The organism is Acetobacter oryzifermentans (genome assembly GCF_001628715.1).
Lineage (GTDB): Bacteria > Pseudomonadota > Alphaproteobacteria > Acetobacterales > Acetobacteraceae > Acetobacter > Acetobacter oryzifermentans.
The window spans coordinates 1,368,407-1,595,000 of record NZ_CP011120.1; the positions used below are offsets into that span (position 1 = coordinate 1,368,407).

The following is a 226,594-nucleotide window of genomic DNA, read 5'->3' on the forward strand; positions in this document are numbered from 1 at the left end:
GGCTGCCGCCAAAGCCGGGCTGACCCCGATTGTCTGTATTGGTGAAACCGAAGATCAGCGCGAAACTGGTGAGCACTTTGATGCGCTGGGTTGGCAGATCAAGGGCTCTTTGCCCGATGGGTTTAATGGTATTTTGGCATATGAGCCTATCTGGGCGATTGGCACAGGCCTTGCCGCCACCACTGATCAGATTGCCGAAACCATGAAATTCCTGCGTGAAGAATTGGTGCGGCAGTTTGGAGAGGCTGGAAAAGTCATCAAAATCCTGTATGGAGGGTCCGTAAACGCCGGGAATGCGGCCACCATCCTGCCCATTCCTGAAGTGGCGGGTGCGCTTGTTGGCGGTGCCAGCCTTAAGGCGGACGCGTTTCTTTCCATCGTCAGCGCAGCATCTGCTGCCTGATTTGCTGTTCTGGAATCTGACATGACCACAGCCCTGCTGATCCTGCATTTCTGTGTGACCATAGCCCTGATTGGCGTTGTGCTAATTCAGCGGAGTGAAGGCGGTGGCCTTGGAATTGGCAGCAGCCAGGGCATGGGTGCGTTCATGTCCGGCCGCGGAACAGCCAACCTGCTTACGCGCACAACGGCTGTGCTGGCTGGTGTGTTCATGCTGCTTTCCCTGTTGTTAGCCATGCTTTACAAAGGCTCCGTTACGGGTGAAGGGCATGATATTCTGGCCCAGCCCCCGGCAGCCACAGCGCCCGCACCTGCTGCTCCGGCAACAACAGCTCCTGCTCCGCAGCCAGCTACTCCGGCGCATCCGTAAAATGCAGGTTTCTCTCTCCTTTCCGCTATGTGTGAGGAGAGAGCCCTTTCATCCCTTCAGCTCCGCATGTCCTGTGGCATGCGGTAGTTTGCGTTTGTCCATCTTTACCCGCCCGGCCTTGTCCGTGTAGGAAGTCTGCTCATGACCCGCTTTGTTTTTATCACCGGTGGTGTGGTATCCTCTCTTGGCAAAGGCATTGCATCTGCTGCCCTTGCTGCCCTGTTGCAGACGCGTGGCTACAAAGTGCGCCTACGCAAGCTTGATCCCTACCTGAACGTTGATCCCGGCACCATGAGCCCCTACCAGCATGGGGAAGTGTTTGTGACCGAGGATGGCGCCGAGACAGACCTTGATCTGGGCCATTATGAACGCTTCACGGGGGTAAATGCTTCTAAGGAAGACAACACCACAACAGGCAAAATTTATTCAGATGTTATCGCCCGTGAACGGCGTGGTGATTATCTGGGCGCAACCGTGCAGGTTATCCCGCATATTACGGATGCCATTAAAGACATTGTCGTTGCTAATACGGATGATCTGGACTTTGTGTTGGTGGAAATTGGCGGCACAGTTGGCGATATTGAAAGCCTGCCATTTCTGGAAGCTATCCGCCAGCTGCGTAATGATCTGGGCCCGGATCAGACCATGGTTGTGCACCTTACGTTGCTTCCGTGGATACCTTCTGCGGGTGAGCTGAAAACCAAGCCGACCCAGCATTCCGTTAAGGAATTGCAGAATGTGGGTATTCAGCCACAAATTTTGCTGTGCCGCTGTGATCGCCCTATTCCGCCAACAGAGCGGCGCAAGATTGCCAATTTCTGCAATGTGCGCCCCGAAGCCGTTATTGCCGCGCGGGATGTAGATACCATTTACTCCTGCCCTCTTTCCTACCATGCAGAAGGCATGGATACCGAAGTGCTGCGTTACTTCGGCCTGCCCCACGCTGAAGAACCTGATCTGACAGGGTGGGAAAAAATTGTAGATGCCATCCGCCACCCCGATAACGAGGTGCGCATTGCAGTGGTTGGTAAATACACAGCCCTGCTGGATAGCTACAAATCTCTGAACGAAGCTCTGCTGCATGGTGGCATTGCCCACCGTACCAAGGTTGTTCTGGATTGGGTGGATGCCGAAGTTTTTGAAAAAGACCCGGCATCACTGGAAGCTAAACTGGGCGATGTAGATGCCATTCTGGTGCCCGGTGGATTTGGTGAGCGTGGATCTCAGGGCAAGATTGAGGCCATTCGCTTTGCGCGTGAAAAAGGTATTCCGTTCCTTGGAATATGCTTTGGCATGCAGATGGCGGTTATTGAATGTGCCCGTAATCTGGCTGACCTACCCAACGCATCTTCTACCGAATTTGGCTATACGGAAGAGCCATTGGTGGGTCTGATGACCGAATGGGCACGCGGTAACGAACGCCTGCGCAGGAGCGAAGGTGGAGAACTGGGCGGCACCATGCGCCTTGGCGCTTACCCAGCCAAGCTGATTGAAGGCTCCCGCGCGGCAGAAGTGTATAACGCAACGTCCATTCGTGAGCGGCATCGCCATCGGTATGAAGTGAATATCCATTACAAGGATCAGCTTGAAAAAGCCGGGATGAAGTTTTCTGGCCTTTCACCAGATGGCATCTTGCCAGAAGTGGTGGAATATCCAGATCATCCGTGGTTCATTGCTGTGCAGTATCACCCGGAACTCAAGTCTCGGCCGTTTGCACCGCATCCGCTGTTCGCCGGGTTTGTGGGGGCTGCGCTGGAAAAGGCTAAAAAAGCATGATGCAGGCATTGGGTTCGGATTTTCAGCTTGGTTCTTTGTACATCGGTAATGATCAGCCATTTGTGCTGATTGCCGGGCCGTGCCAGATTGAATCCGCTGCACATGCAATGGAAACAGCCACGGCTTTGAATGAAATCTGCCAGAAGGCTGGTGTTGGGCTGATCTATAAAAGCTCGTTCGATAAAGCCAACCGCACCAGCATTTCCAGTGCGCGTGGTATTGGCATGGCCGAAGGGCTGGATATTCTGGCTAACGTGCGGAATACGCTGGATATTCCGGTGCTAACAGACGTGCATGCGCCAGAACAGTGCGCTCCGGTTGCAGAAGCTGTGGATGTGCTGCAAATCCCGGCTTTTCTGTGCCGCCAGACAGATCTGTTATTGGCAGCCGGTAAAACGGGAGCTGCGGTGAATGTGAAAAAAGGCCAGTTTCTTGCCCCGTGGGATATGAAGCACGTTGCGGCCAAAATTGCTTCTACGGGCAATAATCGCATCATGCTGTGTGAGCGTGGTACCAGCTTTGGTTATAATACGCTGGTAAATGATATGCGTGGCCTGCCTATTATGGCCCAGACTGGCTACCCCGTTGTGTTTGATGCCACGCATTCCGTACAGCAACCGGGTGGCTTAGGTGGTGCATCTGGTGGCCAGCGTGAGTTTGCCCCTGTGCTCTCTCGTGCTGCTTTGGCAATTGGTGTGGCATCTCTGTTTATTGAAACGCATGAGAACCCAGACCAAGCGCCCAGCGATGGCCCCAACATGTTACCTATAAAAAGCCTGCCAGCCTTGCTGGAGCAGTTCAAGAAGATTGATGCTCTGATTAAAGGGTAAACTGGGCGAAGCCAGTATTCTTGCTAACAAAAAAGCCGCAACCTGATTTTTCAGGCTGCGGCTTTTTTATAGTCCCAAGGAGGGAGAGAGGTAAATTCTCCCCCTTTGTGCAGGGTTAGACGTCCAGATTGGCAACTTTAAGTGCGTTGCCGACAATGAAATCACGCCGGGGTTCAACAATATCCCCCATCAGGGTGGTAAACACATCGCCAGCTTCTTCCACATCGCCTACGCGTACCTGCAGCAGCGTGCGCATAGCCGGATCCAGCGTGGTTTCCCAAAGCTGAGCGTCATTCATTTCGCCCAGACCTTTAAAGCGGTTAATTGTCAGCCCACGGCGGCCCTGTGCCAGCAGTCGGGTATAAAGATCAGCCGGGCCACTCAGTTGGTGTTCGGTGGTATCGTTTTTCAGCGCCACGCCTTCTGCAAAGTCTTTTTGCAGGCGGTTTGCCTGCATGGTCAGCCAGCGGGCATCGTTGCTGGCCAGCATGGTTGGGTCAATGCGGTACACTTCCCCTACCCCACGCACATTACGGGCCAGCTCTACACCATCTGCACTCGCAACGGCTTTCCAGCTTTTTTCATTTTCAGCAGATGCCGCATCAAGGCGCTGCTGAAGTGCTGGCATTCGTTGCTGGAGCAGTTCAATATCTGTTGTTAGCGCGCCAGCCAAGGCAACCTGTTCGATAATCCAAGAAGGAATGCGGTTGGAAAGGCGGTTAATCGCCTGCGCTGCCTGCCGAATGAACGGAAGATCTGCTGCCAGCTCCTCAGCACTTACAACGCGTTTGTCCGTGTAAACAAAGCTAGCGTTGTTCAGGGCCTTGTTGAGCAGATATTGCTCAAGTGCGGCATCGTCTTTCAGGTATGTTTCTTCATTCCCGCGTTTGGCACGGTAAAGCGGCGGCTGGGCAATATACAGATAACCGCGTTCGATCAGTTCTGGCATTTGGCGGAAGAAGAAGGTCAGCAGCAGTGTACGGATATGAGATCCGTCCACGTCAGCGTCAGTCATAATGACAATGCGGTGGTAACGCAGTTTTTCAATAGAGAAACCACCCTGCTCTGGCTCGCCACGGCCAATACCAGTGCCAAGAGCCGTAATGAGCGTGCCAATTTCAGCAGAGCCTAGCATGCGGTCAAACCGCGCGCGTTCTACGTTCAGGATCTTGCCTTTTAGAGGCAGAATAGCTTGGAAGCGCCTATCACGCCCCTGTTTGGCGGTGCCGCCTGCGGAATCACCCTCCACAATAAACAGTTCAGCTTTGGCTGGGTCTCGCGCCTGGCAGTCTGCCAGTTTGCCGGGCAGTGATGAAACATCCAGAACCCCTTTGCGGCGTGTAAGCTCACGCGCCTTACGGGCGGCTTCACGCGCAGAGGCGGCATCCAGCACCTTAGAGACAACAATTTTTGCCTCTTTGGGGTGTGTTTCAAACCAGTGGCTGATGATGTCTGCCGCAGCAGCATGCACAACGGGCTGCACTTCGGACGAAACCAGCTTGTCCTTGGTTTGGGAAGAGAACTTGGGGTCTGGCACCTTAACGGACAGAACAGCCGTCAGCCCTTCCCGCATATCTTCCCCTTGCAGGGAAAGCGCATCTTTTTTGGCAATGCTTTCGGCATATTTGCCAACAACACGGGTAAGTGCCTGACGGAAGCCTGCCAGATGCGCTCCGCCATCGCGCTGCGGAATGTTGTTGGTGAAGCACAGCATAGTTTCATGGAAGCTATCATTCCATGTGAGCGCGAACTCGACCTTAATGCCGTTATCCGGATTTTCTAGGCTACCAGTAATGGGTGGAGCAAACAGCGAGGTGCGAGACCTATCCAACCAATCTACAAAAGCTTCTAGCCCACCTTCGTAAAAGAATTTTTCTTCCCGCATAGGGGTAACACGTGCATCGCGCAGCACAATTTCTAGCCCGGAGTTCAGGAAGGCCAGCTCACGCAGGCGGCGCTCCAGAATAGTGAAATCAAAATCCGTTTTGGGGAATGTTTCACTGCTGGGTTTAAAGGTTACTTCCGTGCCTGATGGTTCGGAAGATGGGCCAACCACTTCCAACGGGGCATCGCGTTCACCATGTTGGAAGCGAATGAAGTGTTCCTGTCCGTTACGCCAGATGCGCACTTCCATCCACTCAGAAAGTGCATTCACCACAGCAGCGCCCACCCCGTGCAGGCCGCCAGAAACCTTGTAGGAATTCTGGTTGAACTTGCCGCCAGCATGCAGGCGGGTCAGCACCACTTCGGCGGCGCTAATACCCTCTTCTGTATGCATGTCTGTAGGAATGCCACGCCCGTTGTCGCGTACGCTTACGCTGCCATCTGCATTAAAAGTGACAATGCAGCGCGATGCAAAACCGGCCTGAGCCTCATCCACTGCGTTATCAATAATTTCAAACGCCATGTGGTGTAAGCCAGAGCCATCGTCCGTATCACCAATGTACATGCCGGGCCGTTTACGGACAGCATCCAGCCCCTTCAGCACAGAGATCGACGCGGCATCATACTCTTCGGAAACGGCAGATGGCGTGGGCTGAGAGAGGTCGGTCATAAGAACGGTACGCTCCGTACAGGAAAGAACAAAAAAACCTTTTATTCTTATACCCTGATCAAGCCTCTGGGGCCAGATTGAGCCGTATGTTTTATGGCCCAGATGGCAAAAAAGCACCGTTTTTCAGGGTTTCGAACTGAGCGCTATGCTTAAGTGGGGCAAAAGGTGCCTGATCTGTGCCGGTAAGCAGCACAGTTGTGCGAAAATCCTGCACAATTTCCAGCAATGAGGCCCGGCGCGCAGCGTCCAGATGCACTAAAGGTTCATCCAATAGCAAAATCGGGGGCTGCCCGCGGTAGTCGGTTACAAGCCGCGCGTGTGCCAGCACAATGCCAATAAGCAAGGATTTCTGCTGGCCAGTGCTGGCGAGTGCTGCCGGTTGTCTGGACGAGAGATCTTCCAGCAAAAAATCACTGCGATGTGTGCCAAATGTGGCGCGCCCACGTGCGGCATCATCTTCTCGCAACTCGGCAAGTTTTGCACATAGCCAATCTTCTACGGTCAGCGCTGGAGATGTTTCCAGTTTCTGGGCAATAGCGCATTGCAGTGTCGCAATGGCAGCAGGAAAAGCGCCCAGACCATTTTGGGCATAATGGCAAATCTGGCGCACGGTTTCCTGCCGAGCCGCAGCAACAGCCACAGCATGACGCGCCATGGAGGCTTCTAATCCAGATAGCCATGAGTGTTCGGAAAAGCGTGTTTGCAGCAGGCGATTGCGTTGCGTCATGGCACGATCATATGCGGCTAGTTCCCGCGCATGGTGCGGTGTTACCGCCATAACCAGGCGATCTAGAAAGCGCCGCCTACCGGATGCGCCCTCACTAAATAACCGATCCATCTGTGGGGTAATCCACACAGTAGCAAGAGTATCTTCCCACGCTTCTTGCCCCCGAATTTGCCGACCGTTGAGCAAAAAAACGCGGCGCGGCCTCTCCTGCCCGCCTTGCGTGCCGGTGCCGAGTTCAAGAAACTCATCTTTCGTTTCAATACGCGCAGAAACGCCCCAGTTGATCACGCCCATTCGGCCAAATTGTGTAAGAGGTGCCGCGCGCAGTCCTCTACCGGGCGAGAGAAGAGAAACTGCTTCCAGCAGATTAGTTTTGCCGCTGCCGTTTTCGCCTGTCAGCACCAATAGGCTTGCATTGGGGGACCATACAAGCCGTTCGTAATTGCGAAAATTGGAAAGCGTAAGTTTAAGAAGCCGGGGCATGCCACGCTGCTTCTGTTGGCCTGCCTGCATTTGGGCAACGGAGGCAGGCCGTAAGTGTTAAAGCAAAAAAGCGGATCACACGCGCATCGGCATGAGAACATAGAGTGCAGATGGGCTATCCACATCGCGCACAATGGTGGGGGATGCGCTATCTGCAAACGCAAATTCCACCTCTTTTTCTACCTGATCTGTGATGTCGTTAAGGTAGCGTGCCTGAAAACCGATTTCCAACCCTTCTGCATCGTAGGAAATGCGGTTGTCATCCAGCTCTTCCTTAGCCATGCCCTGCTCTGTGCTGCTGGCAGACAGAGTAAGCAGACCGGGTTCGAGCGTGAGCTTTACCGGGCGAGAACGTTCCTGACTAATGGCGGCAACACGTGCCACGGCATCTGCAAAATCTTTTTTGCCAACCCGCAGGATGCGTGTGTTGTTGCGTGGGATCACCCGTTCGTATTCAGGGAACGTGCCATCAATCAGCTTAGATGTAAGTGTAACGGGGCCTGCCGTGAACTGAATACGCGTTTCAGAAAGTGCGATTTCCACTTCTTCTGGCGCTTCATCAATCAGCTTGCGCACTTCGGCCACGGTTTTGCGTGGGACAATAACCCCCGGCATTCCGGCGGCGCCAGATGGTAGATCGGCTTCCACACGGGCTAGGCGGTGCCCATCTGTAGCCACAGCGCGTAGCTTGGGTTCGCCATCTACTTCTGTGCCATGCAGGAAGATACCGTTGAGGTAATAACGGGTTTCTTCGGTTGAAATGGCAAAACGTGTGCGGTCTATGAGAGAGTGCAGTGTTGTTGCGGGCAGTTTGAAGCGATATGGGAAATCTCCTGCCCCCATGGATGGAAAGTCATCCACACTCAGCACGTTCAGACGGGTAGCATAGCGGCCCGCACGCAGCAGAAGTGGGCCTTCACTATCGGCCTGATCCAGCTCTACATCCACACCATCGGGCAGCTTGCGCACGATTTCGTACAAAACAGATGCAGGTGCAGTTGTCGCCCCTTCCCGCGTGATGTTGGCGGGAACACCTTCAACCACTTCAATTTCCATGTCCGTGGCTTTCAGGCTGAGCTGTCCATTAGCAGCCTGAATAAGAACATTGGCTAGAATGGGTATGGTGTTACGCTTTTCTGCAACACTCTGGATATGGGCCAACGCCTTAAGCAGTGTTGCACGTTCCGCCGAAAACTTCATCTAACCCTCTTTCCTGCAAGACAGGGCCTCTGTTTGGCAAGAAGCACCTGCTTTTTCCACCTCGAAAAGTAACAGGTGGGCATTATCAGTCAATCCCTTTGGAATCTCTACGTTTTCAGCTTTCCAGCATCCGCCGCAGGAGTTCCACATCTTCTGCAAAAGCAGCATCCAGCCCCATCAGTTCCGTAACGCGATTTACCGCATGCATAACGGTTGTGTGGTCACGATTACCGAACTTGCGCCCGATTTCTGGCAGAGAGCGACTTGTAAGCTGCTTAGCCAGATACATTGCAACCTGCCGGGGCCGCGCCACATTGCGGGCCCTGCGGGCGGATGACATGTCTGTCAGGCGGATGTTCCAGTGCTCGGCTACTTTTTTCTGGATTTCCTCAATTGTTACACGCCGGTCATGCGCTTTGAGAATATCGTGCAGCACTTCTTGTGTGGCTTCCAGAGTAACCGGGCGGCCAAACAGATTGGCGTGAGCAATGAGGCGGTTGAGCGCGCCTTCCAGCTCACGCACATTGGACGTGATTTTGTGTGCCAGAAATTCCAGAACCTTACCGGGCACCACAACGCCAGAGGCAGCGGCTTTTGATTCCAGAATGGAAATACGTAGCTCAAACGTGGTGGCATGAATATCTGCCACCATACCGCAGCCCAAACGCGTGCGTAGCCGATCTTCCAGCCCCGACAGGTCAGATGGGGATTTATCAGCCGAAACCACAATCTGCCGCCCGGCATCTACCAGCGCATTAAAGGTATGGAAGAATTCTTCCTGCGTATTGTCCTTGCCGATCAGGAACTGCAAATCGTCAATCATCAGCACATCAACGGAACGCAGTTGCTCTTTGAACTCGATGGTAGATTGCGAACGAATGGCCGCAATAAACCGATACATGAACTTTTCGGCAGACATATAGGCCACGGACACATTGCCACTCTGGATCAGCTCGGCCCCGATGGCATGCATCAGATGCGTTTTACCCAGCCCAACGCCACCGTAAAGGAACAGCGGGTTAAACCCAACGCTGGAGGGTTTTTCTGCAACCCGGCGGGCGCAGGCATAAGCAAATTCATTGGGCTTGCCCACCACGAACGTATCAAACGTAAAGCGGCTATCCAGCGCAGTCACCAAGTCACTCCGCACTTCTGGCGCGGTGCGTGCTGCTGGGGTGGCCTCTTCCTGCGCGGGTGTTGCGGCGTTGGCGCTTGGCACACTTTCCAAAGGTATGGGGGCCGGATCTCCGGCGCGGGCAACCTGTAGCTCCACCCGGCGGATACTGGGGATTTCCTGATTCCACAGTTCGCTCAGGCGGTCACCATACTGGCTTCTTACCCAGTCGCGCAAAAAGCGTGTGGGTAAAAGCAGGGTGATTTCATCACCATCAATCGGGCCCAGCGCAATTTTGGTCAGCCAGGTGCGGTATTCAACTTCGCCAACTTCGCCCTTCAGGCGGGCGCAGATACGCAGCCACGATTCCTCAAGCCCCTTGCCGTCTTCAAGCCGGGAAAAGGCGCTTTCGTCATCGTCCACTCCGATTGTCATTTTTGCTCCCGAGCGGTCATTAAGGCGCGAATGGGTTCACGCATTTTCACAAAACAGGCGGCACGTGTGCTGCCGGTGCTGTGTAACATCTGTAACGGCCTTGGCGGCCTATGGTGCAGGCTTGCTTATATCTTGCGGAAGGTAGCCCGAACAGCGCCAAACCATCCAGCAAGGTAAAGCAGTGAGAGCAAATGGAGCAATCAATATTTCATGCTGCCTGCCCTGCTTGCGCTTTATCCAGCCAAGGTGGTGATAAAAACAAAGCCGAACCATCTGGGTGATGATTCGGCTTTATCTCAAAGCGTCAGATGGCCACCAATTAAGGTGACCCCGCACTTTCCTCAGGCCGGAGCCAGTGCTTTCACACGGGCAGACAGGCGGGAAATTTTGCGGGCCACCGTGTTGTGGTGGATAACGCCCTTAGTGGCCGCACGCTGGATTTCTGGCTGAGCAAGGCGCAGTGCTTCGCGCGCAGCGCCATGATCACCAGCTTCAACTGCGGTTTCTACTTTCTTGATGAAAGTACGCATGCGGGATTTGCGGGCGGTGTTACGAGCAGTCCGCTTCGCGGTCTGCCGGATGCGCTTACGCGCCGAAGCGATATTCGCCATGAGTTTCTATTCTGTCCAGCACTTAAGAAAGATTAATAGGGCAGACACGCCGGAACGCGCTACCCAAAAGAGTAAGCGGTGCTGTAATGCACCTAAGCGCCTTCCGTCAAGCTTCTTCCATGCCAGCCACTAGGATTTTACCCGTTTTTCTGCCTTTGGGGACAAAAAAATGTGGATCGTCCGGCCTGCGTTATCTGCTGCACACCAGAACATGCGGGTGTGCCGGGGCAATTGGGGCATGGCTTACCCGTTTGCCCATATACCCGCCATGCGTGCTGGAAATACCCCAACCCGCCCTCTGGGCGTACATAATCTTTCAGGCTGGAACCACCTGCCTCTATGGCTTCTTCCAGCACATCACGTATGGCTTGCGCCAATTTGCGGGCTTTGGGGGCGGTAAGATTGCAGGCTGGCATGGTTGGGGCAATGCCAGCCCTAAACAGGGCTTCACACACATAAATATTGCCTAACCCCGCCACAATCTTCTGATCAAGCAGGAAAGGTTTGATGGGCATCCGCCTGTTCTTGCTGGCAGCCAAAAGCGTTTTGGGGGTAAAATCTGGCTCAAGCGGCTCTGGCCCCATGCCTGCCAGCAATGGATAGGTATCTTCCTGATCGGTTGGAACCAGATCCAGCATGCCAAACCGGCGCGGATCTATGTAACCACAGCGCTTTCCATTTTGCAGAATTAGCACAACGTGCTCATGCAATAATGGCGTGGTTGGAGAATCGAGAAGCACGCGCCCAGACATGCCCAAATGCCAGATTATGGACATTCCACCAGACAGGCGCATAAGAATATATTTGCCCCGACGGCGAAAGCCTTCTATCCGGCGGCCTTCGATTGTTTGTGAGAAATCGGCAGGAATCCGCCATCTCAGGTCGTGACGGCGCACAATTGCTTCTTTGATGGTACCGTTTTGCAGGGCAATCTGCATCCCGCGCATTACGGTTTCTACTTCAGGGAGTTCCGGCATGGCTAAAAAGCAGGGTATAGGGGAACCCCATGACCGACAACAGCTTTACGCCCTCCCCCGCTTCTTCTGACGCAACAGTGGAAGAAACGGATTTCGGCTTCCGTTCCGTAAGGAAGGAAGAAAAGAAAAACCTTGTTCGTGACGTGTTTGATAGCGTTGCGGGTAAGTATGACGTGATGAATGATATCATGTCCCTTGGCATCCATCGGGTATGGAAGCGTATTTTTGTAACAGAGCTTGGCCCGCAGCCCGGCATGTCTTTGTTGGATCTGGCCGGTGGTACGGGTGATATTACCTTTGGCTGGCTGAAGGGTGGCGGGGGCTCCGCCATTATGACCGACATTAACAGCAGCATGCTATCTGTTGGGCGGGATCGGGCCATTGATCGTGGTTTTGTATCCGATCTGTCTTTTTGCGTTGTGGATGCAGAAGCTATTCCGCTGCGCGATATGTCCGTCGATCGGGTTTCCATCGCTTTTGGCCTGCGAAACTGCACAGATAAAATGGCTGTGCTGCGTGAAGCACGGCGTGTGCTCAAACCCGGCGGGCGTTTTCTGTGCCTTGAATTTTCCCGCGTTCAGGTGGCGGCATTGGCACCTATCTATGATGCGTGGTCTTTCAAGGTGCTGCCTGCCATGGGCAATCTGATCGCCAAGGACCGTGAAAGCTACCAGTATCTGGCGGAAAGCATTCGCACCTTCCCGGATCAGGAAACACTGGCAGATATGTTCCGTGAGGCTGGGTTCTCTCACGTGCGGTATCAGTCCCTTTCCGGTGGTATTGCAGCCATTCATTCCGGCTGGCGCGTATAAGGCCAAAGGGTATGGACGTGGTTTTGCCTTCCCGTTCCGTTTTGCTCATTGTGGGCGGCAGTATTGCCGCCTTCAAGGCGCCGGAGTTGATACGTCTGCTTAAAGGCGCTGGCATGCAGGTGCGCTGCGTGCTTACGGAAGGTGGAAGCCAGTTTGTAACGCCCCTTACCCTGCAAGCGTTAAGTGAACAGCCGGTTTATGCAGACCTGTTCTCGTTAACGGCTGAGCAGGAAATGGGGCATATTGCGCTTTCCCGCTGGGCAGATTTGGTTCTTGTTTGCCCTGCATCTGCCAATTTACTGGCACGTATGGCCGGTGGTCTGGCGGATGATCTGGCCAGCACGCTTTTATTGGCGACAGATGCACCTGTAATGGCCGTTCCCGCCATGAATGTGAGAATGTGGGAGCACGCTGCTACGCAGCATAACGTGGCCACGTTACAGCAGCGCGGCGTACATGTTGTGCCGCCAGCTATTGGCCCCATGGCCTGCGGTGAATTTGGCGCAGGCCGGATGCCGGAACCCGCCGATATTTTGGATGCCGTGCAAGCATTTTTCCGCCAGCGACAACAGCAGAATGGCCCTTTGGCGGGGAAGGCTGTTCTGGTAACAGCAGGCCCTACGCAAGAACCGCTGGATCCTGTAAGGTATCTGGCTAACCGATCTTCCGGCAAACAGGGCTATGCCATTGCTGCGGCGTTGGCGGATCTTGGAGCTTCCGTGACATTGGTAAGTGGCCCAACCATGTTGCGTGCGCCTGCTGGTGTTACATTTGTTCCGTGCGAAACAGCTTGCCAAATGCTGGAATGCGTTAAGGCAGCGGCTTCGTTTGATGTGGCTGTCTGCACCGCGGCGGTGGCAGATTGGCGACCTGAGGTGCAAGCGGGGCAAAAAATTAAAAAAACCAGCCGAGATGATGTGCCCGCTCCTATTCGGCTGGTGTCTAACCCAGATATTCTGGCCGAAATTTCCGCTCCCGGCCCACAGCGCCCGATGCTTGTTGTAGGGTTTGCCGCAGAAACCGAAAAGGTGGAGGAGCACGCAACCGCCAAGCGCCAACGCAAAGGATGTGACTGGATTGTTGCAAACGATGTAAGTGCTGGCACAGGCATTATGGGGGGTGATAGAAATCAGGTTGTTCTGATAACCGCCCAAGGCAGTGAGCGCTGGCCACATATGCCAAAAGAAGAAGTTGCACAAAGGCTTGCTTCTCGCATGGCAGATTGGTTTACAGAATCCTGATAGATTGTTTTTGAAATTTTGATAGAGGCTTGTTGATGTCTGCACCCATTTCTCCTTCGGCTGATCTTAGTGTGCAGGTGCAACGCCTCCCTCATGCGCAGGGTTTGCCCCTACCCTCCTACGCCACGGCTGGGGCTGCGGGGATGGATTTGCTGGCCGCAGTAGCAGAGCCCGTGGTGTTGCTGCCCGGTGCGCGAGTGTTGGTACCAACCGGGCTGCGCATAGCCTTGCCCCGTGGGTATGAACTTCAGGTGCGTCCGCGTTCTGGCTTGGCTCTCAAGCACGGCATTATCCTTCCCAATTCCCCCGGAACAGTGGATGAAGATTACCGCGGAGAACTGGGGGTAATTGTGCTGAATGCCGGCCAAACCCCGTTTACCATTGAGCGCGGCATGCGTATTGCACAGGCCGTTGTGGCCCCCGTTACACGGGTGGCATGGGCCGAATGTAACGAGCTGGATGAAACCCAGCGCGGCGCAGGTGGGTTTGGCAGCACGGGAATCGGAGTGCCATGAACAGAAGCTGGATGAACCTTGTACCTCGGCCACAAGGTTCGTCTTCTCTGCCTTTACGTTATCTGAACAGCGCAGATGCTCTTCTGCTTTTGTGTCTGGCGGCTGCGGCAATAGCGCTGGGGGCAGCAGTAAGGCACATGCTGGGGCCATTGGTGGCGCCTGCCAGCATGCCCATACATTTGGATATGTGGTATTTGCCCGGCTATGCACTGCGCACAACCATACGCATGTTTGCGGCTTTGGCGTGCTCTTTGGTGTTCACGTTTGTATATGCAACGTTGGCGGCCAAAAGCAGGCGTGCAGGGCAGATTTTGATACCTTTATTAGACGTATTACAATCTGTTCCCATCCTTGGGTTTCTGTCTTTCACCATCACGTTTTTTCTGGGGTTGTTTCCGGGGCGTATACTGGGGGCAGAATGTGCGGCAATTTTTACTATTTTCACCAGTCAGGCATGGAACATGGCGTTGGGCATGTATCAGGGCCTGCGGTCTGTGCCGCCTGAGCTGGAAGAAACCGCACGTTGTTTTGGCCTAACAAGCTGGCAGAAGTTCTGGCGGCTGGAAGTGCCCTGCACTATCCCATCCTTGGTATGGAACGCCATGATGTCCATGGCCGGTGGCTGGTTCATGGTGGTGTATTCTGAAAGCATTACCGTTGGCAGCACGGATGTTACGCTGCCGGGCATAGGCTCCTATGTTGGTATGGCCATAGATCAGCAGAATATTGGTGCTGTAGCCGCAGCCATTGTGGCCATGATGGTTGTTATTCTGGTTTATGATCAGGTGCTGTTTCGGCCTTTGGCCGCGTGGGCCACACGCTTCAGGCTGGAAAGTGTTAATACGGCCCAGGTTGTAGAACCATGGTTTTTGCGGCTGGTGCGCCGTACACGTTTGCTGCGGATGGGGGGCAATGCCCTGCTTTCTGTTGGGCGGCGCATAAGCTACCTGCCTCTGGGGGCTCGCCCTGATACAGTGCATGCCACAGCGGATGACAACAGTGATGGTGCAGATTGGCTGTGGTGGGGCTTTCTTCTAATTGTCTGCCTTGCGGCTTCATGGCAGGTGTGGGCTTACGCGCATACCCATTACACGCTTGGCCAGATTGCCTATGTGTTTGGGTTGGGTGGTATCACATTGCTGCGTGTGGTCAGCATGTTGGTGCTGGCATCGTTAATATGGGTGCCGGTGGGTATCTGGTGCGGTTTGGACCCCATGCGCGCCCGACGGGCGCAGATATTGGCACAGTATGGGGCGGCTTTTCCGGCTAACCTGTTCTTTCCGGTGTTTGTGGTGGTAATTGTACATTTTCATCTGACGCCAGATATCTGGCTCACCCCCCTGATGATTTTGGGGGCGCAGTGGTACATCCTGTTCAACGTTATTGCTGGGGCGTCCTCCTTCCCGTCCAATTTGCTGGAAGTTGGCCGAAATCTGGAAGTGAGAGGCTGGTTCTGGTGGCGGCGCATTATACTGCCGGGCATTGCACCTTATTACCTTGTGGGCGTTATGGCGGCCGCAGGTGGCGCATGGAATGCAGCCATTGCATCGGAAGTGGCGCAGTGGGGAGAAACAACCTTAACGGCCCATGGCCTAGGCGCTTATGTTGCGCAAAGCACTCAACTGGGAAACATAAGTAATGTTGGGTTGGGTACGGTGGTGATGTGTATATTTGTCATGTTCACCAATGCTTTGGTATGGCGGCCTTTGTCGGACTTTGTCGCTCGTCGCCTAAAACTGAACTGAACCGGATAGAGAGCAATGGCATCTGGCCCAGAGAAAAAAACATTTCCATCCGGCTCTGTTTTGGCAGAAGCACGTCATGTCAGCCGTTTTTATCATAAGGACAGCGCTGCTGATGTGCAGGTGCTGGATAACATTAGCCTTACCTTGCATGCCGGAGAAATAGTTGGACTGCTTGGGCGTTCAGGTTCGGGCAAGTCTACCCTGCTGCGTATTCTAGCTGGTTTGCTGCCTCCCTCTTCTGGTGAGATAGTGTGGAAAGGGCAGCCTCTGCATAAACCCACGCAGGAAATTGCAGTGGTCTTTCAGTCCTTCGCCCTCTTTCCGTGGATGACAGTTGAAGAAAACGTAGCACTGGGGCTAGATGCGCGCGGAGTGCCTGCCGCAGAGCGTGACAAGCTGGTTGATGATGCCATAGATCTGATTGGCTTGGGTGGGTATGAGAATGCTTGGCCCAAGGAGCTTTCTGGCGGCATGCAGCAGCGTGTAGGGTTGGCCCGTGCCTTGGTGGTGCATCCTGACTTGCTGCTTATGGATGAGCCTTTTTCTGCCCTGGATGTGCTGACAGCGGAAAATTTGCGCACAGACCTGATAGAGCTATGGTCGGAAGAAAAGCTGCCAGTTCAATGTATGCTGATTGTGACGCATAATATTGAAGAAGCTGTGTTGATGTGTGATCGCATCGTGATTGCATCTTCCAACCCCGGGCGCATTGCGCATGTGCTGAACGTGCCGTTTGCACACCCGCGTAACCGCGAAGATGCAGAGTTCCGCCAACTGGTGGACCACATTTACGCGTTGATGACGCAGCGTGCCCCTATTGTTTCTGAGGCCGATCTGGCACGCCGAGGCGCGCCACAAGGCGCTGCCCTTACCCGCTCTTTCCGCGCTTTGGTGCCTGTTTCCATTACCATGATGATTGGAATGATGGAGGCCTTGGCTGCACCCCCGCTCAATGGCCGAGCGGATTTGCCGGTATTGGCAGAAAAGCTTCAGCTTGAACTGGATGATCTGTTCCCACTAGGGGAATCTCTGGAACTTTTGCGTCTGGCAGAACTGGAAGATGGAGATATCCTGCTCACCAACGAGGGCGTGCATTTTGTTCTGAGCGATTTGGATGAGCGCAAGGCTATTATGGGCCACGCGTTGCTCCATAACGTGCCGTTGGTGCGGATGATCTGCACCCTTCTAGATGAACGGCCATCTCACAGCATTAAAGCAGAGCGTTTCCGTAGTGAGTTGGAAGATAGTATGTCTGCCGATTACGCGCGCCAGACACTCCAGACCATTATTGGTTGGGGCCGGTTTGCGGAACTGTTTGATTATGATGAAGAAGGAGACCGCTTTTTTCTGGAAGATGAAACTTCAGAATAAGCCGTCTGTTTTTTATGTGGGGCTAAAGTAACGCGCAAATTCCTTGCGGGCTTTAGCCACTTTGGGGCTGATAACAACCTGACAGTACCCCGCCATAGGGTTGCGGGCGTAATAATCAAAATGCGCTTCTTCCGCTGGCCAGAAAGTGGTGAGAGGCTGAATTTCTGTCACCACAGGCTGATTGCCCCAGATTTTTTCCTGCGCAATTTCTTGTTTGGCGCTTTCCGCAAGCTGCTTCTGCTGGTTATTTTCATAGAAAATAACAGAGCGATACTGTGTGCCCTTATCATTTCCCTGTCGGTTCAGGGTTGTGGGGTCATGCATAACAAAGAAGATGCGTAGGATTTCAGCATAACTGATAATGGCAGGGTCAAACTCCAGCCGGATAACTTCGGCATGGCCTGTCTGCCCGGTGCACACTTGCTGATAGGTAGGGTGCTGCACAGTGCCGCCCGCATAACCCGGCGCAATAGAGAGAATGCCTTTCATGCCACGGTAAACAGCTTCCAGACACCAGAAGCATCCACCGCCAAGTATTGCTGTTTCCATGCTGCTGTTCTCTCCTGCTTGTATGCTCATATAGCCTGCCAGCAATTAAGCCAGCAGGCTATATGGAATCGCGCGGTTGTTACCCGATGCGAGATAGAGCTGCTTTCAGGCGCACGCACTCACCCTGCTGCACTTCCAGACGATCCCGCATTTCCTGCACCACTTCGGGTTTGGCGCGGGTGACAAAGTTCTGGTTGCCAAGTTTCTTTTCAGTTTTGGCAACTTCATCTTCTGCCTTACCCAGCTCCTTTTTCAGGCGTGCACGTTCGGCATCCAGATCAATCAACCCGGCCAGCGGGATGATAAGAGTTGCCTCATCCACCACAGCCTGTGCAGAGCCGTGCGGAATATCACCCTGCAATGGCGCAATTTCAGAAACACGCGCCATGCGGCCAATGGCTTCCTGCCACCGCTGTGCGTGATCCAATGTTTGCGGCAAGGCATCTTTCAAAAACACAGGAGCTTTCTGTGCTGGTGGCACGTTCATTTCTGCCCGCACTGTACGGATTTCCGTAATCAGGCGAATAATCTGGTCGCACTCTGCCTGAGCTGCTTCTGCACCGGCTGGCACAACAGGTTCTGGCCAGCTTGCAGAAATAAGGCTGCCTTCTTCCCCATATCCAAAGGAGTGCCACAGCGTATCCGTTACAAACGGAATAACAGGCTGTAGCAGGCGCAGGATAACGCCCAAAACATAAGCTGCTACAGCGCGAATTTCTGCGGCTTCGGCTTCATCCGTAGAGTTAAATACGGGTTTTGCGAATTCAAGGAACCAATCACAGAATCGGTTCCATACAAAGCGGTAGCAACTGAGTGCGTATTCATCAAAACGGTAGGAATCCAGCGCACGCGTTGCTTCTGTAATAGCAGCGGCCGCTTCGGCAATAATCCACCGACCAAGCGGAGATTTAACGGTTGCCGGATCAAACCCTTCAACAGGTTTAACGCCATTCATTTCACAGAAGCGAGCGGCATTCCAGAGCTTGGTAATGAAGGCGCGGTAATCTTCTACCCGTTTGCGGCCCAGTTTGACATCTCGTCCAATACCGGTGAGTGCGCAAATGGTAAAGCGCATGGCGTCTGCACCGTACTGATCAATCAGTTCCAGTGGATCAATGCCATTGCCTTTGCTTTTGGACATTTTCTGCCCGTGCTCATCGCGCACAAGACCATGAATGAAAATGTTGCGGAATGGCACATCATGCATGAAGTGCTGGCCCATCATCATCATCCGGGCAACCCAGAAGAAGATGATGTCAAAGCCTGTTACCAGAACATCAGTTGGGTAATACCGGGCGAGTTCTGGTGTTTTATCTGGCCAGCCCAATGTGGAGAACGGCCATAGGGCGGAAGAAAACCATGTGTCCAGTACATCATCATCACGCCGCAGTACTTCTACCTTGCCGTAATGGGCGTTGGCCTGTGCCTGAGCATCGGCTTCATCATGCGCCACAAACACATGTTCGTCTGGGCCATACCATGCCGGAATACGATGACCCCACCAAAGCTGGCGCGAAATACACCAAGGCTGGATATCACGCATCCAAGCAAAGAAGGTGTTTTCCCACTGTTTGGGAATAAAGCTGGCGCGGCCGGATGTAATGGCTTCCACGGCTGGGCCAGAGAGTTTGCCAGCATCACAATACCATTGCGTGGTTAGGCGTGGTTCAATAACTGCTCCACCACGTTCAGCATGCGGCACCTGATGGCGATGGGGTTCGATTTTTTCCAGCCAGCCATCTTCTTCCAGACGGGCGACAATAGTTTTACGTGCTTCCTCGCGGGAAAGGCCCGCCAGACTGCGCACAAAGGCTGGGTCAGCCAGTCCTTCAACAGCGCTGAGGTCTTGCTCGATTTCATCCAGCACAATGCGGGCCTGATCGTCCAGAACAGAGATCATGGGCAGGTTGTGGCGGCGACCGACTTCGAAGTCATTAAAATCGTGCGCGGGCGTGATTTTAACAGCGCCCGTGCCTTTTTCCGGGTCCGAATGTTCATCTGCAACAATCGGAATCAAGCGGCCAGTTAGTGGCAGACGAACGGATTTACCAATCAGGTTTTTATAGCGCTCATCTTCTGGGTGAACGGCTACAGCGGTATCGCCCAGCATGGTTTCTGGCCGCGTGGTGGCAACGGTAATTGTTGCATCCCCAGCGCCTTCAACAGGGTAGCGAATATACCACAGATTACCGGCAACATCCTTGCTTTCCACTTCCAGATCAGAAATGGCGGAGCGGAAAACCGGGTCCCAGTTTACCAACCGGCGATCACGATAAATCAGCCCTTCATTATAAAGAGTTACGAACACTTCCCGCACTGCGCGGGAAAGGCCTTCATCCATCGTAAAGCGTTCACGTGGCCAATCGAGAGAGGAGCCAAGGCGGCGCAGCTGCTTTGTAATGCCGCCGCCGGATTGTTCCTTCCATTCCCACACGCGCTCAATAAACGCATCACGGCCCATTTCCTGGCGGGTTTTTCCCTCGGTGGCCAAGGTGCGTTCCACCACCATCTGGGTGGCAATGCCTGCGTGGTCTGTGCCGGGCTGCCACAGGGTGTCAAACCCCTGCATACGCTTCCAGCGGATAAGCGTATCCTGCAATGTCATGGTAAGGGCATGGCCCATGTGCAGGGTGCCGGTAACATTCGGCGGTGGAATCATAATAGTAAACGGCTTTTTGCCGCTGTTGGGCTGTGCAGAAAATGCCTTTCTGCTTTCCCATAATTCGTACAGACGTGTTTCTATCTGGGCCGGCTCAAAAGACTTGTTCAGCATATGTATTCCACCACACAACGTAAAAAAGGCGGCAGGCATGTACTGCCTCCGCCTTTGCAGAGCAATCATCCGGTTTTTGGCAGAGCACCCGTTACTGAAATGTGTGCGTTCACCCAGTAACGGCGTGTCTGGTTTCCGGTATTACAGACCGCGCTGCGTCAGACGTTCCACTTCCTTACGGACAGCAGCCTGCACGATGCCTGCAAGATGTGCATCCAGCCACTTTTTAAGGAATACGCGCACTTCCTGGCGCACGATATCTTCAATAGTCAGAGACCCTTCATGTGAAATAGCCACTTTTCTCTCCTCATGCTCTCTTAGATACTTATCCTGCAGGGTTTTCTGCAGAACAGCGAATGAATTTGATGTATCTGACATGGTTTCGTCATTCAGGGGGATTGGGAGAGGACCAGACATATCGTGTTCTGCCTTTTCAGTTAGCGGGATCTGTCTCAGATCAGTTACGGATAGGATACCGTCATCATGAGCGATAGGTGATGACTGCACAAGAGCCGTGTCTTCTCCCATATTGACTGGATGATGCGCTGAACTATTGGGCTGGCTGGAATGATGATCCGGCTGCGATTCCTGCACAAGCCCTTCCATCATGGAAGGGGAAAGAACCAGCATATCATCGTCTTCATTACCCTCTGCGGAGTCTGTGTCCGAAGAAGGGGGAGCCATGGCTGCCAGATGCTCATCATGCAGGGTCTGCCGTATAGAAGACAGCACATCTGCTACTGATTTACCTGTGCCTTCAGATGGATCCTGTGACGATGCCATACAATAACCCCTGCCCTTACCCTTGCTGTTCAGCTTTTAGCGCCCTGGCTGGCTGACCGCATAATCGTTCAGCCCCCAAAGACGATCTTTTACAGCGTTATAGTAAGCTTTGTCATCATAAAGAGGAACATTCAACTTGAGATCGGCTGCGGTTAGGCGGCCAATGGCTGCGGCAACGTTGTACGAAGTCAGCACCATATTGCTTAAGCTTTGAACAAGAGCCACCTGTGCTTGCAGCAAAGTTTGCTGCTGCTGCAACACTTCCAGCGTTGTGCTGGTGCCTACAATAGCCTGACGTTCCACCCCATCAAGAGCCACGGTGCCTGCCTGAATAGCGGCGCGGTTACTGTTGATTGCAGCCTGATAGGCAACCAGTTTCTGCCAGTTTGAAACAGCATCCTGCGCGGCTGTTCTGCGCTGCACATCAACTTCACGGTGTGCTGCTTGCGCCTGCTGCTTGGCCTGCCGCACAGCTGCGTATTCTGAGCCCCCCTGATAAACCGGGATGTTGAAGTTGATCATGGCGTATTTGTTTTCATCAATCTGGTTATTCAGGCTTTGGTTTACCTGCCTAGAATAAGCCAGAGTGGCGGAAACTTTTGGCATAATGGCTGCCATTGCAACGGCTACCGCATCTTTTTGGGAAGATTCGGTAAAGAGTGCATTGATAACATCTGGATTGTTTTTAACCGCCATAGCTGCGGCCATCTGCTCATTTTTAACAGGCAATACCAAAGGCTGCGGCGGAACCAGATTAGGCGGCGGCGCCATGCCGATAATCTGCATATATGTGGCTTGTGCAGTTTGAAGTGTGCCTTCGGATTGCTGGCGGGTAGCTTTGGCTGTTGCGTAAGCAGATTCAGCCTGCGCAACGTCTGTGCGCGTAATTTCCCCTACCCGGAAGCGTTCATTCGTTGCGCGGAGCTGTTGTTGAAGCACGCGTTCGTTGTTGATGTTCAACTGCAAGAGCTGTTCATCTTCAATAACGGAAACATACGCGTTCACAACCTGCTTGAACACTTGCTGTTCGGCAGAAATCAGATGCGCGCGGGCTGCCATAACTTTGTTAACAGCTTGATGTGTAGAGGATGTGGTTTTGCCACCCGTATATAACGGCTGATTAACACTTACGCCTGCCGTATAACCAGGGGTGTTATATTGGCGAATATAACCAGTAGAAGGTTGATCTGCCTCACCCTGATAATCGTTCACACCCTTATAGTATGTCAGGCCTACTGTGCCGGTTACGGTTGGCCGCCAGCCAGCCAAAGCGGTTGGCACCTGTTCATCGGTAGCGCGTAGGGTGGCACGTGCTTCCTGAAGGGTCGGGTTTGTCAGATAGGCCGCAGCAAGTGCTTCCTGCAGCGTATGTGGCACAAAGGTTGGCGAACCACTGCCATCGTATTTCTGCCCCCATGCAGTGGAACTGCATAGCACAACAGCCATACCCACCCCTGCTCCGCAAATACGCCGCATCTGATACTCCTGATTCAGTTACCGTATTGCCGCTTAAGGCACTGCTCATGCCACGATACTGAACCTATTTCTACAAGTTTGTAATCATCTGCGGCAGAATATCTTTCTAAAAGTTTATTTCTAGAATTCAAAAGTAACGGGTGCGGCAAGATCGGGCAGTAAAGGTAGCTGTGTTTCAAAAAGGTTAGTGACAATAAAACTGGACGCACTTTCTGGCTCTCTTCTGGCCGTAAAAGCTTCTGCTAATCTATTGGGGGTGGTCATAACACCAGCCATGATGCCGGATGTGGCCAGTTGCGCAGCACAAAAAGCGGGAAAACGTAGAATGGCGCCATCAAAATAAATGACATCATAAGGCGTGTTGCCCGTTATGCCCTCGCTAAGGGGGGCGATAACCCATGAAACGTTCAGAGACTCTTGCTGGCAGAAGTGCTGCCCTTGTTCGGCAAGGTGTGTGTTTGATTCAAGCGCCGTGACATCGGCACCAAGGGCGGCAAAAAGTGCTGCTGTGTATCCGGTTGCTGCCCCTACAACAAGAACCCGCGCTTTTTCTACTGGCATAACGGCCTGCACAAGGCGCGCTGTGAGCAACGGTTGGGGCAATACACGCCCTTGCCCTAGGGAGAGTGTCATATCTGCATAAGCTACAGATTGCTGATCGGGCATAACACAGCATTCGCGGGGCAATTCCCGCATAACCGATAATAATGAGAGGTTTGTAATTTCTGAAGGACGAAGCTGATCGTCCACCATAAGGTTACGTGCGGTTTCCATATCTTTATCTTTTGGATACGGCATTGGGTAGGAATTCTGCTGTATTGCGGCCTGAAGTGTCACGTTTTCCTATCCCTTGCGGTTAAGGTTTATGCCCTTTGCAGTGCCTGCCAGATTAAGGGCAAAACATTTTGTGACACACAGATTTAAAATTCGCACAACACAACGGCTTGACCAATGCGCCAGAACAGGAGATAAGGCTCCCCATCACCCGATGGTCTGGTGGCAGAATGGTGATGCAGCGGACTGCAAATCCGCGAATGTGGGTTCGATTCCCGCCCAGACCTCCATTTCCCTACGACACTAAAAGACAATGCTTGACACTTTTCGCAGAAAACTGCGGTTGTCGGCTCTTATTCGTATGACATGGAATGATGCGGCGGAAGATGCCGAAATTTGTTGCGCAAAGCCCCCGAAAGTAGATGATTTTTCTGCTGTCAGGAAAAGCCGCCGTATTACACGTATAGCTTACAGTGTGCGTTCAGAATCCCTTGGGGAGTCTGCATATTTTGGGTGGTCTGGGGTGCAGGTAGAAGCGTTGCTACTTGTGGCTGCTGCGTTCACATTCCCGCTGTCATAATTTTGCAAAGGAATACGCTCGTGGGTAATGACACTACAGCACAAAATGGCATTCTGCGTTCCGTTAAGGTGCAGAAGGACGGAAGCACCAAGGCTAAGTTGTGCTTTACAAAGCAGGATCAGAATATTGAATTTTCTGTAACAGTCACCCTGCCCCCAACGCCTGGCGCAAGTGCCGATGCTGCGTTTGTTGATACAGCCAATCTGCTGGGCCTGACCAAGGTTGCTATTCAGAAACTGGCAAAAGATCAGAACATCACGCTTCCAAATTTTGCGGAATAAAAGATACTGCGGGCAGCGAATCTGAAAAAGGTGCTGCTGTCCGCATATCTTGGGCTCCGGTGTGCCATGCCGGGTATAAATATTTCGTAAAATTAAGGGCTTGGCTTGTGCAGAAAAAATTTGCTGATGTTTTTTTGGAGAAAGTAGAACAGATAAACGCTGGGCGGACTATTTATGCCAGCGCAGGCGCTTTTTTATGTGTCTGTTTTATGCTGGGGTTGGCTAATTTGATCTGCCATTTTGGCCTGCATATTGATCTGGCTTATCTGGTGCGAGATCTTATTTTTATCATGGCATTTTATTTTTTCCTGCCTCCTCTCATCTTATGGGTTGGAAAAGGCAGATTACCGGGTGGTGAGAGTTAGTTTTTTCTGCTCTATCAAGCTTGTGCTTTACTTTTTTCAAGCAGCACAAGCTATCCAGAAAAACTTATTGTCGCTCTTTTTGGCCAACAATCAGGCTGCGTAAAATGCGTTCGCGCAGGCATTGAGGCAGCAGCCGCTCAAGAACGCGCAGCGCCCGAAATGGCCACGGAAAGATATAAACTTTCTTTCTTTTGTTAATGGCCCGGATAATGCGGCGTGCAGCACTTTTGGCTGAAACCAGAAATGGCCGTGGCCCTTCCAGCCTGCGGCTCATAGGTGTGTCTATAAAGCCGGGCACAATCAGCGTAAGGCCCACACCTTTATCTTCCCACGCCAGACCTGCCGCACGTGCAAAAAAATCCAGCCCACATTTAGAGCTACTATAGGCAGGAGAGCACGGGAGTTCGTAAAAACCTGCAACAGAGCCGATAAGGGCAATATGCCCGCCTCCATTAGGAATCATATTCTGGGCAGCGGCTGTGGCCAAAGCTACAGGCGTGGCATAGTTAACCTGCGCAAGCTGTAAGACCTTTTGCGGGTCTTCTGTCATGCTGTCTAATGGCTGTATGTCAGATAGCCCTGCCCCCAGAATAACCAGATCAGGTTTATGCTCAGCATAATCTGCCTTAAATGCTGCCAGAGCGGCTTCACCATCACACAGATCAATCTGCCGGGTAAAAACAGCAGAGCCGCGTGCACAGCACGTTGTGGCAATTTCTGTCAGCCGTTGCGGGTTTCTGCCCCATAGTATCAGTGTCCGGCCTGGTCGTGCGTAACGTTTGGCCAGTTCCATTCCAATTCCGCCGGTGGCCCCAGTCAGCAGAACAGAGCGTGCGGTGTGTTTTCCGTTCGCAACAACTTTCACACTTTTCCCTTTCCCAATGCTGCGTAATAAGGCATCACCCATTGGCTTTTGGCTTTCACACAACGGAGTGGCAATGTCTTCCCCCACTCAGATTACGGTTACACCTGTTTCGGGTTCACGCCAGCTTTCTCTCTTTATAAAACTACCACGCCTTCTTTACGATGGCTTGCCAAGTTATGTGCCTCCTTTAGATATGGAGCAGCGGGATATTTTTTCACCCACGCATGCGCCATTTTTTGAGCACGGCTTTGCTTGTTATTTTCTTGCGTGGCGGAATGGAAAGCCCATTGGGCGTATATCTGCCCAGATAGATGCTTTGGCTCTCAAGCAGCCCGGCCCGCGCACAGGCTTTTTTGGGGCGCTGGATACGCTGGAGCCGGAATGCGTGGCCCCATTGCTTGAAGCCGCGATACAATGGCTAAAATTGCGCAAAATTGAGCGCATACGTGGCCCGTGGACACTGAATAGCAATGGTGAATCCGGGATTATGGTGGAGGGGCAAGATGAGCCCCCCATGATTGGCATACCGTGGCACCCCAAAACTCTGGGGCCTGCTGTGGAGGCTGCTGGGTTTAAGCGTGCGGTAGATTTGCTATCCTACCGGATGGAAACCAGCCCTTCTGCAGAGCGTGCAAACCAGATACCTGCTAACATTCGGCAGCGCTTGGGTGCGATTACCATGCGCGGCCTGCGTAAGGATAAGGTGAATGAAGATGCCGAAATCCTACGTGAAATCTATAATGATGCGTGGTCTGATACGTGGGGAAATATTCCCCTTACGCAGGATGAGGTCAAAAGTCTGCTAAAGGCCCTTAAGCCCATTTTGCGGCCAGAACAGTATGTGCTGGCTGAAGTAGCCGGAGAACCGGCTGCCATTGCGCTGGTTATTCCCAACATGTTTGATATCAGCGGTGACTTAGGTGGTGCGCCCTCTCCGCTGGGCTGGCTCAAGCTGGCCTCTCGCGTCATGAGCCATGATTTCCGGTCTGCACGGGTGGTGCTGTTGGGTGTGCGCAAGAAGTATCTCGGCACCGCCCTGCGCGCCATGCTACCTGCCCTGATTATTGATGAACTGATGAAACGTGGCCATGTGCTGCCTTATCGCAGTATTGAGCTAGGCTGGGTGTTGGAAACGCATGAAGGCCTGCGTAAGCTGATTGAGCGCATTTCTCCCACGCCTTATAAACGGCACCGGATGTACGAAAAACTTCTGGTGGAATAAATCGCGCTCTGGCGGGTGGAGCGCCTAAAGGTGGCTCCACCCGTGGGAACGGAATTGCAGGCTTTTGCCTGTGCTATCTACAACCGTTACACCGGTAGATCCCTGCGTGAATTCCCCGATACGGGTTACTTTTATGGGGCCGCAGGTGGTATCTAACGCGCTTTTGCGCAGCAATGAGGCTTCATACTGCGTGGGAACGGCAAATAAAATCTCGTAATCATCGCCGCCAGTCAGGCAGGTTTCCAGCCATTTGGGGCCTGCTTGGCGAGCTGCGTCTGATAGAGGCACGGTATCTGCGTGGATGGTCACATGCAGCGCGTTTTCCCGCGCGAGATGCCCTGCATCTTGGAGCAAACCGTCTGAAATATCCATGGCAGCAGAAGCAAGGCCGTATAAGGGTAAACCAATACGGGGCTGTGGCAGGCGGTAACGCTGCACCAGATGGCCAGATGGATCAGGTATCTCACCTTTAAGGGCGCGTAGGCCTAATGCGCCATCACCAATAGTGCCGGTAACCCATAAACCATCACCAGCCTGAGCGCCTTGTCGGCGGATAGCCTGCCCCGGCAACACAGAGCCAAGAATGGTCAGGGATAAGACCAGCGGGCCACGGGTGGAGGTTGTATCGCCCCCCAGTAACTGGAGCCCGAATTGCTCCTGATCCGCTTTAAGCCCTTTGCAAAACTGTGCCACCCACTGTTCGGTAGTATGAGGCGGGCGTGCAAATGTTAGCAGCCAACCTTCCGGGCGGCTGCCCATGGCAGCCAGATCAGACAGGTTACAGCGTAGCAGCTTGCGGCCAATGGTTTCTGGCGGATCATCTGGCAGAAAGTGAACATTTTCTACCATACCATCCGCTGCAATCACCAGTTCTCGCCCTTCGGGCGGCGTGAAAACAGCGGCATCATCCCTTAATTCAAGGGCAGCAGCCCCAGCCAGAGCAGAAAAGTGCTGCCGGATAAACGCAAATTCCTGCGGCAGATCAGTCTGGTTGCTGGGTTTGTTCTGTATCATGGTTCCGTTCAGCCGCCAGACGTTTGAAGAGCGTATCCAGAACGCCGTTCACAAGGCGCGGTTCGTCACCAGAGAAGAAGGCGTGGGCCACGTCCATATATTCGTTGATCAGCACAGGGGCTGGCGCATCGCCTTCTGTTGCTTCTGCCGCGGCTGCCAGAAGCAATGCGCGCAATACGGGGTCTAGCCGTGCAATGGGCCACGTTTCTGGAAGCGTTTTTTCAACTTCCTGCGTAACCTGCGTGCGTAGGGAGGTTACCAGCCGCACAATGTGGCTGAAAAGCTGTGTATCGGCCTCTGGAATGCAGCCGTCTTCATAACTTGCGCCATCCAGCGTTGTGCCAAACCGATGGACCAGAAACTGTTCAATAACGTTTTCTGGGCGGTCTCCATTCTGGTCAATCTGGAACAGGGCTTGCACAGCGGCAACGCGTGCTGCCGTGCGGGGCCGTTGCGCCCCTTTCAAACGGGGTTCGTCCTGTAGTTCTGTCATCCATCCCTCCTGCCCGGCCAGTCAGTTGCAAAGCCGGGTTTCATGGCGCTTTTCTGTTCTAAGGTCTAGTCTTTTCCGGGGGCTGGGGCGCCACCTGATTCCATAAGGTTCAGAATTTCCGAAAAATCCTTGGCTTCCGTAAAATCGCGGTACACGCTTGCAAACCGCACATATCCAACGCCATCTACTTCCTTAAGGGCATCCATTGCCAGTTCACCTATGCGGGTGGATGTCACCTCGGTTTCTCCGTTCCCTTCAAGCTGGCGCACAATGCCGGTAACAATCTGCTCAATCTGTTCTTCGGAAACAGGGCGTTTGCGCAGGGCGATACGGATGGAGCGTGCAATTTTTTCCCGATCAAAGGGCGCGCGCCTGCCATCATTTTTCACCACAACCAGTTCTCGCAGTTGCACACGTTCTACCGTGGTAAAACGCTGCCCGCAGGACAGGCATGCACGCCGCCGCCGAATGGCCAGTCCTTCCTCATTGGGGCGACTGTCCTTGACCTGACTATCTGGGTTCCCGCAAAAAGGGCAACGCATGGTGGTATCAACCTTCCCTCAGGCGCATTTTTGGCTGGCGTTTTCTGTTGTTAAAAGAGCGCGTATGTAAAGGCACCACTTATTTCTTTTGGGCCGTTTCGTCCATACCATGTGGCGGTCCATCTGGATGGAGAAATTATGAAACGCAGCCATTTTGCTGTTCTGTTCTGTGCAGCTCTTTCTTGTTCAGCCTATGCCTTACCGCAGGCATTGGCTGATAATCAGCCTTCCCAGCCCGTTTTGCCGGAGCAGGTGGATGCTCAAAAGGATATTACCATATTTGACACATCTTTGCATCTGGCATCGGAAGGAGAACCGGCAACAGTTTATTTTGCCCTGTCCAATGCCAGTGAAACCGCGCATCTGCTTACGGGGGTAAGTTCTCCCGTTTGCCAGAAACTGGTGGGCCACCATGCCGATCAGGAAAGCACAGGTGGTACTAGGGTGCTGTTTACCCATCTTGCCCTGCCGGGCAACTCTACACTGGTGTTTCCGCCGGGCGGGTACCACCTGCTCTGCTTTGGCCTTTCCAATAACGTGCATGCCAATCAGAACGTGCCGTTTACATTTACATTTATGGGTGGATCTTCAAAAACCGTATCTGTTCCTGTTCAGGATGCAGGCACAGATGCAGAAAGCGACCATAAGCCAGACTGATCACGCCTTATTCAGCAAAGCGTTGCTCTGGCAGGAAAAATATTCCCGCCAGAGCTTGTTTTTTAGCTGCCCGTATAGGTGCTAAGAGTGCGCTTAACCGCCTGATGCCATCCGGCAATCATGGTGCGGCGCTGTTCATTTTCCATTTTAGGTTCAAATAGAGAGCCCCGTGCCCATTCGGAAGCCACGGTCTGCTCGCTATCCCACACACCTGTTGCAATGCCCGCCAGAAAGCCTGCGCCCAGAGCGGTGGTTTCCACATTGCGTGGACGCTCCACCTTGGCTTGCAGCATGTCTGCAAGAAACTGGCAGTACCAGTCATTGGCAGACATGCCGCCATCTACGCGAATGCTATCTGTGGTGCCACCGCCATCCTGCATCATGGCCGTAACCAGATCGAGCGTCTGATAGGCTACGGATTCCAAAGCAGCGCGGGCAATATGCGCAGCACTTGAATCCAGCGTTAGGCCGCAGATCAGCCCGCGTGCATCAGGGTCCCAATGCGGGGCGCCTAGGCCTACAAACCCCGGCACCATGTAAACGCCGTGGCTATCTGGCACACGTGTCGCCATATCATCGGTTTGAGATGCGTGGGTGATCAGGTGCAGCCCATCACGCAACCATTTGATAGCGGCACCCGCCACAAAAATAGAGCCTTCCAGCGCGTAGGTGGTTTTGCCATTAATACGGTAGGCAATGGTGGTGAGCATGCGGTTGCGAGATGTTACGGGTTTATCCCCCGTATTCAGCAGCAAAAAGCAGCCCGTGCCATAGGTGGCCTTGGCCATGCCTGGTGTAAAGCACGCCTGCCCGACCACAGCGGCCTGCTGATCCCCCGCAATACCTGCGATAGGAATGGATCGGCCGAACAGTTCGGGATCAGTTTCACCGTAAATGCAGCTGCTATCTTTCACTTCTGGCAAAAGTGCCGCAGGTACGCGGAAAAGACGCAGAAGGTCTTCATCCCACTGTTGGCGGTGGATATCAAACAACATGGTGCGAGATGCGTTGGTGACATCCGTTGCATGCACCTTGCCGCCAGTCAGACGCCACAGAATGAAGGAATCAATGGTGCCAAAAGCCAGCTCGCCTTTTTCTGCACGCTCACGGGCCTGAGGCACGTTATCCAGCAGCCATGCCAGCTTGGTGGCAGAAAAATACGGATCAATCAAAAGCCCGGTGCGTTCGCGCACCAGTGTTTCTGCGCCTTCATCACGCAGTTTCTGGCACACATTGGCCGTGCGCCGATCCTGCCAGACAATGGCGCGGTGGATAGGCTTACCAGTGGCGCGTTCCCACACCACAATGGTTTCGCGCTGGTTGGTAATGCCAATGCCCGCCACCCGGTCTGCCGCGCCAGATTTCTCCAGCGCTGTGCGTGCGGTGTTAACGACATCTTTCCAGATATCTTCCGGGCAGTGTTCTACCCAACCCGCCTTGGGGTAATGCTGTGCAAACTCCTCTCTGGCGGCAGCGAGTTCCTGCGCATCACGATCAAAGACAATGCTGCGTGTTGATGTCGTTCCCTGATCAATAGCCAGGACACAGTCTTGCTTACTCATTAAGGAGTATCCTTCTGCGTGTTGCGGTCAGTCTGCCGCCGTCGTGGTCACCCGGGCCCTTGCGGGCATAAATGGGCGGAGAAGTGTCTGGTAAAGTGTGGCGCCCACTAAACCGCCCACCATGGGGCCAGCAATAGGCATCCACCAATAATTGCCGGGGGAAGGAAACGCGGCACGTCCCCATCCTGCAACAAAACAGAAAATGCGCGGCCCAAGATCGCGCGCAGGGTTGAGGGCCCAGCCTTCCAAAAAGCCGGAAGATGCGCCCAAAATGGCAACCAGCAAGCCAATAATCAGCGCACCGGAATTAGCCTGCGGGGCCACGGTATTGTATTCACAGGTAATGGCAAAAATACCCAGCACCAAAATAGCGGTAAGGATAACCTCATTCATCATGGCGTGAAGTGGGGTTACAAAATCACCGGGATGGGTAAAAAAAACGCCAGAAGCTGCGCCGTCATTCACCCAGTCCAGATGATTAGCGAGCGCGTAATGCTGGATAACGGAGCCATACAGGGCATATACAAGCGAAGCGCCTAAAAAGCCGCCCCCAACTTGCGCTACCCAATAAGGCACAACTTTTTTCCAGGAAAAACCACGGTAGCATGCCAAAGCCAGCGTAACGGCCGGGTTGGCATGCGTGCCAGATACAGAACCAGTGACATAGATGGCCAGCGTAACAGCCAGCCCCCACGTAATGGCAACACCCCAGTAAGCCTGCTTGAAGGGGCTGGGATCATACAGCGAGAACATTGCTGCCACTGAATCCCCTATAGTCACAATAATCATAACAGCCAGACATTCGGCTATCATTTCCCCAAGCAGGGCTTTTCCTGTTTTTTCCATGACCTTCCTCATTATTATTTTTCTTGTTGGAAAGGACGTATCTATGGTTCTCAGATATCAGGCAAGTTTCTTCCCGACATATGCTTCAACATTGGCTTTTTCTGCATCGCTCAGATGCAGACCCAGCTTGCTGCGGCGCCACAGAACATCTTCTGCCGTGCGAGCCCATTCGCGAGAGATCAGATAATCTACTTCACGCGATGTTAAGTCACCGCCCAGCACTTCGCCCATATCCTGCATGCTATTGGCTTCACCAATAATTTCGTAGGTGCGGCTGCCATAATTGCGCATCAGGCGCCATGCAAGACCTTCTGGCAGCCATGGGGCTGTACGGCGCAGGCGTGCCAGAGCCTGATCAAAGCCGCCATCTCCCAAGTCACCACCGGGCAGAACTTCTTGTGCAGTCCAGCTTTCGCCACCCACTGTGGGCAGAACGGGCGCCAGTTTTTCCAGCGCGTGTTCGGCCAGTTTGCGGTATGTGGTGATCTTGCCGCCAAAAATAGAAAGTAGCGGCGCACCGTCCTGCGTATCCAGATCCAGCACGTAATCACGCGTTACGGCAGAGGCGTTGGCAGAGGCATCATCATACAGCGGACGTAGGCCAGCATAGCTCCACACCACGTCGCTTTCTTTCACCTGCACGTTCAGGTAGCGGTTTACGCTTTCACACAGGTAAGTCACCTCATCGGGTGCAATGTTCACTTTGCCCGGTTCCTGCTTCCACGGAATATCGGTGGTGCCGATCAGCGTGAACTTCTGTTCATATGGAATAGCGAACACAATACGCTTATCCGGATTCTGGAAGATGTAAGCCTGCGGGCCTTCATACACACGCGGCACAATAATATGGCTGCCCTTGACCAACCGAACAGATTTGGAATTCGGGATTTTCAGCGTATCGGCCAGCAAACGCGCAACCCACGGGCCAGCAGCGTTGACCAGCGCCTTGGCGCGTACGGTTGTGGTTTTGCCGGTTGCGCGGTCTTCCAGCGTGGCTTCCCACACACCGTTGGCGCGGTTGGCCGCAATCAGGCGTGTGCGTGTACGCACATCTGCACCACGTTCTGCGGCATCCATGGCGTTCAGCACCACAAGGCGGCTGTCCTGCACCCAACCATCGGAATACACAAAACCTTTGGTGTATTCTGGCTTTAGAGCCGCGCCGGATGAATGCGTGCGGAAATCAATGCCGCGAGACTTCGGCAGTGTCATGTTGGAGGCAAGGTGATCGTAAAGGAACAGGCCAGCCTTAAGCATCCACGCCGGGCGCACCAGTTTGGAATGAGGCAGCACAAACCGGAGTGGCCACATAATATGCGGGGCCATTTTCAGCAGGCGTTCACGTTCCATAAGGGCTTCGCGCACCAGGCGGAATTCGTAATATTCCAGGTAACGCAAGCCACCGTGGATCAGCTTCGTGCTGGAAGATGATGTGTAGCTGGCAAGGTCATCCTGCTCTACCAGCAGAACAGAGGCGCCACGGCCAACAGCATCTCGTGCGATGCCTGCGCCGTTTACCCCTCCTCCAACAATGAGCAGATCATAAATGCGGGCGGGAGATGCAGTAGGTGTGGTCATGGTTTCTTCCGGTTTCGGTCAGAACGCAAACTTCTGTCTTTTATTCGTATTCGAAAAGAAAACGCAAGAAGAATGGCGTCAATATGGCCAGATGGCGGTTTTTAACGGCCCTTCCTGCTTTCCTTTACGAAAATCATGGATCATGGTTGGGCAATATGCAGTTTGATATCGTGTTCTTTTAACAGCGCGCGAATGCCCGCTGGCGGTGGTTGATCAGTATAAAACGCGTTAACCTGCGTAATATGCCCTACCCGCGCCATGGGTCTGCGGCGGAACTTGGTGTGGTCTGCCAACAAAAAAACAGTGCGGGCATTGCGCAGAATGGCCTGCGCGGCGCTAATTTCATCTGCATCAAAATCCAGCAATGTGCCGTCTTCATCAATGCCGCTAATGCCGATCACGCCAAAATCTGCCCGGTATTGTTCCATCATGGCGGCGGCTGTGGGGCCAACTATGCCGCCATCACGCAGGCGAACGTGCCCACCCGTAATAATCAGACTACATTCTGGAGCGGGGGCCAAAAGCGTGGCTACATGAATATTGTTGGTAATCACCCGCAGTGCCTTATGGGTGCGGAGAGATTGCGCAAAGGCTTCTGTAGTTGTGCCAATATTGATGAAAAGCGAAGCCCCGTTGGGAATGGCCTGTGCGGCATTACGCCCAATGGCTTCCTTTTCGCGCAAATTCAGGATCTGCCGATCGGAATAAGAAATATTTTCTGATGGCGAAAGAGAGCTGGCTCCACCATGATGGCGCGCCAGCAGCCCCTGTGCGGCCATGATGTTGACGTCTCGGCGCACGGTTTGCACGGTAACATTGAGTTCACGCGCCAAATCTTCGCTGGTTGCATAGCCGTGTTGCTGCACCAGTTTAAGAATGCGAAACCGACGTTGTTGCACTGCCTGTGTCATGCCTGCGCTGTCTCAAGAACCTCCAGCACGGCTTCTCCATACCGTTCCAGTTTGGAGCGCCCTACCCCTTTGATATCTCCCAGTTCATCCAAATCTGAGGGTTTTTCCATGGCGATATCGCGCAGCACGGAATCATGGAAAATAACGTAAGGCGGAATTTCCTGCTCCTGCGCTTCTTCCCGGCGCCATTGGCGTAGGGCATCAAACAGGGCTTTGCTATCTTCCGTAAGGGTAATGCCTGCGCTTTGGCTGCTGCGGTCTGATATGCGGCTGGCTGTTTCCACTACAGGATCTGCACGTAGGTGAATGTCTTCCTCACCGCGTAAAATGGGGCGCGCTACATTCTGGTTTAAAATCAGGCCGCCGTATTGGCCTTCTGTGCGCAAGGCCCCACGCGCAATAAGCTGACGTACCACGCCGCGCCAGAACTGCTCGCTTTTATCCTTACCAATACCCCACACAGTCAGCTTGTCATGCCCATTACGCTTAACGGCTTCTGTGGTTTTGCCGCGCAGCACACTGATAACATGTAGCGCACCAAAACATTGCCCAGTGCGATACACAGCAGAAAGCAGCTTGCGGGCGGCTTCTGTGCCATCAAATGTTAGCACCGGATGTAGGCAGTTATCGCAATGGCCGCAGGGTTCGGCCAATTCCTCACCAAAACAATGCAATAACGCACGGGTGCGGCAACCCGTGGTTTCGGTTAGTGCGATCATGGCTTCCAGTCGGCTGCGCATAATCCGTTTTTCGCTTTCTGGTGCGGCGGATTGATCCAGCCAATAACGGGCGCGAGCCATGTCCTCCCCGCCGTACAGCAGAAGTGTGTCAGATGGCAGGCCATCGCGCCCTGCCCGACCAATTTGCTGATAATAGGCCTCTGGCGAGGATGGCATGTCCAGATGCACGACAGCGCGCACGTCTGGCCTATCTATGCCCATGCCAAAGGCGACAGTGGCAACAATAACAAGAGGTTCACCAGATCGAAAACGCAGGAGCGCGGCACGTTTTTCTATGGGGGAAAGCCCGGCGTGATAGGCCAAGGCAGGCCACCCGCGTTCACGCAGAGAAGCGGCCATGCGCTCTGTGCGGGCACGGCTGCCACAATATACAATACTGGCGGCATCCTTATGCCGCTCCAGTGCTGTAATAAGCTGGCGGGTTTCAGACGCTTTGGGCTGCACGGAAATGTTGAGATTAGGCCGATGAAAGCTGGAAACCAGTACCTCGGCATGCGGCATATCCAGCGCTGTTAGAATATCTTCTCGCGTGCGTTCATCCGCGGTAGCGGTAAGGGCAATACGTGGCACATGCGGAAAATGGCGTGGCAACGCTGTAAGGGCGCGGTATTCTGGCCGGAACTCATGCCCCCATGCCGAAATACAATGAGCCTCATCAATAGCGATAACCGAAAGCGGTATGCGCACAAGCCTGTCCAGCGTGCCGGATGAAAGCAGCCGTTCTGGGGAAATATACAGCAGGTCTATCCGCCCATTTGCCAGATCGGATCTGATTTTGGCGGCTTCATCCCCTTCCAGTTCAGAATGAAGGGCCGCTGCATTGATGCCAAGTTGGCGCAGGCCTGCAACCTGATCATCCATAAGGGCAATAAGGGGGGAAATAACCAGCCCCATGCCTTCGCGGCACAGGGCGGGTATTTGGTAACAAACACTTTTGCCGCCGCCGGTTGGCATAAGCACCAGTGTATCTCTGCCTTCCATAACGCATTCAACGGCTTGCGCCTGAAGGCTGCGGAAACCCGGAAAGCCAAAAACCGCCTGCAGAACCTCCTGCGGCGGTTTGCCAGCAAACCGATCCCGTTCCAGCCTGCTATGTGAAAACTGAGAGGGCGTGGATATGGAGCCGGTTTCTGTCATTCTATCAGGGGTTGGCCAGTTCGATCTCCACGCGGCGGGAGCCAACCTGCATACCTTCGCTGCTGGAAGGTGCGCGTGGGGTCTGAACGATATGATCACCCGCCACACCATCTTCGCTTAGCTGCTGGGCAACAGTTTTAGCGCGCTGAATGGCCAAAAGCGCATCGGCAGAAAGATCCTGCCCTGCATGTGCGTAACCTTCCACCTTTACAATGCGGGAAGGATGCTTTCTGGATTCGTCTGCCACCTGCAACAGGACATTGCGAGCATTGTCATCCAGCTCTGTTGAACGAGCGGAGAAGAAAACCACGTATTTGCGTGGTGCATTGCCAGCACAAGCAGCCAAAAGGCAGAGACCAGCAACAGGAAGCAAGCGGCGCATATAAAATATCCTAATCAAGATATGTCATTATTTCCTAACTGGTGCCCTGCCGGGGGCATTACGTCAACATAGATTTGCTTATGCAACGGCGGCCTTGGCAACTCCGGCAGAAAGCCGCCAGATGCGATCCAGCTTTTCAACGCCAGTCAGGCGGTGTGCGATAAGGATAACTGTGCGCCCTTCTGTAACGGTGTTGAGTGTGCGTAGGAAGTCCTGCTCTGTCTGGGCATCCAGCCCTGTGGCGGGTTCATCCAAAATCATGATGGGGGCTTGCGTCAGTAATGTGCGGGCCAGCGCAATACGCCGCCCTTGCCCGCCAGATAGCCGAACACCGCCTTCACCCAACCATGTATCCAGCCCTTCTGGCAGGTTCCGCACAACATCTGCAATGGCGGCTTCTTCCAACGCCTGCCACAGGTCTTCTTCCGTAGCATCTGGGCGGCCCAGTAGCAGATTGGCGCGGATGGTATCATCAAACAAATGCGTGGCTTGGGAAAGCCATGCGATACGCTGGCGCAAAGAGTCTGCCTTAATGCGGGAAATGTCTTCCCCGCCCAGTGTGATTGTTCCGGCTTCTGGTGTGGCAGCTTTAAGAAGGAGAGCTGCAAGGCTGGATTTGCCCACGCCAGATGGCCCCAGAATGGCCACGCGTGCACCTGCGGGAATATCCAGTGTAAGGCCATCAAACACCCATGGGCGATTTGCCGCCCAGCGGAACTTTACGCCTTCTACATGGATATGCGTATCTAGCGGTGCATCTGTTTGCTCAGACGCGGGAATGGTGATGGCGGAAGGTTGTTCAGCCACTTCCACTACGCGGCGTGCTGCTGCCCCCATTGCACCAGCCTGTAGCCCTGCACGGGTAAGTGCTGCGGCACTTTCAAAAGCAGCAATGGTTAAAAACAGAATGCCCACGCCTTCCAGTGCAGGAATATGTTCTGCAAACAGTCCGCCAATGCTCAGTAGCACAGCAAATACGGCAATCTGTCCGGCCAGAAAGGCCATGGCGTTGGCAAGGGCTGCCCGCCGCGCCAGACGGAGCTGATCTTGCAGGAGAGCGGCATCTGCCGCCTGCACACGTGCCAGCATACGGCCTTCTGCGCCAAAAGCGCGGATTTCACGCAGGCCACCAACCAGATCCAGCACCGTAATGCGCAAATGGGCCAGATGATGCACGATCTGGCTGGCAGATGCTCGGCTAGAGCGCGCAATCATCCATGGCACCACAAAGGCAGAGCAGGCAAATAGCAGCCCCACAACAAGGCCCAGCAACATACTGGCATGGCCTGCAATAATAACGAGGGCCGGAAATGTAACGCAAGCACAGATAAGCGGCACCACAATGCGCAGGTAAAGGCCGTCCAACGTGCCAATATCTGAAACAAGGCGGGAAAGCATATCCCCCGCCCGCCGGAAGCCCAAACCGGCAGCGGCCCCCTGCGCGAGGGAGCGGAAAAACCACACACGCAAATCAGCCAACGCGCGGAACATGGCATCATGCGCAAACAGGCGTTCTGCATAACGCAGGATCACACGGCCCGCACCAATCCAGCGCAAAGCTGTTGTGGCAATAACAATTTCACCCATAACGCAACCGGCCAGCCGCAGCCCAGATGTTTGCATGAGCGCCAGCCCAAAAGCCAAGCCCAGCAGAGCCAGAACAATACCGCCAGTAAGGCGAACCCCCTGTTTGCGCCAGAGCGCAAAAACAGTACGGATGGCTTGCCAATCTGTCAGTTCCCCGGTGGGGCGTGGGTTAGGGAGAGAGGTCATGCTCAGGCTGCTCCCTGTCGGCTGATAACGCGGCCGCTGGCCAGATCTATGCGGCGGCCTTTGAACATATGCACGGCGGCAGAATGGGTGGCCAAAATAACGGTGCGGCCTACGGCCAAGCGTTGCAGGCTTTCAAACACGCTTTTTTCTGTTGCTGGGTCCAGATGTGCTGTAGGCTCATCCAACAGCAGCACCGGGGCATTTTTCAGATAAGCGCGCGCAATGGCAATACGCTGGGCCTGCCCACCAGAAAGACCAAACCCACCTTCCCCAATCCGGGTTTCAAGCCCTTCGGGCAGGTTGGGCAAGAACTGATCAACAGCAGCAGATTTTAGCGCAGCCTGAAGTTCGGCATCGCTGGCATCGGGTTTTGCAAACAGAATATTCTCACGCAATGTGCCAGCAAACAGAACAGGCTTTTGCCCAATCCATGAGACCATGCGAGCCAGTGCGTCTGGCACAATGCTATCTAGCGGAGCACCGTTGAACAGAACGCGCCCGGTATCGGGCTGAATGAAGCCGAGCAGCAATTCCATGATAGTGGATTTGCCAGAGCCAGAAGCCCCAGCCAGAATCAGTGTTTCACCCGCAGGCACAGTAAAGCTGACATGGTCTAGCGCTAAACCGCGCGCTGTGTCCCATGAAAAACTGACATCATCAAAGGAGACCATCACGCCATTGGCGTTGACGGTGCGGGCGCCCTCCGGCGCAGGGCGTTCTTGAGCTTCAGGGAGTTCCAGAACAGCTGTAGCAGCCCCTTGGGCATGTGCTCTATCTTGATAAGCAAGGGCCAAGCCACGGAGGGGGGCAAAAAACTCTGGCACAGCTAGCAAAACAAACAGCCCCGCAGTAACGGCATGCACCAATGCAGGGGCGCTTCCTTCCGCCTGTAGGGCCAAAGCCTGCCGGCCATCCATAATGGCGATGGCAATAAGAGCAACAACCATGGCGCAGTCGATAGAGGCGGAAGACAGAAAGGCAACCCGCAGCACCTTCATGGTGCGTTGGCGCAATTCTTCTGCTGCATCGCCCAGCTTGCGGGTTTCATCTTCCGCACGGCCAGCCAGAACAATAGTGGCAATACCTTTAACGCGATCTAAAAACCGAGCTTGCAGGCGTGTCATGGCCAGAAATTGATTGCGGGAAGCCACAGCCGCTCCAATGCCAAACAGAGCCTGCCCGAAAGGTACAGCTATGCCGCATAGGCCCAGAACCAGTGCTGCATGTGGCTGCACAATGGTTATGGGAATGAGAATGGCAACAGGTGCAGCAATCCAAAGAATAGAGGCCGGGATCCAACGGCCAAAAAAGCCATCCAGCGCTTCCACCCTATCTACAATGGTGGAAGCCAGCACCCCGCTATGCACGCGGCGCAAAAGTGCAGGCCCACCTGTAAGAACGGAGGCCAGAACCTCACCACGCAACCGGCGGCGTGCGGCAATGCCTGCACGCGCGGCGCCTGTATCGGCCTGAACCATAACCAAAGCGCGTAGAATGGCCAAAACCGGAAAGGCCAGAAAAGGCCATACAGGCATAGGGCCTGCGGCATCTGGCATCTTCCAGTTAACCAGGGCATGCCCCAGCACAACGGCCACACACCAGACCTGCCCTATACCGACAAGACTGGAGAGCAGCCCGGCTCCAACCACTGATCGCGCTGCCTGACGCCCCAGACGCGATTGTGTCCGTGTCCAGTTGCGGATTGCTGCTTTCTCGTTGCTCATAACACAAGGCGTTTATACCGACAGACGCAAGACGCAAACAGTTTAGAAAGCCATCCCCCGCTGCAATCTGGGCATAGCGTGCATTTTTTGCCTTATTTTCGGGCCTCTGGCGGGTTTTCTGGCAGGCGCATCACCAACGTATATTGCACGCCGCCTTCCCCTTTATACGTAAGCGTTGCTTTAAGCTGGCGCGCAAATGCGTGAATAAGTTTTAGGCCAATGCCTTGATGTATTGGCGGTTCTTCCCATGCGCACCCTACCCCGTTATCCCCAACCTGAAGGGTGAGTTGCCCGTGGCTGCGGTGCAGGCGCACAAAAATGGTGCCTTTCTGGCCATCCGGAAAAGCATATTTAATGGAGTTGGTGATAATTTCTGTAACGATCAGGGCAAGCGGCACAGCTTGATCCGGGTCCATCCAGAAACTGTCTGAAATCACATCGAGCGTAATGCGCCCGAATTCAGATTCTCCGGCAATGTGAAGTGTCTGCTCACAAAGTTCTTGCAGGAAGACAGACATGTTCAGGCTGTTCAGAGCATCTTCTGCATAGAGTGTCCGATGCAGTGTTGCTAACGCCCGAATTCTATCTCGCGCCAGGGCAAATTCTGCCCGCACCTCCGGGTGTTCAATCTGATTGGCCTGAAGGTTGAGCAAGGAAGCCACAATCTGGAGATTGTTCTTAACGCGGTGGTGCACTTCCTTCATCAGCAGTTGCTGATGCGCCATGGCTTTTTTAAGCCGTGCTTCATGGCGGGAGAGGCGGCGTGTGGCACGGGTAAAAGCCTGCCCAAGGCGTTGAAGCTCAAGCGGCATGGAGCGGGTGATGCGTGCATCAAAAATCCCTTCCATCTGCCATTTCTGCACGGAGTATGTGAGACGGCGCAAAGGGCCTATCAGCACAATATTGGCAGCCAACGTAACGGCAACAAGCCCGATAACCAGCAACAGCACCAGCCCTACAATTTGCAGGATCATGGTATGCAGAGCATCAGATTCCATGGATGTGCGCTGGGTGGAAACCAGAATATCTGCTCCTCCCGCAATAGCGCCCAGAGCATAGCCCCCCAGCCCAGTGGGGAGTGTGATAATGCTGCGCTCGCTGTTTTCCAGAGCGTTCTTGAGTTCATGCACAATGGAAGGTGGTGGAGATTGCCACCCGCAATCTGAACATACAGGCAACAACTGCCCATTATGCATCAGCAGCCATGCCTGTATGGGGTTATCGTCTTCTGCAAAAACCTGCCAGCCGGAGGCGCTACCCAGATATGCCCTTTGCCGAGATATCTGGAGAATACCCATCAGATAACCATGTGCTTCTGGTAGAGCTAGAAACCCTGCGGGTACGGTAATACGTAAAAAAGCGCCACCTTCACCCGGCCCACCACTGGTCTGCACGGCTTCAAGTAGAGTGGAATGCACATCGGTTGGGGCAGAAAGCGCCCCTACTTCCGCACATCCCCGCCCTTGGGGGGAAACGGATTGTATGGGCTTTCCTTCATCATCCAGCACGGAAAGAAAGCAGTAACGCTGCCCGCTAATGGTTTCCATAAGCCGCAGGGCATGCACGATCTGATCGGGGGTCAGATCCATATGGCCTATGGTTTCAAGGGCGCTACGTAATCTGTCTGTATCATGGCGGAATTGCAGGTCTAGCCGCATAATGGCGTTGCCAGCACGCTGCGCACTGCCAAGAGTAACTTCGCGGTAATTATGCAGGGCCAGTACGGCGCCAATGGCAATAACAGGAACGGCTGAAAGGCAGATCAGCAGCCGCATTCGTGCGCTTGTGGTGCTGAAAATACGCCCCAGACCAGACAGAAGGGAGGCCGCTACCCGGCTTGCAGGGCCTTCCCCTCGCCCACTGATATGCAAAATGCTTAATCCTGTTTTTCTCGATCTTCCTGAATAAGCTTAAGCAGCTCTTCAGGCACGGGTTCATTCACAACGTTATCGAACATCTGGTGCAGGCCACGCTTTAGCCATAGGTCAAAAGCTTTATCCCGCTTTTTTTCCGGCTTTCGGGAGTGGGCGTCGTCTCTCCTTTTTCCCATCCTGAACTCCGGTTTCTGCCATGCCATCCATCCGGGCATGGCCTGTTGGGTGCTGTGTTTGCACGACTCTGTGGGCTTTGGGTCCCTAACATCAGTATCGTACGCCATTGCGCTTATGCCGTCTGCTGTGCGTTACGCGTTGTGTTTCGGGCCGTGCGGGTTTTGCGTCGGGTAGAAGAAGCTCTTGTGGTGGATTCTGCGCTTGTTTTGCCAGAAACACCGTCTTCGTCTTCTCCCATCAGCCAGACTTCTAGCTGCCGGCGCGCCCGAAAAACCCGGCTTTTTGCTGTACCCACAGCGCATCCGGCAACGTCTGCCAGTTCCTGATAGCTCATCCCCTCCAGAACACCCAAGACCAAAGCTTCCCGCTGGTCGTCTGGCAGCCGTGCAAGCGCTGCATCCAGTTCCTTCAGGGCCAGCCTGTCTTCATGCCGCCCGCTTACAGACAACAGGGATTGAGGGGTATCATCAATGTTCCCGACTTCCCGCTTTTTACGCAGGTCGGAGATAAAACGGTTACGCAAGATACGGTGCATCCATGCCGCAAAATTGGTGCCCATTACAAAACTATCCTGCGCCGCCAAAGCATTGCACACAGTATCCTGCACAAGATCTTCGGCCACAGAACGGTTGCGGGTAAGCGCCAATGCCTGCACGCGCAGTTTGGGGAGGATAGCGATAACCTGATCATGGAAAGAGGCTGTCATTTTTGTGTTCTCCGCCTTGTGAATCTCTTACCCCTTCAATGTTTGGCGAAGTGGAAAGGTTACATTCAAAAACAAGTGGGCGTTCACGAAAACGAGAGCCTTAGGTTTGTGCGCCCTCTGGTCCATTTTTTCTATCCTGCGTGGCCATAACTTTTTTAAGTGCGGCCCGCGCGCGGGAAACGCGGGCCTTCATGGTGCCCACTTCCACCCCACATATGTCTGCGGCTTCTGCGTATGTTAGCTCCTGCGCACCAACAAGCACCAAAGCCTCACGCAGGAGCGGAGATATCTGCCACAACAGGCTTTCCAGCTCCTGCATTTCGGTTTGCGCGTGCGGTGACGATTCGGAGGTTGATGCGGGATGGTGCCCGTAATCTTCCAGCGCAATGCGTTCCCTACAGCCTTGGCGGTGCTGTTCCAAAAACAGATTGCGTAAAATGGCAAAGCACCATGCCCGCAGGTTTGTGCCGGGTGTAAAGCTTTCTGCCTTATCCAGAGCACGCACAATTGTATCTTGCACCAGATCATCTGCAATGGCGGAATCACGCGCCAGAAAGCGTGCAAACCCACGTAATGCAGGGATAATTGCAAGAAGTTCTGTGCGAAACGTGCGCCGCGTGGCAACATGGGTGGAATGTGGAGTGCGAGTCAGGATAAATCCCCTTTCCGGAAAGCCGGTGCGCGTGCATCATCGCGTTCTCGCATGTTTTTGTCATGACCCATTATGAAGGAGACTTGCCATGTCAGAGTCGCTGCGTGACGGCCTGATCCGGGCCCTCCCTTATGGCAGACGTTACGCGCGGGCGCTGACAGGCAGCCAACCAGAAGGTGATCTGCTGGTGGCTGAAAGCCTGCGCGGCCTTTCTGCGCAACGGCTGAAGGAAGGTTTCACGCCCCTCTATCAGCTCTATGAGGCAATTTCAGGGCTGTTTGCTCGCAAGGGATTTGCTGCGGAATATGATGTTGCGGGGCTTTCTGTAACACAGCGTCAGCTTTTGCTTTTGATCACGCTGGAAGAAGTGCCGGTTGAAATGGCCGCGCGGATTACAGGCGTGCCCCCTAAGCAAGCGGAACTGGAACTGGAAGACGCACAGGGTCGCCTGCACAAAAATGTACAGACATCTGTGCTGATTATTGAAGATGAACCCATTATTGCCATGGATATCGAACAGCTCGTGCTGCAATGCGGGCATCAGGTGGCAGGCATAGCCCATACACAGGCAGATGCGGTAAAATTGGCTAAAGAAACCAAGCCGGGGCTTATTCTGGCAGATATCAACCTTGGCCCTGGGGGGGATGGCATACAGGCGGTGGCAGAAATTACCTCATCCTTCAATGTGCCGGTTATTTACGTAACAGCGTATCCCGAACGCTTGCTGACTGGGGAAACCATGGAACCCAGCTTTGTTATTACCAAGCCGTTTGACCCCCTCACCCTTGCGGTTGCCACGTATCAGGCTGTCAGTAGCGCACGCACACAGGCTGCGTAACCAAATCAGCCTTTATTGTTCTTTCATAAATACGGATTATCTTTTCTAAGCATGGCGCATCCTCCTTTACTCCACTTGCAGGACATCACTCTTACACTGGGGGGGAACCCACTTCTGGATGGCGCAGGCTTTGCCGTTGGGCGGGGTGAGCGGCTGTGCCTTGTGGGCAGAAACGGATCGGGCAAGTCCACTCTTCTCAAAATAGCGGCTGGTGTTATTCAGCCGGATTCAGGCTCTGTTTTTGTGCAGCCCGGCGCTTCCCTGCGCTATCTGCCGCAGGAGCCGGATTTAACTGCCTATACCACAACAGCAGATTACGTGGTGAACCAGATAGGAGACCCGGATATGGCATGGCGAGCTGCGCCATTGCTAGATGCGCTGGGCCTGACGGGCAAAGAAAACACGCAAAACCTTTCTGGCGGTGAGGGGCGACGTTGCGCCATTGCCGGGGCGCTGGCTGCGGCTCCTGATGTGCTGTTGCTGGATGAACCGACCAACCATCTGGACATGCCCACCATTGAATGGCTGGAGCGTGAATTGCTGAGCCTTGGTTGCGCCATGGTGATTATCAGCCACGATAGGCGGCTTCTTTCTACGCTGTCACGCTCTGTCGTGTGGCTGGATCGAGGGGTAACCCGCAGGCTTGATGAAGGCTTTGGGCGGTTTGAAGCTTGGCGTGAAGAGGTTCTGGAACAGGAAGAGCGCGATGCGCACAAATTGGACCGCCAGATTGCGCGAGAAGAAGATTGGATGCGTTATGGCGTAACCGCACGCCGTAAACGTAACGTGCGCCGCGTGCGAGAGCTGGCAGATTTGCGCACCGCGCGTAAGGAAGCTATTCGCACCCCCGGTACCCTCACCCTGAACACACAGGCCGCCGCAACATCCAGCAAGCTGGTGGCCGTAGCGGAAGATATCAGCAAGGCATGGGGTGAAAAACAGGTGGTTCGCCATCTGGATCTGCGTGTTCTGCGCGGAGACCGGCTGGGTATTGTCGGGGCCAACGGTGCAGGCAAAACCACATTGTTGCGTATGCTCACAGGGCTGGACCAGCCCGATAGCGGCATAATCTCGCTTGGCCCATCCCTTAATATGGTTACGCTGGATCAGCAGCGCCGGAGCTTAAACCCAGAACGCACATTGGCCGATACCCTAACCGAAGGTGGCGGCGATATGGTGTTGGTGGGCACAGAAAAGCGCCACGTTATTGGGTATATGAAAGACTTTTTGTTCCGTCCGGAACAGGCACGCACGCCCGTAAGTGCTCTATCTGGTGGGGAACGTGGGCGGTTGATGCTGGCCTGCGCCTTGGCCAAGCCCTCCAATCTGCTGGTGCTGGACGAACCGACTAACGATCTGGATCTGGAAACGCTCGATATCTTGCAGGATATGCTGGCCAGTTATGAAGGCACAGTCCTGCTTGTAAGCCATGATCGTGATTTTCTGGACCGTGTTGCCACATCTGTTCTGGCAACGGAGGGAGATGGTAGCTGGATAGAATATGCCGGTGGATACAGCGATATGCTGGCTCAACGGCACCAGAAACCACTTACAACCGCTGCCGTGGTGGAAAATGAACCTGCCAAACCCAAGGATGCGGTCCCAGCACGCGGCCCCGCCAAAAAACTGAGTTATAAGGATCAGTTCGCGCTGGATAATCTGCCTAAGGAAATGGAAAAGCTGGAAGCACAGGCTGCAACGCTGCGTGAAAAACTGGCTGATCCAGACCTGTATGGCAAAAACCCAGCGCAGTTTGAAAAAATTTCGGTTGATTTACAAAAGCTGGAAACAAAGCTGGCCGAATCTGAAGAACGCTGGCTGGAACTGGAAATGAAGCGCGAAGCCCTGCAAGTAGATTAAAGTCTGGCGCATTTTTCAATCATCTTCGGCTTGCAGGTAAGCAGTGGCAATGCCTATGTTTTGGTATGCCTTGTTTTACTGGTTCTCTTTATAAGCGCACTCTTCCTTTCTGTAGTGTGGCGCTTTTTGCTCTCCTCACCGCAGCGCCTATGGCGTATGCGCAGGATATGACTGATGCCGCGGATGCTGAAGGCGCGCAACCATTGCTCAGTCTGGCGCCTTTACCGCCGGGGAGTGCGCAGCCAGCAGCCCCAAAGCCGGAGGGGAGAAAAGCGCCAGAAGTTATGGCCAAAAGCAAGAGTGAAACGCCAGTAGCGGTGGAACAGGATATCCGCCCGCCTTCTATTGCGTTTGATGGGCTTTTTGCAGCCATTCATCAAACACGTATGTTTACAGACCCCAAAGTGGTTTCAGACATTGTGCCCGATCGCTCTCCTACCGATCTGGTGGCATTATGGAAGCAGGAAAAAGACAAGCCAGGCTTTAACCTGAAAGACTTTGTAACAGAGCATTTTACTATCCCTGCCCTGCGCTCTGCCGCCTATACGCGCAAACCGGATGAAAGTGTGCGGGATTACATTTCCGGCATGTGGGATGTTCTGACGCGAGACCCGGACGTGGCCATGCCGTGGTCTACCCTACTGCCCCTCCCTTATAAGTATATTGTTCCGGGTGGGCGGTTTGCAGAGATTTATTACTGGGACAGCTACTTCACCATGATCGGCCTGTATGAGGATGATCATGTAGATCTCATGCGTGATATGGTGCGCGATATTGCATCGCTTATAGATACATATGGGCATATGCCCAACGGCAACCGCACCTATTACCTCAGCCGTTCTGGCCTGCCATTTTTTTCCCTCATGCTGGATTTGCTTGCTAGCCATGATGGGCAGATTGCCTACACATCCTTTCTGCCGGAACTGCAGAAGGAATATGATTACTGGACCTTGGGTGCGGCCAATCTGCCGCCGGGCATGGCGCGGCACCATGTGGTGCGCCTGCAAGATGGCACCCTCATGTTCCGCCACTGGGATACACGCAGCGCCCCGCGTGATGAAAGCTGGCCGCAAGATATGGCCACAGCGCAGGAAACAAGCCGCCCTTCTGGCGAAGTCTGGCGTGATTTGCGGGCTGGGGCCGAAAGCGGGTGGGATTTTTCATCACGTTGGTTGGCTGATGGTAAAACGCTGACAACAATCCAAACCACATCACTGCTGACAATTGAATTGAACTGTCTGATGGTACATCTGGATCAGACACTCTCTCATGCTTATGCGCTGAATGGGCAGGAAGATAAGGCCAGTTATTACGCCCAGCAGGCAGAAATTTTACGTTCTGGCATTAATCGGTTTTTGTGGAACGAAAAACAGGGTGCCTATTTTGATTATAATTGGCGCACCGGGCGGCAAACAAATATCCTTTCCATTGCCACCTCCATGCCGCTGTTTTTGCATCAAGCCAGTGTCAATCAGGCCGATGCGGTGGCTGAAACCCTTAAAACCCGCTTGCTGCATGCGGGCGGTTTAACTGCAACAGAGCATCCAACAGGCCAGCAGTGGGATGCCCCAAATGGCTGGGCGCCGTTGGAATGGATGGCCGTTAAAGGGCTGGAACAATATGGGCACCACGAATTTGCGGCCGATATTGCGCGCCGTTGGATGGCCCGCGTGATTGGAACTTTTGAACGCAGTGGTGTGTTGCTGGAAAAATACGATGTTTCTGCCACCGAGATCAGCCCAACAGGCGGTAAAGGTGGTGGGGAATACCCCATGCAGATTGGCTTTGGTTGGACGAACGGCACCTTGGTGGGCTTTATGAACCGCTATCCGCAAAATACGCGGCAGGTGTTGGATAACAATCCACTGGCAGATCAACCCTCGCAAGAACCTCTGCCCCCAATTGATGCGTGGGATGCAAAGGGCCCGGAAATTCCAGTGGAAGAACGTTCGCCCTTGCGTGGTGTGCCGTTGTCATCCCTCAATATGGAACAATTCAACAAGGATGATGATGGAGACGATGATGATGACGCCCCTGCACAGGATGCCCCGCACAGTGCGCCTTCATCAGACAAACCGATCCAGCATAGCGATCAGCCAGCTAAACCAAAAGATCAGTAAGCACCGGTTAGTGTATTACGGGGTGTAGTGAATTACACTCCGAATGGATTTGCCCTCGTGCATCAGGTCAAACGCTGTGTTGATATCTTCCAGTGGCATGGTGTGGGTTACAAATGGGGCCAGATCAATTTTGCCAGCCATGGCATCTTCCACCATGCCGGGGAGCTGTGTACGGCCTTTAACGCCACCAAATGCCGTGCCTTTCCATGTACGGCCCGTTACCAACTGGAACGGACGGGTGGAAATTTCCTTTCCGGCACCGGCTACGCCAATAACTACAGATTGGCCCCAGCCGCGGTGTGCACATTCCAAGGCCGCGCGCATAACTTCAACATTGCCGATACATTCAAAGCTGTGGTCCACGCCCCAACCTGTCATTTCAATAATAACCTGCTGAATGGGAGCTTCATAATCCTTGGGATTGATGAAATCCGTAGCCCCAAAAGCCTTGGCCAGTTCAAACTTGTCCGGGTTAGTATCAATAGCAAAAATTCGTCCGGCCTTGGCTTGGCGCGCACCCTGAATAACGGCTAGCCCGATACCGCCCAAGCCAAAAACAGCTACAGAATCCCCTTCTTGCACTTTAGCTGTGTTGTGTACGGCCCCAATGCCTGTGGTAACGCCACAGCCCAGTAGGCAAACCTGTTCGGGGTTAGATTCTGGGTTGATTTTAGCCAAGGAAACTTCGGCTACCACCGTGTATTCACTAAAGGTAGAACACCCCATGTAGTGGTAAAGTGGCTGACCTTTGTAGGAAAAACGGCTGGTGCCATCCGGCATCACGCCTTTACCCTGCGTGGCACGCACTGCAATACACAAGTTGGTTTTGCCAGAAGTGCAGAACTCACACTTACCGCATTCTGCCGTATATAGCGGAATAACGTGGTCTCCGGGCTTAACGCTGGTAACGCCTTCGCCAACTTCCATCACAATACCTGCGCCCTCATGCCCCAGCACAACGGGAAAGAGGCCTTCCGGGTCCTGCCCCGAAAGAGTGAAGGCATCTGTGTGGCAAACGCCAGTGTTCAGGATTTTAACCAGAACTTCCCCGGCCTGTGGGGGGGCTACATCAATTTCAACAATTTCCAGAGGCTGGCCCGGTTTGAATGCAACTGCGGCGCGTGATTTCATGAAAATCTTCTCCTGTTCATCAAGGCTAGCAGTAATCTGCCATATTCACTTGCCTGTTGATATTGAGAGTTCGGGGTGAACCCATCACAATTTCTGCTTAAATATAAACATCGTGGTATTTCGTGTTCTCCATCATAAATGGTATTTATCAAAAACACCTTCTGCCCCTGCCCTTTGGGTTCAGGATTTCAGACGGAGAAATTAAAGGATGATAAAATGAAGTGCCCTTCTTGTGGTTCCGAGTATCCCTATCATGATGGAAATTTGTGGGTTTGCCCGGAATGTGCCCATGAATGGAATGAAGAAACCCAAGCGGATGCTGCAGAAGCGGAGGTTTCATCCCTTGTGCGAGATGCCAACGGAAACCAGCTTGCTGATGGTGATACGGTAACGGTTTTGAAAGACCTGAAAATTAAAGGATCTTCTCAGGCTGTTAAAGGCGGAACCAAGGTTAAGAACATTCGGCTGGTTGATGTGGGTGATGGCCACAACATTGCCTGTAAGATAGCTGGCTTTGGTGCGATGAACCTGAAATCAGAGTTCGTGAAGAAATCCTGATGAGTCAACCAAAGGGCGTATGTTCAAACATGCGCCCTTTGGTTTGTTCGGTTTTGTGTTTACATCCACGCCAACAAGGGTGAGATGCAAAGCAGAACGCCAATAAGGGTAATAAATACGAGGCTGGGCTTACGATATTTGCGCAGATCAGGCGTTTTCACCACCAGCCAGACGGGTAGCAAGCAGCCAATAATACCAAAAATCGGGCTGCTGAATGTTGTAAAAGACAACACCGGCAAATTGGCAACCACCGCACCCCATGAAAGGAGGATAGCAAACCCCATAACGCCATACTGAACCCAGTTGCGGTGCAGATGCCCAGGTTTGACCCAATGCCCCAGTATGGAACTGAAAATACCCACGCTGGCTTCCCGAAAACCAAGGTAGACCCCAAAAAATGCTGTCATAACGGCAAAAAGGTTCAGAATAACGCCAATTAAGCTGATAGAACTTGTCGGAAATACCTGCGCAATAATGGCCAAGGCAGAAATGTTTTGCTGATACGCGGCAATGGCATCACTGGGCTTCATGGCCAGTGTAAAGGATATTGCGTAGAAAAAGACCGTTACAAACAGAATGGCAAAAGCAATATTCATGGCCCGCAAGGCCTTGTAACGCGCCACTTCTGGAGATTTTTCCCGTGCCCGGTAGGAAATTACCATTGGGCTGAGGGTTTGAATAAACAAAATGGACGTAAGCGTAAAAGGCAGCGTAATAACGGCTTTTGTTACCAACGTGCCAACGGGTGGTAATGCGCCAAGGTTGGCGGTGTTCCAGCGTGGGATCATGAAAATGCCCATGGCCGCTACAATCAGCAGTTTGGTGATCACCATAAAGGAAGACATGCGGAACAGCAGTTTTTCCCCACGAGAGGCCAAGCCTACCAGAACGGTTAGCAGAATAAGCGGGTACCACGCATAATTGGAAAGCAGATGCGGCGTTATGCCAAAGCTGTGCAAGTAAGATGCGCTATCCCGCGTAATGGCGGTGGCATATACAAACATCCATATAACCAACATGACAAAATACAGTGCACCTAACAAGGTGCCCCAGCCTCGCCCCAGATAGCTGGAGATCATATCTGGGTATGTCTGGCTTACGCGCGCAGATGCCAGCGTGTTGATGAACAGCCGCTGAAACAGATACATACCGGGGTACCCGACAACAGCAGACAGTAAAAAAACCCACACGCCCATCAGCCCTACCTGAACGGGCAGAAATACAATACCCGCACCAATGGCCATGCCAATGCTCATGACAATCCAGCCAATATCTGTGCCATCAAACCGGGTTGCCTCTTTCCATTGCTGGGGAGAAAGCGCATCGGGGCCAGCGTTTAATATGCGTGTGTCAGGGCGCTGCATAAATGTTTCCGTAATCTAGGTGATCTCATTTATAGAACGAGTAGATTGAGAAAACACATAAAACAACAAATTTTACGTAATCAGATAAATTAACGAACAAAAATCGTTAATTAAGGGCGTTAAAGCTAAAAGCTGTGCACGGCCAATATGCTTCATTTTAATGATGTCTATGCTATGGGCGTTTTTAGCCATCAATCCCTTCTTCTGAGCGATATTGTTTTTATAAAAATGAACACACAGTTTTCTCCAAGCACGAAAACCGTTGCCCTTATCGGTGCTGGAGCTGTCGGGCTTTGTCTCGCTGCGGCTTTTATGCAGGCTGGATGGCAGGTTGTGGTGTGTGGAGCGCGGGCGAGGTTTCCTCAAATTGAAGAAACCGATACCCACACATATTCTATCCGACATGCTGCCACACCGGCAGATATTGGCCCTTGCGATACCGCTATTTTGGCTGTGAAGTCTCACCAAACCCAAGATGTCTCCGCCTGGATAAGCGCGTTTAACCGGGCCAGCGCCACTTTTCTGGTTGCACAAAACGGGCTTGGGCAAAAAGAGCGTGTGGCTGCCTATGCGCCACACGCCAATATTCTGCCAGCTATTGTTTATTTTAACGCGCAGCGTTTTGCCCCCGGCAGGGTCACGTTAAAGCGTATTGGAGCGTATGATTTGTGTGTGCCAGATGATGCCGCAGCACAATATTTTGCGGATGTTCTGCAAAAAGGAGGCATGCGGGTGCAGGTAACAGCAGATATGGCCACTGCACTGTGGTTGAAATTGTTGGCTAATATTACAGCCAACCCTATCACCACGCTTACAGGCCGCCGCACAGGCATCATGCAAGAATGTGCTATTCAGGCTGCCGCACGGCAGATTATGGCCGAAGCCGTAAAGGTTGGGAAAGCTGAAGGCGCAAAACTGACTGCGCAGCATGTAGAGGATATTCTTTTATGGCTGCAAACCATACCGGCAGAGAGTGTCACATCTATGTTGCAGGATCGTCAGGCTGGACGAGAGTTGGAATATGAAGCTTTAACAGGTTACGTTGTGAAAGCAGCAGAAAAGCATGGAATTGACGTGCCACTGAACCATCTGGTTTTGTCTCTGTTATCTTCTCTCCACCCCGCACATCCGTAAAGGCACAGTAGAATCATGAAACGTGCGTTTAAAGTTGTAGATGTTTTTACAAAAACGCCTCTTCTGGGTAATCCGGTAGCCGTTGTGCTGGATGCAGATGGGCTGGATACAAAAACCATGCAGGCCATTGCAGGTTGGACAAATTTGTCTGAAACCACGTTTCTGTTGCCGCCTCAAAACCCGCAGGCTGATTACCAGTTACGCATATTTACTCCACGGCATGAACTCCCATTTGCCGGTCACCCAACCCTTGGCAGTGCTCATGCCGTGCTGGAAGTCGGGCGTGCTGCGCCACGCAATGGTGTGGTGGTGCAGGAATGTGGTGTTGGGCTTGTAAAGCTGGCTGTGGATGGAGATGGCGTAAACAGAACACTCTCTTTTGCCGTGCCGCCAGCAAAGCTTACCCCGTTAAACCCAGCCCAAATTGAAAGGTTGGAGGGTATTTTGGGCGCTACAGTTGAGCGTAAAATGACCCCCATGATTGTGGATATGGGTGTGGTCTGGATTGTTGCGCAACTTTCCAGCGCAGCCAAAGTGCGTGCCTTGCGCCCAGATTTTGCACGTTCCGTGGCATTTGAGCGCAGCCTTGGCGCTACCGGAATTACGGTTTTTGGGCCGCATGCAACAGGTGATGCCCAAATAGAAGTGCGGTCTTTTGCCTGTTCTCAAGGTGTGCAGGAAGACCCGGTATGTGGCAGCGGAAACGGAAGTGTAGCCATATTTTGCCAAGCACATGGGCTGCTGCCTAAAAGACGTAGCGCCTATACAGCCACGCAAGGGCATTGCCTTGGGCGATCTGGCCGTATTGCGGTGCACATTGCCCCCGATGGTCAAATAGCAATTGGGGGCCAGTGCGTGACAACAGTGGATGGCATTTTACAAAACTAACGGGAACTGTTTTTAAACACCTTCCCCTTATGCAGACACAGCCTTTGCCAGACGTTTTACAACGTGGCGTGAATGCTGCATGAGTTCTGGCAGATCAACACCTTTTACGATGCCATCATACACAACGGGCTTACCCGCTTTCAGCACGTGCCGAACACATGCAGCTCCGGAAGCAACAGGTGCAATAAGTGGATCTGCCAACCCAGCATGACGCGGGTGATTGATATCGTGCACAACCAGATCCGCCACCATACCCTCCGCCACGGCTCCTATATCTGGTAGCCCCAGAATACGGGCGCCCTCGTAAGAACTCCAGCGCACTACATCTTCGCACCGAATAGCATCTGCGCCATGCACGAAGCGATGCAAAAGCCACGCGGTATGCATTTCTGCCCCCATATCGCAAGCCTCGTTTGAAGCCGCGCCATCAACGGCTAGAGAAACACGCCCTCCAGCCTGTTCCAAAGCCGGTGCAGGCGCAATGCCAGAACCCAGCCGCCCGTTGCTTTGCGGACAATGGGCCATGCCTGTTTGAGTTTGGGCCAGAAGCGCTATTTCGCTGGCATCAAGGTGCACCAAATGGGCAAACCAGACATCCGGGCCTAGCCAGCCATGCTCCCCTACAAACTGAACGGGGCGCATGCCGTACACTTCGTTGCAGTATTTAACGTAATTCTCCGTTTCAGAAAGATGGCTATGCAGGCCAATGCCCATGCTACGTGCGCCTTCCGCTAGTGCACGTAGCTCATCCGGTGTTACGCCCCATGTGGGGGTGTTGGGCGCTATGGCAATGCGTCTGCTGCCATCTGGTGCCGGATCATGATAACGGCTGACCAGATCACTCACGCGTTTGAGCATTTCATCCAGCGTTTCTGTGGGGGCTGGAACAATTTCATCCGTATCAAACTTGCGGGTTCGGGTGGTGCCTCCACGCGCCAGAACCAGCCGCATACCCAGTTTTTCCGCTGTTTCAAACAATACAGCGGCAGGATCATACTGATAGCTGCGGGCAAACAGATAATGATGATCCACTACCGTCGTGCAGCCGGAGAGAAGAAGCTCTACCATACCAACCTGAGCAGCAGTTTGCAGCGTATCTTCATCCAGATAACGCCAATACGTGTTGGGTACCAAGCGCAGCCATTTTTCAAGTGGCGCATTAATGGCAGATGGAATGCCCTTCAGCATGCTCTGGAACAAATGATGGTGGGTGGAAACCAAGCCTGGGGTAATCACCCCACCCTTTGCATCCAGCACCGTATCTTCTGCCTGTTCGGGAATATGCCCAATACTGAGAATGCGGCCTGCCCGTATGCGGATATCTCCTGTGCGCCGTTCCTGTGGCCCTTTCAGGCCAGTGAGAATGCCGGATGCGTTGCGTATAACCAGATCATTCATGCGGGCATTACCTTGGCGAGATCTGTGAATTTGCTTGTAAAGGCGGATTGCCAGTTTACGGCTTTATCCAGCAGATCATTCTCCACCATGAATTGATATGTTGCCTGCCAGCGGGCTTCTGTCATGCAGCCTAGCCCTAATGTTTTTGTATCTCCACCTTCCACAACATTGGCTTTGGCCATGGCGTTATGGCCAAACATGATCTGGCCTTCTGTCATGCGTGGGTTGGCTTTACGTATCAGGGTATTGCCGGGTTCTGGGTCTTGCATATAATCCTGCCACCCTAAGAGAGAGGCATGCACGAAGGCTTGCGTGGTGGCATCATTTTTGTCTGCGAATTCGTGCGTGGTCAGCACGGGTGTGCCGTATGGTGGGTAGCCCAGATCTGCAAATGGAAAAAATTTTACAGGCACGTTGCGCTGCTGGGCCTCGTAGGGTTCGGACGATGCATAGGCTTGTACAGCCATTTCCGGGTCCAGAAAAAATGGTTGCAGGTTAAAGGTGTAAGGCTTTGCCTGTGCTGGGCTGTAACCAAACTTCTTGCACAGCCACCCCCAGTAGGATGCATGGGCGGGGCTGGAAATGAGAATGGGATGATTACGTAGCTGGGCCAGATCGGTAATGTTATCGTGCGTCATCAACCCTTGCAGATCATGCTGGAAAGAGGACATGACAGTCAGCAACGGCATGCCGCCCTGTATGCCGCGTAGGGTCTGAAAATCATAACCTGTTACAAAATCTGCGCGGCCAGCGGCCAGTATTTGCATGGTATTTACCTGCGGGCCACCCATATCTATTTGTACATCCAGCCCTTTTTGCGCGTAAAACCCCTTGGCCAGCGCCTGATAAAATCCACCTACTTCTGCCTGCGCAAACCATGATAGCAGCAGCCTGACCGGCGTAGCGGCGTGCGCACGTTTAAACGGCGTAAATGCAGCAACAGACGATGCCGCAGCAGCTGAAAGCAATGTTCGACGTGTAAGAGACATTCCGAGTTCCTGCACTGGCACGATCTGATTATTTCGTATCCGGTATGTTCATACAGAACGTACGCATTTGGGAAGCTGTAAAATAGAGCACGCGCCATTGCTTTTTTTGTAATGATTTCCCCCTTGATCTTCGCAGGATTGAATGGCCTAAACTGCATAAATCATTTCTATGCAGGAATGTTATATGTTGCGCCTGTCCGCTTTTTCTTCCCCGGTTGTTCTTTCTCGTCTGGCTAAAACCGCCATGGTGGGGGCATTGGGTACGTTTGGCCTGATTGTCGCGCTGAATAACGTGACTGATTACAATTCCAATTTTCAGTTTGTACGTCATGTTTTGAGCATGGACACAACTTTCCGTGGGAACAGCCTGATGTGGCGCGCTATATCCCAGCCTGTTCTGTGGCACCTGTTTTACGGCCTGATTATTCTGGGGGAAGCTGCAACGGGTTTGCTTTTTGCCATTGCTGCTTGCCAGATGGGTGCGCGCCTTCTGGCCCCGCAAGATACGTTTAGAGTAGCAAAAAAGTTTGTGCCCGTAGCCACCGCACTGGGGTTTCTGATCTGGTTTTTTGGCTTTTCTGTTGTAGGTGCCGAGTGGTTTCTCATGTGGCAATCACAGGCATGGAATGGCCAGCAACCTGCATTCCGCTTTTTTATAACTATGCTGGCTGTGTGTATTTACGTGCAACAGCCCGAATAATCTTTTGCCTTTTCTTCTGCAAAGTTTGGATGGATCATGCAAGAAACCGTTATCAGCATTCAGTCTGCTGAAAAAACCTTTCCAAACGGTGTTCAGGGGCTGGCACCTATTACCTTGGATATTCATCCCAAAGAACGTATCGGCCTGATTGGCCCTTCTGGTTGCGGCAAAAGCACGTTGCTAAAGCTGATTGCCAATTTACATCAACCTTCCTCTGGGCATTTGAAGTGGTGGAACAAAGGGTTTGCAGAAGTAGGCAAGGAAAACCGTCGGCTGTCCTTCGTGTTTCAGGAGCCTACTCTTATGCCGTGGAGCACAGTACGCAAAAACGTGCGTTTGCCGCTGGATCTGGAAGGTATCTCTCCCGCAGTATCAGAACCACGCGTGCAGCATGCGCTGGAAATTGTAGGCTTGGCCCATGCGGCAGACCGCTTTCCCGCCCAGCTTTCAGGCGGAATGAAGATGCGTGTCTCTATTGCGCGGGCGTTGGTCACACGCCCGAACCTGCTTTTAATGGATGAGCCCTTTGGCGCTTTGGATGAACTCACCCGTAATCGGCTGGATGAAGACATGGCCACATTATGCGCCAAGGATGATCTTACCCTGTTGTTTGTAACGCATTCTTTGTACGAGGCCGCTTTTCTTTCTACCCGTGTTATGGTTATGGCGGCGCATCCGGGGCGTATATTTGCCGAATATAAAATTGATCCTGCTATCCCCAGAAATGAGGATTTTCGCTTAAGCGATACCTTTGCCATGATCTGCCAAGATCTCAGCAAACTGCTTATCGAAGCTTCTCACTCCTCCCTTCTTGCAGAGGTGGCCTAGCCTATGCCCGCCCGCCTGATATCCATTTTTGCGCCTCTTGCTGTTGGCATTCTGTTTCTGCTGTTGTGGCAGGGTGTCTGTTATTTTTGGCATATTCCGCCTTACCTTATGCCTGCGCCATCTGATATCGCACACTCTCTGGCCAGCAATATTGGCACCTTGTGCCATGCGTTGTACAGCACGCTTACGGTAACATTGGTGGCGCTTTTGGTTTCTGTGGTTTTAGGTGTTTTGGTTGCTTTTGTACTGGTGCAACATCCGCTAATCGAACGCAGCCTGATGCCCTATGTGGTGCTTATGCAGGTAACGCCTGTAGTAGCCCTTGCCCCGTTGATTATCATTTTAGTGAAAACAACATTTCTGGCTCTTGTTATCTGCGCCACGTTGATTGCCATTTTTCCTATTATTTCCAATACCTTGCAGGGCCTTAAAAGTGTTGATCCGGGGCTGGCGGCGTTTTTCCGTATGCATAAAGCCTCGCGCCTTAAAACGCTTTTGCGCCTGCAAATACCCAGCGCTTTGCCCATGTTTATGGCGGGCTTGCAAATTTCCAGCGGTTTGGCTCTTGTTGGCGCTGTAGTGGCAGAGTTTGTGGCTGGCACAGGGGGAAACAGTGCCGGTTTGGCCTACGAAATTTTGCAGGCTGGTTTTCAGATGGATATTCCGCGTATGTTTGCTGCGCTGTTCATGATCACCCTTACTGGTCTTGCGCTCTATATGGCTACCAGTAGCATCAAAAAACTGGTGTTATATAATCGCGTTCAGCATTGAAAATTGACTTTGTTACCAGCGCAATTTTGTTGACCACTCGAAATATATTCATCTATACTATAGAAAGTGAGTAGAAGCGGTCGGAATAGAAATATTCTGGGCATTGCTCCACCATGTTGGTCTTATTCAGCATGGGGGAAGCTTTGGCCGCTAGATACTATGCTTTCCCACATGCTGGTTAGTGCCAACTGCTACGCCCTACAGGCCAGTTTGCAATTTGTGTGTGAGAAACGCCATGACCCTAAACACCAAAACCACTCCAAATTACTCTATGGAGGAGCTTAAGCGCGAGGCTACTATTGGCAGTATGGGCACAACCTCTGCCCGATCCATCCCGGTGATTGATTTTTCAGATTACGAGAACAGGCGTAGCCAGATTGCAGATGATCTGTGGAATGCCGCTACAAAAGATGGTTTTTTTCAGGTTATCAATCACGGTATTTCATTGGAAGATATTGATAATGCCTTTGCAGAAGCAAAAAGATTTTTTGCTCTTCCCATGTCAGAAAAAGAGGTTTTCAAAAAGAAACCAACCGTGAATGCTGGCTGGGAATATTGCTCTCAGGTACGGCCTTCCACGGGTACGCCAGATAACAAGGAATCTTACCAGATTACTTTGCCGGAAATGGATAATCTGTGGCCTGATGAAGAAGTTCTTCCCGGATTTCAGGAAAAACTTCTGCAATTTGAGGAAGATAACTGGCAACTTGCCATGAAAATACTTTCCTGTTTTGCTGAAAAGCTTGGGTTTAAAACAGATTTTTTTGCAGAGTGCTGTAAAAGATCTTCTCCGGGGTATCAGTGTACCTTACGTCTTATCCATTACATGAGCATGGAAAACGCCAAACCGGAAGATTTCAAGCAATGGCGTGCCGGTGCCCATTCAGATTTCGACTGTCTCACGCTTTTGCATCTGCGCGAAGGTGAAGGCGGCTTGCAGCTTTGCCCAGGTAACGAAATTTCATCCAATGCATGGACAGAAGTTACACCCGTAGCAGGTGCCGTTACCTGCAATATTGGCGATATGTTGATGCGTTGGAGCGATGATAAGCTTAAGTCCACCCTCCACCGTGTGCGTATGCCGCAGCCGGGTGAATATCTTGGCCCACGCTTGTCTGTTCCATTTTTCTGCCAGGCAAACCGGGAGGCTGTGATTGAAGGGCCAGAAGGTAAATATCCCCCTATCACAGCGGAAGACTACATTTACCAACGCTTACATGCCAACTTTGTGCAAAAACACAAGTAAAGGATGAATATGGGGGAAGTTTAACTTCCCTCATACAGTTTTTTCGCCAGCCGGTTATGCTGTTCTATGACGGTATGCACATCCAGCTTTGTGAAATGTCCGCCCTGTATTAGCACCTTGCCATTAACCATGCTAAAGGCAACGGAAGATGGTGTGCAAAATACCAAAGCAGCTACAGGGTCACTTAATGCGCCAGTGTATTCCAGCTTGCGCATATCAAATGCAATAATATCGGCTGCTTTTCCTACTGCTAATTGGCCAATATCTGTGCGGCCCAGAACTTTGGCCCCTCCGCGCGTAGCTAAAGCCAACACATCACGCGCTTTAAGCATGATGGCCTGTTCATTCTGCGCAGATAATAGGCGAGAAACCAGCATAGCCTGTCGGGCTTCTGCCAGAATGCTCGCACCATCATTAGAGGCAGATCCATCAACCCCCAGCCCTACCGGAACACCATGCTGCTGCATGTTCCAAACAGGGGCAATGCCAGATGCCAAACGCATGTTAGAACAGGGGCAATGGGCTATTCCCGTACCCGTTTGGCCAAAGCGAGCCATGCCTGCGGTGTCTAGTTTAACGCAATGGGCATGCCAGACATCGGCCCCAACCCAACCAACATCTTCTGCATATTCTGCTGGTGTTTGGCCAAAGCGTTCCTTGCTGTAAGCGACATCATGCTCATTTTCGGCCAGATGCGTGTGCAGCCGCGTGCCTGTGGTGCGGGCCAGTTCTGCCATATCACGCATAAGCTCTGGGCTGACAGAAAAAGGCGAGCACGGCGCACCTCCTACAGTTAGCATCGCCAGAGGCTCTGGGTCATGGTACGTTTCAATCACGCGCAACGTATCATGCAAAATATCGGCTTCTTTTTCTACCAAACTATCCGGTGGTAGCCCTCCTGCGCTTTCTCCAACACTCATGCTGCCACGGCAGGCATGAAAGCGCATGCCCATTTCAAGCCCAGCCTCAATTTCATCATCAAGGCGGCATCCATTGGGGAAAAGGTAGAGATGATCACTGGTTGTCGTGCAGCCAGACATCAACAGTTCCGCCATAGCTGTGCGGGTGGAGGCTTTTACCATTTCTGGCGTTAAGCGTGCCCAAATGGGGTAAAGTGTTTGCAGCCACTGGAAAAGCGATGCGTCCTGAGCTTGCGGAATAACCCGCGTTAAGGACTGATACATGTGGTGGTGCGTGTTTACCATGCCGGGCATGACCACATGGCCAGACATATCAAGCACGTCATCTGCTGGGGGATGCGGGTCTTCCATACCACCAAGGGCGACAATCTGCCGCCCTTCTATCGCGATCCATCCGTTTTTCAATTCTTGCCTGGCATCATCCATTGTGACGAGGCAGAGGGCATTTTTCAGCAAGTATCGACGTGACATGGTAAAAACACCTAGCCCCTCCCTTTGTAGTCAAAGAGAGGGGCGTTAAGTTTGTTTCAGGACGGCATTAGAAAGAGGTAGAAATTGTGCCTGTCATGGAGAAACGTGGTTCCACCATAAAGGTGTTGCCGTAACCAGTATATGCTGCGGAACTACCGCTATAAACCGTGCCGGAATCATGCTTACTGTAAACAGCGCCCATGGCGCCTGTGCGCACAATAGAACCCGTAAGGTTGGTGAAGTTCAACCGGAATGTGGGAGACTTCACAAAGCCAAATGGTTTGAAGTGATACCCAACCGTCAGGCTGTTGGTCACGTAACCCGGTATTCTCTGGTCTCCGGCAACGCTCACGGATTGCGGGCCGGTGTAATGCACGGAACCATTGGCAAAGAAGCCTTTATACTTATAGGTCAAACCAAAGTTAGCCATAACCCGTGGCGCCATAATGGCCTGCGTGCCCTTGGAATGCAGCATGATGTTCTGGTAAGGATCGAACACGTTGCTATCCTGCGTGGCGTGCAGATACTCCACAGAAGCATAGGGGCTGAAACCGTGGATTTCACGCCCGGCAATCATGAAGTCCAGCCCGCGCATGGTCTGGCTGCCAATGGAGAACGGGCGGTAGTTATTCATACCCAAATACTGGTCAACCACACGGTTGGTAACGTTGTAGTTGAAGAATGACAGATCCATCATCATGTAGCGGTTGTGGTAGCGATACCCCAGTTCTTCTTTGATGGAATACTGGTTTTTCAGGATAGGCACATTTGTGTACAGCCAGCCCATATCGTTTTCTGTCGGCTGGCGGTAATCCCCTTCCGCATTCACATAGATCTGGTTCTGATCGTTAATGTTGTAGCTGATGGAAAGCTGCGGCAATGGCGCCGTGCTATTGCGCCCTTGGCTTCCGTAGTAATCCTTATTCCATGCGTTGGACATAACAAACTTGAAGCCGCCGTTAATCAGCAGTTTGTCGTGCAGATACTTGGCTGTGTCCTGAATGAACAGCGAATGGATTTCATACCCAGCAACCTGCCGATCGCCTTTATCAATACGATACTGAGACCAGTTCGGGCTGGGGGCACCGCCCGCAGGCATAGCAAAGCTGGTAGGATAGCTACGGTCTGACTGGCTGTTGTTATACCAGTAACCGAAGGTCAGGTGGTTGTGCCTATCAATATCGTAACTGAGGGATGCCGTAGCCCCCACGACCCGGTCACCATGCTCCTGAAAGTAACCGATTGTGTTCTGCATATCACCCGCAGCATTCGCTTCCGCGCCATTGGGTTTGGCGCTCCAGCCCTGCCCGTAGGTGAGGTATGGGTGCAGATCAAACGAGAGCTTGTCTGTAATAACGGTGTGGATCGGTGCACTCAGGAAAATCTGGTTCCAGTGGTCAGCATTGTTCTTCCAATAGTTTGCATTCCCCGGATGGGATGAACGATCCCACCCCTGCCCCGTGTGCTTATACAGCATGAACTGATCTTCTGTGGGGTAGTTATCAATGGTCCAGTCAGCCGAGTTCCATGAGATAAACAGGTTGGCGTTGGAACCGTTTTCCCAATCCTTGCGTGCGCCAAAATCAATATGCTTACGCTCGTTAATGCCAGAACCCATCCAGCTACGTGCATGTGTGTTGGAGAAGGAAAAGTAGCCTCGGATACCGCTATTGCCGATATCACCGGAATCAAGGCGAATAAATTCGCGCGAGAGATTGTTGGTGCCGTAAGAAAAATCCGTCATACCGCCAAATTTATGTGACGCGACATGGGATTTGGAGTTCATTACCCCACCAGCGGCAGACATAACCGGCAGATCACGCGCGGCACTGCCGGGGGTGATGCTAACTTCATCTACGTTTTCTGAATCAATAATTTCTGCCAGATATTTTGCCTGCCCGGCAGAAATGCCATCTACCATAATGGCCATATCACGGTCTGTCAGGCCGCGTGTCTGCACCTGTCCGCCCTGCATGCCCGATGTATCTGGGGTGGTAACGTTCACGCTTGGCAGGTTTTTAACCAGATCCAGCGCTGTGGAAACGGGGCTGCGCATATCAATATATTCTTTGGTAACTGTCTGCACCGCATGAGGGGCTGTTTCAAGCCGCATCATGCCGCCACCGCCATTGCGTTTGCGGCGTGTGGACCCCACCGAGATTTCTTCTGCCCCATGTGCCTCAATTGCTTTTGTGGAGCGTGGGCGTGCATGCGCTGCGGAAGTCGTTGAAGATGCCCGTGTAAGCTGGGATGATTTTTTGGCTGCCGTAGCCGTTTGTGCCTGAGCCGTAGAAAGGCTGGCGCAAAATCCAACAGCACTGACAAGGCAGGACAATGTTGCAAGATGTTGGCGGTATGTCAGTCGGGACAAAACTGGGCGGGACGGCGCAATAATCCGAAAGGACATGAGAAAATTCCTCAGCAGGGAAGCTTAACAATGATGCAGAAACAGGAGGTCAGTTTATTCAAATTGACCTGTGTAGAAGCCGTAATTTGAAAATCGGCAGAGATCTTTGAGTAAGCTTCCAACATGAGATTAAGGCTCCGGGCAGCGGGCGGATAAAACGATACGATATCGATATATATAGGTATATAAGTGATCGCACAAAAACAAAAAAAGCATTTTCTTATTGCCGTTTTAAGAGCGCTATCTGATCTGAATTTGGCAATGCAACATTGCTTTTTTTGCTTTTGAGAGAACAGAAAAAACCTGCGTATAATTTGTTTCGCCCTTGATATGGCGCAAGAAGTAACGTTTTTTATTGACCTCCTAACCCTAGAGGCCTGCATGCAAATCCTGCCCAATGTTCCATGTGTTGCAGATGCGTCCGGGAAAAGGGCAGTACAACGGTGTGATTTTTTAGGTCACATTCCTTTTTCAGATACATCAGAGGGCTTGTTCCGCTCCTATCTTTCTCCTGCCTATATGGCGAGCGTAAAGCAGGTACGCACATGGATGGAAGAAGCCGGTATGCACTGCCGGATAGATGCCGCAGGTAATCTGATTGGCCGCTATGAGGCCCTTACCCCTAACGCTCCTGCCCTGCTTATTGGTTCTCATCTTGATAGTGTAAAAAACGCAGGCAAGTATGATGGCACATTAGGCGTTATTTTGGGCATAGAGGCCATTGCGCGCTTTCATGCACAGCAAAAGCGCTTTCCCTTCGCCATAGAAATTATTGGGTTTGGAGATGAAGAAGGCTCGCGCTTTCCGGTTTCCATGCTGACATCTCGCGCTGTGGCGGGCTCTTTGGACACGTTGCCAGACGTACAGGATACTCAAGGCACCAGCATCCAGCAGGCGCTTCAGGAAAGAGGGCTAGATCCCGCATGCTATCTGGAAGCCGCTTATAAGCCTTCTCAGGTTCTCGCGTATTTTGAAGCGCATATAGAACAAGGCCCTGTTCTGGAAAGTACGGGCCATGCGGTAGGCTTGGTAACATCTATTGCCGCGCAATATCGGTTTAAGGTGACGATGAAAGGCATGGCCGGGCATGCAGGCACATTGCCCATGCATTTGCGCCAAGATGCTCTGGCCGCAGCCGCAGAAGCGATTTGCTGTATAGAAAAAATTGCGCAATCCGGCCCGAATGATCTGGTGGCAACCGTAGGGCAGATGAGCGTAAAGCCAGGTGCCCCCAATATTGTACCCGGCTGGGTGGAATTTAGTATTGATGTGCGGGCTGGCACGGAAGATGTGCGCAACACAGCCGCAGAAACACTCACTCATGCTTTGCAGGAAATCAGCCAAAAACGCGGCGTGGAGATGCAACTTACCCTCCAGCATGATCTTTCCGCCACACAGTGTAACCCGCAACTTAGCAACATTCTTGCCGCATCCATCCACACAGTAACGGGCCAAACGGCTTATCCACTTGTAAGCGGTGCTGGGCATGATGCCATGATTATGGCGGCACTGGCCCCTGTATGTATGCTGTTTATTCGTTGTGAAAAAGGCATAAGCCACAACCCAGCCGAAGCTGTGCAGGATCAGGATGTAGAAACGGCTTTACGTGTCATGTGCGATTTCATCCAGAATATTCCATCAGAAAAAGCCATCTAACCATGGAGCAAACCCGTATGATTCCACCAATGTTTAAGCAGATAGATCCGCCCCAACGGTTTCTGATGGGCCCCGGCCCTATTAATGCGCACCCTCGTGTTTTGCGTGCCATGTCTGCCGATATGCTGGGGCAGTTTGACCCAGAAATGACAGAATACATGAATGAAACCATGGCGCTGTACCGCCAGGTATTCATGACACAGAACCAATGGACATTTCTGGTAGATGGTACGGCCCGCGCCGGGATTGAGGCAGCCCTTGTTTCCTTGGTGGAACCGGGTGCAAAAATTCTTATTGTGCGTGCCGGGCGCTTTGGCTTGCTGCTTTCTGAAATTGCCGAACGGGTTGGAGCAGAAATCTGCACGCTGGATCTGCCGTGGGGTGAAGTAGCCTCGCTGGCGCAGATAGAAGTAGCATTGCAGGAACATAAGCCACAGGTTTTGGCCTGTATTCATGGTGATACCTCCACTACAATGGCGCAGCCTTTGGATGGTGTTGGAGCATTGTGCAAAAAATACAATGTTCTTTCCTATGCCGATGTAACGGCCACGCTGGGTGGCGTGCCTGTTTGCACGGATCGGTGGGGGATTGATGTGGTATCTGGCGGTTTGCAGAAATGTATGGGTGGGCCGCCGGGTTCTGCTCCCATTACTATTTCGGATCGGGCTGCTGAACATATTATGACCCGCCGACATGTAGAGGCCGGTATCCGCAATGCAAGCCTTACGGATGGGCAACGGCCACGTATTCCATCCAATTACTTCGATCTGGCTATGGTGATGGATTACTGGTCTGAGAAGCGGCTGAACCACCATACCGAAGCAACCACCATGTTATATGGCGCCAGAGAGGCTGCCTGTATTGTGCTGGAAGAAGGGCTGGAAAACCGTTTTGCCCGCCACAAAATGGCCAGCACGGCGCTTATTGCAGGCCTACGTGCTATGGGTCTCACCATTTTTGGTGATGATGCCTATCGTATGGCCAACGTAACGGGGGTATGGATTCCGGCCAGCGTGGATGGAGATAAAGTCCGACTGCGTATGCGTGAAGATTTTGGCATTGAAATTGGCACGGCTTTTGGCCCGCTAACGGGCAAAATTTGGCGTATTGGCACCATGGGTTACAATGCCGTTAAACACAAAGTGTTGCTGACATTGGGCGCATTGGAAGCGGCTTTAGCCGCCGAAGGGTTTAAGCCACCGCGCGGGGCTGCTGTGGATGCCGCCCTGGCATCTTGGCCGTAACCAGTGGGGGATGCGTAATGGAACTAAATAATCCAGAAACACTCCGGCAGGTTGAAGCATGTTCAGACCGTTACGAACGTGCTCTGGCCGAAAATGATGTGGAAGTTCTGGATGATCTGTTCTGGAATGGCCCGGAAGTGGTGCGCTATGGCGTGGGAGAAAACCTGTATGGAGCGGAAGAAGTAGCAGCTTTTCGCCGCTCCAGAAAAGGAGGAAGTCCCCCACGCCGTAACTTGCGGCGCACCATTACCGCTATTGGCACTGAAAGCGCTGTTGTCAGTCTGGAGTTTCAGCGTGAAGGCTCAGACCGAACCGGTCGGCAAATGCAAACATGGATCCGGACAGACAATGGATGGAAAATTCTGGCAGCACATGTCTCGCTCATGGCAGCTCGCCCAGAAACCGAAAGCCCTGCTTTATAAGGAAATAGGCCCATGACCGCCCCTTCCTCTAATCAGGAAAATCTTGTTCGCGCACGCGCTGCAGCCATAGGGCTTGATCTTTCTCCCTCATGCTTACCGGGAGTGATAAGCAATTCCGCCCTTTTGGCGCACTATGCCAAACTGGTTGAACAGCACACCCTGCCCGATACGTGTGAACCAGCATACGAGTACATTCCATGACCCATTTTTCCAGCGCGCTTGCCATTGCGGAGGCTATTCGCTCTGGTAAAAAAAGTGCAGTTTCCACTATCCAGGAAACATTAAATACGTTGCGTACACAGGATAACGATATCCGATGTGTGACGCATATTTTTGCAGATAAGGCTTTGCAGCAGGCTCATAAAATAGATGCCATGCGGCAGGCGGGCCAAACCTTACCCCCTTTGGCGGGGGTACCGTTTGGCGTAAAAGATTTGTTTGATATTGCAGGTCATGTCACTACGGCAGGCTCTATTGTGCTGCGCAATACACCGCCAGCGCAAAAAGATGCCGCCATTGTGCAGCGGCTTAAAGCTGCGGGGGCTATTCCCGTGGCAACATTGAACATGGATGAATTTGCTTACGGGTTTGCAACCGTAAACGCACATTATGGCACCACCCATAACCCGCATGATCTGGCCCGTATGGCTGGCGGGTCCTCCGGTGGGTCTGCTGCGGCTGTTGCTGCGGGTTTTCTACCTTTTGCCCTTGGGTCTGATACCAACGGGTCTATTCGTATTCCGGCATCATTATGCGGTGTATGGGGGATAAAGCCCACTTTTGGCCGCCTACCCCGTGCTGGTGCCTATCCGTTTTCTGCCAGTTTGGATGTGGTGGGGAGTTTTGCATCCTCTCTGGATGATCTGATTACAACATTTTACGTGATGGATGGCAGCATTCCAGCGCCCGAACCGGCCGTCGATACACTTCGGATTTCCAGATTGGGAGGATGGTTTGCATCTAATCTATCCCCTACCCTTGTGGCTGCACTGAACCGTGTTTGCGCCAGCCTGAAAAATTCTAGCACTGTTGATTTGCCGGAAGTAGCAAGCGCACGTGCAGCATCCTTTTTGATAACAGCGGCGGAAGGTGGAAACCTGCATCTGCCCCGCCTGCGCAAACAGGCTGAAGAGTATGATCCCGCTACGCGAGACCGCTTGATTGCTGGAGCCTTGTTGCCATCATCCACTTATTTGCAGGCACAGCGGTTTAGAAACTGGTTCCGGCAGAAAATCCACGAGATATTCCAGAAAACAGATGTTCTCATAGCGCCAACGGTTATGGGAGAAGCCCCTTTGCTGGATGAGCCAACCATTATGGTGGATGGCAAACTCGTGTCTGCCCGGGCCAATCTAGGCTTGTTTACACAGCCTTTAAGCTTGCCGGGCTTGCCCGTGTTGTGTTTGCCGTTGAAAAATACAGGCTCTTTGCCACTTGGTTTACAGCTTGTTGCGGCTCCGGGGCAGGAAGCCGCGCTGTTTAGTGTTGCGCGGGCGTTGAAGAAAAGCGGCTTGGCAGGGTGCGTACCCCTGCCAGAAAAGGAAATGGCCTGAACGTTATTGGGCTGGGTGGAGCACATGCTCCACCACTTCCGCCGCTACAAGGGCTGCAATAACTTCTGGCCGTTTATCCCTGATACCGCGCTCTCCTATGGGGCAGATGAGGGACTGTAAACGCTCTTCTTCCATGCCAAGCTGGCGGAAGCTGTGTTCAAACCGTCTGCGTTTGGTGGCAGAGCCAATAAGTCCTATATAAGACAGATCATTCCGCAAAAGAGCAGATTCTATAATCAGCGCATCCAACGTGTGGCTGGGGGTAAGCACCAGCACGCCGGATTTAGCCGGTGTGGCGTGCAATATTGGCTCCCATTGGTCTGTTATGCATGTTTCTACACCAGCGGGAACATTGCCAAACTCCTGCGCTCTGGGGTCCACCCATGTTAACTTCAAAGGTAATGGTGCCAACGCATAAGCCAAGGCGCGGCCCACATGGCCAGCCCCAAACATAAGTAAAACTGGGCGTAATTTCCGCTCTTGCTGTATGTTGTTTTCCAGCTCCCGCACAATGTCTGGCGTTACACGCTCTAACCGCACACGGGCCCAACCTCCGCAGCATTGGTTGGTATTTTGCCCACCCAGAATAAATTCATGCTCACGCAGCTTTTCATGTTGGCACAGCATTTGGCGCGCCTGTAATACGCATTCATGTTCTAACGCGCCGCCCCCCACTGTTCCGGCCAGAAAAGAGGTGCCGACCAGCATAAAAGCACCTGTCTCCCGCGGGGTAGAACCTTTGGCTTCTATAACGCGCACAAGAATGAGCTGTTCTGGATGGTGGTGCCAGTGTTGGAGAACCCTTGCAACCTCTCGCATCATCAGCTCCTATTCGTGAGATATTTCCTTTTGGTTTTTAAGCCGTTCTACTGCGCGTAAAATCTGTTCTGGCGTGGCAGGCGCATCTAGCTGAGGGCAGATACGGTAATCCGCAATGCTCGCTATGGCGTCTGATATGGCATGCAATACAGCCAGCCCATGCACAAAAGGGGGTTCCCCCACAGCTTTGGAACGGAAGATGGTTTCTTCCCGGTTCGGGGAATTCTCTAGCAATTTCACATTAAAAATCGGGGGTCTGTCTGAACAAGCTGGAATTTTATAGGTGCTGGGAGCGTGCGTGCGCAGCCGACCCGTTTGATCCCATACCAGCTCTTCCATTGTCAGCCACCCTGCCCCTTGGATAAAGCCCCCTTCTATCTGGCCAATATCCAGAACCGGGTTTAGAGATTGCCCCGCATCGTGCAGAATATCTACGCGTTCCATACGGTTTTCACCAGTTAGCAGGTCAACCGCAACTTCCGCACATGCGGCACCATAGGCAAAATAGTAAAATGGGTGGCCACGGCCTGTTTTCGGGTCCCACGAAATTTTGGGTGTTTTGTAAAACCCGGATGAGGAGAGCGAAACACGGGCCATGTAGGCGGCTTTCACCACATCCACAAACGGAATGCAGCTTTCCCCTACTTGTACGCCGTTGCTTCCAAAGTGCACAGCACTTTCTGGCACCTGCCAGTGTGTGGCAGCAAAGCTGATAAGCCGACCTTTGATCTTGCTGATAGCGTCCAGAACAGCCATGCCATTCAGATCCGCTCCGCTAGATGCCGCTGTGGCAGACGTATTGGGCACCTTGCCTGTGGTTGTGGCGGTAATGCGCACGCGGTTTTCGGGTAGGCCAAATTCCCGCATGGCAATTTGCACCATTTTGGTATGCAATCCCTGCCCCATTTCTGTACCGCCGTGGTTCACTTGTACGGAGCCATCGGTATAGACATGCACCAGAGCGCCTGCCTGATTGAAATGCGTGGCGGTAAAGGAAATACCAAATTTAACAGGTGTAAGTGCTATGCCCCGGCGAATGTATTTGCTGGTGTGGTTAAAGGCGTGAATTTTCTTACGGCGTTTGCGGTAATCACACTCCTCGGCCAATTGTTCCATGATTTCGCGGGAAATGGAATCTTCCACGGTCATGAAATACGGTGTGATGTTCCTATCTTGCGTGCCGTATGTGTTGCGCAAACGCACATCCAGCGGGTCTAGCCCTGTGGCAAAAGCAATTTCCTCCACAACACGTTCAGCCGCGGCAATGCCTTGCGGCCCACCAAAGCCTCGGAATGCCGTGTTGGATTGGGTATTGGTACGAAATGGTTCTGACCGCAGCCTTACATCCGGGTAATAATAGGAATTATCTGCATGAAACAATGCTCTGTCCGTGACAGGGCCAGATAGATCAGCAGACCATCCGCACCGTGCGGCCAGCAGCATATCAACACCCTGAATATGCCCTTGCGCATCAAAGCCGACATCATAATCAATGACAAAGTCATGCCGCTTGCCTGTCATGATCATATCATCATCACGGTCAAGACGGCATTTAGCGGGACGTTGGGTGATTTCCGCGGCCAGAGCAGCCAGACAGGCTGGAGCGTTTGCCTGTGTTTCCTTCCCCCCAAAGCCACCGCCCATGCGGCGCACTTCTACGGTTACCAAATTGCTGGGGCGGTTAAGAACGTGTGCCACCATGTGCTGGGTTTCTGTGGGGTGTTGTGTAGAGGAGCATATGCGTATCTCTCCCTCTTCGCCCGGCGTAGCCAGTGCGGCTTGGCCTTCCAGATAAAACTGCTCCTGCCCCCCAACCGTAATGCGCCCGGAAAGCCGTTTAGGAGCTTTTTCCAAGGCATTTGCTGCATTGCCGCGCACCATTTCTAACGGACGGCACACCATAGAACCGCCTTTTTGGCGGGCTTCTTCAATGGAGAGAACGGCAGGCAGATCCTCATAAACAATTTTTGCCAGACGCGCAGCTTTGCGGGCGGCCAGGCGTGTTTCGGCCACGACGGCAAAAATGGGCTGCCCGTAATAGAAAACCTCATCTTTGGCCAAAAGAGGTTCGTCCCCCGCGCCTACAGGGCTGATCTGGTTTTCCCCCAACACATCTTGGGCCGTCAGAACGTATAAAACGCCCGGAAAATTTTTAACGTGTTCCAGATCTATAGAAACAATGCGTGCATGTGCCTTGGTGCTTAAACCGGGCACCACATGCACAACATTTGCGGGGGTCGGAATATCATCAATATACGTTGCCTTGCCGGAAACGTGCAGCCGCCCACTTTCATGCTTCAGGCTTTGCGTTGCCCCACCGGGAACAATTTTCTGCTCGCTTTTATGGTTTTTAAGCATGGGAAATTTCTCTCCAACCTTCCAGGCAGATAGGTTGACTGCTTCCTTGTGGTGCTGTTTCTTCAAAAAAGCGCGTTAACAGGTTGGCGGATACTGTAGAGCGATACCACGCACTGCTGCGCATATCCGTTAAGGGTGTAAAATCATCCAATATGGCCGTGCGAGCAGCTTCCAACGCTACAATATCCCACTTCTGGCCGACCAAAGCCTTTTCCGCTTTCTTGGCGCGGCAGGGAATGCCCGCCATTCCGCCAAAAGCCAGACGAGCCTCTGTAATGTGGCCATCCGTATCTACACAAAGCGCAAAGGCTGCCATAATTGCAGAAATGTCCTGATCAAACCGTTTGGAAACCTTATAGGCCCGCATAACAGTTTGAGCAGATTGATCTGGTATAAACACGCCTTCTATGAATTCGGCTGGACGGCGATCCTGTTTTCCGTATTCCAGAAAATAGTTTTCAAGCGGAATCTGCCGTCGTGTATTGCCTTGCCGTAAATGCAGCACGGCTCCGGCAGCTATAAACAATGGTGGCCCATCCCCAATGGGTGAGGCATTGCCTATATTGCCGCAAACAGTGGCAGCGTTTCTTACCTGCGTGGAACCAATACGTTTTATGGTTTCCAGTGCATCGGGCAGATGGGTTGCCAAGGCAGGAAGGGCCTGCGTGTATGTTACGGACGCACCTATCCACAAACCACCATCACGTTGTTCTAGTTTATGCAGATCCTTGGCGGATTTTACGGAAACAACATGTGGCAGGTCTTGCAAATGCTTGGTCACCCACAAGCCAACATCTGTGGCGCCAGCAACCAGAGTGGCTGTAGGGTTTTCCCGATAAACGGCTGCAAGCGCATCGGAATTGGCTGGCAAAGTGATGCGGCCTTGGGTGTTTTGAATATCTACACTGCTGCCATCCTGTAAGGCAGAAAGGCGCAGAATGATGTCTTGTTTTTCCTTATCAAAACGGTTGCCCTGTTGCTGCATGGTGTGGCGTGCCTGCTGCATGGCGCGTATAATAGGTGCATAGCCGGTGCAACGGCATAAATTGCCCGCAAGGGCTGTGTTGATGGCTTTAGGATCATCTCCCCCGCCATTTTGTACATAAGCCACCATGGACATCACAAAGCCCGGTGTACAAAACCCGCATTGAGACCCATGCAAGTCCACCATAGCCTGTTGCACGGGGTGCAGGGAGCCATCCGGGTTTTGCAAATACTCAACTGTAAAAAGCTGTGCGCCATCCAACATCCATAAAAACTGGATGCAGGCATTTACGCTGCGCCATGTGAGCTGGCCGTTTTCAAGGCGCACAACCATAACCGTGCAGGCACCGCAATCGCCCTCATTACACCCTTCCTTGGTGCCAGTTTGGCTTTTCTGGTCACGCAGCCAGTCCAATACTGTGTGAGTGGGAGAAAGATCAGACACTTCGTGCAAGGTCTGACCCAGATAAAACCTTATATGGTGTCGCATTTTTTGATCTCTGTAGAAGACGCAGTGGTCAGGATTTATCTGGAACAGGATTTTGGGCGACGTGGCCCAAGCTTATCTTCTGATATCACAACAACGTTCTTCCACATTTCTGGGTGGGTGGTGGCTGGTTGTGGGGCGGCTTCTTTTTCTTCCACAACAGCGCCATGCGTGCCGTGGTTGAAGATTAAATGCAGGATAATGGCGGACATGGCCCCAAGCGTGATGCCACTGCCAAAGATGATCTGAGCCCATGCGGGAAAGTGATCTGCAATGTGGGGCTGTGCTGTAGCAAGCATGCCCAAGCCAACGCTGGTGCCAACAATAATGCCGTTGTTTTGGTTATCAAAATCCACCTGCGCCAAGGTTTGGATACCCACCACGGCAACTGCTGCAAACATGGCCAAAGCTGCGCCCCCCAGAACAGGCAGCGGCACGCAGGCCATAAGCACGGCCAGTTTAGGCAAGCAGCCCATAATCATCATGATAAGGGCTGCGGCAGCCACAACCCACCGGCTTTTTACGCCTGTAAGCCGCACCAGGCCCACGTTTTCAGCAAAGCAGGTGTAGGGAAAGGAATTGAAAATACCCCCCAGCATTGTAGCGGCCCCATCTGCCCGAATGGCGCGAGTGATATCACGCGGAGTGATCTTTTTGTCCACAATAGCACCAGTGGCAAACACATCTCCCGTTGTTTCCAGCATGGAAATCATCATTACGATAATCAGGGAAAGAATGGGTACGATATGAAAACTGGGCATGCCAAAATATAGCGGGCGCACAATGGTTAAGAGTGGTGCGGATGACACATCTCCAAAATGTGCATCTCCCAAAATCCATGCAACCAGCGTGCCCATAATCAGGCCAACCAGCACAGCAATGGTGCCCAGAAAACCCTTGAAGAAACGTTGAACAGCCAGAATGCACAGCAGCGTGCCCAAGCCATACGCCACATTACGCATGCTGACAGGGTTTTGCATGGTGCCCGTGCCTTGGCCATTAACAATATCATTGGCCGCCACAGGCAACAGAGCCAACCCAATAACCAGAATGACAGACCCGGTGACAACAGGCGGAAAAAAACGGATCAATCGTGAGAAAAATGGCGCCATAAAATAGGAAAAAATACCCGCAACAATAACAGCACCAAAAATCTGATGCAGCCCTTCAATGCCACCCCCGGCAGCCATGCCAATGGCGATCATGGGGGTAACGGAAACAAACGTAACCCCTTGTAACAGAGGAAGTTTGACACCCAGAGGCCCAATACCCACGGCCTGAATAAGCGAGGCAATGCCGCAGGTGAAAAGATCGGCTTCAATAAGGTGTTCCAAGGCATCGTGCGAAAGCCCAAGAGCACTGGCAAGCAGAATAGGTACAATTACAGATGCAGCATAAAATGTGAGCACGTGCTGCAATCCATAAACACCCAACTGCCAGAAAGGCAGGAATTCATCTACAGGATGAACCGCTTGCGGAACGTTTCTGGCAGCTTTCATCTGTTAGCTTCCCCTGTAAGTAGAATAACCATAAGGTGCAGCAAGCAGCGGCACATGGGCGTGCATGGCTTCACCCAATCCAAAAACAATTGGCACGATATCCAGAAAAAGAGGTTCTGGCAGATTCATGCCCTGTTGCTGAAAATAGGTGCCGATTTCAAACTCCAGCCGATACTGACCGGGTTTGAGTTCAAGATTTCTGAGTTCTGCACAGCGGCCATCGGCATTTGTTACCCCTGTAAACACAAGAGTATCACCGGCAAAAAGGCGGATTTGCACAGCACTGGCCGGCTGGCCAGAAACTGTATTAAGCACATGTGTGGAAAGAGAGCTCATGCCTGCACCTTATCCTGTAATCTTAAGGCCGCTATTGCATCAATCTGCTTTAGCGCTTCTGCAAGCTCTATTGTAAAGGAGCTTGTCAGACGTTGTTCCAAGGCTTCCAGAATAATGGCTTTGGTGGCTTTGCGGACACAAATAACAAACGGCATGCCAAATTTTTTGTGGTAAGCGTCATTCAGCTCACGGAGTTGCTTGTATTCGGTGGGAGAAAGCCGATCTAACCCGGCGCTCCCCTGCTCCTGCGTTGATTCAGCACTTAAGTCCGGATCTATGCCCATACGGTGGCCAAGTTCTGGGTGGGCACGCACCAACGCCAGTTTTTGGCTTTCCGGAGCCTGTTGCACGGCTTGGGAAAAGACCAGTTGCATCTGCTGCAAGGAGGCAAAGGGGCGTTGCGTTACAGCCGCTTCCGCCACCCATGGAGAGTGTTCGTAAATGCTCCCAAATGTTTCAACAAACTGTGCGGGAGAGAGCGCGTTTACATCCTGCAAGCACATCATGCCGGGTGCACCTTTTGCCAATGGCGGGCTATTTCCAGACGGGTTGGTGTCCACACTCCTTCATGCTGCTGGATGTGCTGTATAAACTTGGCAACTGCCAAGGCACGTGCGGGCTTGCCTGCCAGACGGCAGTGCAGGCCAACAGACATCATGCGGCCGCCCTCTTGATACAGCATATCAAAGCAGTCTCGCAGGTAGCGGAAAAACTGTTCGCCTTCTGTAAAGCCGTTCAGGGCCGCAAACTTCATATCGTTCACGTCCAGCGTGTAAGGCACAATAAGCTGTGGCCTGCCGTGTGTTCTCTCATAATACGGAAGATCATCTGCATATGAATCCGCATCGTAAACAAAGCCACCTTCTTCAGCCACAAGGCGGGCTGTGTTCGGGCTTGTGCGGCCCTGATACCACCCAAGCGGACGTTCACCCGTAACTTGCGTATGTAGCTTTATGGCTTGTTGAATATGCTCACGCTCAACATCTTCAGGCATATGCTGATAATCAATCCAGCGCAGGCCATGAGAGGCAATTTCCCACCCGCTTTTTTGCATGGCAGCAACGGCTATGGGGTTGCGTGCCATAGCTGTTGCCACACCAAACACGGTGGGTTTGATGCCCGTCTGTTCGAACAACCGATGTAAGCGCCAGAACCCCGCGCGGCTACCGTATTCATACAAACTTTCCATCTGCATGCAGCGTTCGCCTACGATAGATGTTGTGCCGATCATTTCCGAAAGGAACGCCTCAGACCCTTTATCTCCATGTAGGACAGAGTTTTCGGCACCTTCTTCGTAATTCACCACAAACTGCACGGCTATACGGGCAGCGTTGGGCCAGCGTGGATCCGGCGGGCAAGCGCCGTATCCCACCATATCGCGCGGGTAATTCTGCATTATTTCCTTACCTTCCTGAACACATCATCACACACACTGAGGAGGTTCCAGACTAACCAATTCATCTACATTGTAATCCAGCAGGCTTTGCAGGTGTTTTTCACCATCCTGCACAAACAGATCACGCCCGATGCCGAAGGTGAGTTTTTCTACCCCAAACCGCATGGCGCTGATGGATGAGCCAGAAAGCCCCATGCTGGGTGTGGCAGAGAATGTAAAGTTATGAATGGCCGCAAGCATTGGAGCTAGTGGATCGGACGCATTGCGCGGCAAAAACTGGAAGCGTTCGCCCAGATAAGGGTGGCTGCCCAGAAGTGTGCTTTGTTCGTCTTCCGGTGGGGCAAAACAATCTCGCCAAAGGGCAATATGCGGCGCCACTTTAGCCAGTTCTGGCCGCTGGGCCAGATCAATAACAAATCCTGTGCCAATAATCAGGAAGTCAAACCGCATTTCACCATGTGGCGTGGTCACAACCACGTCTTTCCCTTCCTCCTTCACGGAAAGCCACGGAGTGCCCGTGTGGAAGGCAAAGTTTTTATGGCTCCGGCAGCGCCAGAACGTATCCTGCGGGGGCGGCTGGTTGAGATCATAAATCCGCCGCATGAAGCGCCAGCGCACCAGATCATCCAGTTCTGAAAAATAGCTAAGAAACCCAGCATTTTCCATCCAGCGGTATGGGTTTACAGATGGAATTTTTTTACGACGCAGGCACAGATCAACCTGCTTGGCGCCATGCTCCAAAGCCGTTGCCGCGTTATCAAAAGCCGAGGCCCCGGCACCAAGAACGCCAATGCGTTTGCCGCGCAGTTTTTCAAAGTCAATCTGTTCGCACGTATGGGCATAACGTGCTTTTGGCAGAGCTTTTGTAATGAAGTCTGGCACATGCCATGCGCCACCGCCTTCAATACCCGTTGCCAGCACAATTTTGCGCGCCCAAACCTGTTTTTTTACGCCACCAGCACATGCAAAAGTTAGTTTCAGCAGGTTATCCTGCCAATCAATATCTAATAGTTCGTGTTCATTTTTTACAGGCAAATCCAGAACGTCACGCACCCAATCCAGATAAGCCTGCCAATCCTGGCGGGAAATTTTATCCAGCGTGTGCCATGCAGCAGCTCCGTAGCGTGCTTCGTACCAGGATTGAGGTGTCAGGCTGGGAATGCCCAAATCTGGGCCGGTTACATATTTGGGCGTACGCAGGGTTAGCATACGTGCAAACGTAATCCACGGGCCTTCACCCCCTTTGGGGGCGGTATCAAAAATACAGGTGTTGGTAATGCCGCGCCGCTTTAGCCCAAAGCAGGTGGCCAAACCGCCCTGCCCGCCGCCAATAATAGCAACATCCAGAACATCTTCGCCATCATGCTTGTGGGGAATGCACCAATTGCCTGTTGCATACTGAATTTTTGCGAGATCATCACGCACACGTTTATTAAGCTGTTCCATGCCTGCATATCAGTCCGAAATATGCGTTGCCCGAAAACAATCTGATTCATGCCCCTGACAACGACGATAAAATCAAGCATAATGTTTCACATTCGCATCGTTCTTGTATATGACATAATTCAGCATGGTGCGTTCGCAAAATGAGAGCAAAAGCAAATGCCAGTTTTTTCCCGTTTTCTTCGTTACTTCATGGCTGTTGCTCAGCATGGCTCAATCCGTAAGGCTTCGGACGAATTGCATATTGCCGCTTCCGCTATTGATAGGCAGATTCTTCAGGGTGAAAAATTACTGGGCACGTTATTGTTCGAACGCTTGCCAACAGGTCTGCGCCTAACAACGGCAGGGGAATTGCTGCTAACATCCTGCCGCCATTGGTCGCGAGACTTAAATACGCTTAAAATCCAGCTTGATAATCTTAAAGGCTTGCGGCAGGGCACGGCGGATATTCTTATTCCAGATGCACTTACCAAAGGTTTCTTACCGGTTCTATTGGGGCGGCTGCGTGAAAGCCATCCGGGTATTTTGGTGAGTGTGCATGTGCGCAAAAGCCAGAATATGGGAGAACTTCTGGTAAAGGGACACGCAGATTTTGCCCTTATGTTTAATCCAAGCCACATGCGGGAATTAACCGTACGGGCGCATAAGGAAATCCCTTTGGGGTTTATTTCTCTGCCGTCTCACCCCGTTGCGGCGTTAAGCGAGGCACGTTTTAGTGTGGCTGCGGAATATCCGGTTATTGTGCCCTCGCCGCCTCTTGCGCTTTGGCGGCCCATTGGGCTTTTGGAAGCAGAAACAGGTATAGAAATAGCTGCTGTTGCACGTGCAGATAATATTCAGATGATCAAATCTCTGGTGCTGGAGGGCACGGGAATTGGGATTTTAAGTTATCTGGATGCCTATGATGAAGTGCAAAAGAACCAACTTGCTTTTACCCCTATTGTGCATAAAAAACTTACGCCATTATCCTTGGCTTTGTGTGTAGACCGCTCTCGCCAGCTTTCTACGGCAGCACGGTTTATTATTAGCGAAATTGAAAATTTCTTTCTGGAACAGCTATAAAATCATGTCAGTATCTTCAGTAAAAACGGCTATTCGGGGTTGCTACATTACGTTCACGGGCAATCCTTTTCTGGTGCCTCCGGAAGAAAGCCTGCATGTTGAAGAAGATGGCCTGATTATAATGGAAGCGGGCCGTATAATGGATTGTGGGCCTTATGCGGCCCTTGCGCCTAAGCTAGATAAGGCCATTGCAGTTACACATTACCCAGATAGCATTATTTCCGCCGGGTTTATTGATACGCACGTTCATTACCCGCAAATGCCAGCTATTGCCTCCTGGGGGCAGCAACTTTTGCCGTGGTTGGAACAGTATATTTTTCCAACCGAAGCCCAGTTTGATAATTCGGCCTATGCAGAAGCTGTTGCCAGCGCGTTTCTGGACGAACTTTTGCGGAATGGAACAACCACTGCTGCGGTATACTGCACAGTGCATGCGCAATCAGTAAATGCGTTTTTCAAACAATCAGAAAAACGCGGGACACGCATGATTGCGGGCAAGGTGCTGATGGATCGCAATGCCCCAGATAATCTACGAGATACGGCCAAAAGTGGATATGATGATTCAACCGCTTTAATTCAAAGCTGGCACAATAAAGGCCGTCAGCTTTACGCGGTCACGCCTCGTTTCGCCATTACCAGCACGCCAGAACAATTGGAAATGGCGGGTGGTCTGCTGGCACGCCACCCAGATGTGTTTATGCAAACGCACTTGGCGGAAAATCTGGATGAAATAAAAGCTGTTGCCAGCTTGTTTCCAGAATCCGCTTCATATTTGGATGTGTACGCACAGGCAGGGTTAGTTGGAGCACGCTCTATTTTTGGGCATGGTATTTATTTGCAGGAAATAGATTTTCAGCAATGTCATCATGCAGGGTGCACGCTTGCTCATTGCCCGACATCCAACCTGTTTTTAGGGAGCGGCTTATTTAAACTGTTTGATGCCATGCGGTCAGACCGGCCCGTGCATGTCGGCTTGGGTACAGATATTGGTGCAGGCACAACCTTATCCATGCTTGGCACGATGGGAGAAGCCTATAAAGTTTCTCTCATGGCTGGGGGAGAAAGGTTGCAAGCTCTTCAGGCCTTCTGGCTTGCAACGGCTGGGGCTGCAGAAGCTCTTAAACTGGATACAAAAATCGGCCGCATTGCACCTGGTATGGAGGCGGATTTTTGTATATTAGATCCGGCTGCCACGCCTATGCTTGCGCAAAGAACAGCCCCCTGCCAGACGGTGCAGGATATGCTTTTCCCATTGATTATTCTGGGGGATGATCGCAGCGTAAAAGCAACGTGGGTGAATGGGCAATCTGTGTATGAGCGGCCTTAAAAAGCCGCCACACATCCATCACTCCGTGGGTCTGCCGCGCCTTCCAGAACACCATGAGCATGCCGCACGATAGCCCCGGCATGCCCCATCATGCTGGAAAAAGGTGCAACACGTTCTACAGGATGGCCTGCTTTTTCCAGCTTGGCCACAACATCTGCATCCATGTTGCTTTCCACCTTTAGGGATTGGCTTTCACTTCCCCATGTGCGGCCCAGTAACCATCGGGGGGCCGTAACAGCCTGCTGCAAAGATGTGCCAAACTGTGCGTATCTGGTGAAAACCGCTGCCTGTGTTTGGGGTTGGCCTTCTCCCCCCATTGTGCCGTAAACCATCACCCGGCCATCATCAAAATGCGCTAGTGCTGGATTGAGGGTATGAAAAGGCTTGCGGCCCGGTGCAAAGGCATTCCATGCGCCTTCCCCCAGTTGGAAGGAAGCACCACGATTTTGCCATAGAATTCCTGTTTGCGGCAGAAAAACACCAGATCCGAACTCAAAATACAGGCTTTGTATCATGCTGACAGCAATGCCAGAGGAATCAATAGCTCCCATCCATGTGGTGTCTCCGGCCTGTGAGGGCTGAGGCCAAGGGGAAGCATGTTGCATGTCAATTTTATGCGCCAGTTCTGTGCACAGTTTTTCGTTGTCTAGAAAAGCCTGTGCATCTTCTGTCATCCACCGTGGATCACCTACATGCGCATTGCGGAACAAAAAGGCCTGTTTTGTAGCCTCTATCAGGCCATGTATATGCGCAAAGCCCTCGCTTTCCTGCACACCCAGTTTTTCAAATAGCCGCAAGATTGCCAAAGAAGCCACGCCCTGAGTGGGTGGCGGTGCGTTGTAAACGTGTGCCCCCTTCAGCTTTGCAGCAAGTGGTTTTTTAAAGAGAGCTTTATGAGATACAAAATCTTCTGCTCTTAAGGGGCTTTCTGCGCGTTGCAGATCCTGCAACAGGGTGTGTGCGGTGGCACCTGTATAAAAACTTTGTAATCCATCTTGGGCAAGTTGGCGCAGTGTCTGCCCTAATGCCGGGTTCTTACGCACCATGCCATGCTGAAACAATTTGCCATCAGGCGCATAAGACTGTGCAAAATCCTGATTTTGCAAAAGTTCGCTTTGCTTGGAAGCCAGAAGCTCGGCTTCACTTTCTGAAACAACATAGCCATTTGCAGCATACCAAATGGCATCTTCCAAAAGTGCATTCAATGGAAGTGGGTTCTTGATAGATGCACTCTGCTGCAAAGCAAGCTGCCAGCCAGAAACAGTGCCAGCCATTGTGTTGGCGGCCCACCCTCCACGCCATGGCACAGTGGTATGTCCTGCTTGACGATATGCATCTGCTGAACTTTGTAAGGCTCCAGCACCGCAGGCTTCTATCACTTCCACCCGGCCATCTGGGTAAGAAACCAACCAGAAAGCATCGCCTCCAATACCAGTCATATGAGGGTAAACCGCACATAAGGTAGAGGCCATTGCCACAATAGTCTCTAGAGCTGTGCCGCCCTGCTTCAGTATGGAAAGGCCACTCTGGCTGGCCAGATGATGCGGTGATGTCACCATCCCGCGCCCAGACTGGAATGTATGCTGCATGACAATCAACCGCTTTTCATAAATGGAAATAATAAAAACGACGTATCAGATACTTGACCACAATTTCATGATCAAACCCACCCCCTTATATTTTACCGTCTACGAACTGTTCCTGTCCGACGATTCCGAGTTTTGTAACGCCGAGGCGTTGTGCGTCGGCCATGACGTGGATGACGGTTTTGTAGTCTGCCAGACGGTTGGGCTGGAGATGGAATTCTGGTCGGCTGGCCTCGGGCCCGCTGGCGATCTCGCGCAGATGCGCCTGCAGATCGGCTTCCCCATTAATTGGCTGGCCATTCCATGTCAGTGAATTATCAAAGTCCACAACCAGCGTCACCACAGGGGTTTCTTCCGTGCTGGGCGGCGGGTTGCCCTGCGGCAGATCAATCGAGACCGCCTGCGTCTGCAACGGGATGGTGATGATCAGCATGATCAGCAGCACCAGCATCACGTCAATCAGTGGCGTGGTGTTGATGTCAACAATGCCTTCATCTTCCGTTGTGCTCTCAGAGCCAACATTCATGCCCATGGCTGTGCTCTCCCCACAAGGATGGGGTGGCGTGCTGCGCCACCCGCCCCTGCCTATTTCGGCTTTTCCGTAATGAAATCGATATGGCTGATGCCCGCTTCCTGACACGTCGCCACCAGACGGCCCACACTCTCATAGCGTGTGGTCACATCCCCGCGGATCTGGATCTGCGGCTGGGGCTTTTGCACCGCTGCCTTCTCCAGCCGGGCCAGAAGATCGGCCCGATCCCTGATCGGCGTTTCATTCCAGAAGGTCTGCCCATCTGCCGTGACAGCCAACACCACATTGCTCAGCTTGGTCTGGGTGGGCTGGTTCGTGTCCTTGGGCAGATGCACCTTGACGGTATGTGTCGCCACCGGAATGGTGATCAGAAAGATGATCAGCAGCACCAGCATCACATCCACAAGCGGTGTGGTGTTGATGGCGGAGACGACGTCGTCTTCCCCGCCACTATCGCCAATCTGCATGCCCATAAGCGCTCTCCTTAGCCTTGACCTGACCGATTATCCGACGCGGTTGGATACCGTGGCTGTGGTGGGGGAGTTGTCCGGGCGCACCTCAATCTGCTCTGCAGCCGCACCGTGGCGCACACCCCCGATCAGGATGGACTGCAGGTCAGACGCAAAGTCACGCACCAGATCCATAGCTGTCTTGTTGCGGCGCACCAGCAGGTTGTAGCCCAGAACGGCAGGTACGGCGGTTGCCAGACCAATGGCCGTCATGATCAGGGATTCACCCACAGGCCCCGCCACCTTGTCGATGGATGCCTGACCGGCAATGCCGATAGCTGTCAGCGCGTGGTAGATCCCCCACACCGTGCCGAACAGACCGATGAACGGAGAGGTGGAGCCCACCGTGCCCAAAAAGGCCAGACCCTTTTGCAGGCTATTCTGGATGTTGTTCACCGCGCGCTGAATGGACATGCCCGTCCAGCTATGCAGATCAATGCTTTCCTGCATCGTGCCTTCATGGTGCTCGGCCGCCACAATGCCGGTATCGGCAATATAGCGGAACGGAGATGTGGAGGTGAGAGCCGAAGCGCCTTCCTGAATACTGTGTTTGGTCCAGAAGCTTTTGGTGGCTTCCTTGGCGGCGGCAAACAGGCGGGCCTGCTCAATGAACTTGGTGATCATGATATACCATGTGCCCAAAGACATGATGAGCATGATCAGCAGCACGCCGCGGGCGATGATATCACCGTTGGACCACAAAGCCCCCAGACCGTAGGGGTTGGCTTCTTCCTTGGTGTCTGCCGCAGGTGGGGCCTGTTCGGCCGGTGCGGGTGCTGGGGTGGCATCCGGTGTGGCGGCAGGCGCCGGTGCGGAAGATGGCGCCGCATCGGGGGCTGGAGCCGTGGCCGCAGGCGCTGTGGGGGCTGCATCCTGCGCAAAGGCCGCAACTGGGGCGGCCGTGCTCATCAGCAGCGCCAGAGCCGGAGCGGCAAGACCTGACACAAAAGAACGGGGCAGTCTGGTCATCTTCCTCATAATCCTCATCATCAGGGCCCAATCTGCTACCCTGTTACGCAAGCAGATCGGGCAATCCGTATTTGTACTACTGGCCAGTATGAAAAACTGACCCCGTTTTAGTCATCCAGCCTAAAGCGGATGACATAGACCTTGTGCAGTTCCTTCACCGGAGCGCCATTGCGCGTGGCCGGGCGATACCGGGCCTTGTGCACATAATCCAACGCCGACTGAGCAAAGGCCTGCCCCCCAGAAACCGACTGCACATGGCAGTTGCTGGTCATGCCCGAAGGTTCCACATCACATGCCACTGTCACACGGCCTTCAATATTGTCTTCCTCCATTTCTGGCGGATAAACCGGTTGCACATGGTTCAGCGGCGCCGTGCCAGCCGTGGTGTCCGGCGCATCGGATGGCGGTGCGCTGGTTGCGGGCTCGGTGGTGGCTGGTGGGGCCTTGGCCGTTTTGGTTTGCGGTGGCGCCGGGTGTTTGGGCGGCGCCTTGGCCACATGCTTGATGGGCGGCTTGGGCGGTGGCGGCACCTTGATCTTGGGCGGCGGAATGAACGGTGGTGGTGGCTCGGCCATAACCGGCGGTGGTGGTGGCGGTGGAGGTGGCGGCGGTGGCGGCTGAGGGGGTGGCAGCATCTCAGCCTTAATCGGCGGATGCTCAACAGGCACGCTTGCTGTGGTGCCCATCCCATACATCAGACCCCACACACCAGCTCCATGCAAAAGAAGAACCGCTATAAGCGCACCAGCTCCAACCGCACCACCAGCGCGAAGAACATAACGCTCCTTCCCCTCCGATTGTTGAGAGTTATCCTGCATTACGCCAGTTTCCCTCCGTTGCTTTTTGAGAAAATTTTGAAAAAGCAACTCTAGAAAAATATTATTCCTGATAAATTGTTACTTTTCGAAGGTAAGATAAATTTTCGTTTCTTACCAAAAACAAAAAATGCACTTCCTCGTTGCCAAATAGTGATCGGGAAGGCTGTGCCTGTCAGAATCATAGCAGCGCATGTCTGTTTCCACTCAAAATAACGAAACCATAAGGTTTTTATGTAGATATAACATTCAAAATGAGTCAATTGGGAAAAGACTATTTTTTATAGTTATTTTATAAGGGCCCACGATATTCTGGCAAAGTATGAGCCTTCCCGTATGGCGCAATTTTGTAAAAAAGCGTGTCAAGACGCACGGCTAGATACGCGTTTGGCAAACGCGATTTAAAAAACTTTGACAATGAAAGTTTATTTGCCTGCGTTAGTTAAAATGAGGTTTTTTAAATTGTTTCATACGACTGAATTTTAAAAGCTTAACGATATCTTCAATGTTTTGATGAGAGGGATTTAATATGGGCAGGAAAGATAAAAATATCTCTCCAGCCTTGCTTCTGATGCACCTATTTTATCGATCTATGTGACCGAGGTCTTTTTCTGGATCGATGATGTTTCTTATCCTTTGCTTGAGTTCTTTAGGGTTGGGGAAGCCTCCGTCCCGCTTGCGCTCCCATATCATTTCGTGATCTACACGGATTTCAAACTTTCCGCCTGTATCAGGGCAAAGAGCGACCTCGCCAAGTTGATTTCCAAAAGTAGAAAGAAGCTCTTGCGCCATCCATGCGGCACGCAAAAGCCAATTACACTGCGTGCAGTAGTGAATAGAAACGCGGGGCAAAGGCATAAGTGTGTCTTCCAATTTTTGAGTGAGCAATATCATAAAGCGAATGAACGCATTATAGAATGGCCACAGTAAGATCTATTTTTAAATCCATATAGACGCTTTGATGTAATAACTTTGTTATAGTTTATAAGAATTACGCGCTGGGAAATCAGATTTATAAAAATGAACATAATGTCAAATTATATTTTGCACGATTTCATCTGTTTTCCCCGCCTTCTTGATCAAGATCATTGAGGTATTTTTACACTTCTCTTATTTTACATGACCAAAAAATTATAGGTCTATAGATTTTACGGTAAGGGTTCATATGTATAAAATAATAACTTGACTGACGTGTCATTATTTAATCATATTGCCTTGTCTGCATGCTGCGCTTTAACGCATTGTGATCCGCTTTTTTTCAGCAAGGTTTATTGTGAAAGCTCCTGCCAAAATTACAATTATCGCCATTTCTCTCTTTGCGGTCGCGGGTGGAGCCTTCGCGTGGCATGAGCATCAAGTGGCTCAAAGTGTTCCTGATGGCATTATTTACGGCAATGGGCGGCTGGAATTTACCCGTGTGGATGTGGCCGTAAAATACCCCGGACGCATTACGCAATTGCTGGTGCAGGAAGGTGATAATGTAACCTCTGGCCAAATTCTTGCGCAGGAAGATAAAGCCACCATTCAGGCACAATACGACCAGACAAGAGCGCAGGAAAACCGCGCCACAAGTGCGGCTGGTCGGGCCTCCGCTGAGCTTGTAGCGCGGCAGGCCGCATTGCAACTTGCGCATGATGAACTGCGCCATGCCCAAAAGATGCGGCAACAGAACCTGATTTCCGATATGGAAGTGACACAAAGGCGCACACAGGTTGAAACAGCACAAGCAGCAGTAAATGCAGCCTCTCAGGCTGTGCAGGAAGCCTTGCATGCTAAGGAGGGAGCCGTAGCGCAGGTTAGTCAGGTTCAGACCGTGCTGGATGATATGACTATCCGTGCCCCTGTTTCTGGCCGTATCGAATACCGCGTTATTGAAACAGGTAGTATTTTACCGCCAGGTGGGCGCGTGTATTCCATGCTGGATCCAGTTGACCCTTACATGACGTTGTTTTTCCCCACTGCATCCATTAATAATCTTAAAGTAGGTGATGAAGCGCGTATCCGGTTTGATGGGATGGATATGCCTGTTTCTGCAACCGTTTCCTTTATTGATAGTCAGGCTCAGTTTACGCCAAAATATGTGGAAACAGCCACCGAGCGTGAACAGCTTGTATACCGTGTAAAACTGCGTGTAACCGCGGATGAACAGAAACGTCTTGGCGCATTGTTAAAAGCTGGAATGACGGGTGAAGGCTATATCAAGCAACGGCCAGATGCAGCATGGCCTAAAGCTGCACTGTCTGGCGATGCCAGATAATGGAGGTATCTGCTGCTGGAATTCGTGTTGAAGGCGTAAGCCATGCCTATAATGGGCGTGATGTTCTGCACGATATTTCTCTCACCCTTTCCGCAGGGCAAACCATTGCGTTTATTGGGCCAGATGGTGTTGGTAAATCAACACTTCTGGGGCTGATTGCAGGCGTTCGGCATCTTCAGCGCGGGTCTATTCACACGCTTGGGGTGGATATCAGCAATAGAGCCGAACGGGAGGCTTTTCTTTCCCGCCTCGCTTTTATGCCGCAAGGGTTGGGCAAGAACCTCTACCCTACCCTTTCCGTGCGCGAGAATATCGATTTTTTTGGTCGGCTATTTGCATTGGATGCCACAACCCGCGCCAACCGTATTACGCATCTGCTGGATGCCACGGGCCTTGCCCCTTTTCCCGATAGGCCCGCAGGCCATCTTTCTGGCGGTATGAAGCAAAAGGTCAGCCTGTGTTGCTCTTTGGTGCATGAGCCAGATTTGCTTATTCTGGATGAACCCACAACGGGGGTGGACCCACTTTCTCGGCGTCAGTTCTGGGCATTGGTGGAACAAATGCGGGCTGAACGGCCCTCCATGACGGTTATTGTTTCTACCGCGTATATGGATGAAGCCGAGCGCTTTTCATGGCTGGTGGCCATGAATGATGGGCGTATTCTGGCTTCTGGCCCTACGGAGGAAGTTAAAAAGCAGACCCACACCACAACGGTGGAAGCAGCTTATATCTCTCTCCTACCTGCGGCAGACCAAAAAGAAATTTCGGATTTTACAATTCCGCCTTATCAGGATGATGGCAGCTCTCCCGTTATTGATGCAGAAAACCTGACACGCAAATTTGGATCTTTCACAGCGGTAGATCACGTTAGCTTCCGTATCCGTCGGGGTGAGATTTTTGGCTTTCTGGGTTCTAACGGGTGCGGTAAATCCACTACCATGAAAATGCTGACAGGGCTGCTGGATATTACCAGTGGCACGGCAACCCTGTTTGGCCGCCCGATAACACCGGGAGACATGAAAACGCGCATGCGTATTGGCTACATGTCTCAAGGTTTTTCTTTGTATGAAGAACTGACGGTACGCCAGAACCTTATGTTGCAGGCAGAGCTTTTTCAGCTTCCGCCAGCCGAGGCCAAACAGCGTGTTGACAACATGCTCCAGAGCTTTCAGTTGGAGGCAGAGGCCGATAGCCGCCCAACGGGCCTGCCCTTGGGGTTTCGGCAACGGCTGCAACTTGCGGCCGCCTGCATTAACAACCCCGATATCCTTATTTTGGATGAGCCAACGTCTGGCGTGGACCCGGCTGCACGGGACATGTTCTGGAAGCATCTTGTAGCGCTTTCACGCCAGAAACATGTGACCATTTTTGTTTCTACGCACTTCATGAATGAAGCCGCCCGGTGTGACCGCATTTCCCTTATGGATAAGGGCAAAGTGCTGGCCATGGGCACCCCGGCAGAAATTACGCAGGAGGAAGGTGCTTCCACTCTGGAAGATGCTTTTATTGCTTGTCTAGAAAAAGCGGGCAATTCCATAGCTGTTGCCAAGCCTCAACAGACCGCTTCAGAATCAACTGCTGCAATGCGGACAATACCGCCCTATATACGCTGGTTTTCACGCTGCTGGGCTTTTGCGCGGCGTGAGGCTGTGGAACTGATGCGTGACCGCCTGCGGCTGATGTTTGCTATTCTTGGCCCGACTATTTTGCTGTTGATTTCAGCTTACAGTATTTCGTTCGACATCAATACCATTCGCTACACCGTGGTAGATTACGATCATACCCACGCCAGCCGTGAACTTGTGGAGCAGTTTCGGGGCTCCCGCTATTTTCAGGAAACTGCGTTCTCGCCAGATCGCGAAACACTGGAAACGCGCATACAGCATGGACAGGTTGCAATGGGGCTGGATATTCCCCCCGGTTTTGGGCGTGATGTTGCTGCACGCCGTAACCCTGCCATTGGTGTGGTGATTGATGGCTCCATGCCCTTTTTAAGCGCCAATGTGCGTTCTTATACAGATGCCGTGCTGTTAACCTATATGGCCAATATGCAGAAAACCCTGCCGACATCCGTAACATCTGGGTTGATACCCGTCAGTATTGTGCCGCGCTTTGTGTACAATCAGGAATTTCGCAGTATTTACGCCATGACTCCCGGCACTATCATGCTGGCGCTTATTCTTGTTCCCACCATGCTTACAGCCCTTGGTGTTGTGCGGGAAAAGGAGATTGGTTCCATTATGAACCTGTATGCCTCCCCCGCCAGTTCCGGGCAGTATCTGGTGGGCAAGCAACTGCCTTATGTGGCCCTGGCTGTTATGGCTTATCTGGTGCTGGTAGCACTTTCTGTTACCGTTCTGGGTGTGCCTCTTAAGGGCTCTTTTATCGGGCTAAGTATTGGGGCTACGCTGTATATTTTGGCCAGCACCGGGCTGGGGCTGCTGATTTCTACTTTTGTAAGTTCTCAGGTGGCTGCCATTTTTGGCACGGCCATTATCTGCCTGATTATGTCTGCCAATTTTTCGGGTTTGCTTTATCCGGTTTCAACACTTACGGGCTTTACCTACTATCTTGGTAAAGCTTTTCCGGCTTCGTGGTTTCAGCTTATCAGCCTTGGCAGTTTTACAAAGGGGCTGGGCGTTCAATCCTTTCTTGGCATGTATCTGGCGTTGGGCGGGTTTGCGGCCCTTTACATGGTGGGGGCTCGCCTTTTCTTGAAAAAGCAGGATACGTGATGCTGCGCTGGCTTATCAATGTCGGCCTTCTGTGCCGCAAGGAATTTCATAGCCTGATGCGCGATTTTGTGCTGATGGGCCTGATTGTTTTTGCATTTTCTGCGGCTATTGTTCTTGTAGCGCATGGGGTGCGCGTAGATGTTGCAAACGCAACAGTTGCGTTTATTGATGAAGACCACTCAGCCCTTTCCCGCCAATTGCGGTCTGTTGTGCTACCGCCTTACTTCAAACCCCCTACCCTAACCAACCGTATTGATGGCAAAACGGGTATGGATAACGGCACGTACAATTTTGTTATTGATATTCCGCCCCGTTTTGAGGCCGATGTTCTGGCAGGTCGCACGCCGCAGATACAGGAACTGATTGATGCCACAGCCATGACACAGGCTGGGCTGGGCAGTGTTTATCTGCAACAGATTTTTCTGGGTGAAGTACAGGCACAGCTTCATTCCCCCGATATCAATAAGCTGATGCCATTTCACCCTGAAAGCCGTATCCGTTTTAACCCGAATAGTGAATCTGCATGGTTTACATCTGTTATGCAGGTTGTCACCAATGCAACAATTCTTTCCATTGTGCTGGTTGGGGCGGCTGTTATTCGTGAGCGCGAGCACGGCACCATTGAGCATCTGCTTGTTTTGCCTGTTTCTGCCAGCCAGATTGCTATTGGGAAAATTCTGGCAAATGGTGCTGTTATCTTTGTAGCCAGTATGCTTTCCCTTTGGATTATCGTGCATATTGGGTTGGCTGTGCCTATTTCTGGCTCGCCGTTATTGTTTGCTGCCTGCCTTATTCTATACCTATTTTCTGTAACTTCGCTGGGGATGATGCTGGCCACCATTGCGCCCACCATGCCGCAATTTGGGCTTTTGGTGGTGCCTGTTTATGCTGTGGCCTATCTGCTTTCTGGCGCAGCTACGCCGGTAGAAAGCATGCCAGAGGCTGTGCAATCTCTGGTGCGGTTTTTTCCGACCACGCAATTCGTCAAAATTTCACAATCCATTTTATATCGCGGTGCTGGGCTGGAAAGTATCTGGCCTTCGCTGCTGGCTATTGTGTTCTCTTCTACTCTTTTTCTTGCCATGGCGCTGCTTCGCTTCCGCTCCATGCTTGCCCGTCAGGATTGAATGCTGATGTCTCTTTCCTCATTTTCTGCGCGCCTATTGCTCAGCACTTTTCTCTGCGCTGGTTTGGTTGCATGCTCTCCTTTCCATACCACGCTACCACCTTCGCATGTGGCTATTCCGGCTCAGTTCAATGCCGCACCACAGGATGCACAGCCTACGGACTTAACAAACTGGTGGACAGCGTGGCAGGATCCGTTGCTTGATCAACTTGTGCAGAATGCGCTGGCTGCTAACCCCGAAATACGGATGGCGCAGGAGCGCGTGCAGGAATCTCGCGCCTATACACAAATGGCCAAATCTGCCTTGTATCCCACCATTGGGGCCACAGGCGGCATGATGGGCGGTGGTGTGGATTGGCGGCATCCGGTGCCTCCGCTCATGAAGATGGCAGATCCGGATATTCAGGACCCAGCAACAGATGGGCATTTGGCTGGCATAACCATGGCGTGGGAGCCAGATATCTGGGGCCGCAACCGTGCGCGTAAACGGGCTGCGCAACATATGGCTCTGGCAGCGGCAGACGTGCTACATGGTACGCATATGGCTATTGCAGCAGATGTGGCCGCCAACTATCTGACAGCCCGCGGGCTGCAACAACGCATTGTGTTGCTGGATCAATCTGCCCGCACGTTGCAGGAGCTTGTACGGTATGCCACGGCCCGGTTTGATGCAGGTCAGACCACACGGGCTGATCTGGAAACCATAACAGCGCAGGTGCAGCAAGTGCAGGCGCAAAGGCCATTATTAGTTGCCGCATTGGATGCGTGCCGCCATCGGTTGGCTATTCTATCCGGCTTACCCCCAGAACAAGCGCCAGATATCACCGCACCGGCTCAATACCGAGTGCCCGCGCCGCCTGCTACGGAACTGCCTTCTACAGTATTAGACCGCAGGCCCGATGTATTGCTGCAAAAAAACATTGTGCAGGCCAATCTAGAACGGCTGATTAGCACTAAAACAGACCTTTTGCCGCGGTTTGGGTTAGAGTTTTTTGGTGGTGATGGGCGTTTGCGGTTTGATGGCATTCCGGGTGTATCCGGTTCTGGTGGGCTTATGGCTGTGAATGCCTATCTGCCTCTTTTTACGGCTGGGCGCATACAGGCCAAGATACGCGCGGCGGACTCTCAGCTTAAACAGGCTGTGGCATCGTATGATCAAACTGTGCTGACAGCTTTGGCAGAAGTAGAAGATGCTTATGAAAGCCGTTCCAGCGCAGACCAGAATATTGCCAGCCTGAGCAAAGAAGTTTCATCCCTCACCCTCGCCACAACTCAGGCGCAGGGGCTTTATGAGGGCGGACAGTTTACCATGCAGGATATTCTGACAACCCGGATAAAAAAAATTTCTGCACAAGATGAACTGGTAAGTGCGCAAACTCGGCAGGCCCTCTCAACAGTGCGTCTTGCCCGTGCTCTTGGTGGTGGCTGGGATACGCAAACAACCAAACGGTAAGGCCAGCACCTGATTGTTGTATTTTTAGGTATACTGTTTGCCGGATTGTATCGGGAGCCCATATTGCATAATCTAGACTTTAGTTCATGGCACAGCTTCCTGTTCACCATGATCGGGCTTTCGCTTATTACTTTGATTGGTGTTGGCATCCGGCTTTTGATGATGGTGCTGATTCAGCAACGGCGGGAGCGTATGAACCGCCAGATCAATGAGCGTTTGCGCACATTGATTGCTGCTTACCGCACATTGGGTGGCTCTTTTACCGGAGATCTGACCGTAGATTCTAGGCATAAGCGAGATTTTCGCGTGGCGGCAGATACAGAAGCCATAACAACCACTTCTGTCTTGGAAGATGCCAACACATCGGATCGTGCGCGGCGTATTCGTGATGCTGTAGAGGCAGCTTTATCCGATATTATTCTTCTAGGTACGGAAGAGCATGTCCGCTTAGCGGAACGCGCTGCCCGAGAACTGGTGGCGGGCCAGCGGGTGCATACGCATGATCTGGTTGTATCCTTGCGCAATTTTGTAAGGCAGGCGCTGGATCTTGCCCCCATTCCATCTGATCTGAGTATTCCCACACAAGGGCCAACCCGCGTGCAGGCATCTGGCGGCAAAGGGAAAGATGGCGGATCAGAAAAAGCTGGTGGCGGTGGTGGTAATGGAGAAGGTGGTGGAGGCGGTATGCAAGGCGGCGGTGATATGGCTATGACAAGTAGCCAAGCTGCGGAGCATCAAGACCAGATAACGCCCTCTGGCCATTAAAGCCAAGATTTGTAGCTGCAACATTTCACCCGCGCTGCGCAGTGTTATGTGTGCAGCATTTCACGCAAAAAGGATACAGGAGAGTAATCCTGTATCCTTATGGGCCACCATTGCAGCATCAGTTCCCGATTTTGATTAAACGGGAAGCACGACTAAGTGCAATAATCGGGAAAAGCTGCCGGTAAAGATCATAACGCAGCATAAAGGCGCGTGAGAGTTCGGCCCCCTGCATCAGGCGCTTTGAAATGGCCGGATCATCCAGTTTGATGGTTTGGCCCACACCGTAGCCGGGAAAGCCCGTGCCAGTGAATTCCTTTTCATTCCAGCTTCCGTCTTCTTCTTGCAAATCAATCAAATAACGGCAGCCTTTGGCGATGGCATCATAATCCTGGGGTCGGTTGGCGGCTATCAGCCCCATAAGCGCCCATGCCGTTTGAGATGGCGTTGTGGTGCCGCGGCCAATGGATTCCACTTCCATGTAGGAAGCGCAGCTTTCGCCCCAGCCACCATTTTCCTGCTGGGAGTTAATCAGCCAATCGCATGCCTTGGAAATGTAGGGCTGTGTCATGTCCTCACCCAAGGCAGCCAGAGCGGGCAGAACGGCCCCTGTGCCATACAGGTAATTCACACCCCAACGGCCAAACCACGGCCCTGTGGGGTCTTGCTCCTTGCGGATATACGCAAGCCCACGCTGAATACACGGCAGATCATGCGGAAGGCCCAACAAGCCAAACGCTTCCAGAACATGCGCTGTTACGTCTACCGATGGCGGGTCTAGAGCTTCCCCAAAATCGCAGAACGGAATTTTGGCAAGAATGCCCTTATTGTTGTCTTTGTCAAAAGCACCCCAACCACCGCAAGAACTCTGCATAGCTACCAGCCACCGAACACCACGGCCAATGGCTTCTTCTACGCCTTTGGCTTTCCATTCTGGCCTGTTGCGGCAGGATGCAAGGGCAATGAGTGCAACGGCGGTATCATCTGTATCGGGGTATCTGTCATTGGCGTATTCAAACGCCCAACCGCCGGGTTCTGTGTTGGGGAGCTTAACAGACCAATCCCCTTTTACGCGCACTTGGCGGGATAGCAGCCAATCCAGAGCTTTATCCATTTCTGGGGTAAAGCGTTCTTCGGCATTGGCATCATGCAGCGCCATGAGGGAGAGCATAGTATCCCACACTGGGCTGTTTGTGGCCTGAATCCAGCTGGCATCTCCTTTATCATGCCGCCAACCGGGATCATTCAGCGCATCAAGGGCCTTGGCCATAACAGGATGATGGAATTGGTAACCCTCACCATGCAGGGCCATCAGACCATACACCCACGGCGGCTGAATGCCCCCCCATCCGCCATCTGCATCCTGATGCCAGATAATCCATTCCAGCACGTCTTTAATGGCGGCTTCCCGCGAAGGAGCGCGCTTGAGGAAAGAGGTTTGGAGCCAATGCAGCCCTTTGTCAGCCATACGGAAGAAATCGGCAATAACATCCCTGCCCTCTTTGGTGGGCAGTTCGTAATCAAAGTTTTCCCGGCCACCCGGGAAAAGGGCATCCAGCCGATCCTGCGGACGCAATGGACGGGATGGACGACGCGCAGACAAAATAGCCAGCGGCATCATGGTAGCACGGGCCCACTGCGCAAAGTTGTAAATGGAAAACACAAAATTATTGGGGAACCAGATAATTTCTGGCGGAAGATTAGGTGTTTTCTCCCACGGCCATTCCCCAATCAGGGCCAGCCAGTAACGGGTGAATACACGCACATTCTTCAGGCCGCCTTTGCTGATAATCCACGCTGCGGCTTTACTAACTGTTGGGTCATCTTCTGCGTAACCCAAAGATCTGAGTGCTGCATAGGCTTCCACCGTTGCGTTGATATCACCACTACCAGCGCCATAATATGTGCCCCAAGATCCATCCGGACGCTGCATTTCAAGTAGCGCCTTACCCAGACGTGGCCGCAAAGGGTGGTCTTCCAGCCCCAAAAACCACAGGGCCAAACACCATTCAGCTTCCATGGAGGCATTGGAACCAACAGATCCAACCCAATGTCCATCGGGCTTTTGCTGTTTCATCAACCATTCACAGGCAGAAGAGAGCGTATGGGTCAGGCTGTTTCCCATTGCCTTAAGGGCGGACATATCTGCCGGAACCTGTGGAGCAGGTTTTTGATGCACAATATCCGAGCTTCCAGACTGAATAAGGGTGTTAACGTTTGTTCCCTGAGTGTCTGAACCAGAACGCAAAATCTTCTTTAATGAAAAACGGCTTGCCATATTCATTGTGTCATACCTGCGCGAAATATCATGAAAGACTCATTGGTTCCTATTTTAAAGATCACGGTGTTTCTGCTTGGGGCGTAATAAGCCGCAGGCAATCTGTAAACACTGTATCCCATCCAGACTGATCCATAGCGATAAAGCCGAAGCTTCTGAGAAGAAAAGCCCCTTCCGCGGCAAAAATTGCCGTACGCGCCTGATGCGTATCTTCCGAGGTGGCGTTACAATCCCCAAACCATCCGGCGTACCATTCCCGTATCCGGTTGAGGTATTTGGGAGATTGCAGCAAGGTAATGAGCATTCCCACCATTCTGGCTTGCGTGGCGGCATCTATCTGGCGGCAGGCCATAACATAGGCGCGTGCCCGCTCTGCCAGAGAAGCCTTGGGCCCCATATACTTTGCTATTTCCAGATCAAACGCTGCTATCCAGCGATCAATCATGGCGGTAATCAGATCATCCTTATTGCCAAAGCAATACTGCAGGCCGCCTTTGGTAATTCCTGCGGCCTTGGCTACGGCATCAAGCGTTAAAGCAGTTGCCCCGCCCTTCTGAACAAGCTGTTCCGCGCTGTCCAGAACGCTCTCCCGATCAATGGTTCTGCGGCGGCCCATGCACCGTCCTTTATTATTTCAATCCGTCTGGATGGAATTAAAATGGGAGCGATGATTGTGCAACCGCATTATTGGAATGCACGGATGCATTTTTAGAATAGCAGAAAGCTATTCATTCCAAATGAAGAATCATCCATAACTATATGATAATAAATATAAAAACAAAATTTACAGCCTAAGAGCATCTTCAATAAGCGCATCCAGAGTCATGCCCTCGCCTTCTCGCGTCAGCAAGGCTTCCAAAAGGCCGTCTATCGCCAATACAGCTAGGCCATGCACTTTGGCCCACAAGGCTGCGCGTGCACCAGCACGTGTATGGGCGGAATGCTTGCCTTTTAGGTTTCCTACACATTGAGTGAGCATGGCGGATGTTTTGGCCGCAGCCGCAGCCAGATGCGGGTCTTTTCTATCAATTACATCGCTACGGAACATAAGGGTAAACAGGCCCGGATGTTGCATGGCGAATTGTACATAGGCCACGCCAACAACGTGTGGCTCTTTATTAAGCAGCGGTGTAAGCGTTGCCGCCAGTTCTTCATATCCTATTGTTGCCAGCGCACTGAGCAAGCCTGTTAAATTTCCAAAATGCGGAATTGCGGCTGTTTGTGAGACACCCGTATGGCGTGTAATGGCCCGCAGCCCTAGGGCTGTAATGCCTTGTTCCTCTAGAATGGCGCGCGCAGAACGCAAAAGAGCGATTGGCAGATCTCCATGATGGTAAGCTTTTTTAGGCTGAACAGGCTGGGCCATGATGTATTTTCCGGAATATTCGCGATAGCCATTAGAACACTTGACTTTCTTTTCTCATGCTCCATTCTTAACGTTGTTAAGTTTCAGCGTATCGGGCGGTCAAACACAAGACCAATAGCCTGAAGAAGGATATCTCTTGCGTTTTCTCCCCTCTGTTTATCATGTTTCTCGTTTGGTTGCTGGTCTTTGCCTTATGGGTGCAAGTTCCGGCGCCATTGCTGCATCGGCAACTCCATCTGGTGCGGCTGGTACGTTGACATCGTCTCAATCTTTGCCTGTAGCTTTTACATTGCCTGATGCTGGGCGATCCTTGCGCATAACCTACCTTTCCACCAATGGTATTACGGGCAAAGGGCTGGTGCCGGTTACGGCAGAAGTTATTCTACCACAAGGCAAGCCGCCTGCTGGTGGGTGGCCCATTGTCGCATGGGCGCATGGTACGGTAGGTGTTGCAGGCCACTGCGCGCCCTCTAACAATCCGTGGAGCGCACGTAACAAGCGTTATCTCTCTGAATGGATGAAACGTGGCTTTGCCGTAGTAGGTACGGATTATCAGGGTTTGGGAACCTCCGGTATTCATCCGTATCTTAACGCGCGCGTAGAAGCCTATAACCTGCTGGACAGTGTGAAGGCAGCCTTGGCCTCGGTGCCAGATTTGCAGAACAAAATCATGATTGTTGGGCAATCTCAGGGTGGTGGGGCAGCGTTTGCCTCTGCTGCGTTTGCACCAACATATGCGCCAGATTTGAATATCCGAGGCACTGTGGCCACGGGTGCGCCGTATATTACACCAGAACTGCTTAAGCAAATAGCAACCGCGCCGGATAATGCGCCGTATAATCCTGTTATGGTTTATACGCTTTATCTGGCACAGGGGCTTTCTGGGTATGATACAGCCTTTAAGCCAGAAAGCGTTTTTACAGCTAAAGCCATGCCAGCCTACCGTGCCGCAGCCAATTTATGTGTGCATGAGCTGACAGATAAGGTGAAGGCAGATGGGTTGAATTTTAGCAATTCACTTCAGCCTGACTTTGCAAAAAATCTCGCTCCAGCCTTAAAGGCCATGCAATATCCTACCATGCATCTGGCGCAACCACTGTTTATGGGCACAGGAGAGCTGGATAAGGATGTGCCACCACCGCTTCAGCTCGGGCTGGTAAAAGCTGCCTGTGCTGCTGGCACAGTGGTGCAGGCACATGTTTACAAAAGCCTGAACCATGATCAGACGGTAAATGCCTCGTTGCCAGATTCAGCTTCTTTCACGCAGGATGTTATGAACGGGCAAGCTGTTACGCCCCAATGCACCCCAACGCCGGAATAAAATTACCCAGACATATTGGGGTTTGCTGATAGGAAGAGAAGCGGCGGTTTTACGCTTTTCTTCCCTTGTGTGGGGTATGTAACGCCTTCAATATGCACGCATGACAGATACTTCCGCTGCGTGTTTTCATCGTATCCAACGTTTTTTGCAATCTCCCGCAGGAGGTGCAACAGCCCTGCTCCTCGCCTCGCTTGCAGGATTTGCCCTAGCAAACTCGGCTTGGTCTGATGGTTATGAAACCCTGATTACAATGCCTATGCGGCTGCCTTTTTTAGAGCAGCATATGCCAGATACACTCACGGCATGGGTATCTGATGGGTTGATGACGCTGTTTTTTCTGCTGATTATTCTGGAAATCAAGAAAGAGATGGTTTCGGGCCATCTTTCATCCATGCGCCAGATTGCCTTGCCATTAATTGGCGCGTTGGGGGGTATGATTGTGCCAGCGCTTACCTACCTTTTGGTAACGCATGGGCATACAGAAGCATTTCATGGATGGGCCATTCCTGTAGCCACTGATGCTGCATTTACACTGCCCGTTATTATGGCGCTGGGGGCGCGTGTTTCTGCTGGGGCGCGTGCGTGGCTTATGGCTCTTGCCATTTTTGATGATGTGTTGGGCATTGTTGTGATTGCCCTGTTTTACGGTTCTGCCCTTTATTGGCCCGCGCTGGCAGGTGTGCTTTTTGTAACCATGGCCATGATTGCTGCAAATCGGTTGTTGGATTGCAGATCTGTGTGGGTTTACGCCCTTGGGTGCTTGCTGCTTTGGGGCATGCTTTTATCTTCCGGCCTGCACCCAACGCTTGCCGGGGTTATTACTGGTCTTTGCTTGCCCGCCCAACCATGTGCAAAAAATACAGAACAAATAACACCGCTTGAAAAAGTATCCTCCGCACTAACACCTTTTGTTACGTGGCTGGTGCTTCCCCTATTTGGCTTTATGAATGTTGGGGTTTCTCTTGCTGGCGTGCATCTGGGCACGCTTCTTGCTCCTGTTCCCCTTGGCATCATATTGGGGTTGGTGGTGGGAAAGCCCGTTGGTGTGTTTGGAGCAACCATATTGTCATTCCAGTTGCGCATAGCCCCTGCCCCAGCGGCAACATCGGTGAAAATGCTTTTTGGGCTTTCCTTGCTATGTGGTATTGGTTTTACCATCAGCTTGTTTATTGCCGGTCTGGCATTTCAGGATATGGATACGGTAGTATCAGCAAAGCTGGGGATTTTTGCCGGGTCTGTTATTGCGGCCTTGGCGGGCTGGTGCTGGTTGCGCTGTTCACCCGTTACACAGCGCAGCCAGTATCCTGCAAATTATGAGGCTATGAGTAACAAATAGCTTTTGGAAAAATGGGCAGCCCTCACCCACGGTTATAAACGCGTGTGAGGGCTGATGTGTATTCTTAATCCAGCTTTTCACGTTGCCAGAAGCGGAGTGCGCCGCAGGTTTTTACAAACGCAGTGGCATCGTTTTTGCTACCAAGTTTGATGCAGCCTTTATCAACATCTTCTGCCAGACCTGCCTTTTTAAACAACGTGCCAGCTTCTGCAGAATAGCCAATAAATTTGTTATGCGTGAAAGCATCGGTCAGGAAATCTTTGGCTGCTGGATTACCGGCCAGCACTTTTGTGCCTTCCTTGGAAGCAAGAATGGCTACGGCATCGTAGAGTACAGATGGGCCGCCATCTATTTTCTGTTGCGCCGTTATCTTGGTGCCATCCGATAATGTAATGCCGCCAATTTTGGGAGCAACGACTTCATAATCGGCTTTTTCTGCCTGAAGGGCGGCAATAAGTGCCGCAAAAAGCTCTGCATCTATACCATCTGTCACCAAAATACCCATTTTTCGGCCAGCAAATGTTTTTGGCCCATTCTTAAGGATGCTGAGCGCATCAGATGGCGGAAGATCTGTGCGTGTAGGCTGTGTTCCCTGTGCGGGTTCTGGCAATGGTAAGCCCAGCCCGCCTGCTACCGTTATTGCCAGTTCCTCATCAATATGTAGCAGATGCGACACAACGCGAGAACGGATATCTGGCCGTTCCACCTTGCTCAGCTCAAACGTAATGGCGTCTGCTATATGCTTCTGCTCAATGGGTGTCTGGCTGATGTAAAACTGCCGGGACTGGCTGTAATGGTCTGAAAAACTTTCAGGCCGCAGGCGCCGTTTGGGGCCAGTTTCCTCGCTCGCAAAACTGCGAAAGCCCTGTTTGGGGTTTTCACGCGGGCCACCTGCCGCCCCCCAGCTATTCGGCTCATAATTGGCGCGGCCTACGGGATTATGCATGGCCATATGCCCATCTTGCTGAAAATGCGCCATGGGGCATTTAGGAGCATTAATGGGGATATGCGTAAAATTGGGGCTACCAAGCCGTTTGATCTGTGTATCCAGATACGAGAAATTTCGGCCCTGCAGCAGGGGATCGTTTGAGAAATCAATGCCGGGTGGCACATTCTGTGTGCAGAAGGCCACCTGCTCTGTTTCGGCAAAAAAGTTATCAACAACGCGGTTCAGTACCAGGCGGCCCACTATTCTGACAGGCACCAGTTCCTCTGGAATAAGTTTGGTGGGGTCCAGCACATCGAAATCAAACTTTTCGGCAAATTCTTCATCAAAGAGCTGTACACCAAGTTCCCATTCGGGAAAGTCTCCGCTGGAAATTGCGCTCCAGAGGTCTCGCCGATGGAAATCAGGGTCCGCCCCGTTGATCTTAACGGCTTCGTTCCACACAACAGACTGCAAGCCCTGCTTCGGCTTCCAATGAAACTTCACAAAGGTTGAGCGGTCATTGCTGTCTAAAAAGCGGAATGTATGCACCCCAAATCCTTCCATAAAACGGAAGGAACGCGGGATACCCCGATCAGACATCACCCACATGATCATATGAAAGCTTTCTGGGCTTAGCGAAATGAAATCCCAGAAGTTGTCATGGGCAGACTGCGCCTGCGGAAAATCACGGTCTGGCGCTGGTTTTACAGAATGCACCATATCCGGGAACTTGATGGCATCCTGAATGAAAAATACCGGAATATTATTGCCAACCAGATCCCAGTTGCCTTCCTTGGTATAAAGCTTGACAGCAAACCCACGGACATCCCGCGCGACATCAAATGAACCTTTAGAGCCTGCAACCGTAGAAAACCGGACAAAGGCAGGCGTGCGTTCCCCCACATTCTGAAAAATGGCGGCCCGCGTAACGTCTGCAAGGCTGTCTGTCAGTTCAAAATACCCATGTGCGCCATAGCCACGAGCATGCACAACGCGTTCGGGAATACGCTCGTGGTCAAAATGAAAAATCTTTTCCCGGAAATGGAAATCCTCCATCAACGCCGGGCCACGTGCACCGTAACGCAGAGTGTTCTGATCATCCGCTATAGGAATACCCTGAGCAGAGGTAAGTGTTGCCACATCACCACCAGCTTGCTGGTGTGTTTCTCCCCCATTACCTTGTTGCTCGGTATAGCTTGGTTCAATTTTATTTTTATCTGTTTTTAAACCATTTTTAGCAGTCTTGCTTGGCGTATTTTTTTTGACAACCATGATCTTCTCCTCGCCCGTGTTTCGGCGGGAGCGTCGTCCCTTTACATAATCTTAAATCGCGCGTTTCTAAGGTTTCGTCGCTCCCCGTGTTCTTAATTTTACGCATGAGATGCAAAATGGTTCCAACGGCAGATTTTGGGCGCACAAGCATAACAACACAAAACGTGTTATGCTGACCTTATGGCAATCTCTATCCTTCCCAACATTTCTCTGGCCGATTCCGAATTGGAGGTCACTTATATTTTAGCGTCTGGCCCTGGCGGGCAAAATGTAAACAAGGTTGCTACGGCTGCCCAATTACGGTTCGATGCGGCACATTCTGCTTCTTTGCCAGATCGCGTGCGTACGCGCTTGCTGGAACTGGCCGGAAGTCGGGCCACGCGTGATGGGGTTATTGTTATTACAGCACGACGGTTTCGCACTCAGCAGCGCAACCGTGAAGACGCAGTGGAACGTTTAGCCGCTTTAATACGTGAGGCTGCACATCGTCCGGCTTTTCGTGTTGCCACCCGGCCTAGTCGCGCAGCGCGCCAACGGCGGTTGCAGGGAAAAGCGCATCGCGCACGTATTAAACAGGGGCGCACAGTGCGGTTTGATGATTGATATTGTAAAATAAGCCAATGTGGATGGGCTGGCATTTCCTTTGAAAATTATTTTTAGCTCTGCCTTACATAGAGCCCAATCCGTTCTGGAACGTTTCATCCGTTCCTGCGTTGAATAACGGCTCAATACTTGGCGGTTAGAATTATATTCTATCTGTCTGGTTACATGATTTTCTTTCTCGAAATCTACCTAAAGTACAATCGAAACATCTGCGGCTGACTTCTCTTGGATGGAGAACGAATATGCGCACTCACTTTGTAAATAATCAGGCTCCTGCTGCTCCTTCAAAAACAAAAAAGAAGGTGGAGCAGAATATAACTGATGGTGGCAACGCAGCCAGTAAAAATGTTTTGCCAAATCCCACTCATACAGAAAACAAAATGGTAAAAAACCATACGTTTTTAGAAGAAAAAGTGCCTTCTTCCAGCGTAAAAACAAGAAAAAGCCTGTTCCGTAAATAACGAATAAAGGCCGCATTACAGCTTTGTACGGCCCTTATCAGGGAGTTGGTACATGCATACAGAACCACTATCAGATACTGGCCCCAAAAATGCCCGACGTTCATTTTTGCGCCGTTTGTTTGGGGGGCATATTCACGTTCACATACAGGATGACCTCTTCCCGATAAAAAGCGAAATTTTTGGTATTGAACGCTTGGAGGCTCATGCCAGAAGCCTGGCGGCCGCACAGGCTGTTGTACCCGCCAAGCATAACCGACGCGGACAACCCCTTAAACGCAGGTTAGCTGAAAATGCCGCCCTGCTTGCCGCGGCCAATGAAACTGTTACCAAGGCTAGTCAAAGGGGCCGATTGCTACCGCCAGCAGCCCAGTGGTTGGCAGATAACTATGCCCTTATTGATATGCAGATTAGAGAGACCAGTCTGGATTTGCCGAGTGGGTATTATACGCGCCTTCCCAAACTTGCGAATGGCCCTTTTGTTGGTTTACCGCGCGTTTTTGGCATTACGTGGGCTTTTGTTGCGCATACAGACAGTTACTTACAGCCAGATTTTCTGCGTAAGTTTCTGCTTGCCTATCAAACGGTTGCCCCGCTTACGATAGGTGAGCTTTGGGCTGTTCCCATTACCTTGCGCATTGTTTTAATAGAAAACCTGCGCCGCATTGTAAGTGCCATTATAGATAGCCACGCAAGCCAGCAAGCGGCTGATCTTTTGGCTGATCAGCTTGCATCCGCCCGAAAGAACGATGCTGCTGCATTGTCCGCCATATTATCCCAAATAGACCCACGCATTATTACGCCAGCATTTACGGCGCAGCTTGCGCATCGTTCAAGAGGTATAGATCCAGAAAAAAACCCTGTTCTTGTGTGGTTAGAACAGCGCTTGGCAGATAAAAAAACAGATATTGAGCAAGGAATTCAAGAGTATTTACAAACGCAGGGTGCTTTTAACGCCACTATTCGAAATATTATTACTAGTCTGCGACATATTGCAGAATCTGATTGGGCAGAGATTTTTGAACAAGTTTGCTTGGTTGATACAGTATTTGCAGAATATGCAAGTTTTACATGCGCAGATTTTGCCAGCCGAGATCTCTACCGCAAAGCTATTGAGGATTTGGCCTATGGCAGCACTGTTGATGAAATTGATATTGCCAAGAAGGCTGTTTTTTTAGCGCAAGAAGCTGCTGCTTCCAATGCGTTTGATCAACGCAAGAATGATCCCGGTTATTATCTTGTGATGGAAGGGCGTTCCATTCTGGAAGCCTCTATAGGTTTTCGTCCCAATCTTTCCAGAAAACTGGCCCAAACATTCTGCCAAAGCGGCATTACAGGTTATGCCGTGGTTGTGTTTATGCTGGCGCTCATTTTTCTGACTGGGCCGGTGTGGCTTTCTTTTCAGGAAAATGTTTGGTTCCCGTGGGTTTTGTTGGTGGCTGTTCTGGCCTTTTCACCCGCATTGGAAGCAGCCGTTGCATGCATCAACTGGCTGGCTTTGCGTGTTACCAAGGTAACGGCATTGCCGGGGTTGGAGCTTTTAGATGGTATTCCCGTAAAATTGCGTACAATGGTGGTTATTCCTGCCCTTCTTACCAACGTCAAAACGGTGGATGAACTTTTATCCCGCTTGGAAGTCCACTATCTGGCCACTCATGATAGCGGTGTTTACTTTGCGCTTTTAACAGATTGGTCTGATCATTCAGAGGCATCTGCACCAGAAGATGATGCACTTTTCCAGTTAGCTTCTGCCGGTATTCACCATCTTAACGAAAAATACGGATCTGTGCCGGATGGCAACAGGTTCCTCCTTCTACATCGCCACAGGGTTTGGAGTGAGAGTGAAGGTGTATGGATGGGGTGGGAACGTAAGCGCGGAAAATTGCATGAACTAAACCGCCTGTTGCGTGGTGCGTCTGACACCACTTTTTTGGCAGAATGCCGCCATAATATTCCACAAGCTGTAAAATATATCGTCACGCTGGATGCCGATACACGCCTGCCCCTTGAAACAGTAAAAAAACTGGTGGGTAAACTGGCACATCCCCTTAATGCGCCGCAATTTAATGCAACAACCGGGCGTGTGCAGCAAGGTTATGCCGTTTTGCAGCCTCGTGTTACGCCATCTTTGCCTATCGGGCATCAAAGTACTTTGTTCCAGCGTATTTTCTCCGCGTCTAGCGGTATAGATGCCTATTCATCTGCAATATCAGACCTGTATCAGGATATGTTTGGAGAAGGGTCTTATGCAGGCAAAGGTATTTACGAAATTGATGCGTTTGAAGCCGCTTTGGCTGGGCGTGTGCCTGAAGCAACCCTTTTAAGCCATGATTTGTTTGAAGGTATTTTTGCGCGCGCCGGATTGGCTTCTGACGTTGAGGTGATAGAGGAATTTCCAACAGACTATTTGGTTGCAGCCCAAAGGCTCCATCGTTGGACACGAGGAGACTGGCAGCTACTTCCCTGGATTGTTTCAGGCATATTTCGCACCCCTTCCCCACGCAACAGTTTATCTGGAATTGCGCGTTGGAAAATGGTGGACAATCTGCGCCGCACCTTATGCGCACCCTTTACGCTTTTGGCTTTGATTATCTGCTGGGTTTTGTTGCCAGAAAACGCTGGTATCTGGACACTGTTTATTCTTCTGATTATGGCGATACCTGCTTTTTTGCCAGTTATTCCCGATATTGTGCCACGCCGGGAGTGGATCAGTTTTCGTAGTTATTTTAATGTTTTGGGGGCATCCATTTCCAATGCCGTTGTTATGACGGCACTTAATATCACGTTTCTGGTGCATCAGGCTTGTTTGTTAGGTGATGCCATTATCCGTACCCTTGGGCGTGTTTTTGTAACAAAGCGCTATTTGCTGCAATGGGTGCCAGCAGCGCAAACGGCGGATCTTCTGCAGTCCGGATTGCAACAATATTACCTGAAAATGCTCTCTGGCCCACTTATTGCGGTTATTCTTGTTCTACAAGTTACCATGCAGGATGTGGGAAACCTGATTTTTATTGGTCCTCTGGCTATTCTGTGGGCGTTTTCTCCTGCTATTGGGTTATGGACAAGTCGCGCAGCCGTTTTAACGGCCCAATCGCGCCCTTCCCGCACAGATATTCGCACTTTACGTCTTACAGCCCGCAATACATGGCGCTTTTTTGAAGAATTTGTAACGGCGAATGACCACATGCTTCCGCCAGACAACTTTCAGGAAGTTCCTTCTCCTGTTATCGCCAGACGTACATCGCCTACCAATATAGGGCTTTATCTTTTATGCACAGTTAGCGCCTATGATTTTGGCTGGAACGGCTTGGCTGATACAATAGATCGGCTTGAAAATACTTTTAAAACACTAGACAAATTAGAAAAATATAAAGGGCATTTATATAACTGGTACAGTACGGCTGATCTGGAGCCGTTGGCTCCTTTATATGTTTCTACTGTAGATAGCGGTAATTTTGCTGGTCACCTTGTCGCGCTGGCACGTGTTTGTTGTGAGTGGACTGCATATACAGCCCAACCCTCCATGTGGCGCGAAGGTATAGCAGATGCCATTACCCTTGCCATTACAGATCTTACCTTCCGCAATGGAGAACGGCTGCAGAATACAAAACAGCAAAAAGTTCTTATCCGAGCCCTCGCGCGGTTAAAAACATCTGTTCTGACGGCCCCTGAAGTCAAAACAGAGGAGAGTTTGCAAGCATTATTGAAACAGGCGCAAACCATAGCAGAACACGCAGCCCATCTTTATGCAGAAACCAATGCAGCCGAAGAACAAACAACGTCAGACCCACTTTTCTGGTGTGTGGCGCCATTAAAAGCGCTTGAAAGCCATTTGCGTGATTTGGACCATACGCATAACACGACCTTTGAAACCCGGCTGAAAGCATTGCAGAGCAAAGCAACTATGTTGGCGTACGGCATGGACTTTGCTTTTTTGCGTGATCCTGCACGCAAACTTTTGTCTATCGGGTTTGTTGTTACTGAAGATATCTCCGATAGTAACTGTTATGATCTGTTGGCCTCTGAATCTCGGCTCGCAGTCTTTTTTGCCATTGCAAAAGGAGACATTCCTGCGCGGGATTGGTTCCGTCTGGGTCGTGCTCTAACCTCTGCTGGCAGCGGAGCAGCATTGGTCTCGTGGTCGGGTTCCATGTTCGAATATCTTATGCCCTCTCTGGTTATGCGTGCGCCTATAGGTAGCCTGCTCCAGCAAACCAACGCGCTTATTGTGCAGCGCCAGATTGCTTATGGGCAGTCTCACAATATTCCATGGGGGATTTCGGAATCCGCCTATAATGTGCGGGATGTTGATTACACCTATCAATACTCAAACTTTGGCGTTCCGGGGCTGGGGTTAAAACGTGGCCTTGGGCAGGATAGAGTTGTAGCCCCCTATGCCACCTTGCTGGCCGCTATGGTTGATCCGCAAAAAGCTGTCGCCAATCTTTTTGTTCTGGAAAAAACAGGGGCACACGGTCGTTACGGTTTTTACGAAGCGCTAGATTATACCCCGGAGCGTGTGCCGGATGGGCAGGAAATGGCTATTGTGCAGGCTTACATGGCACACCATCAGGGCATGTCCATTCTTTCCGTGGCAGATGCAGTTCTGGACGGTATCATGAGAAAGCGCTTCCATGATGACCCCGTGATTGCCTCGGCCGAGCTGTTATTGCAAGAACGTGCGCCACGCACAGGCGCTGTGGCTCATCCTCTGCCAATAGAAGAATATCCTCTGCCGCGCTCGGAATTACCACAAGCGGCATCTGGTAGGTACTACGGCACGGATTATACGCCCGCACCCATTACGCACCTTCTTTCCAATGGTCGTTATACCGTCATGCTCACAGCAGCGGGGTCTGGCTACACAATGTGGCAGGGACAGGCCGTTACTCGGTGGCGGGAAGATCCAACGCTGGATAACTTTGGGTCTTATCTTTACCTGAAAAACGTAAAGACTGGGAAAGTATGGTCTGCTGGCATTCAGCCCTGTGGAGAGGAGCCGGATGATTACATAAGTGTTTTCCATGAAGATCGCGCCGAATTCACCCGGCGCGATGGCTCTCTAACAACAACTGTGGAGGTCATGGTTTCTGCTGAAGATGATGCTGATGTACGCTATCTGAGCGTTTTTAATGCTGGCTATGATAGTGTTGAAATAGATATCACATCTTATGCAGAGCTGGCTTTGCTTGCCCCAGATTCAGATCTCGCGCATCCGGCCTTTACCAAACTATTTGTAGAAACAGATTACCTGCCGGAAGCCAAAACCCTTATAGCAACCCGTAGGCGGCGTACCCCCGATGAGCCTGAAATCTGGGCTGCGCATGTAGCCGTGTGCTCTACCCCCATCACGGTGGAAACAAACCGTGCGCAGTTTATTGGACGCGGCCGCACAGCGCGATCTCCTGCGGCTTTAACGGGTAAAACACAACTATCTGGGCAAACCGGTACGGTGCTGGACGCCTGCTTTGCTATTCGTAGCCGCGTAAGCATCAAGCCCGGTGCTACAGCACGGATAACGTTTTGGACAATGGTTGCGTCATCCCGTCAGGAACTGGAGCGCTTGATTGAGGTGCATCAGGATGATACCGCGCTGGATCGCGCACGCACACTGGCCTGGACACAAGCGCAGATTCAGTTCCGACATTTTGATATTACCCCAGCAGAAGCAGATCTGTTCCAGCGTTTGGCGGGCCATATTCTGTTTGCAAATGCTGCTTTGCGCGCATCATCCGCAGTTATCATGCAAGGTATGGCTGCCCAGCCAATACTATGGGAACAAGGTATTTCTGGTGATCTGCCTTTAGTGGTTTTGCGCGTAAAGGATACGCCAGATACAGATATTATCCGGCAGGTTTTGCTGGCGCATGAATACTTGCGGCTTAAACAGGTTGCTGTTGATCTTGTGCTGATGAATGAGCACCCATCGTCCTATTTACAAGATCTACAGAACACGCTTGAAAACCTTGTGCGCTCTATGCCCAAAAGGGCAACTGTCGCGGGCTCTATCTGCATTTTGCGGGCAGATCTGATTTCCACACCGGTAAAGAATCTTTTATTGGCAGCTGCCCGCGTTGTTCTTTCGGCAGATAAGGGGCTGGCAGAACAGCTTGATCAGGCCAATGTGGCCGAAGCTCCTAAATCTGTTCTGTTTCAAACACCGCATGTGTTTACACCCAGCGCGTTCAAGGTGCCCGATATTCCTGAGCTTGAATTTTTCAATGGTCACGGTGGGTTTGCCCAGAATGGACAGGAATATGTGGTTGTACTCGCTTCCGGTCGCACAACGCCTGCCCCATGGATTAATGTTATTGCCAATGATACTGCGGGCTTTCAGGCTTCTGCCGAAGGAAGTGGTTATACATGGGCGCTAAACAGCCGTGAGCACCAGATTACTCCGTGGTCTAATGATCCTGTCAGCAATCAACCGGGCGAAGTTTTTTACCTGCGGGATGAAGATACCAAAGTATTATGGAGCCCAACGGCTGCCATCCGCCGAGATATAGATGCCACCTATGTCAGCCGGCATGGGTATGGCTATACGCAGTATGATCGTATTGCACACGGCATAGCCAGCACGCTTTTGCAATATACGCCGGTAAAAGACCCTATAAAGATTTCTCGCATTCAACTGCACAACCTATCAGGCCATGCGCGCACGCTTTCTCTTACCGGATATGTTGAGTGGGTGCTTGGGACGGCACGCGCCAAAACAGCATCTTTCATTACAACGCAAATAGATGACGCTACGGGAGCACTATTTGCTTACAATCGCTGGAGTGCCGTTTACGGAGGCCGCGTTGCCTTTGCTGATATTGGTGGCTACGTAACCGCCATTTCGGGAGACCGCACAACCTTTGTTGGCAGAAATGGCACGCTTGATAGCCCGTATGCCTTAACACTAGCCGATACCGTGCAGGGAAGCACCGGTGCTGGGCTTGATCCATGTGGTGTTTTGCAAACCATAGTCACCCTGCCCGCAGATGGCCACGTAGAAATTGTTTTTCTGTTAGGAGAAGCGGAAAACGAGGCAGAAGCCAGGCAGATGATTGCCCGTTATCGGATGGTTGATCTGGATACCGTTCTGGATGATGTCAAACAGCAGTGGCGCAGCATTTGCGGTTCTGTTCAGGTTAAAACCCCAGATCGCAGCATGGATATCATGCTGAATGGCTGGTTGTTGTACCAAACACTTTCCAGCCGCGTGCGCGCACGCGCAGGCTTTTATCAGGCCAGCGGCGCTTATGGTTTCAGAGACCAGTTACAAGATGGCATGGCCCTTGCGGTTTCGTGCCCTGCTCTGGTGCGAGAGCATCTGATACGGGCCGCTTCCCGCCAGTTTGTGGAAGGCGATGTACAGCATTGGTGGCTCCCGCAGACAGGAGCAGGCGTGCGCACCCATATTTCGGATGATTGCACATGGCTTGGTTACACGGTTGCGCATTACGTTAACACAACGGGGGATCTTGCTGTTCTGGATGAAACTATTGGTTTTCTGGAAGCCCCTCCGCTGCCCATAACCGAGCATGATAACTTTATGGTGCCAGCGCACTCGGCACAAAGTGCTACACTGTTTGAGCATTGTGCCCGTGCGCTTGATCGGAGCCTTGCTGTAGGCGTTCATGGCCTTCCTCTCATGGGCACGGGAGACTGGAACGATGGCATGAACCGTGTAGGAGAACAGGGCCGAGGGGAAAGTGTGTGGCTTGGCTGGTTCCTCTACACCACACTTGAGATATTTATCCCCATTGCCCGTGCTCGGAATGAAGATATGCGGGCTGATAAATGGCAGCAGCATACCCGCAAACTGGCCAAGGCGCTGGAACACACATGGGATGGAGATTGGTACCTGCGAGCCTATTTTGATGATGGCACGCCGCTGGGCTCTCACACCATGCCGGAATGTCAGATAGATGCCATTTCTCAATCTTGGTCTGTACTTTCTGGTGCAGCCACGCCAGAACGGGCCAACCATGCCATGCGCTCTGCCGTTCATCGGTTGGTGCGGGAGCAGGACGGGCTTATTCTTGTGCTTACGCCACCGTTTGATAAAGCCATGCCAGACCCCGGTTATATTCGAGGATACCCACCCGGCATACGTGAAAACGGCGGCCAGTACACCCATGCAGCGTTATGGACAGTTATGGCCATTGCAGCTTTAGGCGATGGCAATCTGGCCCAAACATTATTCCATATGCTTAACCCCATCAGCCATAGCCAAACACCGGAACAAGCCGCGCGTTACAGGCTGGAACCCTACGTTATTGCGGCTGATGTATATTCTGAAGCCCCGCATGTTGGGCGTGGTGGGTGGTCTTGGTACACAGGCTCTGCCGGTTGGATGCAACGGGTGGGAACCGAAACCATTCTTGGTGTACGCATTCAGGGGGACAAGCTTTTGATAGACCCCTGCATTCCGCAGCATTGGCCAGAGCTTGAGGTAACATTGCAGTGGAAAACAGCGCGTTACAGTATTCTGGTAAAAAACCCGGATCATGTTTGCCGTGGTATAAGAAAGATCACCATAGATGGCGTGCAAAGCTACATGACGCATGAAATAAATATGAAAGATGATGGGCTTTTACATAAAGTAGAAGTGATCCTTGGTTCATGAATATCTGATAAACATGGAACGAATATCACTTTCTTGCCGTTTATGACGCTATTAGGGAGATCAATATGCGCCGTATGCTTTTCATCACAACTGCTCTTTTTATAACAACGCCGGTGCTTGCTGCCTCGTCTCCCCCTATTGCGCTTACGCATGTGCGTATTGTGGATGGCACCGGAGCAGCCCCCATAGAAGATGGAACGCTTGTGATGCAGGGAGAGCATATTCTTGCGGTGGGCAAAAATGTGGATATTCCCAAAGATGCCAAAGTACTGGATCGTGCAGGAGATACCGTTCTGCCGGGCATTATTTCCGATCACAGCCACGTTGGGCAGTATGAGGGCGTTACCACGGGTTCTCAATTTTATACACGCGCCAATATTATGGCGGCGCTTGGTCAGTATCGTCGTTATGGTGTTACCACGGTTACGGCGCTGGGTAATAACGTGCCAGATGTGTTTGATCCGCTCCGTAAGGAAGCACATGCGGGTAAAACCCCGGCTGATCTGTTCGGTGTTGATCAAGGTATTGGTGTTCCCAATGGTGCGCCGCCTGTGAATGTGGCTCCCAACCAGCTTTTCCGCCCGAAAACCGCCAATGAAGCCCGAGAAGCCGTGGACACAATGGCAGATGAAGGCACGGATCTGGTTAAAATCTGGGTTGATGATTTTGATGGCACACTGCCTGTTAAAATGAGCCCGGATGTTATTGCCGCCGTTGTAGAGGAATCCCATAAACGCAAGCTCCGTGTGGCGGCGCATATTCATGATCTGGAAGACGCTCAGCATGTTGTGGCCGCCGGAGTGGATATTTTGGCCCACGGCATACGAGACAAACCCGTTACACCGGATTTGATTGCAACGCTTAAAGCCCGCGGGATCTGGTATATTGCCACCCTTCAGCTTGATGAAGCCACCACAGCATGGGCTGATCGCGCACCGTGGACGCAAACACCCTTTGCAACAGCCGGTCTTTCTGGCCCTCTACAAAAACAGATTAACGATCCAGCATGGCAGGCGCAGCACAAAACGGGCAAACAGGCCGATTTTGCCCGCACATCTTTGGCAATGAACCTACAAAACCTGAAAACATTGCATGATGCGGGCGTAAAAATCGGCTTTGGCACAGATAGCGGCGCCACCCCTTTACGAGTGCCCGGCGTGGCAGAACATCGGGAACTGGCCCTTACGGTGCAGGCCGGCCTGACACCTTTAGAGACTATTCATATCGCCACACAGAACGCAGCAGATTTGCTGGATCTTTCTGACCGTGGCGTATTGGCGCCGGGCAAACGGGCTGATGTGTTAGTTGTTACCGGTAACCCCGCAACCAACATTGCAAATGCCGACAAAATTATTGAAACATGGGAAAACGGCGTCGCCATTTCTGCGCCTGTACTGCAAAAATAAAAATCTGTGTGAATATCCCAGCCATTTCAATATATAAGGCTGGGATACTACGCTTTGCGGCTGTTTGATTGCCATTTGTGCTATAATAGGCTTGTAGCAGATTATGCGGGCTTAAAGTGGCTCAGGCTCAATTGCATAGCGCAGCGGGTTTGTTTGGAAAAACCACTTTTTACCTCATCTTGTAATATAGTAGCTAACCTTGGGCTTATTAAGCCTTCTGGAAGTATCTTGAAACCGAGACGCGCATAAAAAGGCGCATTCCACGGTAGATCACGAAAAGTCGTCAGAGTGACGGCTCTAAGGCCATATGCTTTTGCCCAACTACATGCCGTGTAAAGCAGCGCGGTGCCTATGCCCCGCCCCTGCTCTTTTTTGCAAACGGATATTTCTAGAATATGCAATTCCTGCGCGTATATTTGCGCACAAAGAAAAGCAATTGGGTGACCCTGCTTATCAATAGCAACCCAGCTTGTGCCTGTGGTTATGGCAGCAAGATGCGTATCCACCGGCAAAACGGCGTGATCGGCTATCCAGCTTAATGAAGGAATTTGCCGAAAAATCTGCGCGGCGGATTTTTCAATGAGCGGAAGAACAGGCGCATCCTTAATACACGCCGTACGTATGCTAAAAGTCATGGATAGTCATTATTCCGTAAAAAGCCTGTTCTAACTTCTTTTATACCGTAATTCTAAGAACACCTGCCTCTCATGGTGTCAAAGATACGGATATCACGCAGGCCGCTGTAAAACTGAAGACGTCCTCCAAACCTACCGTTAATATTACGTGCATAAAGCCCCTTGCCCTGATACGTTGCGTGTTACCGAGGGGGGCTCCGACATGGAGCTGAGATATTGCAAGGCCAAAAGGCAGCGCAATGACCCTTTGAACCTGATCCGGGTTATGCCGGCGAAGGGACAGGTTTGGCCACCCTATCCTTTTTTGCTGGAGTTTCGCGGCAGGAAGCTACGTTCTTGCGAAAAGGGAATTGCCTGACCATGATCGCCAATGTTTTGAGTATTGCCGGCACCGACCCCACAGGAGGCGCTGGAATTCATGCAGATATTAAAGCATTTTCGGCTATGGGGGCGTATGGCATGGCGGCCATTACGGCTGTGGTGGCCCAGAACACTCAAGGCGTACGTTCTTTTGTGGCCCTAGACCCGCAATTTGTGGGCGAACAGATTGATAGCGTGTTTGATGACGTGCGGGTGGATGCAGTTAAGATAGGGATGGTTCCCAACAGCAGCATTGCTGAGGTTATTGCAGACCGCCTGCATTATCATGGTGCAAAAAATATTGTGCTTGATCCTGTTATGGTGGCCAAAAGTGGAGATCACCTTCTGGAAGGCAACGCGGTAAGTGCTATCAGAGACTTTTTGGTGCCGCTTGCAACGCTTATTACCCCCAACCTGCCAGAAGCAGGTGTTTTGCTGAATGCTCACCCCGTATGGACGCTGGATGAAATGCGCTTACGGGTAAAAGAGTTGGCCAAGCTGGGTTCGGAATGGGTTTTGTTAAAGGGGGGACATCTTGAAGGATCAACGCAGAGTGTTGATCTGCTTTATGGTTCCGCTGGAAAAATTATTGAGTTTGCAGCACCACGCATCTGCACACGTAATGACCACGGCACAGGCTGCACGCTTTCTGCTGCAATAGCGGCTCTTCTCCCTTCTAAATCGGTTGAAGAAAGCGTGCGAGGAGCAAAAGCATATTTGCATGGTGCGCTTGCAGCGAGTGATACGCTTGATGTCGGGCATGGGCACGGCCCCCTGCACCATTTCCATCATTTGTGGAAATAATGTTTAGTCATCTGGTAACTGTATAAGGGTTTTATCGGCATCCAATTAAGTGATGCCGATAAACAGGGCGATCTTAAAGCTCGATATCCACTTCACGAATACCAGCGCGCTGTGTGGCATCCGGGTGGCCTTGGTGAAACGGCTCGTCAGCAAGCAGCTTTACATCGTTCAGGTCAGATACGGCAAGGCAATCCCACTGCCCTTGGGCAGGTACACGCTTTTCGTGTGTATCTACACCACGATACATCAGCACCTTTTCTACGCCATCCCCTTTCCCCAGAGCATAAGGTGAGCCTAGCTGCGGCTTGTCATGAAGCGTAAAAGCCACGGCTTTTTTCTGTTCAATGGCAGTCCGTAAAATGCTGTAAGCTGACATGGTTTGTTTCCTTTTTGTAGGAATAACAATCAGGCCTGAATTCGGTTTTGAAATACAGGAAGCCGATAAAAGCCTCATGCAGGCCTTTTATTGGGTTACGCTCCTTCATTCGCAAAAGCGATAGACTTGATATAGGAGCAGCTATACCTGCCCATACAACAGAACAGCCCTGCTGACCCCTGGCTTGTGCCAGATTATACCGTGCTTTTTACGTGTAACATGATCACGCCAACCACTCTTCCTTGACAAAAGGCAAATTATCTTCCTTTAACAAGTACACAATTTGGAGAGGATTTTTGTCTAGATCAGCCACCATGCACGCAAAAATGCGCCTGTTTGCCAGCCGATGGCTGGTGGCCATTTGTGTAATGGTGGGGCTTGTCGGACAGCTTTTTCTTCAAAGCCATGCGCAGCTTGGGGAAATGCCCCGTGTTACGCTTGAACGCCTTACTGGCCTTCATATTGGCCCTGCACTTAAAAGCCCGGCATGTCCTGATATGGATGATGCCATGGTAATGCCTGCGGATGATGAAGGGCATGATCCCGCACACCATTCGCATGATGATAACGGGTTCTGCCCTCTTTGCCCCTTACTGCAACTGCCCGATATTGTCTTTATTGGAGTTTTTGTTGCTTTAAGCATTATGCTGTTGGCAAAGCGGCAGATCTATCATGATCGTGCGCCACGGGCCCCGCCTGCTGGTGTTTTTACGGGTCTTCCCCATACACGTGGGCCGCCTCTGCTCCTGTCATGTCTTTACTGACAGGAACACGTTTTTGCGGCTGCTATTTGTAATATAGCAACTGTTATTCCCGCCTTAATGCGGGAACCAGCCTTATGTGCTGGATACATCAACCTGCCCTGTCAGCCTTTATGTATGACGCTGTCAGGACAGATATGTATGTCTCGTATTTTTCGAATACTCCCATGTTTTGGGGTTATGGTAGGCGGTCTTTCGCTTATTTGTGCGCCAGCCTCGGCTGCTTCCCTGCCCACCGCTTGCAAGCCAACCTCAGCCAATGCGCCTAAAAAGTGCAGTGCTTCTGGGTCTTCATGCGCGTGTTCATCTTCGGTAAATCATGCGTCTGCTGAAACAACCCATCAGAATATTACCGTATATGGATCTGGCACCCGGCATTCCTACACCGTGCCAACAATAGAAGCATGGGGGAAAACGCCAGTTGCGCTGAAGGATATTCCGCAGTCTGTATCTGTTATTACACAGCAGCGTATGGAAGATTCCAACATGCTGACAATGACAGATGCCATGCGCCAGATTAACGGTATTCGCGTTATGCCAGCTTCTACGGCCAATTCAAATTTCTACTCACGCGGCTACCAGCTTACAACTTCTGTGGACAGCACGCCAAATGCTTCCGGAACGCTGAATAACGCTAGTTTTGATCTTTCCATGTATGATCGTATCGAGGTGTTGCGTGGGTCTTCGGGCCTTTTGCAGGGGGCTGGTGGCGCGGGTGGCGTTGTAAATGAAGTTACCAAAAAACCGGGGCAGGATTTTGCGCTAACCGGCGCTGCCAGTGTTGGAAGTTTTAACAACTACCGTGCAGATGTGGATATGACGGTAGCGCTCAACAAATCCAAAACTCTTCGTTTCCGCACGGCGGATCTGTTTGAAGATAATAATTACTTTTACAAATACGCCCATACCCGCAAATGGCAAACCTATGGGGTGTTGGAGTGGGATATAACCCCGCGCACTACCTTTATGGTTTCTCACGCTGCGCAACAGCAGGATAATCAGGCCCCTTATTACGGTTTGCCGCTTACAACGGCCAATACGTTATGGTCTGGCAGCCGCTCTGCAAACCCCAGCCAGCGCTGGGGATATTCCAATTACATGACACAGCAGACCATTGCCTCACTTAACCAGAAGCTCTGGGGGGATTGGTCTGCAACCGCGCGCGGCACGTTTTATGATCAAAGCTATAATACGCTTTATAATGAACCATGGAACCAGATAGACCCCACCACAGGAACCCTACAGTATCGGGATCAAGGTATTTCCGCTTTTAAGGGTACGAACGCATCACACTCTGCAGATATTTATGCCCAAGGCAGTTTCCATTTTCTAAACCGCATGCATCATGCGCTTTTCGGCTTCAATTATAATTCGTACGAACAGGTTACGCAGTATGCCAACAACAACTGTAACGCCATCTATAACGATGTGAGCATAAACAACACGGATGTTGTTCAAAAACCTGCGGCAAACTGTTTTAACTATGCCACAAATGCCAATGGCTGGGGTAAGGATGATTACGCCTATCAATGGGGATTTTATGGCCAACTGCGGTTTGAGCTGACTAAAAAGCTCTCCCTTATTCTGGGCGGGCGTGCCTCACGCTATTACGAGAAACTCCGCGATATTGCTCCTGCACCAGCAACACAATGGCAGACAACATCCAATATACATGGAGAGCTGACACCTTACCTTGGATCTGTTTACCAAATTACGCCCCATATCTCTTGGTATGCCAGTTACTCCAGTATTTTCACTCCTTCTGTGGGGAAGGAAACCTATCGCGGTGGCGGGCTAACGCCCCAGCGTGGCAACCAGATTGAAACGGGCTTTAAGGCAGAATATTTTCATGGTCGGTTGAATGTTTCTTCTGCACTGTTCCGGATGGAGAGCGTAAACCAACCGGTGCAAGATCCGCTGCATTCACAATTTTACGTCACTACCGGGCCTATTCGCCGCCAAGGGTGGGAAATGCAGATTGATGGGCAAATCCTGCCTAATCTGGATGTGTCTATTGGTTATACGTACCTGGACACCAAAGTTTCCAATTCCCGCGTAAGCGATTTTGGCGGTGTTTATTCCCCACATCACATGTTCAAATCTTGGGTGCATTACACTGTGCCAGATGGACGGCTGAAAGACCTGAACATAGGGGTTGGAATAGATGCCAACAGCAATCTACGCGGAAGTTACGCCACAACCGTACAGGGCGGATACATGACAATGGACGGCATGATTGGTTATAAAATCAACCGTAACCTGCGCCTGCAACTAAATGCATATAACCTGACAAACCGCCATTATTACGAACGCGCCAGTGGTATATGGCAGTTCAACTTTCCCGCAGCCCCTCGTAATTTTATGGCAACGCTTCGTGCTACGTACTGATAAACCTTCTCCTTCCCACTCTCTTGCGGATTGGAAAATCCTGTTTCCTTTTTGGGTATCCGCAGAAAAGTGGAAAGCATGGGGCCTGCTGGGCCTGATTATTGGGCTTTCTCTGCTTTATGTGCGTACGGCCGTATGGTTGGGTATTTGGGATCAGAAATTTTTTGATGCCTTTTTTGCGTTCCATGTGCGCAACGCCTTGGGCATGTTACCGATTTATATTGCGGCTTGCGCTCTTTCGGCTGGCATTTACGTGCTGCAAACTTACCTGACACAGATCCTTTCCATGCGTTGGCGCTTATGGAACACAAAGGTCTATCTTCAACGCTACCTAAAAAATGCTACCTATTACCGTTTGGAGCATGATGCCACGCAGGCAGATAACCCAGACCAGCGTATTGCAGATGACCTTGCGCAAATGACAACCCTTGTCCTCAAACTGGGGTTGGATGCTATTCAGGCGGTTATGACGCTGCTGTCATTCTCTATTGTTTTATGGGAAATCGGCGGCGCGTTATCTGTGCCGCTTTGGGGGCATGTTTATCATATTCCCGGTTATCTGTTTTTTGGAACAGTTATTGTTACCGTATTGGTTTCTTTACTTATAGAAAAAGTAGGTGGCCCCTTAGTTCATGCCGATTATCAGCAACAACATTATGATGCTGATTTGCGTGCAAGCCTGCTTGATTTGCGGCGTAATTCTGAGCAGGTTGCTTTTTATAAAGGGGAAGACGCTGAACATCTGCGGTTTTCTACCCATCTTGCACACATCGCCAAAAATTGGCGCAAGGTTGTGCATTACACATGGCGCGCTAATTTTGTAGGAACGTTTTATAATCAAACAGCTTCCATTATTTTATGGGTTTTGCTTGTGCCCAAAATTATGGCGCATGCGCTTACGTTTGGCACTTATGCGCGTATTAATGCCGCATTCATGCAGGTTCGAAGAAGTTTGCAATGGTTTATTGATAATTACACGGATCTGGCCGGTTTACGTTCTACATTGCAACGTCTTGCTGAATTTGAACGCATAATACAGCAGAAGCCTACCCAAGGCATTGTGTGCAAACCCACAAACGAAAATACAGTTTCAACCCATAATTTGGTTCTTAATCTGCCTTCCGGGCAAACATTGCTGGACTTTGGCACCCTAACATTTCAAGCGGGTGAGCGATGGGCTATTTATGGTGCATCAGGCAGCGGAAAAAGCACGTTTTTACGCAGCTTAGCCGGGTTATGGCCTTATGGCAGTGGAGATGTGTGCCTTAACAGTGCAAAGGCTATGTTTGTTCCGCAGCAAAGCTACGTACCAACGGGCTCTTTACGGCAAGCCCTTTCCTACCCCTTACCCCTAGAGCAACATAACCTGCACGCCTATGAGGCTGCCCTTCATGCGGTTAATCTGGGGGAATACGTATCTCGTCTAGATGAAGATCAAGTATGGGAGAATATTTTGTCTGGTGGCGAACAGCAGCGTTTGGCCTTGGCACGGGCCTTTCTATTTCGCCCTTCCATTCTGTTTCTGGATGAAGCCACGTCTGCCATGGATACTGCCAATGAACGCTGCCTTTACGATGCGCTGCTAACCCTCTTGCCGCAGTGTACAATTATCAGCGTAACTCATCACAAAGCACTGCAAGATTATCACCAGAAACAAATTATTTTGCAAAATGGCAGGGCCTTCTTTTAACCTTAGGACATTAAGGCAGATTATTATGCCTATTCGCATCGGTGTTGCGGGCTGGTCGGTTCCAAGCAAACTTGCCGCAGAATTCCCTTCAGCCGGCACGCATCTTGAACGCTACGGTACGCGTTTTTCTGCTGTGGAAATTAACAGCAGCTTCTATCGTCCTCATCAGCAAAAAACTTACGTGCGCTGGGCAGCAAGCGTACCGCCAGATTTCCGCTTTTCCATCAAACTCCCCAAGGCAATTACGCATGAGCAGCGTTTTGTGGGATGTCAGGATCTTGTTACACGTTTTGCTGAGGAAACCAGTGGTTTAGGCAATAAGCGCGGCCCCATTCTGGTTCAGCTACCTCCAAATTTTGCTTATCCTGGAGAGATTGCAGAACAGTTTCTTCATGATTTGAAAGCCATAATCAACGGCCCTGTTGTGCTGGAACCAAGGCATGAGAGCTGGTTTCAGCCAGAAGTTGATAAGATGCTGAAAAGGCAGCATGTCTCACGGGTTGCGGCAGATCCGGCCAGATTTGCTTCTGCCGCACTGCCCGGAGGCTGGAATGGGCTCGCCTATTTTCGGCTACACGGTTCTCCGCGCATTTATGAATCACTGTATAGTGTAGAAACTGTGCAGGCGCACGCAAACAGCGTTGCTGCGTTGAATGCATGTGGCACAGATGTGTGGACAATTTATGATAATACCACCTTTGGTGCAGCCACACAGAATACACTTGAACTGATAGAAGCGTTAAAGCAGCCGCATGGTCATCTTATGGATTAATGCGCCTTTGGAGCAAGCAGATGTGTAATCTCTATTCCATGACATCCAACCCACAGGCCATTCGCAAGGTTGCAAAGGTGGCGGTAGATCTCACGGGCAATCTTCAGCCTTTGCCAGATATTTACCCCAACACAATGGCGCCAATTGTGCGCAATACTGCGCAAGGGCGAGAATTGATGATGGCACGTTGGGGTATGCCTACGCCTCCAAATTATCTTAAGGGGCATAAGGTGGACCGGGGTGTGACCAACATTCGTCACCCAGCCTCTCTGTGGTGGAAACGTTGGGAGCATGTAACGCATCGCTGTCTTGTGCCACTTACAGCTTTTTCTGAACCCACGCGCCTGCCAGATGGTAAATCACAACCCATATGGTTTGCTCGTAATGATGATGAGCCTTTGGCATTTTTTGCGGGTATCTGGTGCCAGTGGACATCCGTGCGCAAATTGGCGGACGGAGAAACAACGGATGACCTCTTTGGGTTTTTGACCACAGAAGCCAACCGAGAAGTTGGGGCAATCCATCCCAAGGCTATGCCAGTTATTCTCACACAGCCGGAAGAATTGGATATATGGATGAATGCGCCAGCAGAAGAAGCCCTTCAACTGCAACGGCCCCTGCCGGATGGTGCGTTGAAGGTGATTGTTCCAACTCATGCCCTGAACTAATATCCCGTTCTTTATCAGGAAAACGCAGATATCTGGCGCAGTAGCGCATCAGAGGCATAGACAGTATGCCAAGTGGGCACTATTTTCCGCCAGCCATGACTATTTCAGCCCGCCCCATCCAGATCGGCATTGATTTCGGTACGACCAATAGCGTCATCGTTATCGCACGTCCTGATCGTACCATCCAGACCATTTCATTCCCCACACCGGATGGTGGTTCCTCTGAAACCTGCCCCACACTTCTTGCTTTGTGGCAAGAAATGGAAGGTGGCAGGCGGCTGCTCCAACGTGCCGTAGGCGCTTATGCTGTTGAGGCGCATCTTGATGATCCGTCCGAAACGCGCCTTATCATGTCCATGAAGTCCTACCTGGCTCAATCCAGCTTCCGTGAGACACAGGTATTTAGCCAGCGCCTTTCGTTGGAAAATCTGATTGCCACTTTCCTGCGGGAATTGATGGCGCTTACAGATATTACCCCGGCAGAATGCCATGTTACGGTTGGGCGGCCGGTCCATTTTGTGGGCGAAAATGCAGATAATGCTTTGGGTGAAGCTCGGTTGCGGGCGGCATTTAAGCAAGCAGGGTTTGCCGATGTTAGCGTTATGATGGAGCCAGAAGCGGCTGGCTGGCGCTTTATGCAGCGGTTGGATCGGCCCGCAACAGTGCTTGTGGGAGACTTTGGCGGCGGCACGAGTGACTTTTCGATCATGCGTTTTGACCCCGCCAGCAACCAACAGGCGCAACCTCTTGGCCATACAGGTGTGGGGTTGGCTGGGGATCAGTTTGATTTCCGTATTATTGATAATGTTGTGGCCCCTTACCTTGGACGTGACTGCACGTTCCGCATCATGGGGGGCGAGCCTCTTCCGGTGCCTATTGAGTGGTATCATTCTCTAGCACGCTGGCACCGTCTCTTTCTTATGCGCACACCGCGTATTCTTAACGAGATTGCAGATGTTGCCCGAACAGCTTCTGAACCGGAAAAGTTAAAAAGCCTGATCGAGCTTATTCGTGAACAGCATGGGCAGGAACTTTACAACGCAGTTTCCGCTACCAAACGCGCTTTGTCCTCTGCTGAAAGTGCTGAGCTTTCTTTCTCGCAGCCCGGTCTAGATATTAAAACAACCGTTTCTCGTGCAGATTTTGACCGTTGGATTGCCCCAGATATTGCCAAACTGGGTGAAGGTATTGACCAAGCGCTTCGTCAAGCCTCTCTGGCTCCAGAGCAGATTGACCGGGTGTTTCTAACTGGGGGCACATCTTTTGTGCCAGCAGTTAGGCAACTCTTTACCTCTCGGTTTGGAGAAGATCGGGTTGAATTGGGTGGGGAGTTTGTTTCTGTTGCTGAGGGGTTGGCGTTGGCTTCTGTGTAGCTCTTGATAGAGCTACACGTTACCCGCCTGAAACGACATATAGGCGAATGTAATTTTCCATCAAACGTTGCTGCATGTTCAAAAGCTCGATCTCACAATCTAGGCTTGCGAGCTGGCTGACAAGAAATTCTACTTTGGATTCATCTCCTCGACGGTAAGAAGCCCCTACCCTTTTTTCACTTATTTTTGCATTTTCAGCCATCTGCGCGGCATCGCCGTACTGTGCGCGTGTCATATTATAATTGGCGAGTGCATCTTCTGTTTCTTTCCATGCATTCAGCACTGTTCGTTTATATTCCAGCCCAGCGTTTTTGAGTTCGGATTGGCGCAATTCCACTTGCCGCGCAATTTTGCCACCTTCAAAAATAGGTAAAGTCAGCGTTGGGCCAAATTGGGTATTTCGTGCCCCCCACCCGAACTCGGTTAATGTTAACGCATCTATCGACAATTCGCCGGAAAACGTAATGCGAGGGTAAAAGTCTGCTCTAGCAATACCAACCATAGCCGAAGCCGCGTGCAATCTTTGCTCAGCCGCACGAATATCTGGCCGACTTTGCACCAATACGGACGGAATTTTTAAAGGTGCTGGTGTGATTTGAGTATAATCAATAGGTGAGAAACTCTGATCATTCACAGATAAAGCATCAGGACGGTTATATACCAGCGCGGAAAGCGCCCGACGTACAGCCTGTTGCGTATTATCTAGTTCCTGATACTTCATAAAAACCTTATGAAATTGATTACTTTGTTCAAGAAGAACTGTTTGTGATATCAAGCCCCTTTGGTACGAGGCGTTATTTATGGTCTCTATTTCTTTTAAAATATTCGATGCTTTTTTTTCAACCTCTACCATTTGGGTAAGGTTGACCCAAAGAAAATAAAGACGGCAGATTTCTGCCTCAAATGAAAGAGACACAGCCTCAATATCATCTTGAAAGGCCTGACGGTTGGCATCAGCCACCTTTCGCATCAATTTATAGCGCCCCCATAAATCTAGTTCCCATGATGCAAACATACCCGTATTAAAATTACTATAAGAAACTCCTTTAGGTTCTAGGTAAGAACCACCTTGGTCTAACCCTAATAAAGGCCGCAATACATCTCCTATGCCTGCTGTAGATGTATAATTTCTGCTATACCCTGCTGTGCCGTTAATTTCGGGCATATTTGCTGCATAGGCTATTTTTGTTTCAATACGAGATGCTTGCAGTTTTTCATACGCAATATTGATATCAATATTTTCCTGCAACCCAATACTTACAAGGTTATTCAATTTTGGCTGATGAAAGTTCTGCCACCAGTCTTTTTGTGCTTTGCCATAAAACTGTTGGGCCGGTGTATTCTCCCAAGCTTGTGGTAATGTTACTTTTGGGAGTGATGTTTTAGGCTGTAAGGAGCATGCCTCCAGAAATGCGACTGGCAATAACAATACAATTTTAATTTTCTGGGATTTAGAAAACATAAAAATCATTGTGCAGCCTTATCTTTTTGTTTGTCACTAAATATAACCAAGTAAAAAGCTGGCAAGGAAAGAAGAGTAAGAAATGTAGCAACACTCAATCCCCCAATCATGACAATGGCCATAGGCCCCCAAAAAATATTAAATGCTAACGGAATGAAGGCAAAAACAGAGGCCAGAGCTGTAAGTATAACAGGGCGTGCACGCAATATTGTTGCATCAATAACAGATGCGTTTAGCGTTAAACCATTGTGTTTGTTATATTCTATTTGATCTACCAGTAATATGGTATTGCGCATAATCATTCCGGCCAAAGCAATTAAACCTAACAAGGCAACAAAACCAAATGGTGCTTTAAAAATAAGTAAAGCCAATACGGCACCTATCAGCCCCAAAAAGCTGGAGCATAAAACCAGCACAACACGGCTGAATTTTTGCAATTGCAGCATTAAAACAAGCAGCATGATACCAATTGTTGGGGGCAATAAAGCAAATATGGCATCATTTGCTGTTTCAGAAAGTTCGGCGTCTCCCCCTACTTCTACCCTATAACCATATGGAAGATGCTTTTTTATGTTATCTATTTTCTGTTTTATCTGCTCTACAATTTCCAAGGGCTCAATACCCGGCATAACATCAGATTGAACTGTTATGCATGGTTCTCCATTTCTTCTCCATATCACAGGGAAAATCTGTTTAATTTCCAAAGACCCTAATTGGCCTAGAAATACATTTCCCATTTGCGTTTGTATTGGAAGCAGTCCCCATAATTGTGGATTATGACGGAATTTTTCTTCTGCACGGATAACTAGGCTGCGATGATTATCCGCATTAAAAATTTTACCTACCTCTTCTCCAGAAAGAAAAGCCTGCATTTGTTGTGCAATAGCAATACGGTTACTTCCAAAATGAGCTACTTTTTCTGCATCCAGTTGAAATGATTCAGAGAGTGTACGATTGCCCCAATCAATTTGTATATCAGATGTGCCGGATGTATTTTTAAGGATATCTCTTATTTCATGCGATATATTTATAATTTTATCTATGTTTGAACCAATAATGCGATATTGCACGGGAAAATCAGCCGTTGGCCCCAAAGAGAGCCTTTGCACATGAAGGCTTGCGGGAATACCATTCGCGAAATTTTTTATACTTTTGAAGAGCTCTTCCCGAGCATTTAAATCTTTAGCAACTAAAAGCAATGTTGCATGTGAAGCACTTGGGCTGGCTGGTATATAAGGCAGGTAAAATCTGGGGGCGCCATCTCCGATGTGTGTTTCAATATGAGCCAAAAATGGCAAGTATAATATCTTGCTTTCAATATCGCTTACAATTTTATTGGTTTTACTAAGTGAACTTCCGGGTGGCAATGCAACATCAACAATCAGTTCTGGGCGATCAGATAGAGGAAAAAACTGCTGATTAACCAAAGATGTGCCCAATATTGCCATAACAAGAAGAGTAAGAGTTACGGCACAAACGGTTTTTTTTCTAACAACAACCCATTCAAGAATTTTACGTAAAGCAAGAATGCTTTTTGTTTCTAAAGACGGTGTATTTCCTAATGTATTTTGCGGTTGTGGTAAAAACCATACTCCAAGCAAAGGTATAAAAATTACGGCTATAACCCAGCTACAAAGCAGTGCAGCAGCACTTACCCAGAAAATCTCACCAGCATATTCACCTGTTGTAGATTTGGCTATTCCAACAGGTAAAAAGCTTATAATTGTTATTAAAGTGCCTGTAAGCATAGGAAAAGCCGTGTGTTCCCACGCGTAGGATGCAGCATCCTCTCTGCTGGCACCGTTGGATAACTGCACAATCATGGCTTCTATACTAATAATAGCATCATCAACCAATAGGCCGAGGGATAGTATTAAAGCACCCAAAGAAATGCGCTCTAAACCAATGCCAGATATTTTCATGTATAGTGCAACAAAAGATAAGGTAAGCGGCACTGAAAATGCCACAACCATTCCGCTTCGAAATCCGAGTGTTCCAAATGCTACAACCAGTACAACCAGAAGCGCAAAAAAGAATTTTAACAGGAATGTATTTACGGCTTCCTTAATAATCTTACTTTGATCCTCAACTTGAACAAATTTCAAACCTGTTGGCAGTTCACTATTTATTTTATCTAGCTCGGTATTTAGTTTTTTACCTAAGGTAAGACCATCACCATCTTTTGCCATTGCCACGGCGATAATGAGTGCTGGTTTGCCATGATACCGCACAATACTGGATGGCGGATCAATATAGCCCCGGCTAACAGTTGCAATGTCTTTGACGTGCAAGTTGCCAGATTTTGAAGGCAACGTGATCTGTTCTATGGATTCCTGATTATAAACGGCACCAGAAACATCAATAGGCATGTCAATGCCAAAATCCAGCATACCGCCTGATGCAATAAGGCTATGTTGCTGTATGGCCTCAGAAAATTGAGCCAGGCCCATACCTACATTTTTTAGCCGAATAGGATCTATATCTATATTAAATGTTGCTGGAATTTCCCCAATAATTTGCACCTTTGCAACATCGGGAATTCTCTGAAAACCAGTTTTTATTTTCTTGGCGATTGGAGAAAGGCTAGAGACTTCTGCCCCTGTCAGCGCAAAGGTATAACCATAAACATCTGCAAAATCATCATTTACAGATAATGTTCCTCCTTCTGGTAAAGTAGGAGAAACGTCAGCTACTTTGTTACGAACTTTTTGCCAGATTTGTGGAACCTGCTCTTTGGGCGCATTATCATTTAAAGAAACCTGCGTAACACAAAAAGACTGATTACAGTATGTGGAAAGAGTATCTAAAAAATCTATACCACGTAATTCTTGTTCCAATGGATTTATTATTTGTGCCTGCAATGCATCCGGGCTTGCTCCAGCCCATTGGGCCGAAATTGTCATACTTTTTAATGTAAAATTAGGATCTTCAGCACGCCCCAGATTGATAAACTGCCATCCCCCAGCAATGACAGAGATAATCATTAGAAAGCCAATAAGCTGAGGATGTTCCACAGCCCAACGAGATGGATTGAATTTTTGAGACATCATGAATGCTCATCCATCTGCACAATTTTTACGAGGTCTTCATGCTGAAGAAGGTCTGGGCCACTTGAAACCACAAGTTGTTCGGGTAAAAGGCCTGTTACAATAGCATCTTGCCCTTTCAAGCTTACAATTGTGATGTTTTGCTCCTCAATATGCTGTTTATTTTTACTCACCACCCAAACAAGGGGCGTATTTTTTGTGTAAAAAATTGCAGTAAGAGGCACACGAACAAAATTTTTTACTTGTTCTGATAAGAGTGTAACAAAAACAGAAGTGTTCAATGGTATTGGTAACGGATTTTTTAATGCTAGCCGTGCATGTCTTACTTTTGTATCAGGATCAAAATATGGGCTGATACGCACAACCTCCCCTTTCACAACAATGGGGTGTGTATCTCCTATAATCGTAATTTTGGCTTGCTCACCAATGTTTACGGACTTTGAATCATATAGCTCTACGTCAATTTCGGGGTTGCCTGCTGCCATTACAATAATCTTGCTCCCAACCCCGGCTAATGCACCGGGCTGGGCAGAAACTTTTATGATAATTCCATCCTCTGGAGACCGCACCATGCTTTGTTGTTCTTGGCTTTCAGCCAGTTTTTCGGCTTCTTTTGCAATTTTTTCCTTTGCACGGGCCATAGAAAGAGCTGATTGTCGATCTTTTATTGTGCTTGTAGATAAAGCGCCAATAGTATCCAAACCGTTACTACGTTTTACAAGATCAGAAAGCTGAAGCGTATTGGCATGCGCTGCTTCAAACTCACTCTGCGCTTGTGCCAGAAGAAGTTTTGAATCTGTATTGTGCATAATAGCTAAAATATCATTTTTATGTACAAATTCTCCTTCGCTGACAGAAATACTTTTAATTTTTCCTTCTCGTAGCGTAGAGACAGATATTATATGCTGAGCAGTATAAAAACCTACATATTGTGATAAATTATTATCAGCAGGGACAACCTGAACGGCCTCAACTGGTTTTGGTTGTGGCGCCACAGGTTTACTGTATTTCTCTTTACAAGCACTCATAGATATAAGAGTGGTAATTAAGAAAGTCTTATAGAGCACTTTTGTTTTTTTGATCTGATACCACATAATACTTACAACTATGCACTTGCACTATTTTGAGAGTTTTAGAGATTTTACGTATTGTGAACATTGGTGCCGTTTGACAACAAGACACCAAAAAATATAAGAATAATACCTAATATTTGCGAGTAATCTAAACTTTGATTGAAATAAAACCGGCTAATAAGGCACGAAAAAATAATACCCAACCCAGAAGATACACTATAAACAACACTCATAGGCGTAACTTTTAAGGCAAGGGATAGAAAGAGAAACGATAGCACATACCCAACACTCATTACGCAAATTGGGAGAGGCTTTGTGAAATTCTGTGCTTCTTTCAGTGCTGCCGTGCCGATTACTTCGGAAACTACCGTAAAGAATATGTACAAAAACCCCTTCATTGGTCTATCCGTTTAGAATATGTAATTTTTTCAATAATACTCTGAATATCTTCGTAATTAATGCTATTCAGTTTGTCAGCACCTAATATTTCCCATAATGACAACCCATCTGCTGCTAAGCAGCATAAAATCATTAACGGCGAACTTTCTTCAAAAAGCCCGGTAGATTTTATTGTTTGCCAATAAATGCGCGTCCATTCTTGAGACAATGTATTGTCTGACAGCATGATAGATAGCAACTGGCGCAGAATAATATAGCTTTTATCCTGCGGGTTAGATGCATTACCCAAGCCAATATAGGCACGCGCTGCCCGCCCTGTTTCAACAGGATCTTTTTCCATAGCAGCCTGTATTTCATCTCGAAAAAGATTGAGTTCTCGATGGAACAACCCATCAAGAAGTTTCTCCTTAGAGGGAAAATGATGGAGCAAGCCGCCTTTGCTAACACCCGCCTTTTGCGCAACCAAATTTAGTGTCAGTTTTTGTGCGCTTTCATGAATCAGTATTTCAGCAGCAGCATCCAAAAGATTGCTTTTTACAGATTCCGGATTGTTTGTACGTGTCTTATGGCTTGTCATGAACAAAACATACCGTCTGGACGGTTTCTTGTAAAGCCCAAACCTATAGCCCTAAAAAATGGCTAAAAAGCCGGACTTATGATGTTTTGGGTAACAGGCACTCCTAATTTAATGAGCTCTTCTTGGTAAGAGACGCATGTAAGCCCTACACCTCTCACCAGAAAACATTGTGAAATTAAGATTTCTTCTTTGAAGATACGTTTTCTTTGGATGATAAGGCAGAAGGGAGAGTAGAAATGCGCCCTGCTTTAATGGCTGCACAGAAGGTTTTCCAATCAGCTTTTGTCTGATCTGCATAAGCAACAGAAAAACCCGCAATGGCATCTGCAAAAGCACGTCCTCCACCCAGATAGCCCGCCAAAGTGGCAACATCACCAGAACGCGCATGAGCGCGTGCAAGCGTGCGACCACATAAAAGCGCATAATCTGGCAGACCAATCTGTGCAAATTCTGCCCCAATCGCAGCCAAACGCTGATCTTTCAGCCGGCGCACATAAAACTGGCGCTGCCCAACAGGAAGGCTTCCCGTTTCGCCATCTACTTCATCTGTGCCGCTACTATGCGTCCAGCCTAAAAACGCGTCAGATGCTGTTTGCATAATACGTTGCCCTACCACAACGCGTTCACCCTGATTGTGGAATACCGAGGGTGGAAGATATGGAGCTAGAACAGAAACCTGCGCTTCCTTGATTTGAAGCAGTAAAACTTCATTATCTGGTGTCGAAAATAGGCCTATGGCGCAAAACGTGCCCACACTGCCTACGCCTACAACCTTAAAAATAACATCCTGCAACGTGTAGCGAGAAAGCAGAATGGCACGTTCAGGCGGTTGTGTTGCAATATATCGGGTAAAGGCTGCGCGTATTGCCTCATCCTGTTCTGGCAGACGCACCACCAAGGGCGGTTTTTCTGTTAGGCGTAGTGTACCGTAATCTTCTGCCACAAGGCCAAAATGTGTACGCGCACTTTCCAGGCGTGCATCTAGCAGGTTCTGGACTTTTTTGCGGGCTTGTTTGTCCTGAAAACCCGCAATGGCGGCCGAAAGATCAATGCGTTCTGCCCAGATTTCCAAAGGGCTCATAGGGGCTAGGCGCACCATTTCCTGCGCATAGCATTGCGCCATGCTACGTGCCAGATTACGTGCAGATGCCTCGGAAAGCCCAGATTCTCGCCCCGCCAGCACCAAAGAGGTGCCTAAACGTTTGATGTCCCATTCAAATGGAGCGGAAAGCGTTTCATCAAAATCATTGATATCAAAAACTGCGGTTCCTTCCGCAGAGGCATAACTGCCAAAGTTGGCCAGGTGGCAATCTCCACAGCTTTGCACTTTTAGACCAGCGGAAAGTGTTCCGGCCAAATCTGCTGCCATAACAGCAGCCGCGCCGCGTAAAAAGGCAAAGGGAGAAACGGCCATGCGTGCATAACGCACTGGTAATAATGCGCTGATTCGATGCTCCCCTTGCGTAACAAGGATAGACACCGGATCTATCCTTGTTTTTGGGGGATGCCATTCTGCCTGTTGGGTACGTGGCGCAATCTTGCGCAGTTTTATGCCATTGGCATGGCGAAGGGCGCGAGGAATAAGGCTGGCGGTCTGTGCTGGAAGAGCTGAGGTCATAGAACATTTTTAGGCATAGCTCTTAGAGTAAACCAACAACTCAAACGAAAAGCGTTGCAGGTATGCAGTATTCTCGTATCTCTGGCCATATTTAGAGCCAGTGTCTTTTTTAGGAACATACCTTCTCTTTCTGCCGTTCTCTGACAGGCACATTGTGCCAGACTGGTAACGGGCAGGAACTTCGCAACCAAACATAACGTTTGCCTTGTTATATAAATGCAATACCGGGATAACACTTTCTATCCCTGATATATTTTAAGTTTTTATCTGTTTGTGGCCTTATGCCTTCAAGGAGCACGCTTTATGACTGAAACACCCCCTCAGACACCCGCAAAATCGCACCCGGTGCTGATAGGGTTAGGTTGTTTTCTGCTGGCCATTATCCTGCTGATTGTATTCTGGTCATGGGATTGGTTTGTACCTTTGGTCAATTCCCGTGCCACGGCAATACTCCACCGCAAGACCACTATTGAGCATCTGCACGTTGCGCTTGGGCGTGTGACAACTATTCGGGTGGAAAACCTTAGGATAGAACAGCCCAAGACCTTTGATCAGGAAAAAGATCTGTTTGCTCAATCTAAGGAGCTAACCGTTTCAGTTGATGTCTGGTCCTACCTATGGCATCGCGCGCTTCATATCCCGCTGATAGCGCTTACTGAGCCCAAAGCAGACATTCTTGCCCGCAAGAATGGTGAAAATAATTACACCTTTACGGAAGACGGAAAACCCGCCCCAGCAAACAAGAACAAGACGGAGCAGGCCAGCAGCCTTCCTGATATTGGAGAACTGCGTATTACCAATGGTGCACTGCATGTCCGGCATGATCCGCTACAGGCTGATATGCAGATGGGAGTGGAAACCACGCCTCCGCAAGGCAACAACCGCGGATCTTTGCGTCTTACAGCTAAAGGACGTTATGCGCAGCAACCTATTACAGCCCGCTTTGTAGGGGGCACTGTTCTCTCCTTTGTTGCTGATAAGGAGCCTTATCCGGTTGATTTGTTCGTGCAAAATGGCCCTACCACAGCCACGCTGAAAGGGGATGTTGTGCATCCGCTCACACTCAGTGGGGCGCATCTCAAACTGCACTTTGCCGGGCCTGATATGTCTTTGCTGTATCCGCTTACCGGTGTACCCATTCCACGCACACCTGCGTACAGCATTACGGGAGCCCTAAACTATACGCGCGAACATGTTGTTTTTAAAGATTTTGAAGGCAAGATGGGCAGCAGTGATATTGGTGGCACCATTGAAATCAACCCACATGAAAAGCCCATATTCGTACAGGCAGACCTCCATTCCAAACAAGTAAACCTTGTTGATCTGGGAGGTTTTATTGGCGCAAAACCTGACAAGACAAAGGCAGAAGAAAAAGCGGAAGCCAAAAGCAACACGGTGCTGCCAGATACCCCTATCAACATTCCCAAACTGAATGCTGTAAATGCACATGTTACGTATCATGGTGCGCACATCGAAAATCAGAAAGTACCGCTTGATAATATTGACGCCGAATTTTTTGTGACCGATGGCGCCATTGATCTGAAACGCCTGAATTTTGCAGTGGGGAATGGCACTCTGGCCAGCTCCGCTACCCTCAAGCCAGACGGAAAGTTGTTTGATACGACCGCGCGTATCGATTTTGCCCGCATTGACCTTTCACGCATTATGCAGGCTACCGCAAATTCAAAAGCCCAAGGTATTATTGGCGGGCATATGACACTCAAGGCGAAAGGTAATTCCATTGCCTCTCTGATGGCCGCAGGTAATGGGGGCCTTACGCTGGTTCTGGATCAAGGGGGGGATATTACAGCCATCTTGCCGAGTGTATTGGGTCTGCAACTGGCTAATGCTGTTCTTAGTGCGATTGGTCTTCCATCCCATACAGATATTCGCTGCTTTATTGCGGATATGCCGCTCAAGAATGGTATTGTCTCAACCAATACCTTGCTGCTTGAAACGGGCGAAGCCCGCACATTGGGTAAAGGCACTATCAATTTCCGCACAAACAAGCTGGATTATGAACTCACCACGCGTTCACAACATCCCACAATTGCTTCGCTACCAGGTGCATTCCATATTACCGGGCCTATCAAATCCCCCATGGTTCTTCCCGGTGCCGAAATTATTGGCCGCGCAGCCGCAGCTACCGGGCTTGGATTTGTTTTTCCGCCGCTTGCCTTGCTTCCAACCATTCAGTTCGGTGTAGGTGACAAATCTCTGTGCAGCCGCGCTGTTCAGGAAGTGAACAGCAATCCTGCCGCCGGGATTGCACCTGGAGCACTCTCTCATGCACGCGGTTCAGTAGGAAAACAAAAGCCTTCCTCCACGCAAGCCCGCGCAACAAACGGCAAGAAACCTGCGCCTGCTGAAAGGCCAAAAAAGGGACAACAAAAGCAAATGACACCTGCCGAAGTACGGGCCGCATGGGAGGCAAAACTTAAGAACAAGTAATAGGAAACCGCTGTTTATGCAGGGCTCTTCTTCCTGTAAGAGCAAGCCTTATTGATTTTTATTAGTGGCTACGGATCCAAGCAAGCAGCTTGCCCGTAGCCATCGGCAGCACAATCTGTCTTGCGTTCAAAAATTTTGCAAAATTTTACCTTTTGTTTCTGGTAAGCAAAATACAATCAGTAATGCCGAACCATAAGTAAACCCCTGCCCGTTTGCCCGTAATGCCTTAAGCTCTGTCGGCGATGAAGGCTGTACGAATAGAGCTTGTTTTTCATTGTAATGCTCCAAGGTTTTGGTCTTTCTCGTTGCCTTTCAAAAGATGGGTTAGTTCATCAACAAGACAGATGCGGCCTGCTCTGAACTGATAAAAGGCAACAACTTTGATCAGACTTTCCTCACCAGAGAGGTGTGTAATACGTGCTACGTGCACTGTGGCCGCTTCACTATGTGCTGGATATCGATTTCCAGCCGACTAAGGTTGGCACGCAAAGCGCGTGTGTGAGTTTGAAAGGCGCTTACGGGAATGCAGTTTTCAGCATGGCGCCAGCGCTTACGTATTCTCAATGCTCAGGAAAAACTGGCACGAGGTGATCATGTTACCCATGTTGCCGCTGCTATAGGTTACGAAAACCTGGGGGCATTTGCCGCAGCCTTTAAAAAGAACACAGGATATAGCCCCAGTGCCTATGCACAACGCTGCCGTGCTAAAGCTACTCCCCCAATGTGAATAGAAGCTGCATGAGATGAAGCACGTCTGGATCTCATTATAGCCCCATCATCATGTTTACAAAACAGTTTGCGTGCGTTCATCACAATATCGCGCAAGGGAAACCGGCTCTTGCGTTTACTCTTTAATTCATAAATCTGTTGTACTGAATAATAGCAATGACACGTCTTAGAACGTGCGCCCAAGGCCCTGTCTGCATGGATATTTTTACGAGGTCAATCATGAACTGTTCCGGGGGCATGTAATGAGGAATGAAACGGGTGCAACCACACAGATTCCTCTTCGTAAAATAATAGCTCTTTTTGCTTTAGGTAGTTGTGCGCTTCTGAATATTTATGCCACTCAGCCTATCCTGCCCGATATTGCACGGCAATTTGGCGTTAGCCTGGGGGCCAGCACCTGGACAATCAGTGCCTCCACGCTAGGCGTTGCAGTTGCTGCCCCGCTGGCGGGTGCTATCTCAGATCGCTTTGGGCGCAAACACATTATGATAATTGCGCTTATCGGGCTGATTGTCACAACCGCTAGCTGCGCTCTGGCATGGAGCTTTGCTGCTCTTTTTTCCCTACGGTTTGCACAAGGGTTACTGGTTCCGTTTATCTTTACCGCCGCCCTTGCTTATATTGCCGAGGAATGGTCGGGGCGTGCCGCAACCACCATAAACGGTGTGTATGTTGCGGGTACGGCGTTCGGTGGGTTCTGTGGCCGATTTCTTGCAGGTGCAGCCGCTGCATTAACGGGATGGCTTTCTACATTTCTTGTCTTTGCGGTTTTGCTTTCTTTCGTGCTTGCTCTTGCCGTGTTTTGTTTACCTACGGAGCGCCATTTCAAACCCAGCCCTTCCCTTTCTGAAAGTTTAAAAAGTGTCATAAAAGGCACGCAGGACTGGCGGCTACTAGCCACCTGTTTTATCGGCGCCAGCTTGCTGTTTCAGCAGGTCACCTCCTTTACCTATCTGAGCCTACGTTTGGGAGCGCCACCGTTCAGCCTGACCTCTCTAGAGGTTGGCGCCCTATTTGTGGTCTTTCTATTGCCAGTCTTGGTTACACCTTTCTTTGGGCGCCTTATTGGCAGGATTGGACGCACACAGGCTTTTCTGCTCTCACAAATAGCCGGAATTGTAGGAATTGTTCTCACACTTCCCCTCTATCTCCCTTCTATCGTGGTTGGGCTGGCTCTTTCCTGCATGGCCGTTTTTGCCGGACAATCCTGTGCTACTGGTTACACGGCGCGTCATGCCAAAACGGGCCGGTCTGCGGCAACTGGCCTCTATCTTACCTGCTATTATCTAGGTGGCAGTGTTGGGGCTGTTGCTCCCGCTCCTTTTTTCGCGCGTTATGGATGGCTTGGTTGCGCAGCCCTGATTTGTCTGGTTGCCCTTGCCAGTGCTGCACTCGCACGCGCAGCATGGCAAGAAATGGTTAATTGATTAATATGTACAATTCACGATTATTTACTCATATATAAATTTATTTATTCAGAAACTAATTTTCTTCAAACCTGTTGTTATTAGATAAGTGGTGGCTGGCAAAACGACCATTATACGCAGTGATCTATTCTTCATGTCTCCCTGCGCCGCTTTCGGAGATATATATGGTTGATATTATTTGCCGAAACAGCATTTTGTTCGATGGCCGTGGAAAATCTCCCGTCATTGCAGACGTTGCCATAACCGATGGCAAAATTACTGCAATCGGTACCCATCTTGAAGCCATACACGGTGCTATCGAGATGGAATGTCAGGGTTTGTGGTTAATGCCAGGATTACTGGATATTCATACACATCTTGATCTGGAAATCGAACTTGCCCCTGAATTGCCGGAAGTAGTACGCCACGGAACCACAACTGTTGTTATAAGCAATTGCTCCATTGGCGTGACGTATGGTCATCAGCGCCGCAATGGTGAAGACCCTATTGTTGATTGCTTCGCAAGGGTTGAGAATATGCCAAAGTCTGTTCTAAGCCGGGTTGCGGATGCCTGCTCATGGTCAGATTCACAAGGTTATCTTCACCATCTGGAAAGCCTGCCACTGGGGCCTAATGTGGTGCCGCTCATACCTCATTCCATGCTCAGGATTGAAGTTATGGGGTTAACCGCATCTATCAGCAGAGAGCCAACAAAGCAGGAGCTTGCCCAAATGGCGCAACTTCTGGAAGCTGGTATGTCTCAAGGTTATGCTGGTTTCTCAACCGATGCACTGCCTTTTCATTTCCTTGCCAACACACCAAACAAAAAGAAAAAAATCCCGACCCAATATGCGCGCTTTCCAGAATTATCCCGGCTTACAAATATTGTAAGACGTTATAATCGCGTTTGGCAGGCCACTCCCCCCAAAGACGATATTTTTGCCGCAGTACGCAGTTTTATGCTGACCAGCGGGCGCCTTTACAAACAACCGCTTAAAACAACAGTATTGGCAGCGATTGACCTACAGACCAATCGTTCCGCCATGTACCTTTGCCTTCTACTATCTTTCATTCTGAATTCCCCAATGCTGAAAGGAAATTTACGTTTTCAGGTTTTATCATCATCATTTCGTATCTGGAGTGATGGTGCCATCAATCCGATAGCGGATGAAGTGCCAGAGTTTCGGGTTCTCAACGAACTGGAACTTGATGACCGTCAAGGACGTGGCCACATTCTCAATGCCCCCGCATGGGTCAAAGCATTCCGAAAAATGTGGCTTAAGGGAAAAAACGGTTGGTCTCTTGCCAGAATGTTGCGGAGGCTCCGTTTGGAGGATGTTGTGCTAACTCGGCAACTCAATGACATGATTGTAGCAGAATGCCCACTGACCGATTGGGTTGGAGAAGCGCTGGAAGCCCCTTATCGCAGGCTTCTCAAGTATCAATCTTCAAATGGTCATGATGTTTTTCAGCATGATGAAGAAACGGAATTTTTCGCAAGCTTTCCAAACCCAATCAAAGATGATGCAGCATTTTTCCTCCATTTGCTGCGGGCATGGGATACAGATTTGCGTTGGGAAACAACTTTTGCAAACCGTAATGCCAAAACACTCAGAAAGCTCCTGTTTCACAATCAAACCCTACCGGGTTTTAATGACAGTGGCGCACATCTTGCCAATATTGGTTTTTATGACGGAAACCTGCGTGCATTAAAAATTGCACAGCAAGAAGGATTGCAGCAGGTTTCTTGCATGGTTCATCGCCTGACAGAACTTCCTGCAAAATTTTTCGGAATCAATGCAGGATTGGTGTGCCTCGGTGCACAAGCTGATCTTTGTATTATTGACCCTGTCGCTCTTGCACAATGGAACCCAGAAAAAACCTACCACTTCATGTACCGCCCTGAATTCGGATGCAGGCAAATTGTTAATCGTCCAGATGCCGTTGTACGGAGCGTTATTATCGGCGGGAAAGTAGCATGGGATAACGGCACGTATTCAGAAGAATTCGGGAAAACTGCATACGGACGGGTAATCAGGGCAAAAGACCATGCACAGAAAGGAGGATCTAGGTAACTATTTGATTATGTAGTATTTATTCAGGAATTTTCTTTCTAGAACTGATACTGACAGCAGTTCTGAGCATGTGGCTAAGAAAAAATAAATAAAATCAATACGTTAGTGCATATAAAAAAATAGTTCCGGATTAGGAACATTTTTATGTTGCAACCAAAGCAGATACGCTAGAGAATGAGTAATACGATTTTACATATTCGTATTACTGGAGTTCTCACATGCATCTGCTCTCGCCTCTCCGGAAAGCTCTCTTGGCTGGTGTTTGTGCTGCGGCAACTTTTGTCTCGGCCTCCGCATCTGCTGCAACACTGAAAGTTGGTTATAGCGACTGGCCCGGTTGGGTTGCATGGCAAGTTGCCATTGATAAAGGCTGGCTGAAGGAAGCTGGCGTGGATGCCGACTTCCAGTGGTTTGATTACAGTGCCTCTCTGGATGCCTTTTCTGCACACAAGCTTGATGCTGTTATGGCAACAAATGGTGATGCACTGGTAACAGGCGCAAATGGCCACAAGGGAGAGATGATCCTTGTAACAGACTATTCCGATGGCAATGATATGGTGGTGGCCCAGCCGGGAATTACCGATATGCAGGGCCTTAAGGGCAAATCTGTTGCGGTTGAAGAAGGATTGGTAGATCATCTCCTTTTGCTCAAAGGTTTGGAAAAAGCCGGTATGAGCGAGAAAGATGTCAAGCTAGTTAATACCAAAACCAATGAAACCCCTCAGGTTCTGGCTTCTGGCGAAGTTGCAGCCGTGGCTGCTTGGCAGCCTAATGCAGGCCAAGCCTTACATATGGTGCCCGGAGCGCGCCCGGTGTTTACATCGCATGAAGTGCCCGGACTGATTTATGATACTATCGTTGTTGATCCACAGTCCTTGCATGATAACCGCAATCAATGGCAGCGGTTGGTTGGTGTATGGGATCGTGTTGTTACTTACATTCAGGATCCCAAAACGCAGCCTGATGCCCTACGCATTATGGCAACCCGCACTGGGGTTTCTTCAAACACTTACAAACGCTTCCTAAAAGGCACGCATCTTCTGACACTTTCAGATGATAAAACTGTCTTTACAAAAAAGGATGGTTTGGACTCTCTCTACGGTTCTTCTGCCATCTCTGATGCCTTCAATGTACGTTACGGCGTGTATAAGACGCCGCAAAATGTGGGCAGCTACATTGATCCATCCTTTGTAAACGCCGTGAAATAAGGCTGAGGTAGGAGACCGCGATGCAAGGCCTTGCCGCCTCATGGAGATTGTATGGCCGGACAGACCGAACGGCACGTGGAGTGTTCGGTATTTTGGCGGTTCTCCTACCTTTACTAACATGGAGTGCTGTAAGCTACCTGCCTTTTATATGGCATCCGCAGGTGCTCATCACTGATCCCGGTGGAGAAGATTATCTTGAATCCGGCATGAGGATGAAGCGCGCAGACTTCAACCGCGCTGTGGATGAGATGCGAGCAAAACAACTGCCCGCTCCACAAGGAATTGCAACAAACCCTGTTTATTTCCCATCCCCTGGAGAAGTGCTGTCAGCCTTCGTGCATGCGTTTACCTCTGCGGCTCCAACTGGTGCAGAGCATTCCATCACGCAGGCTTTCGGGCACAGTATTCGGATTATTTTCTGGGGTTTTGTTATCTCGTCACTCATCGGGGTGCCGTTGGGTGTGTTGTGTGGCGCTTTGCCAGCCATGGCGCGCCTTATTGAGCCATCGGTAGATTTTTTTCGCTACCTGCCTGCCCCTGCCTTTGGCGCACTCGCTGTTGCTATTCTTGGTATTTATGATGCGCCCAAGATTGCTATTATTGTTATTGGCACGCTGTTCCAGCAAATACTTGTTATTGCCAACACAACCCGCAAACTGGATTTTGCCCTTATTGAGGCGGCACGCACACTTGGTGCACGCGGATTAAGACTGCTTTTTCGTGTGGTGATACCGGGGATTATGCCTGATCTGTACCGTGATCAACGCATCCTGCTGGGTTGGGCTTGGACGTATTTGATCGTAGCGGAGCTGATTGGCACATCATCTGGTATTACGTGGTTTATTACACAACAAGCCCGCTACCAGCATTTTGATAATGTGTACGCGGCTATGGCTCTTATCGGAATTGTCGGGCTGGGTACAGATATGGTTCTGGGCCTGCTGGCACGTAAGTTCTTTACATGGAAAAGGGAGAATGCCTGATGACCCAAAATTCTCTCCCTGACTATCGCATTTTACCGCCAGATGTGGCTGAACGCATGGCGCACATCAAACAGCGTGAATGTGTATTGAAAATTGACCATGTTGGAAAAGTATTCACCCAAAAGCGTAACCAGACCATAGCGCTGGAAGACATCAATTTAGACATCCATCGGCGTGAATTTGTATGTGTTGTTGGCCCATCCGGTTGCGGTAAATCTACACTTATCCGCATTCTTGCCGGGCTGGAAGACACGACCACAGGGCGTATCCTTGTGGATGGAAAACCAGTAAATGGCCCCGGCCCTGATCGCGGCATGGTGTTTCAGAAATACACGCTCTTTCCATGGATGGATGTGTGCCGCAATGTAATGTTTGGCATTGAAATGGGCGGAACTTCCAAGGCGGAAGCGCGCCGAGAAGCCATGCAATGGCTCCAGATTGTGGGGCTGGAACAATTTGCATCTTCTTTCCCGCATCAGCTTTCAGGCGGCATGCAACAACGCGTTGCCATTGTGCGCGCATTAGCTGCACGCCCACGCGTGCTGCTGATGGATGAATCCTTCAGCGCACTGGATGCCCAGACACGCCTGAAAATGCAGAATTATCTGATGGAGATCTGGCGCAAAATAGACATTACCATTGTGTTTATCACCCATGATCTGGATGAAGCCATTTATCTGGCAGACCGGATACTTGTGCTTAAGCCACGTCCGGGCCGGGTAGAGGAAGTTATCGAAGTACCGCTTTCCCGCCCCCGCCGGGCTACACAGATGACCTCAGACGAATTCCTCGCGACAAAAGCCCATCTGGAGGCACTCATTCGCTCCTTTGGTGATAACACCGAGGAAACGGATGAAGGAGCGGAAGATTTCAACATCCCCCTCCTCACCCTCGTAACAGATAAGGCGGAATAGGACGAACACTCATGAGCAGCCGGGAAACAAAAGAACAGGTCAGCCGTATCAGCGTTTCTCTGCCACCGGGGATCTTGCACGAACTGGATGCCATGGTGGCCGAAAAAGGTTATGCTAGTCGTTCACAAGCCATACAGAACATCCTGCATCAGGAGCTTATGGCATCACGGAAAGACTGCGCTGAGGAGTTGATGGCTGGTGTCATCATTCTCTTTTACAACAACGCCGCAACGGGTCTTTCCCAAAAACTGGCTGAACTGCAATACGAAAATCTGGCTGAGGTTATCAGCTCCCTGCATGTCAACCTTGTGCGCCGTCAGACACTTGAGGTGCTTCTGGTGCAAGGGCAGGTCAAAAAGCTTCAGGAGATTGCAGATCAGTTTATGACGCAATCTGGGGTTATTTCGGGAAAACTCCATCTTATTGCGTCTCTTATTCCGCCTGTTCATGAAAAAGGCCGTCCCCCACAGCTCGACACTGTGCCGTGCTGAATATCATTTTTTCAATTCACTCCACAACACAGGAGCGTTCCATGCAGATAGATCAACAGACCCCCGAATGGTATCGCGCCCGCTACAACCAGCTTCGCGATCAAGCATTGCTCAAGGAAAATAGTGCACGCCCGGCTGCTGCGCCTATTGAAATGGCAGAAGGCAGCGTTCTGCACCGTGAAACCATACCGGGAGGTTGGTACTGGAGCACACTTTTACCACGTGGGCAGGCGCTGCGGCTGATCAATACCCATGGCAATAATGGTGTTTCCGTAGGCATTTGGAACGCAGATGATCATAGTGAACGTTACAACGCGGGTGACACCATCAAACTGCAATGGACCACATGCCTGACAACAGGGCGTGTTCTGTTCTCTGATATGGGGCGTGTACTTGCTTCCATTATCAATGATTCCTGCGGCTTTAGTGATACACTCATGGGTGGCAGCACGCCGCAAAGCAATGCGCGCAATTTTGGTAATGCGGGCTTGCGTAATACCCGGAACAATCTGCGCTTGATTGCTGGCAAGCATGATATGGCCCAGCATGATGTTACATCCTGCATCAGTTTTTTCTCTCATATCAGCACGCAAGCAGATGGCAGCTTCCGCTGGGTTGAAGGCGATGTACAGCCGGGGGACTATGTAGATCTGCGTGCAGAAATGAATCTGCTTGTTGCTGTCTCCAACTGTCCGCACCCGTTGGCACCAGATAAAACCTTTGCCCCTGCCCCAATTGATGCCGTGCGCTGGCAAGCTCCTGCTTTTAAGCCAGATGATCTTTGCCGGACATTTTGCGAAGAAGCCCGCCGTGGCTTCGAAAACACAGATCCCCTCTTTGCCTGATCCAGGAACCAGACCCATGCCAGAATATGATATCAGCAAAGTTTTCTCTGCCATCACTCTAGATCAGGTTGTGCCTGCCCGCGTGCCGTGGTCTGGCGTTGTGCGCAAGGGGCAGGTTTTGCGCATTATTGACCTTGAAAGCCAGCAGGCGGTGGATGCCTTGTTCTATAATGCACATGCTTATTACGAACGTTACAGCGCGCAAGATACTCTTCTGAATCAGGGATCTGCCTATATTGGTAAAGGTGGACGCCTGTTTTCTAACGAAGGCAATGTGCTCATGACAGTTGTGGAAGATACTTGCGGGCGCCATGATACGCTGGCCGGTGCCTGTAGCTGTGAATCCAATACTGTACGCTTTGGGCACGAAACAAAATATATGCATGCATGCCGTGAAAACTTCCTTCTGGAAGTAGAAAAATACGGCATGGGCAAGCGTGATATCGTCAATAATGTCAATTTCTTCATGAATGTTCCCATTATGCAAAATGGTGAACTGGTTATTGACGATGGGCTTTCCATCCCCGGTGGTTTTGTTGATTTGCGTGCCGAAATGGATACGCTTGTTGTGCTGTCAAACTGCCCACAGGTCAACAATCCCTGCAACGGTTTCACACCCACGCCTATCCGCGTGGTTATTGGTGACCCCGCTTCTATTTGACACACCGAAAGATTAGCTATGTTCACTAAGGTTCTCATTGCCAATCGTGGAGAAATTGTCCGGCGTGTCAGTCGCACACTCCAGCGCATGAACATCGCTTCTGTAGCGGTATGCTCGGAAGCAGATCGCTTTACGCCCCCTGTTCTGGAAGCAGATGAAGCCGTGCTGATTGGCCCGGCTGCAGTAACAGATAGTTATCTGAACATGGATGCTATTCTGGATGCCTGTTCCAATACGGGCGCACAGGCTGTTCATCCCGGTTATGGGTTCCTTAGCGAACGTGCAGAATTTGCTGAAAAACTGGCCGAACGCGGTATTCGCTTCATGGGGCCACGCCCTGAACATATGCGTATGTTCGGCCTTAAGCATACAGCGCGTGAGCTAGCCAAACAGAACAACGTGCCGCTCCTGCCCGGTTCTGATATCCTGAACTCAGCCGATGAAGCCGCAATTGAAGCCGCGCGTATTGGTTACCCCGTCATGCTTAAAAGTACGGCAGGTGGTGGCGGCATTGGCATGCAAGTGTGCCATAACGAAACAGAATTGCGAGATTGCTTTGCTGCGGTCTCTCGTATGGGCGGCAATAATTTTGGCGATGCACGTGTTTTTCTTGAAAAATTCATTGCCTGCGCCCGCCACGTTGAAGTGCAAATTTTTGGGGATGGAAAAGGCAATATTCTCACGCTAGGTGAGCGCGATTGTTCCCTGCAGCGCCGCAACCAGAAGGTTATTGAAGAAACCCCGGCCCCCGGCCTTTCAGATACAACCCGCCAAGGCCTGCGTGAAGCAGCCCGTGCATTAGGTTCTGCCGTTGCATATGAATCCGCTGGCACGGTGGAGTTTATCTACGACACCGAAAGTAGCGAGTTCTATTTTCTTGAAGTAAACACCCGGCTACAGGTTGAGCACTGCGTTACCGAAGAGGTATTTGGCATAGACCTTGTGGAATGGATGGTACGCCAAGCAGATGGCAGTCTGATCTTACCACCGCAGGACAGCCTTATTCCGCAAGGCGTGGCAGTGGAAGCGCGTGTTTATGCTGAAAATCCTGCCGAAAATTTCCGTCCCTCAACTGGTCGCCTTACCGAGGTAAGTTTTGCACCAAACGTGCGGGTAGATGGATGGATAGAAACCGGCACCGAAGTAACCCCTTACTACGATCCAATGCTGGCAAAAGTTATTGCGCACGGGGCTACGCGAGAAGATGCCTTCCATAAACTTCATGAGGCTCTTTCTCGCTCCCGCATAGGGGGGCTGGAAAGCAACCTAGATTACTTACGTGCCATTACATCGGCTCCTGCCGTAATTGAGGGACGTGTATTCACAGGTCTTCTCAATAACTTTGCCTATATGCCAACGACTATTGAAGTTATCTCTCCGGGTTTGCAATCTACCGTGCAGGACTGGCCCGGGCGCATTGGATACTGGGATGTAGGTGTGCCCCCCAGCGGCCCTATGGATGATCGCAACTTTCGGCTGGCTAATCGCATTGTTGGCAATGCGGATGGTATAGCGGCTTTGGAGTTCACCGTTTCTGGCCCGGTTCTTCGCTTTAACGCTCCTGCCACCATTGGTCTTTCTGGGGCATTTATGCCTGCCACACTGGATGGCCAAGAGGTGCCTTACTGGGAACCTGTTGCGGTCAAGGCCGGTCAGATTTTAGCTTTGGGGCAGATTAAGGGGGCTGGCCATCGCACTTACCTTGCCATTCGGGGGGGTATTGATGCACCGCTTTATCTGGGGTCTTGCGCCACATTCATGCTTGGGCAGTTTGGCGGCCATGCTACTGGCCAATTGCGTACGGGTGATGTTTTACGCCTTGCGGCCCCACAGGCAGATGCGCCCCCCACAACCACCATTGCGCAGGAAGATCGCCCCGAGCTAACCCGCATGTGGGAACTGGGCGTGCTATACGGCCCACATGGTGCGCCAGATTTCTTCCGAGATGAAGATATTGCAGAGCTATTTTCCAGCGAATATGAAGTGCACTTCAACAGCGCACGCACTGGTGTTCGGCTGATTGGGCCGAAACCACGCTGGGCACGCACAGATGGCGGTGAAGCTGGGCTGCACCCCTCCAACATTCATGACAATGCCTATGCCATTGGCGCAATCGATTTTACAGGGGACATGCCCATCCTGCTGGGGCCGGACGGCCCCAGTTTGGGTGGCTTTGTGTGCCCAGCCGTGCTTGTGCGTGATGAATTGTGGAAAATGGGGCAGTTGCATCCCGGAGACAAAGTGCGTTTCCGCCGCGTGCAGCCCCAACCGCTGAACGTGGATTTTCTGCCAGCTCCCATTATGGGTGACAGCCCTATTCTCTTTCGTTCGGAAGGCGAAATCCCAGTTGTGTACCGCCGTGCGGGTGAAAACTATCTGCTGCTCGAATTCGGCCCGCCAGAACTGGATGTTACATTGCGGCTGCGTGCACAACTCGTGCTGGAACGTCTGAAAGCCGAGGCCATAAAGGGTATTATAGACCTTACGCCCGGTATTCGCTCCCTACAGGTGCATTACAATCCTGATGTCATTCCTCTTTCCACTCTGCTGGAAACCCTGCATGGCATTGAGCAAGCTCTGCCTTCAGGCGATGATGACATTGTGGTGCCAAGCCGTATCGTGCATCTGCCCGTATCATGGGATGATGAGCAGGCACGCTTGGCCATGCAGCGTTATCAGGAGCTTGTACGGCCAAATGCGCCATGGTGCCCTTCTAACATTGAGTTCATACGGCGTATTAACGGCCTTCCTTCTATTGAGTCTGTAAAGAACATCATCTTCAGCGCCTCATATCTTGTTATGGGGTTAGGCGATGTTTATCTGGGCGCCCCTGTCGCCACCCCTATTGATCCGCGCCATCGGCTTGTAACCACCAAATACAACCCCGCCCGTACATGGACACCAGATAACGTGGTGGGTATTGGCGGAAGCTATATGTGCATCTATGGCATGGAAGGCCCTGGTGGTTATCAGCTATTTGGTCGTACCACGCAGGTTTGGAATACATGGCGTACAACAGATGTGTTTCATGAAGGTACGCCGTGGCTTTTAAGATTTTTTGATCAGATCCGTTTCTATCCTGTCTCGCATGATGAGCTGATGGAAGCGCGTGCTGCTTTTCCGTATGGCCGTTTTTCCGTCAAGATTGAGGAAACACAGTTCAGCCTGAAGGAATATCGCGCTTTTCTTGAAAGCAATAAGAAAGAAATTGCCGCTGCCCAAGCCCGGCAACAAGCCGCCTTTGAAGCTGAACGGCAAGACTGGATTGCGAAGGGCCTTGATACATTCGAGGAAGAAACGAATGATAATCAGGCTGATGAATCTATCCTACCCGAAGGCCATATGGGGGTGGATAGCCCCGTACCCGGCAACGTATGGCAACTGCCTGTAAACGTGGGGGACCACGTTAAGGTAGGCGATACAGTCGCCATTATTGAATCCATGAAAACGGAAATGAAGATTTCCTCCCCAGCCACTGGTGTTGTGACTGAAATTCTCTGCCGCAAAGGGCGCGAAGTGCGAGGTGGTGAACGCATTATGGTTGTCCGCACAAGCTGATTTTTTATGCTCATCCAACGCTGATAGAACAGGAAAAAACATGACCCTGCCCAATATGTTGCAGATCACCCCGCTGCTTTCCGCCTATCGCGCCGGAACGCTTACGCCTATCAACATGGTGCATGAAGTTATTGCACGTATTGATGCCTATACCACCCAAGATCCGGCTGTGTGGATCAGCCGGGTTCCAACAGAAAAGCTCTTGGCCCGCGCTGCTGAATTGGAAAGACAAACTGCCGCTGATCTTCCGCTTTACGGTATTCCGTTTGCTGTAAAAGATAATATTGACGTTGCAGGTTTGCCCACAACCGCTGCATGCCCGGCCTTTGCCTACACGCCCCAAGAAAGCGCTGAGGTTGTACAGCGTTTGGAAGCTGCAGGCGCTCTTGTTATTGGCAAAACCAACCTTGACCAGTTTGCAACTGGCCTTGTTGGAATGCGCTCACCTTATGGCCAACCACATTGTGTGTTTAACCCTGACTATGTTTCTGGCGGTTCAAGTTCTGGGTCTGCTGTTGCTGTTTCCGCTGGGTTGGTATCATTCGCACTTGGCACAGATACGGCGGGTTCGGGCCGCGTGCCGGCTGCATTTAACAATATTGTTGGGCTTAAACCATCACGAGGTGTGCTCAGCACATACGGCCTTGTTTATGCCTGTGAATCTCTAGATTGTATCTCAGTTTTTGCAGGTTCAACGGGTGATGCGTGGGATGTTGAGCAGATTGCCGCTGCACCAGATGCACGCGCACCCTACTCGCGTGCACAAGATACCCGGCCATTGCCCCTTACAACCTTTCGGTTCGGGGTTCTGAAACAAGAAGATCGGTTTTTTGATGGTAACGCGGCAAATGCTGCGCTCTATGCCCATGCCATTCATCTGCTCGAACAGATGGGCGGTACGCCCGTTGAATTGGATTTTGCGCCCCTAAAGGAAACCGCAGCCCTGCTCTATAACGGCCCCTTTGTGGTGGAAAGATTAGCCGCGATAAAGGATTTTTACAGCACGCATCGTCAGGATATGGACCCAACAGTTGGCGCCATTATTTATGGTGCCCAAAAATATACAGCCACAGATGTGTTTGAGGGCATTTATCGCCAACACAGCCTCCAGCAAATAGCACAACGCATGTGGGCTGACTTTGACATCATGCTGCTGCCAACGGCACCACGTATTGTTACAAAGCAGGAGGTTATTGAGCAACCCATTGCAGCCAATAGTTTGCTGGGGGCTTATACCAATTTTGTAAATCTGCTTGATATGGCAGCTTGTGCTGTACCTGCCGGTTTTGCGCCAGATGGCCTTCCTTTTGGGGTAACATTCATTGCCCCGGCCTTCACCGATCAGGATTTGGCTAAATTGGCTGGGCGTTTTCATGATGCTTTAAATGAAGCTATTGGAGCAACACGCACGGATAAACCCGTATCAAAAAAAGCCGATGATACTGCGGCCCATGATCGTGTGCTTCTGGCTGTGGTTGGAGCGCATCTCAAAGGCTTTCCCCTGCACTGGCAGCTTGAGCAGGAACATGCTGTTTTACGGAGTACCACACGCACGGCCCCAGATTATCGCCTGTTTGCCCTGCCCGATGCCACGCCACCCAAGCCGGGCCTTGTGCGCGAACGGGGCTTTAAGGGTAATGGGCTGGAAGTGGAGGTTTACGAGCTTGATGCAGCAGGCTTTGGGCGCTTTGTAGCTTCTGTTCCACAACCCATGTCCATCGGTCGGATTACGTTAGAGAATGGGAAAGAGGTTTGCGGCTTTCTCTGTAGCGAAGCTGCGGCCCGTAGTGGTGTCGATATTACGGAAACAGGTGGCTGGCGGTATTATATGCAGACGCGGTAAACGACACTTAAAGTCTCATCTTCAAGGCAAGTATATTATGAGGTGCTGCCTGCTTTAGTGGAGGGCTTTCGTTATCCAAAAGTCTCGATAATTCACATTATTGTAGGGCCATTGTGATCTTGAGTAACTGCCCTTTATGATGACTGTTGTTCTTGAGAGAAATGGAGAGTTCACCCAATGACTACCCTCGGTTTAGTCGATGCCGAACAGCGCAACATGGTGGCTTCATTTCCGGCCTTCGATCCTGAACAGGATGATTTGATGGCATTCCGCCGCGACTTGGTGGAAGGAACAACAGCTCTTTTAAATTCCAGATCAGTTCAATATGAGGAGCGGTTGGTTCCCGGCCCTGATGACGCTCCTGATGACGCTCCTGATGACGCTCCTGATGTTCGTATCATCTTGTTTCACCCACCTAAATCCAAAAGAACAACGTCTGCTATTCTCTATGTTCATGGTGGCGGGATGATTGCAGGTACGCCCGACATGCAGGCTGGCACGCTGGGCCGACTGGCATCTGAAACAGGCACCTTGATTGTCTCGGTTGATTATCGGCTTGCACCCGAAGCGCCTTTCCCTGGTGGCCTGGAAGACGTTTATGCTGCCCTTATATGGCTGCATGACTGTGCGGAAGAAATGGGGATTGATCCCGATCGTATCATGGTTATGGGCGATAGTGGTGGAGGTTGCCTAGCTGCCGCCACAGCCCTTCTGGCGCGTGATCGTGGCAAGGTGAAATTACACGCCCAAGTTTTAATTTACCCAATGCTTGATTTGCGCACAGGTGGCGCAGATGCACCTTCTGATGATCCTACAACTGGAGAATTTGTCTGGACACGCGCCCAAAACCAACACGCATGGTCTGCCGTGCGTGGAAAGCTGGCGGCTGATGATCCGCGGTTTGGCTATTTATCACCCGCCTTCATGCCCGATCTCTCTGGATTGCCAGCAACATTCATTATCACGGGTGCACTGGATCTGTTTCGTGATGAAGATATAACTTTTGCGCATCGCCTATGGAAAGCGGCCGTGCCAACAGAACTTATCGTTTATGCAAACGCAGTGCATGCCTTTGATCTGCTACCTTCTTCCCTTGGCGAACGTGTGCGCCATGATGTGTTAGAAGCTGTGCGTCGCCTGCTCTAATGCGCACATATCTGTTATTTTGGTTTTAGAATTAGGGATAATTAGTAAAAGGAACATTCTTCCATCACTTGCAAATCTGTTACCAATTACGGACACTCCTCTTTCTCATGAAACACGCATAACTTTGTCATAATACGATAGAGAGTTGTGTTATTGAGCGCATGAACATGGCAGATAAAGGGGAATTTTCGGTGGATACAGAGCATAAACAGATTTCTGAAGACACCGATCAACCCCAGCCTACCGAAACACCTGTACTGCAAATCGCGCTACAAGAAGCCGTAAATGCAAGCCTTTGGGAAAACAGTGTTCCCATTCTTGAAGAGCTTGCCTTCGACAACAAAACCGATATCGAATATCCTACTGTTGAAGTTAGCATCAGCAGTGAACCCCCGTTTCTTACGCCGCGTTCATGGATGTTGCAGCAGGTTCGGCCCCAAGAACTGCGTGTGCTGAATGACCGTGATATCACGCTTGATGGGGCATTGCTCTCTGCCCAAACTGAAGCATCCAAAGCCGTAGTAACTGTTACCGCACATGCCGGAGAGCAGGAATTAACCAGAATCACCCGTGATGTTCGTGTATTGGCACGGAATGAGTGGGGCGGCCTATGTGGTATTCCCGATATTCTTGCCGCATTTGTTTTACCGAATGACCCTGCGATAGCCCGTATTTTGCGCACTGCTTCCGATATTTTACGGCAGGCAGGGCAATCTCCTTCTCTGGAAGGGTATCAGGGCGATAAAACCAGAGTATGGGCGCAGGCACAGGCGCTTTGGTGTGCCATTTGTGGGTTAAACATCACCTATATCAACCCTCCTGCATCGTTTGTAGAACATGGGCAACGCATTCGCCTCCCCTCTCAGGTGTATGAAGAACGGCTTGCCACCTGTCTGGATACCACTGTTCTATTTGCCGCCTGCCTTGAGGCCATAGGCCTGCGCCCCTTGATTGTCCTTACCAAAGGGCATGCCTTTGCAGGGTTCTGGCTTTCTCAGCAGGATGCGGGGGCGTCTATTGTTCAAGACCTTCCGGGCATACGTAACCGGCTGAAACTTGATGACCTGCGGGTTTTCGAAACAACGCTGGTAACGGCGGCCCGCAAACCTGGTTTTGCAACGGCTTGTGAGCGCGGAGAAGCCAACCTGCGTGATATCGGCGATGATGATGAGGACGCATTCCGCGAAATTATCGATGTGCATCGCGCACGTCTTCGCCGCATTCGCCCACTTTCTACGCCGGGTTCTCATACAGATACAAATCTTGATGAAACCTCGGAAGATGCTTCCGAACAGCCGCTTTTTGAAGCTGCTCCTACCCTACGGGAAGAACGGGAGGAAGAACAGCTACCAGATCGCCCGGCTGATCGTGTTCAGCGCTGGTGCAATCGCCTTCTTGATATGTCGGCACGCAACCGCCTGCTTAATCTACCAAAGTCTGACCGTCAGCAGATTGAAATTGATTGCCCAGAGCCAGCAGCGCTGGAAGACATGCTGGCAGACATGCGTGCTGGCGGTAACGCCAAACCTTTGCGCTTTATTTCCGCACCAGACCTGATGGATGAAGCAGACCCCCGCAACAAGGCGCTTCATCAAGGGCGCCATCATGAGGATACCGCACGCGCCTATGCTATAGAGGCTCTTACGCGGCGTGAGATTGTTGTTCCGCGCAAGAAAGAGAATCTTCAGAACGCCCTTATCGAGATTTATCGTCAAGCCAGAGCTGCCGAACAGGAAGGTGGCACAAACGTGCTCTTTCTAACCATAGGAGCTTTGGCTTGGACACCACAGGACAAGAGTAAACCTTATCTGGCGCCGCTCATTCTTGTTCCGGTTATTCTGGAACGGGCCAGCATCAAATCTCCCTTTACGCTACGCGCGCATAGCGATGAAACCCGCATAAACACAACACTGCTGGAAATGCTGCGAGCGGATTATGATATCCGCATCCCCCTACTGGAGCATGAAAATCTTCCCGAAGATGCTTCGGGGCTGGATGTGCCAAAAATTATCGAAGCGTTCCGGCTTCATCTACGCCATATTCCGGGCTGGGAAATTCGTGAACACGTTAGCCTGACAACATTAAGTTTTTCAAAGTTCTTAATGTGGAAAGACCTTCTTGAACGGCGCGACAAGCTCGCTACCAATGATGTTGCAAGCCGCCTGTTAAATGGTGTCAAAGAAACAGAACAGGAGGGTGCAACACCACCCGTCGGATTTGATGCTTCTCAGGATCTTGATACAGCATTGGCTGAAGCCGATCTGGTTTGCCCGATGGAAGCAGATTCATCACAACTCAAGGCTGTTGCGCGTGCGGCTGCGGGCGAAAATTTTGTGCTGATTGGCCCACCCGGAACAGGTAAAAGCCAGACCATTGGCAACATTATTGCCAACACCCTTGCACAAGGCCGCACCGTGCTGTTTGTGGCCGAAAAACGCACGGCACTGGAAGTTGTGCGTAATCGGCTGGAAAAGCTGGGCATTGCTGAATTCTGTCTAGATCTGTTTTCGCCCAAAGCCAATAAAATGGGTGTGCTCCAGCAATTTCAATCTGCTCAAGCCGCGTTGGAAGATTTTCAGCAAGAAGAATACGCACACACCAAACAAGCGCTTGATGCATTGCGCCTTGAACTGAATGCTTATGTTCATGCGCTCCACACCCCATACCGAAATGGCTGGACGCCTTACCGCGGTATTGGCATGACATTGCGTGCGCAGGAAGAAAAAATCGTACGCGTTCCTCTTGAGTGGCTTAATGCTGATACGCATTCAAAAACAGATTACGACAACCTCGTGCAGGCCGCTGAAGATCTTGCCACACTGTATGCCCGTATTGGTGATATTGTTATATCGCCCCAATTAGCCGGGCTTGAGCAAACAGAATGGTCTCCGCTATGGGAGGCTCGGTTGCTGGATACAGTCAATGGAACACTGGCAGCCTTGGGAAAGCTCCGCAACGCGGCACATGATGTGGTCAAGGCGCTTGCGTTAGGGGCAGATAATTTATCGTTTGTGCGCCTTGGCCAGATTGATGCGCTATGTGCACATTTATTACAGCCACATGCAGCCGGTTGGGCGTTTGGAGATACCGCTCAGAACATTTGCGATCAGGTGCTTGCTGAAAAAGAATATGTTGCCCAACACCGCGCCTTGACTGAAGACCTGAATACACGTTGGAAAGAAAGCGTTGGCACACTGCCTGTGTCTGACATTCTTGCTGAATGGCAGACAACAAAGGATAAATGGCTCTTAGCCCGTTCCATGGGGCAAAAATCCATCCGCAAGCGGTTGAATGATCATGCCATAGCGATGCCGGAAGATTGCGAAAGCGATCTGGAAAAGCTGGTGGAACGCAAGACTATAGCCAGCAAGCTGGAGGAAGCACCGCACAAGGCACATATTGGTGCTCTATGGCGCGGTCTTGATACAGATTTCGATCAGATAAATCTTGTTTTTGAATGGGGCCAACGCGCCAGAAGCCAGCTTGCCGGGTGTATGACAGATACTGCCGCCCTTCTTTCAGCGCGTGCTCATCTCAAAACCTTATTGACAGAAGGGCAAGACCTGCTGGCATCGGGCGGCAGTGTTCATACTGTAATAACGCAATATCGAGCTGCCTTTTCATCACTAGAAGCAACCCTAAAAACACTCGCCGAGTGCAGTGCCAGTAATATCAGCACCTTGGTAAACCCTAAAGCTGCTGACTGGCTCAGCGAAATCCAGGAAAAACTACAAAACTGGAAAAACTCTGCGCGTGAATTACGAGATTGGTGTGCATGGCAACGTGCCTGCCACCATGCAGCACAACTGGGCTTAACACCGCTGGTGACAGCAATTGAGCACGGTCTGGTTACGCCAGAAGATGTTCTTTCTGTTTTTGAGGCCAATTACGCCCGCTGGTGGACCATGCATGCCGTAAGTAATTCCGCATTGTTAAGCGGTTTTGTGGCGGCAACTCATGAAGGCCGTATCCTGCGTTTTCGTGAACTTGATGAAAAACTGAAAAACCTTGCCGTACGGTTGATACGCGCACGCTTGGCAGGAAAAATTCCCAGGGAAGCTGCGCGGCAGCACGATCCCGAATACAAAGTATTAACCCGCGAAATTGCAAAAAAGACACGTCATCTTCCAGTGCGCCAATTGGCAGAGAAAATGCCCAGCGCCCTGAGAACATTAACCCCATGTCTGATGATGAGCCCGCTTTCAGTTGCCCAATATCTGCCAACAGATGCAGAACCTTTCGATCTGGTGATTTTTGATGAAGCATCCCAGATTGCAACATGGGATGCCATTGGCGCTATTGGCCGGGGGAAACAGGTTATTGTTGCGGGAGACCCCAAGCAGCTTCCGCCAACAGACTTTTTTGTGGCAGGCAGAGCTGCTGACGATGTTGCGACATCCGATGAAATGACAGACCTTGATTCCATCCTGGACGAATGTCTTGGGGCTGGTATTCCTGCCATTAGTCTGGAATGGCATTATCGGAGCCGCCATGAAAGCCTGATCGCTTTTTCCAACCAGACATATTATAGCGGCAACCTTGTTACCTTTCCCTCACCTGTTACATCTGATCAGGCTGTGTCGTTCCGTTTTGTGCCCAAAGGTGTTTACGAACCCGGACGCAACGGGTCTCACACCAATCCCGTAGAAGCACGTATGGTCGTTGCGGAAGCAGTAAAGATTATGCGTGATGGGCGTGAACGTTCGGTTGGTATTGTAACCTTTAATGGTGAACAGCAAAAACTTATTGTGGATCTTCTGGAAGCAGAAATTCGCAAAGATCCCAGCCTTGAAAGATTTACAGGTGATGCGGCACCAGAGCCTCTGCTTGTAAAAAATCTGGAAAATATTCAAGGTGAAGAGCGCGATGTTATGCTGTTCTCTCTAACGTATGGGCCGGATGTTACGGGCAAGATCTCCATGAATTTTGGGCCGCTTAACCGAGATGGTGGTGAACGGCGCCTGAATGTTGCCATCACCCGCGCCAGAGAGCAGTTGATTGTGTTCGGGTCACTCCGTGGCGATCAGATTGCAATTGAGCGGACGCGTGCCGCAGGTGTGCGTGATCTGCGCCGTTTTCTGCTATTTGCTGAACGCGGTGCAACAGCACTGGCAGGTGCACATGAAGGTTCCGTAGGCGGTTATGACAGTGTATTTGAAGTTGAAGTTGCAACCATGCTGCGCACCAAAGGCTGGAATGTTACAACGCAAGTGGGTGTATCCGGCTTCCGTATTGATCTGGGTGTGATTGATCCTGATCTTCCCACCGCATTTCTGGCTGGTATTGAATGTGATGGTGCCACCTACCACCGAAGCGCCACTGCGCGTGATCGGGATAGATTGCGGCAGGCCGTGCTGGAAAACCTTGGTTGGAATATCCTGCGCATTTGGTCTACAGACTGGTGGACCAATGCGCCGCGTGAAGTAGAACGGATTGACCGTGCCTTGAACGGCTTTTTGGAAGAAACCCGTAAAAAACGCGCTGAACAAGCAGAACACGATGCCGCAATGGCTGCTGCAAGCCTGAATGAAATTGTCCCCCAAATAGAGGAAATTTCAGCTCCTCCGTTGGGTACACAACAAATAGAGCCACCCCCACAAACCTCAGCCCCCGAAGTGTTGGCAATATCTGCACCACCAACGGAACCCCTTTACGCCAAGGCTCCGGCTGAGAGTGTTGCACCAACAACCGAGAAACCAGTTATTGATCCCTCACGCTTTAATCAGGAAGATTATCTTCCAACCTTAACACAACTGATTCATCAGAGTGTGGATGAAGCAGGCGTTATACGTGAAGATGTGCTGATCCAGACACTCTCGCGCGATCATGGCTTTGCACGGGTGAACAGAGATATCCGAGAGCGTATTCAGCGCGCTGTTCCTTCATCACTTGGCCGCACAGAAGAAAATGTTGGCGTATTCCTGTGGTCAGAGCGCCTGCCTGTTTCTGCACGCCTGCCTTTGGCTTCATGCGCTTCAGAAAAAAATGTAGATCCTGCCAAGGTACCCCTGCCCGCTCTTGTGGATCTTGCCTGTCGCGCCATTGCGATTGATTGCCCGGATGATGAAGCCATTACGCGTATGCGCGATGCCTGCGGCATGAGCCGAATGGGGCAAGCAACACGCACGCGCTTTGCTGAAGCTTTGCAAGCAGCACGCCAGATAAATATCAATCAAGACGAGCCATCATTCTGAAACAGCATTACTCATGATAGCCGCCCGGCAATCAGGCTGCACGGGTTGGGCGGTGATCACCCGCAACGGTTTCACCAAAAGGCCCCATGTTGTTCAGGCTCGCCTTGCCATGCACAGAGTGTGCGGTTGGCAGATTGGGCAACACGAGTTCACCAAACCGATAAACTTCCTCCAGATGCGGGTAGCCAGAGAAAATGAATGTATCGATACCGAGCCTACGGTATTCATCAATACGCTCGGCTACAGTATCCGGGTCTCCTACCAAGGCAGTTCCTGCCCCGCCACGCACAAGCCCCACACCCGCCCATAAGTTGGGGCTGATTTCCAGTTTGTCACGACGCCCCCCGTGCAGTGCGCTCATACGCGCCTGACCTACGGAATCCATCCGAGCAAAAACTTTCTGAGCTTTTGCAATTGTCGCATCATCCAAATGACTGATCAGGCGGTCAGCCTCGTGCCATGCTTCTTCTGCCGTTTCGCGCACGATAACATGCAAGCGAATACCAAAGGAGACCTCTCGCCCCTGTGCATGCGCTAATTTGCGCACATGGCTGATTTTTTCGGCCACCTGTGCCGGAGGCTCACCCCATGTCAAATATTTGTCGATTGATTTGGCAGCGACATGCGTGGCTGCTTCTGATGACCCGCCAAAATACAAAGATGGACCATTATGCTGATATGCAGGAAACAGCAGACGACCATCTTTTATTGTAAAGTGTTTTCCTCCAAAATTAACATTCTCACCACGTAGCAGGGCACGGAAGATATCAAGAAATTCATCTGTGATTTCATATCGTGTGGCATGATCGGCAAATAGCCCATCCCCCGCATTTTCAGCCGGATTACCACCTGTTACAATATTGATCAGCAACCGCCCGTTAGAAAAACGGTCCAGCGTTGCGGTCATGCGTGCAGCCAAAGTGGGAGATAACAAGCCGGGTCTTACGGCTATCAGGTAACGCAATTGTTCTGTAATGGGCGCCAAAGCTGAGGCCACAACCCAACTATCTTCGCAACTCTGCCCGGTTGGGATTAAAACACCATAATACCCTAGTGTATCAGCCGCTTTTGCAATTTGCTGTAAGTAGGGCAAATCAACTGGTCTGCCGCCTTTTTGTGTACCCAAATAGCGACTGTCCCCATGAGTGGGCAGGAACCAGAGCACATTGATCTTATCAGGAACTGCGAAGGACATGATTAGGATACCTTGAAAAATGTTTCTTGGGGGACAAGCGGTTCAGCCGGAGCCTTGAGTGCGTAAGGTGCGCGATAACGGCCACGCTGCTGCACAGTCGTCGTTATCAGGCCAATAACGTCACGCGCTGTTTCAAACGTGTGGTAGTGGCGCAGGTTGATGTCATCAATCCGTGGAGAAAAACCCTGAGAGGAACGTACTTGATATGTCATTACGACCTCGTTGCTTATTATATAATAACTACTCCAAATGCGTATTCCGCACACCAACACGCTAACGACCACAAAAAATGAGTCAATAAAATTATCACTATTATATATAGTTTTATATGTGTTTTTAGGCTTGAAACAATGAATTTTCTACCAAAAATTGCTTTCTAATTTTTGTTATTATGTTGTTTTTAAAAAATATATTCTTATATAAACAACAAATTTTTATAGTGCATTATGGAAGGAACACTTTTTGATAACATACGCAAATAAGCGCCTAATATAGGTTTTAAAATGCCCTCTTTCTGTGAATCGAAGTTGATCTGATCGGTTTATAACATTTCCGAGCCAAAATTCTCTCATTGACATATATATTCACGTCATAAATGTTGTATATCATTACCACCTTATGAAAATGGTGAAATATATATTCCATGCCGATTGATCTACAGACCGAGCACGATGCCATTGATGCAGCCACGCATCTCAAACAGCAGTTTGCCGCACGGGCAGCTCATCATGATCGCACTGGAGTTTTTGCTCAGGAAAATATTGATGATCTACGTCAGGCAGGGCTGCTGTCTTTACGTATATCTACACCACAGCGCCCTACTCCATTCACTCTAGGCGTTGTGCAGGATATTGTTGGACAGATTGCTCAGGGTGATGCTTCTACGGCGTTGGTTATGGTCAATCATTACATGGTGCGTGCCGCCATTGCTCATCATGAATTTGGATCTGGCAACACGGCCTGCTGGATAGAAGATGAACAACATGATCAATTACTGAACATCCTGCTAGCGGAACCAGATCTTGGGTCTATATCTCAGGGTGGACTGCCCAGCACAGTTGCCACTCGTACAACAACCGGATGGATTTTAACTGGGCGCAAGGCATATGTAACAGGCATTCCCGGTTTATCTTGGCTTTTGGTACGCGCCCGCACGAGTGATGATCCTGCGCAGGTTGGCACATTTATTGTGCCCGCCAAGGCAGATGGTATCCATGTTCTTGAAAACTGGGATCACATCGGTATGCGTGCCAGCAATAGCCATGAAATCACGTTTACAGATGTTACCCTGCCCCCTGATGCTGCTCTGGAACTTTATGCGCCTGATACACCCCCCGCAGGGCGCAATACCCTCGTTATATGGAATACTGGCCTCTTGGGTGCTTTGTATAATGGCATCGCAACATCTGCTCTGGCATGGTTTTGTGAGTTCCTGAAAAACCGTGTTCCATCCAATCTAGGAGCGCCGCTGGCAACATTACCTTCAATGCGCGATGCAGTAGGTGGATTTACCATTACATTGCACATGGATGCCATGCTGTTACGGCTTTACGCCACAGATGTAGAAGCTATGCGCCCACCCCATGAACTGAAGGCCCATGCCGCGGTTATAAAGACGCGTGTTGTTGATGCTGCGGCTGACTTTACATCCGCTTTACTTGGCTTGGCAGGTAATGCTGGGTTATCGGCCCATAACCCGTTAGAGCGTGCTCATCGCGATGCGCTATGTGGGCGTATTCATGCACCACATGCAGAATTACTCAGGCGAATTGCGGGCCAGAAGGCTCTTTCATAAATTCAGAAACATTTCTTGCTACTGGAAAAATCATGACAACAGCGCCCGATCGTGCTCCTAATTCTTCTGTGCTCCCCGCCATTCTTAACCGTTGGTCTCCACGAGCATTCCAGCCAGAAGCTATTAGTCAAGAAGAGTTGCTTGCGCTTATAGATGCTGGACGATGGGCCCCTTCTGCCTATAACATACAGCCTTGGCGCTTTATTTACGCACGACGCGGCACGGCAGAATGGGAGCGCTTTTTATCATGGCTCATACCATTTAATCAGTCATGGGCAGAAAATGCATCGGCCATCATTTATGTGGCATCTCAAACCATAACACTCTCAAACCGCACAGGAGAGCCCTCTCCGCTGCCAACCCATGCATTTGATACAGGTGCCGCCGCTGTTCTGATACAAATTCAAGCAGCGCATAACGGCTGGGCAACGCACCCCATAAGTGGTTTTGACCACGCTTTGGCCCATGCTGGTTTGGAATTACCAGAAGAATACGAACTGCATGCAGCCATTATTCTTGGTCGACAGGGGAAATTAGAAACTCTACCGCAAGATATGCAAAAACGTGAGGTTCCCTCTGGCCGGAATTCTCTCAGCACAGTTTCTTTTGAAGGAAGATGGAACCCTTCAAAAGAAACCAATATGGATGAGTAAATGCCATGAGCTGGAAGGTTAGAAAAACCAAGAGGTTTTGAGAACCTTCCATGTTATGGATGAAGGATACCCGTCAATTTTTAACCTCATCTTCCTAAGTAGAATGGTTTTGATTTTTATAATAACAAAATTTTAGAATTCAATTCGGGCCGTTACTTTGAAGGATCGCCCAGGCTGAGTGTAGTAGCGCTCGGAAAGGGAGCTGGATGACTGACCATAAGGAAGTGACGCCGCATTATAATATGCTTTATCAAAAATATTGTACATTCCAGCCTGAATACGCAAAGGTTTGTAAAATGATGGGCTATACCAACCATTCAGATCAAAAATAACATATCCGGGTGTTTTCCACTGGTTGGTTAATGCGCCGGTTGAAGTCAGATACTTGGCATTGTCACGCCCCGAAGCAAACGTGCCCGACAGATCTGCGCCCCAGCGTTGTGTTTTATACCCAAAACCGATAATTCCACGGAAAGGCGAAACCGAGCTTAGGTGGAAGTTCATATTCTGGTCACGGCCATCTGCATAAGCCAGTGACCCCCATACGTGCCAGTGATCATCAAATGCCCAGTTTCCGCTGGCTTCCACCCCATAAATACGCACATGTGCCAAATTGGTATAGCCATAGCAGAGCATATAGCCAGTACAGCCGCTTATACCCATCATATCTATAAAGTTATGGTAGTGGTTATCGTAGAAAGAAAGCTTGGCACCTCGTTCTGAATTTCCATATTTCATGCCAACTTCCCACCCTCGGCTACTTTCAGGCTTAAGATCTGGGTTGCCAACAACCTGATACACTGGTGGAGTGCTGTAGTTTAAATATTCCTCGGTTGCAGAGGGTGCGCGGTATGCCTCGGCATACTGTCCATATAGAATAACATCTTTGGCAATGCGCGCTTCTACTAGAATTTTTGGCGAAAAATGAGACCCATGCGCACCGTGCGGTAGCCCCGCATAACCAGCATTGGCCATATAGGAAGCCGTATTGTGTGTGTCTCGCTGGAAATAATCAAACCGGAAACCCGGCGTAATATGCAGCCACTCACCACGGCCAATGCCAATGCGGTCTTGTACAATCGCCCCCATATCCGTACCGTGTACTTTAGGCATATCCGAAAAATTATCATGAGTATAAGCATTTGACAGAGCACGCTGGCCAGTTTGGGTCTGGTAGGTATCTGTTAGAAAGACCTCTCCTCCGTAAGTGAGGGCATGATGCAACGGACCAGTGAAGATGTTGTTTGTGGCTGAACCCGTTACGCCGTAGGATTCCACAGGCAATGTGAGATGCTGGTGCACATAGGCTGTCGGTCGGGTTGGATCATTGTTTGTAATATCCGTATCAGTCTGAATACTTTGCCAATACGCCAGAAAATGCGCTTCGCTAAACAAGTCTGTTGGGCTGCTCGCCTGATAATCATAATTGGCAGATACGCGCGAGCGTTGGTTCTCGCTGCGTGTGCGATAGACATTTGTTGCCGTTGTTTCTGATGTTCTGGTGCGTTCATTATAATTTCGGTCAAACCATTCGCCAGTTAGGCCTATTCTATGGCCACCAGCAAAATAGTGCCTGACTTTACCAAGAAAACTACCTTGCTCATACGATGCTGGGTCTTTTGCAGTACGTGTTCGCCCATACCCGTAAGTATCGCCTCGGTTTCCAGTTTCGCTTCCGTCCTGATAGCCACCCTGAAGCAAAAATACTGTGTTTTTATAGCGTGCAGCAAACGCCTGATTAAGCAATGCGGCTTCACTTGCCCCATTATAGGTAAGTTTGGTGAGCCCCCCAAAGGTTTTGCCGGGTTTAAGCAAATCCTCTGGGTCCAGCGTGCGCAATGCAATAACACCACCCAGCGCGCCCGTACCAAAAAAGCTGGAATCTGCGCTTTTAACAACGTCTATTGCACCAAGGGAATTGAAATCGAAATTGTTAACACCCCCTTGAGCAGAATTGAAAGAACCAGCATAGGCCCCATCGTTTGCCCATGGCATACGCACGCCATCTATGGTGGTGAGAATTCGGTTTTGGTCCAGACCACGAATGTTGATACTGGAATTACCATTACTATAGTTAACCGAGGCATCTATTCGGCGTGCATAGTCTTCCAAGCTATCTATCTGACGGTCACGCAATGTTTTGAGGGTTGTTGTGGTTGTTAGCACACCGGCTTTACCTACTGCGCTGTGATCCTTATCTGGATTAAACTTCATGGAATCCAGAATGTCTGTTGTTCCACTTACCTTTACCGGACCCAGAATAACTGTCTGGGGAGAAACTGCACCAGGTTTATTGGTATTTTTACCAGCATGCGCCTGCGCGGCAGTTTCTGCCTTGGGGGAAGCAGATTCTGTTGTGGCGGCAAAAGCCGGTGTTACACAAGCATATGCCAGAGCTGTTGTTGCCAGCATCCGGTAACGCATAACCCGGTAGAAAAAAGGTTGCGTTATCATTGTACATCCACATTGTTAATAATGAGAATCATTATTATTTTATGATGCACAGGGAGCGGTCCCCCATCAAGCTCTTATTGCACATGATTATCATTTGCGTTAAATAAGTCACACATGCGCATCTCTCTGCATGCGTTTATGTCGTAAAGGCCAATAACATGACCAACATGTCCGATCCCCTTTCACTTTCTCTCCGCCTTAAAGACGCAACCCACACGCTCCATGAAGATCTGGACAAAAGCATCATGGCGCATGGTCTGTTCTCCAGCGCCGAGAAATACAAAAGTTTTGTGCAACTTCAGTATTTATTCCATCGGGATATCAATGATCTGTACAAGCATGACCAACTGCTAGAGATCATTCCTGATCTGGCTACCAGAAACCGCTTTGCACAAGTTTGTCAGGATATGCGAGATCTTAACCTACCCTTTCCTGAAGCGGGCTCTTCTATATGTATCCAAGATGCTTCAACCGCCGTAGGCTGGCTATACGTGGCAGAAGGTTCGAAACTTGGTGCAAATTTTTTAACAAAACTGGTTGAAAAACTGGGCTTTACCGAAAACTTTGGCGGACGCCATCTTGCCGCAGACCCTGGCGGCCGAGGCCCATCCTGGAATGCATTTAAAAGCGCTATTGACCTTGCAGGGTTTGACCCAGTTCTAGCTACAGCCGGGGCTAAGTCTGGTTTTATGCGCGTGAAAAACTATATGATAACGTCTGACACGCTTATCAGCACATCAAACTGATTTTCTGAAGAAATAAAAATGACCTGAAATCCAAAGGAATTTCAGGTCATAAAGTTACTATAAGATGGCAGATAAAGGATATCAGACTGTCACATCCTGCAATACGCTGAATCCTTCAAACACAGGAGGCCCGGCAGTTAGCGCACGGCCCTGCCCCGCACCTGCATGTGCCTGCCGAAACTGCTCAGACTGTGTCCAGTCTACAAATGCATCGTATGAATCCCATACCGTGTGAGAAGCGTAAAGCCTACCTCCATCCTTTTCTGGGCCTTTTAAAAACTGGAAACTAACAAAGCCTGGAACAGTCTTTAATAAAACCTCACGTTCCAGCCAACGCTTCTGGAAGGCATCTTCATTTCCCGGTGCCACCAAAAAACGGTTCATGGCGATATATTGAGACATATCCTGATCCTTTCCTGTAACTATTATTGGTAAATCATATCATGTGGCAAAACGTAGGGCTTGCCGCTACCTACGTGCATGCGCACCCGCCCTTCTTCCAGCCCAAACACATGGCTGGCCAACGCGTTGGTTAAAACCTGCTCCGGTGCCCCCTGCGCATAAATGCTTCCCTCGTGCATCACCACAATGCGGTCTGCGCAGGCAGCGGCCCAATTCAGATCATGAATAACCAACACCACACCACCGCCACTTGTGGCATGGGCGCGCGCAAGATTAAGAACCAGATGCTGCCGAGACAAATCCTGAGCCGAGATCGGCTCATCCAGCAGCAAAAAACCTGGGGGGCAGTCCGTGCCATGCACGGCAGCCTCCAGTTGCATCAGAACCCGCGCCAGATGAACACGCTGCCGCTCCCCTCCGGACAGATCCATAACATCGCGCTCAGCAAAAGCAGCCAATCCAACCCGTTCAAGCAACTTTCCGGCAAGCTCAAAACGGACTGGAGCGCTCATGAATGGAGCAGAAATTTGCCCGCCCATTGCCACCAACTCACGCAGCGTGAACTGAGCCCGCAACGGAAAGTCCTGCATTAACATAGCCCGGCTGGCCGCCAGCCGAGCAGACGAAAATGTGGTTATAGGAACATCATCAAGCTGCACATCACCACTGGTTGCGGGCAATAAACCGCTAACAAGGCGCAGCAATGTGCTTTTACCAGCGCCATTTGGCCCGATAATGGCCGTTAGCTGACCAGGCGCGAAGTCTAGAGAGGCTCCATGCACAATATCTTTGCCACGAACACGCCAGCCCGCATTACGCAAGGAAAGCTTCATGCCAGTTTTTCCCTGTCATGAGTGCGTGTTAGCAGCCAGACAAAAACTGGTGTACCTAAAACCGCTGTTACAATTCCCACAGGCACATCTGCGGGCATGGCAATAACGCGCGCCAACGTATCTGCCGCTATCAACAGAATTGCCCCTAACAAGGCACTTCCCGGCAGTACCAGCCGATGATCTGGCCCTGTCATCAACCGCACCAAATGGGGAACCACAACGCCTACAAACCCAATGGCCCCAACAAAAGAAACCGTAGGGCCAACAGCGCAGGCAACCGAGAACATAGCGCATCGTTTGATACGCTCCACAGGATACCCCATCAGCCTTGCATCATTCTCTCCCAGTAACAGGGCGTTCAGAGGCATAGCCAGACGCGCTGTTACCCACGCAGCCACCAACAGGAAAGGACATAACAAGCCTATGCGTGGCCATGTTGCCCCCGCAAAACTGCCCATCGTCCAAAAAGTTAGATCACGTAATGCCGTGTCATTCGCGCGGAAGATAAGGATGCCGGTTAACGCACCAGAAAACGCGCTGAACGCCACTCCTGCTAGCAGGATCATGCTCACAGATGTAGCACCGCCACGCGTTGCAAACATATAAAGCAAACATGCGGCAACAAAACTACCCAACATACCCGCGGCGGGAACGGCCCATGCCGTGCTCATGATTACCGCATGCACGCCCCCACCCCCTAAATCCAGCCATGCTCCGCCCAATACAATCATGCAGGCCGTAGCCAAAGCCGCCCCTGAGGACACGCCAATCAACCCGGGGTCCGCCAACGGATTTCTAAAAAGCCCTTGCATAACAGCACCGGCCACGGCCAAAGCCGCCCCTGTAAGCCCGGCCATAACAACACGAGGGCCGCGGATCTGAGTCAGAACAACCCGGTCTGCAAAGCTATCTGCCTGTGTACCACCAGGCCACAATGCCGTAAGGTGTACGCCTGTTGCCCCAACGTTGAGAGAAACTGCCATAACCAGCATTAATAATGGCAACAAGGCACACAGCAACAGAACAACATGTCGCCGCATCATCATGCAGGGTGACTCACCGCCGCCATCATTCTGGCAAGGTCTAAAGCAGCCTGAGGCGTACGGGGGCCAAAGCCTAGCAGGCGCTCTCCTTCCATGCTCACAAAAGCATTGTTACGCCCTGCTGGAGTAAGCTTGAAGCCGGGATCTGCCTGTAAAGCTGAACGGAGAGTGGTTGCTGTTTGATCCATGAGCAGAATAATGTCTGGCCGAAGGGCTACAAGATTTTCCTGATCCACAATCTTGTAACCTTGCATATCAGCACCGGCGTTAACACCTCCGGCAAGGCGGATCATGGCATCTGCTGCCGTTCCTTTACCTGCTGCCATAGGGCGGTTATTTGTCATGCGCATGACAAACAAGACACGCGGCTTTTCTGTATGCACGGTGCGCCATGCATTCAACTGCCGGAACTGCTCGGCAATAGTGCTGCACAACTGCTCACCTGCCGGTTGAGCCCCAACAATATCAGCTAAAAAACGGGTGCGCTGTTCAATTGCTTCAGAAGATGGGGTGGCATCTACAAACACGACAGGAACACCTGATGCCACAAGCTGATCCATAGCTGCGGGCGGCCCTGCATCGTTCATGGTCAGCACAAGATCCGGCCGTAGGGACAAAACCCCTTCAGACGAGATGGCACGCATGTAACCCAGATCTTTTTTCTCTTTTCGCGCTACTTCTGGCCATGTGGAAGTTTGATCCACCGCCAAAATCGCACTTGAGCGGCCTAATGCGTACAGTGTTTCGGTTATAGTGCCACCAATGCTGGCTATTCTTGTTGCGCCGTGGAGTGTAATGCGTCGGCCTCGGCAATCTGTAACAATACGAGGTGTAACCTCATGCGTTACATCTTGTGCCAACCCGGCCTGCGGCATGCAGGTTGAGGCCATTCCAAAAGCCAGCATGGCGCCCAAAGAACGGCGAGACAGCAATGGTGTGGCTGCAATCTGATCACGATGCTTATTTGCTAACCAATGGTTTTTCATCAGGCTGCCTGCTCCATATTTTGATGCACGGCGCTCAACACAGCCTTCCGCTCAAGCCTGCGGGCTTTAAAACGGTTCATGACGATAAACATTGCCCCTCCACACTACAAAATGTCTTCAAATCCAACATTTTTCACAAACGCGGCGCGGTCGTGCGCATCAAATCGTACCCACCCTTTCACAATAGAGAATGAGAATCAATATCATTTTCTAGACAAAACCATGAGGCTGCATAGTGATAAAGCCATCCTTCCCGTGATATGCTCCTACGGGAACCGGCCCGGATCGGTTTTATCCGGCTTGGAGAAACCATAGTGGGTGCCATATCCTTAAACCAATCTTCTGCACGCAAACAATTCGTGGCCAGAGCGCGGGCTTGTATAGAGTTTGCACTCTGCAACCCCGCTCTTTACCATCTGATGTTCAGTTCCGGCGATGAGTAGCCAACTTCTTGAAGAAAAGGTTGGGGCAGATCCCGTTCAGGCTACGCTTGGCGTGCTCCTAGATGGCATGTGCTGCAATAATTGATCGGACTCCGGTATGATATCTACTTTATAGGAAAAACATTTCACCAGATTTTTATTGCCTTATTCTTTTCTGGCATTTTGCATAAAATCACCCAAACCAGCATCCATGGCGAGCTGAAACGCTTTTAGTGTTTCCGCTCCCACATAATGTTCCAACCCTTCTGCATCAATGCGTGCATTGCACGGGCTTACACCAAGAGCCAGAAGAAACGCTTCAACAATACGATGTCGTGCGCGGACTTTTTCTGCCATTTCGCGCCCCTCGGGTGTTAGAAAAATACCGCGATAAGGTTTGCGAGCAACCAGCCCTTCGTCACCAAGGCGTATCAACATTTTGGCGACTGTTGGCTGAGAAACCCCCAGCCGAGTTGCCAGATCAACCTGCCGGGCCTCCTGCCCTTCATCCAGAAGATCTGCAATAAGTTCTACATAATCTTCAATAAGCGCATGCTGCCGCGCTACACGGCTGATACGGAACCCTTCTGAATGTGTTTGTGCATCAGGGAGAGTATCTGCTGTATCAAAAGTTTGCTGCATTCCCACTTTCCAACCAATCCGTAGGGCTGTGTTGGCTCCATACCGCTAAGATTATTCTGTTAAGTATAAAGTATTCCAACAGGAATATCTTGCATTAGATATCATGCAAATGCACAGCAACTAAAAGTTGCCTTATGCTTTGTAATATAGCATATTGCATATTTAATCAGGTACAGTTTAGTCTGGATTTATGTCCCAAGACTCGCAAGCCCCTGCCCCACCGTTGTCTGCCCAAAAATCTGCATGGCGTTTTGCTAAAACGACAGAAGCAGGCAGCAAAAGTTTGCCGGAATCTTTTGCCAGCATTAAATTGCCTGCGGCTGGTAAATCGTGGTTCAAGCGTTTTCTGGCTTTTGTGGGGCCAGGTTACATGGTTTCCGTAGGGTATATGGACCCCGGAAACTGGGCGACTGATTTACAAGGTGGCGCCCAGTTTGGTTATAGGCTGCTGGCCGTCATCATGCTTTCAAACCTGATGGCTATTCTTCTTCAAGCTCTGTCTGCCAGACTGGGCATTGCAACGGGCCGCGATCTGGCTCAGGCGTGTCGAGATCATTTTCCGCCTGCCATCAATATTGCTCTTTGGCTGGCTTGCGAACTTGCCATTATTGCATGTGATCTGGCTGAGGTAATTGGCACAGCCGTAGCGCTTCAGCTTTTATTTGGTATTCCGCTTTTAGGCGGGGCAATTATTTCGGTTCTTGATGCCTTTCTCGTACTCTTTTTAATGAACCGAGGATTCCGGTATCTAGAAGCGTTTGTTATTGCATTGCTCAGCATTATTGCCATCTGTTTTGGTGTGCAGATTATGGCCGCAGCTCCGCCTGTTGCTGACGTGCTTAAAGGCTTTATTCCCTCTCCCAAAATTATAACCAATAGCCAGATGCTTTACATTGCAATCGGCATTATTGGCGCTACGGTTATGCCGCATAACTTGTATCTGCATTCATCTATCGTGCAGACACGCGCATTCGAGCACACATTATCTGGCCGCAGAGAAGCTATTCGGTGGGCCACATGGGATAGTACAATTGCCCTTGTGTTGGCCCTGTTTATTAATGCTGCCATTCTCATCGTTGCCGCAGCGGCCTTCCACACAACTGGGCACCAGAATGTTGCGGAAATAGAGGATGCCTACCGCCTGCTCTCTCCCGTTCTTGGCTTGGGTATTGCATCAACCCTGTTTGCGGTTGCTCTTTTAGCTGCCGGCACCAATTCAACTGTAACCGGCACATTAGCTGGACAAATTATTATGGAAGGCTTTTTACGGTTAAAAATACCGCATTGGATGCAACGGCTCCTCACTCGCGGCCTTGCCATTATGCCTGTCATAGTAGTGACAGCCCTTTACGGGAATAAGGGTGTGGGGGAACTGCTGATGCTAAGCCAGGTTATCCTATCCATGCAGCTTCCTTTTGCCGTTATTCCTTTAATTCTATTTGTATCTGACCGCCAGAAAATGGGAGAGCTTGTCATCTCTCGCAAAACAACCATCTTAGCTTGGGTTGTGGCTGCTATTATTCTGGTTCTCAACTTTAAACTTTTGTATGATACTGTTTTGTAATAACGCTACAGACTTTAAATATTACAACGCTAAAAATATACTATAAGCCTGCAAATGGAATCAACCAATGAAAAAACTGGCCAACGCCTTTACCTCGCGCGGCCAGTGTTAACTATTGTAGATATGATAAAATCTCTTAAATACATTACTATCGGGCTTCTATGTCATGCCCGACAGAAGGTGTTACGGTGATAGAAGCCCCCTGCACTGCCAACCCGTGTTCAGCCGCTACCCGACGCAGTAAAATAACAACTTCTGGCGCATTACACGGAATTTTCCGCCCTGTTCCGACTTCAATAAAAAGAACAGATGGTAGAACCTTCGGTTCCGGGGCCACGCTGTAGCGCCACAGTCGGTCGGGCGTAACATCCCGACGCAGGATATCACGCGCTACCAACAAATTCAGATTACGCTGGATAGAACCCTGAGAAGGCGCGTGACCGTTTGTCATTACGCTAAGCGCTTTCCATATTTCTACCACCGTAGCATGTGGCTCAACCTCTAGCACACCATGTAGAAGCACTCGGCGCAGATCAGTCATCCTAATGCCAACATCTTCGCAACGTTCTTCCAAACGCCGCACTGCGCTGCGGCTGGCCCCCATACCGGGGCGGATCTGCTTCAAGGCGGGCGGAGAACGGCGATATGCGGAAAATGCAAGCATGGTTTTGATCCTGTCACGATCTGAAAAAGGAATGATGGAAAACCTTAGTTTTCGCCACTATGGATATAAAATTCGACGGGTACGGTAAGTGTGATGGGGTCTCCCGCCACGCTATCTGGTGGGATAGGCAATGGCTGAGCCCGCTTGGGCAACGCCACGGCCTCCTGATCAAGCAGCGCATGGCCAGAACTACTGGCCAGCGTAACTGAAAGCACATGCCCCTTACGATCCATGGAGAACGTTACGGTGGGGACACCCTCCTGATGATCAGCCATGGCATCCGACGGATAGCGCTTAAACTTCTCCAATTGCGCCAATAATGCGCCCTGCCATGTCACCGGATCATGTGATGCCTTGGAAGAAGACGCACCGGGTGCTGGCGCAGCCTGTGCCGGCGCTGGAGGCGCTTCTGATGATGGCGGCGCAGTTGTTGTCTCGGCTGGAGGTGTTTTATCCGGGATCGGTTTTTTGAGATGCGGCACCGGCTTGTGTTTTTTAACGATTTTACGCGGCTTTTTCGGTTTGGGCACTGGCACCGGTGGATTAGGCGCGGGCGATGGCGGAGCCGTAACCTTTGGTGGCTCTACCGGAGCCGGATCAGGAATGGACTGGATCTGCTGTGGGCCGATGGGGGCATCTGTTGGCGGTGTGGGTGTTGAAACCGGTTCAGGCGCCATATCTATCGCAATGGCCGCCGGAGGAGGCTCAGGCACCGTTACAGCCGGTGGTGGCAGGCGCATGATCCACCAGACAGCACCGCCACTTACGGCAAGCACGGCAAGCAACGAAAAACCCCAACGCAGCGCATCATCTCGCTGTGTCTGGCGCAACTGGCTGCGCTGCCAGTCAGCAAAGGAAATAGCTCCTTCTGGTGCCTGCGTTATATCCGCAGTTCCACTCATGGCGCGGCTCCCGCTGCGTTTACACTGCCAGTAGAAACAGCCGCGCTTCCTGCTTCGCTCCCTTCTTCCTGCCCCTGAAGGTTGACGAGCGCGACCTTGAGATAACCAGCCGAACGCAGCTTATCCATCACGCCCATGAGCGTACCGTAATCAACAGTTTTATCTGCACGCAGAAAAATGCGCTGGTCTTTGTTACCCTTGGTTGCTGTTTCCAGCGCTCCTGGCAAGGCATCGGCAGCAATGTCGTCTTCACCCAATGCCAGACCATGATCGGCCTTTACGGTTAGAAACACCGGGTCATCTGGGCGTGGCGTTGGTTTTTCTGTTGAGGATGGTAGATCTACTGGCACATTCACTGTGGTAAGTGGTGCTGTAACCATAAAAATCACCAGTAGTACCAGCATCACGTCAATAAAGGGTGTAACATTGATCTCGCTGGCCTCATGCGGGCTTTCATCGGTGTGGCGGATACGGATCATGCCGCTTACTCCCCGGCCACCGTGCGGGCATCGCGGTTTTGTTGCCCTAAACGCACTATATTGCCCCGTTCCATCTGCATCTGGCTACGCCCCAGATCACGCGAGACCAGACGCATAACAAGAGATGTCAGGTCAGCCACCTGTGCGCGGCAGGATGCTGTCTGGCGGGCAAGGTGATTGTAAATCACCACTGCAGGAATAGCCGCCACCAGACCAAGGGCTGTTGCCAGTAGCGCCTCTGCAATGCCGGGAGCTACGACAGCGAGGCTGGTAGCCTTGCTGGCGGCAATGCCGGTGAACGAGGTCATGATCCCCCACACCGTGCCAAACAGGCCAATAAAGGGAGATGTTGCGCCAATGGTGGCCAGTAAGCCAGTGCCGCGCATGAGCCTACGCCCCTCGGCGGCTTCCAACCGTTCAAGGTGCAACACAATCCGTTCTTTCAGGCCCTCGCTATCATCGGGAATATCCTGCGAACGTGTGCGTTCGGTCTCGGCTGCCATGACAAGCGTATGGGCAATACCGTTTTTACGCGTGCCTTCCTCGCCCAAATCCAGCGTACCTGCTTGCTCCAAAGTGTGTTCGGCTTTGGCTAGTTTGACCCGCACACGTAGCAGTTCAACTGACTTGGCAATAAAGATGGTCCATGTCAGTAGAGCTGCTACAGCCAGCAAAACCATCACGCAGCGCACTACGAGGCCAGCATTAAGGAACATCTCCCACGGAGAGAAGGAAATTGGTGCAAGATCGGTCATGAAAGACCTCCTTTGGAAGACGGTCTATTCCAAGCCCGGATCAGGCAAACGACCGTAACAATAAGGGGAATGGAAAGAGCTGCCCAAGACAGGCCAAGCCAGATACCGTGCTGGCCCAAAAGCGCTGACAGCAACCCAAATGTGGTAAGCAGCCCCAGCGCAATTGGCCACGGCCAAACAAACACGGATGGGCGTGGTGCTGTGCCGTGAGAAGAAATGATGGGTGCCTGATGAGAAAAGGCGTTCATCACACATCTCCCACAAGGACAGGCATTCCGTCGGTTTCGTCCAGTTCGTAACCAAGCTTACGCAGGCGGGCATCGGTAGCTATCTTCCGCTTATTGGCCCACAGCACCAGACCACTGACCAACACGCCAATCACCACCACATCCAGTAGCGCCCATAGGATACGCAACGGCATGCCACCGTAATCACCAAAATGCAGAGGACGAGAGATTTCCAGAAAGCGGAGATACCACGGCATTGGATACGCCCCGGTTAATGCACCCGTGCGCGCATCCACCAAAACTGGCGTAAACAAACGTGCACGTAGTGGTGTGCTCCCACGCGTCCACAGCACGTAATGCACTGGGCTACCAAAGGAAGATCCGGGATAGGACAGGCCCGTAACCTCATTGCCGGGTGCCGCTTTGGCTGCCGTATTAAACGCAGCTTGCACAGAGGATAGATGATCCTGCGAGGGCACCGGTAGATTGGCATAGGGTTTGAGAGTCTGCCTTACATCTGTTACGCGCCACAGGCCAAATAGCGGGGTTTGGAGCTCGTTGACCAAGCCTGTAAAACCAACCACCATTGCCCACATCAGCGTAGCCACGCCCAATAGGTTATGCAGGTCTAGCCATGTTAAGCGCGCGGCACGATCCTTCCGCACAGAACCGAATGGTAGGCGCTTCATAAAACGCCCATACAACACTGTGCCGGAAACTAAAGAGGCAACAAAGATACCCCCCATTGCCCCGAGAAACAGGCGGCCAGTCAACCCGGCAAACAGGCTGGTATGGAGCTGGTTGCAAATCCCCATAATAATGCCGGTCCAGGTGCGTGGCTTTTGGGGCGCATCAGCAGGGCGTGATTGCTTCAGCACTTTTGCTGTGCGCGCATCAAACTTGATCCAGTGGCTGGAATTCCGATCTGGGTAGTTTTTATCTTCTTCCAACGCTTGCCAGCTTGGAGCCATGGAGACGATTACGGCTGGCTCATCATCATCTGGATTAACATTCGTAATGATTTGTTCTGGGTAAAGCGCCCTCGCCTTTTCTACAATAACATCCAGACTGGCGTTTGGCGTATTCGGCGGCAGCACCTCGTAAGGTGGATCATCGTCCCCTACGAACGTATCCCAGATTTGTTCGGAAAAAAGCAGCGGCAGGCCCGTTACGCAGATAATGAGTAGAAACAGCGTACAAACCAGACTGGTCCATTTATGAACCACAAACCAGCGGCGAAGGGTAACGGGCCGTTCTGGGCCGCCTTGATTATGCGGCCTGTCTGTGCGGTGTATTCAGGGGTTGCCAATTCCATGGCAATAGTTCGTGGAGCCGATTGATCTTGTGCTCGTTGATACGGGCCAGGACGTCGGCGAGGTAATCGTGCGGGTTGATGCCTGAGAGTTTTGCGCTTTCGATAAGCGTCATGGCATCAGCGATGTTGTCGCCCCCGGCGTCTGAACCGGCAAACAGATAGTTTTTCCGCCCGATGCATACCGGTCGTATGGCCCGTTCGGCAGGATTGTTGTCGATGGCAACACGACCATCTTCGAGGAAGAGGGTAAAGGCTGCCCACCGGTTGAGCGCATAACGGATTGCTTTTGCCAGTTCCCCCTTGCCTGGGATACGGGCGAGCTGTGTTTCGCACCATGCGTGGAATGCTGTGACACGAGGGCGGCTTTTTTCCTGTCGGACAGCCAGACGATACGGAGCAGGAGACCCGGTGAGCTGCCGCTCGATATCGTAGAGTTCCCCGATCTGCTCGAGTGCTTCCCTTGCGATTGTCGAATCACTGCCCTTCCAGACATCATGGAAGGCCCTGCGGAGATGAGCCCAGCAGGCCGCTTCGCGCACATGCACGGTTCCCGTTGCATCGGGTTTATACAGATCCCTGAACCCCGCGTAGGCGTCAGCCTGCAGAATGCCCCGGAACTGTGCCAGATGGGTCTGGGGATTGATCCCCTTGCGATCGGGAGAGAACCAGTAGGCCACGGCGGGCGGATCACTCCCGCCCCAGGGGCGGGGATCGCGCAGATAGGTCCAGATCCGCCCTTCCTTCACACCACGTGGTTTACCAGCCTGGCGCAGACGGGAATCAAGAACCTGGATGGGTGTATCATCGGCATGCAGCAGGTCTGCCCCAACGACATCCTGACGGATCAGATCTGTGAGAGGACGCAGAACGGCAACGGCCTGACCACACCAGTCGATCAGGGTTGAACGGGGAATGTCCACACCCTGACGGGAAAAGATCTCATTCTGACGATAAAGCGGAATGTGATCATCGAATTTTGAGACCAGGATATGGGCCAGCAGCCCGGGGCCAGCCATGCCCCGTGGGACAGGGCGCGACGGTGCTTCAGGCTGTACCATTGTTTCGCAATGACGGCAGGATTTCTTCAGCCGTGCCGTTTCGACAACTTTCAGTTTTGCCGCAATAAAGTCCAGTATTTCGGTGACATCTTCGCCAACGAGGCGTAGGCGACCGCCACAGGTGGGACAGGCCTCGCCCGGGTCGAGAACAATACGCTCCCGTGGTGTCGTGTCGGAAACCTTTGGTTTGCCGCGCCGTCTGGGGGAAGAGACCACACCATCGCTGTCATCGTGCTCCCTGATGTCAGGAGAAGGATCGGCTGCCGCGATGGCGATTTTCACATCTTCAAGAAGCAGTTCGAGCTGTTCAATCTCACGGTCTATCTTTTCTGAACTGGCCCCGAATTTCTGTTTCTGAAGACGCGCGATCCGGATTTTGAGAGACTGGACAAGAGCTTCATACGCACGGGCTGAAGCGGAAAGCCGAGCCACTTCAGTCTGAAGGGAAACAATCATTTCCCTCAGGATATCTGGATCATCAGGCAGGACCGCGGGCGCATGCGTCATTATGAAAAAATAGCAGAAAACCCAATAAAAGACAAAAGGTTCTGCACGATCACGCCATAAAAATCAGGCCACGCGAGACGGTGGCGCAGACCAGGAAGGTCGTCTCCACTCCATGCCTTCCCACAGCATGGCCATCTGTGCGGCTGTCAGGCGTGCAACGCCATCTGCCGGCGAGGGCCATGGAAAACGTCCTTTCTCAAGCACCTTGTAATAAAGGCAGAACCCCTGACCGTCCCACATCAGAAGCTTGATCCTGTCCCCACGGCGACCACGAAAGGCAAAGAGCGCTCCCGATGTCGGGTTCTGACGCAGCACGTCCTGTGCCAGTGCAGCCAGACCCGATATCCCCTTGCGCATATCCGTAACCCCGCAGGCCAGATAGACGCGCACACCGTTGCCCACGCCAATCATGCTGTCTCGGCAATCCGGATGATCTTCGCCAGAAACTCTTCTGCAGGATGTCCACTCACCCTGATACTGCGGCCATTACGCAGCATAATGGCCAGCCCTTCATTATCATCGCCAGAGACCAGAGCAGGTGTCTTCACTGCAGCGACAGGAACAAACGCCACAGACTGATCCGGGGAAGACAGTCTGTGGCGGAAAGACGTCCGCCATTGGTAAAGATGTTGACGGGTCAGGTCATGCCGACGGGCCACATCCGATACACTTGCCCCGTCCACACCAACTTCAGCCAGTATCGCAAGCTTGCGTTCATCCGACCAGCGGCGACGGCGTTCAACGCCAATCAGGATTTCTTGAGCCATAGCTACCTCCCAAACAACGTCAATAACGACGTCGTTAACGACGGTAACTTACCAGTCACAATCCTCACTCATAAGGCGGTCTCAAGCGGCCGCTTACGGCGAAGGGCACGGTTGGTCATGAAAACAGCGCACTCACAAATGCGTGTAAGAGTGATTCGCAACTGTATTCTGCGTAAAATTCTACCGTGTCCATCGTGTTACGCGCCCTCGGATGCGTCGGAAAAAAGAGGAAACTGCCTTTTGCTGCCTGATAATCAGCGGCACAGAACAATCCCCTCATCTACAAAGACGATCGAAAGCCCGTTTTTTTCGGGCATTGCTGAAAATTTTTTATATCAGGCGTTAAAATTTTTGCCGTTAGGGCTGCTTTTATGCTCGCAACCACCTTTTATATGTTCGCTTCAGCAAGATTACGCCCCCAAACAGAACAATCATTGCGCCGTCCATCCGGGTTGCTGCCTAGGGCACATGTGCTTTACCTGATATTTTGTAAGAGAACTACGGTGGGTTTGTTCAACAATTACCAACTATACGACAGGTTGCCATATACTCGGCGGCTTTGGCCAATGTAACAGGCATAATTGCCGCCGCAGGACGTTACATAATATTTGTTTGTCAGGTTAGAAACAGCAAGCTGTGCTTGTAGCCCCTTAAGCATCGGAATTTTTTGTCCAAAATCGTAATGCATGCCAATATCGAACAAATAATACGCAGGAACCTTAAAGGTATTTACCGCATCATCATAAGTGAACCCGACATAGCGCATGCCACCATTTACAGCCAAGCCCGGAGCAATATTTTGGGGCAGGCTGTAATTTAGAAAAAATGAGAACATGTTACGGGGCACACCCTGAACGTATTTTCCTTTTTCCGATGCCGCAGGGCCATACCCTCCGTTTGGAAGCTGTGCTGCGGCTGTAAGGTTCGTGCTGGCGTAAGTCATGGAGTTATAGGAATAAGACGCAATCAGCCTAAGATCATGCGTAATATTTGCATTGGCCGAAACCTCGAACCCCTTGGCGTTTACCCGGCCCGCATTGGCTGAATAACCCGGATGCAAATAGTCTGTCACCAGATAATTGGTTTCATCAATATCATAAGCTGCACCTGTAATCAGGATATCTCGGCCCGGAACCTTGTATTTAATTCCCACTTCTTTTTGTTGCCCTTTGAGTGGTGGTTGTGGCCTGCCCTGCCAGTCACTCCCACTTTGTGGGATAAAGGATGTGGAGTAACTAAAATAAGGAGATAAACCGAACGCGAAATTATAAATAAGCCCGGCACGCCATGTGAACGCTGTTTGTGGGCGTGGTTCTTCGCTTAATCTTGTTAGCGTAATACTGTGGTCGTCATTTTGGTTAGAGTAAACAGTGCCATGGTAATGTGTGTTCACCCAATCTTGCCGTCCCCCAAGCAGAACAGATAGCCCTTTCCATTTGATCTGGTCTTGAAAATAAACACCTTCCTGAAAATAGCTGTAATTATAGCTGCCATTCCACGTTTCGCATTTTGATGAATGAAGATCGACACATCGTGAATAATCATTATGAGGATTGAAAATATCTACCAAATAATACCCATCCTCTCCTGGGTATCCGTTATAGCCGGGCGTTTTGTCTGCAACAACGTTCCATTTATAATCGTACTGCCTAAAATCAGAGCCAACAACCCATGTGTTTTCAACCTTGCCTATATTGAACTTTCCATAAAAACGTGAATCCAACCCTGCCACGGTATTTTTATTGCGCATTTCCCATGGATCAAGGGCTGCAATTCTATCTGTGTACATCCCATCAAGAATCATCGTCTGATTGTCTCTGGTAGATTGCTCCCAACGAAAAACCTGGCTGAAGTTTAGAAAACGGTTAAAGCGATGTTGGAATTGGTATTCAAACATTTCATCACGGGTTTCCTGTGTATTGAAATTCTTGTTTCCAACAAAACGATTTCTTGGAATTTGCCCGTAAGGGCTACGATACAGCGTGCCTTCTACCGGAAACTGCATGTAATTCGTACCCATGCCAGGCGTGTAAAGATAGCTTCCAAGCAGTGTAAGAGAGGTTTTTTTATCTATATCCCACGTGATGGAAGGCAGAATACCAATTCTTTTATAGTCGATATTATTGACCTGAGTACCCTGCGTGGTTCCCATAGCGGCAACGCGATAACGCAGGTTTCCAGATTTTGTAATTTTGTCACTATAATCAAATGTCGCCTCATAACGGTTCCAGTTCCCAAAGCCCACGCTTACCTGATGCAAGGGTGTATCCGTTGGTTTTTTTAAAGACATGTTGATCATGCCGCCCGGTGTGGTTTGCCCATACATTACCGAAGCAGGGCCATTCACAGCTTCAATCCGCTCCAAAAACGCTGTCTCACCCGCGCTGTAGGATTCCGACATCAATCCATCGATAAACTGTGATGTGCTGAAGCCGCGTTGTACAATTCCACCACAACTTCCACTACTGGCACACCCATTACTGTAGTTACCGCGCTGTTCCGTATAAATACCCGCTGTGTAACGCAAAGCTTCCTGAACATTCTGCGGCTGTAGATCAACCATTTGTTGCTTTGTAATGACATAAATCGAGTTAGGAATTTCCGTAAGTGGGGTATCTGTTTTTGTGCCAGCCATCGTATTTATCGCAACATATCCCACCCCTGGGCCTGTCGGATTTTGATGCACAACAGAGCCCCCAACGCGTACGGGCCCAAGGGTAATATTGGCCGCAGATTTTGTTAAAATTACCGTCCCGTTTGCTGACTGCACATAACTCAGGCCAGTACCAGCAAGAAGCTGAGCAAGCGCCTGTCGGGATGTAAGTTGCCCATGCACCCCTGCTGTTTTGACACCGCGCAGAAGCTCACCCCCTGTTGTAACCTGAAGACCAGATTGCTTCCCAAAACTTATCAATGCAGATGCCAAAGGTTGCGCTTGAATATTGTAACCCCGCATGCCCTGCGCAGCTCCATTTCTTGCAACCCTGACTGTATCGGATTGCGCCCGCGCCAAGCCGGTAAATATAAAAAAAGAAACGGCTGTTGTTGCCAAAAGCAGGCACGTATGAGTGGTAATTTTGTTATTGTCTTTCCGGCCCATTATTGGCCGGGCGCCTGTCCCTGACGTCACCCTGTTGTGCTCCATTATGTTTATTGCGGGGTATGCGCATCATCTTCCCTTAAAAATGAGAATGAATTGCATTACCCTCCTTCTAATCACACAACGATGACAGGAATGTATTTTCTAATAAAAATCGTAATTCAGTGTTTTTTTGTGGAAGGTGTACGAAAAAGTTGTGGTTTAGCTTTGCCTCAGCGCAAAATTGTTACCCACGGGCTATAGCGGTGTACAGTACGTTGCCGTGCCTGTGCTATTGCCTCCAGGGCTTGCGCAGGATTGGACAAGCTATAAACCCCAGAAACACGTTGCGATGCCAGACGAGACGGCACAATAACCACGCCATGAAGATAAGGCTTAAGCTTGGCAACAACCTTTCCAAGTGGTTCGTCATTAGCAACCAGCAAGCCATCGGCCCATGCGCCTACCTGCTCGGCTGGCAGATTGTCATTATAAATCTCCGTTGCGGATGCGCTCAGCGCCTGCCCAGTTCCGAGTTCCCTACCCTGTGCCGGAATAGCACCACCATTTACCCGCACCCGGCCTGCACGCACCCCCACATCTACTTTACCTTGTGCCCAACGCACATCAAACACAGTGCCGATATCTGTTGTGGTAAAGCCCCCCGCTTTCACGACGAACGGACGTGCAGAATCATGAACAATGGAAAATAGCGCCTCTCCGGCCAAAAGGGTTACGCTACGGTGGTTACCTTGAGTGTTAATGCTTATGGCGCTTCCGGGGGCAAGTGTTATCGAACTGCCGTCAGAAAGATACATAACGCGCGTTTCCGCTGTTCCAGTTATGGCATCTGCCCGTATATGCAGCATAAGATCAGGCCCCACGAAAAACAGCACAAAACATGCCACCAAAGCCAGTGCAGATCCTGCCCATGTTGCCCGCGAGGAAAGCCGTTGGCGCAATCGCATTGGCACTACATTACGCTTTCTGTGCTGCCAGTTTCCCGCATTGCTCGGAGATAGATGCCTAACAAGACCCATAGTTGTTTCTGTATGGGCCCAAGCTTCACGGTTCGTAGGCGTAGCGGCCAGCCACGCATTAAACTCAGCACGCACTTTAGGATCATCAGGTTCTTCTTGCAAAAGAATCAACCACTGCGTGGCCTTTTTGGAAGCCTGTTGCCTAACTAGATCGTCTGTTTCCGTCATAAAAGCCTTCCGACGCAAAGCTGTTGGGCCCCGCGTCTGGCGAGGGAGACATTTGGCACCCTTACTATTACCAGACGCCACACGCCGCGCCTTTTTAAATTTTCTTTGATCTGTTGCGTATCAGGGCCAGTCTACCTGCTGTTTGCAGGCGTCCACAGCTTCGGAAACCAGCACATGCGCCATAGGGGTGGAAATATTCAGATGTGCCGCAATTTCACGCAACTTGCATCCGCCAAAACGGTGCATTTCAAAAGCAATACGCGTTCGTTCGGGCAAGGCCGCCAATACAGCTTGAATAGCCTCTAGTTGCGCCTTGTCCTGCGCGATCTGTTCCGGCCCAGGTTGTGCGTCTGCCTGCTGCTCTATCACACTATCAACGCCAAAGAGTGTAAAAACAGCCCGTTCACGCGTGCCTTTACGACGTAGATCCAGCGCCAAATTCCGGATAATCCGATAAAGATAACGCAAAGGCTCACTGACTGTTGCTGCTTCAGCGCCCCGGTCTAACCGGAGCCATGCCTCCTGCACTATATCCTCGGCCACCGAGTGATCGGCTACCAGCCCGTTGGCGTATTTCAGCAGATCACGTCTATGGGCTGAATACAGAACCAGTAATGAGCCCTTCTGCTCCAAACTTCCATACCCCTCCCACGCCCCAGCACGCATAAGCCGCCCCTTACTTGATAGGGCGCACTCATATGCAACTCATTCTTAATCTCTCATTGCTGATTTTTCGGCAAGCTGCAAGCAATCTTGCAGGCAAGTCTGCCAGTCCATTAGAAATTTAGAATGTACCATCGTCTTAGTTATCAGGGAGAGATGTCACAAATGCCCTCATGCCATACAAATACTTGCTATGTCCTGCGTATCTTGCTTTGGGTTTCTTTACCAATGGTAGCCAATTGTTCCGTAAGTAATGCGCTGGTCACCGTAATGGCAGAAAGTAGCAGAACCACATTGAACATACGTTTTGTTGCCAGAATTGGTCATGCTTAGCCGGATATTTAGACCTTTAACTGATGGGAACATTTGCCCTGCATCCCAACTCAGTCCACTGTCAAAAAGAACATAAGCTGGATTGCGGAAGGAATTTGCTTGGTCTGCCCAGCTTTTACCCTGATAGCGCACACCAAAATTTATGGACAAACCGGGAGCAATTTCCGAAGGAAAACGATAATCAACAAAACCAGATGCTGCGTTAACAGGCTGCTGTGTAAGCTGCTTGCCAACAAGTGATACCGTTTCACCAGCAAGCGTTTTGCCTGTCAGGTTCGTGCGTGAATTGTACACCTTATTCCATGTATAGTTCAGAATAAGATCAAGCCCCGGCGCGAGATTGGCATGTGCCGAGAGTTCGACACCGCGGGATTTTACCTGCCCGATTTCACTACGATATTGCGGAAGTTCAGGATTGTTAACAAGAACATTATTTTCTGCGAGGTCATAATAAGCAGCAGAGAAAAATGACTGAACATAAGGGATTTGGTATTTCACCCCTACTTCCCACTGATGACCGTTTAAAGGATCAGGCTGCGAGAGAGTTCCTGCATTATAAACTTGCCCAGTCTGGGGCATGAAAGATTTTGCATAACTAAAGTAAGGCGCCAATCCGATACTGGAAACATAATTTATGCCCGCATTCCATGTAAATGGACGGTTGAAAAGATCATTACCTCCATATCCGTTCCAGTCTTGGCGTCCGGCGAGTGTAACATACACCCGGTGCCAGTTGATTTGATCCTGAAAATAAATACCATCCTGCCAATATGGATATTTCGTCCATGTTAACTGGCCGTTGGTCGCACGTGCATAATCAGTGGATGTGTACTGATTATACGTGGGGTGCCGCATATTTGCATCTGGCACAGTGGCAAAATCAAATCCCCAATATCCATCAGCCCACTGCCCTCTATAATCAACACCCACAAGGAAAGAATGCGAAATCGGGCCTGTACGCAGTTTATAGCTGAAGTTGGCGGTCATTTGTGATGAACGGCCTTTATATTGGCCACTGCAAAATGCAGACCTGCTGATTGTTTGATTTACGGTATCCACGCCATCCAGTGAGAGGCTGCAACTACTGTTGCTCTGTTCATCAAAACGCGCGGTTGCGTTAAACTGAAAATCTTTTGTGAATTCATGGTGGAAAATGGCCTCCACCATATATTGGCGGTCCCAGTTATTATTGAATGCTGGATCACCAAAATATCTGGAAACCGGGATGCGCCCTGATCCTGTTTTAATCAAACTGCCATATGCCGGAACCCCAATCCAAGGATCCCATGTCTCTGGATCATAAGCAAACTGCCCGATAATGGTGATATTGGTGCGATCATCTATTTTCCATTCAATATCACCTTGCGCAGCCACACGCTTATAGTGATTGAAATCTGTTTGTGAACCTTGTGTAATGCCAAGCCCGATAAGCCGGTACAACAAGGTATGGCTTTTGTTCAAAGGTCCGCTTAAATCAATCTGGCCTTCATAACGTCCGTAATTGCCAAAGCCCACATTAACTTGTCGCTGGGCAGTTTCCGTTGGCCGCTTCAATGTCATGTTAATCAGGCCGCCCGGGTTGGATTGCCCATACATGACCGAAGATGGCCCGCTTAGTGCTTCAATGCGATCCAGAAAAAATGGATCACTTACCGAGGTACCGTTAAGCAACCCATCAACAAATGTATAAGACTCAAAACCTCGTTGTCGGACTGGCTGAAATAAGCTTGCCGAAGGTGTGCTATCATTTGCGTTCGCGCTCACAACGCCGGGCGTATAACGTAAAGCTGCACCGATTGTGAGGGGTTGAAGATCATCCATCTGTTTGCGGGTTACAACATACACCGATTTTGGAACCTGAATCAGCGGCGTATCAGTTCGGGTGGCAGATGCACTGCGGGTGGCGACAAACCCGACGCCAGGCCCATAGGCGGATTGCGTATCCTGAGATGCTGTGCCACCAACACGCACTGGGCCCAGCACAATGCTGGAAGCCTTTGTAGCCGGAGCAATTTGGTACGCGTGCTCTCCTACCTGCATGTATGACAGGCCACTCCCTTGTAAAAGCTGCCCCAGCCCTTCGGATGGCGTAAACGAACCAGCCAGACCATGCGTTGTATGGCCAGCCAGAGATGACGCCTGAGATGTGACCTGAACATGAGATTGCCTGCTGAAGGTAACGAGTGCATCAGACAGAGAACCCGCAGAAATATGAAACAGAACTTTTTGTTGCGACGGCTCAGCCTGAGCTTCTGCAGGTTTGCACGCCAACGGTGTCAGTGCCGTGGTTGTGACGACTAAAAGGAGCGCCGCCACGCCTCGCCCACACAGATTTCCATTCCGTGCCATTGTTAAAGCACTCTCCTACATACCTAGCAAATGAAAATCATTCGCATATCATCCTGTAAAGAGAGAGAAATGGCGGCGTTGTTTTTTCAAAAATTTATGTCAGAAAATTTTCCTGAAACCGTTTTTTATGGAGAAACAACAAGATTGGCCCACGGTGTAACAGGCACAATTTTTCCTTGGATAGGGCTAACAAGCAGGCGCAAGGCAGCATCCGGCTTGCGCAGATCGTAAACTCCGGTCACCCGCCTACTAAGCAACGTATGGTTCATAACCACAATCCGCTTCCCGCTCCACGGCCGAAGCGCTGTGATCATATCACCTACTCCATCGTTACGTGCGATCAACACTCCTTCTTGCCATGCCCCTATAGCTTCAGGAGAGAGTGTTCCGCTTCCAATATCAGTGTCTGAAACCCTTACCCATTCTCCGCCGTGAAGATCGTGCTCGTATGTCTGTGGTGTGGTGGGGGCTGAAACATGCACCACACCATCACGCACCTGCACGGTTGTTTCGTGATGAGCAATCTGGATATCAAAGGCGGTACCGATGTCTTGCGCCCTCACCTTTCCGGCTTGCACGACGAAAGGACGGCTATTGTCATGATGAACAGTAAAAAACGCCTCGCCTTGCATGAGGTTTATATGACGTTCCTGTGCAGAGATCCGGATCGAAATTGCCGAACGCGGCGCAAGCACAACATCACTTCCATCTGCAAGATGAAGCGTCCGGATTGTACCGGTTGGTGCATACTGATCTGCCAGTAACCGTGTTATCAAATCAGGAACCATCAGCAACAAGGCTGCGCAGAATGCAGCCGCAACCACCCCACCGCCAGACAGCAGCCTCCACCGTTTTTGCAGAAAAAACACTAAAGCTTGAATACGTGCCTGAAACACCATAGGCCTGACCGGATCAATCTGTCGATCAGGCGGGGCCGAACGGATAATATCCGAAATGGCAGACACCTGCTTCCATGCCATTGCATGTGCAGGCTTCTCACTCAGCCACTTTTCAAATTCACGCCGCAATGCCTGATCGTCTGGCTCCTCGTTCAAAAGGAGAGACCAGTCGATAGCTTGTGCCTCAGCCTCCTGATTTTCATCCATGACTTAACAGGCATCCTTCCACACTTAGGTGGTCTCCATACGGCAACCAGTCAAACATTTGTGAGACGTATGCGTTATACTGAATAGATGTGTGAAAGCAGGGCTTTTTCATAAAAAACATGAAGAACACAACTCTACAGTTCTTCCTTACGTATTTGCATGCAGATTTTTACGCCATCGGCAATGAGTTTATGCACAAGAGCAACAGAAATATCGAGTTCTTGAGCTATTTCCCTAAGTTTCATGCCATCAAAATGATACATCCTGATTGCTTTACGTTGCCTTTCCGGCATGGCATCAATGGTATCCATTACGCGGCTCATGATCTGACGCGCAGCAACATCCTGCTCGGGAGACGCTGAGGTGACCTCGACATTGCCTATTGCCTGCTCAAACGGTGCATCTGTCGTGCTTTCAAACGTGCTACGCCTCCGCCGATCAAACAGCAAATTACGGATGATTGTTTTAAGGTAACTTAGAGGCGCCAATATTTCCGCATTATTCTGCCGGTGGAACAGAAGCCATGCATCATGCACCAGATCTTCGGCTATCCCTTTATCGCCACACAAACGGCGCGCATATGATACCAGCGTATGTCTGTGTGTTGCATACAGCCTATGCGATAGAGGGTCGGACTCCAACGTCGTTTCCTTCGGCTCGTCCTACCTTGCCTCGTCCATCACGAGTTAAGAACATTTCTCAACCATAGCGCAAAGTGTTTTGGGGGGCAATATGTGCCCCCTCCCCTATAATGTTCACTGCTGGCCTGCTGTTAAAAACATAACCGAAAACGCAAGTAACTCTTATTTTGCTCATCAGATTTCAGGAGCGGCATCCTGCACATTCGGAGCAGATGGTAACAGGCCTGCTGCTGCAAACGTATCAGCAATATGCTGCTGACTTGCTATAACTGGACGTGTCATTGGGTGATATCCATAATGTATTTTGGAAATGGAACGCGTTACTACATCCAATTCCAGCCCCGTGCTACGTGCCAGAATAGCGGCGACTTCTGCTTTATGAGATTCCATCCATATATCACATTGCGCTATGGCATCTGTAATAGCATGCAAAAGCTCTGGATTTTTTTGATAAAATTCCTTTCCTGCAAGATAGAATTCCGTTCCACCCTGAACATCATCCCCAGTTGCTAACACGCGTACCGGACTGCTGATACCTGAGAGATATGGATCCCATATTGCCCATGCATCCACTTTTCCGCCTTCAAACGCCGGGCGTGCAGCAGCAGGCAATAAGTACGAAACTTTCACATCATTTAAGCTCAAACCATTGTTTTTAAGTGTAGCCAATAAAAGCCAATGAGCATCTGAACCACGCGTAACCGCAATGCTTTTACCTTTTAGATCCTTTATAGTGGTAATTGAGCTATCCTGAGGCACAATAATTGCCTCACTTGCTCCTGCTGGTGTTTCATGCCCGACATATATCAGAGACCCCGGCGAACTGGCCTGAGCAAAAATAGGAGGGAGATCGCCTGCGCTCCCAAAATCCAAGGCACCTGCAATAAGAGCCTGTAAAAGAGGAGGCCCGGCAGGAAATAAGGCCCACTGTACAGAAATACCTTTTGGTTCTAGTGCTTTTTCTAAAAACTTCTGATCTTTGAGTAAGGCAAGAGTGCCGTATTTCTGATAACCAATACGAACAGTTTGCTGCTGCGCGAAAGCTCTACTGCCAAGTGTAGACGCAAGCGATAGTGCTGCCAACTGAAATAAAGCATTTTTTCCAAACTTACGTCGTGAAAGCATTGTTCGTTCCTTTTATAACATTTTGGTAAATTACTACTTATTTTACCTTGCTCAGTCTGGTGTTACGCCCAAAGCGGATAATAAAATGCGCCTAAGATCTTCAAATACAGGGTTTGCATGCCGCCTGGGGCGTTCCAGCGGAACGGATATTTCCGTGTGGATACGACCAGATTCCAACACCACAACGCGATCTGCCAACATTAAGGCTTCATCCACATCATGCGTTACTAATAACACCGCGCTTTTATGCTTTGCCCACAAGCGGGCCACCAGTTGTTGCATACGTATGCGTGTTAAAGCATCCAATGCGGCAAAAGGCTCATCCAGCATAAGAAAACTTGGATTACGCACCAATGCCCGTGCAAGAGCGGCTCGCTGTGCCTCCCCCCCAGAAAGAGTAAGTGGCCATGCCGCTGCACGATGAGAAAGCCCTACTTCTTGCAGCACTTGATGGGCATCTTCCTCACGAACAGCATTTTTGCCCACACCCAACAAAACATTCTGCCAAACACGTTTCCATGGCAGCAAACGACTTTCCTGAAAAACAACAGCAACTTCTTTTGGACGCGTGACTGCACCTTCTGTTACCGCATCCAACCCAGCCAATGTACGCAATAAAGTAGATTTACCCGATCCACTGCGGCCAAGAAGTGCAATAAACTCTCCTGCCCTTATTTCCAAATCAAGATGATCTAGAATAACCGGGCCTTTCCCGTATCTTCGGCTTAAACCACGTACCTGCACCACAGGTGCTGTATTTTTTGTGGAAAGTGTTTGCGCTGGTGCCATAATATTCATGATACTTCTCTATTCTTATCTAGAGACCAGATCAGAAAAAATCTTTCTATATAACGAACAATCTGATCAGACATCAGCCCCAGAAAACCATATACTGCCAGCCCGACAAGAATAACGTCTGTCCTTAAAAAATCCTCTGCGTCCATCATCATATGGCCAATTCCGCTTTCAGCATTTACTTGCTCTGCCACCACCAACATCAACCATGAAATGCCAACAGCAAACCGCAATCCCACTATAAAATCTGGCAATGCACTTGGCAGAATGATGTCACGCACCACTTTTGAATGGGAAAGACCAAGCGTTTTACCCATTTCCAATAGGCGTACATCCACGCCGCGAATGCCTTTATGCAAATTAAGGTAAATTGGAAAAGCAGCCCCAAACGCCACGAGAAGAATCTTGGGGGTTTCTCCAATACCAAACCAGAGGATAAACAAAGGTACAAGCGCTAGGGCTGGCAAAGTGCGAAAAATTTGCATAGGCCCATCAACAACCTCTTCCCCCATACGGGACAGGCCAGAAACCAGAGCAAGAACAACGCCTATGATAACAGCCAAGGAAAGACCACTGGCTGCTCGCACCAAAGAAACCACGAGGTTTTTAGGTAAAGTTCCATCTCTTACAAGCGTTTCCGCTGTAAGCACAACAGCAAGGGGCGAAGCCAGAACATGAGAAGAAATAAGCCCTGCCGAACAGACACCTTGCCATATAGCCACCAAAAGTATGAGAGAAAAGTAGCGTGAAAAATACCCTAGACCTTTGCGCAACATTTTACGTGTCCTGATCTTATTTCTTATCTTTTACGAAGGGTTTATTTTTATTTGAGTAGAATGCGAGAAACATGAGGATGTAATTTTTTCACCCTTCAGAAGGTGATTGGCAAAGTGAATGGCATCTGAGCTAGAGGCTAACCACGTTTCAATATGTGCTTTATTTGGGTAAATATGGTTTTCCACCACAGTACCAGCCGCACAGCTATCCTGTACTAAAGCTTGCTGTGCCACCGGATTAACATCTTGATCCTTTAAGCCAGTACCTACAAATAATGGGGCTGATAATTTAAGATGTGAGTAAATATAATACGGCATCATAACCCCAAGAACACGCTGGATTGCGCCGGGCAGCAGAGTATTGGCATCTGTTAAGCTTGCCGCAGAAACCTTGGCTATCAGGTCATCCACGCAACTATTGGTTGCTTGTGCATAAATGGAGAATGCTTGCGGCGTAAAAAGACTTTCCGCCTTTAGGCTAGGGTCCAATTGTTGCGCTGTACGTGCTACATAGAACATATATGCGATATTAGGATCTACGGTATTAGACTGAGACGTAGAGTTACCCAAAGGCACATGAGGCGAAAAATATGGAAGCCCTGTTGCAATAGTACCTTTTACTTGCAACTCGGGCGCATATATTACCGCTTCTCCCCCGGCAGAAAATGCAGCCCCCCCTCCTTGAGATTGACCATCGATAATAATCTTGTTGTCGATCTGATAGTTTTTTCCAACAACAGCACGCGCTATATCTAACGTATTGTAGGCTTCCGTTGTATGAACAAGATAGTAATGGAACCCCGGAGTGCCCAAACCTGCATAATCACTGGATGCCACGGCAAAACCATTCTGTAACCACGTAGCAATATAACCCGGAAAATTCTTGCCCGTTTTGCCCCATGATGTTGCGCAATGGTCAGCCAGACCAACAGTACCATGGGCCCAAAGCAAAAGCGGCCAACCCTTCTGGGGTGGTTTTCCTTTTGGTAGCCAAACTTGGCCAGAAACAGCAACTTTATGATGTGTTATGCTATCTGTTGAAATATACAGAATGCGGTATTGGCTTTTTGCATCAGGGAAACGATCACCTTTTTCCATTGGCTCTGCGCGTAGGATGGTACCTGGCGCGGCATTTAATGGGCCTTGCCATACATAAAAACTGGAAACACCTCCATCACCCACACTCACACCCCGCTGTGGCAACAAAGGTTCTGCAGAAAATGCATATGGTGCTGTTAGAACATTTGCGCAAAATGCCATTATACCCGCAGCATGCAGTGCTAAATATTTCTGCTTATGTGTAGATTTCTTCATATGCCAAGCCACAGCGCTCTAACCTTTTTTATTAGTGTTTTTGCTGTTGCGTAATGTCAGGGCCAAATGGACGATCACCCAAAATTGTCGCGCGATGCATGATACGGCGATGTGGACGATAATCATCCACAGCATAATGCTGTGTGGCGCGATTATCCCAAAAAGCAACATCCCCTTCCTGCCATGTCCAACGCACGCTAAACTCCGGTTTACTGAGGTGTTGGAATAAAAAACGCAGTAAAGCGGCGCTTTCTTCTATTTCCAGACCGCACACTTCCGTGGTGAAACCTTCATTTACAAAAATGGCCCGCTTATTGGTTTCTGGATGAATACGGATAACGGGGTGTTCTACCGGGGGTAGTTGCTCACGCGTACGCAACCATTTTTCTTTCTCCGCTTCTGTCCGCCCAAAGCGAGAAAGTGGAAAGGAATGTGTAAAGTCATGCAAGGCTGTCAGATGTTCCAGCCGCTGCTTCATTCCGTCTGAAAGAGCATCATACGCAGCAGTTGCACTCGCCCATAATGTGTCCCCCCCAGAAGGTGGAAGATGACGTGCCGCCAATACAGCACCTAGAGGTGGTGTCTGGCTAAACGTTACATCCGTATGCCACAGCGCATTATCCTTAAGATCGTTCTGCTCTGTATCCAAAACAATAATTTCAGGCGCTTCTGCAACGGTCGGATAAATAGGATGGAGATGTAGTGGGCCAAAATGTTGGGCAAAATCACGTTGCTCACGCGGTGTTATGGTCTGGTTCCTGAAGAACAGAACCTGATGCCTTAGCAGCAATTCCCGCAACCTGTTTTCCGCTTCAGACGTAAGCGGTTGAGCAAGGTTTATACCAGATACAATGGCACCAATGGCTGGCGAAAGCGGCGTTACGCTCATCTGCCCAGTGTCGATACCCGGCTTTGCGCCATGAAGAATAGGAGAAGAAATACGGCTGATATCAAGATGATGAGAAGAAAGTGACACGGAAGCCTCCTGCATGACGTAAATTCCACCACTTAACGTGTTGTTATTTTCGAGGTTATGCGCCTAAATAAACTTAGTCAAACTGTATTATTATTGAATCACGATTATTTTTTACATTTATTGCTATATTAAACTATTTTAATTTGTGGTATTTGGTCGTGCATCGGCACATCAGCTCTAAAATATAAGGAAAATACGGGCTTACATGCTGCAAACCCGTATCTTTAAATATTACATTCTGTAAGTGAATTCGCCGCCAAACATGGCTGGATCACCGAGCTGACCATAAAAAACAGCTCCGGCGGATAGAGAGGTCATGGTTACAAAATACCGCTTATCCAGCATATTATGCCCCCAGAAACTCAAATCCCATTTGCCGGATTCTGGACGAATACCAACATGAGCATCCAATATGCCGTATGGCTTGATACGTGTGTATCGAGATTCAGAAGGTTCTGCATAATATTGTGACCGATATCTATAATCTGCCCCAACATAAAACAGTAACTTGCTCCAGAATGGGTTCTTTGTGCCACCAATATTCTTGATGGGCACAGTATATTCCAAACCTGTTGACAGATTCCATTTGGAATTCAGCGGAACTTGGTTGCCTGTCAGGCTGTACAATCCACCAATGTTGGATGATTCCAAGGGATGCGTTGCATTATTAAAAGACGCATAGAAGGCATCTGTATAGGAAGCTGAAATTCTTCCTTCCAAGCCAGGAATAATCACACCGCGTGCATCCAACTCAAAACCACGAGATATAACGTGCTTGGCGTTTGTTAGATAAGAAATTGTTGTGCCGCCAGATGTATAGTAAGATGCACTTGTAATATAATTATGCACATTATTCCAAAATGCTGTTGCATTTACAAAAAGTCGCTTGTGCAAAAATGTGTTTTTTAACCCAAACTCAAACATATCATTTATTTCTGGTTTAACGTCTGGGTTTGCACCTTCTGTAATATTCAAGTTTACCAGGTTAATGCCGCCATTACGTACACCACGACTATACGTGGCATAAAGCATGTGGTTTTCATTTAAACGATAAACAACACTCAAGCTCCCGCTCGGCTCATGTTCACGATGCGTAGCATGATAAGACACAGGCGCCCCAAACACATCGGCCGCCATAGCCGGAATGGCAGAATTAACAATGCGGGATGAATATCCGCCTGATTTACTTACAAAGGAGTATCTAAAGCCCCCTTCTACTTCCAGTTTGGAAGTGATTTTGTATTTTCCACGTACATATCCTGCAACCTCGTTTGTAACAGGGTTATCATGTGCAAGTTGGCTTGCCCCGTTTAAGGCTGCGTTATAAATATCCGGGCTATAGCCGTAACCAAGATATTTGGCCCCCTGCGCTGTTATCGTATTGTGAATATAATCTGGCACCTCCTCATACATATAAAACACGCCGCCAGTTACTTGATAACGACGATTTTCCGGAGAAGAAATGCGCAGTTCTTCCGTAGCATTCTGCTCATAGACCTGATTATTGTCCGCAGACCAAAGCTGTAAACCCGGCGTATTTCCCGCGCCATCAGAAAGAGCATTATGTGGATACCAAAACCAGTTACGCCATGAAGCTATATTTTCAAGCTTCCACTGATTAGGAAGTTGGTAACCAACATTCAAGGAAACACCATATGTTTCCTGATCTACGGCCTGGCTGCCACTTGCAGGGCCGCTAACCAACATATCCCGCACACCATGTTTGGGTACGGGCTCAGCCCCAGCATATGCTGCACGATCCCAGTAATTTCCAGAAATAGCCTCTCCATTAGAATAGTTGCTTAAAGTAGTTGTCATGGGGGTGATGCAGCAACTTTCCCGTAGATGCGTGTAATCACCAATAAGGCGAATTGTAAGCCCTTCTGTTGGTTTAGCCAATAGCTGAGCTTTTGCACCCAAAGTGTGATAGTCTTGGTAATACCTATTGGTTGTAACGTTTTTAACATACCCATCACGGTTCATGGAAAAACCTGACAGGCTGTAAGCAACCTTATCACTATTTCCTACTGCACCAGTGGCACGCACACGAACATTAGCTGTATTGTAGCTGCCATAATCACCCGTTACTGTGTATTGTCTTTTAAAAGATGGTGCCAATGTTGTTATATTTATGGTTCCGCTATCATTATCTATACCACCGCGCGTAGCCTGTGGCCCTTTAAGCACTTCTATTCCTGCTAGATCACTAATATCCCCCAGCACTGCACCGGGGCGTGTTTGATAGACCCCATCAATATACACTGCAGCACCATTTTCCAGCCCATCTTGTGCAGTAGAGCTAAAATTACCTAATCCACGAATATTTATAGCGGTATTGCGTGGATTAGATACTTGCAATGAAACAGATGGCAAAAGGCTTGTAGCCTGCGGCAGATTGGTAATCTGATGTGTTTGCAAGTCTTTTTCTGTAACTGTTGTAACAGATACAGGATCGTTCTGCCGTTTCAAAATTTGTTTTCGACTTGTACTGATAGCACCATGCACACTCACTGCCTCTGAATGCACAGATTCTACAGCGCTAACTGCTGCAGATTTACGGGCATGCGCCGCGCCTTGCTGCTTAGCTGCATGTGGCGTGCGATGTTTACCGCCTGTTACATTCTGAGTTTCTGCATTTGTGCGTGCAGATGCCGTTTTTTCCAACCAGCATGAAGCCAAAATAAGCACGGCAGAACAAAACAGAAAACGGCGTGTAAGAAGATCAAACGATGATCTATCTGCCGCAGACACCAAGGCCTGATTTCTGAATGCACTCATAAATGGCTCCAAAATAACTATTTTGTTTAGTTGTTACATTAACCAACAATATAACCGACACATTGTATTTTTTTAGTCAATACGATTCGTGCGATATTTTATAATAAATTACTAAATAAAATAGTTATTTATGAGCACATTCCGTCTACTTTTAGGCTAATTGCTGGCAGCAACTCGCCCAAAAGGTAAAAGCCATTCCTATGAGCAACGACATAGAAATTTTTATACGAGATAGAGACTTAACCCGAACCTTTATACATGCATGTCAGAATGGGTATGATTGGCGTAAATATTCCTATGCCTAGGGTGCTTGATGCGAAAAGAACCTCTGTTGGGAAACCACCATATGCATGAGCCAAAAGGTATTCTGCTCTGATGCAGAGTTTATTATGCCTAGACCTGGATGAAATAAAATAATTATTTTGAAACCTGATTTTCTGTTCTCTCGAAAAGAGAATGTGGGTTCGACAATAATTTCGCCAATGGTCTTAAAATACCAGGCCACCAACCCAAGACAAATGCAACATTACAAGCTGCAAACGATACCAAATCAACCCACAGCAGAAAGCCAAATCCACCGCCTTCGTTTCCAACTGCAATGACCAATGTAAGAACTAGAAGAACCACCGCCCCGCCCCGAATTTGTGCCTTACGACGATGAGAGCGTAGTTCTGGGACACCAGTTGCACGGCGATGCTGGAATTGCGTGAGCGCCAGCAGAGCAAAAGCCACGAACAGCACTAATTCGAGAGCAAAAGAAAACAGAAACGCCGCCATTACATCGTCTCCACCAGAGGAGTGCGTGTTAAGAGCGCTTTTTTTCGTGACCGCCGAGATAGAATGACTACCATCAGCAAAGCCAACGTGGCGCCAGCCAGTAGCACTGCATCCATTCCACCCACAGGCCATAGGTATGAATGAGACAACGTGCGTAACAAGTGATCACCTGTTGTGATCCAATTTAATACAGCGGCTGAAAGCGCCAGAAAACCGATAGCAGCACACTGTATGATCCACACACGCTGCGGCCAGACCAAACCATGAATACATGCTCCCAGCCAGACGCTATAGAAAACACAAACTTCAAGCGATGCACGCTCTAACCCAAAAACATGTGTACCCAGTGGCAACAAGCGATTGGCAACAAAAAATGCCAACGTTGCAAGGATAATCCCGGTGATAGACCCCGCCGCTATGCCTTCTACCAAACGGAAACCAACCTGCTCACCTTGCCGCTTTCGCCTTGCCTCCAACCAGAACAGAAAGCCGGTTCCAATCAGCACACAACTCCCCAGCCCAAGCAGGAAGTAAATCCACCGTAACACCCAATGATGAAACTCAATAAGATGCACACCACTCAGAAAACGCTGCACCCGCATAACAGGGTTTAAGCGTGGTGATCGGGAAAGAAATTTACCGGTTGAGCCTTCAAACGCTATGACATCTCTATCAATAACCACCTGATTTTCATTGCCCCGAAAAAAAGCAATCCGGCTCGTCGTCATACCGGGGTTTGTGACAAGAACCAGATGAGGCTGCTCTCCGCCCCATAGCGCACGGGCATGCTTAGCTGCTTCATCTAGTGAAGCAACTGGTGCACCAGGTTTTCCGTGTTTTACAGATAGAAATGAAAGGCCATTTGAATCAAAAAAGTAGGCACGCGCATTTGGGTAAACGGCATTCACAGCAGTTGAAAAATAAGTTCCGCCTAAAATAACCAGTCCGGAAAACGCCAGAATGATATGAAAGGGCAGCCCGAGCACGCCCGTAACATTGTGAAGATCCAGCAACATACGCCGTGGCTTGGCACGCGGTCGGAACGTAAAAAAATCCACAAATATCTTGCGATGGATAATTACGCCGGTAACGCATAGGGCAAGCATGGCCATAGTGGCCACCCCTACCAACCATTCCCCTACGTTCATGAGGCCAAGATTGAGTGTATAGTGGAATGGAAAAATAAATTCGGTTGCACCTAATGTTCCTGCATCCGGCAGTTCATGGCCTGTTACTGGGTCAATGTCAGCACTGATGGTTTTTTGTCTGGTGCCATAATGTGTGTGAATAACTGCATCTCGGTCATTCGGTAGAGTCACGTTCCAAAACGCAGCTTTTGCGGAAATTGCTTTATTGAGGGATGGACGAAAACTCTCAAGTGGCAAGATGCTGGTAGCCGGAGGCAGACGTGTAGCCGGCTTCATCCAAAGATCAATCTCACTATCAAAAACCGACAGTGTTCCCATCCAGAAGATTGCGAAAAGAATACTCCCCAGCACGACGCCCGCCCAAGTGTGTAGCCACCCCATGGATCGGCGGAAATCTTGCTTCATCACTTATCCTCCATGCCCAATAAAGGAGGTCAGCCCATAACTGGCCGCAATAAGCACAGAGAATACTGCAACAGGCTGCCACAGTGCCGTTGCTGCAAAAACCCACAGCCCAAGGCAGAGGTACAACACAAAAACCAACATGATCCCCAATGTAACCGCATCCACCCGCGGAACACCTGAACTCACGAGGAGGAGGCAAAAAATTGCCATCGCCGAGGATGAAGCAAAATATCCTCCTCCAACTGCAAGAAGAACTCGTGCCACCACTTCAAGCCGAGACCTGAACATCAGAAATCAGCCATCACGGCAAAGCGGAATGTTCTTGGTGTGCTCAGAGAAAGGTAGTTATACCCGCCAGAATTCCAATAACGCGCATTTGTTACGTTATCCACATTCAGAAGGAAGGAAAGTTTTCCGTCTTTTGATGCGGGGTTTTTCATTGCATAACGCGCACCCATATCCAGCCTTACCCAGCCCGGTATGCTTCTGCGGTTCGCTCCATTTTCGATATATTCCGAATGCGTGTACATAATATCGGCTGTAGCCGAAAGGCCCTTTACAAACGGAAGATCGTAATCCAGCCCCATATTAAAATTGACAGGTGATGCGTTTGCTGCGCGTTGGCCGTTATTGGTGCCACCTTGGGTATGTGTAAGAATGGGATCTAGAAGCATCACCCCACCCGTGGCACGCAACCCATGTGTGATTTCTCCAGCAATATTCAGTTCCAACCCACGATTACGCTGGTTACCATTAACTGACATTGTATTGGTGTTGATATCTGTAACCGTGCTTGGTTGAGATATCTGAAAAACATCAAATGTTAGAAGAACTTTTTTTAAATCTGCTTTAACGCCAACTTCGTACTGGGTTGACTTGTAGGGTGCAAAAATTTCCCCCGAATTGGCATAATTTGAGGCAACAGTTGTGCCCTGCTGAAGGCCCTGAATCCAGTTGCCATAAATTGAGACATTTTTAAGAGGTTTGAAAACCGCTAGAACCGAAGGGCTGATGGCCGTTCTGTCATAAACGCCGGTTTTTGTTCCAACGTGATCCGAACCTGTATTGGCACTTTGAACGCGCTGCACACGCAAGCCAGCCGTGACCTGAATACGCTTATTCAACGCAGAAATCGTGTCAACAAACGCAAGGCTAGACAGTGTTGAGTAGCTTGTTTGCCCTGCACTGCTAGGAACAGATATCTGGTTACCTGATGAAAACGCACCTGCTCCATTATAAATATTAAGATTATACGCGGGAAGCCCCGTATTAACCCCAAATGCACGCCCAAAATCAAGATGAAGTCGGTTTGCAGAAAAAGCCACTTCCTGCGTAATAGGGCCGCTATCAATTTTGCCGCGCACACCAACTTCTGCGGTCAGATAACGTCCATGCTGTGCAACCCCCACCGGGGTCGCGCCACGTGAATTACCGGCAGTATCATTCACAACAATCTGCTGAAAATATGCGCCTCTCAAATCGTAATCATGCACACCAACACTGCCATAAGCCGTGAAATTTCGGAAAAGATCGACTTCTCCACGAAAAACACCAAAGAGATCCTGACCATGTATGTAAGTGCCGGGCAGATTGAAGTTGCGTTTTGCCCGCCCTGCATCCGGGATAGGAATACCTGATGCAAGCTGGAGAAATGGCAAAACACCTTCAATATCGCGGTATTGATATCCAAAATCTGTTGAAAGCCGCACACGGTGCAGGCGTAAATCAACCCCTGCTCCAACCAGAGCCGTTTTCATGTCATTATAAGGAATTGCTGTTGGGCCAGAACGGATCATGCCGTTAACACGAACACCAAGCTGTTTTTCCTTACCAAAGCGCCGACCAACATCAGCATGACCACCAAACTGTGCGTTGGAGGTATAATCTGCTTCAATTTTGGAAAGAGGCGTATCCTTTGCGCGCTTCGGCACAATATTAACAACACCGCCAATAGCACCACCGGGTGACATACCATTAAGCAGCGCAGCCGGGCCACGAAGAACCTCAACCCGCTCAGCCAATTCGGATGTAATGCCCCCAAAAGGCATCATTCCATACAAACCGCCATAGGAAATATCGACATTATCTATATTAAAACCACGTATCTGTAGCCGTTCTACCCCTGCTGTTCCCGTTGCAAACCCTGCTCTAACAGATGGATCATCCTTTAATGCATCACGAATACTTCTTATCTGGCGCTTTTCAATAAAGTCTTCGGTGTAGCTTGTCTGATTAAACGGCGTGTCCATCACATCCCGGTTGCCCAACATACCGAGTTGCCCACCTCGCGCGATTTCACCCCCTGGGAGAGTTGGTGGCAGATTGTCGATTACAGCAGTAGAAGGAACCATATTCTGCACCTCCCCCGCAACACGTACTGGCCCCAGTATGATTGCGGTAGAAGCAGGAACAATTTTGTAAGCGCGCACCCCGCTTTGCAAATACGTTAGTCCGGTTCCTCGCAAAAGGCGTGCAAGTGCTTCAGATGGTGCAAAACGCCCTTGCAATCCGCCTGTTGTTTTGCCCGCAAGCATTGGGGCTTGTGAAGTGAGGGGAGCATGCGCCTGCGTGCTGAAAGCAACAAGCGCATCTGAAAGAGAACCAGCCGCAATATTGAATGTTGTTGTGGGCAGACCGGTAGCTGCGGCAACAGAAGGATTTGTAACCACAGTTTGTGCACAAGCTATCGGGGTTAAAGCTGTAAAGGTTGCGAGAGACAGAAACGCTACGGTTGCTCGTCTGCCATATGAAAAAGCAGTATCTTTGGAAGTAAAAGTAGGTAAGACTCGCTGATAATCTGTTTTCAAAAATAGTTTTTTTGAAAAATGTTTTCCCGGAATACTGGATGCTACAGCTCTTCGTGCAGAGAATAGAGGCTGAATGTTTATGTGGGCTCTCATCGTCGCAGTATTTTCCATCCTGTCCGGCCATCCTGTTATTATAATGCGATTCATTCGCATTATTGGCTTTCAACTAGATAGATATTCCTGCGGCGTGATTTTTCCCTCCTTCGAAATTTTTTTAAGGTGAGTCTGGAAAAAAGTTATGTAATCTTTTGATAATGTTGTGTTTTTTTTGAAAATATTTTTTACCCTAGCGAGAGCTGATAATATCAACCCACGACATCAGTGATGACACTTTGCCACCATAAGCATCTACGATAAGGCGCAATGATGCTTCAGGTTGGTTGAGATCATATGTTCCCGTAACGCGCTTGTTTGATAATTTGTAATCGGCCAAGATAATCCGGGTTGCCGTCCATGGACGCAAAGCATCAATCAAGTCTGCAATAGTCTCATTACGGGCAATCAATATGCCTGCACTCCAAGCCCCAATACTTGCTACAGGTGTTTTACCTGTAATTGCAGTGCCATCAGTTATTTGTTCCCAGTCCCCTGCGTAAAGATCCCGGTCTATCAATTTGGAGTGGCGTGATGTCACATGCACAGCCCCTTCCCTTACGCCAACCGTTGTATTGTTGTTATCCACCCTGATATCAAAAGTTGTACCTATATCCGTTACGGTGATATCTCCAGTTGTAACGTGGAAAGGCCGCGCTAACTCATGATGGACTTTGAACAGTGCCTCCCCTTGGATCAAATGAACCCGCCGCTCGGAAGCATTCATTGTAATCGAAATGGCTGCACGAGGCGCGAGAATGATCTCGCTTCCATCGGCCAGATGGATGTTGCGTGTCTGACCGATGGGTGCGTAATGATCCGCCCTGAACCGCATGAGCATATCGGGCGTAATAAAGGTTAACGCAGCAAAGGCTGCCGCCAATGCCATCCCACACCCTGCCATAAGCTGCCTTGGGGCGGAAAAGCGCATATGCTTGCGCCAAGAAGGTTTACAAGGCACGGAAGAAGATGAAGGCACTGCTGCCATTACGGACGCAGTTATGTTCATATCCGCCCATGCTTGGGCATGTGCGGGATTACTTGCGAGCCATTCTTCAAACTGACACTTCAGATTTTCATCATCTGGATCTTCTCGCAAGAAAAGATACCAACTGGCTGCGGCTTGGGCGGGGGTTTTTCGTGCTGTCATGCCGAACAAAGCCTCCCAGAACGCATGATAACAGCTTTTCTAATCTCACGCACGAAAGCAGAGTCAAAACGCCCTCTATATCTTACAGATGCGTAAGAGAACCTTTTTTTCCATCGGCTTGGATATCTCACGCGACACTACTGCCCTTCTTTACGGACACGGTCGCAAATCACCATACCATCTTCAATAAGGCCATGGACACGTGTCAGGGAAAGGCCCAGATGAGCAGCAATTTCCCGCAGTTTCATACCTTCGAAATGATACATGTGGATCGCCTGTCGCTGGCGCGGGTCGGGCATGGCGGCAATTGCGTCCACAATGCGTTTCATTGCTTCGCGGGAAGCTACATTTTCTTCCGGCGATACCTGTCCGTCTATAATTGCGGCTGTTGCAGTCTCAAAATCCGTACCAAGGGTGCCTTCCCGACCCAACCTGCGCATTCTGGTAATGACCAGGTTGCGCACCATTGTTCGGAGATAATTCAATGGCGCAGCAATCATCTCTACTTGCTGGCGGCTGAACAATAGCCAGACATCCTGAACAATATCTTCAGCGACTGTATGGTCTCCCGAAAGACGTGCCGCATAAGACAAAAGACTAGCCCTATGGGTCTGATAGAGTTCCAATGATGTGCGTTTCGAATTCAACGCAAGGCCCCTCCAGAGGCTTCAGTCTTTGCCTATCAGATTTAGAATTGAGATTGTTTCTCAGTTTCATTGCCATAAACCATTCCGCTTCGCAACCATCGGGCGAATAGCAAAACCAGAATTATCCCCAGAACAAAAGGAATGTCAGTTGCAACATCTACGCCAAGAAAGTGCGGTTCCATACTCATCGGGAGTTTGTATGCGATGTCCGCTTTAAGAAACTAACTGTTAGTCATCACAGCATCCTTTAAAAACACTTTTTGTTCAATCAGTTGTACGTGATGCCCCTATCTGGGCAATGCCATCTATCGTGAGGACAAACAACGCGGAGAAATCTTCATGTCTCAAAACTCTGTTGCTCCAGAATTCAGAGAAGCTCTGAAAGTTCTGCCATCCTTTGATGGCCTTTCGGATCAGAACCTCGCTGCCACCCGCAAGGCGTTTATCGCGGCCATTCGCAATGTACCGGTCATCGAACATCCAGACGTCACGATTGAAGAACATCATGTACCTGGGCCTCCTGGCGCCCCGGATGTTCCGGTCGTGGTTTACAGGCCCACGGGTGAACATCCGAATGCGCCAGCGTTGGTCTATATTCATAGTGGTGGCATCGTCAGCGGCACACCGGAAGTAGATGATGCGCGATGCAAGCAGCTCGTAAGCGAATTGGGGCTGGTTATCTTCTCTGTTGATTACCGTCTGGCACCTGAGGCACCTTACCCAGCAGCAATAGAGGACTGTTATGCCGTTCTAAAGTGGGTTCATGAGCAGTCCACTCATCTGGAAATTGATCGTAATCGCCTTGTCATCGGCGGGGACAGCGCTGGTGGTGGTCTGACTGCTTGCCTTGCCCTGCTGGCGCGAGACCGGGCAGAAGTGAAAGTTCTTTTCCAGTTACTTATCTATCCCATGCTGGATGATAGAACCGGAACAACTGTCATGCCCTCTCCGGAAATGGGCCAGTATATATGGACCCGTTCCGCTAATCACTACGCATGGAATGCTTATCTCGGCAAAGCACCCGGAAGTACGGGCGTTTCCGAATATGCATCGGCGTTTCGCGCGGCAGATCTGGCGGGATTGCCGCCTGCTTATATCGGGGTTGGATCTCTGGATCTTTTTCTAGACGAAGATCTTGAATATGCACGCCGCTTGATGGCAGCGGGTGTGGCAACAGAAGTCTGTGTCATTCCGGGTGCTTATCATGTGTTCGACGTGTTTATTCCCGATGCACCATTAAGTATACGGTTCAGACAATCCTATTTTTCCGCTCTAAAACGCGCACTTTCTATCTAGAAACTTATTTTTCTGTTTTACAAAAGAAAGATGCGTGCCCCACTCTTTCTGTCAGTCCAGTTGATGTGCAGGCAATACGGATCCATGCCACTGGCGCTCATCACTGGACTTCTCATGGTTGAATTGTGGCGCTTGAAAACCAAAGCTGGTCAAGACCTGTGCAGCAGGCATGGGTGACGCATAGCCCGAAACTAAACTGTGGCACGTCTATATAGCCATCCGCAGATAGCCATGAAAACTCAGAGAAGCAGAGCTTGATGTTAGTAAGCATTGTGTGGGGTGACTGATGAAAGCCAACGGTATTCGTCCCGTACGTACGCGTTGGCACAAAGCCACGTAAAAAGAAATCACATACCGGCACAAAACCGTTACAAGTCTGGTTTTGGTTGGCATGATAGAAGGGTGACACCAGCCGTATCTTCAAAATCGTCCGGATGCGCCGTGAGAGGCATGGACACGACATCGTCGCTCCGATGGTCGGCATAGACGAACGTCAAATAGTAAGACCGGTCATTGTTCGAAGGATCACCATCAAACATTTTGTCCCATTCCAGCAGGTCACGCCGTAGAGACGATCCGCCGCTGCGGGTCCAGACCGCCGACACACAGTTTGAAACACGCTCGACGCGCACAATCAGTCGCCCATTGAGAAACGCCTTTCCATCAAGCTCCTCGTTGAACATCGTATTACCGTTGTAAGACTGTTCCTCCAAAGACTCTGGCTTGGTACCTGCGTATGCGGTGCCCCCTACACAGACAGCGCAAATCAGGCTTAGGATAGCGCGGGTCATCAAAATCGTCTTTCCAGCAGAAGCGTGGCCTCATCGTGCCATCTTTTGACCAGAAACACCATCGACGAGCGTGAAACTCTCACTGCTCTGAAGTACCAGACGAACATTCAGACCCTTCCACTCGAGGGTGACATTCCTTGGTGCATGAATGACGTGGCCTTTCCGGAAAATATATATATTCTATACCACACCTCTTCGGACTCTATGGAAAGCCAACACGTCAAAGCAGACATCCCTGTATTCCGTGTTAGCAAATACCCCGTCCTTACATGTCGGGGTCAATCTCTTTTCCCGCCCGCACTTCGGGGTCATTTTCAAAAGCGTGTAGAACGGCTGACCAGAACGCCCGCAGGCTTGGAAAATTGCCCCAGTTGGGTGGTTCTTCAACATCCGCCGTGGGGTCTATACCAAGAACAGCCCAACTGACGCGATCGAGATCTACATCGCTATAGGCCAGTAACGTCCTTAATTCGTTGACTGCCTGCTGTTTGAACGACAGGCCAGTGCCCCGCGGCGCATCTTCAATAGCCTCGAACAGCGTGTCGCCAAAAGTATCTGCATCTTCGCCAAACGAGCTGGCGCCCAGATCGGCTAAACGCGGAAACATGTCAATAATATCATATTTAGTATAGTTTAACAGTGTGGACATAGTAGCTCATTCCATTGTGTACTTTTTTGACAATTGTAACTTGAATGTGCCGCGCAGTCTTGCGCTGCCGATTGGCATTCTCGATGACGACAGTTCCCCTCCCTGAGGTGTATCCGTCCAACTGGATTGCATTTCCATCTTTGGCGTTCTTGCGCCAGCTATCAGTCTTGGGGACGGAATGCTGGTTGGTATTCGACATGGCGTGCCCTGAAAACGCAAACACAGAAAAAGCCCGCCGGTAAGGGCGGGCTTGACGTATCGCACGGGTGATCCACGCCGAGGTTTATACCATAGCGCTTTTTCGGTTGCGCGCGGATACCAGATAAAAAAGACTGATCCTAACTCCACCAACATCCGGTATGCAGAAAGCCATCTAGCCACCTGCCTATCTGACATGAAAGTGCTGCCGCCTGTCTGTTTCATGTTCGCTAAACAGGCAGGCTAGTAAAGGGTGTTAGCGGATACTCCGTCCTTACATGTCGGGGTCAATCTCTTTTCCTGCCCGCACTTCGGGGTCATTTTCAAAAGCGTGTAGAACGGCTGACCAGAACGCCCGCAGGCTTGGAAAATTGCCCCAGTTGGGTGGTTCTTCAACATCCGCCGTGGGGTCTATACCAAGAACAGCCCAACTGACGCGATCGAGATCTACATCGCTATAGGCCAGTAACGTCCTTAATTCGTTGACTGCCTGCTGCTTGAACGGCAGATCATATGTTCGAGGTCCCCATTGGATAGCTTCCGTTAGCGTGTTTCCAAACATATCGGCATCTTCACCCAAACAGTTGGCACCCAGACTGGTCAGGCACGGAAACATGTCAAGAATGTCATATTTAGTACAGTCGGACAGTATGGACATAATAATTCATCCCATTGTGTTCTTTTTTAGTAATTGTAACAAAGAGGCGATGTGCGGCTTTGCGTTGTCGATTAGTATTCTCGATCACGATAGCCCCTTTTCCCGCGAGATATCCTTCGACGTCGACTGAATTTCCATCTGCGGCGTTCTTGCGCCAGCTATCAATCTTGGGGACGGAATGCTGGTTGGTATTCGACATGGCGTGCCCTGAAAACGCAAACACAGAAAAAGCCCGCCGGTAAGGGCGGGCTTGACGTATCGCACGGGTGATCCACGCCGAGGTTTATACCATAGCGCTTTTTCGGTTGCGCGCGGATACCAGATAAAAAAGACTGATCCTAACTCCACCAACATCCGGTATGCAGAAAGCCATCTAGCCACCTGCCTATCTAACATGAAGGTGGCTGCTGCCTGTCTGTTTCATGTTCGCTAAACAGACAGGCTAGTAAAGGGTGTTAGCAAATACCCCGTCCTTACATGTCGGGGTCAATCTCTCTTCCCGCCCGCACTTCGGGGTCATTTTCAAAAGCGTGTAGAACGGCTGACCAGAATGCCCGCAGGCTTGGAAAACTGCCCCAGTTGGGTGGTTCTTCAATATCCGCCATGGGGTTCATACCAAGAACAGCCCAACTGACACGATCGAGATCTACATCGCTATAGGCCAGTAACGTCCTTAATTCGTTGACTGCCTGCTGCTTGAACGACAGGAAATGACCCTGCGGCGCATCTTCAATGACCTCGAACAGCGTATCGCCAAAGAACTCAGGATCCTCGCCAAACGAGCTGGCACCCAGATTAGTGAGACGCGGAAACATGTTGAGAATATCACGAGTGGTATAGTCTAACAGTGTGGACATAGTAGCTCATTCCATTGTGTACTTTTTTGACAATTGTAACTTGAATGTGCCGCGCAGTCTTGCGCTGCCGATTGGCACTCTCGATGACGACAGTTCCCCTCCCTGAGGTGTATCCGTCAAACTGGATTTTATTTCCATCTTTGGCGTTCTTGCGCCAGTGATCAATCTTGGAGCTGTTATCCTTGAGCACTTTGTGAATAGCGCGTTCGGCGTCTTCCTTCGATATGAAGAATGAAACAATGGGCTGCCTTTCCTTTACAAACCGGCGTTCGATATATTCGTCGGTTGGATCGACGTGCTTGAGCAAGACATGCCCCCCTGCCTTGCGATTATGTGGCGGGGCCTCATGGTGATCGAGATCGAGCCGCTTCTGTCGATGGGGTAAGAGGAGATCCCGGTCGGTGGGTGGTCTTGCGGGTTGAGGGGAGTGGGACGCAGGCCGGTGGAAGTGCTCCATCGTGATGTCGGCCTGCCGGAAGGTTAGCCGACTTACATCTGCTGAGGCTACGCGAATGGCGCGTGTTGCCGCGAAAGACCCGGCCCTATACAGCAGGCTACTGGGAATCAGGGCGTCCACAGCCATACCTGCCATATCCGCAACCACGGGGGATGCATGTGCTCTCAGAGCTGCGGCGCGGACCGTGCGTTCGGTCCGGGTTTGTGGAGGTGTGCCAGTGTTCCATGCACGCCGTCCAGCGGTCATCACGTCAACACCGTGAGCGGCAAACGCAATGCCGCCCACTTTGCTGAGCGTCGGTTCAGGGGCGGCTAGAAGGCCAGTGGCTCCGGCTATTTCCGCAGCCCCGAAGCCGATCATGGCCAGACCTTCGGCCCGGTTGATTGTTTTCTGGCTTGGCAGGTAGCGTCTGACGATGCTGACAAGCTGATGTTCGCTCATGACAAATGTCAGGGCGGGATGTTGGTTGGTATTCGACATGGCGTGCCCTGAAAACGCAGACACAAAAAAAAGCCCGCCGGTAAGGGCGGGCTTTTTTTGTGTCACACGGGTGATCCGCGCCGTGGCCTATGCCATAGCGCTTTTTAGGAGGATCATGGTTTTGTGGGAAAGTTCGGGTTAGTGAATATCATTGTTCGAACTATATTGAATATATGGTAAAAACTACGCGCGAATACCAGATAAAAAAACCAACGCGTCAAAACAGACATTCCTGTATTCCGTGTTAGCAAATACCCCGTTCTTACATGTCGGGGGTCAATCTCTCTTCCCGCCCGCACTTCGGGGTCATTTTCAAAAGCGTGTAGAACGGCTGACCAGAACGCCCGCAGGCTTGGAAAATTACCCCAGTTGGGTGGTTCTTCAACATCCGCCGTGGGGTTTATGCTGAGCACAGCCCAACTGACACGATCGAGGTCTACAGCGCTATACGCCAGTAACGTCCTTAATTCGTTGACTGCCTGCAGCTTGAACGGCAGGAGATGCAGGCTTGGCGCACCTTCAATGGCCTCGAACAGCGTGTCGCCAAAAGTATCTGCATCTTCGCCAAACGAGCTGGCGCCCAGATTAGTGAGACGCGGAAACATATCGAGAATATCATATTTAGTATAGTTTAACAGTTTGGACATAGTAGCTCATTTCATTATGTTCTTTTTTAATAAGTGTAACTTAAATACGCTGCGCAGTCTTGTGCTGCTGGTTGGATCGACGTGCTTTCACAGCACATCTCCCCCTGCCTTGCGATTATGTGGCGGAGCCTCATGGTAGTTGAGATTGTTTAAGGCTGTCGCATATGCCATCTTAAGGGCGAACAGCATTTTTATGCTGCTATAGACCAAATCCTCATGGCCGCGTAATTTGTAAAATCCGGTTCCCGCCAATTCTGGAGCTGATTACATCGCGTAATCCAGCATAAACTGTTCAGGGTTCAATATATTGTCTCTACGCCTTCTCCTTTCTTCCCTGAGCCTTGTTGCCCTTCCGGCCCTGTACCTTGCGCCATGCAGCTGGGCCGCCTCCGCTGAGTCCTCACCTTTCGCGTTCCAGCGCACCTCTCTCGATGCAACGGGCGAACACCCAGAAATCTGCCTGCATTTCAATCAGAACCTGAACGCACGAGAAACATCAACACTGGCCCATTCGATCCATCTCTCACCAGAAAGCGCTTTTACACCGCGTGTTGAGAATGACACATTCTGCCTCGGCAATCTTGCCTTCGGGCAGGGTTACACAATGAAGGTTGACCCGGATTTTACTTCCGCCGATGGCCAGCATCTCGCCGCACCCCTCACGCTCAACGCCCGCTTTGGGCGTCGTGATGCGCACGTTGGGCTGACAGGAGACGGCTTTATCCTGCCCGGACGCACGACCGGGCATACGCCTGCCCTCGCTATCGAAACTGTTAACGTCTCCACGGTTCGTCTTCACGTCTTTCGGGTCGCTGCATATCAGCAATTTCCCGGCACAGGTCATATTGACAGCACACTTCCTGATCTGAACCAGATCAGTTTTGACCCTTATACGTTCCAGAACCTGCTGGACACGACCATGCGTGAAATCTGGCATGGCACCATGGCTATCGATCATGCTCCAGACCGATCTGTGACAACTGGCTTCCCGCTGGCAGAGACAATTGGCGCAGGACAGAACGGGCTTTATCTGGTGACAGTTGAAGACGCCGCAACGCCGCCGGAAAAAAGCCCCGTGGAAACTGCGCTTAAAGGCGGGAACATCAACACCGATCTTCTGCAAAGCAAGTCTATTTCTGCCCACTGGGTTAATCTGAGCGATCTTGGCTTAACCATGCTGCGGGGTGAAGACGGGCTGACAGTCAGTGCCCGTTCCCTGATGAGCGGACAGCCTACTCCTGATGTCACGCTGACACTGCGCGCCCGTGATGGCGGCACTCTGGCAACAATCACAACGGACGCGAGTGGCCTTGGGCATTTTGATGCCCCCCTGCTCCGTGGCACCATGGCAGACCGCTCATCGGTTCTGCTGGCCAGCAAGGGGGAGGATTTCGGCTTTCTGCATCTTGATCGGCAATGGTTCGATTTTTCAGAACAACATCTTGAAGGTGCCATCAGCCCCTTTCAGGGGAGCAGTCGCGCACTCGTGCAGCCTGACCGCGGCATCTATCGCCCCGGTGAGAGCGTGCATCTGCTCACTCTTCTGCGCGACCGGGCAGGACAGGCTATTCCAGACGCGCACCCGGTTCTTGTTCTACACCGTCCCGATATGATGGAAGAACGGCGCATTCCGCTTACAGGTGCGGCAGAGGGCGGCTACGCCACCACCCTGCCCCTGAGCGCCAGCGCGCCTACGGGCCTGTGGCGGGCCGATATTCTGCTTGACCCTTCCCTGCCCGCCATCGGTTCAGCCCATTTTAGCGTTCAGGATTTTGTACCACCCAGTATCGAAGCTAGTTTCACGCCACCAGCCTCCGTAATTGCCGGACAGGACGTTGTGATTGATGCCTCGGCACGTTTTCTGTATGGCGCGCCCGGTGAAGGCCTTAAAAGTGACAGTTCCTACAAACTTGTTCCCATAACCGATCCGATCCCTGACCACACAGGCTGGGCTTTCGGATTTGAGAACGAGGAAACACCATCAGCCAGCGGTGACATCACCGCGCCTCCAACCGATCATGAAGGCCATACGCAGCTAACCTTCACGCCGGATATTCCACAGGGCCTTACCCGGCCGCTCGCCCTTGATATACGTGCCGGTTTTCTTGACCCCATGGGGCGGCGCGTGGGTGAGCACTTTACAATTCCCGTCCGCCGCACCGCACCGCTGATCGGCCTCCATGTCGCGGCAGATGCCTCCGCCAGCATGGGCAGTGCTGTTATCCCCATTGATCTTGCAAGTTTTGCGCCTGACAACAGTCCGGTTGCCATCGGCAAAATTCACTGGACCCTGTCACGCGTTAACCGGATCTATAACTGGGCCTACACGCCTGACAATGGCTGGACTTTCAGCAGCCACACTGTGGACGTGCCCATGCGCTCGGGCGATCTTGCAACAAATGCCAAAGGTACAGCGCGTATCACCCCAACGCTGGACTGGGGCGAATATCGCCTGAGTGCCGTTCCAAGCGAAAGTGACGGTGTAACCGGCAGTTCACTCCACTTTCAGGTTGGCTGGGGTGGAAGCGGTAATGCCAGCACACCGGACCATCTGCCACTTAGCGTACGCGATACCCATATCGCGCCAGGCGGCAGCACGGTCATCCACATTGGTGGCGGTTTTGCCGGGCAGGCCCAGATAACGCTTGCAACAGACCGTGTGCTGAACACACGTTTTGTGGACGTTCCGAAAGAAGGGCTGGACGTGCCCGTAACCGCCGCACCGGACTGGCATTCCGGCGCCTATGCGCTGGTCACACTCTATCGCCCCCTCAACAACCCCTCCGGCCTGCGCCCACATGACCCTGTGCGGGCAGTTGGTGTTACATGGATTGGTGTCAATCAGGACGCACATCGGCTGAGCGTAGCACTTGATACGCCTAGCACCGTCACGCCGCGCCATCGCATTACCATTCCCGTGACTGTTCAGGCCAGTCAGGGTCTTCCGGTGGGGCATGTGCAGGTTGCGGTATCTGCGGTCGATCAGGGTATTCTCAACCTCACGCATTTCACGCCGATCAATCTGTTTGATGCCCTGTACGGTCGCCCCCGTCTTGGGCTGGACATGCTAGACAACTACGGGTCTCTTTTACTGAGTGATGCAAAAAATGGCCGTATCCGGTCTGGGGGTGATGCAGCGTCAAACAGCAGCAGCGCGGACGGCCCGCCCGTGCGGACAACGGAAAGTGTCGCGCTGTTCGATGGTCCTGTCGCACTCGACAGCACCGGGCACGGCACTCTCTCGTTCGATGTGCCGGATTTTGACGGCCAGCTTCACCTGATGGCCTCAGCCTGGAGCAAAGACGCTGTTGGCAACGCGCAGGCAGACATCACAGCACGAGACCCGGTTTTCCCCGATCTGGGGTTACCACGGTTCCTCGCCCCGGGGGATACGGCACAGGCACAAGTCTCCATTATCAACGTTGATGCGCCATCAGCACCTTACGAGGTCCAAATCACCACGGATGGGCCACTCCATGTTCTCGGCTCCGGCACACTCAGCGCTCCTGTCAAACCCGGTGGGCGCGCTGACCTGCGTGTTGCGCTGGCCGCTACTCCAACCCTGGCGGGCCGCACTGCCATTGCGCATATCCATCTCACATTGCGCAGATCCGGCTCATCAAAAGTGCTGCTGACGCGAAGCTGGCCCATCGGCATAAGGCTGGCGCATGTTCCGCTTACCGTCAGCCGGACTGCACCGCTCCCACCCGGTAGCCATAAGATATGGAACCGCACGGAACTTGCGGGATTCAACCCGGCAGATGCGCGGATAACCCTCAACATTTCTGCATCGGACGGCCTTGATACAGTCGGGTTGCAAGAATCCCTGCAATCCAGCGTCTGGGGGGATTCTGATACACTGGCGGCTCAGGCCCGTGCGCTGCTGCAACAAGCCAGCCCGCCCCCCTCCGAGACTCACGACCACAGAGAAACTCCGGGCAAGTCCATCCAGTCAGCCATCAATACGCTTTTTGATCGCCAGAACCCTTCAGGTGAGATTGGCCAGTGGGATCGTTCCGATGGCCTCAGCCTTCCCGACGATCTGGACTATCTTGCCGATTTCCTGATCCGGGCAAAAGCCGCTGGCTACACCGTGCCGGAGGATCGGCTCGGCCTGCTACTCGACCATATTGAAAGCGAGCAACTCCAGCCTCAGAGCGTCTATGATGAAGATCATGACAGTGAAAGACAGGCAGAACTGCTGAATACACGCGCCTACGCGGCGTACGTGCTGGCCCGTGCCGGTCGCCTCCACCCTGATGCAATTCACACTCTCGCGGCCTTGCTCGTCGCGCGGCAGGATGGTACTCGCGTCAACTATGTCTGGGCTGACACAGCAGATTCCAATACACAGGCCTATCCTCTGGCCCTTGGGCATCTCGCTGTCGCACTCGCGATGGACGATGCACCGGAGGACAACAGCGCAACATCACCAGAAGCATTGCTGGATGCAGCCATCTCGGCACTCGGGCCGACCCGCACCGGAAAGCCAGATTTATGGGATTACAAATACTGGACCTATGTGCGCGATCTAGCCGGACTGGCTGCCCTGACAGCCGAAGCGCATGACGATCGGCGCACCCACCTGCTCATTGAGCGGTTTGGCAAGCTGACTCTGTCGCCTGATATGCTGACAACCGCAACCAGAACAGCGTTGCTCGAAGCTGCCAGCGCTCTGAACAAGGATACTGACGGGCGAAGTGTACGTGTGCAGGGGCAGTCCAACGCCACACCGCTTCGCCTGCCGCTTACCTATCCGTTTGATTCCGCTGCACTCGAAAAGGGTCTTCAGGTTGAAAACACCGGAAGAAAGATGCTGTTCAGCACCCTGACTGTGCAAGGCGAGCCAGCCGGGAATATCAAACCTCTCACCAACGGACTGACACTGGCCATGCAGGGCTTTACCCTGACTGGCGAGCCATTTGACCTGACACACATGCAACAGAATGACCGGTTTATCGTCAGTCTTAAAGGCACGGCTCTCCACCCCGGTCAGTATCTGGTGGGCATCACCAGCCTGCTTCCTGCCGGATGGGAAATCGAGAGCATCGTCTCTCCTGAGGATGCCGCATCTGACGAGCATGACTGGGACAACACAGAAAACGACCGCGCGCAGCCCCCTTACGCTTTTCTGGGCACACTCAGCAACACCGAACATGCTGCCGCGCTGGATGATCGCTTCAGTGCCGCGGTGCACTTCACGACGCAGTCTCCAGATCTTGCGACACGGAGTTTCCATGTCGCCTACATCGTCCGCGCCATTACGCCGGGCCACTTCACTCTACCAGAGGCGATGGTCAGCGCACGACGTCTTCCAAGCCTGATGGCGCGCACGGCATCAGGGACTGTCGAGATCACCGCACATTGAAGGCTTCCTTCTGCCGCATCAGAAACTGTACACTCGGCCTGCTGCTCACCAGCCTCATTCCGGCTGGTCTGCTGGTGGCCGACCACTTTAATCCGCCTGACCTGCATCGGGCCGAGCAAGCCGCCCTTCTTGTTCAAGCTCGCGACCATACGCTGCTTGACGGCCATACAAGCCGCGATGGCTTCTGGCGTTTACCGGTTGAAAGCCAGGATGTTGACCCGACCTACATCACACTCCTGATGATGACGGAAGACCACCGCTTTGAAAGCCATCCGGGGGTTGATCCGCAGGCCCTTGCGCGCGCCATCTGGCAACTGGCCCTGCGTGGTCATATTGTCTCGGGTGGTTCCACGCTGGCCATGCAGACAAGCCGCCTCCTTACCCCGCACCGCCATACATGGGGTGGCAAGCTGCGCGATATCCTGCGTGCCCTCCAGCTTGAATGGCGTTTCGGGCGTCGGGGTGTCTTGAACCTTTACCTCACATTGGCTCCTGAAGGCACAAATGTCGAAGGCATTCGTGCGGCATCCCTGCTCTATTTCGGGCATGAGCCCAGCCATCTGACACCCACCGAGGCCGCGTTTCTTGTGGCTTTACCACGGCGGCCCGCCGCACTCCGCCCAGACCGCCATCCTGACGCCTTGCTAAATGCTGCGCGCCACACACTGCAACGCGCCACTTCATTACGGCCTGTTGCATGGCCAACACCAGACATACGCAGCGTACCGCATGATGCTCCTGAACTCACCGGTCATTTTCTCAGCGCAGGGCGCAACAGCGTGGTGGTGACAACGCTTGATGCAAGGCTTCAGCGCAACGTACGACAGGCGCTTGCTAGCCAGCCAGCCCCACTGCGTGGAACATTTGCAGCACTGATTGTTGATCATGAACGGCAGATCGTTGCATGGGTCGGAGGGGCCGAGCATAAGGCTCCGGGCAATGCGATAGATGCTGTTTTGGCGCCCCGTTCCCCCGGCTCCACACTCAAGCCGTTTGTCTATGGCATGGCATTCGAAACAGGCTGGATGACACCCCACACACGTGTGCGCGATAGCCGACTTGCCATTGGCGGCTATGCCCCCAAAGATTTTGACCATACTTTCCGGGGTGAAACGACTGTGAGTGAAGCCCTTCAACTTTCACTCAATGTGCCTGCCATTCAGGCACTGGAGCGTGTTGGCCCCTCCCGGTTCATGAACCGCCTCTCCACCTGCGGTGTGCGGTTGCGACTGCCCAAAAAACCGGATGGCACACAAAGCGCACCGAGCCTCGCGATCGTTCTTGGGGGAGCAGGCATCTCACTCCATGACCTGACAATGCTGTACGCGGCACTCGATCATGATGGTCGCGTCGCCCCCCTGCATCGTGAACCAACAGGTCTAAAATCAGCGCCCCCTGCACCCGAGACAGTCCTGCTGTCCAGCAGAGCAAATGCCGACATTCGTACAATCCTGCGGGGCACAGCTCCACCATCTGGCGTAGCATCATGGGAGAGTGTTGCCTTCAAGACAGGCACATCCTATGGCAATCGTGACGGATGGGCGATGGCCTCCACGCCTCAGGCAACAGTTGGTGTCTGGGCTGGACGCCCGGACGGTACTGCCTCTCCTGAACTAACAGGACGGGATACGGCAGGGCCAGTGCTGGCAGCTCTTCTCTCTCTGCTTTCTTCGCCCCCACATGCACCAGCCCCGCCAGCCAGTGCCCAACCTCATCGTGCGGTTGCAATTCTGTCACTTGCTCTGCGCACTCTGCAACAACGGCAGGCACCGCAGATCATCTTTCCGCGCAATCATTCCGAAATTGAAAGCCGCTCTTCCCAGGGCACGATGCTTCCCATCGGACTGGAAGGCTCAGGCGGCCACCCGCCTTATCATTGGTATATCAATGGTATTCCACTGGATGTGCCGCCCGGTGCGCAACCATCATGGACGCCCGATGCTCCTGGCTTTGCCCACATCACGCTTGCGGATGCACAAAACGCCCATGCAACTATTGATGTTCGCATACGGTAAAATGAAACCCTCTTGTGCTATCAATATATTTTATAACAAGTTTTCCATTTTCCTACCAATCAGCCTGATGTGTACTAACATCTCTCACTACAATGTCGCAGGTTTCAGAACGGTCGGGTTTGCGGACGCAGATAACAAGAACTATTGCCGGGCGTCTGCTTTCGGGAAACTCGAACGGCTCGCTTAGCGCATAGCAACCAGACTGACTACTTACGCCCTCATAAGAGACATAAAAGAACGTTTCTTAGCTTCCTGAAAACAGACTATACAGATCAACAGAATATACGAAATTCAGGATCATCAAACGTGAATATTTTCACAGTATGAGACGCTGCCACTTGCTTGGAGTATATCCAAATTGCCGCTGAAAAGCAGCACTGAAATGGCTCACGTTACTATACCCAAGCTCCATAGCCGTTTCCGTCACGTTTTTCTCTCGCAATAAAGAACGGGCGCGTTCCATACGATGGGCTTGATACAGTGTGTAGGGTGCGCAACCGAACTGCTGACGAAACAGTTCCTTAAATCGTGTGGGACTGAGATCACACAGAGCCGCCAGTTGTAAAATTGTTGGGGCGCGGTCGAAATGTTTAAGCAAAGTCTGCCGGGCAGTTTCGAGACATACTGCTTTTTTCCCATTTAACTGCAGGCGCTTTGCTTCACACGATGCAAAGGCATAGCCCAACGTGGTCATCGCCAGCCCATAGCCTATCAGCTCATTTGGTTTCGCAACTTGCAAACTAGAGGGATTGGCCATTCGCAAATAACCAAGAAGCCGTCTTGCCGTTTTTATGGCTGGATCCTGAATCTTCAGCGATCGGGCCTGAATACCGGGAAGAAAGTCAATGTTCATTTCACCAAGGAGGAGTGGCGGCACGTGGATTTCTAGGGCGGAAAATTCCGCACTGTTTTCAAATGTAAAAGTTTCACGAGATGTACGCGCCAGAATAAGATCACATGTCTCAAAATGGTGAATCTGACCGCCAGCTTTCATGCTGCATGATCCAGACAGGATAACTGTGCAACGGGCGGTCAGGCCTGGCTCATCAAAATATCCGCTCAACTCACTCGCTTGAGCGGACACAAATCCGCTTGTGAGCAGACCTCCGGGAAAGCCACGTGAATGCGGATACAGCAAGGATGTACCAGCAATGCGGTTCGGGTGGGATTGATGAACCTGAGTTGAACTGACTTTTGCCATCACAGCACGGATTTTCCTGTCCGATCGGGGTAAAGAGACTGATCCGGGTAGCGGAGATAATAAGAATTATTATCATCACGACTTATGAAAGAAAACCTCTCTCTTCCATGGCTCAGGACTGGCGCCTGTCTGCGGAGCGTCAGCTCAATGGCGTTTGTCTTTACGGCTCTGACGGCTTTACCCGTCTGCGGATGGGCTGCTGCAACGCCATCTGTAAAATGCATTCATAAACCGGGAGATAGTGCGGGAACGTCCTGCATCTCTTCGAAAGAAGCCGTTACGGTCAGGGGCAAACGCGCTGCTTTCATGAACCCAACGAGCACAACGCATGTGTCTGCACAGGATATGCAGGCATATAGAATGCAGACTTTGGGCGACATCGCCGAACGTGTCCCAAACCTGTCATTCACCAATACAACACCCAACAATCCTGTTCTGATGGTACGAGGGCTTGGTGGCACGGAAGATGAAGGACCGGTTCTTTACACGCCCGTCCTGATCGACGGCATACCTGTTCCCAGCTTTGCCATGGGGCAGATGTTTGATTTCAGTAATGTGGATGTCATGCGCGGTCCGCAGTTAACGCAAGGGATCAACGCATTTGGAGGCATGGTTTCTGCGCAGTCGAGAGACCCTGGAAACCGTCTGAGTGGGTCGATGGACTTCGAATACGGAACGGGAAACCGAAAAAGAGCAACATTTTCGGGCGATCTGCCGATTAATGCCTCCACCAGTCTCCGTCTGTCCGTCGGTGGAGAAACCGCTGACGGCTACATCCACAATCGTGCCCTGAACCGCAGCGATACGGGGGGCTGGCATGGATGGTTCGGCCGCATCAAACTGCTACACAAGGACAGTGCCGGAGGAGAATGGCGCTTCAGCCTGCATCATATGCTGAACCACGGCGGCAATGACTTCTTCGAAACGCCACAACATGCCCGGAACCATGTCTCTTACAATACGTCGGAAGGCGTAAATGATACAGAATACCTCATTGGTTCAGCTCAATATCACCGGCGGTTCAGTCAGCATATGATTCTGGACGTTACGTTCGGAGGAGCCTCTACCGACTGGCGTTATAGCAACCCCTACTCCGTCTTTTCCGCCAATTCCGGCTTCACGCTCCCGACACGCCAGATCGGCGGTTCTGTCATGCTGTCCGGGAGTTCAGGAACACTGGACTGGAAAGGAGGGATTTACGGGCAGCAGGTCAAACGTTGGGCTCCCTACGATTTTGATATGTCACCCTACTATGCCAGCCGCACAACTGCGACATTAGGAACAGCCAATGTTGCCTTTATGGGGGAACTAGGGTGGCATTTCTCAAAGAACTGGCGCCTCGTGCCATCGCTGCGCATCGAACATGTTGATAGCTCGCTCAGCAACTGGACAAGCACCATGAGCGGAGACACGCCTTATGCTTATAGCATGGAGGAAAGCCTTCCACGCCAAACACTCTCTAAAACTGCTCCCCTTCCTGGGCTGAAACTCGAGTACAATCCGCAGCCTTCTGGTAAATTAAGCCAGTTCGGCTGGCTGAGTTACTCCCGCTCCTTTCTGCCACCAAATTACAGCCCATACGGTTCCTATAGCAGTACGGTTTCGGTGCCTTACGCTTCCAGTTATGGCAATAATCTGGAAGTAGGCTATCGTCTTGGAGATATCACAGGTCGATGGTCCGTAGAAGCAACCGGATTTGCCAATTTCCTTTCAAATCTTCAAGTCTCTGCAACGAATGGTGCGGGAGAATCTCTTATCGGGACGGCTGGCACCGCCCACTCTCGGGGGATGGAAGCCACCGCACATTGGAAGCCGCTCGATACACTTCAGCTTAACGCGTTCCTGGGGCTGACATACGCCGCATATGATCGCTTCGTTTTTGGGGGGGCAGATTACAGCGGCAAGCAGATGGCTGGCACTCCACGAAGCAATTTCGGTTTTTCGGCCGAATGGCATCCTGTTCCGGGATGGGCTGTTAACGCCAGCGTTGTCCGGCGCGGACGAACAACTCTCTATCCCAGCAGTAGTATTCGGAATGCACCCTACGTCCTTGTGGATGCGCAGATTGAGAAGCGCTGGAAACACTGGACTGTCGCACTTTACGGACACAACCTGACCAATTCGAGTTATTTTACACGCGGTCTGTCGGGCGGAGATGTTGTGGCGGCCAATCCACGTCAGTTGGGCTTTCGTGTCGGAGTCAATTTCTGACATGGAGGCTGCATCCCATTCCTATCGGAATGATCACGTTGAGACCAGAACAACACTCCTTAAACGGCTTCTGGCAATCGGGCTCATGTATGGCTCGCAGGGTATCCCTGCGGGACTAGCCTTCAATGCATTTTCGACCATTTTGCGTCATAGCGGAACGTCATTGCAGGAAATCGGCCTGACAGGACTGGTATTTCTACCATGGGCGCTGAAATGCTTCTGGTCAGGCATCGCTGACAATGCCGGCAAACGATGGGGCTATGGAGCCCTCGCCTTATGGACGCATATGTCTGCCGTTGGTATCTGCCTGCTTTTGGGATTTACCTCACCTAACCATCATTTCCTATTAGCTCTGTCAGGCATTCTGCTTCTGAACACAATTTTTGCCACGCAGGACATTTTTACGAATGCGTGCGCCGTCTCGCATATGAAGGGACGGAATGCAGGACTGGCCAATGCCTTACAGGTTATTTCATTTCTTCTGGGCATGGTGGTTGGTGGTGCAGGATCACTCTTCATCTACGAGCGGCTTGGCTGGTTCGGTGCAATGTGGGGTATGGCGTGTGAACTCTTTATCCTGTGGCTGGCACTTTTGCCCTTAAGAGGAAGCATTGAGCCTGACAGGGAATTTCAGAAGCCTTCCCGCCTTATAGATCTTTTCCGGCAACCGGGGTTTCGTTGGGCGCTCCTGATGGCGATTAGCTTCAAATTTGCGAGTTCAGCGCTCGCAATGTTGCTCCAGCCTTGGGTGATGGACCAATCTTTCAGTCTGGGTTTTGCCGGAACACTTCAGATGTCCAACATCATCTGTGGTGCACTCGGTGGCGCATTTATCGGTTTCCCGGCAGTCAGGTTTTTGGGCTGCTACCGTGCAGTTACATTGCTCATCTGGCCGTCCACCCTGCTCCTTGGAACGTTGGTGTGTCTACAAACAAGGGGGATGGCAACGCCAATGCTACTCTACGCGGGCCTTGGCATAGAAAACTTCCTTGATGGAGGGTTTTACGTTTCCGTCTGGGCGGTGCTGATGAACTGGTCTTCAGAAGAAAGGCCGGGGATGGATTACAGCTTTCTTCAATGTGGAGAAAGCCTAGCGAATGTCCTCGCAGGTATGTCGATCGCGCCTCTGGCATCCGTCATCGGATACAATCGGACGTTTCTGACAACCTGGATCGCTGGCGCGTTCACGCTGCTGCTTGTGGTAACGGCAGCCAGAAAACTTGCAGGCCTGTATGATGATACTGAGCCTTCCAAACAATCCTTCAGACAATTGAGACGCTCATGACAATCTTTAATCTTTCCAAAGAAGCTGCTGACCTATCGACTATTGATATTGGCAGGGAAACGGAAACAGTGCCCACAAACGGGCTCAAAATGCTTTTCCCGTTTGGAGCACATGACGTCGGACTTCTGCGATTCAAAGGCTCTACGCCATGGGAGGAACATCCAAATGATGAATTTCTTCTTGTGGTCGAAGGAGAGACAACACTAACACTTCGAACAGAACAGGGCGAGATCAGTTCTACTGCAAAAAAGGGAGACGTTCTGGTTGTTCCGGGAAAGACTTGGCATCGACAGGATGCGCCTGCCTCAGTGACTCTGATGTTTATCACCAATCATGATGGTAATCGTCATCAGGCTGCATCTATATAAATCGAACGGGAAGAAATTAGAGCATAATCCGATCTAACGGGCTCATTTTAAGATTCCCATATTGGTCGAAATCTGATTCATGCTTTGTGCTGGCATGAAGGCTGGCCCGTATGACCCGAACCCTGTCTGCTGGCCTTCATTGCCGTACGATTGCGGCCGTTGCCTCTGCCATAACCTGTTATGCGGCAGCGGTTCACTTTGGTGTGGCTTCGTCAAGAGTTAATTGATGCAGCACGAAGCGTATCCACCTGCATGCTTAGAGCTGCATACAGGGTCACTAAAGAAAAAATGGGCTGCTTAGAACAGGCCGCTTTTAGCCTTCACCGCAGAACTATTCATGGAGTGGTGCCAGACTTTATCGCCTTCAAAGATAATGGTCAGATGCTTTTCGGTGCCATGTTGGCCCTGGCGCAATCCGCCATTTTCCTTCTGTACGTGCAGGCAGAACAATACGGGTACCCTGATTGAAATCAAACAAGATACTATCAGGCTCGTGTAAAACTGGGATTGAAGTAGAATGGTTTGATGAAACTTCGTTCATGAAGCTATGAATACAAATATCCGATGTGTTTCCACATCGGATATTTGTAAAAAACTCCCTCCATCAAAAAATGGAGGGAAGTATTCGGATTAGGCAGAACGTCTGTTTTCCAAAACAGCTTTCGTGTTCTGTTCCAGATAGGGGCCAGCAGCTCGGATATTCAGAGAAAGAATACCCATTCCGCTCTGTGCCAGTTCATCCAGGGGCAAAACAGCATCACCATTTGTCCATGCGCAATCCGTCCAGTCTGTTGCGTGCCAACCAACTGGTTTTTCAGATTGAAGATGCGCAGTAATGTGTGTTTGCTGCTTAGCTGTCACAAAATATACGTCAGCTACAGCAACGCCCATCATGCGGCGGTCATCCACAAATGGCCCGATCACATCCGCTGGTCGGCTGGCGCGAGAGACAATACGCACACAGGCCATGTTAGCCGGCAGCATAAAGCTGTAACGCTCACCATCATGGCGAATGGGGCGAATGATGGCCCCGCTTTCCGTGACGAGATGTAGATCTGGGTCGTTTGTGAGCGCTGTATTTTGGTGAGATGTAGACACACCGGTGGTAACGCGGCTCAGTAGTTTGTGAAACAGAGGTTCAACAAAGGATCGTTCCACGCATAGTGGAGCGCCAGCATCGTTGTCCCAATTCCTTGCGGCATTCCGCAGGGTGGCAATCTTGCCTTCCTGACGGAAAGAAGAGCGGTTACCCGTGTCCAGATAGCTTTCTGTCAACATACCATCCGCCGTAATGACAGAATGCTGCTCGGTTTCGACGTGATAGTAATCGTAAGAAGTAATGGATTTATCATAGAAGATAGAAACACCATTCACTAACATACGCGCGGGTACAAACTTACCTTCAAAGAACAAGCAATGTTCTGGCGTAATCAGCATGTCTTTGTAGGGCACGCCTTGCGCGATGGCATCTTTGAGAATACGCACAGGATATCCTGCCTCATCATCAGAGAGCTCGGGGCGAACGGTTGCATGCGCCTTGCCAACCCAGGCTACCCGGTGGGAGGCTTCCTTATTGTTCTTCCAGTCAAGCGCAACAACCCGATCACCGATCTGGAGGTTTTCAACCGCCACATCGCCTTCTGGTGTGCGGATCATGCTGCCGGAGAGGAAGCACACCTCATAGCTTAGCCAACCGTCAGCACCATCGGTTAAGGTAAAGCCATAATTGCCAACACCAACAATGTTCAACGTGATGGTGTTGCCATTGTTCAGTGTCAGTTGGACTTGATTTGCAGTGGGATAGCTTACATTGGAGACATCTGCCGCTTTTACGCCGGCCAGTTCGATGCTGTCCGAATTGCTTGCAGAAGCGCCGTCGAACCCGTTGATGACAGTATTGAGTGTTCCGCCTGATGCCAGCCCAGAGATGACCAATCCGGTGTTGCTGCCTCCCTGCAGATCCACAGAACCGCCAGCGTTGTTCCAGATGGTTGCGGAACCGCCATTTTCTAGGGTAAGTGTGCCGGAAATAGTAGCACCGCTGGCAGCACTGACCTGTCCACCATTGGAAACGGTGGTTGTGTCTAGAATGCTATTACTATCCGCATAAACCAAACCGCCACTATTAACAGTTGTGCCTGTGGCTGTGCCACCAGAAGTAATTTCTATAACACCACCAGAATCGACAGTCGTATTGGAAGCTGTACCAGCCACAGCTAGTTCGCCACCACTGGAAACTACCGTAGCAGAAAGAATGCCGCCCTTTGAAACGACCAGGGCACCTGATGTATTTACAGTAACAGCATTGGCGGAACCTCCAGAGCTCACGGTTATTATACCGTTACTTCCAACCGTAGCTGTATTCAGAACACCATTCGCACTAATACCTGCCGAACCACCATTAATGGTGCTATCTGTGGCTGTGCCTCCAGAGGTAACTTTTATAACACCACCAGAATCGACAGTCGTATTGGAAGCTGTACCAGCCACACTTAAATTGCCACCACTGGAAACTATGGTATTGGCGACTTGTCCATCAACACCATCGGCTATATAGGAATTAGAAAGAACCGTAATTCCATTAACTATTCCACCAGCAGAAACGGTAATTGATGCACCTGATGCGAGTGATCCCCCACTCTCTGTCTTATCCCAATGTGATAATATCCCACCACTTACTACAGAAATACTACCAGAAAGAATGGCACCAGGAGTGGTGAAAACTGTTCCACCTGAATTAATACTCCCACCGACAAGCGTACCTCCAGAGTAAACTAATATTTTACCACCATCGTATGCTCCGTAATTAGAACTTCCCTTTTGCTCGACTAGGGCCTGTTAGGCCTTGAATGACGGAACGGATTGCATAGCTGTTTATGATGAGCATGATGCAGTCTGTCTTTTCCGATACCGCATGGTCTGTCTGGGAGCCTTTGATCGAGGAAGTCCGTCCGAAGGGCAAGACCCCACCAAAGAACCTTCGACAGACGATATCCGCGATTTTCTGGCGCCATCAGAACGGCGCGAAGTGGCGTGCCTTGCCATCAGAGTTTGGTCCCTGGTGGATTGCAGCACAGTTGTTCATTCGCTGGTCGAAACTCGGTGTGTGGCAGCGCCTCTTTGAAAAGGCCAAAGACAGGGATCAAGACCTCGGCATGGTCTTTCTTGATGGCACGACAATCCGTGCCCATCATAAAGCGGCCGGAGCGGCTAAAAAAGGGGGCACAGAGAACGCCGAAAGGATCGTGAGGCTCTTGGCCGCTCACGTGGAGGATTTGGCACCAAGGTCTGCGTAGCTGCGGACAGTCATGGCAGGGCACTGTCCTTCACGCTGGCACCCGGACAGGCACATGAATTACCGTGTGCCTACGCCCTGCTTGACGCTCTGCCATACCCACCAATCTATGTCGTCTGCGATCGTGGGTATGCCTCACATAAATTTCGTGAAGATCTTTGGAACCGTGGATCTCGTCCTGTCATCCCGCCAAGGAAGAATGATCCAGAAGTCGCTTGTCCCAAATGGGCTTACAGACACCGGCATCTGGTCGAAAACCTGTGGGCAAGGCTCAAGGAGTGGCGGGCTGTCGCGACCCGATATGAGAAAACCGCCGCATCCTTCCTCTCCGTCATTCTCATCGCTGCTACAGCAGACTATATCAAGGCCTAACAGGCCCTAACTTTGGCACCCCAACTACAAATTCTTATAGTGCATTTACTTGGCGTGCCGGAGTAACTTATAATTCTGTTATAGGTTTATCTCCGTATTTCAGTTACGCAACATCGTTTATACCGCAGATTGGCGCGTTTAATGCAAATGGAGAGCCAGAAAAACCTCTTGCGGGACATCAATTGGAAGCTGGATTAAAATATCTGATTCCGACAACAGATGTGCTGCTTACCGCGGCTGCATATCATATAAAGGAGAACCATTATCAAATTTCAGATACTGAATATTCAGGTTATGAAGTGGATGCAGGTACTGTTATATCCAAAGGAGTAGAATTATCTGCAAATGCCAACATAACGAAAGACATTCATTTAACTGCATCCTATAGTTTTAATGATATGCGTGTTGGCAAGAGTGACACGATGGAAGATCGCACAGATATTTACGGAAATGTTCTCGGAGAAGTTTCAGAGAGTGGAAAATATGTCGGTGGTGTTCCACGCAATATGGTGAATATGTTTGTTGATTATACACCATCTGGAAAAACTTTTTTAGGATTAGGCATGAATTTTGGTGTTCGCTATATCGGATCAACATTTGCTGATAATGCAAATTCTTTTAAAGCTCCAGCATACACACTATTTGATATTGGAGCACACTATGATTTTGGAAAAATTTTTCATAAATTAAACGGACTAAAAATACAAATGTCCATGTCTAATCTTGCAAATACAAGATATATTACTTCATGCACTGGTGGTGGCGGTGCATGCTATTATGGCCAAGCTAGACGTGTATATGGGAATATTTCCTATAGTTGGTGAAATTTCCCCATCCCGAACTACAGCGCCTTTTCCCTATTAGTTTCAGCACCTTGCCTCTCGTCTTCATGCCAAACTCGTGGGGTGCCACTGCGCAAGATGCGCAGGGCGTCCCTTGCACCATCCATGATGGCCGATACCCTGACAGCGACCTTTCTGGTCATCATCGGATATCGGCCTCTCCTGTACGATGGAATACGAAAATGCCCGTTGTGTTCTGCTTTTATCGCCCTTTTCCTGGCTCCATTTCATGACGGACCCTGACACGCCATTACCCCGCGTTCCCGGCCCGTCCGGTCCCCTGACACGGGACCGGCTTTACCATCTTCTGGCGACGGGCCATATCGCCCTGCCTGCTCTGGTGCAGGCGCTGGTCGTCGCCGAGCAACACAACTTCCATCGCGCCGCCGAAATCCTAGGCATCAGCCAGTCCATGATCAGTTCACGCCTCATGATGCTGGAAGAGGCCCTTGACCGCGCATGTGCTGTCCGAAGCGGATGACCATCCGGATGTCGAGGAACTGTATCGCCGCGCCATCGTGATTGATCCGAAAATCTCCCTCGCCACTGAATTGCCCCGGGTTTTGTGGAGACAGAAAGACCCGTGAGGTAAGAAGAATTCATGAGCAATAAATCGAAGCGTTTTCCGCCTGAATTTCGTGAACGTGCAGCCTGCATGGTTCTGGAGGAAGAGAAGAACCATCCTTCGCGGTGGTCTGCGGTGATGGTGATCGCCCCAAAGCTGGATATTCACCCTGACACGCTGTCAAAATGGACCCGTCTGCATGAGCGGGCCAATGCATCTGCGGTGAGTGACCTGCCTGATCGAGAGAAGATCAGGCAACTGGAGCGAGTGAACCGCGAATTGCGGCAGGCCAATGAAATCCTGCGTAAGGCTTCTGCGTATTTTGCCCAGGCGGAACTCGACCGCCTATGTGGACGGCCGTTTAAGCGCAATACCTCACATTGTTCTCCCGATGTCATTTCTAAAACGTATTATTCTACCGGCTGGATGATGAATACCGATTTAACGTGAAGACCCGGTCAGATGCGCTCTTATGTCCGGCCTGTTTATGCGACTTTATGCGCTGGCCATCATGGGTGTGCGCTCACGTGTCAGGCACCAATCTGGTATCACGTGCTCAGGGGCACAGACGGTCGAACGGTATGGCCTGAACTGTTGCTGAATGACTGTCTTCCCATCACGTCGGTTCGTACATACTGCCGGATCTACCGGAGCAAGCTCCGGTGTCCATCGTTCTGCTGGTGCAGGTCAGCCTGCTGAAACACTGACACCAGCCGGACGATAGATCTCTTTACGTGACAACAACGCCCAGATGATACGAGCCATTTTATTGGCAAGTGCAACTGTTGCCAGACGCCTTGGACGACGCGCCATGAGTTCGCATAGCCACTGACCCGCAGCGCTATCCCACTTATGGGCACGATGAAGCATGGCCGTCGCACCAAGAACCAGCAACGTTCTTATCTGCCGATTGCCCGTTTTGGTAATCCTTCCCAGACGGGTTTTACCGCCGGTAGAATGCTGACGAGGCACAAGCCCCAGCCAGGCGGCAAAATGGCGCGCAGAGGCGAAAGAGCCAATATCCGCGACCGAGGCGACAATCAGAGAAGCCGTTATGGGACCGACCCCAGGGATGGTCATCAACCGACGCGCATCGTCATCGCTTTTTGCACGCGCCCGGATCTGCACTTCCAAAGCATCAATGCTCTGAGCGACCTTTTCATAATGCTCAAATAACAACATGGCACTCTGCTTCATGGCAGCAGGCAGGTCGGCTGATGTCTCTATTTTTGCCATCAGTTCTGGCAGATGGCGTGTGCCCAGAGGGGCTATCAGCCCGAACTCGGAAGCAAGAGCCCGTAACGCATTACTCAGCATGGTCTGCTGTTTGACCAGAAGAGCGCGGGCAGAATGCAGTGACAAGACACCTTGCTGCTCTTCGCTCTTGATCGGAACACACATCGTATCAGGATGAGTCGCCGCCATGCAGATCGCAGCCGCATCAACAGCGTCATTTTTCTTGCCTTTTTTGACAAATGATTTGACCCGATCAGGAGGAACCAGTCTGACATCATGACCAATCCTGCTGATCACCCGTGCCCAGTAATGAGCTGATCCGCAGGCTTCCAGAACAACTTCACATGGGTCAAGTTTTGCAAAAAATGCTGAAACTTCACTGCGACCAAGCTTGCGCTTGAAAACGCACTTTCCAATTGCGTCAGCCCCATGAGCCTGAAAAACGGATTTGGCAATATCAAGGCCAATTATGCTAGCTTTCATACGGGCGGTCTCCTCCTGATGGTCAGTGAACCTCCATCATGGCACATTGATGCCGCAGGGAGGCCGTCCACCCCATCTGGTTCAGGCCATGACGCGCTTCATTGATGAGCACCGGCAGACATATGGTGTCGGGTCAATCTGCAAGATCCTGCCGATTGCACCATCTGTCTATTATGCAACCGTTGCCAGACAGAAAAATCCCTGTGTGCGCAGCCAGAAAGACAAAGAGCTGAGCGACGAAATCCGTAGAGTATGGAACGATAATTTTTGTGTCTATGGAGCGCGTAAGGTCTGGCATCAGCTCAGACGCGAAGGCAGAAATGTCGCCCGCTGCACGGTAGAGCGGCTGATGCGCCAGATGGGACTGAAAGGTGTCATTCGTGGCGAGGGGATCAGAACCACACGGTCTGATCCACAACGTCCCTGCCCACAGGATCTGGTGCAGCGCCAGTTTCATGCTCCAGCCCCCAACAGGCTCTGGGTTTCGGATTTTACTTACGTTTCGACCTGGCAGGGCTTTGTTTATGTGGCCTTCATCATTGATGTGTTTGCCCGCATGATTGTGGGCTGGCGCGTCTCGTCCACTGCCCATACCGACTTCGTACTGGATGCCCTGGAGCAGGCTCTGTGCCAGAGGCAGCCCGAGGGGCAAGTGACCCATCATTCTGACAGGGGCTGTCAGTATGTGTCCATTCGCTACACGCAAAGACTGGCTGAAGCAGACCTCGTTGCCTCAGTCGGAAGCATTGGAGATTCCTATGATAACGCTCTGGCGGAAACCATTAACGGGCTCTACAAAACCGAACTCATCTATCGGCAGGGGCCATGGCAAAACAGGGACGCGGTTGAACTGGCAACACTTAAATGGGTCGACTGGTTCAATAATCGCCGCATTCTGTCCTCCATTGGAAACATCCCCCCGGCAGAAGCTGAGGATCGCTTTTATGCACAACAAAAATCACATGCATTAGCTGCATAGTTCAGATAAAAAACGTCTCCACAAAACCCGGGGCAATTCAATACGCCCCGGCACGATCAGCGCCAGTATCGACACTTCGCCCCCAGCCTGACGCATTGTGACAGGGCCATCCTGAAGGTCCAGCACTGGCTGCTGTGTACGGAACCAGCCCGGGACGCCACAGTCGCCTATATGACACGGCTGTCAGGGCTGGAGGAGCGAACCTTCCTACGTCGTTTCCACACGGCGACCTCTCTTACGTCACTCGCTTACCTGCAACATCTGAGGGTAGAGAAAGGTCGCGATCTGCTGGAAACCACTTCCCTGCCGCTCGACCAGATTGCGTGGGAGGTCGGATATCAGGACAGTGGGGCTTTCCGGAAAATCTTCACACGATTTATGGGACAGCCACCCGCCGATTATCGGAGGCGATTTAGTAGGCAAAGTCAGCATGATTAACCGGACCGTACGGACTCTGCGTCCATTAGTCATCGGCGTTTAAAGCGCTGATCAGTGTCATAAGTGGCTTCGCGCGCACATCACGCATTTGTGAGAACCGACAAAAACGCGCCTGATTACTTTTCCGTTTGTTTCCTATGTGTTTCCTGCGCCACATTTCAGGCAACAAAAAACCCGCCTCAAGTGGGCGGGTTTACCGTGTGATATCAAGGACTTGAGATGGTTGCGGGGATAGGATTTGAACCTATGACCTTCAGGTTATGAGCCTGACGAGCTACCGGGCTGCTCCACCCCGCGGTTGTGATTGTGTTGAAATTTGTAGGGGTAGTAAGTTTTGGAAGGGTGGATTGGAAGACCTGGCGGCGACCGACTTTCCCGTGGCTTAAGCCACAGTATCATAGGCGCTGGGGGTTTTCACGGCCGAGTTCGGGATGGGATCGGGTGGATCTCTCCCCGCCATGGCCACCAGGTCATCCAGTCCACCCTGTAAGGGTGTGTGGAAGACGGTTGGTAGAAGAAGTAGGCGTATATATGGATGATTTCTGTGCACGGGCTGTCCTTTTAAGGGGACAGTAAGAGAGTGAGCCTATTGGGTGATTAGGACCAGTTAGCTGTACGTGTTACCACGCTTTCACACCTGGCCTATTAACGTGGTGGTCTACCACGACCCTCAGGGAGACCTAGTTTTGAGGTGGGTTTCCCGCTTAGATGCTTTCAGCGGTTATCCCTTCCATACTTAGCTACCCGGCGGTGCCGCTGGCGCGACAACCGGTGCACCAGAGGTATGTTCATCCCGGTCCTCTCGTACTAGGGACAAATCCTCTCAAGTCTCCAACATCCACGGCAGATAGGGACCGAACTGTCTCACGACGTTCTAAACCCAGCTCACGTACCACTTTAATCGGCGAACAGCCGAACCCTTGGGACCTGCTCCAGCCCCAGGATGTGATGAGCCGACATCGAGGTGCCAAACCTCCCCGTCGATGTGGACTCTTGGGGGAGATCAGCCTGTTATCCCTAGAGTACCTTTTATCCGTTGAGCGATGGCCCTTCCACGCGGGACCACCGGATCACTATGGCCGACTTTCGTCTCTGCTCGAGCTGTCACTCTCGCAGTCAGGCGGGCTTATGCCATTGCACTCAACAGCCGGTTTCCGACCGGCCTGAGCCCACCATCGCGCGCCTCCGTTACACTTTGGGAGGCGACCGCCCCAGTCAAACTGCCCACCATACAGGGTCCCGGATCAGGCTAACTGACCACGGTTAGACATCAGAAAAATTCAGGGTGGTATTTCAAGGATGGCTCCACAGGAACTGGCGCCCCTGCTTCAAAGCCTCCCACCTATCCTACACAGAATGTCTCTGATGCCACTGTAAAGCTGCAGTAAAGGTTCATAGGGTCTTTCCGTCTGACCGCGGATACCCCGCATCTTCACGGGGAATTCAATTTCGCTGAGCCGATGCTGGAGACAGCGGGGAAGTCGTTACGCCATTCGTGCAGGTCGGAACTTACCCGACAAGGAATTTCGCTACCTTAGGACCGTTATAGTTACGGCCGCCGTTTACCGGGGCTTCAATTCAGCGCTCTCACACCTCCTCTTAACCTTCCGGCACCGGGCAGGCGTCAGACCCTATACGTCGTCTTTCGACTTCGCAGAGTCCTGTGTTTTTAATAAACAGTCGCTA

General features: G+C 50.9%; 178 protein-coding genes, 2 tRNA genes, 2 rRNA genes, 4 pseudogenes, 1 riboswitch and 1 other annotated feature (2 of these 188 cut by a window edge). Of the genes and pseudogenes, 80 read left to right on the forward strand and 106 right to left on the reverse strand.

What is annotated here, in order from left to right; genetic code table 11:
- The 4 genes from tpiA to kdsA all read left to right on the forward strand — a co-directional run.
- On the forward strand, nt 1–403 hold the 3' portion of the coding sequence (tpiA, locus tag WG31_RS06635) for a triose-phosphate isomerase (protein ID WP_063354012.1). The gene continues 338 nt to the left of window position 1, outside the view; 403 of the gene's 741 nt are visible here — the last part of the coding sequence; its start codon lies beyond the left edge, outside the window; the stop codon is at nt 401–403.
- Nucleotides 404–424: 21 nt separating this feature from the next.
- A complete protein-coding gene (gene secG, locus WG31_RS06640) occupies nt 425–769 on the forward strand; it encodes a preprotein translocase subunit SecG (RefSeq protein WP_006115295.1) in 345 nt (114 codons plus the stop codon).
- 141 nt (nt 770–910) lie between these two features.
- Nucleotides 911–2,545, forward strand: coding sequence for a CTP synthase (locus WG31_RS06645; RefSeq protein ID WP_003625521.1), 1,635 nt, complete (start codon nt 911–913; stop codon nt 2,543–2,545).
- Nucleotides 2,542–3,375 carry a 3-deoxy-8-phosphooctulonate synthase gene (kdsA, locus tag WG31_RS06650; protein ID WP_063354013.1) on the forward strand — a complete coding sequence of 278 codons (834 nt, stop codon included), beginning with the start codon at nt 2,542–2,544 and terminating at the stop codon, nt 3,373–3,375. The genes WG31_RS06645 and kdsA overlap by 4 nt, the downstream gene beginning before the upstream one ends.
- Before the next feature lie 115 nt (nt 3,376–3,490).
- Here the strand turns inward: kdsA and gyrB are convergent, their stop codons facing one another.
- The 6 genes from gyrB to mutM form a co-directional block, all read right to left on the reverse strand.
- Entirely contained in the window at nt 3,491–5,929 is a 2,439-nt protein-coding gene (gene gyrB / locus WG31_RS06655) for a DNA topoisomerase (ATP-hydrolyzing) subunit B (RefSeq protein WP_035351372.1), read from the reverse strand.
- 91 nt (nt 5,930–6,020) lie between these two features.
- Nucleotides 6,021–7,169, reverse strand: coding sequence for a DNA replication/repair protein RecF (recF, locus tag WG31_RS06660; RefSeq protein WP_082823149.1), 1,149 nt, complete (start codon nt 7,167–7,169; stop codon nt 6,021–6,023).
- A 45-nt stretch (nt 7,170–7,214) separates the two neighbouring features.
- Nucleotides 7,215–8,339 (reverse strand): DNA polymerase III subunit beta, encoded by a 1,125-nt coding sequence (gene dnaN, locus WG31_RS06665; RefSeq protein ID WP_006115299.1) that lies wholly within the window; start codon nt 8,337–8,339, stop codon nt 7,215–7,217.
- Nucleotides 8,340–8,454: 115 nt separating this feature from the next.
- Entirely contained in the window at nt 8,455–9,888 is a 1,434-nt protein-coding gene (gene dnaA / locus WG31_RS06670) for a chromosomal replication initiator protein DnaA (protein ID WP_006115300.1), read from the reverse strand.
- A 341-nt stretch (nt 9,889–10,229) separates the two neighbouring features.
- Entirely contained in the window at nt 10,230–10,499 is a 270-nt protein-coding gene (gene rpsT / locus WG31_RS06675) for a 30S ribosomal protein S20 (protein ID WP_012812907.1), read from the reverse strand.
- 137 nt (nt 10,500–10,636) lie between these two features.
- Complete coding sequence (gene mutM / locus WG31_RS06680; protein WP_063354014.1) at nt 10,637–11,476, reverse strand: bifunctional DNA-formamidopyrimidine glycosylase/DNA-(apurinic or apyrimidinic site) lyase; 840 nt, start codon at nt 11,474–11,476, stop codon at nt 10,637–10,639.
- 29 nt (nt 11,477–11,505) lie between these two features.
- Here mutM and WG31_RS06685 point away from each other — a divergent pair, with 29 nt between their 5' ends.
- The 5 genes from WG31_RS06685 to WG31_RS06705 are packed head-to-tail and all read left to right on the forward strand — an operon-like array spanning nt 11,506 to nt 17,160.
- The gene (locus tag WG31_RS06685; protein WP_006115302.1) at nt 11,506–12,288 is read left to right on the forward strand and encodes a class I SAM-dependent methyltransferase; all 783 of its coding nucleotides are present in this window, start codon (nt 11,506–11,508) and stop codon (nt 12,286–12,288) included.
- Between the two features lie 11 nt (nt 12,289–12,299).
- Complete coding sequence (gene coaBC, locus WG31_RS06690; RefSeq protein ID WP_063354015.1) at nt 12,300–13,529, forward strand: bifunctional phosphopantothenoylcysteine decarboxylase/phosphopantothenate--cysteine ligase CoaBC; 1,230 nt, start codon at nt 12,300–12,302, stop codon at nt 13,527–13,529.
- A gap of 35 nt (nt 13,530–13,564) precedes the next feature.
- Complete coding sequence (gene dut, locus WG31_RS06695) at nt 13,565–14,044, forward strand: dUTP diphosphatase (RefSeq protein WP_063354016.1); 480 nt, start codon at nt 13,565–13,567, stop codon at nt 14,042–14,044.
- The gene (locus WG31_RS06700; RefSeq protein WP_063354017.1) at nt 14,041–15,789 is read left to right on the forward strand and encodes an ABC transporter permease; all 1,749 of its coding nucleotides are present in this window, start codon (nt 14,041–14,043) and stop codon (nt 15,787–15,789) included. Before dut ends, WG31_RS06700 begins: the two co-directional genes overlap by 4 nt.
- A 15-nt stretch (nt 15,790–15,804) precedes the next feature.
- Nucleotides 15,805–17,160, forward strand: a complete 1,356-nt coding sequence (locus tag WG31_RS06705; RefSeq protein ID WP_006115306.1) for an ABC transporter ATP-binding protein — start codon at nt 15,805–15,807, stop codon at nt 17,158–17,160.
- A gap of 12 nt (nt 17,161–17,172) precedes the next feature.
- Here WG31_RS06705 and msrA read toward each other — a convergent pair whose 3' ends face one another.
- The 5 genes from msrA to WG31_RS06730 form a co-directional block, all read right to left on the reverse strand.
- Entirely contained in the window at nt 17,173–17,709 is a 537-nt protein-coding gene (gene msrA / locus WG31_RS06710; RefSeq protein WP_035351367.1) for a peptide-methionine (S)-S-oxide reductase MsrA, read from the reverse strand.
- 79 nt (nt 17,710–17,788) lie between these two features.
- The gene (locus WG31_RS06715; RefSeq protein WP_063354903.1) at nt 17,789–20,482 is read right to left on the reverse strand and encodes a valine--tRNA ligase; all 2,694 of its coding nucleotides are present in this window, start codon (nt 20,480–20,482) and stop codon (nt 17,789–17,791) included.
- A 141-nt stretch (nt 20,483–20,623) separates the two neighbouring features.
- A complete protein-coding gene (locus tag WG31_RS06720; RefSeq protein ID WP_063354018.1) occupies nt 20,624–21,265 on the reverse strand; it encodes a DUF2497 domain-containing protein in 642 nt (213 codons plus the stop codon).
- Nucleotides 21,266–21,301: 36 nt separating this feature from the next.
- Nucleotides 21,302–22,741: a TolC family outer membrane protein gene (locus WG31_RS06725; RefSeq protein WP_006115310.1), complete on the reverse strand. Its 1,440-nt coding sequence runs from the start codon at nt 22,739–22,741 to the stop codon at nt 21,302–21,304.
- Between the two features lie 120 nt (nt 22,742–22,861).
- Nucleotides 22,862–23,578, reverse strand: a complete 717-nt coding sequence (locus WG31_RS06730) for a protein-L-isoaspartate O-methyltransferase family protein (RefSeq protein WP_245191568.1) — start codon at nt 23,576–23,578, stop codon at nt 22,862–22,864.
- A gap of 153 nt (nt 23,579–23,731) precedes the next feature.
- Here WG31_RS06730 and WG31_RS06735 point away from each other — a divergent pair.
- The 3 genes from WG31_RS06735 (at nt 23,732) to WG31_RS06745 (ending at nt 24,376) form a co-directional block, all read left to right on the forward strand.
- Nucleotides 23,732–23,805 (forward strand) — tRNA-Cys (locus WG31_RS06735).
- Between the two features lie 53 nt (nt 23,806–23,858).
- Nucleotides 23,859–24,095: a hypothetical protein gene (locus WG31_RS06740; protein ID WP_157884503.1), complete on the forward strand. Its 237-nt coding sequence runs from the start codon at nt 23,859–23,861 to the stop codon at nt 24,093–24,095.
- A gap of 20 nt (nt 24,096–24,115) precedes the next feature.
- Nucleotides 24,116–24,376 carry a hypothetical protein gene (locus tag WG31_RS06745; protein ID WP_035351362.1) on the forward strand — a complete coding sequence of 87 codons (261 nt, stop codon included), beginning with the start codon at nt 24,116–24,118 and terminating at the stop codon, nt 24,374–24,376.
- A 429-nt stretch (nt 24,377–24,805) separates the two neighbouring features.
- On the opposite strand, the gene WG31_RS06755 is transcribed toward WG31_RS06745, so the two are convergent.
- Nucleotides 24,806–25,648, reverse strand: coding sequence for an SDR family NAD(P)-dependent oxidoreductase (locus WG31_RS06755; RefSeq protein ID WP_050793082.1), 843 nt, complete (start codon nt 25,646–25,648; stop codon nt 24,806–24,808).
- Nucleotides 25,649–25,679: 31 nt separating this feature from the next.
- On the opposite strand from WG31_RS06755, the gene WG31_RS06760 reads away from it, so the two are divergent.
- On the forward strand, nt 25,680–26,828 hold the full coding sequence (locus WG31_RS06760) for a hypothetical protein (protein WP_035351361.1): 1,149 nt from the start codon (nt 25,680–25,682) through the stop codon (nt 26,826–26,828).
- 24 nt (nt 26,829–26,852) lie between these two features.
- On the opposite strand, the gene thiL is transcribed toward WG31_RS06760, so the two are convergent.
- The 3 genes from thiL to nrdR form a co-directional block, all read right to left on the reverse strand.
- Nucleotides 26,853–27,842: a thiamine-phosphate kinase gene (thiL, locus tag WG31_RS06765; RefSeq protein WP_063354021.1), complete on the reverse strand. Its 990-nt coding sequence runs from the start codon at nt 27,840–27,842 to the stop codon at nt 26,853–26,855.
- Nucleotides 27,811–28,335 (reverse strand): transcription antitermination factor NusB, encoded by a 525-nt coding sequence (gene nusB / locus WG31_RS06770; protein WP_006115316.1) that lies wholly within the window; start codon nt 28,333–28,335, stop codon nt 27,811–27,813. Before nusB ends, thiL begins: the two co-directional genes overlap by 32 nt.
- Nucleotides 28,336–28,400: 65 nt before the next feature.
- Entirely contained in the window at nt 28,401–28,877 is a 477-nt protein-coding gene (gene nrdR / locus WG31_RS06775) for a transcriptional regulator NrdR (RefSeq protein WP_006115317.1), read from the reverse strand.
- A gap of 138 nt (nt 28,878–29,015) precedes the next feature.
- Here nrdR and WG31_RS06780 point away from each other — a divergent pair, with 138 nt between their 5' ends.
- Nucleotides 29,016–29,534: a copper chaperone PCu(A)C gene (locus WG31_RS06780; protein ID WP_035351360.1), complete on the forward strand. Its 519-nt coding sequence runs from the start codon at nt 29,016–29,018 to the stop codon at nt 29,532–29,534.
- A 62-nt stretch (nt 29,535–29,596) separates the two neighbouring features.
- On the opposite strand, the gene glpK is transcribed toward WG31_RS06780, so the two are convergent.
- From glpK to WG31_RS06840, 12 genes are all read right to left on the reverse strand, one after another.
- Nucleotides 29,597–31,096: a glycerol kinase GlpK gene (gene glpK, locus WG31_RS06785; protein ID WP_006115319.1), complete on the reverse strand. Its 1,500-nt coding sequence runs from the start codon at nt 31,094–31,096 to the stop codon at nt 29,597–29,599.
- Nucleotides 31,097–31,123: 27 nt separating this feature from the next.
- Nucleotides 31,124–31,954, reverse strand: coding sequence for an MIP/aquaporin family protein (locus WG31_RS06790; protein WP_006115320.1), 831 nt, complete (start codon nt 31,952–31,954; stop codon nt 31,124–31,126).
- A 45-nt stretch (nt 31,955–31,999) separates the two neighbouring features.
- The gene (gene glpD / locus WG31_RS06795; protein WP_063354022.1) at nt 32,000–33,520 is read right to left on the reverse strand and encodes a glycerol-3-phosphate dehydrogenase; all 1,521 of its coding nucleotides are present in this window, start codon (nt 33,518–33,520) and stop codon (nt 32,000–32,002) included.
- A 140-nt stretch (nt 33,521–33,660) separates the two neighbouring features.
- Nucleotides 33,661–34,431 carry a DeoR/GlpR family DNA-binding transcription regulator gene (locus WG31_RS06800; RefSeq protein WP_006115322.1) on the reverse strand — a complete coding sequence of 257 codons (771 nt, stop codon included), beginning with the start codon at nt 34,429–34,431 and terminating at the stop codon, nt 33,661–33,663.
- Nucleotides 34,428–36,308, reverse strand: a complete 1,881-nt coding sequence (gene recQ / locus WG31_RS06805) for a DNA helicase RecQ (RefSeq protein ID WP_063354023.1) — start codon at nt 36,306–36,308, stop codon at nt 34,428–34,430. The genes WG31_RS06800 and recQ overlap by 4 nt, the downstream gene beginning before the upstream one ends.
- 4 nt (nt 36,309–36,312) lie before the next feature.
- Nucleotides 36,313–36,690 (reverse strand): OmpA family protein, encoded by a 378-nt coding sequence (locus WG31_RS06810; protein WP_035351352.1) that lies wholly within the window; start codon nt 36,688–36,690, stop codon nt 36,313–36,315.
- 78 nt (nt 36,691–36,768) lie between these two features.
- Nucleotides 36,769–38,463, reverse strand: a complete 1,695-nt coding sequence (gene cydC, locus WG31_RS06815; RefSeq protein WP_063354024.1) for a thiol reductant ABC exporter subunit CydC — start codon at nt 38,461–38,463, stop codon at nt 36,769–36,771.
- Between the two features lie 2 nt (nt 38,464–38,465).
- Entirely contained in the window at nt 38,466–40,187 is a 1,722-nt protein-coding gene (gene cydD / locus WG31_RS06820; RefSeq protein WP_063354025.1) for a thiol reductant ABC exporter subunit CydD, read from the reverse strand.
- 92 nt (nt 40,188–40,279) lie between these two features.
- Nucleotides 40,280–41,962, reverse strand: a complete 1,683-nt coding sequence (locus WG31_RS06825; RefSeq protein WP_082823232.1) for a sensor histidine kinase — start codon at nt 41,960–41,962, stop codon at nt 40,280–40,282.
- Nucleotides 41,963–42,063: 101 nt separating this feature from the next.
- The gene (locus WG31_RS16015) at nt 42,064–42,276 is read right to left on the reverse strand and encodes a NepR family anti-sigma factor (RefSeq protein ID WP_408736580.1); all 213 of its coding nucleotides are present in this window, start codon (nt 42,274–42,276) and stop codon (nt 42,064–42,066) included.
- A gap of 74 nt (nt 42,277–42,350) precedes the next feature.
- Nucleotides 42,351–42,944, reverse strand: coding sequence for a sigma-70 family RNA polymerase sigma factor (locus WG31_RS06835; protein WP_063354027.1), 594 nt, complete (start codon nt 42,942–42,944; stop codon nt 42,351–42,353).
- A gap of 100 nt (nt 42,945–43,044) precedes the next feature.
- Nucleotides 43,045–43,497 carry a sigma-70 family RNA polymerase sigma factor gene (locus WG31_RS06840; RefSeq protein ID WP_245191570.1) on the reverse strand — a complete coding sequence of 151 codons (453 nt, stop codon included), beginning with the start codon at nt 43,495–43,497 and terminating at the stop codon, nt 43,045–43,047.
- Between the two features lie 187 nt (nt 43,498–43,684).
- Between WG31_RS06840 and WG31_RS06845 the strand changes: the two genes are divergently transcribed.
- The 3 genes from WG31_RS06845 (at nt 43,685) to treF (ending at nt 48,414) form a co-directional block, all read left to right on the forward strand.
- Complete coding sequence (locus WG31_RS06845) at nt 43,685–44,434, forward strand: response regulator (protein ID WP_063354029.1); 750 nt, start codon at nt 43,685–43,687, stop codon at nt 44,432–44,434.
- Nucleotides 44,435–44,485: 51 nt separating this feature from the next.
- Complete coding sequence (locus tag WG31_RS06850; protein ID WP_063354030.1) at nt 44,486–46,294, forward strand: ABC-F family ATP-binding cassette domain-containing protein; 1,809 nt, start codon at nt 44,486–44,488, stop codon at nt 46,292–46,294.
- A 65-nt stretch (nt 46,295–46,359) separates the two neighbouring features.
- A complete protein-coding gene (treF, locus tag WG31_RS06855) occupies nt 46,360–48,414 on the forward strand; it encodes an alpha,alpha-trehalase TreF (protein WP_063354031.1) in 2,055 nt (684 codons plus the stop codon).
- Nucleotides 48,415–48,429: 15 nt separating this feature from the next.
- On the opposite strand, the gene WG31_RS06860 is transcribed toward treF, so the two are convergent.
- Entirely contained in the window at nt 48,430–49,545 is a 1,116-nt protein-coding gene (locus tag WG31_RS06860; protein WP_063354032.1) for an S-(hydroxymethyl)glutathione dehydrogenase/class III alcohol dehydrogenase, read from the reverse strand.
- 216 nt (nt 49,546–49,761) lie between these two features.
- Here WG31_RS06860 and WG31_RS06865 point away from each other — a divergent pair, with 216 nt between their 5' ends.
- Complete coding sequence (locus WG31_RS06865; RefSeq protein WP_063354033.1) at nt 49,762–50,103, forward strand: zinc ribbon domain-containing protein YjdM; 342 nt, start codon at nt 49,762–49,764, stop codon at nt 50,101–50,103.
- Nucleotides 50,104–50,162: 59 nt separating this feature from the next.
- Here WG31_RS06865 and WG31_RS06870 read toward each other — a convergent pair whose 3' ends face one another.
- A complete protein-coding gene (locus WG31_RS06870; protein WP_063354034.1) occupies nt 50,163–51,467 on the reverse strand; it encodes an aromatic amino acid transport family protein in 1,305 nt (434 codons plus the stop codon).
- Between the two features lie 228 nt (nt 51,468–51,695).
- On the opposite strand from WG31_RS06870, the gene WG31_RS06875 reads away from it, so the two are divergent.
- Both WG31_RS06875 and WG31_RS06880 read left to right on the forward strand, forming a co-directional pair.
- Entirely contained in the window at nt 51,696–52,601 is a 906-nt protein-coding gene (locus WG31_RS06875; protein ID WP_245191457.1) for a ketopantoate reductase family protein, read from the forward strand.
- Between the two features lie 15 nt (nt 52,602–52,616).
- Nucleotides 52,617–53,489 carry a PhzF family phenazine biosynthesis protein gene (locus tag WG31_RS06880; protein ID WP_063354035.1) on the forward strand — a complete coding sequence of 291 codons (873 nt, stop codon included), beginning with the start codon at nt 52,617–52,619 and terminating at the stop codon, nt 53,487–53,489.
- 27 nt (nt 53,490–53,516) lie between these two features.
- Here the strand turns inward: WG31_RS06880 and WG31_RS06885 are convergent, their stop codons facing one another.
- Together WG31_RS06885 and WG31_RS06890 are read right to left on the reverse strand one after the other, a co-directional pair.
- Entirely contained in the window at nt 53,517–54,887 is a 1,371-nt protein-coding gene (locus tag WG31_RS06885) for an amidohydrolase family protein (protein ID WP_063354036.1), read from the reverse strand.
- Complete coding sequence (locus WG31_RS06890) at nt 54,884–55,897, reverse strand: ABC transporter substrate-binding protein (protein ID WP_063354037.1); 1,014 nt, start codon at nt 55,895–55,897, stop codon at nt 54,884–54,886. The genes WG31_RS06885 and WG31_RS06890 overlap by 4 nt, the downstream gene beginning before the upstream one ends.
- A gap of 148 nt (nt 55,898–56,045) precedes the next feature.
- Between WG31_RS06890 and WG31_RS06895 the strand changes: the two genes are divergently transcribed.
- The 4 genes from WG31_RS06895 to WG31_RS06910 all read left to right on the forward strand — a co-directional run bounded on the left by WG31_RS06895 (nt 56,046) and on the right by WG31_RS06910 (nt 59,421).
- Entirely contained in the window at nt 56,046–56,576 is a 531-nt protein-coding gene (locus tag WG31_RS06895) for a DUF2165 family protein (protein ID WP_063354038.1), read from the forward strand.
- A 36-nt stretch (nt 56,577–56,612) separates the two neighbouring features.
- Entirely contained in the window at nt 56,613–57,404 is a 792-nt protein-coding gene (locus WG31_RS06900) for an ABC transporter ATP-binding protein (protein ID WP_063354039.1), read from the forward strand.
- Between the two features lie 3 nt (nt 57,405–57,407).
- Nucleotides 57,408–58,175: an ABC transporter permease gene (locus WG31_RS06905; protein ID WP_006115342.1), complete on the forward strand. Its 768-nt coding sequence runs from the start codon at nt 57,408–57,410 to the stop codon at nt 58,173–58,175.
- 235 nt (nt 58,176–58,410) lie between these two features.
- On the forward strand, nt 58,411–59,421 hold the full coding sequence (locus WG31_RS06910) for an isopenicillin N synthase family dioxygenase (protein ID WP_063354040.1): 1,011 nt from the start codon (nt 58,411–58,413) through the stop codon (nt 59,419–59,421).
- A gap of 20 nt (nt 59,422–59,441) precedes the next feature.
- Here the strand turns inward: WG31_RS06910 and WG31_RS06915 are convergent, their stop codons facing one another.
- Both WG31_RS06915 and WG31_RS06920 read right to left on the reverse strand, forming a co-directional pair.
- Nucleotides 59,442–60,812, reverse strand: coding sequence for an 8-oxoguanine deaminase (locus WG31_RS06915; protein WP_082823151.1), 1,371 nt, complete (start codon nt 60,810–60,812; stop codon nt 59,442–59,444).
- A gap of 67 nt (nt 60,813–60,879) precedes the next feature.
- Entirely contained in the window at nt 60,880–63,219 is a 2,340-nt protein-coding gene (locus tag WG31_RS06920) for a TonB-dependent receptor (RefSeq protein ID WP_006115345.1), read from the reverse strand.
- A gap of 330 nt (nt 63,220–63,549) precedes the next feature.
- Here WG31_RS06920 and WG31_RS06925 point away from each other — a divergent pair, with 330 nt between their 5' ends.
- From WG31_RS06925 to WG31_RS06945, 5 genes are read left to right on the forward strand one after another with little or no spacing between them, the layout of a single operon-like run.
- Nucleotides 63,550–64,875 (forward strand): allantoate amidohydrolase, encoded by a 1,326-nt coding sequence (locus WG31_RS06925; RefSeq protein ID WP_063354042.1) that lies wholly within the window; start codon nt 63,550–63,552, stop codon nt 64,873–64,875.
- Between the two features lie 2 nt (nt 64,876–64,877).
- Nucleotides 64,878–66,119, forward strand: coding sequence for a pyridoxal-phosphate-dependent aminotransferase family protein (locus WG31_RS06930; RefSeq protein WP_063354043.1), 1,242 nt, complete (start codon nt 64,878–64,880; stop codon nt 66,117–66,119).
- Nucleotides 66,120–66,136: 17 nt separating this feature from the next.
- Entirely contained in the window at nt 66,137–66,541 is a 405-nt protein-coding gene (hpxZ, locus tag WG31_RS06935; RefSeq protein ID WP_063354044.1) for an oxalurate catabolism protein HpxZ, read from the forward strand.
- Nucleotides 66,542–66,553: 12 nt separating this feature from the next.
- Nucleotides 66,554–66,742, forward strand: a complete 189-nt coding sequence (locus WG31_RS06940) for a DUF4089 domain-containing protein (RefSeq protein WP_035351333.1) — start codon at nt 66,554–66,556, stop codon at nt 66,740–66,742.
- A complete protein-coding gene (locus WG31_RS06945; protein ID WP_063354045.1) occupies nt 66,739–68,094 on the forward strand; it encodes an AtzE family amidohydrolase in 1,356 nt (451 codons plus the stop codon). Before WG31_RS06940 ends, WG31_RS06945 begins: the two co-directional genes overlap by 4 nt.
- Before the next feature lie 3 nt (nt 68,095–68,097).
- Here the strand turns inward: WG31_RS06945 and xdhC are convergent, their stop codons facing one another.
- The 8 genes from xdhC to WG31_RS06985 are packed head-to-tail and all read right to left on the reverse strand — an operon-like array spanning nt 68,098 to nt 77,419.
- Complete coding sequence (xdhC, locus tag WG31_RS06950; protein ID WP_063354906.1) at nt 68,098–68,913, reverse strand: xanthine dehydrogenase accessory protein XdhC; 816 nt, start codon at nt 68,911–68,913, stop codon at nt 68,098–68,100.
- A 9-nt stretch (nt 68,914–68,922) separates the two neighbouring features.
- Nucleotides 68,923–71,271, reverse strand: a complete 2,349-nt coding sequence (gene xdhB / locus WG31_RS06955) for a xanthine dehydrogenase molybdopterin binding subunit (protein WP_063354046.1) — start codon at nt 71,269–71,271, stop codon at nt 68,923–68,925.
- Complete coding sequence (gene xdhA / locus WG31_RS06960) at nt 71,264–72,745, reverse strand: xanthine dehydrogenase small subunit (RefSeq protein WP_063354047.1); 1,482 nt, start codon at nt 72,743–72,745, stop codon at nt 71,264–71,266. The genes xdhB and xdhA overlap by 8 nt, the downstream gene beginning before the upstream one ends.
- 35 nt (nt 72,746–72,780) lie before the next feature.
- Entirely contained in the window at nt 72,781–74,241 is a 1,461-nt protein-coding gene (locus tag WG31_RS06965) for a nucleobase:cation symporter-2 family protein (protein ID WP_063354048.1), read from the reverse strand.
- Between the two features lie 3 nt (nt 74,242–74,244).
- Nucleotides 74,245–74,577, reverse strand: a complete 333-nt coding sequence (gene uraH, locus WG31_RS06970; protein WP_063354049.1) for a hydroxyisourate hydrolase — start codon at nt 74,575–74,577, stop codon at nt 74,245–74,247.
- Nucleotides 74,574–75,083: a 2-oxo-4-hydroxy-4-carboxy-5-ureidoimidazoline decarboxylase gene (gene uraD / locus WG31_RS06975; RefSeq protein ID WP_082823152.1), complete on the reverse strand. Its 510-nt coding sequence runs from the start codon at nt 75,081–75,083 to the stop codon at nt 74,574–74,576. Before uraD ends, uraH begins: the two co-directional genes overlap by 4 nt.
- Nucleotides 75,080–75,973: an allantoinase PuuE gene (gene puuE, locus WG31_RS06980; RefSeq protein WP_063354050.1), complete on the reverse strand. Its 894-nt coding sequence runs from the start codon at nt 75,971–75,973 to the stop codon at nt 75,080–75,082. Before puuE ends, uraD begins: the two co-directional genes overlap by 4 nt.
- Nucleotides 75,974–76,000: 27 nt before the next feature.
- The gene (locus WG31_RS06985; RefSeq protein WP_063354051.1) at nt 76,001–77,419 is read right to left on the reverse strand and encodes an NAD(P)-binding domain-containing protein; all 1,419 of its coding nucleotides are present in this window, start codon (nt 77,417–77,419) and stop codon (nt 76,001–76,003) included.
- Between the two features lie 156 nt (nt 77,420–77,575).
- On the opposite strand from WG31_RS06985, the gene WG31_RS06990 reads away from it, so the two are divergent.
- Together WG31_RS06990 and guaD are read left to right on the forward strand one after the other, a co-directional pair.
- Nucleotides 77,576–78,478, forward strand: coding sequence for a LysR family transcriptional regulator (locus tag WG31_RS06990; RefSeq protein ID WP_006115357.1), 903 nt, complete (start codon nt 77,576–77,578; stop codon nt 78,476–78,478).
- 4 nt (nt 78,479–78,482) lie between these two features.
- On the forward strand, nt 78,483–79,805 hold the full coding sequence (gene guaD, locus WG31_RS06995; protein ID WP_063354052.1) for a guanine deaminase: 1,323 nt from the start codon (nt 78,483–78,485) through the stop codon (nt 79,803–79,805).
- Here guaD and WG31_RS07000 read toward each other — a convergent pair.
- The 6 genes from WG31_RS07000 to WG31_RS07025 all read right to left on the reverse strand — a co-directional run bounded on the left by WG31_RS07000 (nt 79,802) and on the right by WG31_RS07025 (nt 85,074).
- Nucleotides 79,802–81,394: a gamma-glutamyltransferase family protein gene (locus WG31_RS07000; RefSeq protein WP_063354053.1), complete on the reverse strand. Its 1,593-nt coding sequence runs from the start codon at nt 81,392–81,394 to the stop codon at nt 79,802–79,804. The two genes, guaD and WG31_RS07000, sit on opposite strands and share 4 nt — an antisense overlap.
- A gap of 85 nt (nt 81,395–81,479) precedes the next feature.
- A complete protein-coding gene (locus WG31_RS07005; protein ID WP_063354054.1) occupies nt 81,480–81,923 on the reverse strand; it encodes an ExbD/TolR family protein in 444 nt (147 codons plus the stop codon).
- Between the two features lie 53 nt (nt 81,924–81,976).
- A complete protein-coding gene (locus WG31_RS07010; RefSeq protein WP_035351226.1) occupies nt 81,977–82,396 on the reverse strand; it encodes an ExbD/TolR family protein in 420 nt (139 codons plus the stop codon).
- Between the two features lie 30 nt (nt 82,397–82,426).
- Nucleotides 82,427–83,401, reverse strand: a complete 975-nt coding sequence (locus WG31_RS07015) for a MotA/TolQ/ExbB proton channel family protein (protein ID WP_089178348.1) — start codon at nt 83,399–83,401, stop codon at nt 82,427–82,429.
- Between the two features lie 107 nt (nt 83,402–83,508).
- Nucleotides 83,509–84,219 carry an energy transducer TonB gene (locus tag WG31_RS07020; RefSeq protein ID WP_082823154.1) on the reverse strand — a complete coding sequence of 237 codons (711 nt, stop codon included), beginning with the start codon at nt 84,217–84,219 and terminating at the stop codon, nt 83,509–83,511.
- Between the two features lie 579 nt (nt 84,220–84,798).
- Nucleotides 84,799–85,074, reverse strand: coding sequence for a SelT/SelW/SelH family protein (locus tag WG31_RS07025; RefSeq protein ID WP_063354909.1), 276 nt, complete (start codon nt 85,072–85,074; stop codon nt 84,799–84,801).
- A gap of 415 nt (nt 85,075–85,489) precedes the next feature.
- Between WG31_RS07025 and WG31_RS07030 the strand changes: the two genes are divergently transcribed.
- The 5 genes from WG31_RS07030 (at nt 85,490) to WG31_RS07050 (ending at nt 92,552) form a co-directional block, all read left to right on the forward strand.
- Nucleotides 85,490–86,473 (forward strand): HlyD family secretion protein, encoded by a 984-nt coding sequence (locus WG31_RS07030; protein WP_063354055.1) that lies wholly within the window; start codon nt 85,490–85,492, stop codon nt 86,471–86,473.
- Nucleotides 86,473–89,208: a ribosome-associated ATPase/putative transporter RbbA gene (rbbA, locus tag WG31_RS07035; RefSeq protein WP_063354056.1), complete on the forward strand. Its 2,736-nt coding sequence runs from the start codon at nt 86,473–86,475 to the stop codon at nt 89,206–89,208. Before WG31_RS07030 ends, rbbA begins: the two co-directional genes overlap by 1 nt.
- Entirely contained in the window at nt 89,208–90,335 is a 1,128-nt protein-coding gene (locus WG31_RS07040) for an ABC transporter permease (protein WP_063354057.1), read from the forward strand. Before rbbA ends, WG31_RS07040 begins: the two co-directional genes overlap by 1 nt.
- The gene (locus tag WG31_RS07045) at nt 90,336–91,787 is read left to right on the forward strand and encodes a TolC family protein (RefSeq protein ID WP_063354058.1); all 1,452 of its coding nucleotides are present in this window, start codon (nt 90,336–90,338) and stop codon (nt 91,785–91,787) included.
- 63 nt (nt 91,788–91,850) lie between these two features.
- Nucleotides 91,851–92,552 carry a hypothetical protein gene (locus WG31_RS07050; protein WP_063354059.1) on the forward strand — a complete coding sequence of 234 codons (702 nt, stop codon included), beginning with the start codon at nt 91,851–91,853 and terminating at the stop codon, nt 92,550–92,552.
- A gap of 118 nt (nt 92,553–92,670) precedes the next feature.
- Here the strand turns inward: WG31_RS07050 and shc are convergent, their stop codons facing one another.
- From shc to WG31_RS07065, 3 genes are all read right to left on the reverse strand, one after another.
- Complete coding sequence (shc, locus tag WG31_RS07055; protein ID WP_063354060.1) at nt 92,671–94,833, reverse strand: squalene--hopene cyclase; 2,163 nt, start codon at nt 94,831–94,833, stop codon at nt 92,671–92,673.
- Nucleotides 94,834–94,888: 55 nt separating this feature from the next.
- The gene (locus WG31_RS07060) at nt 94,889–95,443 is read right to left on the reverse strand and encodes a TetR/AcrR family transcriptional regulator (protein WP_063354061.1); all 555 of its coding nucleotides are present in this window, start codon (nt 95,441–95,443) and stop codon (nt 94,889–94,891) included.
- A 168-nt stretch (nt 95,444–95,611) separates the two neighbouring features.
- Nucleotides 95,612–96,193: a TetR/AcrR family transcriptional regulator gene (locus WG31_RS07065; RefSeq protein ID WP_063354062.1), complete on the reverse strand. Its 582-nt coding sequence runs from the start codon at nt 96,191–96,193 to the stop codon at nt 95,612–95,614.
- A gap of 136 nt (nt 96,194–96,329) precedes the next feature.
- On the opposite strand from WG31_RS07065, the gene WG31_RS07070 reads away from it, so the two are divergent.
- Nucleotides 96,330–97,514: a lipase family protein gene (locus WG31_RS07070; protein ID WP_063354063.1), complete on the forward strand. Its 1,185-nt coding sequence runs from the start codon at nt 96,330–96,332 to the stop codon at nt 97,512–97,514.
- Between the two features lie 100 nt (nt 97,515–97,614).
- Nucleotides 97,615–98,850, forward strand: a complete 1,236-nt coding sequence (gene nhaA / locus WG31_RS07075) for a Na+/H+ antiporter NhaA (RefSeq protein WP_063354064.1) — start codon at nt 97,615–97,617, stop codon at nt 98,848–98,850.
- Between the two features lie 64 nt (nt 98,851–98,914).
- On the opposite strand, the gene katE is transcribed toward nhaA, so the two are convergent.
- The gene (katE, locus tag WG31_RS07080) at nt 98,915–101,050 is read right to left on the reverse strand and encodes a catalase (protein WP_063354065.1); all 2,136 of its coding nucleotides are present in this window, start codon (nt 101,048–101,050) and stop codon (nt 98,915–98,917) included.
- A gap of 180 nt (nt 101,051–101,230) precedes the next feature.
- On the opposite strand from katE, the gene arfB reads away from it, so the two are divergent.
- The 4 genes from arfB (at nt 101,231) to WG31_RS07100 (ending at nt 112,131) form a co-directional block, all read left to right on the forward strand.
- Nucleotides 101,231–101,653, forward strand: a complete 423-nt coding sequence (arfB, locus tag WG31_RS07085) for an alternative ribosome rescue aminoacyl-tRNA hydrolase ArfB (protein WP_006115479.1) — start codon at nt 101,231–101,233, stop codon at nt 101,651–101,653.
- Between the two features lie 242 nt (nt 101,654–101,895).
- On the forward strand, nt 101,896–102,114 hold the full coding sequence (locus tag WG31_RS07090; protein ID WP_063354066.1) for a hypothetical protein: 219 nt from the start codon (nt 101,896–101,898) through the stop codon (nt 102,112–102,114).
- Between the two features lie 52 nt (nt 102,115–102,166).
- On the forward strand, nt 102,167–110,725 hold the full coding sequence (locus tag WG31_RS07095) for a GH36-type glycosyl hydrolase domain-containing protein (RefSeq protein WP_063354067.1): 8,559 nt from the start codon (nt 102,167–102,169) through the stop codon (nt 110,723–110,725).
- Nucleotides 110,726–110,790: 65 nt separating this feature from the next.
- Entirely contained in the window at nt 110,791–112,131 is a 1,341-nt protein-coding gene (locus WG31_RS07100) for an amidohydrolase family protein (RefSeq protein WP_063354068.1), read from the forward strand.
- Between the two features lie 101 nt (nt 112,132–112,232).
- On the opposite strand, the gene WG31_RS07105 is transcribed toward WG31_RS07100, so the two are convergent.
- Nucleotides 112,233–112,766, reverse strand: coding sequence for a GNAT family N-acetyltransferase (locus WG31_RS07105; RefSeq protein ID WP_063354069.1), 534 nt, complete (start codon nt 112,764–112,766; stop codon nt 112,233–112,235).
- A 178-nt stretch (nt 112,767–112,944) separates the two neighbouring features.
- Nucleotides 112,945–113,064, forward strand: a riboswitch (TPP riboswitch).
- A gap of 62 nt (nt 113,065–113,126) precedes the next feature.
- Between WG31_RS07105 and thiD the strand changes: the two genes are divergently transcribed.
- Entirely contained in the window at nt 113,127–113,930 is an 804-nt protein-coding gene (thiD, locus tag WG31_RS07110; RefSeq protein ID WP_063354070.1) for a bifunctional hydroxymethylpyrimidine kinase/phosphomethylpyrimidine kinase, read from the forward strand.
- A 73-nt stretch (nt 113,931–114,003) separates the two neighbouring features.
- Here thiD and WG31_RS07115 read toward each other — a convergent pair whose 3' ends face one another.
- Nucleotides 114,004–114,306: a hypothetical protein gene (locus WG31_RS07115; RefSeq protein ID WP_063354071.1), complete on the reverse strand. Its 303-nt coding sequence runs from the start codon at nt 114,304–114,306 to the stop codon at nt 114,004–114,006.
- A 326-nt stretch (nt 114,307–114,632) separates the two neighbouring features.
- On the opposite strand from WG31_RS07115, the gene WG31_RS07120 reads away from it, so the two are divergent.
- Genes WG31_RS07120 through WG31_RS07145 form a run of 6 tightly spaced genes read left to right on the forward strand, consistent with a single transcriptional unit; the run spans nt 114,633 to nt 121,958 of the window.
- Entirely contained in the window at nt 114,633–115,070 is a 438-nt protein-coding gene (locus tag WG31_RS07120) for a DUF2946 domain-containing protein (RefSeq protein ID WP_035353767.1), read from the forward strand.
- Nucleotides 115,071–115,127: 57 nt separating this feature from the next.
- Nucleotides 115,128–117,455 carry a TonB-dependent siderophore receptor gene (locus WG31_RS07125; RefSeq protein ID WP_063354072.1) on the forward strand — a complete coding sequence of 776 codons (2,328 nt, stop codon included), beginning with the start codon at nt 115,128–115,130 and terminating at the stop codon, nt 117,453–117,455.
- Nucleotides 117,385–119,145, forward strand: coding sequence for an ABC transporter ATP-binding protein/permease (locus WG31_RS07130; protein ID WP_082823156.1), 1,761 nt, complete (start codon nt 117,385–117,387; stop codon nt 119,143–119,145). Before WG31_RS07125 ends, WG31_RS07130 begins: the two co-directional genes overlap by 71 nt.
- 25 nt (nt 119,146–119,170) lie before the next feature.
- Nucleotides 119,171–119,917: a DUF72 domain-containing protein gene (locus tag WG31_RS07135; RefSeq protein ID WP_063354910.1), complete on the forward strand. Its 747-nt coding sequence runs from the start codon at nt 119,171–119,173 to the stop codon at nt 119,915–119,917.
- A 20-nt stretch (nt 119,918–119,937) separates the two neighbouring features.
- Nucleotides 119,938–120,585, forward strand: a complete 648-nt coding sequence (locus tag WG31_RS07140; RefSeq protein ID WP_063354911.1) for an SOS response-associated peptidase — start codon at nt 119,938–119,940, stop codon at nt 120,583–120,585.
- 56 nt (nt 120,586–120,641) lie between these two features.
- A complete protein-coding gene (locus WG31_RS07145) occupies nt 120,642–121,958 on the forward strand; it encodes an Hsp70 family protein (RefSeq protein WP_082823157.1) in 1,317 nt (438 codons plus the stop codon).
- 19 nt (nt 121,959–121,977) lie between these two features.
- Here WG31_RS07145 and WG31_RS07150 read toward each other — a convergent pair whose 3' ends face one another.
- From WG31_RS07150 to WG31_RS07175, 6 genes are all read right to left on the reverse strand, one after another.
- A complete protein-coding gene (locus WG31_RS07150; RefSeq protein ID WP_245191460.1) occupies nt 121,978–123,429 on the reverse strand; it encodes an efflux transporter outer membrane subunit in 1,452 nt (483 codons plus the stop codon).
- Entirely contained in the window at nt 123,426–126,470 is a 3,045-nt protein-coding gene (locus WG31_RS07155) for an efflux RND transporter permease subunit (RefSeq protein ID WP_063354074.1), read from the reverse strand. Before WG31_RS07155 ends, WG31_RS07150 begins: the two co-directional genes overlap by 4 nt.
- A complete protein-coding gene (locus WG31_RS07160) occupies nt 126,467–127,561 on the reverse strand; it encodes an efflux RND transporter periplasmic adaptor subunit (RefSeq protein WP_063354075.1) in 1,095 nt (364 codons plus the stop codon). The genes WG31_RS07155 and WG31_RS07160 overlap by 4 nt, the downstream gene beginning before the upstream one ends.
- 47 nt (nt 127,562–127,608) lie before the next feature.
- Entirely contained in the window at nt 127,609–127,938 is a 330-nt protein-coding gene (locus tag WG31_RS07165) for a DMT family transporter (RefSeq protein WP_006115494.1), read from the reverse strand.
- The gene (locus WG31_RS07170; RefSeq protein ID WP_063354076.1) at nt 127,935–128,516 is read right to left on the reverse strand and encodes a TetR/AcrR family transcriptional regulator; all 582 of its coding nucleotides are present in this window, start codon (nt 128,514–128,516) and stop codon (nt 127,935–127,937) included. Before WG31_RS07170 ends, WG31_RS07165 begins: the two co-directional genes overlap by 4 nt.
- A gap of 175 nt (nt 128,517–128,691) precedes the next feature.
- Entirely contained in the window at nt 128,692–130,134 is a 1,443-nt protein-coding gene (locus WG31_RS07175; protein WP_063354077.1) for a DUF2252 domain-containing protein, read from the reverse strand.
- Nucleotides 130,135–130,437: 303 nt separating this feature from the next.
- Between WG31_RS07175 and WG31_RS07180 the strand changes: the two genes are divergently transcribed.
- The 14 genes and pseudogenes from WG31_RS07180 (at nt 130,438) to WG31_RS07245 (ending at nt 154,638) form a co-directional block, all read left to right on the forward strand.
- Nucleotides 130,438–132,585: an AsmA family protein gene (locus WG31_RS07180; protein WP_063354078.1), complete on the forward strand. Its 2,148-nt coding sequence runs from the start codon at nt 130,438–130,440 to the stop codon at nt 132,583–132,585.
- A gap of 517 nt (nt 132,586–133,102) precedes the next feature.
- Nucleotides 133,103–133,312 (forward strand): annotated as a pseudogene (locus tag WG31_RS14935) (helix-turn-helix domain-containing protein); the annotation flags it as partial.
- A 244-nt stretch (nt 133,313–133,556) separates the two neighbouring features.
- The gene (locus tag WG31_RS07190; RefSeq protein ID WP_063354079.1) at nt 133,557–134,741 is read left to right on the forward strand and encodes an MFS transporter; all 1,185 of its coding nucleotides are present in this window, start codon (nt 133,557–133,559) and stop codon (nt 134,739–134,741) included.
- Between the two features lie 164 nt (nt 134,742–134,905).
- A complete protein-coding gene (locus tag WG31_RS07195; protein ID WP_063354080.1) occupies nt 134,906–136,795 on the forward strand; it encodes an N-acyl-D-amino-acid deacylase family protein in 1,890 nt (629 codons plus the stop codon).
- Nucleotides 136,796–137,013: 218 nt separating this feature from the next.
- Nucleotides 137,014–138,003, forward strand: coding sequence for an ABC transporter substrate-binding protein (locus tag WG31_RS07200; RefSeq protein ID WP_063354081.1), 990 nt, complete (start codon nt 137,014–137,016; stop codon nt 138,001–138,003).
- A gap of 20 nt (nt 138,004–138,023) precedes the next feature.
- Nucleotides 138,024–138,986 carry an ABC transporter permease gene (locus WG31_RS07205; protein WP_063354082.1) on the forward strand — a complete coding sequence of 321 codons (963 nt, stop codon included), beginning with the start codon at nt 138,024–138,026 and terminating at the stop codon, nt 138,984–138,986.
- The gene (locus tag WG31_RS07210; protein ID WP_063354083.1) at nt 138,986–139,900 is read left to right on the forward strand and encodes an ABC transporter ATP-binding protein; all 915 of its coding nucleotides are present in this window, start codon (nt 138,986–138,988) and stop codon (nt 139,898–139,900) included. The genes WG31_RS07205 and WG31_RS07210 overlap by 1 nt, the downstream gene beginning before the upstream one ends.
- A gap of 11 nt (nt 139,901–139,911) precedes the next feature.
- A complete protein-coding gene (locus WG31_RS07215; protein WP_006115504.1) occupies nt 139,912–140,391 on the forward strand; it encodes a CopG family ribbon-helix-helix protein in 480 nt (159 codons plus the stop codon).
- A 41-nt stretch (nt 140,392–140,432) separates the two neighbouring features.
- Nucleotides 140,433–141,236, forward strand: coding sequence for an urea amidolyase associated protein UAAP1 (locus WG31_RS07220; RefSeq protein WP_063354084.1), 804 nt, complete (start codon nt 140,433–140,435; stop codon nt 141,234–141,236).
- A gap of 16 nt (nt 141,237–141,252) precedes the next feature.
- Nucleotides 141,253–141,897, forward strand: a complete 645-nt coding sequence (locus WG31_RS07225; protein WP_063354085.1) for an urea amidolyase associated protein UAAP2 — start codon at nt 141,253–141,255, stop codon at nt 141,895–141,897.
- 18 nt (nt 141,898–141,915) lie between these two features.
- A complete protein-coding gene (locus WG31_RS07230; protein WP_063354086.1) occupies nt 141,916–145,455 on the forward strand; it encodes a 5-oxoprolinase/urea amidolyase family protein in 3,540 nt (1,179 codons plus the stop codon).
- A gap of 40 nt (nt 145,456–145,495) precedes the next feature.
- Nucleotides 145,496–147,298: an allophanate hydrolase gene (atzF, locus tag WG31_RS07235; RefSeq protein ID WP_063354087.1), complete on the forward strand. Its 1,803-nt coding sequence runs from the start codon at nt 145,496–145,498 to the stop codon at nt 147,296–147,298.
- Between the two features lie 177 nt (nt 147,299–147,475).
- A complete protein-coding gene (locus tag WG31_RS07240) occupies nt 147,476–148,444 on the forward strand; it encodes an alpha/beta hydrolase (RefSeq protein WP_063354088.1) in 969 nt (322 codons plus the stop codon).
- A 167-nt stretch (nt 148,445–148,611) separates the two neighbouring features.
- Complete coding sequence (locus tag WG31_RS07245) at nt 148,612–154,638, forward strand: DUF4011 domain-containing protein (protein WP_063354089.1); 6,027 nt, start codon at nt 148,612–148,614, stop codon at nt 154,636–154,638.
- Nucleotides 154,639–154,669: 31 nt separating this feature from the next.
- On the opposite strand, the gene ssuD is transcribed toward WG31_RS07245, so the two are convergent.
- Nucleotides 154,670–155,833 carry an FMNH2-dependent alkanesulfonate monooxygenase gene (ssuD, locus tag WG31_RS07250; RefSeq protein ID WP_063354090.1) on the reverse strand — a complete coding sequence of 388 codons (1,164 nt, stop codon included), beginning with the start codon at nt 155,831–155,833 and terminating at the stop codon, nt 154,670–154,672.
- Nucleotides 155,834–155,835: 2 nt separating this feature from the next.
- Nucleotides 155,836–156,045, reverse strand: a complete 210-nt coding sequence (locus tag WG31_RS07255; protein ID WP_063354091.1) for a hypothetical protein — start codon at nt 156,043–156,045, stop codon at nt 155,836–155,838.
- Between the two features lie 431 nt (nt 156,046–156,476).
- Here WG31_RS07255 and WG31_RS07260 point away from each other — a divergent pair, with 431 nt between their 5' ends.
- Nucleotides 156,477–157,628 carry an acyl-CoA dehydrogenase family protein gene (locus WG31_RS07260; RefSeq protein ID WP_063354092.1) on the forward strand — a complete coding sequence of 384 codons (1,152 nt, stop codon included), beginning with the start codon at nt 156,477–156,479 and terminating at the stop codon, nt 157,626–157,628.
- Nucleotides 157,629–157,660: 32 nt separating this feature from the next.
- Nucleotides 157,661–158,281, forward strand: a complete 621-nt coding sequence (locus WG31_RS07265) for a nitroreductase family protein (protein ID WP_063354093.1) — start codon at nt 157,661–157,663, stop codon at nt 158,279–158,281.
- Between the two features lie 132 nt (nt 158,282–158,413).
- Here the strand turns inward: WG31_RS07265 and WG31_RS07270 are convergent, their stop codons facing one another.
- The gene (locus WG31_RS07270) at nt 158,414–160,735 is read right to left on the reverse strand and encodes a TonB-dependent hemoglobin/transferrin/lactoferrin family receptor (RefSeq protein ID WP_063354094.1); all 2,322 of its coding nucleotides are present in this window, start codon (nt 160,733–160,735) and stop codon (nt 158,414–158,416) included.
- 158 nt (nt 160,736–160,893) lie between these two features.
- Here WG31_RS07270 and WG31_RS07275 point away from each other — a divergent pair, with 158 nt between their 5' ends.
- A complete protein-coding gene (locus WG31_RS07275) occupies nt 160,894–161,481 on the forward strand; it encodes a biliverdin-producing heme oxygenase (protein WP_063354095.1) in 588 nt (195 codons plus the stop codon).
- 81 nt (nt 161,482–161,562) lie between these two features.
- Here WG31_RS07275 and WG31_RS07280 read toward each other — a convergent pair whose 3' ends face one another.
- The 5 genes from WG31_RS07280 to mntR form a co-directional block, all read right to left on the reverse strand.
- The gene (locus WG31_RS07280) at nt 161,563–161,883 is read right to left on the reverse strand and encodes an antibiotic biosynthesis monooxygenase family protein (RefSeq protein ID WP_063354096.1); all 321 of its coding nucleotides are present in this window, start codon (nt 161,881–161,883) and stop codon (nt 161,563–161,565) included.
- Nucleotides 161,884–161,906: 23 nt separating this feature from the next.
- On the reverse strand, nt 161,907–162,716 hold the full coding sequence (locus WG31_RS07285) for an ATP-binding cassette domain-containing protein (RefSeq protein ID WP_063354097.1): 810 nt from the start codon (nt 162,714–162,716) through the stop codon (nt 161,907–161,909).
- Nucleotides 162,713–163,762, reverse strand: a complete 1,050-nt coding sequence (locus WG31_RS07290; RefSeq protein ID WP_063354098.1) for a FecCD family ABC transporter permease — start codon at nt 163,760–163,762, stop codon at nt 162,713–162,715. Before WG31_RS07290 ends, WG31_RS07285 begins: the two co-directional genes overlap by 4 nt.
- Nucleotides 163,759–164,664, reverse strand: a complete 906-nt coding sequence (locus WG31_RS07295) for a heme/hemin ABC transporter substrate-binding protein (RefSeq protein WP_063354914.1) — start codon at nt 164,662–164,664, stop codon at nt 163,759–163,761. Before WG31_RS07295 ends, WG31_RS07290 begins: the two co-directional genes overlap by 4 nt.
- Before the next feature lie 668 nt (nt 164,665–165,332).
- Nucleotides 165,333–165,809 (reverse strand): manganese-binding transcriptional regulator MntR, encoded by a 477-nt coding sequence (gene mntR / locus WG31_RS07300; RefSeq protein WP_035353249.1) that lies wholly within the window; start codon nt 165,807–165,809, stop codon nt 165,333–165,335.
- Nucleotides 165,810–165,999: 190 nt separating this feature from the next.
- Between mntR and WG31_RS07305 the strand changes: the two genes are divergently transcribed.
- Entirely contained in the window at nt 166,000–167,373 is a 1,374-nt protein-coding gene (locus WG31_RS07305) for an Nramp family divalent metal transporter (protein WP_006115520.1), read from the forward strand.
- 148 nt (nt 167,374–167,521) lie between these two features.
- Here WG31_RS07305 and WG31_RS07310 read toward each other — a convergent pair whose 3' ends face one another.
- The 27 genes from WG31_RS07310 to WG31_RS14945 all read right to left on the reverse strand — a co-directional run bounded on the left by WG31_RS07310 (nt 167,522) and on the right by WG31_RS14945 (nt 198,217).
- A complete protein-coding gene (locus WG31_RS07310) occupies nt 167,522–168,037 on the reverse strand; it encodes a Fur family transcriptional regulator (protein ID WP_006115521.1) in 516 nt (171 codons plus the stop codon).
- Nucleotides 168,038–168,081: 44 nt separating this feature from the next.
- The gene (locus WG31_RS07315) at nt 168,082–168,939 is read right to left on the reverse strand and encodes an energy transducer TonB family protein (RefSeq protein ID WP_063354099.1); all 858 of its coding nucleotides are present in this window, start codon (nt 168,937–168,939) and stop codon (nt 168,082–168,084) included.
- Nucleotides 168,936–169,418, reverse strand: coding sequence for a TonB system transport protein ExbD (gene exbD, locus WG31_RS07320; protein WP_006115523.1), 483 nt, complete (start codon nt 169,416–169,418; stop codon nt 168,936–168,938). Before exbD ends, WG31_RS07315 begins: the two co-directional genes overlap by 4 nt.
- Nucleotides 169,419–169,423: 5 nt before the next feature.
- Nucleotides 169,424–170,173, reverse strand: coding sequence for a tonB-system energizer ExbB (exbB, locus tag WG31_RS07325; RefSeq protein WP_006115524.1), 750 nt, complete (start codon nt 170,171–170,173; stop codon nt 169,424–169,426).
- Nucleotides 170,170–170,421 (reverse strand): hypothetical protein, encoded by a 252-nt coding sequence (locus WG31_RS07330; RefSeq protein ID WP_035353246.1) that lies wholly within the window; start codon nt 170,419–170,421, stop codon nt 170,170–170,172. The genes exbB and WG31_RS07330 overlap by 4 nt, the downstream gene beginning before the upstream one ends.
- Nucleotides 170,421–171,626 (reverse strand): PepSY-associated TM helix domain-containing protein, encoded by a 1,206-nt coding sequence (locus WG31_RS07335; RefSeq protein ID WP_082823159.1) that lies wholly within the window; start codon nt 171,624–171,626, stop codon nt 170,421–170,423. The genes WG31_RS07330 and WG31_RS07335 overlap by 1 nt, the downstream gene beginning before the upstream one ends.
- A gap of 43 nt (nt 171,627–171,669) precedes the next feature.
- The gene (gene tnpC, locus WG31_RS07340; protein ID WP_063353329.1) at nt 171,670–173,280 is read right to left on the reverse strand and encodes an IS66 family transposase; all 1,611 of its coding nucleotides are present in this window, start codon (nt 173,278–173,280) and stop codon (nt 171,670–171,672) included.
- A gap of 63 nt (nt 173,281–173,343) precedes the next feature.
- Nucleotides 173,344–173,691 carry an IS66 family insertion sequence element accessory protein TnpB gene (gene tnpB / locus WG31_RS07345; protein ID WP_020944072.1) on the reverse strand — a complete coding sequence of 116 codons (348 nt, stop codon included), beginning with the start codon at nt 173,689–173,691 and terminating at the stop codon, nt 173,344–173,346.
- Nucleotides 173,688–174,047: an IS66-like element accessory protein TnpA gene (gene tnpA, locus WG31_RS07350; RefSeq protein WP_063353330.1), complete on the reverse strand. Its 360-nt coding sequence runs from the start codon at nt 174,045–174,047 to the stop codon at nt 173,688–173,690. The genes tnpB and tnpA overlap by 4 nt, the downstream gene beginning before the upstream one ends.
- 520 nt (nt 174,048–174,567) lie before the next feature.
- Nucleotides 174,568–177,147, reverse strand: a complete 2,580-nt coding sequence (locus tag WG31_RS07355) for a TonB-dependent siderophore receptor (RefSeq protein WP_063354101.1) — start codon at nt 177,145–177,147, stop codon at nt 174,568–174,570.
- A 212-nt stretch (nt 177,148–177,359) separates the two neighbouring features.
- A complete protein-coding gene (locus WG31_RS07360; protein ID WP_063354102.1) occupies nt 177,360–178,334 on the reverse strand; it encodes a FecR family protein in 975 nt (324 codons plus the stop codon).
- A 120-nt stretch (nt 178,335–178,454) separates the two neighbouring features.
- Nucleotides 178,455–179,000: an RNA polymerase sigma factor gene (locus WG31_RS07365; RefSeq protein WP_063354103.1), complete on the reverse strand. Its 546-nt coding sequence runs from the start codon at nt 178,998–179,000 to the stop codon at nt 178,455–178,457.
- Between the two features lie 219 nt (nt 179,001–179,219).
- Entirely contained in the window at nt 179,220–181,679 is a 2,460-nt protein-coding gene (locus WG31_RS07370) for a TonB-dependent siderophore receptor (protein WP_063354104.1), read from the reverse strand.
- 125 nt (nt 181,680–181,804) lie between these two features.
- The gene (locus WG31_RS07375) at nt 181,805–182,785 is read right to left on the reverse strand and encodes a FecR family protein (RefSeq protein WP_063354105.1); all 981 of its coding nucleotides are present in this window, start codon (nt 182,783–182,785) and stop codon (nt 181,805–181,807) included.
- Between the two features lie 134 nt (nt 182,786–182,919).
- Complete coding sequence (locus WG31_RS07380) at nt 182,920–183,426, reverse strand: RNA polymerase sigma factor (RefSeq protein WP_238331277.1); 507 nt, start codon at nt 183,424–183,426, stop codon at nt 182,920–182,922.
- A gap of 174 nt (nt 183,427–183,600) precedes the next feature.
- Nucleotides 183,601–184,551: an aliphatic sulfonate ABC transporter substrate-binding protein gene (locus WG31_RS07385; protein ID WP_063354107.1), complete on the reverse strand. Its 951-nt coding sequence runs from the start codon at nt 184,549–184,551 to the stop codon at nt 183,601–183,603.
- A 51-nt stretch (nt 184,552–184,602) separates the two neighbouring features.
- Nucleotides 184,603–185,349 carry an ABC transporter ATP-binding protein gene (locus WG31_RS07390; RefSeq protein WP_063354108.1) on the reverse strand — a complete coding sequence of 249 codons (747 nt, stop codon included), beginning with the start codon at nt 185,347–185,349 and terminating at the stop codon, nt 184,603–184,605.
- Nucleotides 185,346–186,122 (reverse strand): ABC transporter permease, encoded by a 777-nt coding sequence (locus WG31_RS07395; RefSeq protein WP_063354109.1) that lies wholly within the window; start codon nt 186,120–186,122, stop codon nt 185,346–185,348. Before WG31_RS07395 ends, WG31_RS07390 begins: the two co-directional genes overlap by 4 nt.
- Nucleotides 186,123–186,152: 30 nt before the next feature.
- The gene (locus WG31_RS07400; protein WP_082823160.1) at nt 186,153–187,448 is read right to left on the reverse strand and encodes a lipase family protein; all 1,296 of its coding nucleotides are present in this window, start codon (nt 187,446–187,448) and stop codon (nt 186,153–186,155) included.
- A 19-nt stretch (nt 187,449–187,467) separates the two neighbouring features.
- Nucleotides 187,468–188,412 carry a taurine dioxygenase gene (gene tauD, locus WG31_RS07405; RefSeq protein ID WP_063354916.1) on the reverse strand — a complete coding sequence of 315 codons (945 nt, stop codon included), beginning with the start codon at nt 188,410–188,412 and terminating at the stop codon, nt 187,468–187,470.
- Between the two features lie 231 nt (nt 188,413–188,643).
- Entirely contained in the window at nt 188,644–191,190 is a 2,547-nt protein-coding gene (locus WG31_RS07410) for a TonB-dependent receptor (RefSeq protein WP_063354110.1), read from the reverse strand.
- Between the two features lie 417 nt (nt 191,191–191,607).
- On the reverse strand, nt 191,608–191,967 hold the full coding sequence (locus WG31_RS07415; RefSeq protein WP_063354111.1) for a DUF3325 domain-containing protein: 360 nt from the start codon (nt 191,965–191,967) through the stop codon (nt 191,608–191,610).
- Nucleotides 191,967–193,520 carry a PepSY-associated TM helix domain-containing protein gene (locus tag WG31_RS07420; protein WP_245191466.1) on the reverse strand — a complete coding sequence of 518 codons (1,554 nt, stop codon included), beginning with the start codon at nt 193,518–193,520 and terminating at the stop codon, nt 191,967–191,969. The genes WG31_RS07415 and WG31_RS07420 overlap by 1 nt, the downstream gene beginning before the upstream one ends.
- A 3-nt stretch (nt 193,521–193,523) precedes the next feature.
- Nucleotides 193,524–193,706, reverse strand: coding sequence for a hypothetical protein (locus WG31_RS16025; RefSeq protein WP_240322969.1), 183 nt, complete (start codon nt 193,704–193,706; stop codon nt 193,524–193,526).
- Nucleotides 193,707–193,807: 101 nt separating this feature from the next.
- The gene (locus tag WG31_RS07430; protein WP_245191467.1) at nt 193,808–196,189 is read right to left on the reverse strand and encodes a TonB-dependent receptor; all 2,382 of its coding nucleotides are present in this window, start codon (nt 196,187–196,189) and stop codon (nt 193,808–193,810) included.
- A gap of 424 nt (nt 196,190–196,613) precedes the next feature.
- Nucleotides 196,614–197,570 (reverse strand): FecR family protein, encoded by a 957-nt coding sequence (locus WG31_RS07435; RefSeq protein ID WP_063354115.1) that lies wholly within the window; start codon nt 197,568–197,570, stop codon nt 196,614–196,616.
- 137 nt (nt 197,571–197,707) lie between these two features.
- Nucleotides 197,708–198,217 (reverse strand): RNA polymerase sigma factor, encoded by a 510-nt coding sequence (locus tag WG31_RS14945; RefSeq protein WP_238332764.1) that lies wholly within the window; start codon nt 198,215–198,217, stop codon nt 197,708–197,710.
- 339 nt (nt 198,218–198,556) lie between these two features.
- On the opposite strand from WG31_RS14945, the gene WG31_RS07445 reads away from it, so the two are divergent.
- Nucleotides 198,557–199,513, forward strand: a complete 957-nt coding sequence (locus WG31_RS07445) for an alpha/beta hydrolase (RefSeq protein ID WP_063354116.1) — start codon at nt 198,557–198,559, stop codon at nt 199,511–199,513.
- 368 nt (nt 199,514–199,881) lie between these two features.
- Here the strand turns inward: WG31_RS07445 and WG31_RS07450 are convergent, their stop codons facing one another.
- From WG31_RS07450 to WG31_RS07480, 6 genes and pseudogenes are all read right to left on the reverse strand, one after another.
- On the reverse strand, nt 199,882–200,304 hold the full coding sequence (locus tag WG31_RS07450; RefSeq protein ID WP_063354117.1) for a hypothetical protein: 423 nt from the start codon (nt 200,302–200,304) through the stop codon (nt 199,882–199,884).
- A 265-nt stretch (nt 200,305–200,569) separates the two neighbouring features.
- The gene (locus tag WG31_RS07455) at nt 200,570–200,953 is read right to left on the reverse strand and encodes a hypothetical protein (protein ID WP_245191468.1); all 384 of its coding nucleotides are present in this window, start codon (nt 200,951–200,953) and stop codon (nt 200,570–200,572) included.
- Between the two features lie 472 nt (nt 200,954–201,425).
- The gene (locus WG31_RS07460) at nt 201,426–201,767 is read right to left on the reverse strand and encodes a hypothetical protein (protein ID WP_063354118.1); all 342 of its coding nucleotides are present in this window, start codon (nt 201,765–201,767) and stop codon (nt 201,426–201,428) included.
- Nucleotides 201,768–202,282: 515 nt separating this feature from the next.
- Nucleotides 202,283–202,666 (reverse strand): hypothetical protein, encoded by a 384-nt coding sequence (locus WG31_RS07470; RefSeq protein ID WP_245191470.1) that lies wholly within the window; start codon nt 202,664–202,666, stop codon nt 202,283–202,285.
- A complete protein-coding gene (locus WG31_RS16030) occupies nt 202,635–203,669 on the reverse strand; it encodes an RNase A-like domain-containing protein (RefSeq protein WP_245191471.1) in 1,035 nt (344 codons plus the stop codon). Before WG31_RS16030 ends, WG31_RS07470 begins: the two co-directional genes overlap by 32 nt.
- Before the next feature lie 206 nt (nt 203,670–203,875).
- Nucleotides 203,876–204,208 (reverse strand): annotated as a pseudogene (locus WG31_RS07480) (hypothetical protein); the annotation flags it as partial.
- Nucleotides 204,209–204,557: 349 nt separating this feature from the next.
- Here WG31_RS07480 and WG31_RS07485 point away from each other — a divergent pair.
- Nucleotides 204,558–209,618, forward strand: a complete 5,061-nt coding sequence (locus WG31_RS07485; RefSeq protein WP_063354121.1) for an alpha-2-macroglobulin family protein — start codon at nt 204,558–204,560, stop codon at nt 209,616–209,618.
- Nucleotides 209,615–211,633, forward strand: coding sequence for a penicillin-binding protein 1C (gene pbpC, locus WG31_RS07490; protein ID WP_082823163.1), 2,019 nt, complete (start codon nt 209,615–209,617; stop codon nt 211,631–211,633). The genes WG31_RS07485 and pbpC overlap by 4 nt, the downstream gene beginning before the upstream one ends.
- Before the next feature lie 316 nt (nt 211,634–211,949).
- On the opposite strand, the gene WG31_RS07500 is transcribed toward pbpC, so the two are convergent.
- Nucleotides 211,950–212,834, reverse strand: coding sequence for a helix-turn-helix transcriptional regulator (locus tag WG31_RS07500; RefSeq protein ID WP_063354123.1), 885 nt, complete (start codon nt 212,832–212,834; stop codon nt 211,950–211,952).
- Between the two features lie 147 nt (nt 212,835–212,981).
- On the opposite strand from WG31_RS07500, the gene WG31_RS07505 reads away from it, so the two are divergent.
- The 3 genes from WG31_RS07505 (at nt 212,982) to WG31_RS07515 (ending at nt 216,698) form a co-directional block, all read left to right on the forward strand.
- A complete protein-coding gene (locus WG31_RS07505; RefSeq protein ID WP_082823164.1) occupies nt 212,982–215,045 on the forward strand; it encodes a TonB-dependent receptor in 2,064 nt (687 codons plus the stop codon).
- Nucleotides 215,046–215,130: 85 nt separating this feature from the next.
- Nucleotides 215,131–216,330: an MFS transporter gene (locus tag WG31_RS07510; RefSeq protein WP_245191472.1), complete on the forward strand. Its 1,200-nt coding sequence runs from the start codon at nt 215,131–215,133 to the stop codon at nt 216,328–216,330.
- On the forward strand, nt 216,327–216,698 hold the full coding sequence (locus WG31_RS07515) for a cupin domain-containing protein (RefSeq protein WP_063354125.1): 372 nt from the start codon (nt 216,327–216,329) through the stop codon (nt 216,696–216,698). The genes WG31_RS07510 and WG31_RS07515 overlap by 4 nt, the downstream gene beginning before the upstream one ends.
- Nucleotides 216,699–217,328: 630 nt before the next feature.
- Here WG31_RS07515 and WG31_RS07525 read toward each other — a convergent pair.
- Complete coding sequence (locus WG31_RS07525) at nt 217,329–219,188, reverse strand: Hint domain-containing protein (protein WP_408736574.1); 1,860 nt, start codon at nt 219,186–219,188, stop codon at nt 217,329–217,331.
- A gap of 398 nt (nt 219,189–219,586) precedes the next feature.
- On the opposite strand from WG31_RS07525, the gene WG31_RS14950 reads away from it, so the two are divergent.
- The 5 genes and pseudogenes from WG31_RS14950 (at nt 219,587) to WG31_RS07545 (ending at nt 222,222) form a co-directional block, all read left to right on the forward strand.
- Nucleotides 219,587–220,365, forward strand: a protein-coding gene (locus WG31_RS14950; RefSeq protein WP_209439387.1) for an IS5 family transposase whose coding sequence is annotated in 2 segments (ribosomal slippage) — nt 219,587–219,926 and nt 219,926–220,365 — 780 coding nt in all. Because the reading frame shifts where the segments join, the coding sequence is not laid out codon by codon here.
- Complete coding sequence (locus WG31_RS07535; protein WP_082823165.1) at nt 220,311–221,189, forward strand: TonB-dependent siderophore receptor; 879 nt, start codon at nt 220,311–220,313, stop codon at nt 221,187–221,189. Before WG31_RS14950 ends, WG31_RS07535 begins: the two co-directional genes overlap by 55 nt.
- Before the next feature lie 247 nt (nt 221,190–221,436).
- Entirely contained in the window at nt 221,437–221,688 is a 252-nt protein-coding gene (locus WG31_RS15910; RefSeq protein WP_209439330.1) for a helix-turn-helix domain-containing protein, read from the forward strand.
- Nucleotides 221,657–221,755, forward strand: a pseudogene (locus tag WG31_RS16035) (transcriptional repressor); the annotation flags it as partial. The gene WG31_RS15910 and the pseudogene WG31_RS16035, both read left to right, overlap by 32 nt.
- Nucleotides 221,756–221,808: 53 nt before the next feature.
- Complete coding sequence (locus tag WG31_RS07545) at nt 221,809–222,222, forward strand: transposase (RefSeq protein ID WP_063354131.1); 414 nt, start codon at nt 221,809–221,811, stop codon at nt 222,220–222,222.
- A gap of 237 nt (nt 222,223–222,459) precedes the next feature.
- Here WG31_RS07545 and WG31_RS07550 read toward each other — a convergent pair whose 3' ends face one another.
- Nucleotides 222,460–223,491, reverse strand: a complete 1,032-nt coding sequence (locus tag WG31_RS07550; RefSeq protein WP_010511145.1) for an IS110 family RNA-guided transposase — start codon at nt 223,489–223,491, stop codon at nt 222,460–222,462.
- A gap of 40 nt (nt 223,492–223,531) precedes the next feature.
- Nucleotides 223,532–223,654, forward strand: a sequence feature (AL1L pseudoknot).
- On the opposite strand from WG31_RS07550, the pseudogene WG31_RS07555 reads away from it, so the two are divergent.
- Both WG31_RS07555 and WG31_RS16260 read left to right on the forward strand, forming a co-directional pair.
- Nucleotides 223,544–224,470 (forward strand): annotated as a pseudogene (locus WG31_RS07555) (IS3 family transposase); the annotation flags it as partial. Its footprint overlaps the feature before it by 111 nt.
- Nucleotides 224,471–224,641: 171 nt before the next feature.
- Nucleotides 224,642–224,908: a helix-turn-helix domain-containing protein gene (locus WG31_RS16260; protein WP_063354132.1), complete on the forward strand. Its 267-nt coding sequence runs from the start codon at nt 224,642–224,644 to the stop codon at nt 224,906–224,908.
- Nucleotides 224,909–225,128: 220 nt separating this feature from the next.
- On the opposite strand, the gene WG31_RS07565 is transcribed toward WG31_RS16260, so the two are convergent.
- The 3 genes from WG31_RS07565 to WG31_RS07575 form a co-directional block, all read right to left on the reverse strand.
- A tRNA-Met gene (locus tag WG31_RS07565) sits at nt 225,129–225,205 on the reverse strand.
- A gap of 57 nt (nt 225,206–225,262) precedes the next feature.
- A 5S ribosomal RNA gene (rrf, locus tag WG31_RS07570) occupies nt 225,263–225,378 on the reverse strand.
- Nucleotides 225,379–225,484: 106 nt separating this feature from the next.
- A 23S ribosomal RNA gene (locus WG31_RS07575) occupies nt 225,485–226,594 on the reverse strand (it continues 1,633 nt past the right edge of the window).

What these genes read in the sequence shown, in the direction of transcription:
- secG (WP_006115295.1), top strand. Translation starts at nt 425, where the DNA reads ATGACCACAGCCCTGCTGATCCTGCATTTCTGTGTGACCATAGCCCTG.
- WG31_RS06645 (WP_003625521.1), top strand. Translation starts at nt 911, where the DNA reads ATGACCCGCTTTGTTTTTATCACCGGTGGTGTGGTATCCTCTCTTGGC.
- kdsA (WP_063354013.1), top strand. Translation starts at nt 2,542, where the DNA reads ATGATGCAGGCATTGGGTTCGGATTTTCAGCTTGGTTCTTTGTACATC.
- gyrB (WP_035351372.1), bottom strand. Translation starts at nt 5,929, where the DNA reads ATGACCGACCTCTCTCAGCCCACGCCATCTGCCGTTTCCGAAGAGTAT.
- recF (WP_082823149.1), bottom strand. Translation starts at nt 7,169, where the DNA reads ATGCAGGCAGGCCAACAGAAGCAGCGTGGCATGCCCCGGCTTCTTAAA.
- dnaN (WP_006115299.1), bottom strand. Translation starts at nt 8,339, where the DNA reads ATGAAGTTTTCGGCGGAACGTGCAACACTGCTTAAGGCGTTGGCCCAT.
- dnaA (WP_006115300.1), bottom strand. Translation starts at nt 9,888, where the DNA reads ATGACAATCGGAGTGGACGATGACGAAAGCGCCTTTTCCCGGCTTGAA.
- rpsT (WP_012812907.1), bottom strand. Translation starts at nt 10,499, where the DNA reads ATGGCGAATATCGCTTCGGCGCGTAAGCGCATCCGGCAGACCGCGAAG.
- mutM (WP_063354014.1), bottom strand. Translation starts at nt 11,476, where the DNA reads ATGCCGGAACTCCCTGAAGTAGAAACCGTAATGCGCGGGATGCAGATT.
- WG31_RS06685 (WP_006115302.1), top strand. Translation starts at nt 11,506, where the DNA reads ATGACCGACAACAGCTTTACGCCCTCCCCCGCTTCTTCTGACGCAACA.
- coaBC (WP_063354015.1), top strand. Translation starts at nt 12,300, where the DNA reads ATGGACGTGGTTTTGCCTTCCCGTTCCGTTTTGCTCATTGTGGGCGGC.
- dut (WP_063354016.1), top strand. Translation starts at nt 13,565, where the DNA reads ATGTCTGCACCCATTTCTCCTTCGGCTGATCTTAGTGTGCAGGTGCAA.
- WG31_RS06700 (WP_063354017.1), top strand. Translation starts at nt 14,041, where the DNA reads ATGAACAGAAGCTGGATGAACCTTGTACCTCGGCCACAAGGTTCGTCT.
- WG31_RS06705 (WP_006115306.1), top strand. Translation starts at nt 15,805, where the DNA reads ATGGCATCTGGCCCAGAGAAAAAAACATTTCCATCCGGCTCTGTTTTG.
- msrA (WP_035351367.1), bottom strand. Translation starts at nt 17,709, where the DNA reads ATGGAAACAGCAATACTTGGCGGTGGATGCTTCTGGTGTCTGGAAGCT.
- WG31_RS06715 (WP_063354903.1), bottom strand. Translation starts at nt 20,482, where the DNA reads ATGCTGAACAAGTCTTTTGAGCCGGCCCAGATAGAAACACGTCTGTAC.
- WG31_RS06720 (WP_063354018.1), bottom strand. Translation starts at nt 21,265, where the DNA reads ATGGCATCGTCACAGGATCCATCTGAAGGCACAGGTAAATCAGTAGCA.
- WG31_RS06725 (WP_006115310.1), bottom strand. Translation starts at nt 22,741, where the DNA reads ATGCGGCGTATTTGCGGAGCAGGGGTGGGTATGGCTGTTGTGCTATGC.
- WG31_RS06755 (WP_050793082.1), bottom strand. Translation starts at nt 25,648, where the DNA reads ATGGGTGATGCCTTATTACGCAGCATTGGGAAAGGGAAAAGTGTGAAA.
- WG31_RS06760 (WP_035351361.1), top strand. Translation starts at nt 25,680, where the DNA reads ATGTCTTCCCCCACTCAGATTACGGTTACACCTGTTTCGGGTTCACGC.
- thiL (WP_063354021.1), bottom strand. Translation starts at nt 27,842, where the DNA reads ATGATACAGAACAAACCCAGCAACCAGACTGATCTGCCGCAGGAATTT.
- nusB (WP_006115316.1), bottom strand. Translation starts at nt 28,335, where the DNA reads ATGACAGAACTACAGGACGAACCCCGTTTGAAAGGGGCGCAACGGCCC.
- nrdR (WP_006115317.1), bottom strand. Translation starts at nt 28,877, where the DNA reads ATGCGTTGCCCTTTTTGCGGGAACCCAGATAGTCAGGTCAAGGACAGT.
- WG31_RS06780 (WP_035351360.1), top strand. Translation starts at nt 29,016, where the DNA reads ATGAAACGCAGCCATTTTGCTGTTCTGTTCTGTGCAGCTCTTTCTTGT.
- glpK (WP_006115319.1), bottom strand. Translation starts at nt 31,096, where the DNA reads ATGAGTAAGCAAGACTGTGTCCTGGCTATTGATCAGGGAACGACATCA.
- WG31_RS06790 (WP_006115320.1), bottom strand. Translation starts at nt 31,954, where the DNA reads ATGAGGAAGGTCATGGAAAAAACAGGAAAAGCCCTGCTTGGGGAAATG.
- glpD (WP_063354022.1), bottom strand. Translation starts at nt 33,520, where the DNA reads ATGACCACACCTACTGCATCTCCCGCCCGCATTTATGATCTGCTCATT.
- WG31_RS06800 (WP_006115322.1), bottom strand. Translation starts at nt 34,431, where the DNA reads ATGACACAGGCAGTGCAACAACGTCGGTTTCGCATTCTTAAACTGGTG.
- recQ (WP_063354023.1), bottom strand. Translation starts at nt 36,308, where the DNA reads ATGACAGAAACCGGCTCCATATCCACGCCCTCTCAGTTTTCACATAGC.
- WG31_RS06810 (WP_035351352.1), bottom strand. Translation starts at nt 36,690, where the DNA reads ATGCGCCGCTTGCTTCCTGTTGCTGGTCTCTGCCTTTTGGCTGCTTGT.
- cydC (WP_063354024.1), bottom strand. Translation starts at nt 38,463, where the DNA reads ATGACCTCTCTCCCTAACCCACGCCCCACCGGGGAACTGACAGATTGG.
- cydD (WP_063354025.1), bottom strand. Translation starts at nt 40,187, where the DNA reads ATGAGCAACGAGAAAGCAGCAATCCGCAACTGGACACGGACACAATCG.
- WG31_RS06825 (WP_082823232.1), bottom strand. Translation starts at nt 41,962, where the DNA reads ATGCGGCTGCTGATCTGCCTTTCAGCCGTTCCTGTTATTGCCATTGGC.
- WG31_RS16015 (WP_408736580.1), bottom strand. Translation starts at nt 42,276, where the DNA reads ATGCCCGGATGGATGGCATGGCAGAAACCGGAGTTCAGGATGGGAAAA.
- WG31_RS06835 (WP_063354027.1), bottom strand. Translation starts at nt 42,944, where the DNA reads ATGACAGCCTCTTTCCATGATCAGGTTATCGCTATCCTCCCCAAACTG.
- WG31_RS06845 (WP_063354029.1), top strand. Translation starts at nt 43,685, where the DNA reads ATGTCAGAGTCGCTGCGTGACGGCCTGATCCGGGCCCTCCCTTATGGC.
- WG31_RS06850 (WP_063354030.1), top strand. Translation starts at nt 44,486, where the DNA reads ATGGCGCATCCTCCTTTACTCCACTTGCAGGACATCACTCTTACACTG.
- treF (WP_063354031.1), top strand. Translation starts at nt 46,360, where the DNA reads ATGCCTTGTTTTACTGGTTCTCTTTATAAGCGCACTCTTCCTTTCTGT.
- WG31_RS06860 (WP_063354032.1), bottom strand. Translation starts at nt 49,545, where the DNA reads ATGAAATCACGCGCCGCAGTTGCATTCAAACCGGGCCAGCCTCTGGAA.
- WG31_RS06865 (WP_063354033.1), top strand. Translation starts at nt 49,762, where the DNA reads ATGAAGTGCCCTTCTTGTGGTTCCGAGTATCCCTATCATGATGGAAAT.
- WG31_RS06870 (WP_063354034.1), bottom strand. Translation starts at nt 51,467, where the DNA reads ATGCAGCGCCCTGACACACGCATATTAAACGCTGGCCCCGATGCGCTT.
- WG31_RS06875 (WP_245191457.1), top strand. Translation starts at nt 51,696, where the DNA reads ATGAACACACAGTTTTCTCCAAGCACGAAAACCGTTGCCCTTATCGGT.
- WG31_RS06880 (WP_063354035.1), top strand. Translation starts at nt 52,617, where the DNA reads ATGAAACGTGCGTTTAAAGTTGTAGATGTTTTTACAAAAACGCCTCTT.
- WG31_RS06885 (WP_063354036.1), bottom strand. Translation starts at nt 54,887, where the DNA reads ATGAATGATCTGGTTATACGCAACGCATCCGGCATTCTCACTGGCCTG.
- WG31_RS06895 (WP_063354038.1), top strand. Translation starts at nt 56,046, where the DNA reads ATGCAGGAATGTTATATGTTGCGCCTGTCCGCTTTTTCTTCCCCGGTT.
- WG31_RS06900 (WP_063354039.1), top strand. Translation starts at nt 56,613, where the DNA reads ATGCAAGAAACCGTTATCAGCATTCAGTCTGCTGAAAAAACCTTTCCA.
- WG31_RS06905 (WP_006115342.1), top strand. Translation starts at nt 57,408, where the DNA reads ATGCCCGCCCGCCTGATATCCATTTTTGCGCCTCTTGCTGTTGGCATT.
- WG31_RS06910 (WP_063354040.1), top strand. Translation starts at nt 58,411, where the DNA reads ATGACCCTAAACACCAAAACCACTCCAAATTACTCTATGGAGGAGCTT.
- WG31_RS06915 (WP_082823151.1), bottom strand. Translation starts at nt 60,812, where the DNA reads ATGTCACGTCGATACTTGCTGAAAAATGCCCTCTGCCTCGTCACAATG.
- WG31_RS06920 (WP_006115345.1), bottom strand. Translation starts at nt 63,219, where the DNA reads ATGTCCTTTCGGATTATTGCGCCGTCCCGCCCAGTTTTGTCCCGACTG.
- WG31_RS06925 (WP_063354042.1), top strand. Translation starts at nt 63,550, where the DNA reads ATGGCGCAAGAAGTAACGTTTTTTATTGACCTCCTAACCCTAGAGGCC.
- WG31_RS06930 (WP_063354043.1), top strand. Translation starts at nt 64,878, where the DNA reads ATGGAGCAAACCCGTATGATTCCACCAATGTTTAAGCAGATAGATCCG.
- hpxZ (WP_063354044.1), top strand. Translation starts at nt 66,137, where the DNA reads ATGGAACTAAATAATCCAGAAACACTCCGGCAGGTTGAAGCATGTTCA.
- WG31_RS06940 (WP_035351333.1), top strand. Translation starts at nt 66,554, where the DNA reads ATGACCGCCCCTTCCTCTAATCAGGAAAATCTTGTTCGCGCACGCGCT.
- WG31_RS06945 (WP_063354045.1), top strand. Translation starts at nt 66,739, where the DNA reads ATGACCCATTTTTCCAGCGCGCTTGCCATTGCGGAGGCTATTCGCTCT.
- xdhC (WP_063354906.1), bottom strand. Translation starts at nt 68,913, where the DNA reads ATGCGAGAGGTTGCAAGGGTTCTCCAACACTGGCACCACCATCCAGAA.
- xdhB (WP_063354046.1), bottom strand. Translation starts at nt 71,271, where the DNA reads ATGCTTAAAAACCATAAAAGCGAGCAGAAAATTGTTCCCGGTGGGGCA.
- xdhA (WP_063354047.1), bottom strand. Translation starts at nt 72,745, where the DNA reads ATGCGACACCATATAAGGTTTTATCTGGGTCAGACCTTGCACGAAGTG.
- WG31_RS06965 (WP_063354048.1), bottom strand. Translation starts at nt 74,241, where the DNA reads ATGAAAGCTGCCAGAAACGTTCCGCAAGCGGTTCATCCTGTAGATGAA.
- uraH (WP_063354049.1), bottom strand. Translation starts at nt 74,577, where the DNA reads ATGAGCTCTCTTTCCACACATGTGCTTAATACAGTTTCTGGCCAGCCG.
- uraD (WP_082823152.1), bottom strand. Translation starts at nt 75,083, where the DNA reads ATGATGTGCTTGCAGGATGTAAACGCGCTCTCTCCCGCACAGTTTGTT.
- puuE (WP_063354050.1), bottom strand. Translation starts at nt 75,973, where the DNA reads ATGCAGAATTACCCGCGCGATATGGTGGGATACGGCGCTTGCCCGCCG.
- WG31_RS06985 (WP_063354051.1), bottom strand. Translation starts at nt 77,419, where the DNA reads ATGGAACAGCTTAATAAACGTGTGCGTGATGATCTCGCAAAAATTCAG.
- WG31_RS06990 (WP_006115357.1), top strand. Translation starts at nt 77,576, where the DNA reads ATGCCAGTTTTTTCCCGTTTTCTTCGTTACTTCATGGCTGTTGCTCAG.
- guaD (WP_063354052.1), top strand. Translation starts at nt 78,483, where the DNA reads ATGTCAGTATCTTCAGTAAAAACGGCTATTCGGGGTTGCTACATTACG.
- WG31_RS07000 (WP_063354053.1), bottom strand. Translation starts at nt 81,394, where the DNA reads ATGCAGCATACATTCCAGTCTGGGCGCGGGATGGTGACATCACCGCAT.
- WG31_RS07005 (WP_063354054.1), bottom strand. Translation starts at nt 81,923, where the DNA reads ATGGGCATGAATGTTGGCTCTGAGAGCACAACGGAAGATGAAGGCATT.
- WG31_RS07010 (WP_035351226.1), bottom strand. Translation starts at nt 82,396, where the DNA reads ATGGGCATGCAGATTGGCGATAGTGGCGGGGAAGACGACGTCGTCTCC.
- WG31_RS07015 (WP_089178348.1), bottom strand. Translation starts at nt 83,401, where the DNA reads ATGACCAGACTGCCCCGTTCTTTTGTGTCAGGTCTTGCCGCTCCGGCT.
- WG31_RS07020 (WP_082823154.1), bottom strand. Translation starts at nt 84,219, where the DNA reads ATGCAGGATAACTCTCAACAATCGGAGGGGAAGGAGCGTTATGTTCTT.
- WG31_RS07025 (WP_063354909.1), bottom strand. Translation starts at nt 85,074, where the DNA reads ATGCCTTTGCCCCGCGTTTCTATTCACTACTGCACGCAGTGTAATTGG.
- rbbA (WP_063354056.1), top strand. Translation starts at nt 86,473, where the DNA reads ATGGAGGTATCTGCTGCTGGAATTCGTGTTGAAGGCGTAAGCCATGCC.
- WG31_RS07040 (WP_063354057.1), top strand. Translation starts at nt 89,208, where the DNA reads ATGCTGCGCTGGCTTATCAATGTCGGCCTTCTGTGCCGCAAGGAATTT.
- WG31_RS07045 (WP_063354058.1), top strand. Translation starts at nt 90,336, where the DNA reads ATGCTGATGTCTCTTTCCTCATTTTCTGCGCGCCTATTGCTCAGCACT.
- shc (WP_063354060.1), bottom strand. Translation starts at nt 94,833, where the DNA reads ATGAATATGGCAAGCCGTTTTTCATTAAAGAAGATTTTGCGTTCTGGT.
- WG31_RS07060 (WP_063354061.1), bottom strand. Translation starts at nt 95,443, where the DNA reads ATGGGCCGCCGCAGAACCATTGATCGGGAGAGCGTTCTGGACAGCGCG.
- WG31_RS07065 (WP_063354062.1), bottom strand. Translation starts at nt 96,193, where the DNA reads ATGGCCCAGCCTGTTCAGCCTAAAAAAGCTTACCATCATGGAGATCTG.
- nhaA (WP_063354064.1), top strand. Translation starts at nt 97,615, where the DNA reads ATGACAGATACTTCCGCTGCGTGTTTTCATCGTATCCAACGTTTTTTG.
- katE (WP_063354065.1), bottom strand. Translation starts at nt 101,050, where the DNA reads ATGGTTGTCAAAAAAAATACGCCAAGCAAGACTGCTAAAAATGGTTTA.
- arfB (WP_006115479.1), top strand. Translation starts at nt 101,231, where the DNA reads ATGGCAATCTCTATCCTTCCCAACATTTCTCTGGCCGATTCCGAATTG.
- WG31_RS07090 (WP_063354066.1), top strand. Translation starts at nt 101,896, where the DNA reads ATGCGCACTCACTTTGTAAATAATCAGGCTCCTGCTGCTCCTTCAAAA.
- WG31_RS07095 (WP_063354067.1), top strand. Translation starts at nt 102,167, where the DNA reads ATGCATACAGAACCACTATCAGATACTGGCCCCAAAAATGCCCGACGT.
- WG31_RS07100 (WP_063354068.1), top strand. Translation starts at nt 110,791, where the DNA reads ATGCGCCGTATGCTTTTCATCACAACTGCTCTTTTTATAACAACGCCG.
- WG31_RS07105 (WP_063354069.1), bottom strand. Translation starts at nt 112,766, where the DNA reads ATGACTTTTAGCATACGTACGGCGTGTATTAAGGATGCGCCTGTTCTT.
- thiD (WP_063354070.1), top strand. Translation starts at nt 113,127, where the DNA reads ATGATCGCCAATGTTTTGAGTATTGCCGGCACCGACCCCACAGGAGGC.
- WG31_RS07115 (WP_063354071.1), bottom strand. Translation starts at nt 114,306, where the DNA reads ATGTCAGCTTACAGCATTTTACGGACTGCCATTGAACAGAAAAAAGCC.
- WG31_RS07120 (WP_035353767.1), top strand. Translation starts at nt 114,633, where the DNA reads ATGCGCCTGTTTGCCAGCCGATGGCTGGTGGCCATTTGTGTAATGGTG.
- WG31_RS07125 (WP_063354072.1), top strand. Translation starts at nt 115,128, where the DNA reads ATGCGGGAACCAGCCTTATGTGCTGGATACATCAACCTGCCCTGTCAG.
- WG31_RS07135 (WP_063354910.1), top strand. Translation starts at nt 119,171, where the DNA reads ATGCCTATTCGCATCGGTGTTGCGGGCTGGTCGGTTCCAAGCAAACTT.
- WG31_RS07140 (WP_063354911.1), top strand. Translation starts at nt 119,938, where the DNA reads ATGTGTAATCTCTATTCCATGACATCCAACCCACAGGCCATTCGCAAG.
- WG31_RS07150 (WP_245191460.1), bottom strand. Translation starts at nt 123,429, where the DNA reads ATGATTTTTATGTTTTCTAAATCCCAGAAAATTAAAATTGTATTGTTA.
- WG31_RS07155 (WP_063354074.1), bottom strand. Translation starts at nt 126,470, where the DNA reads ATGATGTCTCAAAAATTCAATCCATCTCGTTGGGCTGTGGAACATCCT.
- WG31_RS07160 (WP_063354075.1), bottom strand. Translation starts at nt 127,561, where the DNA reads ATGTGGTATCAGATCAAAAAAACAAAAGTGCTCTATAAGACTTTCTTA.
- WG31_RS07165 (WP_006115494.1), bottom strand. Translation starts at nt 127,938, where the DNA reads ATGAAGGGGTTTTTGTACATATTCTTTACGGTAGTTTCCGAAGTAATC.
- WG31_RS07170 (WP_063354076.1), bottom strand. Translation starts at nt 128,516, where the DNA reads ATGACAAGCCATAAGACACGTACAAACAATCCGGAATCTGTAAAAAGC.
- WG31_RS07175 (WP_063354077.1), bottom strand. Translation starts at nt 130,134, where the DNA reads ATGACCTCAGCTCTTCCAGCACAGACCGCCAGCCTTATTCCTCGCGCC.
- WG31_RS07180 (WP_063354078.1), top strand. Translation starts at nt 130,438, where the DNA reads ATGACTGAAACACCCCCTCAGACACCCGCAAAATCGCACCCGGTGCTG.
- WG31_RS07190 (WP_063354079.1), top strand. Translation starts at nt 133,557, where the DNA reads ATGAGGAATGAAACGGGTGCAACCACACAGATTCCTCTTCGTAAAATA.
- WG31_RS07195 (WP_063354080.1), top strand. Translation starts at nt 134,906, where the DNA reads ATGGTTGATATTATTTGCCGAAACAGCATTTTGTTCGATGGCCGTGGA.
- WG31_RS07200 (WP_063354081.1), top strand. Translation starts at nt 137,014, where the DNA reads ATGCATCTGCTCTCGCCTCTCCGGAAAGCTCTCTTGGCTGGTGTTTGT.
- WG31_RS07205 (WP_063354082.1), top strand. Translation starts at nt 138,024, where the DNA reads ATGCAAGGCCTTGCCGCCTCATGGAGATTGTATGGCCGGACAGACCGA.
- WG31_RS07210 (WP_063354083.1), top strand. Translation starts at nt 138,986, where the DNA reads ATGACCCAAAATTCTCTCCCTGACTATCGCATTTTACCGCCAGATGTG.
- WG31_RS07215 (WP_006115504.1), top strand. Translation starts at nt 139,912, where the DNA reads ATGAGCAGCCGGGAAACAAAAGAACAGGTCAGCCGTATCAGCGTTTCT.
- WG31_RS07220 (WP_063354084.1), top strand. Translation starts at nt 140,433, where the DNA reads ATGCAGATAGATCAACAGACCCCCGAATGGTATCGCGCCCGCTACAAC.
- WG31_RS07225 (WP_063354085.1), top strand. Translation starts at nt 141,253, where the DNA reads ATGCCAGAATATGATATCAGCAAAGTTTTCTCTGCCATCACTCTAGAT.
- WG31_RS07230 (WP_063354086.1), top strand. Translation starts at nt 141,916, where the DNA reads ATGTTCACTAAGGTTCTCATTGCCAATCGTGGAGAAATTGTCCGGCGT.
- atzF (WP_063354087.1), top strand. Translation starts at nt 145,496, where the DNA reads ATGACCCTGCCCAATATGTTGCAGATCACCCCGCTGCTTTCCGCCTAT.
- WG31_RS07240 (WP_063354088.1), top strand. Translation starts at nt 147,476, where the DNA reads ATGACTACCCTCGGTTTAGTCGATGCCGAACAGCGCAACATGGTGGCT.
- WG31_RS07245 (WP_063354089.1), top strand. Translation starts at nt 148,612, where the DNA reads ATGGCAGATAAAGGGGAATTTTCGGTGGATACAGAGCATAAACAGATT.
- ssuD (WP_063354090.1), bottom strand. Translation starts at nt 155,833, where the DNA reads ATGTCCTTCGCAGTTCCTGATAAGATCAATGTGCTCTGGTTCCTGCCC.
- WG31_RS07255 (WP_063354091.1), bottom strand. Translation starts at nt 156,045, where the DNA reads ATGACATATCAAGTACGTTCCTCTCAGGGTTTTTCTCCACGGATTGAT.
- WG31_RS07260 (WP_063354092.1), top strand. Translation starts at nt 156,477, where the DNA reads ATGCCGATTGATCTACAGACCGAGCACGATGCCATTGATGCAGCCACG.
- WG31_RS07265 (WP_063354093.1), top strand. Translation starts at nt 157,661, where the DNA reads ATGACAACAGCGCCCGATCGTGCTCCTAATTCTTCTGTGCTCCCCGCC.
- WG31_RS07270 (WP_063354094.1), bottom strand. Translation starts at nt 160,735, where the DNA reads ATGATAACGCAACCTTTTTTCTACCGGGTTATGCGTTACCGGATGCTG.
- WG31_RS07275 (WP_063354095.1), top strand. Translation starts at nt 160,894, where the DNA reads ATGACCAACATGTCCGATCCCCTTTCACTTTCTCTCCGCCTTAAAGAC.
- WG31_RS07280 (WP_063354096.1), bottom strand. Translation starts at nt 161,883, where the DNA reads ATGTCTCAATATATCGCCATGAACCGTTTTTTGGTGGCACCGGGAAAT.
- WG31_RS07285 (WP_063354097.1), bottom strand. Translation starts at nt 162,716, where the DNA reads ATGAAGCTTTCCTTGCGTAATGCGGGCTGGCGTGTTCGTGGCAAAGAT.
- WG31_RS07290 (WP_063354098.1), bottom strand. Translation starts at nt 163,762, where the DNA reads ATGATGATGCGGCGACATGTTGTTCTGTTGCTGTGTGCCTTGTTGCCA.
- WG31_RS07295 (WP_063354914.1), bottom strand. Translation starts at nt 164,664, where the DNA reads ATGCTGGCTTTTGGAATGGCCTCAACCTGCATGCCGCAGGCCGGGTTG.
- mntR (WP_035353249.1), bottom strand. Translation starts at nt 165,809, where the DNA reads ATGCAGCAAACTTTTGATACAGCAGATACTCTCCCTGATGCACAAACA.
- WG31_RS07305 (WP_006115520.1), top strand. Translation starts at nt 166,000, where the DNA reads ATGTCCCAAGACTCGCAAGCCCCTGCCCCACCGTTGTCTGCCCAAAAA.
- WG31_RS07310 (WP_006115521.1), bottom strand. Translation starts at nt 168,037, where the DNA reads ATGCTTGCATTTTCCGCATATCGCCGTTCTCCGCCCGCCTTGAAGCAG.
- WG31_RS07315 (WP_063354099.1), bottom strand. Translation starts at nt 168,939, where the DNA reads ATGAGTGGAACTGCGGATATAACGCAGGCACCAGAAGGAGCTATTTCC.
- exbD (WP_006115523.1), bottom strand. Translation starts at nt 169,418, where the DNA reads ATGATCCGTATCCGCCACACCGATGAAAGCCCGCATGAGGCCAGCGAG.
- exbB (WP_006115524.1), bottom strand. Translation starts at nt 170,173, where the DNA reads ATGACCGATCTTGCACCAATTTCCTTCTCTCCGTGGGAGATGTTCCTT.
- WG31_RS07330 (WP_035353246.1), bottom strand. Translation starts at nt 170,421, where the DNA reads ATGAACGCCTTTTCTCATCAGGCACCCATCATTTCTTCTCACGGCACA.
- tnpC (WP_063353329.1), bottom strand. Translation starts at nt 173,280, where the DNA reads ATGACGCATGCGCCCGCGGTCCTGCCTGATGATCCAGATATCCTGAGG.
- tnpB (WP_020944072.1), bottom strand. Translation starts at nt 173,691, where the DNA reads ATGATTGGCGTGGGCAACGGTGTGCGCGTCTATCTGGCCTGCGGGGTT.
- tnpA (WP_063353330.1), bottom strand. Translation starts at nt 174,047, where the DNA reads ATGGCTCAAGAAATCCTGATTGGCGTTGAACGCCGTCGCCGCTGGTCG.
- WG31_RS07355 (WP_063354101.1), bottom strand. Translation starts at nt 177,147, where the DNA reads ATGGGCCGGAAAGACAATAACAAAATTACCACTCATACGTGCCTGCTT.
- WG31_RS07360 (WP_063354102.1), bottom strand. Translation starts at nt 178,334, where the DNA reads ATGACGGAAACAGACGATCTAGTTAGGCAACAGGCTTCCAAAAAGGCC.
- WG31_RS07365 (WP_063354103.1), bottom strand. Translation starts at nt 179,000, where the DNA reads ATGCGTGCTGGGGCGTGGGAGGGGTATGGAAGTTTGGAGCAGAAGGGC.
- WG31_RS07370 (WP_063354104.1), bottom strand. Translation starts at nt 181,679, where the DNA reads ATGGCACGGAATGGAAATCTGTGTGGGCGAGGCGTGGCGGCGCTCCTT.
- WG31_RS07375 (WP_063354105.1), bottom strand. Translation starts at nt 182,785, where the DNA reads ATGGATGAAAATCAGGAGGCTGAGGCACAAGCTATCGACTGGTCTCTC.
- WG31_RS07385 (WP_063354107.1), bottom strand. Translation starts at nt 184,551, where the DNA reads ATGCTTTCACGACGTAAGTTTGGAAAAAATGCTTTATTTCAGTTGGCA.
- WG31_RS07390 (WP_063354108.1), bottom strand. Translation starts at nt 185,349, where the DNA reads ATGAATATTATGGCACCAGCGCAAACACTTTCCACAAAAAATACAGCA.
- WG31_RS07395 (WP_063354109.1), bottom strand. Translation starts at nt 186,122, where the DNA reads ATGTTGCGCAAAGGTCTAGGGTATTTTTCACGCTACTTTTCTCTCATA.
- WG31_RS07410 (WP_063354110.1), bottom strand. Translation starts at nt 191,190, where the DNA reads ATGAGTGCATTCAGAAATCAGGCCTTGGTGTCTGCGGCAGATAGATCA.
- WG31_RS07415 (WP_063354111.1), bottom strand. Translation starts at nt 191,967, where the DNA reads ATGGCGGCGTTTCTGTTTTCTTTTGCTCTCGAATTAGTGCTGTTCGTG.
- WG31_RS07420 (WP_245191466.1), bottom strand. Translation starts at nt 193,520, where the DNA reads ATGAAGCAAGATTTCCGCCGATCCATGGGGTGGCTACACACTTGGGCG.
- WG31_RS07435 (WP_063354115.1), bottom strand. Translation starts at nt 197,570, where the DNA reads ATGACAGCACGAAAAACCCCCGCCCAAGCCGCAGCCAGTTGGTATCTT.
- WG31_RS07445 (WP_063354116.1), top strand. Translation starts at nt 198,557, where the DNA reads ATGTCTCAAAACTCTGTTGCTCCAGAATTCAGAGAAGCTCTGAAAGTT.
- WG31_RS07450 (WP_063354117.1), bottom strand. Translation starts at nt 200,304, where the DNA reads ATGACCCGCGCTATCCTAAGCCTGATTTGCGCTGTCTGTGTAGGGGGC.
- WG31_RS07455 (WP_245191468.1), bottom strand. Translation starts at nt 200,953, where the DNA reads ATGTCCACACTGTTAAACTATACTAAATATGATATTATTGACATGTTT.
- WG31_RS07460 (WP_063354118.1), bottom strand. Translation starts at nt 201,767, where the DNA reads ATGTTTCCGTGCCTGACCAGTCTGGGTGCCAACTGTTTGGGTGAAGAT.
- WG31_RS07470 (WP_245191470.1), bottom strand. Translation starts at nt 202,666, where the DNA reads ATGTCCACACTGTTAGACTATACCACTCGTGATATTCTCAACATGTTT.
- WG31_RS07500 (WP_063354123.1), bottom strand. Translation starts at nt 212,834, where the DNA reads ATGGCAAAAGTCAGTTCAACTCAGGTTCATCAATCCCACCCGAACCGC.
- WG31_RS07505 (WP_082823164.1), top strand. Translation starts at nt 212,982, where the DNA reads ATGGCGTTTGTCTTTACGGCTCTGACGGCTTTACCCGTCTGCGGATGG.
- WG31_RS07510 (WP_245191472.1), top strand. Translation starts at nt 215,131, where the DNA reads ATGTATGGCTCGCAGGGTATCCCTGCGGGACTAGCCTTCAATGCATTT.
- WG31_RS07515 (WP_063354125.1), top strand. Translation starts at nt 216,327, where the DNA reads ATGACAATCTTTAATCTTTCCAAAGAAGCTGCTGACCTATCGACTATT.
- WG31_RS15910 (WP_209439330.1), top strand. Translation starts at nt 221,437, where the DNA reads ATGACGGACCCTGACACGCCATTACCCCGCGTTCCCGGCCCGTCCGGT.
- WG31_RS07545 (WP_063354131.1), top strand. Translation starts at nt 221,809, where the DNA reads ATGAGCAATAAATCGAAGCGTTTTCCGCCTGAATTTCGTGAACGTGCA.
- WG31_RS07550 (WP_010511145.1), bottom strand. Translation starts at nt 223,491, where the DNA reads ATGAAAGCTAGCATAATTGGCCTTGATATTGCCAAATCCGTTTTTCAG.
- WG31_RS16260 (WP_063354132.1), top strand. Translation starts at nt 224,642, where the DNA reads ATGACACGGCTGTCAGGGCTGGAGGAGCGAACCTTCCTACGTCGTTTC.